The following is a 230,686-nucleotide window of genomic DNA, read 5'->3' on the forward strand; positions in this document are numbered from 1 at the left end:
GGAAAAGCGCATCCGCGATCTGGTCGCGAGCCAGGGCATGGCGAAAAGCCATATCGAGTTTCTCGACGCACTGCTGAAACTTCGCCAGGCCTGTATCGACCCGCGCCTGGTCAAACTGGACAAGGCCGCGAACATCCGGGAAAGCGCCAAGCTGGAATGGCTTGCCGAAACCCTGCCGCAGCTGCTGGAAGAAGGCCGCAGCATCCTGATCTTCTCCCAGTTCACCCAGGTGCTGAAGCTGATCGAGGAGCAGCTCGCGGCGCAGAACATCGACTACACCAAACTCACCGGCCAAACCCGCAAACGGCAGGACGCCATCGACCGCTTCCAGAGTGGCGAGGTGCGTGTGTTCTTGATCAGCCTCAAGGCCGGCGGCGCCGGCCTCAACCTCACCGCCGCCGATGTGGTCATCCACATGGACCCGTGGTGGAACCCCGCGGTGGAGAACCAGGCCACCGACCGCGCCTACCGCATCGGCCAGGACAAACCGGTGTTCGTCTACAAGCTGGTGGCGGAGAACACCGTGGAGGAGCGTATCAATCAGATGCAGCAACAGAAGCAGGCACTGGCAGACTCCCTGTTTGACGCGACCAAATCCAGCAAGCTGCCGGGCAGCAGTGAGGATTTACTGGCGCTGTTGTCGTGACTCCCTACTGTTGAGACCGTGCGCCATCGGCACGGCGGATCGGTGGGGCAGTCCGGGCCTGGCGCATCCACAGCACTAACCCCAGCAATGTGCCGAGCAGTGCCCCGAGCAGATGACTGGAAATCGCGACTTCCGCCTCGATCAATGCGCCGGTCGCCGCGCTCGGACCCACAACCCACTCCCACGCCACCTTGAGTGCGCAGCCCGCCAGCAACAGTGCGCCGGACCAGCGGCGCTGGGACAGATCGCCCACCGCGCCAAGGCAGAACACCCCGTGCAGCGCACCGGAAAGACCGTAGTAGTACTCCACATCGGGAAACCACGACCAGAGCCCGGCACTGATCGCTATCGACAGCAGAGCCACGAGGCCGAGATATTTCCCTACCGCGTAGCGCGCGCCCAATAACACATTGCGGCCGAACACAAACCAGAGTGCAATCACCCCGGCACCGTTCAGCATCAGGTGCGCCGCATTGGTATGGACCAGATGCCCGCTGAGCAGGCGCCACCACTGTCCATGACTGATCGCGCCGCGATCGTAGAGGAACCAGTCCGGGCACATTCCCTGCAGCATCTGCAGCAGGCCACAGATCAGCACCAGCAGCAGCGGGCCGCCAAAGCCACGGCCGGGGAGAAATGGTTTCGGCGGTCTGGTCATTGAGTCAACGTATCGGGCAGTCAGTGTCGATACGCACTATCGGCGAGCGGCGCCGGAATAGCAATTTCCTTCCCACCTCCTCCCCGGGCTCCCGCAGCAATGCATGGTTGTTCAGCGCGCGCAGCAGAAGCCTGGTAACCAGCCCGGTTACGGCTTTTTCAGCACACACACCTGATCACCGTAGTAGTTGTCTGCGTAGTTGCACTCAAGCACCGGCGTTTGCGCGGCTTCTGCGATTCGACTTTTCATCCTGTTTTTCCTATTGGTTGTTGAGGTACGGGGAAAAGGTAATCCGAGGGTAGACATAGTTGAAATCAAATAAATCTCTGGCCCAGATCAACAATAACTATCGAAAACTATCAAAATGACCACCTTGATAGATGTAATCGTTGCGCATTATGAAATCCCGCACCCTCTTCCTCTGGTATTCCCGCCTCAGCTGGGGCAAACTACGCAAAATGAAAACGTTTACATTTCTGGATTGGGAACACCAACCGGAATTGCGCGAGAGATGGGGAAAGCAAATAAATCATGGACAAACTCAGTCAATTGCGGGCAATGACCGCTGTAGTGGCGGACACCGGTGACATCAACGCCATCCGCCAGTTCACCCCGCTGGATGCCACCACCAACCCTTCCCTGCTGCTGAAAGCCGCACAACAGGCGGAATACCAACCGCTGATCGAGCGCGCCATCGCGTTTGCCGCAAAACAGGGCGGCAGCGACAGTGAACAGGTCGGGCTCTGCTGCGATCACCTGGCCGCCAGTATCGGCCGCGAGATTCTGCAGATCGTGCCCGGGCGCATTTCCACCGAGGTGGATGCCCGGCTCTCCTTCGACAGCGCGGCAACGCTGGAACGTGCCCGCCGGCTTATGGACCTGTACGCGCAAATGGGCGTGGCACCGGAGCGGGTGCTGATCAAGATTGCCTCTACCTGGGAGGGTATCAAGGCGGCGGAAATTCTCGAGCGCGAGGGTGTCCACTGCAATCTCACCCTGCTGTTCAGCTTCGCTCAGGCGCGCGCCTGCGCCGATGCCGGCGTTACCCTGATCTCTCCATTTGTGGGACGGATTCTTGACTGGTATCTGCACAACACCGACGCCACCAGCTTCGCGCCGGAGCAGGATCCGGGCGTACAGTCCGTGCGCCGCATTTACCACTTTTACAAAGAGCACGGTTACCGCACCACCGTCATGGGAGCGAGCTTCCGCAACACCGGTCAAATCGAAGCGTTGGCCGGCTGCGACAGCCTCACCATCAGCCCCGATCTGCTGGCACAACTCGCCGAAGACAAGGGACCGTTGCCACGCGCGCTGACGACAAGCGCAGATGCGGGTTGCGCCGCGGCGCCAATCTCAGAGTGCGATTTCCGCTTCGAACACAACGACGATGCCATGGCCCACGAAAAACTCGGTGAAGGCATCCGCAAATTCGTAGCCGACCAGTACGCACTGGAAAGCCAGCTGCAGGCCCGCGCCAAAAATCTGGAGGCGGTGTAAATGCGAGCGCAAGAACAGGTGTTTCTGGGCATAGATGCCGGTACCCAGAGTCTTAAGCTGCTGGCCTACGACGCCGGACTGAAAAAAATCCTGCACGTTTCCGCCGCACCTCTGGAGCTGATCAGCCGCGACGACGGCAGTCGCGAGCAGCTGGCCGAGTGGTGGCTCGCCGCTTTGCGCCAGTGCATGAGCGAGCTGCCGGATGACATCAAACGCCGTGTGCGCGGCATTGGCGTATCCGGACAACAACACGGTTTTGTGCCGCTGAACAAGAACGGAGAAGTGATCGCGCCGGTAAAACTCTGGTGCGACACCAGCACCATCGCCGAGTGTGCGGAAATTACCGAGCGCTTTGGCGGCGTGGAGCGCTGCATCGACGCGGTGGGCAACCCGATACTGCCGGGTTATACGATTTCCAAGATCCTGTGGCTGAAGAAAAATAATCCACAGGCCTATGGGGAGCTCGCGCATATCCTGCTGCCCCACGATTATCTGAATTTCCATCTCACAGGAAAAATCTTCACCGAGTACGGCGACGCCTCCGGCACCGGCTACCTGAATATTCTGCGCCGGGAATACGACCGCGATATGCTGCAGGCACTCGACCCCGAGCGCGATCTACTGCCAATGTTGCCGCCGCTGCTGGAAGCCAATGCCACGGTTCCACTAGGCGAAACCGCGCGCGCCGAATTCGGCCTGCCAACCGGTGTAAAAGTCTCCACCGGCGGTGGCGACAATATGATGGCTGCGTTTGGCACCGGTTCAGTAACCCCCGGCGTGCTGACCCTGAGTCTCGGCACTTCCGGCACCCTCTTCGCCCACAGCGACGCCCCGGCCATCGATCCGGGCAGTGAACTCGCCGCCTTTTGCTCCTCCTCCGGCGGCTGGTTGCCGCTGCTGTGCACCATGAATTGCACCGTGGCCACAGAGCGCACGCGCAAGGCGCTGGGGAAATCCATTGAGGAATGCGAGGCGCTGCTGGCGGCATCCACACCCGGTGCCGGCGGCATACAAAGCCTGCCGTTCTACAACGGCGAGCGCATCCCCAATCTGCCTCACGCCCGCGCCAGCCTGCACGGCCTGAACGACAGCAACATGACGCCGGCCAATCTCTATCGCGCAGCGATGGAGGGCGCGACGTTTACCCTGCGCCGCGGCCTTGATGCCTTCGCCCGTGCAGGGCAGACATTCACTGCCATCCGCCTCACCGGCGGTGGAGCCAAAAGTCCGCATTGGCGGCAGATGATTGCGGATGTGTTCAACCTGCCGGTGGAAGTACCTGCACAGCAGGAAGGTGCCGCCTTTGGCGCCGCCATGCAGGCACTTTGGGCCTGCAGCGAAAACGCGGACCTCGCCGCGCTGACCGAGGAACACCTGGCCGTGGATACGAGTCTTGGCTGCGCCCCGGATGCAGAATCCTCAGCGGCTTACCAAACCCACTACCAATCATTTCTGGAACTGCTCAGCCAGCAGTATCCGAGCGTACAACCAGTCGAATAACTCTGGAGAACATCATGAGCAGAAGCCTTTTCATCGGCGACAAAGAATACTTCCCCGGTATCGGCCAGATTCCTTTTGAAGGCCGCAACTCCGACAACCCGCTGGCGTTCAAATTCTACGACGCCAATAAAGTGATCGGCGGCAAGACCATGGAAGAGCACCTGCGTTTCGCGGTGTGTTACTGGCATACCTTCTGTGGCAAGGGCGCCGATCCGTTTGGCCGCAATACACAGGTATTTGCCTGGGATGACGCTGCCGATGAGCTGACTGCAGCGCGCCAGCGCATGGACGCCATCTTCGAGTTCTCCACCAAGCTGGGTGTACCCTACTACTGCTTCCACGATGTGGACATGTCACCGGAAGGCAACTCCATCAGCGAGTACGAAAGCAACCTCGCGAAAATGGTGGAGCTGGCAGCGGAGCGGCAGAAGGCCTCCGGCATGAAACTGCTGTGGGGTACCGCCAATCTGTTCTCAAACCCGCGCTATATGAACGGCGCCGCCACCAACCCGGACTTCAAAGTTCTGAGTTACGCCGCTTCCCAGGTGAAAGCCGCGCTGGATGCCACCGTGGCACTGGGTGGTGAAAACTACGTGTTCTGGGGCGGCCGCGAAGGCTATATCTGCCTGCAAAACGCCAACACCAAACTCGAACAGGAAAACCTTGCGCGCTTCCTCACCGCAGCGCGGGACTACGGCCGCTCCATCGGCTTCAAAGGCACCTTCCTGATCGAACCGAAGCCCATGGAGCCCACCAAGCACCAGTACGACTTCGATGCCCAAACCGTGATCGGCTTCCTGCGCCACTGGGGTCTGGACAAGGATTTCAAACTCAATATCGAAGCCAACCACGCCACCCTGGCCGGCCACACCTTTGCCCACGAACTGCAGATGTGTGCCGACGCCGATATGCTCGGTTCCATCGATGCCAACCGCGGCGACTACCAGAACGGCTGGGACACCGATCAGTTCCCCACCGATCTGTACGATGCGGTACACGGCATGATGGTGGTGCTGGAAAACGGCGGCTTCAAGTCCGGCGGTCTTAACTTCGACGCCAAAGTGCGCCGCGAATCCGTAGACATGGAAGATATCTTCCTCGGCCATATCGGCGGCATGGACACCTTTGCCCGCGGCCTTGAAGTGGCCCACAGAATTCTCACCGAATCGCCCTACCAGAGCTGGAAGGCCGCGCGCTACGCCAGCTACAGCGAGGGCAACGGCAAGGCGTTTACCGAAGGTAAACTGAGCCTGGCAGACCTGCGCAACCTGGCGGCGGAAAGCGGCGAACCGCAGCCCGCGAGCGGCAAGCAGGAGCTGTACGAGAACCTGATCAATCAGTACCTCTGAGAATCACTATAAATCTACTGCGCGGGCACCTGGTGGCGTCCGGCAGTGCTCAGAATGCTCATGTACTTATGTACACTGCGCTTCCTGCGCGCTGGCGGACACCGCCAGGTACCCGCTCGTTACGATTTCTAGTAATCCCAGATTTGATTGATGTTCAACCTAAACGTCAGATGACTCTGGTTTGGGCCTGCAATTGCAGGCCCTTTTTTATATGTGGATACCATTCGGCCTGCACAGGCGCTACCATCTTGCGCTTCGCCTGCCAGGACACGCTGGTACCATCAGAACGACAAATCAGAGGACTGACCAGTGTCCATAAAAAAAGTCGCCAAGCTCGCCGGTGTCTCCACCGCCACCGTCTCCCGCTACCTCAACAGCCCCGAGCAGGTTAAAGAGAAAACCCGCAACAAGGTGCAGGCGGCCATCGACGAGGTGGGCTATGCCCCCAATGCCCTGGCGCGCAACTTCCGTCGCGGCAAGACCAGCCTGATCGTAGTGGTACTGCCGGCTATCGGCGATCCGTTTCTCGACAAGGTGATGCGCGGCATCTGGAGAGTGGCGGATGAGCAGGGTTACAGCATCCTGATCCGCGATACCCAATCCAACTCCCACGAATTCGACGAATACACCGAAATGGTATTCTCCAAGCAGGCGGACGGTATCCTGCTGCTGGCCAGTATCTCGCCGTTCCACGAGGCAGCCCCTAACCGCGGCGGCGAGCGTGCGCACCCGCCTCTGGTACTGGGGCTGGAAAGTGTAAGTGCGGAGCTCAGCCACTTCCCCAGCGTGCGTGTGGACAATATTACCGCCGCCGCCGACGGCACCGACTACCTGATCCAGCTCGGCCACCAACGCATTGGCTTTATCGCCGGCAAGCGGGATTCCCTGCTCACCAAGGACCGCGAGAAGGGTTACCGCAAGGCCATGCGCAAGGCCAAGTTGGCGATCTCCAGTGACTGGATTGTGGAAGGGGAGCAGACCATCGACGGCGCCCGCCGCGCCACCCGCCGCCTGCTGGAGCTGGACCAACGCCCTACGGCGCTCTTCTGCGCCAACGACGAAATGGCCTTGGGTGCCCTGCACGAAATCAAGAGCGCCGGCCTGAAAATCCCCCGGGATATCTCCGTCATCGGCTTCGACGATATCCGTTACGCGGAGATCGCCGATCCGCCGCTGACCACCATTGCCCAGCCGGCGGAGGAGATCGGCGAGCGCAGCATGCGCCGTCTGTGCCAGGCCATCGACGCTGGCGATGGCGACAGCACACCGGAGATCGTTCCGCACAATCTGATTGTTCGCAAGTCCACCGGCAAGGCCCCCGGCTGACCATCTCACTGCGGGAACTTGCGCGGTGTCTCACGGCGACCGGAATTTGCGCGCAAAGTTCACAAAAGGCGGCGGATTCAGCCGGTTTTACACTACAGTTAAATCAGTAACCGCGCCGAATCCAGCCCGCCTACCGGGCCCACCGCATTACTCTGAGATCAGCAGGGATATAAACAGCAGCGTATACGCAGTCGAGGTCGCCACCATGAATACGCATTTGTCGGTAAAACCCGAGAGTTCTTCCAAACCCGTTTTGCTCACCGCGCAACAGAAATCCGCGCAGGAGCAGCAGAACTCGCAGACCAAGACCGGCAAAAGTGCTGCAAACGCTGGCCTGCGATATCCGAAGGACCTGGAACGCTGTTTTGTGCTGGGGAATAACTGAACAGCGCTTGTCCCGGAGCCCCGAGCGGCTCCGTATCGCTTTACAGTGATTTCGACTCCCATCTGTCCGTTTTAAGCAAAAACTCTCTGCAACGCGGGGAGTTTTTGCCACGTCTGGCCGTCCTAATCTCAGCCGCGCTTTATGGGCGCCTTCAAAATCAAAGGCTTTAAAGCGAGATCCGTCATAAACGATGTGAATAACAAATTTCAATCATCGTTTTAATAACAAATTTCGATAACGAAAAATCCTCACCAACCATGACCGATTCCAATAAAAAACCGTCTGTTCAGTTCCGTAGCGCACGCTGGTTCGACAACCGGGAGCACGCGGATCACACCGCCCTGTACCTGGAGCGCTATTTCAATTTTGGCCTCACCCGGGAGGAGCTGCAGTCCGGCAAGCCGATTATCGGCATCGCCCAGACCGGCAGTGATCTCACCCCCTGCAACCGCCACCACAGGGAGCTGGCGCAGCGGGTGAAAGACGGCATCCGCGATGCCGGCGGCATTCCCATGGAATTCCCGGTGCATCCCATTTTTGAGCAGGGCCGCCGCCCCACCGCAGCGCTCGACCGCAACCTCGCCACCCTGGGGCTGATTGAGACGCTGCACGGTTACCCGATAGACGCGGTTGTGCTCACCACCGGCTGCGACAAGACCACGCCAGCCACGTTAATGGCCGCACTACAGCTCGACATTCCCGCCATCGTTTTTTCCGGTGGCCCCATGCTGAACGGCTGGCGGCCGGTAAGTTGTGAAGGCGGCACAGACAATGACAACAGGGAAGAGCGCGTCGGTTCCGGCACGGCCATCTGGCAGAACCGCGAGCGGCTGGTGAGGGGGGAGCTGGACTATGCGGGGTTTATGGACGCCTCGGCGGAGTCCGTGCCCAGCGTCGGTCACTGCAACACCATGGGCACCGCACTCTCTATGAATGCACTGGCGGAGGTGCTCGGTATGTCCCTGCCGGGCTGCGCCGCTATTCCCGCGCCCTACAAAGAGCGCGCGCAGATGGGTTATCACACCGGCCGACGGATTGTGGAAATGGCGTTTGAAAACCTGAAGCCATCGGACATTCTCACCCGCCAGTCCTTCCTCAATGCGGTGGTAGCCTGCAGTGCTCTGGGTGGCTCCACCAATGCCGTGGTGCATCTGCTGGCACTGGCGCGGGGGCTGAAAGGTGTGGACTTCAGCATGGACGACTGGCAGCGATACGGTGAGGACGTTCCGCTCCTGGTGAACTGTATGCCCGCGGGCAAGTATCTAGGCGAAGAATTCTACCGCGCCGGGGGCGTGCCCGCGCTGTTAAACCAGCTGATCGGCGACGGCCTGATCGACGGCAGCCAGAATACCGTCACCGGCCACTCACTCGCACACAACTGCGAACCTTTCCCTGTGCGCAATCGCGACGTGATCTTCCCGACCGACAAACCACTGATGCAGAAGGCCGGCTTCGCCATCATGCGCGGCAATTTTTTCGACTCGGCACTGATGAAAAAATCCGTTATCAGCCCGGCCTTCCGGGCAAAGTACCTGGTCAACCCCGAACACCCGGAATGCTTTACCGCCCGCGCCATCGTGTTCGAAGGCCCGGAGGACTACCGCGCGCGCATCGACGACCCGGCGCTGGATATCGACGAACACTGCATTTTGATCATCCGCAATGTCGGTCCGGTGGGTTACCCGGGCTCCGCAGAAGTGGTGAACATGCTGCCACCCAGGCGGCTGGTAAAGCAGGGCATCACCTGCCTGCCCACCATGGGCGACGGTCGCCAGAGCGGCACTTCCGGTAGCCCGTCGATCCTGCATATAGCACCGGAAGCGGCCACCGGCGGCGGCATAGCCCTGTTGCAGACCGGCGACAGAATTCGCGTAAATCTCGCTGACCATCGGGTCGATGTACTGTTGACGGAAGAGGAACTGGCCGAGCGCCGCAAACACGTGAAGGCACCCTCGTTGGTCAACCAGACCCCGTGGCAGGAGATCTATCGCCGCACCGTAAGCCAGCTGGACACCGGGGCAGTGCTGGAAACCGACGAGGAATTTGTGCGGATTCTCGATAACCACCCGGTGGGGCGCCACTCCCACTAGAGCCCCTTCTGCAGCCGGCGGTCCGGCGCCAGGCTGCTATCTTTGAGGTTCGTCCACAAAACCACCTCGGGAGCAGCCATGGCATCCACCCCACTCAAGATCCTCGCCATCTCCGGCAGCCTGCGCAAAAGCTCGTTCAATAGCGCCGCGCTGAAAGTGGCGGAAGAACTCGCCGGTGACGGTGCAACCTTCACCTTCGCCGATCTCTCCACTATCCCTCTCTACGACCAGGACTTGCGCGACAAACAGGTACCCGAGGCGGTGCAGACTCTGAACGACCAGATACTGGCCGCCGGCGCCATCCTGTTCTCCACACCGGAATACAATTACTCGGTGTCCGGAGTGCTGAAAAATGCCATCGACTGGCTCTCCCGCCTCGACCCGCAGCCCTTCGCAGACAAACCGGTGGCGGTGATGAGCGCCAGTATGAGCGCGTTCGGCGGCGCGCGGGCTCAGTACGATCTGCGGCGTATCCTGATTTACCTGGACGCGCATTTTGTGAACAAACCAGAAGTGATGATCGCCTTTGCCCACCAAAAATTCGACGGTGATGGTAATCTCGCCGATCAGGATACTCGCGCCTTTATCGGCAAACTCGTCAGCGCGCTCATCGATTGGGCGCGGCGCCTGCAGCGCTGACAAGGCACACCCAAGCTAATACTGACCATCGGAGCAATAATAATGAGCAATCTGGCACAGGACGCGATTCAGGCGTGCGACGTGATCTCCGGTTGCGGAGCCATCGACATCATCATTGAGCCGCGGGAAAAAGACCTGGGCGGCTTCTCTGTGCGCCGCGCGCTGCCCACCCGCGAGCGCAAAATGGTCGGCCCGTGGATCTTCTTCGACCATATGGGCCCCGCGGAATTCGCCGCCGGCAGTGGCATCGACGTGCGCCCGCACCCGCATATCGGCATCGCCACCGTCACCTATCTGTTTGAAGGCGAAATCCTGCACCGCGACTCGCTCGGCAGCCTGCAGGCCATCCGCCCGGGCGATATCAACCTGATGGTCGCGGGGCGCGGTATCGTGCACTCGGAGCGCGAGACCACACAACTGCACAATTCGGACCACCGACTGCACGGCCTGCAATTGTGGCTGGCGCTGCCGGAAGCCGATGAGGAGCTCCCGCCCGCGTTCTACCACTACCCCGCCGCAGAAATCCCCACCACCGACGTGGGCGGCGTGCCAGTGCGAGTCATGATGGGCAGCGCCTACGGCTGTAGCTCACCGGTAAAAACCTTCGCAGAAACCCTGTATGTTGAAGCGCACCTGAAACCGGGCCAGCGTCTGACGCTACCTGATTCTCCCGAGCGCGGCGTGTATGTCGCCAGTGGCGCGCTGCGCGCACGCGATACCGAAATTCCGCAATATGCCATGGCGGTATTCGATCCCGAACCAGGTGTGGAAGTGGAAGCCGTGGAAGAGTGCCGCATTGCCATTATCGGCGGCGAGTCTCTGGGGCAGCGTTTTATCGACTGGAACTTTGTATCCAGCCGCAAAGAGCGCATCGCGGAGGCAATCGAAGACTGGAGGGCCGGACGCTTTGATAAGGTGCCCGGCGATACCGAGGAATTCATTCCCTATCCCGGGGGTTGATACTCAAGGGCCGGACGTGCCGGCCCTCCCTCCCGGTGTAGAGGGCACTCCCATTATTTATTTTTTAATAAAGCTGAACCGATAGGTTTCACCAGCGCTGGTGGAAAACTCAAGCTCTTGAACATCAGGCGGAGCCACCGTCTCCAGAGTGGCTTCCGCAACGATCCTTGGGTCGCGCAGTTCCGGTACCGAAAAGAAGAAATTTGAACTAGCATTTTTCCGATCCACTTCACGCACATCCACTTTTCCCTTTGCGCTCAGTGATGAAGGCAGGCGAAGTCGACAATCGCCACCGAGGCGCGAAGTGATGGCGAGGCTTTCTACGGCTCCCGATTTCCAGGTCATGTCTACAACGAATCCGCCGCGGGTCACTAACCCCTTTACGCTACCTTCTGGCCAGGCGTCCGGTAATGCCGGTAGCAGGTGAATGGCGCCATCGTGGCTCTGCACCAGCATTTCAGCTATCCCAGCGGTAACACCGAAGTTACCGTCGATCTGGAACGGCGGGTGAGCATCAAATAGATTGGCATAGGTGCCCCCCTTCTCGGCTATTTCCTTTCCCTCAGCCTCAACCAGAGTCAATTGATCCTGCAGCAGCTTGTACGCACGGTTGCCATCCAGGAAACGTGCCCAGAGATTTACCTTCCACCCCATGGACCATCCGGTAGAAATATCCCCTCGGTATTCCAATGAGGTTTTCGCGGCAGAAAACAATTCCGGGGTGCGGAAAGGAGAAATCAGGTTACCGGGATAAACTCCATACAGATGAGAAACATGTCGATGACGGTCTTCTGGATCGTCCCAGTCCCACAACCACTCCTGCAATTGACCGAGACGCCCGATCTGTAAGGGCGGCAACTGTTCACGCTTCCGCAAAAGTTCTCCGGCAAACTCTCGATCGACTTCAAGTATGGACGCCGCACTGATCACGGCAGAAAAAAGGTCGTGCACGAGCTGATTGTCCAGACTGGTACCCGCAGAAACCGAAACAGGGATTTCGTGATTCCGGTACGCGTTCTCCGGGGAGTTTGATGGTGCCACCACCAACCACCCCGTCTCAGGCTCTCTCTGCAGGCTGTCGGCAAAATAGAGTGCGGCATCACGTAATACCGGATAGTAGTCGCGTAAAAATTCTCTGTTGCCGGTATACAGGTAGTGCTGCCAGATGTGCTGACTCAGCCACGCACCGCCGCCTTGCCACTGGCCGTAAAAGGCGGGATCCACCTGCCCGGTGATACGCCAGATGTCGGTATTGTGGTGCATCATCCAGCCGCGAGCACCATAAATTTTGCTCGCACTTTCACGCCCGGTTTCGGAAAGTTCCCGCAACATGGAAAACAACGGTTGGTGCAACTCCGACAGATTGGTAACCTCCGCCGGCCAATAATTCATTTCGGTATTGATGTTGACTGTGTACTTACTTTCCCAGGGCGGGTTGACGTGAGGATTCCAAATACCCTGCAGGTTGGCCGGCTGGGTGTTGGGCTGGGAGCTGGAAATTAACAGATAGCGTCCAAACTGAAAGTAGAGCGCTGCCAGTGCCGGGTCATAATCCTGAGAAAATCGTTTTACACGAATATCAGTGGGCAGTGTGCTGTTCGGCGTATTTCCGAGATCCAGTGTAACCCGCTTGAACTGCGCGTGGTAGAAATCGGTGTGGGCGCGCTTTAACTGACCGTAACTTTTTCCTATTGCCGATTCAATCTGAACTTTAGCGCGCTCCAGATCATTGCCGCTGATATCCTGATAGTTATTGAAATTAGTCGCCGTAGCGATAAATAGCGTCAACGCATCTGCGCCGCGAATTCTAAGGGTCTTAGCCGTCGCATCCAGATGCCCCCCCTCCATCTTGGGCCGCACGATAGTACTGAAGCGAATTTTGCCTTCCAGGCCCTCGTGATCGCCGCCACGTCCACGCACCAACAACTGCTTCCGGTCAATTTCGACACCGTGTTGCTGCGGGCTATCAAAGGACAGATCGAGGTCGATTTTCGACGGTTTGTCCGCGGTCAAACGCACCACAATCACCGAGTCGGTCAGAGACGAAAATACCTCGCGTGCATATCGAACATCTCCCACACGGTACGAAACCTTGGCCAGCGCGTTGCCGATATCGAGTTCCCGGTGGTAGTCGAGGTATTTATCGTGACCGGGGAAATTCAGCCGCAGACTGCCGACCGTTTGATAGGGCATGCCGTGATTGGCTTTTGAATGCAGATGTGCATCGGCCAAACGCTGAGCCTCAGTGAATTCGCCCTTGAAAAGCGCCTCGTTCACTTTGCTGATATAAGGGGCGATTTCCGGGTTCACGTTATTATTCGGCGCACCGGCCCAGACAGTATCTTCATTTAACTGCAATTCTTCGCGGGCCACGCCACCATAAATCATTGCTCCCAGGCGGCCATTACCTATCGGCAGGGCCTGATTCCAGTTATCCGCTGGACGGTCGTACCAGAGGGTAAGAGATTTATCAGCCGCCGTTCGGGACTCCGGAATACCGGCAAACGCACCCTGAGACAAAACGGATCCCAAGCTGTAGAGCAATACAACAAACCAGACCGAATGCCTTATGACTTGAACAGTTTTTCTCATAATGCGCTTACCAATCTTAGACCGGAGAATACAAAGCCCAACCACAAACAATCAGCCGGGAAAGGAGGGGAGTGTCTGCAACGATAATCTAGCCACTTACGATTGCCCTGACCAGCGTCAGTCGTAGCTGAAGGTCAAGTGCTTTGGCCTGGGTGCACGAAGTTTCTTAGCCAGGGGGTGCCCCATCTTTTTCATTTCCCGCAGAGCCAACTGAGCAACTTCCCGTGCGCCCAATTGGTTCAGATGCGTGTCATCGCGCACGCCATTGGGGTAATTAGGGTGGGTATCAGGCTTGATATGTAGAAATCGCAGTGCCGAGTTCTCGTCGCCTTGCTGCTGGAAATGCTCCCGCGTGACCAGCTCCATATCAATGAAATCCACTTTCTCTTCTTTTGCCACCTCCCGGCTTAGCGGCGCATAAGGATGCGTATGTTTAACGGTGCCATCCTCATTGAAATAGCGCCGGGTAATAGGGCTCATTAACAGCGGCTGAGCTCCTTTGGCGCGAGACTCGCGAATAAAGCGCGCCAGATTGGCTTTGTACTGCTCCGGTGAGGTGTAGCGGTCTTTTTTGCTTTCCGATTCGTCATTGTGACCAAACTGGATGATAACAAAATCCCCGGGCTGCAGCGCCTCTTCGATACTAGCCCAGCGCCCTTCTTCAATGAACGTGCGTGTGCTTCGACCATTCTTCGCCCGGTTTTCCACTTTTATACTTTCATCAAAGAAACGTGCGAACGGCATACCCCAGCCATTTTCGGGAAAGCTCATCTCTGGTTTTATCGCCATAGTGGAGTCGCCGGCCATATAAACAGTCTGGGCGTTGGCAATAAAAGGAAGTAATGCCGCGACGAAGAAAAATACTTTTCTCATTCTATATACCTCTCTTGTTGGAGCCCTTTAGCCCATTTTCGAGCGTATGGGCTCCAAACCTGAAAACAACTCGCGTTAGTGGTATCCCACGCCATCGGCGTAGCTGATCAACGCGCTTCCATAATTGCCGCCCCACTCGTAGCCGTAGCGGCGCTCCGGCTCGATGTCCATGATGTCGTACTGCTTGCCAGCCCCGCCCTCTTCAACGGAGCGGCCACTGAAGAATCCGACATCTTGGCCCAGGTCGTAGAAACGGTACCACATAGTACTGCCGGCTTTGGCCTGGATGGGATTATACGTGTCGTCGTCGCTGCCACTGGAGCGCTTGATGTAGGCCGTATCCACCTCTTTCACCACTTCACTCCGATACCACGCCAGCGCGGCACGCACTGCGGCCTCCACCTCAGCGGTTTGCGGCTGTGACATCAGGAACGCGGTCACCAGCATGGATTCCTTGCCGCTCTTGGAAGCCAGCTCGTAAGAGCGCGCGGGGCGCGGGGCGTAGGTCACCGGGTCGTGCTGGGCACACCAGACGGTCTTGGCATCTGCCTGCACAATCTGCGCGTTGAGAATAAACTCAACACCCTTGTCGATGGCGGTAGCCACGCGCGCGCGCTGCTGATCGCTGAACAGATCACCGTTCAACGGCGCCTCCTGGCGTTGCACGTAGTCCAGCAGGATCAGCACCCTAGCCATAGCACCGTCGTTGAAGGTGACGTAGTTCGAGTAGGTAGTGCCGGTGCGCGCGGGATAGACCTGCGGCCAGCCGCCCGATTCGTACTGCATTGTCAGCAGGAATTCCAGCGCATTGCGCGCGGCATCGCGGTAGCGGCTGTCATTGCTGCGCTGATAAACATCGGCCAGGAACATCAACTCGGTCACGGTGGCATCGTTGTCGATGGTACCCAGCTCAACACCGTCCGCGCCGGTCCAGTCAGAGCGGGCACTGCTGCCATCCCAGGCCGAGGCGTATTTGGATACACCGTATTTGTAAAAACCCCCATGCGGCATCTGCCAGGTGATCATGTTATCGGCCAGAGTCTGGTCGGCCGCCAAGCTGCTGCCAAGCCATGACTTGTAGTTGTTCAGTTCGCCGTAAATTGGGTTGCCGGCTTGCGACAGTGTCGGTGCTTCACCACCGGACGAGGAAGAACTGGAACTGCCGCCGGAGGAGGACGAGCTGCTAGAAGAACTGGAGCTCGAGCTGCCTCCAGAAGACGAACTGCTGGATGATGAAGAGCTGGAAGACGAGCTAGAACTCGAAGAACTGCTGCCGCCATTTGCAGGCGGAATCGTCTCGTTAGAATTACCACCACCGCAAGCAGCCAGTAGCAGAGAAGTCGTGAGAGCCAGCAGGGCCGCTGAACACTTCATGGGAAAACCCTCAGTAAAACGATTATTTTTTTGGGAAAAAAAGCCCCGCTGAGCGGGGCAAAAATGGCAAAGAGGAAATCAGTGCTTAGAAGTCGATATTCAGGCCGACTTGCACTGCGGGGCCGTACTGCTCGACGTTGAACAACATACGGCCACCGGAATCTTTGTTACCCGCGAAGTAGTACTGATCCACGTTGTCGGTGAGGTTGACCGCGTCGAAGTAGGCACGCACACCATCCATCACGCGATACGTCGCCTTGATGTCGAAGGTGAGCGCCTCATCCTGGTACATATCGCCCCAGGTACGGCAATTGGCCGCATAGCCCTGCGCCGCATCCTTCGCGATGTCGTCGGCAGTACAGCCACCGATGCGCTTCAGAATCTCGCTGGTGTAGTTGGCGATAAAGCGGATGGAGAAGTCGTCATTCTCCCAACCCAGCGTCAGGTTAGCCGCGGTATCGGCAGTTTCCGGCAACTGGATAGAACCCACGCGCACACTGTCGCCCACCTTGCCGTCACTGGTCTGCAGGGTGAGGTTGGACTGGATGAAGATGTTGTCCAGCCAACGACCGACATTGTGGTTTTCCCAGCGGCCTTCGAAGTACTGGCTGTAGCTCAGTTCGAGACCATACACCGATGCACCTTCACCATTGAGGTAGGTATTGACGTTGGTAAAAGTGGTATCCGCCGGAATCTGGAACGCTGTGATCTGATCCGTCGGCAGCACGAACGGTAGATCGCTGTTGATGTTCACGCTCACACCGTTGGCATCGACGATAAAATCAGAGATGTCCTTATAGAACAGCGCAGCTTCCAGAAAAGTATCTTCACCGTAGTAGCTCAGTGACATATCCAGGTTGGTCGAACGCATGGGATCGAGACCGGGATTGCCGATACGGACGGTATTTTCCGGGGAAACGGTGAACCACTGGGCCTGGTAATCCAGCTCGCCGCGCGCGCCACCGATCTGATTGGGATCATCGGAACACTTCACTTCACCGGTATAGGCCGGATCGGTGTTACAGAACTCCACCCGATCGGTCACTTCGAAGAAACCGCGACTCTTGCCGAAATCCGGACGGCTAAAACTGGTCCAGATTGATGCACGACCCAGCAGGTTTTCACTCAGCTCGTGGCGGTAATGCAATGCCGGCAGGAACAGCCCGTAGTCGTTTCCGGTTTCTTCCAGAGGTACGGCAATGTCCAGAGACGCGAGGCCATCAGACTCTTCATTGCGGTCATTGCGCAGAGCCATGTAACCAGTGGAAGCGAACTTGGTGTGCTCATAGCGGGCACCGGCAATCAGCGTGGCCTCCGGCAACACCTGTAGTTCGGCCATCAAGTAGGCCGCCGCGGTGTCTTCGCTGAGCTCATAGTCGAGTTTGGTGGAATCGATTTCCTTTTGGTCGACGTCGTAGTTGTCGCCGATCGCACGGGTGGCTTCGATAAGACGCTCCGCCTCGGCACGGGTAATAAATGCGTGATCGAAACTGGGATTCTCCGTGACAAAGGTCGCGTAATCACCCAAGGTGGATTTGGCGAGATCCAGACACACCGCATCGCCATTACAGCCGGCTTCTTTGCGATCATCGGGAATGATACTCACGCGGTTTTTGTCGTTGCTACGGCTACGCTGGTTGGCCTTGATACCACCCTTCACGTAATTGAGCATGCCGCCATTGTCCCAGTCCTTGCGCAGGTTCAGGGAGAACTGATCCACTTCATCTTCGCGGAGGTTATCCTCCAGGAAGAGGTTGTCGTAGATCATATTGGCCTGGGACACCTCGCCGTACTGGTAACCATTGCGACCTGAAATCGCACCGGAGGAGATGCTGCCGGTCTCCACCAGCTCGGCGAGCTGGGCATCGGAGATGATCTGCCCGTTCAGAGAATCCTCACCAAACTGCGCAATGGCAGCGGGAATATTCTGCAGACGGAACTGTACCCGGCGTCCGTCGGGCTTCTCGTTGGTACTGCGTGAGGAAACCACTTCGTAGTCCACTTCCCAGCCTTCGCCAAAGCGGTTCTCGCCGCCGAGTGCAAAGGTATTGGTCTCTACCTCAGATTCCTGGATAAAGTACTGCTGCTGCAGATCGACATCACCGCCACCGAATACGCGATTGTCTTTATCGATGAATACCAGGTCTTCGTCGCCGTCGGCGTAGTTGAAGCGATAGTACTCGCGCAATGCGATGTCATCATCCGAATAGCTGGTGTGATTTATCTTCAGGTGATAACGGCTGTTGTCATTGGGTTGGTATTCCAAATTCAGCAGACCCGCCACGCGTTCCCGCTCGGCATTTTCCTGGAAGGTGGTGAACTCCCACGGAATAATCATCTGCTCGCCACCCATCGTCACATAACTGGGAAGTGTGTTGCTGTGGTGGCTGGTCTGAAAGCCCTGGGTTTTACGTTTTTCCCAGGAACCGGTGAAGGCGACACCAATGGTTTCGTTCAGGAAAAGGTTGGTGCCCTGCAGAGTCGCCTTGGGAGAATTCTCTGCCACTTGGTCTTGATAGTAGTTCTGCAACGTGAGCTTGTAGCTGTCCCTGCCACGGTCCAGTGCGGAAAGGGTTTTCACATTGATGGAGCCACCAATCGCGTCCAGGTCCATATCCGGCGTCAGGGATTTGTTCACTTCGATGGACTGCAGGACATCAGACGGAAGGCTGTCGAGGGAAAAGGCCCGGTCTTCCAGGGTTTCATTGGTACCACCGCCGGCGTTCGCCATGACGCCACCGTCCATGCGCACACTCACCATACCAGCGCCGAGGCCGCGCAGGTTGACGAACTTGCCCTCACCTTCGCTGCGCTGCAGGGTGATACCCGGCATACGCTGCAGCAGTTCCGCCACGTTCTGGTCGGAGAAGTTACCGGCATCGTCCTGAGTGACGACGGAGCTGAAGTTGTCCTTACTGCGTTCCGCCGCGCGCGCGTTGATATCGGCTGCGCGCACCCCTTCTACCTGGACCTCTTCCATGGCCGCATCGTATTGGGCATTTTCGACTTCTTTGTTTTCTTCCTGGGCGAACGCCGGGGCACCGGCTAACGCGATGGCCAAGGCCAGAATTTTTTTGCTATGCATTTTCATTATTTGTCTCCCATCTTTTTATTGTGTGGCACAGGCCAAATTATTTGGCCTGCGCGCATTCCGTTACTGGCGCTCGATTACCAGGTTGTCGATGGTTATGGGGCCGGCGCCGTTTTCGCAGCGGAACAACAACGATGAGTGATCGGTGCCCACACTACTTTCCACGGTGACGGTGCCGACGGCGATGGAATCCGCTTCAACGCTGTATATACGGGATGCGCTTTCCTGCCAGATTGAGTTGGCCGCACCGGTAGTGTTGTTATCCACTTGGATCTGGCACTTCTTGCTGCCGGTTTCACTCGGAGTACTATTGGCCAGCACATCGAAACGAATACGGTAGGGCTGACTCAGATCCAACACACCATCAAGAGCGGCTTCGGTGTCAGTACTCGCCGTGGGGGTTTCCGGTGACTTGTCACCAATTGTGAAACGCGCATTGGTCAGGCTGAGGGCACCGCTTGCGATGAGCATGTTTGAGCCCCCACCGCTCACTGCGTAGAAAGGCACTTCAGTAGTGCTGTCGACACTGATGCTCTTGTAGGCTGTGGTGAAGAAGTTACTGGACGAGCCATCGCCATCCGTAGCTGCAAAACTTTCACTGAGAATCACATTGGAGCTGCCGTCACCACTGCCCGCATAAGCACCCAGCTCGCCGATTGTGGCTGGTAGCTTGCCTTTAAGTTCTGCAGGGCTCATGGCCGCCACCAGCGGATCGGCGCTCCAGAGCATCCAGTCCACTTCGGCGAAATGACCGGAACTGGAGTCTTCTCCGATGCGAATGCGGTTTGCACCTCCGCCACCGGCGCGGCCGGTACCCTTGATTGCGGCGTCGACGACGCCGTCATCGGAGGGGGTAAACAGGTCGGTAATGTTCTCACCATCGCGGTAGATCACAGCGGTAATGTTGTTCGCGCCGGCTACGGCGGGATCTTCCACCGTGTAGCTCACGTGATAGATGTGGTAGCGCTGCTTTTCACCGTCTGCAAGTGTCATTCTCACATCCGCCTGGGCGGTTTCACCAGTGCTGGAGTCACCGGCCACACCATTCAGGAAGCGCTCCAGTTGAATACGACCTTTACCGCCATCCTTGGGGGTACCGTCATTGGGACGCAGCAGCAGTTTTACGCGGCTGTCACTGGGGCTTGCGAACACGGTTTCCACTTCAATACCGCGGTCAGTGCTTTTGGACACGTCCACACGCGCAATAAGAGTGAAGTGCTGCGGATATTGCTCGGCGAAGATGCCGGTCAGATCGCCCTTACTGCGCGCACCAGCGTCAGCAGTGGTGTTGAGTGTCGATGTACCGTTTTTGTTACTGGCGAACAGCACGTTGCCGTCCGGATAGCTGAGCTGGCCAGCACTGGCAGCATTCAATATCAGGGCACCACTGGTATCCGGAGACACACAACCGTCCCACACACTCCAGGCAACATCCGCACCTATGTCACTGGTGGTGGTGAGTTTGCAGCCCAGGGGCTCAACGGGAGTGGCACTGGCCGAGGTGCTCCAGTCGCTGTCACCAACGTTATTGGTCGCACGCACCCAGACGTAATAGTCCGTGCCATTGGTCAGCCCGGTAAGGGTAGTGCTGGTTTCGGTCAGGCCTTCCACCAGGGTTGCGCCAGTGATGTCGTCGCTGGTGCTGTAGGCGAGATCGTAGGTGGCTGCACCCACGATGCTGCCCCAGCTGACACCGAGCTGCGCATCCCCGGTCAAGACGGTGGGGGCTTCCGGGGCGTCCGGCGCGGTAGCCGGGGTGAACACGTTACAGGCCGGCAGCGCCGCCTGGCCATTCTCGTCCTGATATTCCACCAGCAGGTCATCGATGATCACCGTGTTACCACCCTCGACACGGAACTGCAGGAAAGAGGTGCCCTCGCCAACCAGTTCATCGACCGAAGCCCAGTCACTTATCACTTCGCCGCCCATACGGGGGCTGCCGGGCACGTTGATCTCCACGCGCTTGCCGGCTTCCAATTGGCTGACTGGTGCCTGGAAGATGCGCGAGTTGTTGCCGGTCCACAGGGAGTTACCTGCGTTGGAAGTGTTATTGTCCACGAACACCATCATGTTTCTGCCGCCGGATACGGCCTCCTTCACACAGAAGGAGATGCGATAGGGGCGGCCCAGATCCAGCTCACCCCAGGTGGCCAGGTCGCTACTGCTGGTGGTGTCTTTCTTCGGATCCTTGGCATCCTTTTCCGGCCGCGTCTGGCCGGCGGTGAAACGGCCAGTGTCCAGCAGCAGCGCCGGGTTGCCGTTGTCGCTGACGATCCCCATCTGCGCAAGATTGACCGCGGGGCCGTCCGTCGGCGTGTCGTTCAGGAAGAAACAACAAGTGGGATAGTAAAAGGACGGGAAGGCATCATTGGAATTGCTGGCGCTGAGTGCCTTGTATTCCTGACTGAAGAAAAACTCCGTATCGGCCTCGTCGAAGTTTACAAACAGGCCGTCACCAAAGTTTTCCGAGAGAATCGGGCCGGTGCTGCCACCGCCGGAAGAGCTACTGCTGGATGAGCTGCCACCGGAAGAACTGCTGGATACCGGTGGCGGCGTGGTAACCACATCGCCTTCATTGTTCGCATCGGTGCCACCGCCGCCACAGGCAGTCAGTGTTCCCATAATGCACAACGCAAGTGCAGATTTCGCCCAAGGTAAAGGTTTCATACTTACCCCTTCTCTCTCTTTTTTAAATCGTTATTTTTATGAGCCCGGGTCATACGCCCGGAGAGCTTCCTGATGGCGGCACTGTTTGAATTATTGAGTGCGCGGTTACCACCCAGGCCCAGCCTTGACACTTATTGGTTTGGCAATGAAAACAGATTGGTTAGGCATATTCAACCATTTGTACCAACTAGAAATGAACAGATTGGTAACCGGTCTTACAAGAATCATTTGGCGCCAAATGTGTTCAAAAAACACTCAAACAAGAGGGTTTTTGTAGTTTTCCTACAAGGATTGTGATGCATATCGCAGGGGATTTGCCGCTGCAGCGGCGCGGTAAGTTTCAGAAAGTGGCCAGACCAGATAGCGAAGTCCTGGCCCCACTTGCAGTGAGGCCAGGTTGCGCCCGGTCGTCTAGAACCGCGGCACGAGTATCGGTGGCCGCCATGATCAACAGAAAGGCCAGGCCGATCACCCAACCTTTTCCTTCGGGTATTTTTACTGGAATCACTATCTGCTCCGGAAAGACAGGACCCTGCGCACGCTTGCGCAGGGCCTGTGTGTTTACTGGGTCAGTTGAATATCTTCGAAGGTGAAGGACTGATCGTCGTGATACGGCGCGGCGAACAGGCCAACCTTGATCGTATCTGGCATGTCGGTGAAGGTGTTGCCCCATCCGCTGGAGTAGGTGACACCGCCATCGGTAGAGTAATAGGCCTTGTACTGCTGCCCTACCCGCTGCAGTTTGAAGTAGAGGTTGTCACCGGGGGTTAGTACAGTCCCATCACCGCTTTTGCCCCAACCACCACCATCGGCCAGGACATGACCGTACTGGGTTACCCATTCGGCGCCCGACATGTACATGCCAACATGTGCCAGCGGTGAGTTGCTGCCGCTGCTTACATCGCACTCACACATCATCAGCCCCACCGGGAACTGATTGGCCGCATAAGGTACGCCTGCACTTTTCAACTTCGCAGTAAGGGTGAAGTCGCCGGTTACCTGCTGGGAAACCAGATAGAAAGACATACCACTTTCAAACTTACCGTCGCTCGCTGTAAAGGTAACAGCGGTGTCCGCTTGCTCGGTAATACTGCCGCTCGCCGGAGTAATCGAACCCTGAGTGCCCAGCAGCAGGCCGGCGCCGCTCCAGGACTCTGACGGTAGTTCGGTCACCACGCAGTGATCGTCACCGGTGTCTTCCGGGTACGGATCCCAGCCTTCACCGCTGTTCCAGCTAGCAAAAATCTGCGCGCGGGAACAGAAGCGGCTCAACATCTCCTCTTCAGTCAGTTGATAACAGCTGCCGGAAGTGCCACAGCGGCTGCTCATATCCAGCGGACTGCCGGCGAGATCAGTGCTGCCGTATTCACGCCAACCGGAATCCGCGCTGGCAATTTTGGGATTGGGCGCGGGCTGGCTGTTGATTCCTTCATACGCCCACCCCTCCGCGGACACATGGGTGTCCATGGCGGTATTGATGAACGTGACATTGTCGTAGTAGCTGCTGCTGCCGCCACTGCGTGCCAGGTAGGTGGTGCCGGGCTGGATGGTGACACCTTTCGGGCCCGCCCCCTGGGTCAACTTCGAGTTCAGGAATACGAAGCCGGGCGCGCTCGGGTCTGGCGTGCGTGCCTGCAGCAGGTAACCGCCGCCACTGGTAGCCTCAGTGCTTTTGGAATCACCAACCGAGCGAATTTCCGAATCTTCAAATACGGTGGCGGTGCTGTAGCCCCAGATGAAATCCACATTGCCCACGATCAGCGCATTGTGAAACCAGTTGTAGCCTTTCAGCAGTAGCGTGTCCTGCTCGGAATAAAAGGCCGCATCGCGCACAACCAACCGCCCTTCGCTGTTGAAGTACAGGGTTTCCGCCTGATCATAAGCACCGGTGCGCAGATGCGTATTCTCGATGCTGAGATTCTCCAGGGTGAGCATGTCACCGCCTTTCACCAGGAACAGGGTGCGACCTTCGCTGCCGCCATTCAACCCTTCATAGTTCTCGTAATGAATACGCGTCTGGTCAGCCCCGGCACCCAGAATGGTGAGATTGTTTTTACTGGAGAGATACAGCATTTCACGGTAATCGCCCGCAGCGACCGTGATGCTCGCCGCTTCGTCCGCCGCGATATTCTCCATCACGTGATTGAGAGCACCCTGCACGGTACGAAAATCTGCAGCGCCGTCGTCGTCCACCGTGACATCGGCACCGGTAGGCAGTGCCGCGCGGGTGGTGAAGGTCCAGCCGGTGGCTTTACCTAGTCCGATAAAATCGCTGCCATTCAACTTCGCGCCCTGTACCAGGTCGGAACTGATGGCCACGAAGTATTCCACACCGGGTTCCAACACATCGGTGTGCGGCGCTATGGTGAGCGTATTACCGCTGACGGTGAAGGGTGTAGTGTTCAGTGTGCGGGTTTGGGTCTGCCCTTTGTAACCGAGGGTATCGGTTTCACCACCGGCGCGGATAGCATCCACCTCGGCATTATTGTCTACGCGGAAAATCCGTACGGAACCAACGGCTTCATTCAGGGCCGGCGCATTGTCGAAGGTGATACTGAGGCGGGTATCCTCGTACTCACCGGTAGCGCCGGGTAGCGGTGAAACCCTCGCACTGATATCGCCATATGTCGCAGTGGGCATTTCAAATGCCTTGGCCACTTCTACGCTGATGGTCCGCTGCAAGCTGCCGTCGGAACCGCTACTGAAGGTAATTTCCGCAGAGCCCTGTGACTGCGGCGATAGCTTTACAAGGTTGCCAACGACCTCGACAGAAACCACATTGGTGTCACTGGATACCGCTTCAAAGGTATCCGGAGTGACGCCATCGCTCTGTATCGCGGTGACATTAATTTCCAGGGCCGGATCACCCGCCGTGGCGGTCCAGGTGGACTCGGCATAATCGATGGTGAGCTGCACTGGCTTCACCGCGGGATCTCCCACTTTCACGTAGTCCACTTCGAAGGAGCGGTTGTAAGTGAAGAAGCCAATACGGCCCGCGGTAGTGTATTTGCTGTCGGCATCCGTGTATGTACCAAGCTCCTCGCCGTCTAGATACACGGTTACTTGGTTGCCCACCATATCGTAGCGCACGGTGTACCAGCTGCCGTCAATGGCATCCTGGGTTCCTAGAAGCAGCGGCTTTTTGACCTGCACTTCACGACTGACAGAACCAGTCGCACCGTTGTCGTCGGTGCTGGCGTAACCCGCTTCCACCTGCGTGGATTCGGGGCTGCCCTGCATGTTCAGGCCACCGAAATACCACTGCAGAGGTCCCTGATAGCGGCCAATACCGTATATCTGTTTATTGCCGTTATTGCTATTGGCGCGCGGACGAATACGGTACTCTACAAAGTAATCCGCAGGCACACTGCCAAACGCCCCCTCTTTCACCAAAATCAGTTCGCCCTCCCGCAGGTTTTCTCCGCGGGTCCCGGCAGTGAACATCAAAGACTTGCCTTTGTCGCCCTCGTCAAGAATGTCGAAGACGCCCGGGTCACTGAGACCGTAGCCATCGATCACCGCGTCCCAGGTACTTTCAAATTCACCGTCTTCAAAGTCGTCACAGAAATACAGGCCGGTTTCCGGACAGGTGAATACACTGGACTGAGGCTCTTCCGGATCAACAGGATCTACCGGGTCTGTTGGCTCTTCGGGTTCGGTGGGCTCTTCCGGATCTGTTGGCTCCTCGGGTTCTGTCGGCTCCTCGGGTTCTGTAGGTTCTTCCGGCTCTGGCTCCGGTGTCACGATTGGATTGAGTTCCACCAGTTCTTTTTTGCTGCCGTCGTCGCTACAGCCCGCCAATAGGCTGCTGAGCAGCGCGGCCATCAGTGCGCCATGTACTCTCATCAAATACTCCTGATTTGTTGTTTATTGTTGTTACCCAACGGATTCAAGAACCGCCGGTACATCACTCATTGCCGAACCAATCCCCAATAAGACCTAAGGTAAGACAAATGATCTTTTGCACAATTAAAACCGGGCCGTAGACACACTCATCTACGAGCCCGGATTTTTACCGAACTATTTCCCGACCAGTTTTCGGATTTTCACCGGACACCACGGTACACAGGCGATCCCATACCTCAGTAGCCAACACTCTCAGCATAGGAAATAATTTTTTCGCCGTAGGCACCGCCCCAACTGTATCCTTCACGCCGCTCTTCGGAGATATCCATGAGGTCGTAATAAATTCCGCCATCACGATCGCTGAAAAAACCGGTGTTTGTGTAGAGGTCGTAAAAGCGATACCACATTCTATCGCCAGGGGAATAGACGATTTTCTCCCTGGTAGATTTATCGTAGGTATGGTCTTCCAAAATGGTATTCGGGCTGCGATACCAGGCCAGCGCCGCTTTCACTGCCGATTGGATTTCCGGCGTCTGCGGCTGGGTCATCAGGAAGCCGATGATCTCTGCGGATTCGCTGCCGCTGAGCGACGCCAGTTCGTAGGCGCGCGCGGCCTTGGGTTGATAATCCGTAGCGCCGTGTTGGGCACACCAGGCGGTCAAGACACCATTCTGTTTCCACTGTGCGCGCAGGATGTATTCCACCCCCAGATCGATCGCCGCGCGGAACTGCGCGCGATCACTGCTGCTAAACACGTCAGAGTCAAACGGGGCTGCCCCCTTTTCTGCGTGATAAAGCACAGTCAGTACACGCGACATGGCATCGTCATTGAAGGTGACGTGATTTGCGTAGCCTCCCGTCCGCGGGTAGAACTGAGGCCAGCCACCGGATGGGTACTGCATGTCCAGCAGGTAATCCATCGCTCTTCGAGCGGCATCGCGGTAGGCGGCATTTCCCGTGCGTTTGTACATTTCCGCCATGTACGTCATCTCTGTGGTGGTCGCACCGTTATCGATGGTGGCGGAACCGCTGCCGCCATTGCCCGCACTGTTGTAGGCCTGGTTTTTCGGCCAGCCACCATTGTCGTACTGATGGGAGAGAATGATGTCTGCCTGCGTCGAGCTGAGGCTCCACTCGGTGAGATACTTGTTGAAACGGTTGTGCACCGGATTGCCTTCCTGCGCGAGCAGTGGCGCAACACCGCTGTAGCTTGGCACCCAGGAACCAAACAGATTTTCCACGGTGTAACTTTGCGCTTGCGCGTCGGACAGCTGACTGGACTGGGCAACACGCTGGGCGATATCTGCACCGGGGCCGGTGTTCTGGTATTCGGCAAAACGCGCGGTATCCAGGGTATTGCCGCCCATGGCTCGCCAGCCGGCCGGCAGTATGTGTTCACCGAGGTTGACACCGAGATACGTGGTCGCGCCGTAGGGCCGCCAGTTTCTGCCAAGGGCGACACTGTCTGCGCTGACGGCAGATGACGCAGTTACCTGCCCGCCGAGAAACACGATGCCGTAGGGTTGGGTCTGTTCGGTACTGGGAGCGGTGATCGCGCTGCCGTTTCCTACACTGCGAATTTCACAGTTGTCGAACACGGCGGTGGCACCACCGAAAATGTAATCCACTGTGCCTTCTACATAACAGTCCTTGAAATACTGCGAACCGCTGTGCACATACAAAGTATCCTGGTGACCGAGGAAACGGGTATTGCGAAACTGCACCCGCTCGGCAGCAATGCGCGCCGCTACGGCCTGAATTCCCGGGCCGTGGCTGTTTTCCATGGTGAGGTTTTCCACCGAAATATCATCGGCGGTAATCGAGATACTGGTACTGCCGGAGGTGCCCAGCGTACCGCCACTGCCATTCGATGTATCGGCGGTGTCGTTGTAGGTCAGCACCGTCGCGGCAGCCTGCCCCTTTTCCCCGCACAGTGTGAGTTTAGGTCTATCGATCAGCAGCTTTTCATAATAAACGCCCGGCCGAATACGAATCTGGATCGGCTGGCTGTTGGATGCGGAGACACTGTTGATCGCCGCCTGCACGCTGCTGAATTGCCCACTACCGTCTTTGGCAACGGTGATGACCGGCACACCGGTAATGTCATTGCAGTCGCGAACGGTATCGTCCGTCACCCCGCAGGCGCCGACCACCAGGCGGCTGCCACTTGCGGTCAGCGAATCTATATTGGGCAGGCCTCCGGCGGTTTGTGCCACCAGACGAATCCGGTTGTTGCCCGCCTGCAACGGCACCGCAACGCTCTCATTACTCCAAGTAGTCCAGGCGCCTGTGCCATTGAAATAGGCGTTCGCGACCACTGTACCATTTACCTCAATCGCGGCGGGCCGGCTTGTGGTCGAGGCATAGCGAATATCGACCAGTGCGCTGTGAGCGTAATCGGCATCGATACTGTAGCTGGCTGCGGCGCCCGTCACATTATCGGTATTGATAAATCCGCTGCCGCTATATCCGGCGTGGTTGTTGTCGATAGTTCCATCGACACCACAGAAACCATCACTCTCCTGCAGCACCAGAGTGGTGCTGGTTGATATTACGGCATCATCGGCATTGGAATTGAATACGCTGCCATCGGTGCCGGTTATCTTGATCCAGTAATAGTAGGTACCATCAGCGAGGTCGTTGTCTGTGTATGAGTTGCCCGAAATACTGGCAACGATTCGGGTACGTCCTTGTGGATTTGGGTCTGTGTCGCGATAAATCGATTGGTAGGCAACATCGATGTTGCTTGCATCCCACGCCAGGCTGGCATCATTCCCCGCAACGGTTACCGCCAGGTTGACGTTGCCGGTTACCGGGGTAGAACTGCCCGCGTAGGTTTCAAACTCGGCAACCGCCGGGGTTCCACTGCTGCTCAGGATTTCAAAATTGATCTTGGTGAGGCTGACACTTGCGAAATTTATGATGCCTGCGCCTGTGCCCTGGGCCAGCACATCACCGGTCTGGTGATTGACCAGCTGCCAATCGCCGATGTTACCCTCAAAGCCCGAGGCCTCGCGAATCACAGCGCTGCTGACGGTGGTTGCACTGGACCACTTAACCGAAATGCGGCCGGTGCTGTCCAGTGGTGACCAATAGGTTGCCATATCGCCATCTACAACATTCGCGTAACTGGAACCACTTTGCTTCGAAGACCCATCTGCTCCAGCCGTCAGCGACAGGTTGCTTTGCGTTTGTGCGTTGGCGCAGACAGATCCGAGCAGAGAAAACCCCACTCCGATGCCCAACATGGCATTCTTTCCCAACTTGATCATTCTCTTCTCTCTTTATCGTTATTCATTAATGTCTCGCGCCTGCCTGAAGGAACAATGCCGTTCCGCGGCCGGACAACACAAAATGGAGATCACACCCACACCAAAGTACATGCAAAGCACCCAGCCTCGCGCGGGAGGCTGGGTGCGAACACTAATTGCGTTGCGCTTTCAGAGTGTTAGTTGCCACCCGCCATTTCTCAGCTTCCACTGCAGTTAGCGGCAGCAGATGCCGCGCCGGTAATGGACATGCTGTCGATATTCCCAAGGCCACTACTGCCAGTGGCTTGCAGGCGAATGCTGTTGGTGCCGCCGTTCAGCCATACGGTTACCGCGCTGCTATCGCTGTAACTGCTCCAGGCGCCGGTGCTACCCATACTGAGCAACGCTTGGTTTCCGCCGTTCACCAGCACTGCCGCCGGGCGGTCACTGCCACCGTTGGCGTAGCGCCATTTCAGGCTGTAGTTGCCGGCAGCCGGTACCGTCACGGACCAGTCGACCCCCGCGCCGCTGGCGTTGTCGGTATTGGCATAGCCAGCACCGGTGAAACCGCTGTGTTCGGATTCGACCGCGCCATCCACACCGCAGAAGCCGCTGGCATTTTCCTGCAGGGTGATAGTGGCCGTGGCGGAGCCGATCTGCGCATCGTCGCCATTGGAGTTGTAGGTAGCGAGGTTCTGGTCGGTCACCTTGATCCAGTAGTAGTAGATGCCGTCGGCCAGGCCGCTGTCGGTGTAGCTGTTACCGGTGACACCCGACGCGATGCGCAGGCGCCCCGCGGGATCGGGATCGGTATCGCGATACACCTCCTGGTTGCGCACGTCGATATTGCTCACATTCCAGTTCAGATTCGCATTGCTGCCGGAAACAGACACATTCAGGGTGACGCTGGCACTGCCACCGGAAGACCCGCCGGACGAAGACGAACTGCTGCCAGTCGCGTTGTAGATTTCAAATTCGGCAATCTGCGGTGCGCCGCTGGCGGAGTCGATCATCAGGTTGATCTTGCTCATGCTCACATCGCCGAGATACACCTGCAGTGCGGAGCCGACGGTGGTGCCGGAAGCCAGTTCCGCGCCGGTGTCGTGGTTCACCAGACGCCAGGACTGCACGCGGTTGCCGATTTCTCGGATCACCACGGTATTGAAGGTACCGCTCAGGTTCTTGACGGAGATGCGCTCTCCGCTGCTGGAGGCGGGCTGCCAATAGCTCGATGTGTCGCCGTCAATGGCATTGCCGTAGCTCGAGCCGCTCGCCTTGCTGCTACCGTCCGCGCCGCCGGCGAGCGCCAGGTTCGTGCCGAGATCGCCGCCGCCACCGGAGGAACCACTGCCGGAGCCGCCGGAACTGCTGGAAGAGCTGGAGCTGGAACTGCCGCCGGACGACGAGCCGCCAGAACAGTTGGTCGCGCGCGCCAGCCCCTTGTTGGCGCCAGCGGTAGACGCAACGATCTGCGGCACCAGATTGGCATCACACAGGGAGTAGCTGTAGGGAATACTGATGGACGTGGTAGAAGTGGGGTTCGGGCCGGCGGGGTGATTTTTGTCGCCCTCGGAAGTCCACTGGATATTGGACCAGACATTACCGCTTACCTGCCACGAGCCCATGTCATTGGTGTAGAAGGTACCGAGCGGATCTTTCGAATCCTCGAAGTAGTTGTTTTCCGCGCGTATCTTGCCGCCGATCCGCGGGTTCATCCCTGAGCTGTTGATGCTCACATAATGGTTGTTGTACGCGTGCGCAGTGGCGCCGCGCAGCAGCGGCGTGCGCGAATCAATGTTCTGGTACAGGTTGTTGTGGAAGGTCACCGGGCCATTGTTCAGGTCGCTGTCGCTGGAACCGACGAGGCCACCGCGGCCGGAGTTGCGAAGAATGCTGTACGACAGCGTGACGTACTTGGTGTCAGCTTTCATATCGAACAGTGCGTCGTACCCCTCGCTTTCACCACCGGATGCCTCCAGTGTCAGGTGATCCGCCCACACATTGCTGACATTGCTTTCCATACCAATCGCGTCACCACCGTTGGAGGTTGGCGAACCGGATTTTTTCACGTTCCGCACATGCAGGTTCTGCAAAATGATGTTGGAAGAACTGCGGATGTGGATGCCCAGCTGATCAAACAGCGCGCCGTTGCCGACACCAATCAGGGAAACATTGCTGATCTCCTTGAGTTCAATCACGCCGTCGGCGGTATTGCAACTGCTGCCGGATACCTTACTGGTATTGCCGTGATTAATGGTGCCCTCGACGTGAATGATGATCGGAGTGCTGCTGGAAGCGCGGTTACACAACGCCTGGTGAATCTGGGTTCCGGTGGTGGCATACACCACATTGCCGCCGGCACCGCCGGTGGTGCCGCCGTTCTGGGTGGCAAAGCCCGTGGCCTGCGCTGAGACATCCGCGGCCGCGAAACTGCCCAGCAATGCGGCCAGCACTGCTGTTCTCTTGAGTCTGAATTCCATGTGACCTTCCATATTTATGTTTATTAGAAGATTGAAGTCAGACGACCAGTCACAGGCACAACACCCGCAAACAACGCCCTATTGCTCACCCTTCATTCGGGGCTAACGGGAACAACAAAGGGACTAATCATCATCGCTATTTGCCGCCAAGGGACAGGCGGCTTCGATATTGGTTTGCCATTATTGTTTTGTTCGGCTCAATGAAAGCCATAATTGGCAATACCAATACATCGAAAGAGGTTAGTCACAAAAAGATTTTATGTAAAGCCTGTTGCAGCCCATTGTGGGGCATACGGCGTGATTCCCCACGTAGCATGCACCGATATGCCGCAGAATCGCGCACCGGATTCATCTGCGATTCGGTTTGCTCACGTAAAGCGGATTGCAAAAAGCCCGCGCATCGGCCGATGCGCGGGCTTTTAATTAAGTTAAGTCAGGTTAGTGCAGAACCTTATTGGCAGGCCACTTCGCCCAGTCCAATCACGTAATCCTGGCTGTAACCAAGCGGCGAGCTGAACGGAATCTCACCGTTTTTACCCGCGGTCGCGATGACGTAGTCCGCCAGTGCCTGGCCGGCCGGGCGGCGCTCGGCGGTGATCACATCGCGGGAGTACTGCGAGTAATCCTGCTTCAGATCGGCGACGGAACCGGACGCGTTGGCAATTTCATAAACCAGGGATGGATCGAGGTTGCACGCCGCGTCGGAGAACCACACCTTGCTGCCCTCAGAGCGGAAGTTGCCGTCGTCGACATCGCGCGCCAATTCATCGCCGCGCTCGTTCAGCGCCTGCACCACGTCATCTTTCTCCTGGTGGATGCTGTTCATCAGGAACATGTTGTCTTCCCACAGCACGCTCGCGCCGACACGTACACTCAGGATGTCTTTGCGATAGTTCATGAAGAAGTTGTCGAACATGTGCGTGGTGCCGCGACGGATCAGCGGTATGCGGCGCAGGGTGTTGCCCAGGCTGCTGTAGCTGTCGTCGGTGGTGATGAACGCGTTGTGGTGCATGGTGGTGCGAATCTGCTCGTTGATGGTCCGGCTGTCGCTGGAACCGTGCAGGGCCGCGCGCTTCACATTGATCAGTTTGTTGAAACTGATGGTGATGTCATAGGCACCCACTTTCACATCAAACGCCGCGTCACCAGTGGTGTCGAAGGTGTTCTTGTGAATCCAGATGTCGTGAGACGCACCGGTGTTGCGGATCATGTCCGGATCGAGACCGTGGTCTTCTGTGTGGCCGGCACCGCGAAAATCCAGGTGGGTCAGGATCACATGCTCGCTGGTCATAGTCGGCGTGCCGCTGCTGTCCGCACCGATGGCAAAGCCATTGAAGCGGAAATAGCCGTTGCTCATGCGACCGTCGAGGGTTTTGTGCGAGCCGATCTTGGTGTTGCGGATCGGCAGGTTTTTGTCGTTCAGGCGGTCGTTGAAAAACTCCACCGCACAGTTCGCCGCGGACACACCGTTATCGGCACACCACTGACGGTAGTCGATACACTGGGCTTCGCTGCCACCGATGGCCGCCTGCACAGAGGCGTCGGCACAGTGATTGCGGTGCATGGAGATTTCGGTTTCGGTTGCGAAATCGAACTTGTCGAACACGATCCAGTTCGGTTCATTGCCGGTTACCGCATCCAGGAGCTGCTGTTCAACGGAGCGGCCCTGGCTGTCGTTTTTGGTGATGACGGTCAGCTTGCTGTTGCCGTTCGGGTCGTAACCGCCCATGGCGTTCTCACCGTAGCCCACCGCACGGCCAAGGGTTTTGAACAGACACTCGACAATTTCCTGATCGGTATCCAGCTCGCTGGAGTCGCGCCAGTTTACGTTCGGGTCAGTGGCCAGGGTGTAGCAGGCCGTGCTCACTTCCGGAGACGGGAAGGCGCCACCAGAGGAAGAAGACGTGCCGCCACTGGAAGACGAACTGGAGCTGCTGCCGCCGGAAGAGCTGCTCGAAGAAGAGCTTGTGCCACCGGAAGACGAGCTGCTGCTGGACGAGGAACCGGAAGAAGAACCGCCAGAGCTGGAGGAAGAACTGGAAGACGAAGAGCCCACATCACCGGTGGCGTTGTACACCTCGAATTCCGCGATGTACGGCGCGCTGCTGGCGCTGTCGATTTCCAGGTTGATTTTGGACATGGACACATCGCCCAGATACACCTGCAATGCGCTGCCAATTCCACTACCGGATGCCAGTTCCACGCCGGTGTCGTTGTTCACCAGACGCCAGTTTTGTACCGCGTCGCCATTCTCGCGAATGATCACGGTATTGAAACTGGTGGCGCTGCTCCACTTGATGGAGACGCGCTCGCCACTACTGGAAGACGGCTGCCAGGCACTGCCGAGATCGCCATCGCGCACGTCACCGTAACTGCCGCTGCCCTTGCTGGAACCGTCGGAACCTGCACCGATGGACAGGTTTGCCCCCAGTTCGCCGGGAACGGAACCGCCGGAACTGCCGGTGCCACCAGAGCTGGAAGAACTGGAGGAGCTGGAGCTGGTGCCACCGGAGCTGGAAGAGCTGCTGGAGGAACTGCCGCCGCCGGTCACCTCACAATTGCCGTCATCCACCAGCAGGCCGTTGTTGGCACCGGCGGTCGCGGCCACGATCTGCGGCACACAACCGGCGTCGCTCAGCTGGTAGCTGTAGGGGACGTTCAACGAGGTGGTGGACACCGGGTTGGGACCCGCCGGGTGAGAGTCGGAACCCTCCGGGCTCCAGGTGATGTTCGACCAGACATTGCCGCTTACTTCCCAGTAACCCATATCGTCGGTGTAGAAGGTGCCGAGTGGATCCTTGGAATTTTCGAAGTAATTGTTTTCCGCCTTCATCACACCGCCGATGCGCGGGTTCATGCCGGAGGAAACCAGGCCGGAGTAGTGGTTGTTGAAGGCGTGCGCGGTAGCGTGGCGCAGTAATGGGGTGCGGGAATTGATGTTCTCGTACAGGTTGTGGTGGAAGGTCACCGGGCCGTTGTTGTCGTCGCTGTCGCTGGAGCCGACAAGGCCGCCGCGGCCGGAATTGCGCAGAATGCTGTACGACAGGGTTACGTATTTGGTGGTGGCCTTCATGTCGAACAGCGCATCATAGCCTTCACTCTCACCGCCGGACGCTTCCAGGGTCAGGTGATCGCCCCAGACGTTGTACACGTTCGATTCCATACCGATGGCATCGCCCCCGTTAGAGGTCGGCGAACCGGATTTCTTAACATTCCGCACATGCAGGTTTTGCAGAATGATGTTGGAGGCATTGCGCAGGTGAATACCCAGCTCATCGAACAGCGCGCCGTTACCGACACCGATGAGGGACACGTTGCTCACATCCTTGATTTCAATTACACCGTCGGCGGTATTACAGCTGCTGCCGGAGACCTTGCTGGTATTGCCGTGATTGATGGTGCCTTCCACGTGAATGATGACCGGGGTATCGCTTGAGGGGCGATTGCACAGGGCCGCGTGGATTTCGGTACCGGTGGTGGCATACACCACGCTGCCACCGGCGCCGCCGGTTGTACCTCCGTTGAGGGTAGCGTAGCCAATGGGCTGCGCTGTCGCGCCCGCGGCCATGACGCTGCCCAGCAGCGCGCTGAGCACTGCCGATTTCTTCAGCTCAAATTGCATGTGACCTTCCGTTATTTTGTTATCGAGAAGATTTTTCAGACGACCGGCCACGGCGAACCACTCCGCACTGGAGTCACCGCAGATCTACTGTCCGGAATACAACTTGAGGGATAGCAGGACCAATCATCATCGCTGTGGGTGGCGGATACCGCGATACCATCCCGACTGTCCGGCTTGCCATTATTGTTTTACCTAATGATTAATTGGCAATACCAAAAAGCGATGAGAGGTTAGGCAAAGTTAGAGCTGAAGTAAACGCGACACTTTGGTGCAACATTCTGTTTTGTGACTTTGTGCGAAAAATACCAGCAATTACCCGCACCTTATGGCGCAAAAAGCATTTCCAGATACCACAAAAGGATATTGTGCGCCAAAATTCTGCAAAGCGGATTTACCAATTTCGAGATGAAATCGTCTTGTGGTCATCCGCGCAGCTCGACCAAAATCTTGCATTCCGGATCAGGCCTTGCGCCTACTCACGGTTCACCAACGGTCGTTCCGATCATCCAACCATACGGTGCCAGCTTGGCGCCGGCGTCGTCCCAGCCCTGCGCATACAGAGGTTTGGCCCGCGCTAGCCCGGCGTCGAAAGCCAGGGGCGATGGCGATAAGTTGGCCAGCACAAGGATGCGCTCGCTCTCATCATGACGAATGAAGCCGACGCCACCGGCGGGCAAGCCATCCACAAAGACGGTGCCGCCGGTGCGTAGCGCGGCGTGGCTGCGGCGCAGGCCGATCAGCGTTTGGTAATGTGCGTAGATGTCGCCGTCAAAGGCCTTCCAGTTGAGTTGGTAGGCGTCGAACAGCACGGACCAGTCAGTCCAGGTCGGCTCGTCGAATTCCTGCCCCATCAGGATGTGCGGTACCCCATCCATGGCCAGCAGCACCGCCGCCGCCGGGCGGTGGGCGGATTGCCCCAGGAAGGCAGAGACGCGGCCCTGCTCTTTTTCTTCCAGCCAGCGCATACGCAATGCCCCGCGCGGGAAGCTGTAGGTCGACTCACGCCAGTAGCGGCCGAAGGCCGCGCCATCGGCCTGGCCTTGAGCGCATCGCCGCAGCATCTCGCGCGTGCCGCCCTCGTACGTCAGGTCGCAGGCAGCCAGGTGGTGAAACTCGTCGTAGGCCTGGGAGATGAGCGCGATATCCGGGCGCACCGCTGCCAGCGCGGTCCGGATCTGCTCGAGGAAATCGCACGGCGTGATGTCGGAATCGTCGAAGCGCAGGCCATCGATGTCAAAACGTTCGATCCAGCCGCGCATGCTGCCGATCAGGTAGCGCCGCAGCTCGTGCTCGGCAAAGTCAAAACCGGCGAAATAGTCGCGGTTGGGGACGGCGTAATAGATGCTTCCGTCGGCGCGGCGCGTGTACCAGTGCGGATGTGTGCGCGTGAAGGGGTGGTCCACGGCGCTGCGGTTGAGCGTCCAGTCCAGGATCACCCGCATGCCGCGCGCGTGCGCGGCGTCCACCAGCGCGCGCAGGGAGGCGGCGTCGCCCAGGGCGGGATCGATGGAATCGAAGTCGCGCACCGCGTAAGGATCGCCCAGTGTGCCGCGCCGTCCCTCTATGCCGATGGGATGGACCGGCATGATCCAGAGCACATCGACGCCCAGCTCACTCAGATAAGCGAGTTTGGCGCGCACGCCGTCAAAGTCGCCGCCGAAGGCGGGTACCGACAACTGGTAGATCACACCGTCGCGCAGCCAGTCCGGGCTGGCCAGCGCCGGGCGCGCGTGCAGGGGGCCCGGTGTGGCGGCGCTCAAACCGGGCTGGCGCATCAGCACCTCGCCCGCTTCATCCACCGTCAGACAGGAGTTGTTCTGGCCGTCTTCCGAGATCCAGGGATTGGCGGGGTCGACAATCCAGTCCGAGCCGTCGATGACAAACTTGTAGAGGTGACGTCCGGCCGGCACCGGTAGCGTGGTTTGCCAGCGCGTGGCTGAAATGCGTTCCAGCATACAGGCGTCGCCCACCCAGCTGTTGAACGTGCCCGCCAGCGCGACACTGCGGACGCCGGGTGCGGCATCGTAGATAAAGCGCACGCCGCCGGATACAGCGCGTGGCAGCTGGGATGGGTCAGTGCGGAATTGTAAATCCATGGATGTCTAAATAGACGCCTCCCTTTCAGCGTTACCAGACACGTGATTCGGGCTTTTTCATTACCCGTGCGACTACACCGGATACCGACATAGCCGTGAGGATCACCGAAGGTAACGGATTATGGCGATGCGAGAATTGTGGCAGCAGTGTCGATGGAGGCCCTCCTCCCTCGATGGGGAGGAGAAAGTTTGGCCGGATTCCGTTGTGGCCCAGCCACTACGTCCACCATCGAAAATTCGGAGCTTTCAATTCCTGCCGCATTCCGCTCCTCAGTTGCCCCCACCACCACGCGTACCGTGGCGACAAAAAAAAGCCGGGCAAAAGCCCGGCAATACCATCCTGATGATGATGCGAGGAAATCAATGCAACATGCCGCTGTCACGGGCAGCGGAGAATCGCCGCCCTCGGTGAGCAGCCCGTCAGGGTTACTCGATCAATCCCAGCGCCCGCGGCAGAAACTCGCTGATCGCCGGCACCAGAGTGACCAGCGCCAGTACCACAAACATCATGAGGTACATGGGCATCAGCGGGCGAATCAGCGCCGTGATTGATGTTTTGGAAATACTTGCCCCCACGAACAGCACACTGCCCACGGGCGGTGTGCAAAGGCCGATACACAGGTTCAGGATCATCACGATGCCGAACTGCAGTGGCGACATTCCCAGCTCGGTGACCACCGGCAGGAAGATCGGGGTAAAGATCAGTACCGCCGGGGTCATGTCCATGAACGCCCCCACGGCCAGCAGAATCAGGTTGATGGTGAGCAGGATCAGCAGCGGATTCTCGCTGATAGTGATCAGTGCCTGGCTGATGGTCTGCGGAATATTCTGGTAGGACATGATCCACGACATCGCCGAGGACGCTGCAATCAGGAACATCACAATCGCCGTGGTCTCTACGGACCTGGTCAGCAGCGCCGGCAGCTCACCCCATTTCACTTCCTTGTACACCACGCAGGACAACAACAGCGAGTAGAGCACCGCAACCGCACTGGCCTCGGTGGCGGTGAAGAAACCGCTGATAATGCCGCCGATTACGATAAAGATAAGGAACAGGCTGGGCACCGCATCCAGGGTTTTCTGCAGAGCGAATTTCAGGGTCGGCTTTTCACCTACCGGGTACCCTTTGGCCTTGGCCCAGATCCCGCATACGATCATAAGACCGAGCGCCAGCAGCAGGCCAGGGAGGTAACCGGCGATAAACAGTGCGGCGATGGACACACCGCCGGACGCCAGCGAGAACACGATGAGGATGTTGCTCGGCGGAATCAGCAGGCCGGTGGTGGAAGAAGCCACGGTCACCGCAGTATTGAAATTCTTGTCGTAGCCCTCTTTGGTCATGGACGGAATCATGAAACCGCCGATGGCGGAGGTCGCCGCCACCGCGGAACCGGAAATGGAACCGAACAGGGTGCAGCTGATGATGTTCACAAACGCCAGGCCGCCGGGGAGCATTCCCACCAGTACCCGTGCAAAATCAATGATGCGACGGGCAATACCGCCACTCCCCATCAGCATGCCGGAGAAAATAAAGAACGGAATCGCGAGCAGCGCAAAACTGTCGATGCCGCTGGCCATGCGCTGAGCCATGGTGATCATGGCCGGATCAAAATCGATAGTGCACAGCATGGTGAGCACGGTGGCCGCACCAATACTGATGGAAATGGGTACGTTCAGGGCGAGAAGGATCAGAAAACTGACCAGCAATACGATAACGGCGACTTCCACGGTGGCTCTCCTCGCTTAGGCTTCAACGGCAGCTTCGGGCTGCTTTTGTTTTTCTTTTTGAGCAACGGAAGCTTCGCCATCCGCGCCTTCGGTGTAGGGATGTACACCCGAGTCGAATTCAGCCGGCAATTCCTGCTTCGCTGTTAGCAGCTCCACCAACTGGTCGAGCGAGAAAATACAGATCAGCAGGCCTGAGAGCGGCAACACGCTGTAGACGAAGCCCATGGGAATATTCAGTGCCGCAGAGTACTGTTCCAGCTCAAAGGTGAGGAGCATCAGCTTGGTGCCGCCATAAACCATCGCGGAGGCGGCGAAGGCAAAGCACACCAGCACCACAAAAACCTGTACAGACTTGCGCGCCGCGCCGTGCAGTGCGTTGGTGAGCAGATCAATTCCCAGATGAGATTTTTTGCGGAACGCATAGGCGCCGCCGAGGATACCGATCCACACCAGAAGGTAGCGCGCCAGCTCTTCGGTGTAAGAACTCGGCTGCATCGGCAGGAACCGGGTGAGGATCTGCCAGGTGACGTCCACCACCATCAGTGCCAGCAGGGAGCCGAGCACTAAAGCCAGCGCCTTTTCAATTTTCTGCATCATCTTTGCCTTCCACTGTTATTTTTCTAGTGGGCTCTTATTTCTTGCGGACACGCTGCGCCCAACCTGCAATTTTCTTTCTGTTGGACCCGTCGCCTGTAGGAGCCTGCTTGCAGGCGAACCCTTCGAAGCTCCGGACCGTTCGCCTGCAAGCAGGCTCCTACAGGAGTGCGCGCATACACTCGGATTAATTAATCGCCTTGATCTGCTCCAGCAGATCGCCCACTTCGGTGCCCTTGTAGCTGTCGTGCAGGGGCTTCACCGCGTCGATAAAGGGCTGCTTGTCCGGGTAGATCACTTCCACACCGGCGGCTTTCACCGCGGCCAGGGATTCCTCGGTGGACTCCTGCCACAGCTTGCGCTGGTAGGCCACCGCCTCTTCCACCGCCTGGTTCAGCCACGCCTGCTGTTGCGGTTCGAGCTTGTTCCACACCTCGGTGCTGATCAGCAGCAGGTCGGGCACATAGGTGTGCTCGTCCAGGGTGTAGTATTTGGAAACTTCGTAATGCTTGGAGAGATAGAAGCTCGGCGGGTTGTTCTCGGCACCGTTGACCACGCCCTGCTGCAGCGCGGTGTAGAGTTCGCCCCAGCTCACCGGCGTGGCAGCGCCGCCGAGGGCGTTGACCATCTTGATCGCGGTCTGGCTGTTCTGCACACGGATCTTCTGGCCGTTCAGGTCTGCCGGTGTCTGCACTGCCACATCGTTCATGTAAAAGCTGCGGCTGCCCGCATCGAGGTAGCCGAGGCCGCGCAAACGCGCGCGCTCGCAGGCGAGCAGCAGGTCTTTGCCGATATCGCTTTGCAGCACATTCCAGAAGTGATCGGAATCGCGGAAAACGTACGGCAGGTTGAAAATTTTCATCTCCGGCACGAAGCCCTCCATGGGACTCGCGGAGACCTTGGTCATGGCCAGGCTGCCGATCTGCAGCAGCTCGATGAGCTCGCGCTCGCTGCCCAGCTGGCCGCCGGAATAGATGTCGATACGCATGGTATCGCCGGAGAGTTCGCGCAGGCGCTCGTCCATGAAGACCATGGCCCGGTGCACGGAATGCTGCTGGTCGAGGGTGTGGGCCAATTTCAGGGCCACCTGATCCTCTTTGAAGCCGCAGCTGGCCATCAACACAGTGGCGCCCGCCAGCGCCGCAGCGCCCAGCTGCCGCATGAATTTTCTCATTATCATCATCTTGACCTGCGATCTATTTCTTATCGGGTACAGGTTTGTCGGTATGCCCCCGGGACGCACCCGGGCCAATGGCAGACCAAACTGGTCATACCATGCTAACAACAACCGGTCAGGTGGCGCAATCCGAGATTTCAGTTTGCAACGCGGTGCATGGCATACCGGTATCGCGCATGACTTCGGGTGCACGCCATCAGATGCCCGCGCTGCAGTGAAAAACTCGCCAGACTGGCGCCATTTCTCGCCGAAATTCGCGCGGACTTTGTAGGAGCCTGCTTGCAGGCGAACAGTCCGAAGTCCTGCCCCATTCGCCTGCAAGCAGGCTCCTACAGGGCACAAAGTGAGGCGAACGTTGATATGCTCCACAAAAACAGCGATCAATGCTACGCCAAATTGGCGCTTTTTTAATCATCAATTGCGGACCCGGCCCGACCATCTTTGCCTGACCGGTCCACCCTATGCGCCGTATCAGCAGGCCGCTTCCGCCACCGCGCCGCCGGCCGCATCAGCAAAGTACTCCACACGCGGAATGATCGCGCCGCGGTGGCCGATCACACGGGCGGCACAGCGGTTGCCGGCGGCAATCGACTGCTGTGGACTGGCACCCTGCAGGCGCGCAGCCAGGTAGCCGGCGTTGAAGGAATCCCCGGCACCGGTGGTGTCGACCACGCTGGAGACCGGCGGCACGTCGATGGCGGTCAGAACACCATCGACCTGCAGCAACACCGGCTCGGCACCGCGCTTGATCACCAGTTCCGCCACGCCGAAGTCGCTGTTGCGTTTGAGACAGCTGCCCGGGCGCTCATCGCCCCACAGCGCCTGCTCATCTTCGAAAGTCAGCAGCGCCATGTCCGCCTGCTGCAGGAACTCCGCCACCACAGTGCGCGCGGCCTCGGCGGACGCCCACAGGCGCGGGCGGTAATTGCTGTCGAAGGCCACGCGGCCGCCATTCGCGCGATATTCCTTCAGAAACGCCAACAGTTCGGCGCGGGCTTCCGGATTCATGATGGCGAGGGTGATGCCGGACAGATACAGACAGTCCATCTGATTCAGGTGCGCCTTCAGTGCGTCACGACGAGCGGGATCGGCGAACAGCTCCCGCGCTGGCGCTTCACCACGCCAGTAGGTGAAGTAGCGCTCGCCATCGGCGGTGTTCTGAATCATGTACAGGCCTGGGCAGCGACCCGGCAGGCGCGCAATAGCGCTGGTGTCGATACCCTCGTCGGCAAGACGAGTGAGCACTTCCTCACTGTAGGGGTCTTCCCCCAGCATGGTGACGTAGCTGACCTCGACGCCACCGCGGGCGATGTAGACCGCAGTGTTGTAGGTATCTCCGGCATACGACTGCGCTAGCAGCGCCTTCTGCCCACTCCCCTGGCTCACCGCTTGCGGCGCCAGCTCCACCATGACTTCTCCCAGTGCTGCCAGTTTCACTCGACTCTCCAAAATACAAAAATACTATCTAATAGTCTTTATTACTATTTGGTAGGATACACCCGCCGCAGAATCAATAGATACCTCGATTCTCGCAGCCCAGACGCGTCTTGCGACCGGAGTGAGCTTGTCTGCCACGAAATGCCTTACCAGGATGGTTGACTGGTATAACCAATTTTTGGCAACATGGCAACAACCGGTGCTGATCGACACCTCGCATCAGCATCGCGGTTTTCTCCATCGCCTGGCGCACCGGGCACAGGGGGCTGGTTTGGACCCCCTTGCCTTTGTTTCGCGCATACCGCCCGCTCCCTCTCCGGTATTTACCGGGTGGCGAGCCGGGCTTTTCTTTGTTGGGGCCGAGCTTGGGCTTAGAACACTAAGCTCGCGGCGGAGATGAAACCTTACAACAATAAGCGGGGCCGGCAGCGGTGCAAGTAACCCGATCAGCCGATCCCAAATGGCAAACCCGAAATCTGGAAGCATCCACAATGACACGCCCGCTGATCCTGCATCCCGACCGTCTGTTTCCGGCCGATAAAGCAAGCCGGGACATCGCCCGCAATCTTTACCAGAGCGTGAAAGATCTGCCGATCGTCAGCCCCCACGGTCACACCGACCCATCCTGGTTCGCGGAAAACAAGCCGTTCGGCAACCCCGCCAACCTGCTGATTCGCCCGGATCACTATGTCTTCCGCATGCTCTACTCCCAAGGCATTGCGCTGGAGCGCCTGGGCATCCGTACCCAGGACGGCACCGAGGTCGAACAGGATCCGCGCAAGATCTGGCAACTGCTGGCGGACAACTACCACCTGTTCCGCGGCACCCCGTCGCGCACCTGGCTGGATACCGTGTTCCATGATGTGTTTGGCCTCGACGTGCAGCTGAGCAGCGAGACCGCCGAGCTGTATTACGAGCGTATCGACAGCGAACTGAAAAAGCCGGAGTTCCTGCCGCGCGCGCTGTTCGAGCGTTTCAATATTGAAGTGATCGCTACCACCGAGTCCCCGCTGGACGATCTGCGCCATCACCAGACCATCCTCGACAGCGGCTGGAAAGGCCGTGTGATCACCGCCTTCCGCCCGGACCCGGTGCTGGATCCGGATTTCGAGGGCTTTGTGGATAACCTGGCGCAGCTGGCGGAAATCACCGGCGAAGATACCTCCACCTGGGTGGGCTACCTGGCGGCGCTGCGCAACCGTCGCGAATTCTTCAAGCAGATGGGCGCGACCTCTACCGATCACGGGCACCCCACCGCCACCACCGCGAACCTGTCTGCGGCGGATGCCGAGGCGCTGTTCCTGAAGGTCAGCACGGGCAACGGCAGTGCGGCGGATGCGGAGCTGTTCCGCGGCCAGATGCTGACCGAGATGGCGCGCATGAGCCTCGAGGACGGCCTGGTGATGCAGATCCACCCGGGCTCTTACCGCAACCACAACAAGGTGGTGTTCGAGCGCTTTGGCCGCGACAAGGGCTGCGATATCCCATCGCCGACGGAATACGTGCGTGCGCTGCGTCCGCTGCTGGAGGCGGTGGGCAACGAGCCGGACCTGACCATCATCCTGTTCACCCTGGACGAGACCAGCTACAGCCGCGAGCTGGCGCCGCTGGCGGGGCACTACCCGGCGCTGAAGCTGGGCCCGAGCTGGTGGTTCCACGACAGCCCCGAAGGTATGCGTCGCTTCCGCGAGCAGGTGACGGAGACCGCCGGCTTCTACAATACCGTCGGCTTCAACGACGATACTCGCGCCTTCCTGTCTATTCCCGCCCGTCACGATGTGGCGCGCCGCATGGACTGTGTGTGGCTGGCGCAGTTGGTTTCCGACCACCGCCTGCAGGAAGACGAAGCCTTCGAACTGGCCGCCGACCTCGCCTACAACCTGGCGAAGAAAGCCTACAAACTCTGACAAATGCCACTGCCGGCAAGCTCCTCCTGTAGGAGCCTGCTTGCAGGCGAACCCCACTGAGCTCTGTTTAAGTTCAGTGGCGCCGGAGCACCGGGTATCTGTTTTCAAAACCGCTGTGAACCCCTCCCTGGGCGCTGCGGCGCAAACATCCATGTTTGCGACGCTTCTGAAAACAGATCCCCGGCCCTCCCGCTTAAATTCAGAGCACGTTACTTCGTAAGCGAAAAGATAAGTTCGCTCAACCGAGTAGAAAAACATGAGCCAAGAAAGACTCAACAACAGCATTCTCGAAAACCTCCCCGCAGAGGTGATCAAACCGTCCTACGACCGCAGCGAGGTCACCACCGGCATCGTGCACCTGGGCATTGGCGCCTTCCACCGCGCACACCAGGCGTGGTACACCGAAAACCGCATTGCCGCCGGTGAAACAAGCTGGGGCATTGTGGGCGCGAGCCTGCGTTCCGCGGGTGTGCGCGATCAGCTGGTGCCGCAGAACGGTCTCTATTCCGTGGTGGAAAAATCCAATGCGGGCACCAAAGTACAGATCGTCGGCGCGGTGAGTGATGTGCTGGTGGGGCCTGAGAATCCACAGCAACTGCTGGAACTGCTGGCCCAGGAAAGCGTGCGCATCGTTTCCCTGACCATTACCGAGAAGGGTTACTGCCACGATCCCGCGAGCGGCAACCTGAATCCACAGCACCCGGATGTGGTGCACGATCTGGCGAACCCGCAGGCGCCGAAATCCGCGCTGGGTTATATCGTCGGTGCGCTGGCACTGCGCAAGGAGCGCGGTCTGCCGGGCTTTACCGTGCTGTCCTGCGACAACCTGCCGTCCAACGGCAAGCTGCTGGGCAAGGTGCTGGTGCAGTACGCGGAAAAGGTCAGCGCGGAACTGGCGGCGTGGATTTCCGACAACACCACCACACCAGCCACCATGGTGGACCGCATTGTACCGGCGACCACCGATAACGATCGCGCGGAGCTGGAGGCGATTCTTGGCTGTCGGGATGAGGCGGCGGTGATGGCGGAGCCCTTCGCTCAATGGGTGGTGGAAGATAATTTCCTGCGCGGCCGCCCGGAGTGGGACAAGGCCGGCGCGACGTTTGTCGATGAAGTGGAAGTCTACGAGCTGATCAAGCTGCGCCTGCTGAATGGTTCGCACTCCATGCTGGCCTACAGCGGTTATCTGTCCGGTTTTGAAACCGTGGCGGATGTGATGGCGGAGCCTGCGTTCAACAAGCTGGCGCTGCATTTCATGAAAAGCGAGGCGACCACCTCCATCGACGTGCCGGCGGATTTCGACATCGCGGCCTACCAGGCGCAGCTGATTGAACGCTTTGAAAACCGCGCGCTGCGCCACCGCACCTGGCAGATCGCTATGGACGGTTCACAGAAGATCCCGCAGCGCTGGCTGGGCACCCTGCGCCACCAGCTGGAAAACGAAGGTCCTATTGAGGTGCTTAGTTTCGCACTGGCGAACTGGATTCGCTATGTGTCCGCGGTGGATGAGAAAGGTAATGCCATCGAGGTTTCCGATCCGCTGGCGGCGGACCTGAAGGCACTGTGCGACGAGCACAAGCCTCAGGGTAATGACGCGCTGGCGACGGCTTTCCTGGCGTTCACGCCGGTGTTCGGGGAAGACCTGCGCAACAGTGAGCGCCTGCACAGTGCGGTAAACGACTGGCTGGACAAGCTGGATGCGGAAGGCACCCTGGCATGTGTGCAGAAGCATTTTTCTTCTGTCGGCTGATGGCAGCGGCCTGAATTTTCGTTTTGATTAGCCCCTCGTTTTTTCGGGGCACAGTTTGAATTTGTCAGTTTTTAGTTTGTTTTTCTATTTGTTTTTTTCTCGCTTAGTTTCCAAATCTCGATTTGAGTATTTGCAGGAAACAACCTTTCAATCCCGCGGCCAACACCGCGGGATTTTTTATGCGCGCTCGAAAATTCGGGTTGCTACTGGTTTTTGCGGTTCTTACTTAGTGCCCTCGGTATTCAGCGGATTTTCTTCACCAAAGCGGCTGGCGTCGTCTGCGGGATTGTCCGGGCCCCAGGCGTCTTCGTCTGCCATGTTGGGCAGGTGGTGGGCAATACCGCGGTGGCAGTCGATGCAGGTGGCCTTGCCGGTGGCGAGCTGGGTGGCGTGGAGTTTGCGCGCGCGCTCACTCTGCACACTGAAATCCATGAATTCGAAATCGTGGCAGTTGCGGCATTCCAGCGAGTCGTTGGCTTTCAGCCGCACCCATTCGTGACGGGCCAGTTCCAGGCGTTTATCGAGAAATTTTTCACGGGTGTTGATGGTGCCGAAAATCTTGCCCCACACTTCTTTGGACGCCTGCATTTTGCGTGCGATCTTGTGGGTCCACTCGTGGGGCACATGGCAGTCCGGGCAGGTGGCACGCACACCGGAACGGTTAGTCCAGTGGATGGTGCCCTTCAGTTCTTCATACACGTTGTCGCGCATCTCATGGCAGTTGATGCAGAATTTTTCGGTATTGGTCGCTTCCAGCGCGGTGTTGAATCCGCCCCAGAAAATGATGCCGGCAATAAACCCGCTCAACAACAGGAAGCCGAGGCTGAACGCCGTCGCCGGTCGGCTCAGTGTGTGCCAGTAGCTTTTTATCCACTCCACCATCGCTCGATTCCCGGCTTACATTATTGGGCGGACTGCTGCTTCCGGTTGCGCAGCAGAATATCCACATCCTTGAAGCTATTCCCCACCGGCGGCTCTGCATTGGTCTGGGGCACGTGACACTGCAGGCAGAAATAGCGCCGCGGTGCCACATCTGCCAGCGCCTGAAAATCCCGGTCCATGAAATGCGTAATGCTGATCATAGGCGCACCACTCACGCCGGTCTGGATACGGTTGTGGCACTCAAGGCAGCGATTGACGTTTTTATCGATCTGGTAGTCGCGGATAGTGTGGGGAATAGTGGGTGGCTGCTCGGGATAGGCGCGCACGCGCTTCCCCTGGGCATTGACCGGATCGGCCAGTGGTGGCGCACTCTGCTCTTCAAACAGGGTACCCCCCTTGCGAATACCATCCGGTCCAGGCGTCTCCGGAAACTGCTCCGCGACAGTTGCCAGACCGCACGCCAGCACGATTAGCGCGGCAGCGAGCGAAAAAACCTGCCTTCCCTTCATCGTCGCCTCCCGTCATGCCAGAGAAATCAATTCCAGCTTCACCGCGCATTTCTTGAAATCGGTCTGCCTGGAAATAGGGTCGGTCGCATCCAGGGTGACCTTGTTGATCAGGCGCTGGGCGTCAAAGAACGGCACATAGATAAGCCCCTTCGGCGGCCGCGCGCGCCCTCGCGTTTCCACCCGCCCGATCATGTCGCCGCGCCGGCTGATGACCCTGATTTCGCTGCCGCGGCGAAACCCCTGCGCCTGTGCGTCGTCCGGGTGCATGTACACCAGCGCAAAGGGCACGGCCCTGAACAGTTCGGGTACCCGCTGGGTCATGGAGCCGGTGTGCCAGTGTTCCAGTACGCGCCCGGTGCATAACCAGAAGGGATACTCACTGTCCGGGGATTCCGCCGGCGGCTCGTAGGGCAGCGCGAAAATGCGCGCGCGACCGTCCTCGTTACCGTAGAACTGCACACCGGTGCCTTTTTTAACATAGGGATCGTAACCTTCGCGGAACCGCCAGCGTGTTTCCCTGCCGTTAACGACCGGCCAACGCAACCCCCGCACCTTGTGGTAGAGATCAAACGGTGCGAGGTCGTGACCGTGTCCGCGGCCGAATGCCGCATACTCCTCGAACAATCCTTTCTGCAGATAAAAACCGAACGCATCCGACTCGTCGTTGGCAAAATTCTTGTCGCGCTCGGTATTGGCGAAGCGATTAACCTGGCCGTTCGCAAACAGCACCTCATACAGGGTCTTACCGCGAAAGTCTTTTGCCTGGTTGAGTAGTCTCTCGGGCCAAACCTCATCCGTCTTAAAGCGCTTGGAAAACTCCACCAGCTGCCAGAGATCGGACTTACTTTCTCCCGGCGCCTTGACCAGTTGGCGCCAGAATTGGGTACGCCGCTCGGCGTTGCCATAGGCACCTTCTTTCTCCACCCACATGGCCGACGGCAGGATCAGGTCCGCCGCCTGTACCGAGGTAGTGGGATAGACATCGGAGACGATGATGAAGGTGTCGGGATTGCGCCACCCCGGCAGCAACTCGCCCATCAGGTTGGGGCCGGCCTGCGCGTTATTGGTTGTCTGGGTCCAGTAAACTTTGAGTTTGCCGTCCTTCAACGCCCGGCTCTGTGCCACGGCGTCAAAACCGCGTTTCTCTGGAACGGTGCCGGCGGGCAGTCGCCAGATTTTCTCCGCGGTGGCGCGGTGCTCGGGATTGGCCACCAAAAGATCCGCCGGCAGGCGGTGGGAAAAAGTCCCTACTTCGCGCGCGGTGCCGCAGGCCGAGGGCTGGCCGGTAAGCGAAAAGGGACTGTTGCCAGGGCTGGAGATTTTCCCGGTGAGCAGGTGGATGTTGTAGATCATGTTATTCGCCCACACGCCGCGGGTGTGCTGATTGAAACCCATGGTCCAAAAGGACATGACCCGGGTCTTCGGGTCGGCATACAGCTCTGCCAGTGCGGTCAGGCGTTCCCGGGGAATACCGGTATCTTTCGACACGCGTCGGAGCGAGTAAGGCTTGAGGAATTCGGCGTACTCCTCAAAACTCATATCGCTCCATGTATTTGCCCGGGCGCGCCCACTGGCCTTCTGTTCCAGCGGGTGCTCGTCCCGCAGGCCGTAACCGATATTGGTTTCCCCACGCACAAAACGGGTATGCTTTTTAACAAACCCTGTATTCACCCGGTTGTTCTGGATGATGTAGTTGGCAATGAAGTTCAGGATCAGAAGATCCGACTGTGGAGGGAAAATAATCGGGATATCCGCCAGTTCAAAACTGCGGTGGTCATAGGTGGAAAGCACAGCCACTTTGCAGCCGGGGTGCGACAGGCGCCGGTCGGTCACCCGAGACCACAAAATCGGGTGCATCTCAGCCATATTGGACCCCCACAGCACGAACGCATCGGCGTTTTCAATATCGTCGTAGCAACCCATGGGTTCGTCGATACCGAAGGTGCGCATAAATCCAAAGGCCGCAGACGCCATGCAGTGACGCGCATTGGGATCAAGATTGTTGGTGCGAAAACCGGCTTTCATCAGTTTGCTTGCAGCGTAACCTTCCCACACCGTCCACTGCCCGGATCCGAACATCGCCACAGCATCCGGGCCATGGTTGGCGATCGCCTGCTTGAATTTCTGCTCCATGACATCGAACGCCTGATCCCAGGACACTTCGACAAAATTCCCGTTCTTATCGTATTTGCCATTGGTCATCCGCAGCATTGGCTTGGTAAGGCGATCGCTGCCATACATGATTTTCGACAGGAAATAACCCTTTACGCAGTTGAGCCCGCGGTTCACCTCCGCCTTGATATCGCCGTGGGTCGCCACCACGCGGTTGTCCTTGGTGGCCACCATCACACTGCAGCCGGTGCCACAGAATCGGCAGGGGGCTTTGTTCCACTGGAGCACATTGGCGCCACCCCGGCTCACCAGGTTCTGTGCTGCCGCCGGCGCCGCCAGCCCGGCGGCGGTCGCAGCCGCAACCACCGCACTCGCTGTGGAAAATTCGCGCCGGGTAATGGCCATCTCAGCGGTCTCCCACAATTTTTATCGGCTGCTCAGGACTGCGTGCTTCTGGTATTTCCACCAGCACATCGTCCGCATCGGCAAGCGCCAACTCTTCGTGATAGACCATTACCACATTCAGTACACCGGGCTGATCCTTGATGGTCTCGATAGTTTCATTGACCTGAAAATGATCTCTTGTTTCCAGTACCACCACCAACTTGCTCTCCCCGTTGCCGAGATGGATCTGTAGCTCTGCGCGGTCATCGATCCAGCGGCTGACCACGGCAAGTTTCTGCGGTCTCACATGCACAATCAGACTGACGATATGCAGTGAAGGGGCTGCGGTTGGATTCCGGAAATTCGTGCTCTGCTCCGACATTTTTCATCTACTCCCGAGGTCCGGCCTCCGGCCGGAAGAAAAGACGCTCAGCCTGCGAGTTCACAGACGCGATTTCATCCAGGCGGCCCTGGCGGACCGAAGATCATCTGCAGAATCCACACTGCAAAGCCGTAGCCACCGACAATGGCGATCGCGAGGATGGGAAAAAGGAAAACGAGGATGAACACCACCAGGCGGGTTTCCCGCCTTCGCTGCTCAGATATAACAACGGGCTTCTGCTGCGCCAAACCAGTCTCTCCACTCATAACCAGATGAAATCATTGGCATTACCTATATGACGAGTGCCGGTTGACACGCCAGTTCCCTTACAAATTCATACAGGTATAGCGCAGCGCCGTCGCTGACCGCCTCAATTGAGTTTAGAAAGTGCACTCGATACAACAAGAAATCCGCGGCGCAGCCAGCCAGACCCGTCCCGGAAAAAATAGCTATAAAGCAATTGACGCCGCAGACTGCGAGCAGAGAACGAATCGAGAAAAGAGAAGGGATAGGGGAATATATTTCCCGAAAAAAGCCGGGCCGAAGCCCGGCAAAATATATGCGGAAATGAGAATTACAAACAACAGGAGTCGGTGCCGCCGTATACCGCATAACGGCACCGAAATACCTGTTCCGTCGCCGGAAACCACACCAAATGACGCGTGCGGTGTCCGGCCTGGCAGGCCTCTGGCGGTCGTTTTTTCACAACCACTAGAGTACTACCTTGCTAGCCACTGCGGATCAGAAATTCACCCGCAGGGCAATCAATATTTCGCGGCCAGTTGTGGCGAAAGAGGCGCTGGACTTCACTGGGGTGATGTTAGCCAGTACGCCGAAGTTGCTAGCCCAACCAGGCAGGAAACTCAGCGGCTGCGGATAGGGAAGCTCATAACCATCAACCATAGCTCCCTCACCAAATCACGTGAGAGAAAAGCAACCAGTCATTCAAGAATCCATCGAACCAGACAGACCGACACAGGACGCGCCGGTTTGTCTCGCGGTAACGGCAGTTACCGCGGCCAGCGGAACACTGGGAAAATATGTTTAATTATTTATTCGTTACTGGGCTTGCCAATGGTGGCGAGGATGCCGCCATCCACGTACACCACCTGACCATTGACGAAATCACTCGCTTTACTGGATAGGAATACCGCGGCGCCCTGCAAGTCTTCCGGGTTACCCCAGCGGCCCGCCGGCGTGCGGCCGATAATGAATTCATTGAACGGATGACCATCCACACGGATCGGTGCGGTCTGGCTGGTGGCGAAATAGCCCGGGCCGATGCCGTTCACCTGAATGTTGTGGCGCGCCCACTCGGTGGCCATATTCTGAGTCAGCATTTTCAGGCCACCCTTGGAAGCGGCGTAGGCGGAAACACTGTCGCGTCCCAGCTCGCTCATCATCGAGCAGATGTTGATAATCTTGCCGGCGCCGCGCTCAATCATGCGCTTAACCACCGGGCGGGTCATCACCATCACACCGGTGAGATTGGTCTGCAGCACCAGGTTCCACTCGGCCAGATCCATTTCCAGCAGCGGCACACGGCGAATGATGCCGGCGTTGTTCACCAACACGTTGATCGGGCCCTGCTCCTGTTCGATCACCGGCACCATTTCGTTCACTTCGTCTTCGTTAGTGACGTTGAACAGGTAGCCGTGGGCGTCGTAGCCCTTTTCACGCAGCTGCGCGACGGCGTTGTCGAGTTTTTCCTGGGAAGAGTGGCCGGTGATCACCAGTTTGGCGCCGGCATTACCGAGACCTTCCGCCATGGCCATGCCGAGGCCGTGGGTGGCACCGGTTACCAGGGCGACTTTTCCGCTCAGGTCGAACAGGGAAGTGGACATAACAAACTCCAATCTCTTTCTGTAGGAGCCTGCCTGCAGGCGAACCGGGTTTTCCCCGGTTTTTCTATTCGCCTGCAAGGCAGGCTCCTACAAAGAATTTTTAACTTCGATGGATCAACGCAGCTCGTTCGGCTGCACTTTGTCCATATCGTCGTAATCGTGGTTCTCGCCAGCCATACCCCAGATGAAGGTGTAGTTGCTGGTGCCGACACCTGAGTGCAGCGACCAGGTGGGAGATATCACCGCCTGCTCGTTGGCCATCCAGATGGTGCGGGTTTGCTGGGGCGGTCCCATAAAGTGGCATACGGCCTGACCTTCCGGCACGTTGAAGTACATATAGACTTCCATGCGGCGGCTGTGGGTGTGGCACGGCATGGTATTCCAGCAGCTGCCGGGCGCCAGTTCGGTCATACCCATCTGCAGCTGGCAGGTTTCCAGTACGTCTTTCACCAGCAGCTTGCGCAGGGTGCGCTTGTTGCAGGTTTCCGCCGCACCCAGTTCGATCACCTGGGCATCGCCCTGGCCCACTTTGCGGGTGGGGAATTCGCGGTGCGCCGGGGTCGACAGAATGTAGAACTTCGAAGGCGACGCCTGCGCATTGCTGGTGAACTTCACTTCACGGGAACCGCGGCTTACGTACAGCGCCTCCTTGGTACCGATTTCATACACGGTACCGTCGACGTCCACACAGCCGGGCGCGCCGATATTGATAATGCCGAGCTCGCGGCGCTCCAGAAAGTAGTCCGCTTTCAGGGCGTCGACGGTTTCGAGTTTTACTTCCCCGGCCACCGGCATAACGCCGCCCACAATTACGCGGTCCACATGGGTATAGGTCAGGTTTACGGTATCGGCGGTGAACAGGTTCGGCACCAGATATTCTTTTCTCAGGCGCTCGGTGTCGTAGTTCACGTAGTCCGCCGGATGGCTGGAATAACGCTCGTCAAAAACGGTGTTCATAACTCTTCCCGAAAATCTTTTTAAATCAGCTTACGACTTGGACTTCAGCAGTTTGTACATCTCGACGCCGGAGGTGATGAACGGCGCGGTGCCCTTGGGGTCGTCATCGTAGATCGGTTCGCTCATGTAGTACTTGTAGCTGCCGTCGCGGCCGTAACCGAGGCCGGCCACCTGGCACATATCGGTTACGGTGATGGTGCCGTCGGCATGCACCTGCACAAACTCATCCAGGAGTCCCTGGTAGGCCTTTTTCGCGGTTTCCAGATACTGGTCTTCCGGCAGGTAGCCCTGGTTCAGTGCTTTGGCAAAGAAGTAGGTATACATGGTGCTGGCGGAAGACTCGAGGTAGTTGCCGCGCGCACCGGGCTTGTCCATGATCTGCCACCAGGTGCCGGTTGCCGGGTCCTGGTATTTCTCAATCACAGGAGCGATTTCCGCGATCATGTCCAGAAAGTACTGGCGCTGCTCGGTGTTTTCCTCGGGGATGTAATCCAGCACGTCCACCAGCGCCATCGCCAGCCAGCCCATGCCGCGACCCCAGTGGTAGGCGGAAAGACCGGTTTCCTTGTCCGCCCATACCTGCTCGCGCGCTTCGTCCCAGGCATGGTAGTAGAGGCCAGTGTCCGGATCGCGCAGTTTGTCGCGCACCACTTTGAATTCCGCCAGCACTTCGTCCACGTTGGGCTCTTCGTGCATCATCTGTTCGTACTGGGCGAGGAACGGAATGCCCATGTAGACGCCGTCAAGCCACACCTGGTGCGGGTAGATTTTCTTGTGCCAGAACGCTCCGGCGCTGGTGCGCGGGTGATGCTCCAGTTGCTCAAACAGAGTGTCGACAGCCTTCTTGTAACTCTCGTCCCGGTTGCGCTCGTACATGCGCAGCAACATGGTGCCGGCGCGGATGCTGTCGATGTTGTATTTCGATTGCACATAACCATTGATGCTGCCGTCTTCGTTGACGAAGGATCCCATCACGGTCTGTACCGCGTCCGCATAGCGCGCTTCCGGGGCAACCTGGTTCAGCTCGTCGTAGGCCTGCATCACCATACCGGTGGTGTATTCAAAGTAGGACGGGCGCTTGCGGATGTGGTCGAAACCACCAAAGCGGTAATCCAGGGTTTTGCGCTTAAGCTCGGAATCCGCCAGGCGTTTGCTCCAAGTCAGTGCCGCTTCCGCCGTCAGCGGCTGCTGGGTTTCTGCGAGGCTCGCCGCAGTGGTCAGGCGCTGGCGCAGCGGCATGGTGAGTTTTTCCGCTTCCTGCTTGAGGTAGGTTTCAAACTCGGCCTTGGTGGTGATCGGTCCGTGGCGGCTCTCCACTTCGTTGGCCCAGGCGGCGACGAAGTAATATTGAATTTCCTTGTCCGCAGGCTTCAGGATAGCAACCTGGTTGTGTTCGTCCTTGGTAAATTCGTCAATCGCCTTGCGCTTCGCCAGCACCGCCATGCCAAGATTGGCACCATCGAGACTCTGCGGCCCATAAGTACCGATGTAGGTATAGGCGTGGCCGGTAATGTCCGTGTCACCGACAATCAGCTCGGTACCCGGATGATTGACGATACCGGCAATCATATTGTCCAGCTCACTGCTGGTTTTCGCGTTCACCTCCACCAGGCGGCTGCCCGCGTGCATCGAAAGCTGCGCGGAAAGATCGGTCTGTACACCTTCCACCGGCTTCCAGCCCAGGTAGTCGATCTTGAACGCGGAATAGAGGTCGCCGTTTTCGGTAATTTCGGCGCGCCAGTCCTGCACGTCGCTCACACGGATGACTTTCTCGCCATCCCAAAAGCCGTAGCCGCCAACACCGACGGCACTACCCACCTTGAGGATGTCCATGCCCCAGTCGGCAGGCTCGTGATAGGAATCAAAACCGTCCTGACCTACATTCTGCAACACCGGTTGCTGGGTGGATTTGCCGAAAATATCGAAGCCGTTGCGCCAGTCGAGATACACACGGTAGCCCACCAGATCGGATTCAATACCCGGGCCCTCGTAGCGAATATACCAGGAGTGGTCGGTGTGCTCTTTTGGCACGTCCAACACGCTGACATTCTCGAAGCTGCCGCCGAGATATTCACGCTCTTTCCACTCACCGCCCACCTTGCGGGAAATTTCCGCCTGAGTGCGCTTGGCTGTGTTTTCCGCCGCGGCATCTGCCTCGGCGATACGAAGTTTTACCGTTTCATCAACAGCGACGTCCACGGTAAACAGAATGCCATCCTTCTCACCATCGGCATTTTTGTCGATAGTCTGCACAGGAATCTGCTGTGACTGGTTCCACACCGCAATCGGCGATGCGAACCCGTGTTTCAGGCCGAGTTCGTAGAAGCTCAGGTAAACCGCTTCGTCCAGACGCGGGAAGTCCGAGGGGTTGGAAAGCTCAAGAGTGGCAATGGCACCGGGCTTTTCGGCAACCGCCGCAGGCGCTTTTTCCGCTGCGGATTCAGCGGTTTTTTCACCACAGGCGGTGAGCGTTGCAGCAGTCAACGCAAAAGCGAGGGCACTCAGGCTCGGGGTGCGTTTGGACATATCAGACAGTTTCACAGACGTCTCCACGAATTCGGGTTTTATTCTGTTCAATTGAAAAACGGCCGCGTGCGACTTCGAATCTTCCCTGTTCACAAGATGTGGGGTTTCCTGCACTCGGCCGTTTGGGTACAACTCTATTTTATTCGTCGAAAAGCCCGGCAAATATTTGCCGGGCTTTTCGATTATGCAGTCTGTTCCTTATCAGAACTTGTACTGCGCGCCGATGAAGTACTGAGCACCGGAGAAATGCTCGTCGTACAGACGCTGAACATCTTCATCCAGGTAGCGATATTTGGGCTCATCACCCAGGTTAAGGGCTTCGAAGCTTACTTTCAGGTTGTCGCTGACGTTGTAGCTTGCAGAGAAGTCGATATTGCTGCTCTCCCCAACATACTCTTCGCGGCCGATGTTGGTGAGGTATTCACCGCGGTAGGCGTTGGAGATACGCGCCTGGAAGTCATCGTTCTCCCAGTAAAGCGTGATGTTGTAGGAAGTCTCGGAAACACCGAGCATTTCGCTGCCACTGTCGGTCTCGGCATCAACAAAGGTGTAGTTGGTCTGCACACCAAAGTTCTGCACCCACTCGGGTCCCGGCAGGAAGGTAAGCGGCTGCTGGTATTGGAGTTCCCAGCCTTGAATAGTTGCGCCACCGCCGTTGACCTTGCGCGAGACCTCAAAGATTGCGTCTTTCAGCTGGTCAACCTGGGCACCCAGCATGGAATCCGGCAGACCGGTTTCACTCCAGGCCATATCCACTTTCTCGGAAGTCGGGAAAGATTCAATGTCCTTCTGGAACAACGCCAGGCTCACCAATGCGCTCTCGGCAAAGTACCACTCGGCGGACAGATCGTAGGCCTTGGCACGGAAGGGCTCGATGAACGGGTTTCCGTAGCTGACCTTAGGTTCGCCGAAAATGGATACGGAACCACCGGGGTTGAGGTCGGTCAGGTTCGGACGGCTCATTACCTTGGCGGCGGACGCACGCAGGATCACATCATCGGTAACATTCAGAGCCAGGTTCAGGGACGGCAGGGTATCGTCGTACTCGTGGTTGACGGTTACATCCACTACGTGATCAACGTCATTTTCGTCGGTGTAGGCGGTAACACCGGTAGAAGATAATTCGGTGTTGGCCCTGCGCACACCCAGATTACCGCGCAGACGGTAGCCCGCGATGTCGGTATCCATATCAACCTGCACGTACACGGCGCGGCTGTCTTCATCTACTTTGCGGGTGTCACCGGCATGTACCGCGTAGTCCCAGCACCCGGATTCGAGCAGAGTGTCGCTGACGCCGAAGTTGGCCTGGAAGTAATTCTGGCCCGCAGAGTTAACCGACTTACCGTCGTTTGCGGTCAAGGCCGCGCTCACGCCACAGGCACTGCCGTCAATAGTGCCGTCTTCGGCATCCGCCTTGTCGAACGCCTTGTCAGCGCGCTGGCCAATAATATCGTAGCCGTAGGAGTTGCTGTTGGCACCAGCCTTCAGGGTAAACGATTCGCTCAGATCGAATTCGAAATCGACACTGGCATGTCCGGTTTCAGAGCTTGCGTCATACAGACGGTCGCGATATTCGGACATTTCCCAGTTGGCAGGGTTGGACAGGTCGAAACCGTACGCCAGATCCAAGGAGTCGGAGCCGTTGTAGCTCCAGCTGAACTCGTCGCTGCTGTCCGCATAGTCCACGTAGCGGCGACTGTCGTCTTCACTGAAGTGTTCGAACACCACGGTCACTTCGCGGTTATCCATTACGGATTCCGTGGCGCCGACCAATGCATTCATACGCAGGCGATCGCTGAACTCGTGTTCAAGTGCCAGAGAGTACTGCTTGTATTCGGAGCCCCAGTTTGCGCGGAAGTTTTCGGAACGAACGTCAGACCCGGTCACGGTGGCGTCAGTCATGGTGCCGTTGCCATCGATAATGTAGTCGATGATATCCATTTCGCTGGTACCGGTGCTCGGCTTGGTATCCAGACGTGCAAGGGAGATATTACCGAGATACGGCTCGTTGCGGATAACATCCACATTGGAATACAGGGCGTCAACGGTAATCAGGGTGCTGTCAGCAGGTTGCCACTGGAATGACGAGGTCAGGCCCAAGCGCTCCTGGTCATTGGTTTTGTCGGCATAACGCGGAATACGCGGGTGCCAGGATTGAGCAACGGCCGCGCGCTCCTCTTCAGTGTCACAGGCACTGCAGTTGAATTGTCCGGTGCCCTTGCTACCTTCCCAGGTTTCCCAGCGCACGGTTTCCGCACCTTCGGTGCCATTCTTTTTCTCGGAATAAGCGGCGGAGAGCAGAAAGCCAAGTGTCTTGTCTTCGTTGCTTACACTGAAGAGGCCAGAGGCACGCGGAGCAAACTCACCGGTCTGCTCGTTGTATCCACCCTGGGTGTTCGCTACCAGCGTAAAGGTGTCGTAGTCGAGCGGGCGCGCGGTCTGCAGTGCAACGGTAGCACCGAGAGAACCTTCTTCCAGCTCTGCGGAAGTGGTCTTGTACACGTCCAGACGGTTGAACAGTTCGGAGGCGAACACGTTGAAATCGAAACTGCGGTCGGTACGCACACCGCCAGAGCCAGCAGCCAGTGACTGCGCCTGCATGCCGTTTACCTGCACGCGGGTGTAGGTAGAGCCGAGGCCGCGCACGGTGATGGTACGACCTTCGCCGTCATCACGGTCAATAGCCACACCGGGGATGCGCTGAAGCGATTCCGCCAGGTTCTGGTCGGGGAAGTCGGCAATGTCTTCTGCAAGAATGGAATCCACCATGTTGGTAGAGTCGCGCTTGGTATCCAGCGCCTTGGCCAGACTGCCCGCGTAACTACCAGTTACGGTGATCTCTTCAAGGGTGGCATCGCCAGAGGTGTTAGAGGCTTCTTGTGCAAAGGCCGGTACCGCAATCATGGCCATCGCAAGAGTGAGTGGTTTAAGCTCAAAAGTCTTCATGACTCTCATCTCCGCTTTCGTCGTTATTTTGGTAAAACCTGTTTTGGTAATACCGCTTATTATCAATGCAGGCCGATATTCTCACATGGACTACCAACTGGCAACTTTTGGCAGACCAATCAAGCGTGTGTTTATCGCATTTCTCTCGTCAAAATGAAGATTACCGCGCCATAAGCCCCTGGGCCAGTGCAGCTTATCCCGCACTGGACGTCTTCCGGGCGCTTTTGGAAGGTTTATAGAAAAGGACTGATCAACCGGGCTTAAAGGCCTGACCATTGATGCTGACGTTATCCACGGTCAGGCCGGAAACCGCTTCAATCACACCAACGGAACCGGCCTGGTCAATGCGGCTGTTGAAAATCTGCAGACCACGGATGGGCGCGCGCTCGAAGCCGCGGATATGGAAGGCGCGGTTGGCCTGCTCACACACCAGATTTTCCACCTGGATGTTGTAGACATTGGGGTCAAAGCTGCCCTTGTCCCCCTCTTCGTAAAAGAAGTTGATCACGATGACATCTTTCACCTGCCCTATGGTGAGGTTGCGCACGTAGATATCGTGGATCTCACCGCCGCGCATGGCATTCGTCTTGATACGCAGGCCGCGATCCAGATTGGGGCTGCTCATCACGCAGTCCTCCATGAACACATTGCGCACACCGCCGGAAATTTCACTGCCCAACACCAGCCCGCCGTGACCATCACGCATCTGGCAGTTCCGCACTACCACATTCTCGGTGGGAACATTCACGCGGCGACCATCCGCGTTGCGCCCGGACTTGATGGCAATACAGTCGTCGCCGTTGTCGAACAGACAGCCTTCAATCAGTACATTGCGACAGGATTCCGGGTCGCAACCATCGGAGTTGGGGCCGTGGCTGCGGGTGGTGACATTGCGTACCGTGAGGCTTTCACACAGCACCGGATGGATGACCCAGAACGGAGAATTTTCCAGAGTCACGCCTTCAATGAGCACATTGTTGCACTCGTAGAACTGCACCAGCGGTGGGCGCAAGAAGGAACCATCGGCGTACAGGCGCTCCGCGACGGGAACCCCACTTTCGGCATCATCCATCAGTGCCTTGCGCGCCGGATGCTGGGTATCCCCCTCGTTGGAGCTGTTGGCGCATTTGCCGTTCGCCCCCTTCCACGGCCACCAGGTGTCACAGTCGGCACCTCCGTCAATCAAACCCTTGCCGGTCAACGCCACGTTGTCGGCCTTGTGGGCATAGATCAGAGGGGAGTAACCCATCATTTCCAACCCTTCCCAACGGGTTTTCACCGCCGGTAGGTAGCGTCCGGGATCGGGGACGAAATGGATTTCCGCCCCTTCCTCCAGATGCAGCTCGGTATTGGATACCAGGTGAATTGGTCCGGTGCGGTACCTGCCCGCCGGCACTACGATGCGACCACCGCCGGCCCTGCGACTCGCCTCAACGGCAGCGGCAAAGTACTCACTGGCATCTTCGCCCTCGCCGCGCGCGCCCAGCGCTTTGAGATTGAAATCGCGGGCGGGAATGGACGGGAGCCTGATGGACGACAGAATCTCCGGCACCTTCGCCCAAGGGCCATTGTATTGGGCCCGGGGTGGGCGGCTCATGGCCAGCGCCTGCGCGGGCAGACCGGAGATGACAGGCACTACCGCCGCGGCCATCATGGATTGCAGGAATACTCGCCGGTTGAGTCCAGTCATCATTACCTCCCGGGTTTATTGTTGTACTGGTTTATCTGTCTTGGGTTTTGCCGCACTGGATTCCAGCAGCAATAACGCCTAGTGCACCAGTCTGCCTGGAAATCTGGCAAGACCAGTGTGAAAATTTCGACAATACTGTCATACCAATTTTGGCAGGGCAACAACCAGGCGGGCACGCAGCCATTTGGCACGCGTCAGATATCCGGAAAACAAAAAAGCCGGCACAGTGGCCGGCTTTCGGGGCTCGAGCAATTCGAGCGTGCTGGAAACGATCGTCAGGGCAGGGCAAAACGCTGGCGGGCGGCACTCATTTCGCGGCGCGCCTGCTCCAGCGCTTCCGCTTCGGTGGCATCCAGCAACTGCTGTACCACTCTCTGCAGGTGGTCACGCATGGCATTGCGCGCGCCTTCCGGGTCGCGCTTCTTAATGGCATCGAGAATGCGACGGTGCTCTTCAATCCGGGGTTTGGAGCCCACCTGGCGCACCTTCTCAAGAATACGCGCAGAGACTGAAGAGTTGTTGCGCAGCTTCCACAAATGTTCGCATACAGAAACCACCGCATCGTTGTGGGTGCAGCGGGCAATGTGAATGTGAAACTTCTCATCCGCCACTTCGGCATTGGAGTCGGAGGCGTTCTCCGCCACCATTTCTTCCAGGATCACTTCCAGCTCTTTGATTTCCGCATCGGACATTTCGCGGGCGGCGAGACCGGCGGCCTCTCCCTCGAACATCATTCGGGCCTGAAGGATCTCAAAGGCACCGATATCGCTCTCCCCAGCGGAGAAGGCGCTAGCTTCGGTATCGGTCACATAAACGCCTGAACCGCCTTTCACTTCCACACAGCCGGCCAGCTCGAGGGCAATGATGGCCTCGCGCACCGTGGGGCGGCTGACCTCAAAGCGCTCCGCCAGTTTGCGTTCGGCGGGCAAACGAGTACCCGCCGGGTAGTCACCGGCGGCGATGGCAGCGGCCAACTTTTCGGCCACCTGTTGGTAAAGTCTGGCACCCTGCATCAGACCAATCTCCTGCACTTATGCTGCATCTGTTCTTCTGTTTGTGTATTTCAATGGGTGGACCACCGGTTTCAAGCCAGCGCGCCACCGTCACTTTCATCTTTGGATGGTATCCAACAGGTGTTCGCTACAAAAACCTGCCTGACCCATCCGGATTTCCCGCCTTGCCAACCAAAACACATCGTTCCTGGTGCTTATATATAAGTTGCGGAAAACGCTTCGCCGCAGTTTAGCAGAAGGGGTTTAGCCACCACAACACGGGAATTGGCCCCACAGTCTTACCAAATCGAACTAAACTGCAGATTGCGGCCTTACCAATATAGTGTTAGATTGCGACCAACCATAACGACAACTGACCGCAAGTCCGTTAGCGGAGTCAGGACCAGATGGATCTCATTCATATACATTCAGACGATAATGTCGCCGTTAGCAAAGCCCCCCTGCCCGCCGGAGCGCTGGTTAACTGGGGTGGCAACATGCTGCCACTGCTTTCCGATGTACCCGCGATGCACAAGGTCTGTGTGCGCGCCATCGGCGCCGGTGAAGCGGTAATCAAGTACGGCCAGGTTATTGGCTTTGCGCGGGAGGCCATTGCTCCCGGCACCCATGTACACGAATACAACATGGAAGCCGGCAACCACCAGGTTGCGCACGAGTTCTGCAAGGACTACGTCCCCACAACGCTGGTACCGGAAGCTGAGCGCGCGACATTCAAGGGCTTCCGCCGTGCCAGCGGAAAGGCTGGCACCCGCAATTACCTTGCCGTTGTGTCCACGGTGAACTGTTCCGTTACCGTGTCCCGTGCGATCGCAGCACACTTCCGCGACAGTGGCAAACTGCGCGATTTCCCCAATATTGATGGCATTGTGGCATTGGGCCACGACAGCGGCTGTGGCATGTCCACATCCGGTGAGGGCTACCAGACTTTGCTGCGTACCCTGCATGGCCACATTGTGCACCCGAACTTCGCCGGTGTTCTGTTGATTGGTCTTGGCTGCGAGGCCATGCAGATTTCCAGCCTGATGCGCGAAACCGGCCTGCAGGAAGGCGAGCACTTCCAGGTAATGACCATCCAGGGCATGGGTGGCACCCGCGCGGCCATCGACGCGGGCATTGAGCGCCTGGCAGCCATGCTGCCAGCGGCCAATGCCTGCCAGCGCGAACCGATTCCCGCTTCCGAGCTGACCCTCGCGGTACAGTGCGGCGGCAGCGACGCCTACTCGGGCATTACTGCAAACGCCGGGCTGGGTGCAGCGGCGGATATTCTGGTGCGCCAGGGCGGAACTGTGATCTATTCAGAGACACCGGAAATTTACGGCGCTGAGCATCTGCTGACCCGCCGCGCGGTATCCCCTGAGGTTGCGCAGAAGCTGGTTGATCGTATCAAGTGGTGGGAGCACTACACCGAAATGAACGGTGTGGAGCTGAACAACAACCCATCCCCAGGCAACAAGGCCGGCGGCCTGACGACCATCGCGGAAAAATCCCTGGGCGCGCAGGCGAAGGGCGGCACCACCGCGCTGCAGGACGTATACCTGTATGCGGAACAAGTGCGCAAGAAGGGCCTCGTGTTCATGGACAGCCCGGGCTTTGATCCGGTGTCCGTTACTGGCCAGGTGGCGAGCGGCGCAAATGTGGTGTGTTTCACCACCGGACGCGGTTCGGCATTTGGTGGCAAGCCGGTGCCAAGTATCAAGCTGGCGAGTAACTCCAATCTGTTTGAGCGTATGCGCGAGGATATGGATGTCGACTGCGGTGGCATTCTGGATAAGCGCTACAGTGTTGCCGAGTGCGGTGAGATGATTTTCCAGCACATTCTGGCGATTGCTTCTGGCGAGCAGAGTGCCAGTGAAAAACTCGATTACGGTGACAACGAATTCTTGCCCTGGCATATTGGGGCGGTTGTTTGAGAGAAGCCGGCGATTCTTCGCCGGCTTTTTCTTTTATTCGGTGACCAGTTTTATACCTCTACCAGGCCTTCGGCCAGTGCAGGAATATCCTCTCCGCCCATCAGGCAAATCACGTCAATATCCGCAGCCTGCAACTGTTGATAGGCAGACGATAAATCCTGACACTATGGAGTACTCATCGCACCGTCGTGGAAGGAAAAGCACAGGTAACCGACGCGGTCTTTGATTTCGTGTTTTATATCACGGAGGTAGTCGGGCGTAATTTCCAGCGTGTCGATGGGGTAGTTGAGCAGCGCCGGCAATATTCTTTTTATCAGTCGCCGATTGCACCGAAAGCTCACAGCGCATTTGCGCAAGCGCGCGGTACACTCTCTGACTTAATCCATTGAACTCACTACAAAGCAGTAAAACTCGTATGGATCTTCCCTTTCGCTGTTTCCACCTGCGTCAATCCTTATGCGAATGCTTGCTGAGTAATACAATGATCAGTGTTGCCAGGGGCCCCAAAAGCAGGCTCAACAGCCACCACAGCAGACCACTGCGATTTTTTCCCTGAGCCAAACCGGCATTAATCAGCGAAAGCGTACCCCAGCCTACCAGCCACTCCCGCGACTGAATCATCACCTGATACTCTTCCATCGGTTCATCCTCGCTGCCGAATAATACACATCAGCCTGAATTGAAGGCGGAGTGCCGGTGCTCCGCCGCCAGGGAAACAACTAAGTGGTTACCACGTGACTCAATTATCCAAAAGGAACCGAGCAATGGTACGCACGCCATGCCCCTTGGCCCCCTGTGCCCACTGATCATTCGGCGCTGGCAGATAAGAACCGGATAGATCCATATGCACCCAGCCGCGCCCCTCATCGCGCACGAACTTGGCAAGAAACGCTGCCGCGGTGGAAGCGCCGGGGCTGCCGTCCACGCCCACGTTGGCAATATCCGCGAAACCGGAGGGAATCTGTTCCAGATGGAATTTCTCCAGCGGCAGACGCCAGGCTTTTTCGTTTTCTGATCTGGCCGCAGACAACACCTTCTCGGCCATCTCATCTTCCAGGCTCAGCACTGAATTGTAATCCCGGCCCACCGCCATTTTTGCCGCGCCGGTTAGCGTTGCCGCATCGAGAATATAACGGGGATTCTGCTCACTCGCGGCGATCAGGCCATCGGCAAGAACCAATCGACCTTCCGCGTCGGTATTGAGAATTTCCGCGGTCACCCCGTTCTTGTAGCGGATGATATCGCCGAGCTTGAACGCGTGCCCGGAGATCAGGTTTTCCGCACAGCACAGGTAGAGCTTCACGCGCTTTTTCAGCCCGCGCGCAATGGCGAGCGCGAGGCCGCCGGTGACCATCGCCGCACCGCCCATATCGGATTTCATGTGCGCCATGCCGGCGGAGGGTTTGATACTGTAGCCGCCGGAATCAAAGGTAATACCCTTGCCCACCAGGCAGATGTCCACCGCGGCGGCGTCGTTACCGGCCGGGTTGGAGCCATCAGCGGAAGGGTTGGAGCCATCAGCGAAAGGATTGGAGCCATCAGCGAAAGGATTGGAGCCATCAGCGAAAGGATTATAGTCCAGCTGCAGCATCGCGCCGCCGCGCACGCTGCCGCGGCCGACGCTGTGGATGCCCATAAAGCCCTCTTCCAGCAGTTCATCGCCGGAGACAATGCGATAACTCACCGCATCCGGGGCGAGTTTCTGCAGCATGTCCGCGGCGCTTTCCGCGAGTGCGCGAGGGAAGACGTTTTCCGGGGTACCGTTGGTGATCTCCCGCACCCACAGGCTCGCCGCCTTGCGCGCCTCCAATTCTTTCCGCTCTTCGCCGTCGCCGATGCCCCAATCCAGCGTGCTCTGGCGGTTCGGGTTGTAGTACCCGGCCCAGAAGGCCCAGCGGCTTTCCAGATCCCAGTTGTCACCGGTGAGGGCAACCGCCGTGACTCCCATACCGTCGAGACGGCGGGCACCGCGCTGTACCGCGACCAGGGTGCCGCCTGCAGCCTCGGTGGCGTGAATCCGGGCTTCGCTGTCGTTGAAGCTCAGCAGGGCGTTCTTGCCCCAATGTTCCGCCGCCGCTGTGGTTTCCAGCCTTACCTGCATCGCTGTTGTCATCTGTACACCTTCTTGCATCAGTTTTTGTTTACGCATATCCAACTACGGAACCGCTGGAAAACGTAGCGAGCGGGTGGCTGGTGGTGGCCGCCTGCGCGCAAAAAGCGGAGCGTACTTCAGGTACGTGAGCATTTTGAGCACAGCCGGACGCCGCCAGGCGCACGCGCAGTAGTTTTCCTGGGGTTCCCGCGTCAGCGACACGATATTGGGTCAGTCTAGCAGCCTGCAAGTACCGGTTTGCGCGCAACGCCAGTGTGCCGATAAACTTTGCAGGCTGAAAATAACGACAAGCCAAGCACGGCCAAACACTAAGGAAAGTACTATGGGCAACGCCTGCCACTACCACTCCGGCGCCGATGCCGTATGGCAATGCACCGGCTGCAGTAAGGAATACTGCGGCGACTGCGTACCGGGATCGGTGGATAACTATTACAAGTCCACCCCCAAGTGCGTGCTGTGCAACCAGCGCCTGGACAATGTGGGCGCGAGCAACAAGGCCCGCCCCTTCTGGCAGATGGCCCCGTTCTATTTCCGCTACGCGTTTTCCGCCGGCCCCCTGACCTTCTCCGCCATCTGCGCGGCGGCGGCGATCGCCATGACCGGGCTCGGCTGGCTGTCAATTTTCGTACTGGTGGCGATGCTCGCGGTAGTGATCCGCTACAACCTGCTGGTGATCGAAAAACTCGCCGGCGGCCAGCTGCAGGCCCCCACCTTTGGGGATGCCCAGGACGGCCGCAGTGCCGCCATCTTCGCCAAGGTAATCGGCATGATTCTGGTAGCCGGTGGTGGCGGCATGATGCTGGCGGGGCTGGGAGAAGGTGCGGTGCAGGCGTATTCCATCGCCCTGTCGCTGCTGGCGCCGGCGGCGATGATTGTACTGGCGCTGGAACAGAGCATGCGCGCGGCGGTGAATCCGCTGAAGCTGCTGCAGTTCACCCTGATCATTGGCTGGCCCTACTGGCTGCTGTGGCTCTCCACCACCGCGGTTTCCGCTGCACCGACCTACCTGCTGCCCATCGTCGCCGACAAGCTGCCGCCTTGGATGCTGCTGCCGCTGCTCGCGTTTGTCACCAGCTATTTCTCCATCGTCACCAGCGCCATGATGGGCTACATCTGCCTGACCCGACAGCAGAAGCTGGGGGTTATTTCGCAGCTGGACGACGCGGAGTTTCTGGAAGAGCGCGAATTCGAGCGCCGCAAGGCTCTGGCGGATGCGAGTATCCTGCTGCGCGAGGGGCGCGGTGAGGAAGCGCGTAAAGCGCTGGTCACCGCGCTGCGCCAACAGCCAGACGATATTGCGCTGAACGAGCGTTATTTCCGCCTGCTGCTGGCAATGGACGACAAGAAAGCCCTGCGGGAACTGGGGCCGCATCTGCTGGAGCGGTTTGTGACCCTGAACCAGCCGCACAAGGCGGCTGAGCTGTATCTGGCAACCGCCACAGCCCAGGGCAAGCCACCGGTCATCGACAAATCGCTGCTGCGCCACCAGATCGCCGAAGCGCTCTACCGCCAGCGCCAGTTCAAACCGGCACTGACGCTGATCAACAACCTGCACAAGGAAGACCCCAGCTATACACGGCTGGACAGCGCGATGTTGTTGCTGGCGAAGATTTACATGGACGGTTTCAACCGCACCGACAACAGTCTCAAACTGCTGGCCTATGTGCAGAAAAAATATCCGCAAAGCGGGGTAATTCAGGAAGTGCGACAACTGGTGTCGATTCTGGCCGCGGAGCAGAGTCCGCAGCCAGCGTAACAAACTACACCGCGGCGGGTTGCAGGCTGCGGGCAAACTCCAGCGCGCGGCGCGCGCGCGCTTCGTCTCCGCAGCGGCGGTAGTGATCGACGAGCCCATTGGCAAGGCGCGCCATCAGCGGGTGGCGGTGTTCCTTCTGCTGCAGGCGCAGCAACAATGTTTCCACCAGTTCCCAGCGCTTTTCCGCGGCCGCGCGCTGGGCAATCACCAGGCACACACCCGCATTCAGCGCCCGCGGCACCTTCGCCTTCTGCAGATAATCCTCAACACCCTGCGCTACTGGCGCAAAGTTCTGCCCCGGCTGTTTGGCAAGCGCGAACAGCGCAAGCCAGGCGCGGTGGTGCGCCTCACTCTCCGGTGCCAACACGGTAAGTTCGATGCCCTTGTAGATGAGCGGCAGGGATTCCGGGTGCTGACGCCGGGCAGCTGCGGCCGCCTGGCTCGCCTCGAGCAGCTTGCCGCTGTTCTGCAGTGACTCAATGCGCGCGAGCGCAAGCTGTTCCGGGGTGGGAGGCAGATCCTCTTCCACCTGGATTTCGCGGCTCGGGCGCAGTCGGATGAGCAGCCAGGTGGAGGCAAAACCCGCCACCAACCCGCCAAAGTGCGCCCAGTAGGCAATGTTGTCGCTGCCAAAGAAGTAGCCGAACACTTCCTTGCCCAGCCAAAGGGGCAACACCAGCAGCGCCGGTGCGGTGAATTCTCCAAAGGCAAATCCCAACGTATAGAAGAAACGCAGACGGCGGATACCGTATACCGCCACGAACATGCCCATTACCGCCGACACGGCACCGGAGGCGCCGATCACCGGCATCAGGCTGCCCGCCTCCACCCCCATGTGCAGGGCCGCGGCGGCGAGTCCCCCGAGCAGGTACAGGCCGACAAACCAGGCGGCGCCGAGGGCAAGCTCCACCGACAAGCCGAACAGCATCAGGAAGATCATATTGCCCAGCAGATGGTCCCAGCCGCCATGCAGGAACATATGCCCGAAAAGCCCTTTCAATGTCGGGTTGGCCGGTGTCAGGCCGTAGGCAAAGCTCGAAAGACTATCGCGCCGCTCAGCGAACTGCTGTCGCTGCTGCAGCCACTGGGACTGCCCCTCCTCTTCCAGCTGTACCACCAGCCAGCGGTGGAACTCCCGGCTCCACAGCAGCTGCTCGTAGATGAATTCCTCGCCCGCCCCCTGAGCAAGGGTGCGCCACTCGGGCTGCTCGGCGTCCACATACTCGTAGAAGCGCGCCTCTTCCAGCGCCGGCAGCTCGCTGGCGAAGTAGAACTCCTCAGCCGCCTGCCAGCGGGCTTCGTCGCCGCTCTGGTAGAGCACGAACACCAGCAAATTAATGAGAACCAGGGCAAAACATACCAGTGGCGGCCGGCGCCAGTCGGGTTTGTTCTGAATGGGAATGATAAGCAAGGGCAGACCCGCAGTGTGATTGGCAGTAAAAAGAATCAGGTCGCTCAGAATACAGAGGCTGTGCAATAAGGCCAGCCCCGCGCGCCGCCGCGCAGTCGAAAAACGGGAAAACGGCGCCAGCCGGCGGCCTGCGGCCGGTCAGTGGCTGGCGGGGCCGCCGGAACCCTGTCCACCGTCACTGCCATCGCCGCCATCGCTGTCTCCGTTTTCCCCGGCATCTTGCGGCCAGTCTTCGGCGCCCGCGGAGCCGCGTCGCGGCGCCGGGGGATCCACCGGCGTATCCTTAGCCAGCGCTGGCGAAGGCCCCCAGCTGCGCACATGCAGGTCCCGCTGCGGGAAGGGAATTTCGATGCCGCGCTGGTCAAACTCCCGCAGCAACTCGATGTTATAGAGCGCAGTGAGATCGCCGAGCGAGGACACCGCATTGCTGTTTACCCAGACCACCAGTTTGAATTTCAGCGCGCTGTCGCCGAAATCGGTGAGCCATACCTCAGTCTTGCGCTGCCAGTTGGTGAATGTGACCGGCACCCGCTCCGCTGCGGCCATGGCCGCTTCGCGCACCTCTTCCGGATCGGTACCGTAGGCAACGCCGAATACGACATGAATACGCCGCACCGGGTCGTCCAGGGTGTGGTTGGTAACCCGCCCGGTAACAAACTCGGAATTCGGCACCAGGATGTCTACATTGTCGCGGGTGGTGATGCGGGTAGAGCGCACACTGATATCGCGGATGCGCCCGAATACACCAGACTCCAGTTCCACCAGGTCGCCGACCCTGAGCGGCTGCTCGAACAACAGGATGATGCCGGAGATGAAATTGGAAAATATCGCCTGCATCCCGAACCCGATACCCACCGAAAGGGCGCCGGCAATCAGCGTGAGTTTGGAGGTATCTAGCCCCACCATGGTGAGGATGATGATGAAAGTGATAAGGACGATGCAGTAATTCAGAATCCGCCACAGGGTGTAGGAACTCTGCTCGCTGGTGCGGTTCTTGCGCACCATACGTTTCAGTATCCAGTTCAGCAGTCGCGAACAGCCCCAGGCGGCGAGAATCACCAGGATCATCTGCGCGATGTCTTTCAGGGTAATGGGCTGCTCGCTGATGGCAAACAGCTTGTAGTTGGCGAGATTGCGCCAGCTGGTGCGCAGATCCTCAAACTGGTGCAGGAAGCGTTCGCCTGCGGTTTTCCACCACCCCTGCTGACGCTGGTACACAAACAGCTGGGCGTTTTCGTAGCGCTTCACGTCATCGATCAAGTCGCCGACACGGCCGAGGCCGCTGGCGACCTTCTCAAACTGGCGCCACCATTTGGTCATCGCGTTGGTGTCCTCGCCCACCCAGGCGACGATCTGGCGCTGGCGCACATTGAGCTGGCGCGCAAGGTTGTTGCGGACGGTTTCCGCATTGGCCACCAAGTCATTACTGAGAGACAGCTTCTGCTCTTTACCGTCGCTGGCATCGAGCAGTCTGTTGATGGCGAGCAGCAGTTCCTGCTTGCGCAGTTGCAAGCGGTTTTCCAGCGCCTCGACACTGAAGTTCATCATCCGAATCTGCTGCTCCATGGTGACTGCAGCGTCGGACGTTTCAAAAATCAGATCCCGGGTGTCGCTGCGCTCGCGCGCCAGTTCCTCCAGATTGGACTTTTCCACGGTGCGCGCCGCAGCCAGCTTTTTTGCCGCCTCGGCACTGAACTGCAGCTCTTTGAGCATGCGCTGCAACTCCGCCCGGGCAATGGTCAGCTCCTCCTCCCAGGCGGACAGCTGCTCCTGCAGCATTCGCTGCTCCTCCTGAATCTGCAGGTGGCTGAGCTGGGCAAAAAACACATCCACCGTCGCTTCGATGTATCCGGCATCGGAGCGGTGGGTATCGCGCAGCGCAATAACCTGCTCCCGCAGCCGGCCGAGCGACTGGGCAACGCTCTCATCCATCTGCGAGTTTTCCAACCGCAGGCCGTCAAACCGCTGCTGGCCCCGGGCCACCGCGGCATCGGACTGCGCCCACTGCAGCACGTTTGGCGAGTTCGGGAATTTGACCTCCGGCAAGACCCCAACTTTCTTCAGTTCCTCGCGTTTCTGCCAGGTTTTGCGGATACCGGCAAAGCGCAGATTCACCGCGTCGACCTTTTTCCCGAGATCCGCGTCTTCGGGAATCGCCGCACTCCAATCTTTCCAGGCGGTTTCCACCTCCTGCAGCCACTGAGCGCGCTGCTCCTGGGTGGCGTCTGGCCACTGCGTCCACCAGTCGGCGGACAATGCGTTGAAATCCGGGATTACCGGGGAGAATTCCTTTGGTTTGCCGGAGGGGAGCTGCGCCGCGGCAAGCGCGGGCAGCAGTAGAAATACTGCAGCGAGACACAATAGCCACTGTGGTATCACAGGCAGCCCCGAGTGATGCGAAACTTGGCGGGGTGAAGAAGTGCTATCAGTGGCCATGCCCGGAACTGTCCCTGTGCATCGGTATTCCTGGTCTATCGCGGTGGAAAATGCCGGCATGCCACATCCTGGCCAATGCCCAGTCCCGCAATGGATTCAGTGTAGATGAGGTGGGCCGGCTCTCAGCGGCGGCGGTCATAGCGCTGGATACAGTCGCGGTATGCCCGCTGATAAATCCGCAAACGCTGGTCTTCGAGACTGCTGCCCCGGCGCGCCGCATCGAACGCATCCTGGCGGCAGGCGGATTCCGCCAGCACGCGGTTGTCGTAGCGCTCGCCACTGCTCCAGTCGTAGGGGGGACGCACATTGGCGTAAGGGCGGGCCGTGCCCCGACGCGGATCGCGATACCCTTCCACCTCGTACAGTGGAACGCCGTCGTTATCGTTTGGGTCCGGGTCCAGCGCATCGGGGGGATAGGCACGGGGGATGCCGGAGCGATCCCGCAGGTCATCCAGATCCACATCGGGATAACCGTAAAGCCGCTCCTCGTAGGCGCCGGCGATGTCACCGTTGTAGTAGCGCCGCCATTCATAGGGCGGCGTGGTCACGATGTAACTGCGACGGCGGGGCTCATAGCGGTAAAAGGTACCGGTGCCACTCAGAAAAAAACGCTGGCCATCAATTTCAAAGCCGTTGCTGCCGTAAGGTAGAAAGGACAGCTCCGCGCCCAACGGCGGCTCTACCCGCAGGAAACCGTCGTCTTCACGGCGGTAAAAATACCCGCCCTGATAGTAGTAAATGTTGCCGCTCAGGGTCAGTTGCACCGCGTCCGCCGGCAACTGGCGCTGGCGATCCGGGTCCCGCGCGTAGTCCTCCGCCGCGTCACCGCTGGACTGGTCCGGCGGCGTGTCGCTCAGGCCACGCGACTGGGCATGCGCGCTGGCGGCGACACCACAGGCCAGGCAGGTACCAAGCAACAATGTTGAAAAAAACAATGTTGAAAAAGCAGATGCTGCACCGCGCGGTCTGCCGCGCAAGGCAAAGAGAAATGCTGACGTGCCGGACATAGGGAAACCTCTGCTGCGCGCGCCACCCGGCGCGCCGGCCCCCCAGAATATTCAGGCAATCAGGTCAGTGTTGTTTATGGATGTAAATAAGCCGCGCACGGCCCCGACGCAAACGCGGTCAGCGGCGGAACCGCACGGGCCACGGTAGCCGGAGGCGCCACCCTCCCTTGGCGAGTGGCGAATACAGCACTGCGCCCGGGCCTGCACGGCCCCGCGCAATTCACCGCATCGACCGACCACCCTGTTAAGTTTAGCCTTGCGCAGAGTGACTCCCCATCCAGGCTCATACAACAGACCTGGACTCCACACCCGCTGTCGCGGTCAACTATTCCAGCCCGGAAATCACCCCGCGCAGCTTGTCGACGATATCGTCGATCTCGTGCGCTTCGATGATCAGCGGCGGCGACATGCACAGCGCATCGCCAATGCCCCGCGCCATTACCCCGGCCTGCCACGCCAGCGCCGACGCCTTGGCACCAAACCTGCCCTTTAGGTTGTCCGGCGCGCGCAGTTCGATCGCGCCCACAAGACCGTAATTGCGCACATCAATCACATTGTCCAGGTCCGCCAGACTGTGCAGGGCGCTCTCCCAGTGCTTGCCGATATCTCCGGCGGCGCGGGTCAGCAGTCCCTCGCGCTCGTAAATATCCAGCGTCGCCATCCCCGCCGCACAGGCCACCGGGTGCGCGGAGTAGGTGTAACCGTGATAAAACTCCACCGCGCCTTCCACCGCCGCATCCATCACCGTGTTGTAAATTTTGTCACTCACGAACACCGCACCCAGCGGCACCGTCGCATTGGTAATGCCCTTGGCGGACGTGATCATATCCGGCGTGACGCCGAATTCCTGCGAGGCAAACGGCGAACCGGTACGGCCCCAGCCAGAGATCACCTCGTCGAAAATCAGCAGCAGATCGTGCTTGTCACAGATCTCCCGCAGCCGCTGCAGATAACCTTTCGGCGGAAGCACCACACCGCCGGCACCAGCGAACGGCTCCACAATCACCGCGGCAATCTGATCCGCGCCGTGGAAGGCCACGAGACGCTCCAGATCCTCCGCCAGCTCGATACCGTGCTCCGGCAAACCTTTGGAGAAAGCATTGCGCGCGATATCCAGGGTGTGGCGCATATGGTTGGCTTTTACCGGCTGGCCAAACGTCTGGAAATTCGGCGCGATACCGCCCACAGAAATACCGCCAAAGTTCACCCCGTGGTAACCCTTCTCGCGACCGATAAACATGGTGCGCGTCCCCTTGCCGCGCGCGCGCTGGTACTGCAGCGCAATCTTCAGCGCCGACTCCACCGCCTCGGAACCGGAGTTGCCGAAGAACACCCGGTTCAGGCCATCCGGCGTGTACTGCACCAAGCGCTCCGCGTATTCAAAACTCAGCTCGTGGCCGAAATTGAAAATCGAGCTGTAGTCCAGTTTCAGCGCTTGCTCATGGATCGCCTCGGCAATTTCCCGCCGGCAGTGACCGGCGTTGGAACACCACAGGCCAGCGGTGGCGTCAATGATCTTGCGGCCGGATTTTTCAAACAGGTAAATCCCTTCCGCACGCTCCACAATGCGCGGCGCCGCCTTGTAGGTGCGGTTGGGGGTAAAGGGCATCCAGAATGCGTCGGTGTTCAGTTCGGACATGGTTTTCTCCGAGATTAATTTCTTCAAATGTTTCTAACGTAGTAAATAACTTCGATGCGAAGGCAGAGCCCCGGGGCCGGGTTTTCAGGAGCGTCGCAAACAGGATGTTTGCGCCGCAGCGCCCAGGGATGGGTCTACAGCGGTCCTGAAAACCCGGACCCGGGGATCTGCCGCCACCGCAATCGGTAAAGAATTCCATAATGGCGGGCCCGCTGGCGGAGCTGGGCTCCGAGCTCCCGGGTTCGCCTGCAAGCAGGCTCCTACAAATCAAACTCCGTAGCAGCAGTATTTGGTTTCGTAGAATTCGGCCATGCCTTCAACGCCACCCTCGCGGCCGATGCCGGATTCCTTGATACCGCCGAACGGTGCCACCGTGGTGGAAAACACGCCCGCGTTGCACGCTACCATTCCGTACTCCAGCGCCTCCACCACCCGGTTCGCCCTGCGGATGTTTTCACTCATCACATAGGCCGCCAACCCGAACGGCGTATCATTGGCGCGGCGGATCACATCGCCTTCCTCGCGGAACTTCAGCACCACCGCCAGCGGCCCGAAAATTTCCTCCCGCGCAATGCGCATATCATCGCGCACCTCCGTAAGCAGCGTCGGTGCGTAATAATTTTCGCCGTTCGGCAGAAAATCTCCCCCCAACAACAGACGCGCCCCATTGGCCACCGCCTCCTCCACCACTCCGTGCACCCGATCCACCGCGCGACGGAAAATCAGCGGTCCAAGCGTCGTGCCCTGTTCAAGCCCGTGCCCCGGTTGCAGCGCCTGCATCTGTGCGCGCAGCTTGTCCACAAATTCATCGTGCACCGACTCGTGCACATAAATCCGGTTCGTCGACACACAAGTCTGGCCCGCATTGCGCATCTTGGTCGCCATACAGGCGGTCACCGCCACATCAATATCCGCATCGTCGAATACGATGAACGGCGCATTGCCACCGAGTTCCATGGACATCTTTTTCACCGTGCCCGCGCACTGCGCCATCAGCAGCTTGCCCACCTGCGTGGAGCCGGTGAAGGTGAATTTCGCCACCCGTGCATCCTGAGTCAGCACCCTACCGATGGCAGCGGAATCAGAGCCCGCCACCACATTCAGGGTACCCGCCGGCAGCCCGGCCTCCTCCGCCAGTGCACACAGCGCCAGTGCCGACAGCGGCGTCTCCGCCGCCGGTTTGATCACCACTGTACAGCCCGCCGCCAGCGCCGGCGCCGCCTTGCGGGTGATCATGGCATTGGGGAAGTTCCACGGGGTAATGCAGGTCACCACACCCACCGGCTGGCGGATGGTATGCAGGCGCATGGCCGGGTTGTGAGTGGGAATCGTCTGGCCGTAGGCGCGGCGACACTCTTCGGCATACCACTCGATGTAAGAGGCGCCGTAGTCGATCTCACCCAGCGCCTCCGCCAGCGGCTTGCCCTGCTCCAGGGTCAGCAGCCGCGCCAGATCCTCACGGTTGTCCGCGATCAGCCGGTACCAGCGCTTCAACACCGCCGCTCGCTCGGCCGCAGTCTTGCCGCTCCAGGCCGGGAAAGCGGCATGCGCCGCAGCCACTGCCCGCTCCGCATCCGCAGCACCGCCATCGGCGATCTCCGCCAGCAGTGCGCCGGTGGCCGGGTCGGTGACTGCCAACTTACCGGCACTCTCGCACCACTGCCCATCAATATAGTTCTTGGTCTGGAATAAGCGGTTATTGTTCAGATCCATCGAATACTCCCTGAATGCCGTCATATCTATCTGTCCAGGATTCTGGATCGCCAGTCTGGGCGCGAATAGCAAAACCTTTGCAATGAAAATTCAGATCTATCAAACTTTTCTCGTACACACTCCATTGTCTCCACGATTACCTCCACGTAGAAGCTTGCCTGCAGGCGACCCCAATGCCACAAACCCCGAAACCCAAAACCAGCCACCCCAAACAACCCCTGAGTGGCCGCCTCAGCGATATGGACCTGCGCCTGCTGCGGGTATTCCGCGAGGTGGTGCGCGCCGGTGGGCTGGCAGCGGCGGAGGTGGCATTGAACATCAGCCGCTCTACCGTCAGCGTGCATCTGTCGGACCTGGAAACGCGCCTCGGCATGCAGCTGTGCCTGCGTTCCCGCGGTCGCGCCGACTTCAAACTGACACCGGAAGGGGAAGCGCTGTACCAGGCCATCCTGGAGTTGGACGGCCATCTGGCCAGCTTCAAAAGCCAGGTAAATGCCATCCAGTCTCAACTCACCGGCAGGTTGCGGGTGATCCTGCCAGACGACGCTCTGGCCATTCCCCAGCTGAACCTGCCGGCCACCATTGCCCGCCTGCGCGAGCGCGCACCGCAGCTGCAGCTGGAGATCAAGCTCGCCGCCCCTCACGAACTGGAATTGGAAATCCTCGGCGGACGCGCCGACGTGGGCATCAATCCCCTGCACTCCCGCCGCCCCGGTCTCAGCTACCAGCCGCTGTTCAGCCACCAGTCGCTGCTCTACGGAGCGGGCAACCACCCGTGTGCCACAGACAGGGACGAGGAACTGCTTACCCGCCAGGAACTCGCCGCCCCGGACCATGCGGTGTTATCCGGCGCCGCCCACCTGTATAGGTTGTTCCCGCACAGGAGCATCGCCAACCATATGGCTGCGCGCCTCGCGATGATATTGTCGGGAAAATTCATCGGATTCCTGCCTGAGTATCTGGCAGCGGAGTATGTCGATAGAGGAGAGCTGGTGGCACTCGAACCCGAGCGCTTTTGCTATCAGATACAGAATGCCCTCACGTTTAAAAGCAGTGCGGAAGCTCAGCCAGCCGTGCAGTTGTTTCGGGATATGCTGATAATCAACGGATAGACGCACAAGGCGACAATCACATACGGATGTGTGTCAGAATGGCAACCCCACACCCGTCACACCGGATCAATCGACATCAGCGACCCCATGAAAGACATCGAATTCTCGCAGGAACAAAAAGAGAGAATCATCAGCAAAATAAAAACCTACTTTGCCGATGAGCTGCAGCAGGATATCGGCGGTTTCGAAGCAGAATTCCTTCTCGATTTCTTCGCCAGAGAAATAGGCCCTTACATCTATAACCGGGGCCTGTTCGATGCACAGCAGGTTTTCAACGAAAAAATGGAAGATTTGGGGTATCTGTTTCAGGAACTGGAAAAACCCGAAGTTTAGGCAAACGTCGACATTCAACATGATCGCTAGGTGGTAGCAGTGTACACACCAAAACATTTTGCAATCTCTGATCACGAAGAGCTATTGCGATTCGTCCGTAACAACGCATTCGGACAACTGACATCCAGTTGCAACAACCGCCCTGAAGCGAGTCATTTGCCATTCTTGGTTGCGCAGGGTGGTGAGCGCCTGCTGTGCCATCTTGCCCGGCAAAATCCGCAGCTGAACACTATCGACGGCCAGCAGGTACTGGTTATTTTCAGCGGCCCGCACGCATACATCTCGCCGCGCTGGTACATCTCGCCCGGGGTGCCTACCTGGAATTATCAAACGGTGCATGTCTACGGTATTGCGCGCACATTTACCGATGATGAGCGCCTCATGTCGCTGGTGAACGAACTTTCGGAAAAGTATGAAGCCGGCGCCGATGCGCCCTGGCAGCCGGAGTATTCCCCCAAACTGCTGCGGGCCATCGTCGGGGTGGAAATAGAGATTACCGAGATGCAGGGCACATACAAACTGAGCCAGAATCGCCCGCAGCAGGATCGCCAGCAGGTAGTGGATGCGCTAACGGCCGAGGGGGAAATCGCGATGGCCCAAGCCATGCAGCGGTGGAACAACGCCTGAGCATTGGCACCTGCTATCCGGAAATACCCGGTTCCACCCAGCGGAATACCAAACTCCGCCACTGTGTTTTCAATGATGGAAGCAAAGGAAAAAAATGATCGTTCCGGAATACTGGTCGGAAGCAAAACTCAAGCAGCGCATTGATGGCGCGCAAGTAACCATAAAAAGATTTGGCTGGTCAGATGAGAGCGAGGCCGCCGCGCACGCCCATGCTTCGAAGCGCGCCCATGAAGCCATGACCCGCGCGGTGCGCGGCGAAAAAGTACGCAAGGTAGATCACAAAATTCCCTACAACGGTGCAGAAGGGCTGCCGATTCGGGAAGAGGTTGTCGGCAGGCAAGACGACGTGGTGATTACCCGCAACAGTTATGGTGCGCTCTGCCTCAATACTCCAGATGTATTGTTTGCCGATATCGATTTTGATCAAGCCCCGGTAAAGGGCTTGTCAACTGCTATCTACCTGTTCTTGATACTGATCTCCACCGGAGTCGCCTACGGCTATGAATCCTATGCGGTATTTATCGGACTTGTGGTACTCAGCCTGTTTGCTGCACCCATCCTTGTCCGCCTAGCCAACAAGATGCACACCCGGTTAAACGGTGAACCGGAAGATAAAGCGCTAAAGATTGTCGAGAGCTACGTGGAAATGCATCCGGAAGTTCATTTACGCCTCTATCGAACCCCGATGGGTTTTCGCGTTATGGCGATGCACCAAGCTTATGAACCGGGTAGTGAAGCGACAAACCAGATTCTTCAGGCGTTAAAATCAGATCCAATATACATACGCATGTGCCGCAACCAACACTGCTTTCGTGCACGCGTAAGCCCCAAGCCCTGGCGTATCGGCATTGACCGGATTGTTCCGAGACCGGGCGTGTGGCCCATTCGCAATGAACGCATGCCGGCGCGCATCGACTGGGTAAAAAAATATGATCGCCGTGCTGCGCATTTTGCCGCCTGTCGGTTTGTCAAAGAACTAGGCAGCGGAAAATCTGTAGTAAAAACCCGTCAGCTGCAAGCGCTCCACGACCAAATGTGCCGCGCCGAGTCTGGGCTCGAAATAGCCTGAACAGGAGCTACCACTCTGTATGAATGAAAAAGCCAAAATGCTCGCCGGCGAGCTGTACAATCCGGCAGACTCCGAACTCGCGGAGATGCGCCTGCGTGCACGAATGCTGTTCGAGGAACTGAACAGCGTCAGCCAGCAGGACAAGCTCCGGCGCGACCGCTTAATCAAACAGTTGTTCGGCAGTACCGGCGAGCAGATTCAGATTGAATCGCCATTTCACTGCGACTACGGCGAGAACATCCACGTAGGCGAAAATTTTTTTGCCAACTTTGGCTGCGTGATTCTCGATGTGGCGGAGGTGCGTTTCGGGAACAATTGCATGCTGGCGCCACAGGTGGGCATCTATACCGCAACCCACCCGCTAAATCCGGTGGAGCGTCGCAGCGGACGCGAGTACGCCAAGCCCATCGCCATCGGCAACGACTGCTGGATCGGTGGTATGGCGGTGATCAATCCGGGCGTCTCCCTTGGCAACAATGTGGTGGTCGCCTCCGGCGCGGTGGTGACCAAGAGCTTTGGGGACAACGTGGTGCTGGCGGGCAACCCAGCCAGGGTAATCCGCACGATCAATTCAGAATCCTGACGCAGTTCGATCCTTTGCCACGAGGCAAAGCAACGTAAATTTTTGAATAGTGGAGTCCGACCGTTGAATATCGGTATCTATATTTATGACGACACGGAAGTGCTGGATTTTTCCGGCCCCTTCGAAGTATTTTCCACGGCCAGTCGCCTGAGCGCCCCGCCCGGATATTTCAACGTATTTCTGATCGCGCAGGAACTGCGCCCTGTTTCCGCAAGGGCGGGGTATCTCGTGGTGCCCCACTACAGCATCGAAGACCACCCCGCACTGGATGTGTTGATCGTCGCGGGTGGAGTGCACACCGCGGAGCTGGAAAAGCCTGAGGTTATTGACTGGGTCTCCCGCACAGCAGCGCGCACGGATCTGGTTGCGTCGGTGTGTACCGGGGCGTTCCTTCTGGCACGGGCAGGCGTACTTACAGGTCTCGACGCGACCACCCACTGGGAGGATCAACAGGCTCTGGCCGACAGTTTTCCCGACGTCAATGTGATCGGCAATCAACGCTGGGTTGATCAGGGAAAATACGTAACCTCCGGTGGCATATCGGCGGGGATCGACATGAGTCTGCACCTGGTTTCCCGGCTCACCTCACCCGCGCTCGCCGTGAAAACCGCGCGCCAGATGGAATATGACTGGCACACCAACGCGGCATCTATCAGCGCTCTGAATCAATGACCATTCTGAAGTCGATCCACCACGCGGCGATCATCTGTTCCGATTATCCGCGGTCAAAAACTTTTTATACCGAGGTTCTCGGGCTCGAGATCATTGCAGAAAATTACCGCGCCAACCGCGATTCCTGGAAGCTGGATCTCCAGCTGCCAAACGGCGATCAGCTAGAACTGTTTTCCTTTCCCGGTGCGCCCGCGCGTCCCAGCTACCCCGAGGCGCAGGGCTTGCGCCACCTGGCGTTTGCGGTGGATTGCGTGGAAGAGGTGAAGGCGGTTCTGGAAGCGCAGGGTGTAGAGGTAGAGCCGGTGCGGGTGGACGAATACACCGGCAAGCGGTTCACGTTTTTCAGTGACCCGGACGGGCTGCCGTTGGAATTGTACGAGTCCTGATTCCGACGCGTGCCCGATAACCGTGGCCAATAAAAAAAGGGGAGCAAAGCTCCCCTCAGGTGTTCCGCCAGCTCGATGGAGAAAAACGCAGTCCCTTATGGCGTCGCCTTGGCGGCGTTGCCTCCGATCGCATTCTTGCTGTCTTTCGACTTGTCTTTCACCAGCGCGCGGCTCTGGCTTTTCGCACTTTCGAGAGCCTGGCCGGTCGCCTCAGGCTTCAGTTCCGCGAGCATATTCTTCATCTGGTTGTACTCGACCTCGCTGGTAAGTTCCAGCATCAATGGCTGCGCCACCTGGGCAAAGTAGGCCGCATCTTTGCGGTCATACAGCTCCTTGGCCATCCACTGGGCGATGTGCAGCTCGCGCGGCGCGCGCAGATAGGCCTGCTCGAGCATATCCACGTACTGCTTTTTCGGGTAACCCAGCATTTCCATGGTGATGGCGAGACCATACCAGTTCATCGCCTGGTCGGACTGGTTGTTGACCAGTTGCACGAACTTGTCGCGGGCTTTTTTCAGCGCAGCTTTGTTGCGGTCGCCCCCCAGCGCACCGATTTCGCGGTTGAGCCACAACCAGGCCTGCGCTTTCTGGTACCAGAAGGCGTTGCGGTCCGACGGCGCTACCTGTGCCAGCAGGTGGGCGGCCTGATCGAAGTCACCGCGGCGGGTAGCGGCATCCGCGCGCACGGCGGTCAGTTCCGCTGAGTACATGTTTTCGCTTTCCGCGTATTTCACCAGTTGCTCGAGCCCCTCCGCGTTATAACCGGACTTCACCAGGAAGCGCGCCAGTTCAACCACGGTATCCTGCGGGCTCATAACCTTCAGTTTCGGGCGCACGGACTTGAAGCTCGCCGGCACTTTGCCGCGGGCGAGATCAAAGCGTCCACTCTGGAACTGGCCGTTGTAGGCCTCCTCGATCTGGGCGATGGTCATGCCGAGATTCTTGGTGAGCGCCTTTACCGGGTCGGCGCCGTTGTTGTAATCCTTGACGAACTGCTTGAATTCTTCGGTCTTGCCGCTCTCCATGATGATCCAGTGCGCCAGCATCCAGCCGCTGGCATAGACCCGCCCCTTCTCTTCATCCGGCGTGTTGTACACCGTGGCGCGCAGCAGTTCCTGCAGCGGCATGGGGCTGGTGTACAGCAGGGTCATGGCGCGCTCGCCGGGAATCGCACCGATCTCGTAGGTGCTGCCGGGACCGAAGGTCATGGTGGACATAAACTCGGCGAAACCCTCACTGTACCAGTAGGGATAGTGCGTGGTGGTGCCGTTGTAACTGAGGAAGTGGGTGTATTCGTGGAACAGGAATTCCCGCGCCTCCAGCTGACGCTCGCCGGTGCGGCCATCGAGATTGACCAGCGCATAACTGCCCTCGGCGGTGGTGTCGAACAGGCCGTTGGTGAGTTCCGACAAATCCTCCCCGACCAGACCCGCGTAGCTCTCGCGGTCGGCGGCGGCGTAGATGGTCAGCTTGGCACTGTTATCGCTGGCGCCGAGCAGGCCCAGTGCCACCGCGCGGTAGCGCTCCAGATCTTCCGCCAGGCGGCGCACAGAGCCGGGATCGCCGTTGGTGACGATGTGAAAGTTAGCGCTGTCAATTTCGTACCAGGTGTCTTGCGCCAGACTGTCCGCCATGGCATTACTCGTAAACAGCCATGAACCGGAAAGAACGACTACATATGCGAGCATTCGTGAAAACATATTCTGATCACCCGGATTTTTCGCCAATGGTGCAACTGACTGTTTTATGAGCAGTGTTGCGCGAAAAGCCACAATAACCGTTTTCACTGGTTAAAAAAAGAACAATCTTAAACGAGAACCTGTAATTCATCCTGGGCATAAGCCGGTCACGACCTGGCTGGGCATACTCAGTCACAAGCTGACCGAAAAGTTCTACGTATAGCCACACGCCACTGACCGATAACTGCCTCACAGTCACGAAAAGTCACGGCTTTTCCCTTCGCGCGATCTTCATAGACTCGATGTTACGGCCAGCCCAAAGCCTCGGCCGACGCGATGACGATGTAATAAAAGAAATAAATACAGAGAGAAAACCATGAAGACACTAGCCCTGCCGGCAGTACTGGCCGCAGCCCTGTGCGCCGCATTTACCCCCGCCTCAGAGGCTGCGCCGACGTTTATCGCCGACCTGGATATCACCAGCTTCGACGGCACCGAGATCGACGCCAACCTCTTTATCCCGGATACCCCAGCCCCCGCCGGCGGCTACCCGACGGTACTGTTCACCAACAGCTGGGCGCTGGATAAACACCAGTACCTGTTGCAGGCGAAGGAGCTGGCGCAAAACGGTTACCTGGTAATGAGCTACTCCACCCGAGGTTTCGGCACCTCCGGCGGCACCGTGGATGTCACCGGCCCCGCCACCATCGCCGACGGCAAGACGCTGATCGACTGGCTCGAAGCCAACTATCCTGTGGGCAAGCTCGGCGCCGCCGGCATCTCCTACGGCGCCGGTACCTCCCTGGTCCTCGCCGCCCAGGACCCGCGCATCGACGCCGTCGCCGCGCTCTCCGGCTGGTCTGACATCGTCGAGGGGCTCTACCCCAACGAAACCGTCAACCTGGTGTGGGGCACCCTGCTCACCCTCACCGCCTTCAACCTCGACCCTGCGGTGGACGTGATCTGGAGCAACCTCAGAAACGGCAGCGACATCGACAGCGTGTACACCTTCGCCGGCCCGCGCTCAGCACTCACCTACGTCGACCAGCTGAATGCCAACGGCACCGCGGTGCTCATGTCCAACAACTTCGCCGACTACCTGTTCAAACCCAACAGCATGATCCAGCTCTACAGCCTGCTGGACAGCCCCAAAAAGCTCCTGCTCAACCCCGGCACCCACGCCATCGGCGAAACCCTCGGCGGCAACGACGGCCACATCTGGGCCACCAGCTTCCGCTGGTTCGACCACTACCTCAAAGGCGACGCCAACGGCATCGACACCGAACCCAGAGTCGACATGACCGTGCGCATCCGCAACCAAATAGAACAGTTCGCCGACTTCCCGGTAACCGACAAAACCACCCGCTACCACCTGCACCCCAGGCTCAGCTACTTCAACAACGCCCGCATGAAAACCGCTCCCTACAGCGGCTGGAACTGGAGCAACGACTTCCACGGCGGCGCCGACACCCTGGCCGGCACCGGCATCCCCCTCATCTCCGACGCCCTCGAAGGCTTCGGCATCCCCGTGTACACCGACATGAAAGGCATCAACGGCTACCACGCCATCGAATACAACTCCCCGGTGCACTGGAGCACCTTCAAAATCCGCGGCACCCCACGCCTCGAAATGTGGATAAAACCCAGCAAGCCCGAAGTACAACTGCAGGTCCACCTCTACGACACCGATCCTCTCGGCTGGGGCCGCCTCATCACCCACGCCCCCATCACCCTGCACAACGCCCAGGTTGGCCAGGCCCAGAAAATCTCCCTCGAACTCTTCACCACCTCCTACGACGTACCGCCCGGACATGTGGTGACACTGGCCATCGACACCGAGGGGGCGATTTACCAGAAGCCCGCAGACACACACTATGAAATCGAAGTGCCGTACCGCAGCAACCGACAGTCGGTGCTGACGATTCCGCATTTGTGACCGCTACGAAGTGAATCACTTGATGCGAAGGTGAAGGGCTGGGGGCGAGTTTTCAGGACCGTCGGCAACAGGGATGTTGCCGACGCAGCGTACAGGGATGTATTGAAGGGGGGCGCCTAGCCCGGTCCTGAAAACTCGCCCCCAGCCCTTCGCCGCCACCGGACCATCCAGTGGCACGCAGTTCAACCTACCGCAGTCCAGAGCCCACCCGTCCCGTCGCGCCTCCAGATCAACCCACCCAACCCGCTACAATAGGGAAAATTTCCGACTCCCCAGAAAACCAACCCAAAGAACACACATGCGACACACAACTTTGCCCGGCTTGGCCCTGCCCAGCCTGCTGGCCGGCCTCCTGCTCCTCGGCGGCTGCGACACCGCCAACAAAAACACCCAAGAACAAACCACCGCGGACAAACCCAGCGACAGTGCCCTGCAAGACTCCACCAAAGCCAACCTGGAACCCGCCGCCAAAGGTGAAGAACAGCCCCCCGCCGGCAAACTCCCCGACGGCGTACGGCCCAAAGCCTACCGCCTCGACCTCACCCTCGACCCGCGCCAGGACCGCTTCCACGGCCAAGTGGAAATCGACATAGACATCGACAACCCCACCGACCACATCTGGATGCACGGCAACAACATCGACGTCACCCACATCGAAGCCCTGCTCCCCGGCGATACCGGCAAGCAAAAAGCCGAAGACAAGATCGTCGCTGCCCACTACCGCCAGATGCTCGACAGCGGCGTCGTGCGCGTCGACTTCGCCGGCGGCGTACCCGCAGGCGAACTCACCCTGCGCATCCACTACAACGCACCGTTCGACAAAAACCTCGCCGGCCTGTTCAAGGTGGAAGAACAGGGCGACGCCTACGCACTGGCCAAATCCGAATCCATCCAGGCGCGCCGCTTCCTGCCCGGCTTCGACGAGCCCGGCCTCAAAGCCACCTACGACATCAGCCTCACCATTCCCAAAGGCTATGTGGCCATCGGCAACGCCCCGGAAATTGGCCGCAGCGATGTCGAGGGTGGGCTGGAAAAAGTCACCTTCGCCCAAACCCGCCCCATGTCCACCTACCTGCTCTCGCTCGCGGTAGGCCCGTTCGACGTGGTTGAGCGCCCGGCGATCCCGGCCAACAAATACCGCAAGCAAGCACTGCCGCTGCGCGGTTTCGCGCGCAAGGGTCGCGGCGACGACCTCAAATACATCCTCGACGTCACCCCTCAGATGCTGCGCATTTTCGAAGAGCAGCTGCAGCGCCCGTATCCGTTCAAAAAACTCGACATCGTCGCCGCACCGCAGTGGCCGAGCGGCGCCACTGAACTCTCCGCCGCTATCACCTACCGCGAAGAGCGCATTCTGGTAGAGGGTGACGAACCGGCACCGGGACTGCGCCTCGCGCTGCTCGGCGTGCACGCCCACGAAATCGCCCACATGTGGTTCGGCAACCTGGTCACCCCGCCCTGGTGGGACGACCTGTGGCTGAAGGAAGGCTTCGCCACCTGGGGCACACCGCTGGCACTCACCATCATGGAACCGGACGGCGGTCACGACCTGAACGCCGCGGTGAGCGCCATCCGCGCGATGAAGCTGGATTCCCTCGCCAGCACCCGCGCCATTCGCGAACCGATTACCGACAACAACGATATTCGCAACGCCTACGACGCCATCACCTACTCCAAGAGCCTTGGCGTCATCCACATGGTGGACGAATACTTCGGCGCAGACACCTTCCGCCCGGCCCTCGGCCGCTATATCGAAACCTTTGCCGACGGCGTGGCCGACTCGCCGGACTTCTACAAAGTCATCGGCGAGGAAACCAACAGCCCGCAGCTCACCGATACCTTCCGCACCTTCGTGGAACAGAAAGGCGTACCGCAACTGGACCTGACCTTCGACTGCAGCACCCAGGGCGACGCCAAGATTCGCGTCAAACAGAAACGTTACAAGCCGCTCGGCTCGCCGATCCAGGAAGTCGGTCAGCGGTGGAGCATTCCCTTCTGCATGCGCGCCAGCAACGGCGTCAGCCAGTGCGAGTTCCTCACCGAAAGCGAGCAAACCGTGGACGTCTCTGGCGGCGAGTGCCCGAAATGGGTAATGCCCAATGTGGACGGCAGCGGTTACTACCGCTTTAACCTGAAAGAGAAACACTGGCAGTCACTGCTCGCGCAGTTCGACAATCTCAGCCCCACCGAGCGCTTAAGCCTGATCGACAGCGCCTTCGCCGCGTTTGAAGCGGGCAACCTGAAACCGGCGGTACTGACCGAAGTGATCCGCCTCGCCGCCAGTGCCGACAAGCGCCAGGTGGTGGAGGCTCCACTCAGTAACCTGTCGAAATACACCGCGCACTATGTAGACCCCAAACAGGCGGAATACTGGCGGGCGTTCCTGAGCAAACTCTATAGCGGCAGGCTCGAGGCACTGCAGCAACAGAGCGACGCCGACAGCCAGCTGCTATACAGCCGCCTGATCGGTTTCCTGGCACTGGAGGGCAAGAACCAGGAAGCGCGCAAAACCCTGCGGGATAAGGCCGAGCAGTTCACTGGCTTCCGCCAACCGAGAAATGCCGACGCGCTCGACTCCGACCTGTACGAAGCCGCGCTCACCGTTGCGGTGCAGGATTCCGGCAAGGAATTTCTCAATCACCTGATCAAGGTACGTGGCGAGCTTGATGACCCTCGGTTTGAAAGCGCCAGCGCCAGCGCCATCGGCCGCGTTACCGATCCCGCACAGCTGGATACCATCCACAGCCTGGCGTTGAGCGACAAACTCGGCAGCCGCGAGGCATTCGGTCTGATCCAGAACGCCTTGGCAGAACCGGCGCTGCAGGATCGCAACTGGCAGTGGCTGCAGGACAACTTCAGCCGCGTAGTGAACAAAATCCCCGAGCAGTGGCGCCGCGACACCCCGCGCTTCGCCGCCCACTTCTGCGACCAGAACTCACTGCAGCAGGTGCAAATGCTGTTCACCCAGCAACAGAAACTGGTGCCCGGCTACGAGCGCGCGCTGGCGCAGACGGAGGAAGGCATCAACTTGTGTATGGCACTGAAGGAAAAAGGTCAGGCGCTGGCGGCGGAACTGAAGTAAACACATTTCGTGTTCACAGACAAAAACGGCAGCCAAGTGGCTGCCGTTTTTGTCTACAGATGCGCGTATTTACGTGAGCGAAGCTTTACCCAGTTTACGCAGCCGGAAGGCCAGCCACACCAGTATCAGACCGAAGAGGATGGCGTAACTACCGATCAGCCACAGTAGCGCCAGTGCCCCCGCTCCAGGTTTGAGCAACAGCACCAGACCGAAAATCACCGACAGCAAGCCGGCAAAAATCAGCAACCACTCGTGGTCGATTTCTTTGCGCAGACGGATAGCGCCGATGATTTCGAAAATGCCCCGCACCAGTGCCCAGGCACCGATAAAGATCACCAGCACCAGCGCGGTAACCTGTGGATAAAAGAAGGTCACGATCCCCGCAGCGATGCCGGTGATACCCACAAACAACAGCCACCATAGCGATGAGCGGCTCACCTCGCCGCGGCCTTTAATGGCACCGTAAATGGCAACAATGCCATCCATCAGCGAGTAGACCCCGAACAGGATCACCAGGCTCAACAGAGTGATCCCCGGCCACACAAAGGTGAGCACGCCGAACAGTATGGCAAACAGGCCCCGCAACAGCGCCACCCACCAGTTATCGGTCAGTGCGCGCAGCAGGGGACGTTGTGCAAGCGAAACTGAATTCCCAGTCATGATGACTCCCGATGCATAAAGACCATTACGCCGGAAGTTATAGGGTGATGTTGCGCAAATAGCGAATCAGATGAAATGTTGTACCTTGTTCTTGTAGCTGCGGCTCATTTTCAGCCGCTCGCCATTGTTCAGCACCAGGTGATATTCACCATTGATATGGGCGCAGATTTCCCGCACGCGCTTTAAATTGACGATGGTTGAGCGGTGAATGCGCTGGAACACTTTCGGGTCCAGTTGCTGCTCCAATTCCTTCATGGTGATGCGCATCACGTGGGTCTCGCCATTCGCATGCACACACATATAGTCGCCAGCGGCGTCGATCCAGTCGATGTCGCGCGCCGGTACCAGGGTGATCTTGCCGGAATCCTTGATAGCGATCTTTTCCGGATAACGGCTGCTGCCGAAATCTCCGGCGGCCAGCTTCTGCTCCAGAGCCTCGGGCGTTTCCTGGGTGAGATCCGCCACCGCTTCCAGCAGCTTCTCGCGCTGGGCGGCCAAGTGTTCGCTGCCGAGCTTTTCGCGCACCCGCTGCAGGGCGAGCGCCAAACGCTCTTCCTCGATGGGCTTCAGCACATAGTCCACGGCGTTGACCTCGAAGGCGTCCACTGCGTACTGGTCGTAAGCGGTCACGAACACGATCTGCGGCATATCCTCTTTGGGTAATAGCTGCACCAGCTCAAGGCCGGTCACACCGGGCATCTGGATATCCAGGAAGGCCACATCCGGCCGCAGCGTCTGGATCTGCTCCCGCGCTTCGCGACCGTTGCCGCATTCGCCAACCACTTCCACGCCACCGAGATTCTCCAGCCGCAGGCGCAGGCCGCGGCGGGCCAGCGGCTCGTCGTCGACGATGATGACTTTGAGAACGTCACTACTCACGGGTCCACACTCCACTCAACGGTCACGTCCATACCAATGCAGGACTGAACTTTATTCTTTACTCGCTCTATTCCTGCTCAAAAGGAATACGCAAATGTACCGCCAGACCGCCCTCGGGGCGATTGCAAAAACGGGTTTTCTGCTCCACCCCGTACAGCGCGCGCAAACGCTCGCAGGTATTGCGGATGCCCACGCCACTGCCGGTGCCGAGCCGCGCCAGTTCCGCTCCCGGCACACCGGGGCCATTGTCGCTCACTTCCAGCAGCAGCTCACCGGCGAATACCCGCGCCTTGATGGTGATCTCGCCGCCCCACTCCCGCTGGGAGATGCCGTATTTGATGGCATTTTCCACCAGAGGTTGCAGCAGCAGGCTGGGTACCAGTGCCTTGGACGCTTCGCTATCGAGATCCACATTCACCTGCAGCCGGTCGGCGAAGCGCACTTTTTCGATATCCAGATACAGCATCAGCGCTTCGACTTCTTTCGCCAGCGTTACCCGCTGCATCGGGTCGTTGTCCAGCGAGTGGCGCAGGAACTGCGACAGGCGGGTGACCATGCTGTTGGCGGTGCGGCCGTCCTGATCCAGGATCAGGGTAGAAATGGCGTTCAGGGTGTTGAACAGGAAATGGGGATTCAGCTGGTAACGCAGCATCTTGAGCTGCGACTGGTGCGCAATGGACTCCGCCTTCAGCGCCTTCTCCTGCTGCAACAGCGAGGCCTGGTAGTACTTGATACCGTAGTAGAGTGCGGTCCAGGTCATGTAGATGAGAAACGAATAGGAGAACCAGTAAATGGCCACTACTGCCGGGTGCTCTTCGCTCTCCTTGCCATACAACCACAGGGAACCGCCGAATTTGATCGCGGCCCACAGCAGCGCCGCAAGTACCACCACTCCCAGCGAGCCGATGAGACGGGTAGCCGGCGGTTTGTCCCACAGGCGCTGGAAGCCGCGGCGCATCAGCTCCGTCAGCAGCACGCCTGAGGCGGTGGCAACGGCGATATAGCCAGTGTGCAGCCAGTGGTTCTTCACCCAGAAAAAACTGCCCACAAACGTCAGCAGCGTATAGCCACCCCAGCCAGTACACTGCAGCGCCCAGTACTGATAGCGCGCAGAAGCCAGCTTTGCCGACAGCCAATTGAATACGCTAACACCCATAAACCATGCCCATAAACCTCCAAACAGGCGCAGAGAGTGCGCCAATCTGGGAAAATAGCCTAAATGACCCGGGGCGTGGACGAAATACCACCAAACGCAGCAATCGGACGGACTGCCGCAGAACGCGACCGCAAGCGAGGCACGCACAATGAATTACTGGCTATTCAAATCGGAACCGGACGAGTACAGCCTTTCTGACCTGAAGCGAGAGCCCGGTCAGACCGGGCGCTGGGACGGTATCCGCAACTACCAGGCGCGCAACTTTCTGAGAGACGAGGTGCGCGAGGGTGATGGAGTGCTGTTCTACCACAGCGCCTGTAAGGTGCCCGCGGTGGTGGGCACCGCGCGCATTGCGCGCACTGCCTATCCGGACCCGGCGCAGTTCAACCCCGAGAGCAAATACTTCGACCCCAAGGCGAGCAGCGATAATCCCCGCTGGTTCTGCGTGGATATCCAGTGGCAGAGCGAGTTCCCACAGCCTGTGCCGCTGGCGGAGATTAAGCAGAATCCACAGCTTGCCGAAATGGTGCTGGTGAAACAGGGGCGGCTGTCGATACAGCCGGTGACTGAGAAGGAGTGGAAGCTCTTGTCGAAGCTTGGCGGCGCTGGCTGACCTTTCCTCTTGAACAGCGCGCTATTACGCGCTCAAACCACACCTTTGGTCTGTGCGATCAACAGGCTGAGCAGCGACAGCAGGGTAAGCACACCGACAATGATGACCAGCAGCAGAATGGGGCGGAAGGGTTTGCGCTCCACGTCGTTATAGCCGCTGTGCAGATAGCGGTCGACCCGTGCCTGGTCTTCTGCGGACAATTTTTTCGGCGCGATTTCGGGTTCTTTCTCTGTCATTGCGTCCCCGGAATAGTGTCTGCTGTGATTGCCCGAGTGTAGGGGCGCGCGCCGCGGGAGACCAGTACCTTGCGGTGGGCACCCGCTGGAATCCGTTCAACAGACACCTGTTCAAACAGAAAAGCCCCGTCAGGCGGGGCTTTCTACTTAACAGCGGCAAATCGCGTGGCCGGGAATCAGAACAGCTCGTCTTCGATATCCATCAGGGTGGCGCTGCCGGCCAATACGCTGGCGGCCAGAGCCTGGGTCTGCGGCAGCAAGCGGGCGAAATAGAAACGCGCGGTCTTCACCTGGCCGCGGTAGAAGTCCTCGTCCTTCCCGGCCGCCACACTCGCTACCAGCGCCCACATATAGGCGTAGGCGACGAAACCGAACAGGTGCAGGTATTCCACCGACGCCGCGCCCGGCGCGTTGGGGTCGGTTTTGCTCGCTTCGATCACTGCGGCAGTCACCTCTTTCAGGCGCTGCAGCTCGGCAGCCAGCGGCTGGATGAATTCCGCCAGCGCCTCTTTGTCACTGTTGGCGTCGATGAACGCCTGCACGTCGGCGGCGAACAGGTCGAAGAAAGCGCCGCCGTTGGCGACGGTCTTGCGGCCGATCAGGTCCAAGGCCTGGATGCCGTTGGTGCCCTCGTAGATCTGGGTGATGCGCACATCGCGCACCAGCTGCTCCTGGCCCCACTCGCGGATATAGCCGTGACCGCCGAACACCTGCTGGCCGAGCACGGTGCACTCGAGGCCCTTGTCGGTAAAGAAGGCCTTCGCCACCGGGGTGAGCAGCGCCACCATCGCTTCCGCGTGCTGCTTCTCTTCACCCTCGCCGTACTTGGAAATATCCAGCCACCTGGCCACGTAGGTTGAAAGTGCGCGGCCGCCGCCGATGTAGGCCTTCTGGGTCAGCAGCATGCGGCGCACATCGGGGTGCACGAGGATCGGGTCCGCCGCCTTCTCCGGCTGTTTGGCGCCGGTCGGTGCACGGCTCTGTACACGGTCGCGGGCGTATTCGAGGGCACTTTGATAGGAGCGCTCGGATGCACCGAGACCCTGGATGCCCACACCCAGACGCTCGTAGTTCATCATGGTGAACATGGCGGCGAGTCCCTTGTTCAGCTCGCCCACCAGCCAGCCCTTGGCACCGTCGAAGTTCATTGCGCAGGTGGCGGAGGCCTTGATGCCCATCTTGTGCTCGATGGAGCCGCAGTTGACCGCGTTGCGCTCGCCCAGGCTACCATCTTCGTTCACCAGGATTTTCGGCACCAGGAACAGGGAGATGCCCTTCGGGCCTTTCGGCGCGTCCGGCAGTTTGGCCAGTACCAGGTGGATGATGTTTTCGGACAGGTCGTGGTCACCGCCGGTAATGAAGATCTTGGAACCGGTGATGCTGTAGCTGCCGTCGTCCAAAGGCTCCGCCTTGGTGCGGATGATGCCGAGGTCGGTGCCGGCGTGGGGCTCGGTCAGGTCCATGGCACCGGCCCAGGTGCCGGCGTACATGTTCGGCAGGTATTTCTGCTTCAGCTCCTCGCTGCCGTGGGCGTCGATCGCCAGGCAGGCGCCGTTGGTCAGCACCGGGTAGAGCGCGAAGGAAATATTCGCGGCGCAGATCATCTCTTCCACCTGGGCGCCGAGGGTTTTCGGCATGCCCATGCCACCGAATTCCGGGTTGCCCACCAGCGCGCCCCAGCCGCCCTCGCAGTAGGTGGCGTAGGCTTCCGGGAAGCCCTTGGGTGTGGTTACCACACCGTCGTTCCACTGGCAGCCCTCTTCGTCACCGGAGCGGTTGATGGGGTCCAGGGTGTTGGCGGCCAATTTGGCCATCTCTTCCAGGATCGCATCGGCGGTGTCGCGGTCGGCGGTTTCCGCCAGCGCCGGCAGCCGCGCCCACAGCTTGTCCGCCTCGAATACTTCGTGCAGCAGGAAATTCATCTCGCGCAGTGGTGCCTTGTACTCGGCCATGGTCTCGCCTCTTCGGTTAATTGGGTCTCTGGAACTGGGAGGAGCAGAATGAATCAGTCGTTTGTTTCAAACAATTGTTTGAAATCTAGGCCCAAGCATCCCTCAAGTCAAGCCAAGTCAAACCGGATACGGGTATCCGGCTCAACGATCAGTCACAGAATGGCAATCAGTTGGGAGAAGATAGCAGCGGGGCGAGATCGAGGTGGGCGGCGCCCTGGCGGTAGTCGCCGGATGCATCGTGCGGCAACACGCCGAGGCAGGGGGCGGGCAGCAGCGCTTTCAACGTCATCAGATTGGCATCCGCACGGGGCATGTTCGCTTGCGGCCCGCGCACGAAGTTCGCAATCCAGCCCGCCAGCCGCAGGCCGTCGCGGCGAACGGCCTCCGCGGTGAGCAGCGCGTGGTTGATGCAGCCGAGTTCCATGCCCACCACCAGAATCACCGGCAGCTCCATCTCCCTGGGCAGGTCGGAAAGAAAGGTCCCCGGCGTCAGCGGCACCCGCCAGCCCCCCGCCCCCTCGATCAGCACCAGATCCGGTTTGCCACTGATCACCCCGCGGCAGATGCCCACAAGGCGTGAAGCATCCAGGCGCTTACCCGCCTCCATCGCCGCGATATGCGGTGCAATCGCCGGCTCCAGAGCCACCGGATTGACCTGCTGATACTCGAGATCCTGGGTCATCGCCTCCATCAGGGTCAGCGCATCCCTGTTGCGCAACCCTTCCGGCGTCTGTTCACACCCGGAGGCCACCGGCTTGATCGCCGCCGTAGTGAGTCCTCGCTCCGCCGCTGCCACAAGCAGCGCCGCCGTCGCATAGGTCTTGCCCACCTCGGTATTGGTGCCGGTCACAAAAAAAGTACTGGTCACGGAATCTTCCTCATTCACTTCGGTCTTTCAGATTCTGATCTTTTTGTTTGACGCCCCTTTAAACGTCAACTACTTGCTGATAAATTGACCACTCGGAGCAATATTCATACAACCCACCTCGCCTTAAATCGGTCCGGGTTAGGATAATTGCCTAATAAAACCCCCGGCCCTGGCCTGGGTTGGCAGTCAGGGACAGCGCTGTCAAGACGCTTTTGCGCCACCAAGTCGCACCGCGCAACCACATTGCTTTTCCTCTGGCGAATCAACTCGCCCGGAACTCCCCGCTTAGCCAGGGATGTGGAAGTGCGAGAGCAAGGATGCTGATTTTTACGCCCCGGAATGTAACAACAAATGCCATAACTACCGAAGAGAGCCATGCGATACCTGAAACTTAGCCTGATTGCCCTACTGCTGTTACCGACCCTCGCGTTTGCCAAGTTAAAGCCTGTAGACGAAGTTGTGGTCTACAAATCCAAGCACCTCATGCAACTGAAGCGCAACGGTAAAGTCGTGAAAAGTTACAAAGTGGTGTTTGGCAAAAACCCCATTGGCCACAAACAGTACGAGGGCGACTCGCGCACCCCCGAGGGGCGTTACACCCTCAACTGGAAAAAGAAAAACAGCACCTTCTACCGCGCCATCCAGGTTTCCTACCCGAATGCGGCCGACCGCGCGCGCGCGGCCAAAATGGGCAGAAGCCCCGGCGGCTCCATCATGATTCACGGGCAAAAGCCGACCTGGAAAAATATCGAGAAATACCTCACCAAGATGAACTGGACCGACGGCTGTATTGCCGTAACCAATCCGGAAATGGACGAGATCTGGGCGATGGTGGATACCGGCACGCCGATTGAGATTTTCCCCTGAACTAGCAACTTGGCAGCTTCGACCCCGCTAACGGAGTACTGATTCCAGAATCGAAGGTGAAGCCCCGGGTAGGGGTTTTCAGGATCGTCGGCAACAGGGATGTTGCCGACGAAGCGTACAGGGATGTATTCACAGCGGTCCTGAAAACCCCTACCCGGGGCTTCATCGCCACTTAACTTGAAACAAAGTACTTTACTCGCCCTGATAGTACTCCGGCGCCAAGTCATCAAACCGCGTGTACTTGCCCACGAACGCCGCGCGGCAAGTACCAATCTCACCATTCCGCTGCTTGCCGATAATCAGCTCGGCGATGCCCTTGTCCGGGCTGTCCTCGTTGTAATACTCATCCCGGTAGATAAACAGGATCACATCCGCATCCTGCTCAATCGCCCCCGACTCCCGCAGATCCGAGTTCATCGGCCGCTTATTCGGCCGCTGCTCCACCCCCCGGTTCAACTGCGACAACGCAATCACCGGGCACTCGTACTCCTTCGCCAACCCCTTCAACGAGCGCGAAATCTCCGAAATCTCCTGAGTACGCCCCTCAGTACTGCCCTTCACCTGCATCAACTGCAGGTAATCCACCATGATCATCGCCGGCATCGCCCGGCGCTCCGCATCCTCACGCGGCAGCCGCGGGTCCGCCTGCATCAATTTGTTCGTATGATCGCGCACCGTGCGCTTCACCCGCGCTCGCACCTCACTGGGGGACAGACCCGGCGTGTCATCGATATACAAGCCCTTACCCTTCATCTTCTGCACCGCACTCGACAGCTTCGGCCAGTCCTCCTCCTGCAACTTGCCGTTGCGAATACGGCCCTGGTCGATCTTGCCGATGGACGACAGCATCCGCATCACCAGACTGTCCGACGGCATCTCCATACTGAACACCAGCGTCGGCTTCTCCTGACTCAGCATCGCCGCCTCAACGAAGTTCAGCGCCAATGCGGTCTTGCCCATAGAGGGACGCGCAGCGAGGATGATCAGCTCCCCCGGCTGCCAGCCGGAGGTGCGCTGATCCAGCTCCGTGAGTCCGGTGCTGAGGCCGGTGATATCCCCTTCGGACTTGAACAGCTCGTCGATGCGCTCGACGGTCTTTTTCAGCAGCGCATCGACCCCGACAAAACCGCCCTCTTTGGCGCGGCCCTCCGCGATCTCCGTCACCCGGCGCTCCGCCATCTGCAGCAGATCGATAGAGCTCAGGCCACCGGGATTGAAACTGGTGCGACTGATCTCGCCGGCGGCGGCGATCAGCTGGCGCAGCATCGAGCGCTCGCGCACGATCTTGGCGTAGGCAACGATGTTGGCGGTAGATGGGGTGTTTTCCGCGAGTTCCGCGAGATAGGCGGGGCCGCCCACATTTGCCAGCAGGTCGCGGCTGGCGAGGCCCTCGGCCAAAGTGACGATATCCAGCGGCTGCTCACCGCCGGAGAGTTCCAGCATCACTGTGAATATGGTGCGATGACTGGCGACAAAGAAATCCGATTCGCTGAGCTGTTCTGCCACCGCGTCCAGACGGCTGGCATCCAGCATCAGGCCGCCGAGCACAGACTGCTCCGCCTCCACCGAGTGCGGCAGGGGGGAACTGGCCTGGGAGTCCTGGGTTGCCTCTGCGGGCTGGGCGTATTCGTTCATCTTTTGCGTGGGCAATTTTTATCGGGCACAAAAACAAATCGGGCGCCGCATTCGCCACCACCAGTCAGAACCGGCAGGGGGAATCCAGCGCCCGATTGTAGCGCGGCTCAACCGCAAACGGGCAATTCCGTTTGCGGCAAAGTGCGCGGGATCGCGGCAATCGCTTATTCGGCGACTACAACAACCTTAACGGTGGTGATCACGTCGGAGTGCAGCTGCACGTCCACGTCGAACTCGCCCACTTCGCGCAGCGCACCTTCCGGCAGCTTCACTTCGGCCTTGTTGACTTCAACACCGGCAGCGGTGATCGCTTCAGCGATGTCGCGCGTGCCGATAGAGCCGAACAGTTTGCCTTCGTCGCCAGCGTTGGCGGCGATGGTAACAGTCAGTTCAGCCAGCTTGGCTGCGCGTTCTTCCGCGGAGCCCAGTTTGGCTGCGGCAGCCGCTTCCAGCTCAGCGCGCTTGGCTTCGAACTCAGCGATATTCGCTGCGTTGGCCAATACCGCTTTGCCGGTAGGCAGCAGGTAGTTGCGGCCAAAACCGGCTTTGACTTCAACGCGGTCGCCCACTTTGCCCAGTTTGCCTACTTTGTCGAGCAGAATAACTTCCATCTCGGAACCCTCAGTTTCAGTTCTTGTGCGCCGCTCAGCGGTTGTTGCCAGAGCGTGCGCGAATATCAATCCAGCTATCGATCAGTGCCAGTCCGCACAGGAACCCGGCCAGCGGCAGCGCCGCGATCACCAGGGTGATGTACATGGCAATCAGCGGTCCGCGCCCCCAGCCCTTGCGGGCCACCAGCCAGTGGATCAGGCAGATGCCCGCCACCATCATGGGAAAGGCCGCTACTGCGCCCCAGAACACCAGGTGTTCATTCACGAGACAGTAGATCCACAACAACATGCCGGCGCCAGCGACGGGGATCGGCATGCGCAGTGCATGCAACTCCTCGCGCAACCCGCCGGGGTTGTACAGCGTGGCCTGCCACCAGCGCCCCAGAATCAGCGCCAGCGCGGCGCTGATCACCGATACCCAGCACAGGTATCCGGTGGCCTGGCTCTCGCTGGCGAATGCCTGGCTGAGCTGTTGTGCCTCGGGGCTCTGCGCCCCGCCCGCGGCCTCGGTGATCGCCTGAGACAGGCTCTCCACCACGCCGCCGGCCACCTGGGAGGTCACCAGTATGCCGAGCGCCGAGGCGGCGGTGAGTGCCACCAGCGCCCAGCTCCAGGAGCGGGTGGCGCGCAGTACCAGCGCCCCGGCCAGCACCCCCACAAAGTGGGTGATGGCCATTCCCGCCATCAGCGGTGTCATGTAGCCGGCAGCGGCGGCGGCAACCAGCGGCAGCAGCGCCCAGGCCAGAACAAACAGGCCGTCACCACTGCCTCGGCGCAATCCCACCAGTGCAAGCACCGCGGGACTGATCAGCGGGATTCCCACCATGGTGAGGATCACCGCCCGCACGCGCGATCGCATGGCAAATTCAGCGATGGCGCGCACTAGATAGCTTCTCTGTTAATACAGTGCTTACGAAGCATCTGGAGCCTAGGCTCAGGCTTCGTGGCTGTCCGTGTACGGCAGCAGCGCAATGTAACGCGCGCGCTTGACCGCGGCGGCCAGCTGACGCTGATACTTGGCTTTGGTGCCAGTGATACGGCTCGGTACGATTTTGCCGGTCTCAGAGATGTAGGCTTTCAGGGTATCGAGATCTTTGTAGTCGATACGCTTTACGCCTTCAGCGGTGAAACGGCAGAACTTACGACGACGGAAAAAACGTGCCATCAGATTATCCCCTTACTCTTCGTCTTCGGATTCATCGGAGGACGCATCATCATCAGCGCCGTCGGAGGAATCGTCTTCGTCGCGCTCGGCGCGCTCACGGCGCTCGGAACGCTCGGCACGAGCAGCCTTGCGCTCGCGAGACTCTTTCTCTGCCTTCAGGATCGGGCTTTCTTCGGTGATGGCTTCGTCTTCACGGATCACCAGGTTACGCAGCACCGCATCGTTGTACTTGAAGTTGGTGGTCAGTTCCGCCAGCGCTTCTTCAGTACACTCCACATTCATCAGAATGTAGTGGGCCTTGTGGATTTTGTTGATCGGGTAAGCCAGGCGGCGACGGCCCCAGTCTTCCAGACGGTGAACGCTGCCACCGCTTTCCTTGATGGTAGAGGTGTAACGCTCAACCATACCGGCAACCTGCTCGCTCTGGTCCGGGTGAACCAGGAATACAATTTCGTAATGACGCATTTTTGCTCCTTACGGGTTAAAACAGCCTCCTGGCTTGCCGCGACCTTGTTGTAGCGGCTGCCCGGTGAGGCAAGGAGTACGCAATCGGGCCACAATGGGCCTGTTGCGGGCGGCGTATTCTATGCGCCTCCCCAACTGGTTGCAAGTTGAGCGATCCAGACCGGCAGCCCGCGCTTTGCGGCGCCGGGGGGTCCTGTCGAAACGGCCCGACGCCGGGAGCGATCTGGTCATGGGCTGCTGGGCCTGCGGCGTATAGTCTCTCCACAACTTCTCGCAGATCTATCCGGTAACGCAGTTCATGACCGCAGAGACAAACGGCACCCAGGTGCGCCACTTCCAACTCGGCGAGTTCCGTATACCGCTGACCATGCGGCGTCTGGAAGGCGACCGCCCGCTCGCGCTGGTACTGCCGGCGCTGGGTGTGCCCGCCGTCAAATACGCACGGCTGCTGGACTGCCTGAATGGGCGCGGCTACCACACCGCCATCTGCGAATTGCCCGGCACTGGCGCAAGCCAGCCGCAGCCGAGCCGCAGCGCTGACTACGGCTACAACGATCTGGTGTTCACGTGGATTCCGCAGGCGCTGGCGGCGGTGCGGGAAGAATTCGGACAGGACCCGGAACTGATCCTCGGTCACAGCATCGGCGGCCAGACAGTGACCCTCGCCGCGCGCGCCGGGCTTACCGGCAGCGCCCAGGTGGTCAGCGTGGCCGCCGGGCATCTGGACAGCCGCAGCTGGCGCGGCCTGAAGCGCGTCTCGGTGCTGGGTGCTGCGGTCATCGCTCACGCCAGCACCCGCGTACTCGGCTATTTTCCCGGCAGGCACATGCGGTTTGGCGGGCGCGAGGCATCGACCCTGATGCGCGACTGGGGTAACGGCATCCTTCGCGGTCGCTTCGCACCCGAGGCCCGGCTTCCCGCCCCGGCAACCCTGTGCCGCCGGCCGCTGCATCTTTGCATTGAGCGCGATCCCTTCGCGCCGATGAATGCCACCCAGCGCCTTGCGGGCCTGGTGGGCGGCGCCGTGCGCCAGATTCCCGCAACCCACCCCAGTGGCAACCCGCACCTGAGCTGGATCAGGAACCCGGAGCCGGTATTGGATATAGTGCACTCCTGGATGGACGCCGCTGGAGACTCCTGGTCCCTTTGAGGCACTTTCACGTGAGGCACTGGCACTTGAGGCACTGGCACGCCCATGCGTCTTACCCGATCAGCAGTGAAACGTACTCAGCGACCCTGAGGTAACGGGAGAGAGCCATGGACCCGATGATTGTCCAATTCGACAACGCCGTATCGGCGGATTACTGCGCGCAGATTATCCAGCGCTTCCAGCTGTCCCCGGACAGGGCTGCCGGTCGCACCGGTTCCGGAGTGGATGTCGCCAAGAAAGAGAGCTCCGACCTCTACCTGTCCAACTACGAGACGTGGCGCCAGGTCTGCCACGACGTCAACAGCGTGGTATACGAGGCCCTCACCGGCTACTGCCGCCGCTACCCACACATGCTGACCGGCGCCGTATCACCAAGCATTCGCGACGAATCCGGAAGCGATGTACGCACTCTGACCGCCGTAGATATCGAGGGCCTCGACGAGCCTCTGCTGAAACAGCTGGTGGCGAGTTTCTACCGCTTCGACGGCATCAATATGCAGCACTACCGCAAAAACAGCGGCGGATATCACCACTGGCATTCCGAGCACTTTCCCCATCCGACAGACCCGGAGCAGAAATCGCTGCACAGGGTGTTGTTCTGGCTGCTGTTCCTGAACGATGTCGAGGAGGGAGGAGAAACCGAATTTTTCTACCAGAACGCCAGGATCAAACCCCGCGCCGGAAGGCTGCTGCTGTCGCCCTGCAGTTTTACCCACACCCATCGCGGCAACGTGCCGGTCTCCGAGGACAAATACATTCTCACGTCCTGGGTGATGTACCGCCCGGCCCATCAGCTCTATGGCAAGCCCCCTGGCTGAATGCGCAATACTGGGAGACCGACCTTGAAGAGCGAGTCACCAATTTCTGCAATTTTCCATTGAGGGATTCCCCGCGCCCGGCGTTATACAGAGGTGTCGCGAAAATAACCCAGAAACAATAACAATAAATTGTAGGGACCCAAGAACAACAAACGGGATCTTCTCGGCTGAGGGGCGGCTCCGCCCCCTCCTCTTTTCTTCTTTATATCCGGCCTCAACTTCGCCGCTTGTCAGAACACGTAACTGGCACCAAAGCTCAGCTCCGTCTTGTCGAAGTCGTAGATATCCTGGTTTTCCCGGTTGTCGATGCTCTGCAGCTTGCCATCCAGGCTGAACGACGGGGTCAGCCGGTAGCGGGTGGAAATCCAGGTCCTGAAGCGGTCGGACTCCCGCTGGTACTCAAACCATTCACCACTATCATCGGCAATGCGGTTGTTACCGTCGTACACGCTGCGGCGGTATTCAACCCCGGCGCGCACCTCCCAGCGACTCAGGAAACGCCAGCGGATGTCGGTGCCAAAGGCGTGGCGCAAGGGCGAGTAGCTGTAGTAATCGTCCGCCGCCTGTTGCAGGTCCGCGCGGTCGTTGGTGTCGAACAGATAATAGATGCCCATTTCCGCGCCGCCGAACGCCTGGCGCTCGGCACGCGCGGAGAAGCGCTGCCGCCAGCCGTCCAGATAGCGGTAATTCTCGCCACCGGCGTAATAGGCGGGAACATAGGATAGCTGCACGCCGATACCGCCGAACTCACGCCTGGCGCGCGCGATCAGCTGCAGTTGACGGCTGACCTGCTCCCCGCCCAGCGTGACCAGTTCAGCACCGGCCCCGGTTTCCAGCAGCCAGCCCGCCCATAGGCTGTCCCGCGACAGGTTTGCGCTGAGGCTGCCGAGGTTCAGGCTGTCGAGTTCGCTGTAGCGGCGGGTGAATCCATAACCGTGCACACGCCAGCCATCCGTCTCACTGCCGGCGAGCCGGTACTGCCCCCAGGCGAACAGCTCGAAAAACTGGTCTTCGCCCACCGCATCCTCCGCCAGCAACTCGTTTTTCACCGCGTAGGGATTGTCATCGAAGCCGGCGTTGACGCTCGCCATTGCCAGCCACGGGCGCGGCGCCGCCGATTCGCCGCGCGCCACCAGGCGGCCGAACTGCAGTGCGGCGAGCCGCTGCAGTTTTGGCGACGAAGCGTGTTCACTCACCCGCCGGAAATGCCGGGATGCCAGCGTCTGGTCGCCCTGCCGGCGCGCTACCAGCCCGAGGTTGTATTCCGCCAGATCCCGCCACTGCGGCTCCAGCAGCAGCGGCTGGAAATACCCCGACGCCTCACGGTAACGCCCGAGGCGGAACAGGGTGACGCCGAGATTGAACCTGAGCTTCGCGCTGCGATTGCCAGCGGCCTCTGCCTCGCGGAACAACAGCAGCGCCTGCGGGTAATCCCCCTGGCGAAACGCGGCCACCGCACGGCCGGTGTCCGTGGCGGGCTGCGCCCAGGCGCAGAGTGACGTGGTCGCCAGCGCGGCGGCCACAAACAGAAACCGGATGAACTTGTGCATTCCCTGCCTCGATCAGATCCATGATGAACAACCGCGCCGGAGGTGCACCCGGCACCTCCGGCGATTACCTGCCTGTAGGCTTTCGCTTAGCCGCCAGAGCCCGCGTCCGCACCAGCGGTGCTATCGCCGCGCAGGGATTCGAGCAACCCATTCACATCGTTCATATCGCCCATGTCGCCGCGGGCCTCTTCGGGCAGCGCGCCAAAGATGTCCTGAATCATTTGCTCGATCATGCCCTGCATTTCCGCGCTGGTGAGCCCATTCTTCAGTGCTTCTTCCACCGCTTCGCGCGCCGACTCCACGGCCTGCTGCGCCTGCTCATTGGCGGCCAGCGCAGAGGCCTGCGCCCCCGCCACCAGTTCCGCGCGGCGCTCGGCCATATCCGCCAGCAGCGCCTGATGCTCGGCGGAGTCGCTGCCCGCTTTGCCCGACTGCATTTCGCGCGCGGCTTTGATTGCAGCGAGCGCCGCAGCCAGCCGCTGCTCGGCGATTTCGCGCACCTCTTCGGGCAATTCGATGGTGTTCAGAAAGTCTTCCGCGCTGGCAGCATCGTCGACCACCTGCAGGGTGATATCGAGGTCCGCGCCTGCGTCTATCGTCTCCGCGCCAGCGCCTGTCGCGTCCGGTGCGCTGGCAATGTCCTGCTGAGCGGCAGCGGGTTCCGCGACAAGTAACAGCGATGCCAACAGTGCGCCAATCATCAGTGTGTCGCGTTTGCTCAGTTTGCTTCCGTACATGGTATTTACCTCGGTTGTCGGTTACTCGTGTCAGATCTTGGTGAAGGATTTTTCAGCCGGAGGAATGGCATAGCGCAGAATTTTTTTTGCGCCTTGGTATTCCACCTCCACGATCAGTTCGCTATCGGACAGCGCACCCTCGACCTCCAGCGGCAGAGTGATGCGATTGCCACCGGCGGGGATATCCGCCTGCCATTGCAGGGTCTGGAGATTGCCAAAGCCCTGCAGACGCGTTTGCGCAGGTAATTGCACGCGGATCGTCGCGCCGATCAGTTCGCTCGGGCTATCAAGACGCAGGTGAACCGGCCGCAGCGACGCCTGCGCCGCTGCATAGGTATGTGTACGATTGCCCTCGGGCGACGGCAGCGCCGGCGCCAGCACCATGCCCAGTACCAGACTGGCCGCCATTCCCAGTGTCAGCACCAGCGGTGAACGCGCCCGCGGCCGTTCCGGCGATGCCGCGGTGCGCGGCAGAATTTGCGTGAGCATCCGCGCCTCGAAGTCGTCGCCGGGATTCGGTACCGGCATGGCCGCAAGTGCGCGCAGGAGCTGTTGCTGCTGGATGTGCGCGCGACAGTCGCTGCACCCGGCAATATGTTTCGCGAGCATGCCGTGACGGGTGACGGATTGCAGCGACATGCGATCCGTCCGATCCACCGCATATCGCACCTGTCTGCACAGGGTGTTTTCCTCAGCGCTCATTTCCTCTACCTCCTCAGTCCGCCATCAACTGGCCTGCGCCAGTATTTCCGCCTCTGCACCGAGCAATTGCTGCAATTTTTTTCTCGCCCGGTGCAGGCGCGATTTCACCGTGCCTGTTTCCGTCCCGAGGATGTCAGCCACTTCCGCCACGGTGTAGCCCTCGACATCGTGCAGCAGCACGGTATTGCGCCAGGATTCGGGCAGCGTCAGCAGCGCGCGCTGGAGATCCAGCCGTGCTGTATTCTCGAGATCGGGCATTAGGTCGGCGCCGGCATCGGACAAGTAGGCATCCTGGCCGTCGTCGAGACTAACGGCACTGTCTACCGCGCAGCGCCGCTGTCGTCGGTAACCGTCCACAAACCGGCGATACAGCACCTTGGCCAGCCAAGGCCGCAACCGCGCCACCGCATCCAGCTCCGCTACCTGCGGCAACAGCGCGGCGAGCGTGTCCTGGATCAGGTCTTCCGCTTCATCCGCACTGCCGGTGAGCCGGTAGGCCAGGCGGTATAGCGGGCGCAGATGGGGAAATACCAGCGCGACAAAACGATCTTCCCGCGCACGACGTCGATCAAAACACCAGATCTTCACTCCACACTCCCTTGCCCTGAAGCCCGCCACAACATCCATTGTGCTTCCTAAGTATCAACACGCTGTGGATGCGAAAAGGGTTCCCGAGCGCAAACAAAAATGTTTTAAAAATTTAAGCAGGCAGGAGCAGTGGGGAGAGCAGCAGGATCTGTCCCAGGTCTCAAATTCGCGAGACGGCAGACATTCCAGTGCCAGCAGTTTTTTTGTTGGCGCAAAGAAAAAGGTGGAGAAAGAGGAAAGAGGAAAGAGGAAAGAGAAGAAGCGTGCCGGCATTCACCCTGCTGGGAATGCCGGCAGCTCATGCCGATGGATCAGCCTGTGCGCTGACGCACGGCCTCAAACAGACACACGCCGGTTGCCACCGACACGTTGAGGCTGCTGACCTCACCCGCCATGGGGATCTTGATCAGGTGGTCGCAGTTTTCGCGGGTGAGGCGGCGCATGCCCGGGCCCTCGGCGCCCATGACGATGGCGATAGGGCCGGTGAGTTTGGACTGGTAAACGTCCTGTTCCGCCTCGCCGGCGGTACCGAAAATCCAGATGCCAGCCTGCTGCAGCATTTGCATGGTGCGCGCGAGATTGGTGACGGGGACGAATGGCAGCACTTCCGCCGCGCCGCAGGCGACTTTTCTCGCCACGGGGGTAAGTCCGGCGGCATTGTCTTTGGGGGCGATGACCGCGTGCACGCCAGCGGCTTCCGCCGAGCGCAGGCAGGCGCCGAGGTTGTGCGGGTCGGTGACGCCGTCGAGGATCAACAGGAAAGGGGTTTCGCCCTTGTCTTCCAGCTGTTGCAGCAGCGCTTTCAGATACTGTTCGTCGTAGACCTTGGTTTCGCCGGCGCAGACCGCCACCGCACCCTGGTGGTTGCCGTCGTCGCCGACCTTTTCATCCAGCGCGCGGCGATCCACATAGCGGATGACGATGTCGTTCTGCTCCGCCTGGCGGATGATTTTCTGCAGCTTCTGGTCCTTGCGCCCGCGCAACAGCAGCAGTTCCTGCACCTGCTGGGGCGCACTTTTCAAAAGGGCTTGCACTGCGTGCAAGCCGTAGACTAATTGCTGTGCCACTGATTATTTCTTCTTGCCGGATTTCTTTTTTGCGGATTTTTTCTGCGCAGCTTTTTTTGCCACCGCGGATTTAGCAGCCTTGTGTGCGGCCTTGCGCGCCGCTACCGCGGGGCGCTTGCCGCCCTTGCGGGTCGGGGTTTTGCTCGGGCCGCGTTTTTTTCTCGGCGGCTCGGCAGCGCTTTCGCCACCAGCTGCCGCAGACGCGGCTTCAGACGATGTGCCCCAAACCGATGGTTTCTCAGCAGACTGTTCCTCTGCGGAGGTCTTCCACACAGACTTTTTGGGCGCAGGCTCGATCACTTCCGCTTCGTCGCTGCCCACTTTGCGCTTGCGCGCCGGGCGCGGTGCATCGTCAGCGACGGCAGCGGTTTTCTTTTTCAGGCCAGCGCCCCAGGGGCTGGTCTTGTCGGAGCCGGAACTGAAATCGGACTTGCCCTTGCGCTTGCGTTCCTGTTGGAACTCCACCGCCATTTCCATGGCTCGACCGCTCACGCTAGTGGGCTCGGCGCCAGGTGCCGCGCTGGATTTTCTGGCCTTTGGCGCTCGGCGCGGCGTTTCATTTTCAATGGATGTTGCTGGTACTTCTGCGGACACGTCTGCGCCTTTCTTTGCTGTCTTGGGCTTGCGGTATTTCGGGTTGCGGTACGTCGGGCGCGGATGCAGCTCCACAAAGGTGAAGTCCACCTTGCGCTCCTCCAGATCCACCCGCGCCACCTGCACGGTGACGCCGTCGCCGAGGTGGAAACGCATTCCGCTGCGTTCGCCCACCAGGCGCTGCTGCGCCTGCTCGAACTGGTAGTAGTCCTTGGGCAGTGCAGTGACGTGAATCAGCCCCTCCACATACAGGTCGTCAATCTCCACGAACAGGCCGAAGCCGGTCACCGCGCTGATCACACCGCGAAACACCTCACCCACATGGTCCTGCAGGTATTCGCATTTGAGCCAGCTCACCACGTCGCGGGTGGCGTCGTCGGCGCGGCGCTCGGTCATGGAACAGTGTTCGCCGAGCTCCACCATGGCGGGGGGGGGTATAGGGCAGGATTGCCTCGCGCGTGAGGGCGTGGGCACCGGGTGCCGGGCGGACTTTTTTCGCCACCGCGGCGGGATTGGCGCTGCCGTTGCGGACCAACCAGCGCAGCCCGCGGTGCAACAGCAGATCCGGGTAGCGGCGAATGGGCGAGGTGAAGTGCGCGTAGGCGCGGTAGTCGAGGCCGAAGTGACCGCGGTTTTCCGGCTGGTACACCGCCTGGTTCATTGAACGCAGCAGCATGGTCTGGATGATGTGGAAATCCGGGCGCCCTTCCACTTCCTGCAGCAGCGTTTGATAATCGCTGGGTTGCGGCTCACTACCGCCCTCGAGACGCAGGCCGAGTTCACCGAGATATTCGCGCACATTCTCCAGCCGCTCCTGCTTGGGAATATCGTGTACGCGATACAGCGCCGGCAGTTCCGCCAGCTCCATCAGCTCCGCCGCGCACACGTTGGCGGCGAGCATGCACTCCTCAATCATCTTGTGCGCGTCGTTGCGCACCACCGGTACAATGCGCTCGATCTTGCGCGCGGCATCGAAAATGATCCGCGTCTCGGTGGTTTCAAAGTCGATGGCACCGCGGCGGTCGCGCGCACCGCGCAGCGCCTTGTAAAGGTCGTGCAGGTTGTCGATATGCGGAGTGAGCGCCGCGTATTGCTTGCGCAGACCGCTGTCGCGGTTGCCCCTCTCCTCCACCAGCTGACCCACCTGGGTATAGGTGAAGCGCGCGTGACTGCGCATCACGCCCTCTAAAAACTGGTAATCCAGGATATTACCGACATCATCGATGCGCATTTCGCACACCATGCACAGGCGATCCACCTCCGGATTCAACGAGCACAGGCCGTTGGAGAGTTTCTCCGGCAGCATCGGCACCACGAAATCCGGGAAATACACCGAGTTGCCGCGCTGGTGCGCCTCCACGTCCAGTGGCGTACCAACCGCTACGTAATGGGAGACGTCGGCGATGGCCACCAGCAGTTTCCAGTTGCCGTCCGGCAACACTTCGCAGAACACCGCGTCGTCGAAGTCACGCGCGTCTTCGCCGTCGATGGTCACGAGCGGCAGCTGGCGCAGGTCGATGCGCGCCTTCTTGTCCTCTTCCAGCACCTCGTCGGCAATGCCTTCCACCTGCGCCAGCACCGCGGCGGGCCAGGTGTGGGGGATGCCGTAGTTGCGGATGGCGACGTCTATCTCCATGCCGGGCGCCAGGTGGTCGCCGAGCACTTCGCTCACCTCACCCTGGGGCAGATTGTCGCGGCCGGGTTGCACGGTGATATCCACCACCACGTACTGGCCGCTCTCGGCCTCGCCGCACTTGCCCTCCGCGACCATGATGTCGAGGTTGATGCGCGGGTTGTCCGGGCGCACAAAGCACACACCATCTTCGCGGTACAGGCGCCCGGCAAGCTGGTGAGTGTTGTGTTTGATGACCCGCACCACAGCGCCCTCGCGCTTGCCGCGGAATCCCCCGGGGGTCTCGCGCACCAGCACTTCGTCGCCGTCGAACACCTTGCGCATCTGGCGGTGGGACAGATAGAGGTCGTCGCTGCCGTCGCCGGGAGAGACGAAGCCGAAACCGTCGCGGTGGCCGATGACACGGCCGCGCACCAGACTCATCTTGTCGAGTACACCGAAGTCGCCGGCGCGGTTGCTGGCGATCTGGCCGTCGCGGCTCATGGCGATCAGGCGGCGGCGCACGCCCTCGCGGCGGTCTTCGTCATCGAGGCTCAGCAGGTCTGCCACCGCTTCCCAGGAGACCGGGCCGGGCTGCTGTTCCAGCAGATCTAACAGGAATTCGCGGCTGGGGATGGGTTTGTCGTACTTCTCCGCCTCGCGCTCCGCGTGGGGATCTTCGGTGATAACGGAGGGTTTAGGTTTGTCTTGCTTCAAAACAGCTTCCATTGTTCTGCGATCGAGCGCGCGGTCTGCACGGCCCCGGTAGGCGCCCGGCGCAGTCGTGTGAGTGGGTGCAACGATCCGATCCAGTTGTCAGGATGGGTTCTGGAGTGGCGAATGCCGATAGCGGTCGGGCCACCGCTGGTGTTGCACATTGCGCGAGTATAAGCGATTTAGCGGCCATTTCCCGACCGGTTTTCTCGGGTGAATGGGGACGGCGCCAGCTGTCGGATCAAATGCCACAAAAAGCGTTGACACCCCCAGACCAAATCAATATAGTGCGCGTCCTCAACGGAGCACACCGTTGATTTGCCCAGGTGGCGGAATTGGTAGACGCGCTAGCTTCAGGTGCTAGTGGCCTTACGGTCGTGGAAGTTCAAGTCTTCTCCTGGGCACCATATCCGCAAAAAAGGCCGACTCGAAAGAGTCGGCCTTTTTTATTGCTCGCGTATCGCACTTGGCTGATCCCGTAGCGGCGCTGCTGCCGGAGGGCAGCAGCGCCTTCGCATCTGGGTTCCGAGCGCTTAACCTGTGTTGCGCATCCCCGCCGCAATCCCCGCGATCGTCACCATCAGCGCGCTCTCCAGCACCGGGTCCTCCTCGCGAGTGCGCAGGCGCGCCATTAGCTCCGCCTGCAGCAGATGCAGTGGATCCGTATAGGGATCGCGCACACGGATGGACCAGCGCATCACCGGATTGTTGTCCAGCAGATCCTTGCGCCCGGTGAGCTGGCTCAGGGCGGCAACGGTGCGTGCCAGGCGGCTGCGCAACTCAACACCCAGCCGCTGCAGCTCCGGGTCGTCCGTCAGCCGCTCTTCGTACCAGAGCGCCACGCGGGTGTCGGACTTGGCCAGCACCATCTCCAGCATATCCACCACAGTCTGGAAAAAGGGCCACTGCTCGCTCATGGCGCGCAGGGTATCCGGGGCATTTTCCAGGCCGGTTTCCAGCGCCGCACCGGTGCCGAGCCAGGCTGGCAGCATCAGGCGCATCTGGGTCCAGGCAAACACCCAGGGAATCGCGCGCAGGGTTTCCACCCCCCCGCCGGGTTTGCGCCGCGCCGGGCGACTGCCCAAGGCCAGGCGGCTGAGTTCGGTCTCGGGGGTGACGGTGCGCAGGTAAGACACCAGCGCCGGGTCGTCGCGCACCACCTCGCGGTAGGCGCGCACGGACGCCTGGGTCAGGCGGTCCATTTCCGCGCGCCACTCCGGGCGTGGTTCCGCCGGCGGCAACAAGGTCGCCTCCAGGGTTGCGGCCATGTACTGCTCGAGGTTGTAGGCGGCCACAGACGGGCGGCCGTACTTGAAGCGGATCATCTCGCCCTGCTCGGTTACACGGATACGCCCGGCCACGGAGCCCGGTGGCTGCGACATCAGCGCCATGCGGGTGGGCGAGCCACCGCGGGAGATGGAGCCGCCGCGGCCGTGGAACAGGGTCAGGGGAATGCCGTGCTCGCGGAAAATGCCGGTGAGCGCCTCCTGCGCGCGGAACTGCGCCCAGGCTGCGCCGAGGAAGCCTGCGTCCTTGGCGGAATCCGAGTAGCCGATCATCACCTCCTGGCCGGACTTCACGCGCTCGCGATAGAACGGAATCTCCAGCAGGGCACTCATGGTGCCGAAGGCGTTGTTGAGGTCGTCCAGCGTTTCGAACAACGGCACCACGCGCATGGGCTCGCGCACACCGGCGATCTTCTGCAGCAACATTACCGCCAGCACATCGGAAGACGTTTTCGCCATGGAAATGACGTAGGCCCCAAGCCCCTCCGGCCCCTGCTCGGCGATCACCTTGCAGGTATCGAGCACCTCGCGCACCTCATCGGTACAAAATTCGCTCTGATAGAAAGCGCCGTTGACCAGCGGGCGACGGCTTTCCAGCTCCGCCAGCAGAAACTTCTGCTTTACCTTCTCGCCCCAGCTGGCGTAGCTGCCGAGGTCCAGATAGCGGGTGATGGCGTCGATTACATTGGCGTGGCGGGTGGACTCCTGGCGCACATCCAGCTTCAGCAGGGTGATGCCGAAGCAGTTCAGGCGGCGCAGGGTGTCTTTCAGCTGACCGTCGGCAATGGCGCCGAGACCCACCTCGCGCAGAGAGCGGTCGATCAGGCTCAGCTCGCTGTATAGTTCGCGGCCACTGGCATATATCTCGCCCTCGGGTTCGAGGCCGCCGTTGACCCGCGCCTCCATTAGGGCGCGGGTATTGCGCAGACAGTCGCGCACTTCGCGCAACAGCAGCCGGTAGGGCTCCTGACTGGGGCCGGTGCGGGCCAGCAGTTCTTCGCTGGCGCGATGCATGGACAGGTCAGCCAGCAGGCTTTCCACATCCCGCAGGTAGAGGTCGGCGGCCATCCAGCGCGCCAGGGTCAGCACTTGGCGGGTCACTCTCGCGGTGACATTCGGGTTGCCATCGCGGTCGCCGCCCATCCAGGAGGCGAAGCGCACCGGCACCCAATCCGCGGGCAGCGGATCGAACCCGGCCAGTGCCAACTCGCCCTCGATATCGCGCATGCCCTGCGGCACGGCCTGCCACAGGGACTGTTCAATCGTGGCAAAACCCCACTTGGCCTCATCCACGGGGGTCGGGCGCTCGCGGCGGATTTCATCGGTGCTCCAGGCCGAGAGGATCTGCTCGCGCAACAGGCGGCGCAGGAGTTCCTCCTCTTCCGGCGTGGTGTCAGGGCGGTCCAGTTCGGTCAGCAGGTTGGCGATCTGGTCGTACTTGCGGATCAGGGTGCGGCGGGTAACCTCGGTGGGGTGCGCGGTGAGCACCAGCTCCACCGACAGCTCGGACAGTGTCTTACGGATCTTGTCCTGGCTTACATTGGCGCTCTTCAGTTCCGCCAGTACCTGGCGCAGGCCGCGGTCGGTATCCGGATCGCCGGGGAAGCGCTCGTGGCGGCGACGCAAGCGTTCGCGGTGGCGCTGCTCAGCAATATTCGCGAGGTTCAGGAACTGGCTGAAAGCGCGCGCCACTTCCAGCAGTGTTTCGTCATCCAGCGGATCCAACAGCTCCCGTAGTTTTCCTACAGGCATTTCCCCATGACTGCGGCTCTCGACCGCAACCTGCCGAATGGTCTCCACCGTGTCGTACAGCGCACCGCCGGCCTGGGCTCGCAACACGGCGCCGAGCTCCTCTCCGAGCAGTCGAACATCTTCTCTTAACGGAGCATTTTGGTCTTGATCCACGAAATACCTCCCCTTTACAGAATTTACTTTCGACGCATTTTTACATATTTCACGTCAGAGATTGATGCCCCTGACAATTTTTTGTAAAAAAACTACATAAAAGCACGCATACCCGACCCTTCTCCGGCTCCGTTTTTACGGGATATACCTACCAGTATCCAGAAGGTACAAACAGGTCACAACGGACAATTGACACGCCGCAGAAAACGGCTATAGTGCGCAGCCTCGGCGGAACGCACCGCCGTTTTGCCCAGGTGGCGGAATTGGTAGACGCGCTAGCTTCAGGTGCTAGTGGCCTTACGGTCGTGGAAGTTCAAGTCTTCTCCTGGGCACCATATTCGCAATAAAAAAGGCCAGCTCGAGAGAGCTGGCCTTTTTTATTGTCCACACCATTGTCCGCACCGGTATGTAGTACCGAAACGGATCAGCGCAGGCGGGTCACTGGGTACCCCAGTGACCTCTGCCGATCAGTTGCCGCCAACCGCCATAGGCTGCTTGCGGCGGCGCTCATCCTCACCCTCGTCCATCGGCACCAGCTCACCACCCAGCAGGCGCACTTCCGGCAGGTTCAGTACGTCGATGCCGAGACTGTAGGGCGTTACTTCACTGAAGATACCCGGGTCCAGTTGGGCAATGTCATCCACCGGATTCTGGATAACAGACTTCAATCCCTGCGAAGTCTGGGCACTGGCGATGGAGGCATTCTTGTTGCCCGTTGCCGTGAATTCCGGCTGTTGCCCCAGGAACGCGGGATCAAAGTAATTGAGTGCCACCAGATCCACGGTTCCGGTGGCATCCATCCGCAGCGGCTTGATGACTTCACCGACATTGCCCCACACGTGCGGCTCATATCCCAGCACGATATTGCCGGCGGTAATGTGGGTATCGCGGAAATTCGCCGCCTTCAGCAAACCGAATGAGGAACTGGCGAGTGAAACATTGCCCCGCCCCGCATTGATCTGGCCGATCTCCAGGTCGTCTTTCTCAAGCACAGTCACATTGATATCGCCCGCGCTGGATCTCACGGAGAGCGATTGCAGCTCGGACTCGATATCCAGATCCCCCGCCAACGTGAGGTCCGCAGCGAGAGCCCGCAGCGAACCGCCAATGGTTGCCGCTGAACTGCTCTGCAGGGTCAGATCGCCATCGGCATTGTATTCAAGCGCCATCCCCGCAGCCGCGAAGTTGACCCCCGCGCTGTCTTGCGACGCAGTGAAGTCCAATTGCTGGCTGGTGACCAGATTCAGGCCGCCTGTGGTATCGCGCAGCTGCTCAAACCCGGTAAAAGCGAACTCGCCCACCGTGTTACGCGCGGTGCTACTGCCAGTAATCCGCCACTGCTGGCCGGCCAGCTGCATCACCAGCTGATCACTACCCGCACCGGCGGAGAGTGTTGCCGGCTGGGTGCCGGCGAGGATCTGCACCTGGTCATCCCCATCGCCCAGCAGCAGGGAGTTGAGCAGCGCGCCATTCATGTAGACGATGTCGTTGCCGGCACCGGTGTCCAGCGCGCTCAGTGCACCGCCATTCAGATTGAAGGTGTCGGCGCCCGCGCCGGCAACGATCTGCTCAAAACCGCTAAAGGCCAGTGAAGACTGCCCGTCGCTCAGGGTTCCAGACCTACTGTCCAGGGTCCAGCTCAACTCCGCATCCACGCCGTGGAGTGTGTCGTCACCGCTGCCGGCGGCGATAGATTGGAGCCCGGCGAAATCCACGCCGCCGATATTCAGGCTCGTCGGAGAGGACAGGAAATAATCGGTGGCAAACGCCGGCCCGGCATAGGCGCCAGTGTTCTGGACCTGCTCAATGTTTTCGAACAGTACGGTAATGCTTTCCAGCGTCGCCAACGCGGCTCCATCCACCAGTGCGCCACCCTGGGCAACAGAGGCCCAATTCTGCCCGCTGCCGCTGACCGAATCTCGGCCACCGCCGGCGTCCACGCTGGCGATGCCTTCGAAGCCAATACCCGAAACGGCGATCTCACCGTTCGCATTGAGGGCAAAAGCTTCATCGGCAGAGGAACCGAGGAGCGTGTCGGAGCCCCCGTTGCCCTCCACGGCGCCGATACCACTGAACTGAATACCAGCGGTACTCAGCTCACCATCCACACCGGTCAACGCAAACTTCTCAGCAGCACTGGTTCCGGTAAGTACTGCGTTATCGGCATTTACACGGTCAATCCCATGGAAGGCTACGCCGTTGGCACTCACCTGCCCGCCGCTGGCGAGCTGCCAATTGCCCGCGCTGCTGGTGACCTCATTGCCACCTTCACCACCGGCGTACACTTCCGCAACGCGGTCGAATATGAGTCCGAAGACTGAAATCTCTGCACCGTCAGCACTCAGGAAAAAGCTCTCGGAAATGTCGTTCTGGCTCGCATCCACCAAGGCCGCATCGGTTCCGATCTGCTCAATGGCGCTGAAAGTGATTCCGGATACCGAGGCGCTGCCCGCTGTGGAGCCCAGCTCCCAGCGCTCGCCGCTCTCCGTTTCCACACGATCGGTACCGGCGCCCGCCCTCACCGACTGGATATCCGCAAACGCGATCCCCCCCGCCTGCACGCTTCCGTCGCTTGCAAGCACATACAGGGAATCGCTATCTGCACCCTGAATTACACCACTGCCTCCGGTGACCTGTTCAAGACCAGTGAACGCAATCTCAGCATGGGTCAGTGACCCGGATTCCGGACTGAGCAGCCAGTCGTGGCTGGCATCGCCCGCAACGGTATCCGATCCTGCACCTGCAGCTACCGCAGAAACTCCACTGAAATTCATGCCACTTGTGGACAATGAATTAGTACCGGATACGGTAAATACATCATCGCCACTGGTTCCGGTCAGCGCGCCGGTGTCAGAAACAGAGGTCACGCCGGAAACGAAGATTCCACCACTGGTGGCTTCACCCGCCCCCTCCACAGTGACGCCGTTCCAGGCCTGCAAGTTGGTGCTGCCATCCAGAGTCAGGCTTTTGAGCCCCGTGAAACTGACGGTACCGGAGGTGACACTGCCATTTGCGGTAATTTGCGCATTATCTTGCCCACTTACCGCGAGGCTCGCATTCTGCCCCTGGAACAGCTCGATACCTGCAAAGCGAATACCGTCGTGTTGCACACCGTTGTCGGCATCCAGCTCATAGCCGTGATCAGCACGGGAGAGCACTGTGTCATCTCCGGTACCGGCAGCGACCGACGTCAGACCGCTGAATGCGATTCCATAGGCTCTCAACGCCCCCGCGCCCGATAGGACAAACGTATCGGCGCCACTGGAACCCGCCAGCGCCGCGGCAGTTACACTATCGATTCCGCTAAAGTTGATACCACTGGTATTGATCCCACCGACAGCTGCCGCGAGGGCAACCTCGGCAATGGCACTCACATGGTCGGTGCCGCCTGCGGCGCCAATCGAGTGAATACCATTAAACGTGACATCACCTATCCCAACCTGATTCGTGCCGAGCACCGCGAAATTATGCCCGCTGGCGTGCCCCTGAATGTGCTGACCACTGCCTAAGAAATCCTCAACGCCGAAAATGTCGAGCCCCCCATAGCCTACACTTGCCGCGCCGGATGCCAGCACCCAATCGCGCTGAAGTTCACTTTCGAATCTATCCCTGCCCGCCGCGCCGTCAATCCTCCCAGAAATGCTGAACTTCAGAGAAGTTGCAGAATTTGCAGAAGTTGCAGAATTTGCAGTGACCCAACCATCTTCGCCCTGCTTAAACACATCGTCACCGGAGGTACCTGTCAGACTTGTTGCCGATGCCTGTGCGATATGGGAAATCTTCAGGTCACCTGCGGTGAACACCTCAGGCTTAGCATGCAGAGCAAGGCCACCACTGAATTCCGAAGCCAGCAACTGGTCGGCTCCGCCACCGCCATCCAGCGACTCCATACCACTCACATCTATGGACGCGACCGTGATACTGCCGTCGCTGTTCAGGGTGAACACATCAGCGTTACCGGTACCCACAAGCCCCGCATCAGCAGCTACCTTAAGTATTTCAATTTGCTTGAAAGTAACACCCTTACCTTCCGCACTTTTTTCACCCACGATGGTCCAGTCCATGCCACTCGCACCGATTACGGTATCCTCGCCGCCCTTGGCATCGACCTGGGTAGTCTCACTGATTTCATAGCCGTTAATGGTCACGATGCCATGCTCGTCAATCGACAGCTCGTCTTTCCCTTCAGTGGCCTCAAGCGCATTGGCGGTGATTTTGTCGATATCGTAAAACTGAATCGAGCGGCTCTCGACATAGCCTTCTTCACTTAGCCTGGCGGAAGAGCCCCTGGCAATCAGACTGTTGGTTCCGTCTTTACCCCGCACTTCGCTCAACCCGGAAACCGTCAGCTCCGCAATCGAAACGGTTTTGGCTCCCGTTACCTCGAAGCTGTCATCACCACTGTGCCCATCGAGTCTCGCAACCTCGGCGGAATTCAATTCCCGGAAGAGCAGCCCATCACCCGTCGTCAGTTCACGATCGGTTCCCGTCAGGGCGAGTGCCGTGTTGTAGCCCAAGGCATCGAGATGATCGCCAGTGTCCGAGCCATTCCCTCTGACCGAGGTCAACCCACGGAATACCATATCCTCGACCTGAACCTCGGCATCCGCTGCGGAGTTGCCGGTCAGGGTGAAGGTGTCGTCGCCGGCCGTGCCCACCAGACCCGCATTGTTGGCGACGAGGTTGCGGAAGCCATCGAACCGGATTCCACTGTTGCTCGCACTGTCCGAATCTTGCAACTGCCAGTCGATCGCCGCCAACCCGGTGGCGATATTGCCTGTGCCCCCGGCGGTGATTGTCGTTACACCGGAAAAATCAATGCCCCGCGCCGCAACCTCGCTGTTGGCCTGCACGACGAAATTATCCGCCTGAGTACTGCCCCGCAGACTGTCAGCGATGGCGGTTGAGATACCGGTGAAAGTTGCCCCACCAGCCTCCACTTCACCGTTGTTGCCGGTAAGTGCCAGTCCGGCAGAGAAGTTGCCGGCATTGAGATGATCACCATTGACCGAGCCATTCCCACTGACCGAGGTCAACCCACTGAATACCATATCGTGGACCTGAACCTCGGCATCCGCTGCGGAGTTGCCGGTCAGGGTGAAGGTGTCGTCGTTAGCCGTGCCCACAAGGCCTGCATTGTTGGCGACAAAGTTGCGGAAGCCATCGAACCGGATCCCACTGTTGCTCGCGCTGTCCGGGTCTTCCAGCTGCCAGTCGACCGCCGCCAACCCAGTGGCGATATTGTCTGTGCCGCCGGCGGTGATTGCCGTTACGCCGGTGAACCCGATGCCCCGCGCCGCAACCTCGTTGTTGGCCTGTACGACGAAATTATCCGCTAAGGCACTGCCCCGCAGACTGCCAGAGATGGCGGTTGTGAGACCCGTGAAGGTTATTTCACCAGCATCCACTTCACCGTTGTTGCCGGTAAGCGTAAGTCCGACAAAGAAGTTGCTGGCATCGAGACCATCGCCATTGACCGAGCCATTCCCTCTGACCGAGGTCAACCCACTGAATACCATATCGTGGACCTGAACCTCGGCATCCGCTGCGGAGTTGCCGGTCAGGGTGAAGGTGTCGTCGCCAGCCGTGCCCACCAGACCCGCATTGTTGGCGACGAGGTTGTGGAAGCTATCGAACTGGATTCCACTGTTGCTCGCACTGTCCGAGTCTTCCAGCTGCCAGCCGACCGCCGCCAATCCGGTGGCGATATTGTCTGTGCCGCCGGCGGTGATTGTCGTTACACCGGAAAAATCAATGCCCCGCGCCGCAACCTCGCTGTTGGCCTGCACGACGAAATTATCCGCCTGAGTACTGCCCCGCAGACTGTTAGCGATGGCGGTTGAGATACCGGTGAAAGTCGCTCCACCAGCCTCCACTTCACCGTTGTTGCCGGTAAGTGCCAGTCCGGCAGAGAAGTTGCTGGCATTGAGATGATCACCATTGACCGAGCCATTCCCGCTGACCGAGGTCAACCCACTGAATACCATATCGTGGACCTGAACCTCGGCATCCGCTGCGGAGTTGCCGGTCAGGGTGAAGGTGTCGTCGTTAGCCGTGCCCACAAGGCCTGCATTGTTGGCGACAAAGTTGCGGAAACCATCGAACCGGATCCCACTGTTGCTCGCACTGTCCGAGTCTTCCAACTGCCAGTTGACCGCCACCAATCCGGTGGCGATATTGTCTGTGCCGCCGGCGGTGATCTCCGTTACACCGGTAAAATCAATGCCTCGCGCCGCAACCTCATTGTTGGCCCACATGACGAAATTATCCGCCTGGGTACTGCCCCGCAGACGGCCAGCGATGGCAGCGGAGGTAAAGCCAGAGAAGATAAGGTCATCGGCCTTGAACTGCAGATCGGTACCGGTAAGTGTCAGGCCATTGGTGAACGCGGAGGCATTGAGTTCTCCGTTGCCACCCCGCGCGGTAACCGACGCCATTTGATCGAAACTCATGCCGTGAACACTAACCCGGCCATTGTTGCTCAACTCAAAGGATTCGCCACCGATGTCATCTGCCAGGAAGGCGCCGGCGTAATCGAAGGTTTCGATACCGTAGAAGCTGAGTCCTCGGCTTTGGGCTTCCACCGCGACAATATTGCTGCCTCCTTGGTCCTGCAGCTGTAGCAGGAGCGTATCTGCCGTCACACCGGCTGCCGCAGTCACCGTATCGGTACCGATATCACCGTGGAGTTGCTGCAGGCCGGTGAAGGTCATCTTGTTCCCATCCGGCCCGACTTCTACAGCGGAGCCTGTCAGAGTAAATGCCGTACCGCTCTCTGCTGCCGTCAACCTTGTGGCTTCAGCTGAGCTAAAGCTGGAGAAGGTAAGATTGCCGGCCTGGAACTGACGATCAGTGCCGGTGAGTGTCAGGCCGCTTGCGAACGCGGTGGCATTCAGCGAATTCTCTCCTCCCCGGCCATTGACGGAGAAGAGGTCGGTGAACATCAGACCGTTGATGCCGACATGGCCATCAGCGGTGATCGTAAAGGCATCACCGCCGGTTTCCCGGCCCAGCAATTCGCCACTATTGGTCACAACTTGCCAGTTGCCGGTGAAATCTATGGACTCGTGCGATGCGCCGCCCTCGATAACCTCCCAACTACCGCTACCGCTACCGCTTACCCGGCTGCCGTCAGCCCCCGCCACCAGATCAAGCTGATTTAGAAAAAGAGATGTACCAACTCTCGCTTGGTTACTTCCCAGAATCGTCAGCTCAGCACCACTCACCTGTAGCTCCACGCGCGATGCATCGACACTGCTAAGCCCTGAAAATGTGATACCGTCTTTGCCGGTTTTCACTTCGCCGCCCAAAGAGTTCGTCAATAACAACGCAGTATCGCCCAGCGCCAGAGCATTCAAGTTGGTGCCACCTCTGACCTCTGACAAGTCGCCAAACTTGATGCCATCGACCTGAACCTGCTGTGTACTGCCGTCGGTGAGCAGCTCATAAGTACTACTTTCGATACCGTTGAGAATCGGTGCATCCGCATTCACAAAACCAGTGAAGGTAAGGTCATCGGCCTTGAACTGCAGATTGGTACCGGTAAGTGTCAGGCCATTGTTGAACGCAGAGGCATTGAGCTCTCCGTTGCCACCCAGCGCGGTAACCGAAGCCATTTGATCGAAACTCATGCCGTGAACACTAACCCGGCCATTGTTGCTCAACTCAAAGGTTTCGCCACCGATGTCATCTGCCAGAAAGGCGCCGGCGTAATCGAAGGTTTCGATATCGTAGAAGCTGAGCCCCCGGCTTTGGGCTTCCACCGCGACAATGTTGCTGCCCCCCAGATCCTGCAGCTGTAGCAGGAGCGTATCTGCCGTCACACCGGCTGCCGCAGTCACCGTATCGGTACCGATACCACCGTGGAGTTGCTGCAGGCCGGTGAAGGTCATCTTGTTCCCATCCGGCCCGACTTCTACAGCGGAGCCTGTCAGAGTAAATGCCGTACCGCTCTCTGCTGCCGTCAACCTTGTGGCTTCAGCTGAGCTAAAACCAGAGAAGATAAGGTCATCGGCCTTGAACTGCAGATCGGTACCGGTAAGTGTCAGGCCATTGGTGAACGCGGAGGCATTGAGCTCTCCGTTGCCACCCAGCGCGGTAACCGACGCCATTTGATCGAAACTCATGCCGTGAACACTAACCCGGCCATTGTTGCTCAACTCAAAGGATTCGCCACCGATGTCATCTGCCAGGAAGGCGCCGGCGTAATCGAAGGTTTCGATATCGTAGAAGCTGAGTCCCCGGTTTTGGGCTTCCACCGCGACAATGTTGCTGCCCCCCAGATCCTGCAGCTGTAGCAGGAGCGTATCTGCCGTCACACCGGCTGCCGCAGTCACCGTATCGGTACCGATACCACCGTGGAGTTGCTGCAGGCCGGTGAAGGTCATCTTGTTCCCATCCGGCCCGACTTCTACAGCGGAGCCTGTCAGAGTAAATGCCGTACCGCTCTCTGCTGCCGTCAACCTTGTGGCTTCAGCTGAGCTAAAGCCAGAGAAGATAAGGTCATCGGCCTTGAACTGCAGATCGGTACCGGTAAGTGTCAGGCCATTGGTGAACGCGGAGGCATTGAGCTCTCCGTTGCCACCCAGCGCGGTAACCGACGCCATTTGATCGAAACTCATGCCGTGAACACTAACCCGGCCATTGTTGCTCAACTCAAAGGATTCGCCACCGATGTCATCTGCCAGGAAGGCGCCGGCGTAATCGAAGGTTTCGATACCGTAGAAGCTGAGTCCCCGGTTTTGGGCTTCCACCGCGACAATGTTGCTGCCCCCCAGATCCTGCAGCTGTAGCAGGAGCGTATCTGCCGTCACACCGGCTGCCGCAGTCACCGTATCGGTACCGATACCACCGTGGAGTTGCTGCAGGCCGGTGAAGGCCATCTTGTTTCCATCCGGCCCGACTTCTACAGCGGAGCCTGTCAGAGTAAATGCCGTACCGCTCTCTGCTGCCGTCAACCTTGTGGCTTCAGCTGAGCTAAAGCCAGAGAAGATAAGGTCATCGGCCTTGAACTGCAGATCGGTACCGGTAAGTGTCAGGCCATTGGTGAACGCGGAGGCATTGAGCTCTCCGTTGCCACCCAGCGCGGTAACCGAAGCCATTTGATCGAAACTCATGCCGTGAACACTAACCCGGCCATTGTTGCTCAACTCAAAGGATTCGCCACCGATGTCATCTGCCAGGAAGGCGCCGGCGTAATCGAAGGTTTCGATACCGTAGAAGCTGAGTCCTCGGCTTTGGGCTTCCACCGCGACAATATTGCTGCCTCCTTGGTCCTGCAGCTGTAGCAGGAGCGTATCTGCCGTCACACCGGCTGCCGCAGTCACCGTATCGGTACCGATATCACCGTGGAGTTGCTGCAGGCCGGTGAAGGTCATCTTGTTCCCATCCGGCCCGACTTCTACAGCGGAGCCTGTCAGAGTAAATGCCGTACCGCTCTCTGCTGCCGTCAACCTTGTGGCTTCAGCTGAGCTAAAGCCAGAGAAGATAAGGTCATCGGCCTTGAACTGCAGATCGGTACCGGTAAGTGTCAGGCCATTGGTGAACGCGGAGGCATTGAGCTCTCCGTTGCCACCCAGCGCGGTAACCGACGCCATTTGATCGAAACTCATGCCGTGAACACTAACCCGGCCATTGTTGCTCAACTCAAAGGATTCGCCACCGATGTCATCTGCCAGGAAGGCGCCGGCGTAATCGAAGGTTTCGATATCGTAGAAGCTGAGCCCCCGGCTTTGGGCTTCCACCGCGACAATATTGCTGCCTCCTTGGTCCTGCAGCTGTAGCAGGAGCGTATCTGCCTCGACTCCATCTTCAGCGATCACTAAATCAAAGCCAGCATTACCCTCTATGCTACTGATACCGGAAAATTCAACACCCAGATAACTGAGACCGGAAGCGGTGAGGGTGAATTCGTCTGCATTGGCGGTACCCTCGATACTGGAACCGCTTGCCGCCGTGATCTGGCTGGCACCATGGATCCGGGCGATTTCGCCATCCGTATCCGACACAGACAGCGCACCGTCGACCAGATTTCCAGTGCCCCCGTCGATGACGCCTTTCAGATTCTGGCTTGTAGACAATCCACTAATATCAAACTCCGCTATGCCCCCGACATTGGTGATTTCAATCGTATCGACCGATGTGATGCTGCCAAGCACACTGGAAGAATCCGTTTCATCTGTAGAATCTCCAACAGTAAGGCTAAAAGCACCGGCCTGTACTTCGCCAGAGTTCCTCATTCCTCTCGCCGCGGAAACCTCAACAAGCCCTCCTGAGAGCCTATCCCCCCTGATGGCATGGATTGATCCCTCATTTACCACTTCGCCAGTGGCAATCAGCTCAATCTTTCCTGCCCCACCTTCCGGACTAGGCGCCGACTCAGCAATCAGCTCACTACTTCCAGTTAGGTTTACCGCCGCAACCGATTCACCATCGTAAGATGAGGCGGACAGGCGGATTACACCGCCGGATTCAGTTATACCTCTCGCGGTAATGACACCGCTATTATTGATCGCGGCCTCGGCAAATCCATCGGCTACTCTGGCCTCCATGACCACATTTGCCGCATTGATGCTTCCAGTATTCTGAATTGCGTATTCCGCGATATCACTTTGGAACTCTTCAACAAATTCATCCCTGTTAATTTCAACCCCAATGAGCCCATTTGCATCCAGGGAAAGTACTGCCTTGTCGGCAGAATAAAAATTCACATTACCGGCGATCAGGTCACCCGCAACGCCCTGATTTATATCCGCGAAATTCTTAACACTCTTGCCGATAAGGGTCACGCCGTTGGGCGCTATAATTTGTCCGTCCGTGTTGACGATACCTACATCGCCCTCAACATTTTCTAGAATTTCAAATGTAAAGTTTTCGCCGACGCCTGATATATTGCCATCGAGCGCCGAAAGAGTAAGCGCCTGAACGTTTACCGTGGCATTTTCACCAAAAAGAATTCCTCTTGGGTTGACCAATACTACATGACCATTGGAAATAACATTTCCACTGATATCTGTCGTGCCCGTGAGAACCTTATTAACAATAATAGAGGATGCCTGGGCATCGTTGAGATTCCCTCCAAAGCGAAAGGTAACGCTGTCGCCCTCAAGAACATCGAAAGAATCCCAGTCAATCTTTCCAAATTTTCCGTCAATCTGATAAATAGCATCGCTGCCCGATTCAATCTCACTTACGTTACCAGTCGCAGAATTTATCGTTCCAGGCGCAGCCACGACCGAGTTGGTTGTAATCAAACCAAGGCATGTCAACTTCGCCACTTCTACTGCGATCGCGAGAGAACTTTTCTTCATGTTCATGATATTTTGCCGATTATCTGCGAGGTAGTGTCACTTGCACCACCGGATTCGTTTGACAAGAAGTGTGTTACTGCAGGAAATAGGAGAAGTCCGCATAAACCGTCGGATCGTCCGCATTATCTCCAGCGCCATCGATGGACGACTTGGACATGGTTGGCCAGGCCACAGAAAGCTGGCTTGCCCAGTTTTCGCTCCAGCTGAACTTGAACAGGAACCCCGCTCCGGAAAATGCGGCCCAGTCGTTGGCGAGCTCGGCCTCGAAATTATTGACCACGCCGTAACCTGCATCGGCGATTAGCGCAACCTGCAACATATCATTCAGACGATTGCCGAAAATTCTCGGGTTGATTGCATCGGGGAAGGCCGGGTACCACTCCGCGGAAACCAATCCCGCCTGGTCGGCAGAAAAATCGCGTACATCAAATGCGCGTACACCGTTGGCACCGCCGAGGGAGAATTGTTCAAATGCGGGCAGGCCATCCTCGCTGTACTGCCAGCGGCTCTTTACAATCAGCCTCGCCTTGGAATCTGCAAAGGGCATAGGTAGAAACAGCAGGGAGCTTGTTTCTGCGGCGAATTTTTCGAAGTCGGAAGCTGTTTCCAGTTGCGTCAGGCCGGAGTAACTGTCCAGCTCTCCATACTGCACCTTGGCATTGACCACATTCAGCATCGGGACCACACCACCTGACAGGTGGTCGAGGTACACACCTACCTCTCCGCCTACCGCGTGATCCCACTGATCCAGAATCGGCGTTATTGATGTGAGTTCGGATTTTTTATCCGTCAGGCTGAAAAATCCGGAAATATTAAAGTCACGGGAGCGCTTGAATTTATGCTCCACACTCAGGGCGTAGCTTTCGTTAACACCTTCGAGCTGCAGCAGGTTGATGAAATTCCCCTTATCTTCAACATCCTGGATTTTGAACTGGTTATAGTCCGCAGAAACCTGTACTCGGGTCCTGGGACTGAATACCGGAAGGCTGTATTTGAATTGCCCCAGGTTCGAACCAAAGCCAGAATCAAAGCTGTCGATACCCGCCGATTTCAGATAACCCACCGTCAGTTCATCGCCGATGCCCAGAGGGTTGAACCAATCCACCGACGTGAAAATCCGGTTGTCACCGGTAAAGACAGACCCGTGGTTGTCCATACGGGTGACAAGGCGCCAGGAATTTTCGTCCCGCACTTTCAAGTTGAGGCGGGTCTCACCCGGATTGTCACCGGGGCTGAAGTAGCCGGTCACATTCAGGGCCGGCAGGTCATTCAGGAGGTAAAGTGACTCCTCGATATCCTTGTGATTGACCAGTTTTCCCTGCTGACCTGCAAAGGCAGAGGCCAGTTGCCTTTCCTTGTACTCCTTATTGTCATGCACGGATATCTGACCAAGGATGCCCTCCTGCACTGAAAACGTCACAATACCGTCCTTGACTTCCTGTGCCGGAATCTGGACCTGAGCGAGGAAGAGCCCCTGCTGCCGGTAGAACCGTGTCAGCTCCGCGGCGATATCTTCCAGATCGACATAACTCAATCCGCGCTGCGCATTCTGACGCTCAAGTACATTGACCAGTTTGCGCAACTCCCTGGGTCCGAGGCTGTCGGGCGCGTAGCGCGCGCCCATACCATCCAGCAACAGGGCGATTTCTTTCAGGTTGTCGACGGTGTATCCCGCGGCGACAATCTTGTCTTCCTGCATGTACTTCACACGCAGCTCTTCAGCCTTTTCTTCGATTATTTTCCGCTCGATCCCAAACTCCGGATATTCCACGAGTCGGTGAAAGCGGAATTCGCGCACGGAAATACGCGGGCCAATTTCCCGTCCAGACACCTCCGGGATATCGGTATCAAGGTTAGGGTCACGGGCCTCCTTTGCTCGCCGTTCAAATTCCTCCGCAACGTCGGCATCATCAACGTGGGGGATGTCCTGCTCAAACGCCTGTTTGACACGGCTTCTGAAGCCACTGTCGCCATCATCGGCAACGACCACCGAGGATGAGAACAAGAGCCCCCACACTGAGCCCCACAACAGTCCTTTGTTCTTCAACGCCACATTCCCCCCTTGGAACATTCAATACTCGATTGCGAGGCGCCAGTGCAAATCTCCGGACGGCGCACTCGCTTCAGAACCTGATCGGAAGTCTTACCCGGCAATCAACGCACCAGGTCTCTTACTACCCGGAATCCGGTAAATTCGTCCGGTGTGCCGCTGTGTAGCGTTTTTGACGTAACCAGGCAACGACTCATCGCATCCTGCCGGCTTCCGCCCGCGGCAATCAGCTGTTGATCTACCCCCAGCACCCACTCCTGTACATTGCCGACAGCATTGACAATGCCAAAGGGATTTGCGGTTCCTGTATTCGCGGCAACAAGCTCTCGACCTTTTTCGATACCGCCATAACGCAGATAGCAATTGCGATCGGATACTTCCGCTTCGCCGTTGGCACTGGCGGCCGCGAACCACTCGGACTCGGACGGCAGCCGATAATTGCGACGGGTCTCGCTGCTCAACCACTGAATAAATTGTTCCGCCTGATCACGGCTGATGCGGTTCACCGGCAGTACTTCCGAGTCAAGATCGAGATCACCGCACTCCCCCAGGACCCCACAGAAGCGCGCAAATTCCGCGTTGGATACCTCGTACTTTCCTACGGCCAGAGGGCGACCGCCGGCGCCATTGACGACAACCAGCTCCGGCCCATGCCCACCAGAGCGCATCGGGTCCGCACAACTGTAGCGATCGCCGCGCGCACCGCTGCCGGGGCGAAGATGTGCACAGTAATCAATATCAAGCTGTGCCAGCTGCGGCTGCGCCGGCAACAATGCCTGCGCTTGTTTAAGAAGTGCTTCCGTGTGCTCTGGACTCTTTAGAGCAAGCCCCGAAAAACAGGTGCTCAGCTCATCGGCTACCACAGGCCTCAACACCTGTGCCTTTGCCCGATCAATACTGGCAAGGCGGTTCAACCCTTCCCCAACCGCAGCAACCTGCATACCAAAATCACATCGCAGCGCGCTCTCCATATCATCCAGCACAAGATTGATCTGGCGTTGTTTTTCCTGAGCAGCAATGCGCTGCTGAGCCCTGAGCTCCTCCTGACGCAGACGCTCCGCTTCGCGCTCTGCGGCGAGACGCTCTGCCTCCAGACGCTGGCGCAGCTCCTCGCGCTCCTGCGCAAGTTGCGCACGGATTTCATCAGCCCCCTCCACCTGTTCGTTCCAGCTGGCTGCTCGCCCGAGCATTTCCTCTGCCGGTTCAAGATTTCCCAGTGTCAACTGCCCGGTAGATGCCGCAATAAACAAGTCCGAAACCTGGCGGTGCACGGAGTCAGGAAACTGGCTGTCTTGCGGGTTCAGCTCGATATATTCCTGCAACTCCACACGCAGATCGCGCTCCCATGACGGCGTCAGGACACTCAGCCCCAGTAATCGGTTGATCGCCTCACGCTTGTCGGAAATACGGCGTTCCAGCAGCTCCTGCTGTAGTTTTTTCTCAAGCTCGATCTTGACCCGCTGCTGCTCCGCCGTATTTTCCTGCTCGAGGTGGGTATACCCGATTCCACCCGCGACCAGCGTCGCCACAAACAAACTGCCAAATGCCCATTTCCAGCCTCTTTTGCCGAAGAACTGCTGAACAAATCGTTCTACGGTCGCAGTCCGCTGTTGTCTCTGGAACGCGAGTGCCGATTCAATAGCCCGCCACTGGCGACGGCTCAGAGAACGGATGCGCTTTGGCTTGAGCTTTTGCTCAAATGCTTTATCGGCGGGAACTTTGCCAAAAGGGTGGCGGCCGCTGAATAATTCGTAAGCGACACAACCCAGTGCATACACATCATCACAGGGCTGGGGTTCGCTGCCATTCAGCATTTCGAGGCTGGCATACGCGGGAGTCAATGCCCCCAGAGTACCGGCATCGAATATAGTCTTCTCTCCAGCTTTGCTGGCGATCCCGCCTTCCGAGACCGCGCGAGCAATACCGAAATCAATGACTTTCGCCCCCTTCTTGCGGGTGACGAAAATATTTCCCGGCTTGAAATCCGAGTGCACAATTCTGTGGGAGTGGGCGTAAATCAGTGCCTGAGAGACATCTCGCAGCACGGACGCTGCACGCTCTTTTTCAAGACCAACGTCTGCATGCTCCCGCAGTAGCTTGTCGAGCGGCGCCCCCTCGAGAAACTCCATAGTCATGAATACCCGATCGCCTTCGCGGTCGAAGTCGAACACGGTCACGATGTTGGGATGTGCCAGCGTCTGGGATTTTCGCGCTTCGCGCTGCAGGGAGATAAACGCGTCGGGGTGCTTCTGGAAATCTTCATTCAGAAGTTTGATGGCCACGTAGGGATCGCTGTCACTGGCCTCCAGCTTGCGGCGATCCAACGCTTTGTACACAGCCCCCATCCCACCGACACCGAGAAGCTTGTCGAGTTCGAAGCGCCCCTTGATCACCGTTTTTGTAACGGCGCCCTCACGGGAAGTGGACGGCTCGAAATGAACGGCTTCGCGGGGCCTGGGCAGCTGGCCCGCGGGGCTCACAGAGTCGACAATGACGGTTGCGTCAGCTGCCGTCTCGGAAGCTGCACCCGGGCCCGTTGGAATCAATCCCGGATTTACACCGACAGGAGGGTGATCATTGGCACCGGTTCGCTCATGACCGACAAAAACCGTTACATCGGAATCGTCACATGCCGACAACGCCTCTCCGGCCTTTTTGACTATGCGGGTTTTGTCATTCACAACCATCTCCCTGGTGCAGATATGCAGTGCTTCCCGTCACTGCCAGGATTAAGACATCTTTACGACAACGCGACACAACATCATCGCGAGGTTATCGCGCCACCACACATCTGCAGCCGTCAAAACATGACAGGCGTCACAGATGTCTGTGTTTGCAGTGCAGACAGCCAGATTGCTTAAAGCGGCAAATTATAACCAACGCACATTGGCACAACAATTGAAGTCCTCACTGAAACGCAATTAAATCCATTACACGCGCTTACAGAACGGTCCGACACACCCCAAACATCGTACACGCGTACCAAGTACGCGCCACCTATATAGACACCGACATGACGGTACCGGCTGCGAAGCATTCAAAAAAACGTGCCAGAGTCAAACATGACACCGCCGTGTAGTGATAAAAATAATATTTCGAAAAATGGTGCCGGAGTCGAATACCGGAACTTGCGTGACTGCAACGGCAGGCGGCTTTCGGCGTATTAAATTGGTGCCAGAGTCGATTAAATAATTGAAATTACCGGTTTTTTTTTCAATCTTCGTCTGCTTAAATTCGTTTCGCTTGCCAGATCGGCATCACCTGAGCTACTGCATTCGCGGTGGTAAAGGATTCACCACCAAAAAGTCCATACCATATTGAGGGATTAAAAATGGCTATTTACATGAACTTTAATAACAAGGCGCCTGCCGGCAACGTAACCGCAAAGGGTTATGAAGACTGGATCGAAGTTGACAGCTTCAACTTCGGTGTTGGCCGCGGCGTTTCCATGGAAGCCGGTGCCGTTGCCAACCGTGAAGCCACTCGCCCCAGCATCAGCGAAGTGACTGTGACCAAGCGTATCGACGCTGCATCCGGCGGTTTGTTCAAGGCTTCTGTAACCGGCGACGAAGGCGTTAAAGTTGAAATCCACGTGGTTCAAACCGGCGCCAAATCTGTTGAAAAATACGCCGTTTACAAACTGGAAGACGTGCTGGTGTCCTCATACAGCATGACTGCCTCAGCCGGCGGTGCCCCCTCCGAGTCGCTCTCCCTGAGCTTTGCGAAGATCGAAGCCGAGCTGAATCACGCCGACAAAACCAACAAGAATCCGAAAAACATGCGTGTTGGGTACGATCTCACCACTGCAACTCCGCTCTAATCGGAAATTTGTTGTACCGGGCCGGGCGCGCAGTAGTCCACTGCGCCTCCGGCCTTTGCCGTTGAACACCGTTGAACTTGCAGTCGAATGCGTGCCTCCAAAGTGCGCCTTCAGGAAGCCGGCACCTATAGGGAATTGGGCCTGATATGTCTTCTATTAATCAAGAAAAACGCATGATCCGGACGAAATGTCCGCTGGGCAAAGATATCTTTATAGCCACCGCGTTAACTGGCGAAGAACATATATCCAAACCATACCGGTATCAGATTTCTCTACTGTCAGACAACCACGATATCGCGCAATCCGATATCGTCGGCAAGCCCTTCACCGCGAGTATTCACTACAGCGAAACCGAGCGTCACATTGACGGCTTTATTACGCATTTTTCCATGCACGATGTGAACCCGGAAGGAATGCGCCAGTATATTGCCGTGATCCAACCTGGTCTCTGGTTTACCAATCTGGCAGGCGAAAACCGGATCTTCGAGAAGAAGTCCGCAAAAGACATTATTAAGGAAGTACTCTCCAAGTATGGCAAGGAGATCAAGTTCAGCGAGAAGCTAACCGCAGAGTATATCGCCCGGGAGTACTGCGTACAGTTCAATGAAACCGATTTTCAGTTTATAACCCGCCTGATGGCTCAGGAGGGTATTTCCTACTACTTCAAACAGGCCGACGGCAGTCACGAGCTGATCCTCTGTGATGAGCACAAAGATTTCTATGACTGTGCGTCAGAAAAAATCGAGTACGACGGCGGCGGAAGTCATCCACGCAAGAATTCGGTTAGCAGCTGGCATCGGGACTTTCACTATCATGGTGGCGGTTTTGAGTTTCGGGACTATAACGAGTTTACCGTCGACAAAGACAACCTTAAGAGCGTAAAAACGGCCAGCAAGCTCAATGGGGTCGACAGCTATATCCAGAGTCTTTACGGCCTGAACCACTTTGAGGTGGATCGCGAACACCAACACAAATTCAGCGATAGTTATCATGGCGCCCTAGCCAAACGGGCGATAGAAGCACAGGAAAGTCGCTTTGACGTAGGCCACGGCAGTAGTGACTGCCCGCCATTGGCGGCAGGGGGGTGCTTCCAACTAGAGCACACTATCAAATCAGAAAAGGGAAAATATCTGCTGACCTCGGTGCGAATCAACGCTACGGATGGCAACAGCGAAGAATCGTATTTCCGCAATACGTTCACTTGTATTCCTGAAAAGATCACACCGCGACCAGATCCTTTTGTCGGCAGCAACAAGATACTCTACCCGCAGGTCGCTGAAGTAGTCAGTGTAAAAGCGAGCGAATCATCCGGATCAAAGGACCCGTTTACTCAGGTCAAGGTGAAGTTTCCCTGGAATTCGTCCCAGAACAGCTGCTGGGTTCGGGTAATGCAGTCCTTTTCAGGGAAAAGCTGGGGTGCCAACTTTGTCCCGCGCGTTGGCCAAGAGGTTGTTATCAGCTACATCAATGGCGATCCGGAAAGACCGGTGGTCACCGGTGCCGTGTACAACGGAGACAACAACGGGCCCAATTACACCGCCACTCAAAGCGGCTGGAAAACCCAGTACGAAAGTAGCAAGTTCAATGAATTCCGCTTTGACGACAAAGGGGGAGAAGAAGAAATCTATATGGAGGCAGGAAAGGACCACAACTTCCTAATCCATCATGACCAGTCGGGAAAAATTGATAACAACCAGACGCTGGAGATCAAGAAAAACCGCACCTTGACCATTACCGAGGGTAATGAGTCTGTAACGCTCAACAAAGGCAATCAGACAATCAAGCTCGATAGCGGTAATCAGAAACTGGATATTGGTGGTAGCCAGACAATCAGCGTCACTAATGCTATCAAGATCAGTTCCAACGCTTCCATTGAACTCAAAGTTGCGGGCAACAGCATCAAAATATCGCCATCGGGTATCACCATCAAGGGCACTACGCTTTCATGTAAGGGAGACGCTACGGCGGAGGTCGCTGCCAGTGGCATTCTCACGCTGAAAGGCGGACTTACCAAAATCAATTGATGAGGTTGTGCAATGACGGATCTGATAAAAATTCAGGCGACGACAGCCGCAGAATTACTCCAGTACGTGGATATCAGCGAGGAAGCCAGCGGCTATGTGATACCTGATACCGCACCGGAAATCAGTATCAATCAGCTAATGGAAGCGGGGTTTTTCGCCGATGCCGTTAAGCTTCTGGCGCTTGGCTTACCCAAGCGAGAATCTGTCTGGTGGGCCTGCCTCTGCGCCAGAGATATTCACGGCCCCCAAACGGATGAAGACAATACCGGCGCTCTCGTGGCGGCGGAGAGCTGGGTGAAGAGCCCCACCGAAGAGCGCCGCCTGAATTGCAAAGGGTACGCGGAAAAAACCCGCTACAAGACACCGGCCAGCTGGGCCGCAACGGCTGCAGCCTGGAGCCATGGCAGCCTGTCTGACCCGGGGGAACCCGCTATCGAACCGCCCGCCCATCTCTACGCCCATGCCGTGGCTGGCAGCGTCACCCTGGCGGCGGTACTTTCCAACCCAGTAAATGCGGAGAAATCCTTTCAGCGCTTTTTGCAGCAAGGACTGGATCTGGCACGGGGCGGTAACGGAAAGACAGCAGCGCGTGCCACTGAAAATCAATTGGTGGAGAGCTGAATATGGGCAAGCCTGCATCGCGCATCACGGATTTGCATGTCTGCCCCATGGTGACAGGTACGGTACCCCACGTTGGCGGGCCTATTTTGAGCCCCGGCGGTCCCACTGTGATTATCGGCGGCATGCCGTCGGCGACCGTCGGCAGCACCTGTACCTGCGTAGGGCCACCCGATTCCATTGTGATGGGAAGTACCACGGTGCTCATCTGTAATAAACCTGCGGCACGCATGGGGGATTCTACGGCACACGGTGGAAAAATCGTCGTAGGATATCCGACGGTATTGATCGGCGGATAAAGAGAAGCCCTGCAGTGCAGGGCTTTATCGTTTTTCCAGTATATTATTAGCCATTCACGCGATAGCTGAAATCCCCCTCCTCCGACGCACCGATATGCACACTGGAAATTTCCTCACCTTTCGCCATCTTGTCCAGACATTCACTGGCAAGTGACGGCAGCAATGTCCGGTTCAGGATGACCTCAATATTACGCGCGCCGGTATCCGCTTCCTGGCAGCGAGCCACAATATTGATCAGCACATCCTCGTCGTAGCTGAAGGCTGCACCATAGTGCTCTTTGACACGCTTTTCTATACGTCGCATATTGATTCGGCAAATTTCAACCAGGTTTTCATCGTCCAGCGGGTAGTATGCAATTACATTGGCACGCCCAAGGAAAGCCGGTTTGAACTTCTGCAGCAGATGCGGGCGAATGTTGTCGAGCAGCACTTCCGGTTCTGGTTTTTCTTCCACCTGATTGAAGATTGCTCGGATTGCGTCTTCACCCGCGTTAGACGTCATAATGATCACGGTATTTTTAAAGTCGATATCCCGACCTTCGCCGTCCTTGATGGTGCCCTTATCGAACAGGTTGTAGAAAATATCCTGTACACCAGGGTGCGCCTTTTCCATTTCGTCCAGCAGGATTACCGAATAAGGTTTCCGGCGAGCCGCCTCGGTCAACACGCCACCCTCGCCGTAGCCCACATACCCGGGAGGGGAGCCCAGTAGCATGGATACCTTGTGCTCCTCCTTGAACTCCGACATGTTGATCGTGGTGATACTCTGCTCGCCGCCGAACAATTCATCCGCAAGCGCCAGCGCAGTTTCGGTTTTACCGACACCACTCGTGCCACAGAACAGGAATACACCCACCGGCTTGCGGGGATCAGTCAGGCCCGCGCGCGATGTGCGGATCGCCTGTGCTACGGCCTCTAGCGCATGTGGCTGGCCGATCACCCGTTTGTTCAGACGGTCGGCAAGACTCTGTACGGCGGCGATTTCGTCGCTGACCATTTTCCCGACGGGAATGCCAGTCCAGTTGGCTATCACTTCGGCGATGGATTGCTCATCCACCGCGGGTTGCATCAGCGGTGTGTCGCTCTGAACTTCACGCAATTCGCTGCTGAGGTTTTGCAACTGTTGTTTCAGATCCCCCAACAGCGACGGATCTACGGATCCATCATCCTGTAGCCGGGCAAATTCCTCATCGATTTGGTCACGCAGTGCTTGAATCTGCGCGATGAGCTCCAGTTCCTGGCGCTGCTGATTCTGCAGTTTCTCAAGTTGTTGCTGCGCTTCCAGCTTTTGTGCCTGAAGCTCCTGCAGGTACTCCTCGTGTACACCGCTCGCGGCATTTTCCCGCTGCAGTTTCTCTATGGTTCTGCTCGCGCTGGCAATAATGCGTTGCACATCTTCGATGGCGCCGGGGGTGGCCGACTGGCTCAAAGCCACCCGCGCACAAGCGGTGTCCAGCAGACTTACAGACTTGTCCGGCAATTGGCGGCCGGGAATGTAGCGGTGGGAGAGTTTAACCGACGCCACTACCGCTTCATCCAGAATGCGGACCTTATGGTGACTCTCGAGGGTGCCGGCAATGCCGCGCATCATATCAATTGCTTTGTTTTCATCGGGCTCCTCCACTTTTACCACCTGAAAGCGGCGGGTCAGCGCAGGATCGCGTTCAAAGTACTTCTTGTATTCCGCCCAGGTGGTGGCCGCAATGGTTCGGAGCTCGCCGCGCGCCAGCGCAGGCTTCAGCAGGTTGGCGGCGTCACCCTGCCCCTCCTTGCCTCCCGCGCCGATCATTGTATGCGCCTCGTCAATAAACAGGATGATGGGCTTGGCCGATGCGCGCACCTCTTCAATCACGGATTTCAGGCGGTTTTCAAACTCCCCTTTTACGCTCGCGCCGGCCTGTAGCAGGCCGAGATCCAGAGTTCTTACGCTGACATCCCGCAGAGGTTCCGGCACATCACCGCTGACGATTCGCAGGGCAAACCCCTCCACCACCGCGGTTTTTCCGACCCCGGCTTCACCGGTCAGAATCGGATTGTTCTGTCGGCGGCGGGTGAGGATATCAATGCACTGACGAATTTCCTCATCGCGTCCCAGTACCGGGTCAATCTCTCCTTTAGCGGCCCTGTCGGTAAGGTTGACGGTGTACTTGTCGAGCGCCGGGGCCTTGCTCGCGACTGCAGCCACCGCCGCACCGTCGCCACTGTCAACCGCGCCACTGAGTGCTGAGGACTCACCGCTGCGACCGAACATCGCACGGGCGGTTTCGCGAATGGATTCCGGGGCAACGGCCTTTAACTCCGGGCAGGACTCCAGCAGCTGGCGCCGGGAGGATTCATCCAACAACAGTGCTGCAAGCAGATGCCCGGAGCTCACCGCACGGTGGCCATAATCGATAGACGCGAGCATCCAGCTGTTTTTGGCCGCTTCGACAATCGTAGGCGACAGTGCCGCAGGGCGGCTGCTGCCGGATTTGAAGCGTGCTATCGCGGTTGCCAACTGCCGGGCAACATTCGATGGGTTTACGTCGTGCTTTTCCAGCAGATGGTAGAAATCCGTATCCGACTGATCCAGCAGTTTCAGCAGCCAGTGTTCCAACTCAACATTGTACTGGCTCTGGGCCAGGCACAATCCTGCCGCGCCTTCGAGAGAGTCGCGCATGAATGGCGTCATGGTGTCCACGAGCCGTTTGAGATCTATATTGATCATGGCATGTATTCCCTTATTGGAATCCTTGTTGTTATCAATGAACTACGAACTGATTGTCATGCCGCCGGAAGTACTTCATCCGGCGACACATGATCCGCGCTCAGATTGATTTCCACCCGCTCGTCATACTGGTGATCGCTGGACATATGGGTGTTCCACCCGAGCAAAGGCTGATTGTCATTATCGGTGGCCAGCTGCACCGGTGCGACCTGCCCGGTATAAAGGGAAACCGAAATCTCGAAATCCATTTCGATTCCCGCCGATAGCTGCACAAAAGATTTCAGCGCTTCCAACTTTTCGCTGCCAGGGGCTATGGCCATATGCTCTTCATAGGCCATAGGCTCAATCACTACACGGAACTTGTTCTGCGCCTGAAAGCAGTGCGTACCAAGAATGGTATCGGTACCCAGACGATTGTTTACACCGAGCGGTGCCTCAGGCCCAGGCAGACGGGTCAGAACATCTTCCGGCAATGCATCCCAGCGCCCCTGAAACTGCTCGATGGAGACCTGCAAACCGAAGTACTGCCGGATCATGCTGGCGAGTGCCGCGGCAGAACACTGCTGACGGCCGAGGTGTCCCGCCATGCCATAGAGCGCCTCGTCCGGCATTGGCAGGCGATAGCGCATTTCACTGGTGCCAAGCCCCGCAACGGATGCCAGCGCCTGGCTGAATGCGTCTAGATCTCGCGTGTTGCGCAGACGCGCACTCTCGTAGTTGACCGGCAGCTGATACTTATGCCATGCGCGATAAAACAGAGATATATTTCTGTGGTGAAAAATATCAAGAAAATCTTTCAGCGCCGCATTCTTTTCTTTCAGTTCGCGCTGAACCACCTCTGTCATGTAGTAGGGCATCACACCCTGACTCCCGATCAGCCCTCCAAAGCCGACCTCCATGCACCACTGTTTTTGTAGCTCTTGCTCGCGACGGTGTGCGGCCGGTTGCTCCAATACGTCCGGCGCCATTCCCGCAGATTTGTCCTGCTGATCGTTACTTTCGCTGTTGAGTTCCCGTGAACTCAGCTTGAGCACATCGGCCGCAATAAATGACAGTGATGACTGGGCGTAGAACCGCAATAGCTCGCGTCCGGGCGGTGCACCGCTCGCCAGTTGCTCGGTGGCGAATGCCACCTTTGCTTGCGCACCCGCATTGTCATGTCCGATCAACAACACCGAGCGCTCAAGCGTGCGCACCGCCTGGAAAAATTCGAAGCGGTAAGGAGCCTCTTGCAGCTGCTGGATTACACTAAGGCTTTGTCGCCGGCGCGAGGCGGCCATCGCTTCAATTCTCCATCGCGACCGCTCAAACGAGCAATCAGCCGGGTAAAGGAATTTATCGAACAGTAGAGTCCGAGAAAGCGCTCAATCACACTGGCATACAGCAGTGGACTGGTTCCCGCGAGCATCATTGTATCCAATTCTATAGTGACTTCGGTGCCACGGCAGAGTACAACGCTAGTGTTCACCTGAATTGGTGCGGTGATCGGTCGTGCGTCGAGTTTCAGCAGAGATTCGATCAGGTTTCTGGTGCTGCCGGAATTTCGGAAGTCGTACAGCCGGAAAATCTCCTTCAGCACATCGCAACCCCCGTTTCCGCTCACCGACAGATGATTGAGGTTCAGGTGGGAAATCAGCCGCCAATAGCCCCGATCACGTCGCGGTGGGCGAAGTGTTGCGGTGGGTGGTACTACACAGCTGATCCGTTTGGCCGGTGCATCGCCGTCGACGATGGACAAATACGGCTGCGCGTTCCCCGTAGGTAGCTTCTTCGGCAGATTACGGTTGGTGCAGGTGAGCCTGATATCGAGAGTCTGGTCGCTCACCTGATGAGGGTTGAATTCCAGGTCCACCAGGCTGATATCCACTTCCGACGCCGGTTCATTGCGGTGCTCCCCCTCTACGACATCGCGACGGCGCACAAACCAGAACGCATTTTTTTTAAGGTTGTGCTGGCTGTGCTGAATGCCATAGAACGGTCTGTAGCGGGTTGTTTCGCCACTGGCGGCAGTGGCATTAACGTCGTCGACGGAATATACCTCAAGGCCATCGGCACGCCTTACATCCGGTACCACATGGTAAGAGTACTGGGTATGGGTGAGCGGAATAGGATCGGCGCTCTGGGAAAACAAATTCACGACGGGTGTACAGCCGAGCGCGAACATACTGGGAGCCAATTGCTTTTCCAGCTCGTCGTGAGATTCGGACAAATAGAAATACAGATTCAGAGTATCCGCGTAATGCTCATCAATGGCGTCGTTCAGCGCGGTGATGTCAATAAAGTGGAATTTCTCCGGAAAGGCAAAATATTCCGTGAGTAAACGGTAGCCGATAAATGCCGTATCCGGGTATGGAAGCAGCCCCTCATCCTGCTCAAGGCCGACCTGGCGAAGGATTTCCGGTTCCAGCTTTACCGGGTGCGGATCACCCTCGCCATTAGCGACCACGACTTTGACGCAGCGGGTCAGCAACAGATCGTAAAGGTCATAGATATGGTTCGGCTGACCGCGCAGAAAAAAGCGCAGCTTTTCGGGCTTCAATTCGGAAAAACGCATATCACTACTGAATGTTTTCAGTGACAGCTTGAGGACCGCGTTCGCGCCGTGGATCTCGTTGCACCCCGGTGCAATAAATGGCCGAGGCATCAGGGTTGCTGACTCTACCCGGAACGGACAGATATCTACTGGGTAGCGACTGGTGAACCGGCAGGTCTGTCCCTGAAAACTTTCACTTTCAAGTAATGTGTCCGCGCCGATGTGAACGATACCATCGAGATCCGACTCCGGCTCGAACTGTACGATTGCGCAGGATGGAATTGGCCGCAGGTAATGCGGGTACAGGGTTTCCAGCATCGCATCGGTCAGTTCCGGGAAGTCATCATTCAACTTCTGCTGTACGCGTGCGTTCATGTAGGCAAACCCGGATAGCAGGCGACCTACCAGAGGATCATCTACGGTATCCGTATCCAGCTGCAGGCGCGAAGCAGCGGCGGGATGCATACGCGCGAACTCAGCGGCGGTCTGCTGCACAAATGCCAGCTCCCGCTCATACAGGTCGAGCAGTTTCTCACTCATTATCTGACCTCCGATACATCAACCAGCTGGGTAACCGGATTGAGTGCCGAGTCGAATACAATGACCTCCGCCGCGGGATTGACGTGCAGCACCGCCTCGACTCTGAACCGGATACTGGGATCTTCCACATCCACGTTTTGTTGCGTCGTCACCTTTACCGAGCGGATGCGCGGCTCAAAATTCATGATGGTCCGCTCGATTTCACGGCAAAACTTCCGACGATTTTCGCCGGATGTAAGGTTTATCGTCGACAAATCCGGTAAACCGAAGTTGACATTGGAATTCTCAAGGTGGCTATGACTTTCTGGTGCCGACATGCAGCGGTAACGGGTATTGAACAGATACTCAAGATCTCGCCGCACCCCCTCTCGCAACTGGCGCAGAACCTGGTGCGGGCGATACAGATCCATGTCCGCAGACGACGCCAATAACCGATCCAGCAGTGGCGCCAGCAGTCGTTTTTCCTTACTGACCATCAACTGACCGTCCCTACGCCGATTTGCGACAGCGCCGTTGTTAGTTTCAATTCAGATACCAGGTGATCCACCGTGTAATGGGTTTTAAGGTGTATGACACTCTGATAGCTGCCGGGTTTTCCAGGTTCATCCATCACCCGGACGCGCGCTTCGCGCAGTGGATAACGCGCGAGCATTTCCCAAGGCAAATCCTCGCGGCCGGTAGTGTAAGCATCCATCCAATGTTGCAGCTGCCGCTCGCAGTCCGCCGCATTCATGTAAGCGCCAACCTTGTCGCGAATCATGACCTTGATATAGTGCGCAAAACGCGAAGCACAGAGTATCTGCTGCAGCATACTGCTGATACGGGCATTGGCTGTTGCCGACTTGGACTGGTAGACCTTCGGTCGCTGCAGGGATGGCGCGCTGTTGAATGCACTGTACGGCGTATCGTAGCAGTGACACAAACACGTAAATCCGAGTTCGCTCAGTTCGCGCTCGGCAAAGTCTGTGACCAGAATGGAGGTGGTCATTTTTACCATTTCTGGATCGCTATCAACGCCGTAGCCCACTGTGGGTAACTGGGTTACCAGACCGCCGCCGAGATGATCCCTGGCGACCCCGCGGATATGCGAAAACCAGCCCACCTCATCAAATTCGCGGATCAGTACGCTACCCATGGCAAATCCGGCATTGCCCCACAGATAATTCCGACTGTGCGTCGCACTGACATCCTCGCGAAATCGCAAGCCGCGATAGGCGGAAAATCCCGTTACATAGGGCTCGCGCATCAATGCCTGAGGCAGGGTGATCGCCAGAAAGCGACTGTCTTCGAGGTCGCGCAGACTGTTCCAGCGGATGTACTGTTTCTGCCGGAACACTTCGGCAAAATCAATGGGCTTGGCGAGGTCATCAAAACTATCCACACCGAACAGCTGTGGTGTGGCAGCACAGATAAAAGGCGCAAACGCCGCGGCTGCTGTATGTGCTATCCCCTGCAGAGTGAACACGTCGTCGTAGGGATGACCTTCAAATGGTTGGTGTGCGATATAGTAGTCACCGATCAGCAGACCAAATGGTTCACCGCCCGGGGTACCGAACTCTTCGTTGTAAATCAGGTGGAAAAAGCCCGACTGGTCAAAATCCGGTGCCCGTTCGATATCCCGCGAGAGGTCTTTCCAGCTGGCATCCAGTAGCTTGATCTTTATGTTGTCGGCACTTGGTGTTTGATGCACCAGCATGAAAAGACCGCGCCAGCTCGCTTCCAGTGTCTGGAAGCGGTGGTGATGCAGAATGCTATTCAGCTGCTCGGAAATAAGCTCGTCCAGCTCCGCAATGATCCGGTTTAGCCACTGCCTCACGCTGAACTGTGTCGCGTGAGTGCAGACACACAACTCGCGTAACCAGTATTCAAAAGCGAACAGTTCATCCGGCTCGTCGAGAAACCTTCGCAATGGATCGCGATCGCCATGTAGCAACGCCGCGCCCAGCAGCGTCTCTGCTTCGCCGGAAATATTGGCGTGTGTGGAAGGCAAGACGGGCACTCCCCGGTGCGGTAGAAGAAATGACAGGCAGGCATAGAGGCCGCCACCTAGGGCGGCGGCCTCCCGTGCATCATCCCGCGGTCGGGATATTGGCCACCATACGCATGGAGGTCGTCAGCTCCTCCATTTGCAGCCATGGCTTCAGGTATGCCACCGCGCTGTAGCAGCCGGGCTGTCCCGGAATTTCCTTCACTTCCACCTTCGCTTCAGCCAGCGGGTATTTGGCCTTCATCTCCGGGCTGGCATCGGGATTGGAGTTGGTGTACTGGGAAATCCAGCTGTTTAACCAGCGCTCACAGTCCCCTGCCTCCATAAAGGAGCCCACTTTGTCGCGCGCCATTACCTTCAGGTAGTGAGCAATGCGCGAGGTGGCCATCAGGTAGGGAAGACGCGCAGAAATCGCCGCGTTTGCTGTGGCATCCGGGTTGTCGAACACCTTCGGCTTTTGAGCGCTCTGGGAACCGAAGAATACGGAGTAATCGGTATTCTTGTAGTGACAAAGCGGCAGGAAGCCCTGGGCGCTGAGCTCCGCTTCGCGCCGGTCGGTAATGCCGATTTCTGTCGGGCATTTCTGATCCAGATCGCCATCGTCACTCTTGAACAGGTGCGTAGGCAGGCCTTCCACCTTGCCGCCGCCCTCAGCACCGCGAATGGCTGTACACCAGGAGTTTTCCGCAAAGGCACGGGTCATGGTTGTGCCCATGACATAAGCGGCATTCATCCAGCAGTACTGGTTGTGCTCGGCGGGTTTCGACATGCCGGACTCATCCACTTCAAACTCTTCGTAGTTGAATGACTCCACTGGCTTGGTATTTGCGCCGTAGGGCGTACGTGCCAGCGTACGCGGCATGACCAGGGTAACGAAGCGGGAGTCTTCGCTGTCGCGGAAACTGCGCCACTTGATGTACTCACCCGATTCGAAAATCCCGCCGAGATCCCGCGGCTTGGACAGCTCGGTAAAGTCGCTGAAACCGAACATACCAGCACCAGCGGCAGATACGAATGGACAGAAGCCGGCGGCGGCGACGTTGGACATTTTGCTCAACAGCTCGATGTCTTCAGGGTGGCTGGTGAATTCGAAATCACCAATCATGCAGCCGAAGGGTTCTCCGCCGGCGCTGCCGAACTCTTCTTCATAAATTTTCTTGAAGGTCTGGCTCTGGTCGAATTCCACAGCCTTGTCCAGATCCCGGAACAACTCCCGCTTGGTGATGTTCATCATGCGGATTTTCAGGGTGGAGCTGGTTTCACTGTTCATCACCAGGTGGTTGAGACCACGCCAGGAGCCTTCCAGCTTCTGGAACTTTTCATCGTGCATAATCGCAGCGAGCTGCCTGGACATGGCTTGATCTATGGCTTTGACCGCTTTGCTGATGGTCTGGGTCAGATTGCGATCCCAGGTTACCGTACCTTTCAACACCTGTTGGGTCAGGTTGGCAATCAGGTCCTGCGCTTCTTCGCGCTGGGTCTGCTTGGTGGCGGAAATAGCCTGTTCCAGCAGACTGACGGACTGCTCTTCCGCGGCCTGTTCGGCAACATTTTCAACTTCGGTGCTCATTACGCATCATCTCCCTTGTCTTCACCAAGACCCAGCTGTTCTGATATGGCGCTGACGTTTTCAGTGCTCTTCAGGATGTCTTCCAGTACTTTTTCCAGCTCTTCGGAGCGGTCTGCCTTGCTCAAAAGATCACGCAGTTTGCTGCGCGCTTCCAGCAACTGCTTGAGCGGTTCCACCTGCTCGACAATTTGTTCCGGGGAGAAGTCGTCCATGTGGTTAAAATCGAGATTAACCGCCATCTTGCTGCCGTCACCGGTCAGCGTATTTTCCACCTGCAGGCCCAGTTTCGGATTGACCTTGGCCATCACATCGTTGAAGTTATCGCGATCAATCTGTACGAACTTACGCTCCTTCAGCGCCTTGCGATTTTCCGTGTTGTCACCGGAATAATCCCCCATGACACCGGTAACAAACGGCAGCTCTTTCTTGACCTCCGCGCCGTTGGTTTCAACATCATAGGTAATATGTACGCGAGGTTTACGTACACGCTTGAGTTTGTTGTGAATACTCTCGGACATCAGGGTCTCCTTTCCTCAATTCAGGAATCGTGTTGATTGCTCTGGCTTCACCAGCCGGCTTCTGTAGTGGTCGATTCTGGCTGCGCGCCCCAGCCGCCATCGCTCCCGGGCTCTTCACCTGTGCTCGTTGCTTCAGAATTACCGGTTGGCTCAGCACTGCTCTGCGTAACCGGAGGCGCGACATACCGTTGACTGTCCGAGCCGTCGAGGCGCACACCGGTCAACTGTGAATAAATCGCCCGCGAAGTATCGTCGGGCAGCAGTTCCGTCATCAATTCCGCGACGGTCATACGTCCCCAGCCGATAAGACGTTCAAGTCCGGGCGCAAGGGGGGTATGCGGCTCATAGGTACGAAAATACTTTGCCGCCTTTTCGAGCAGCATCAGGGCATCTTCGCGGCTGTTGATGACTCCAGAGGGCGCGCCGACTGGCAGCGCAACCGCGCTGTCTGCAACGGCGGTGACCGGAGCGGAGTCGTCAGCAGCACCACTCTGCGCCGCTGCGGCCGCGATGGCGTTGAGGGTTTCAAGATGGGACTTGTAGATAAAACGCGTGGTGCGCAACACTTCATCCAGCAGGCTGGTAATACTGGAATATGGCGGTGCATCCTGTCCGCAACTGGTGCGCAGGGCATCGTTGATGGATTTGTAACTGGTGAGCGCTTCCTCGATGGTATCAACCAGGCCCTGCGCCCACTCCGCGCTGGCAGATTGCACACATTGTTCAATATCGGCCAGGCTGTAACCGAGGGTTTCAACCCGTGCAGCTTTTGCATCGGGATCCACGATCTTATCGGCGTCCCGGGCCTGCTGGTAATGCACAAAAGCAAAGCCGCCAAAATCCCCTTCCGGAGTAATATCCGCATTGCGGATCGGCATCAGCAGGGTGCCATCCGCGCCATCGCCGTTGAGGCCCGTGAGCGGCGCCACTTTGGTTTCAATACCATCCTCATCAGGCTCCGGATAGAGGTTATCCCAATAGCCGCCGATCATGCGTTCGATCAGTTGGAAGCCGTCGCGCAGCCCTGCAAACCCATGCAGGCGAATCAGGGCTTCGGTATACCAGCTGGCAACTTCAAGGTCCTTGCTTTTCTCCTTGAGAATCTTTTCCGCAGTTTTTGCCACCTCGCGCCAGGGTGCCAGCAAGTCAACGTCACTGTCGTCGAACATTGCGGATCGCTCTGCTGCGCGGGCACTGTTGCGGGCATCTTTAATCGTGTAGTAGTCAGACGTGGGGGAGCGATCGGCACGGATATCCTCTCCCTGCGGAAGGTCACCGGCTATATCCTGCAGAAGTGTATCGAGATCGATCACATTGGCCTGTGCCATGAAAATTCCTTTTCTGAGTTTGGCAGCGGCGAACTGCCCTTGTTTGTTGACATCGCGGGTCAGGCAATGGACAGCATCCCCTGCCGCGCGGCGCAGTCCCGATCCACCCCAGTTGGCACCGGTACCGCCTCTGCGCGAAAGCTAAAAGCAATGCGCTCAAAATTCTGCTTACGACACCGGTAGTCCTGCTCCTCACACCAAAGAAACAGGGTGTAGATTTGCGTCCCACATTCAAAACAGACAACCAGATACTGCACCGGCACTGCATCAATTTTCGCAGTAATTTCGCCGAAATAACCGCAAAAAATACCCTCTTCAAGCGGCGTTGCCGGTATAAGGATAGAGCTGTCAGAGAGTCTGTCCGCACACTGTTTCAGCTGCGCGCCACAGTAGGCACCTATCGTCGATGCAGCCGGCAGATCCTCCCGTTGCTGTGAGAGCACTACCAGAAACTGGTTTTCCTCCAGGCTGCCAGACTGGATTACCGCACTTCGATTCAGATCCTTGAATGACTGCCAACTCTCCGGAACCTGTACTGAGCAGCCCCGATCTTCCGAAAAAAGTGCCTTGGTTTTAACCTCAGCAACGCCCGCTTCAGCAGAAGGGGAATAACGGCTGTCGCCATCAAACAGCAGCTGGCCATTGCACATCAACTCCGTTTGCCATCCCGCCTGCCAGAACGCATGTACCAGACGCTCGCCCTCAGACTGTTCAGAACAACGCTTTACAACCGGGCGCGCAGCGGCCAGCAGTCGTTTGATCTGATCAAAATCCAGACCCAATCGCTGTGCCAGCTGGCTAATGCCTTCGCGGCGACTGACCCCGCGACGAAGCACACCGGTAAAAATCACCTGATAAGAACTGGTGGACATTTCCATTCCCTGAATATCCCACCGCGCATCTGCACTGTGAGTTTCTCTCCCTGTATTCACCATGCAAACTTCGCATACTCAAACAGAGCAGCGAAGTTGTGCAGTCGTATTACCGCTGCAATCCTCTCCGACCATTTCCAGCATCCAATGGCATGGATCAGAGAATAGCGATGCCCTTCAAAACTCCATTAACAGGTACGATCGTACCGATTGCAGTTAAATCATTTCGTTATTCTAACGAAAACTATTTGCCGTTGAACACCGAATTGATTTTCTCACGGCGGAAAACTCCGCTTTTTATTGGTACGGATATACCAATTTAAGAGTTTTGATAATCAAACCTTCATCACCAGTGGAACTTGGGTGCGCCCAGCATACTCACATATTCCGACGGGTCGGGCAGACCCGGGCTCAACATGGTAATCGGCGCCAGAAATTGTGAACCGGCACACCACCACACACTGAAACTTGCATGCTGCATCTTGCACAGGCGTTCCAGCATCGCCGGATAGCTATCGGCAATGACAGATTCGCCACTGGCCTTCAATAGCTGCTCGTCCACTTCCATTTTTATGTCTTTAGACGCCCGCTCGGAAAACGCTGGGAAACGCTCCAGCAGCTGATCTGCCAATAGTGCATTCTGCAACGCACTCACCGCGAGCTCGGAAAGCTCGCTATACCAGCTCTCGGCACTTACCTGGATATCAAACGGATTGCTGGCAGCGGGCAGCGACACCGCCATCGTGACCGGGAAGTAACGCCCGACACTGTCGACGCTCGGTACCAATACACCCGCCCAGGCGCTCTGACTGACAACGCCGGCGGAGAGAGCAAACCGCCAGATGGGACTGGTCAGGTAATACTCCAGCCAGCGTTCGCCCACCAGTTCCTGCGAACCGTGGACCGCGCGCTGCAACCATTCGTCCCATGGAGTGACGAAACTTGCGGGAAGATCGCGCTGTACGAAGTCGCCGTGCGCAGGCAGCTTCCCGAATAGTCCTTTATTTGCCATAACCACCTCAAAGCACCTGCGGACAGCGGTAGCCGGCCAAGAGGGCCTGATCGAAGGGGTTGTTGGCACCGCTTGACGAGAGCCGGAACTGTGCCGTGCGCCCGGACTCGCGGAAGGTCACCAGGTATTCATTGCTGCTGCGGCCACGCTCCAATTCCGAGTTGAGCAACAGGCGATACCAGGCCCAGTCTCCCTCAAAATGCTGGCGGTGTATGGTTTCGTTCAGATCCTCAAAAATGATGCGCACGCGATTGGACTCGCCCCCCTTCCAGTCCAGCTTGCTACTGGTGCGCGGGCCGTGCGAGTAAGGGACACGCTGCCCACCCAGCTCCAGAGCAAACAGGCGCACACCGGAGTCGAGCTTTGTCGGTTCGATACGGAATTCATAACCGGCCTGCTCCCCCGCACTGAACAGTGTCTTGCGAATACGTTCCGCACGCTGCATCTGTGCAATGGCGCCAGCGGAAATTCCGAGACTTCGGCCCTCAAGAGATTTCACCTTCCAGCTGCGCGTATCCACAAAGGGCTTCAGGTATTGCTGGACGAATTGCTGCTCCACGCCACCGGGCTTGAAAAAGTTGTTGAATTCCAGCACCGGTGCGTCGAGTTCGACGTTTGTACGCAGCGGAAAGCGATCGGCGAGACTGCGACTATATGCACCGTACACCTGTTCCCGCCATACTTTGTCGACATGTTGTTTGGCCTTTGCCATCACCAGAGACCAGCTGCCATCGGCAACTTCTTCAAGCCATCTGTCGACAGGCGCCGGCGCATTAGCCGCCTTGATACGCAGCTGCTTGATCGCATCACTGGCGCCGCTGAAACGCGCCTTGGCTTTGCCGAAAGCCACCTCATTCGGATCGACGCCGCTGTCGATCTCCGCCAGATATTCCTGCACTTGATTGACAGCGGTCAGGTATTCCTGAATGCGCGCCGGGCGGCCCTTTTCACTGCGGGTCAGGCGCTGCAATTCTTCGAAACGGAGATCCACGATCGTAGGCTGAAATTGTTCCGCCAGTGCCCCGGCCGCGCCGCTGACCGCGGCGGCGCCCAGCCGACGTGTATTGCTCGACACCGGCAGTGCGACACCGGAAGCATCCGCCGGCAGTTGCGGCCTCGCGGTAAGGCTGGTGTTGTCGGCGGTAATCTCCGCTATCGCCAGCAAGGGGGAATACACCGGGTCTGAGAGCTTGGATAGTACGTCCAGGGCCTGTGCGGTGGATTGGAAGCCGCGGATGGAGAATCCCCCGAGGAACTGCTGCCAGCGCTGCTGGTACTCGCTGAGATAAATACGTTTGACTTCCTCCCCAAGCTTTTCCCGGTCTTCATCGCTGAAGTCCTCACCACTCAGATCGCCACCGTAAATCCAGCGCTCTTCCGCCAGCTGGTCCAGCAACGGAGAATCCGCACCAAACTCCAGTTCCTTGTAGCCAGCCTTGGTGTACAGGTAGGGAATCCGGAAACGGCGGTCTGAGGGATCGATACCAAACAATTGCGCGGTATCGCCTCCCACTTCGCCATAGAGATCGATCTCAGTCGTACCGAAATCACTGCGCTGCATCTGTGCGTACAATCGCTGCGGCACTGGTATGCGACGCAATTGTTGTCGCGCACTCGCCACGACGCGCTCATTGGGTTGCAGGTTCTCCGGCAGCGGTGTTTCAAACAGGCGCTGCACATGCGCCAGCAATTGTTCCTGCTTAGCGGCCTCCCCAGGCAGCTGACGCGCCCAGCCAGCGCTGAAATATTCAGTCAGAACCGTAAGATCGCGCTTGTCAGGCGTGAAGAACATCAGATAAGTCTTGAGTGTATGGGGTAGCGCGGGGTCGCTGCTGTCGAGCCGCGACAGATCGCTCTCCACCATGCGCAGCAGTGCCGGCAGGAAAGTTTGCTTCAGTTGCTGCTGATAGAGCGCGTCCGCGGCCGCATCCACGCGATCGTCGTAGAGCCCCAGATTGTTGAGCCACGGGTGCTCCTCTTTCTGGTAAACACGAGACGCGGTGTAAAGCGGCTCAAGCATGCGCAGGCTGTCCTGCGGTGCCACCCGGCGCGCACCGAGTTCAGTGCGCACCCGCTCGAATTCAGCCACCTTGTCGCGCACCTCTCCCATATACAGACGGTTCTGCGCGAGGCTGCCGGTCCACAGGAACAGGGCGCCGACAAATACTGCCGCGGAGGTGGCATACACCGCACCACGCAACCAACGCGTGGCGCTCTCCAGCTTGCGATTGACACCCACCAGATCTGCCTCGGGAAAAATCACGTCTTTCAGCAAGCGGTGCAGAAAGTAACTCTTCCCGACTCCCTGGAATTTCTGCGCGGCATCCCGCTCAAGCCCAAAGTCAGCACTCACCGTAGCCATCATGCGGTCGATGGGGCTGCCCTCCTGGGTACCGCTGGTGAAATACACTCCGCGCACCATCGGTACAGTGTCGTAGCGGTTGGGGCTGAAGGTCTGTTTGACAAAGTCACACAGTACCGTCTGCAATCCCTCCATACGTGCGGGGAAGCCCTGCAGCAGGGCACGCCTCTCCACATTGCGCTCCTGATGCACACGCCACAGTACGCGCTGGTTAAGCCGCTCAATCAGCGCGCGAAACTCCCGTGCAAAATCCTCAATCGGCGCACCGGCGGCAGCACTGGTTTCCTCAGGAAAACTTACGCCCCAGACCTGCTCGCGCTCTGCCTGTGAAAGGTTGTCGAAGAATTCGCTAAAGCCCGCTACCAGATCACACTTGGTGAACGTGAGGTAAATGGGGAAGCGAATACCCAGCTGCTGTTGCAGCTCGTTGATGCGCGAACGAATAGTCTTGGCTTGGTGTATGCGCTGCTCGGTGGTCTGCACCATCAGGTCTTGCAGGCTGATGGCCACTAACACACCATTGATCGGGCGACGGCGGCGATAGCGCTGCAACAGATCAAGAAAGGCCTTCCAGGCGCTGTTATCGTATACGCGGTGGCTGTCTTGGGTCGTATAGCGCCCAGCGGTATCAATCAGCACCGCGTCGTTGGTAAACCACCAATCGCAGTTGCGTGTGCCTCCGACGCCACCCAGTGCTTCCTTGCCATGACTACGGGCGAGCGGAAACTCCAGGCCGGAGTTAACCAGTGCCGTAGTTTTTCCCGAACCGGGAGGACCGATGATGATGTACCAGGGCAGCTGGTACAGCGAAACCTTGCCGCGGTGAGACTTGAAACGCGCTTTGCGCAACACCTGCATGGCTTCGCGAAAGCGCTCGGACAACGCTGCCAGCTCTTCCTGGCTGCGCTCCTGGTCGGGGTCCTGCTCCTCCTCCTTTGAAGATTCAATACTCTCGATCAGCGCCTGGTTCTGGCGCCGCTCCACCAGCCACTGGCTCAGGTTCCACACCAGCCAGATCGCAAACAGAAAAACGATGATGGTGATACGCACACCGCTGGACAGCGTGGCGTTGTCACTGCCGAATTTTATGTAGTCGGCACCGAACCAGATCAGCAGCGACAGGGCGGAAAGCCCGATCAGCCCGAGTACCCATTTATTGGCAAAAAAATTGGCCAAGCGTTTCATGCAATGCTCCAGATCCCGACGCATTTACCACCGGGACAATCAATTCCCGCGTTCAGCGCGGCTCGGCAAAGTTTTCCGGGTCTTTATCCGCCAGCATGCGGATTTCTGTCGCCACCGGTGTCGCGCTGTGATACAGCCACCAGCGGTAACCGCTGAAGGTGACAGTCAGTACACCTAACACCACGCTGGCAATTACCCACAATGGAATGTACTGAATCAGGCGTGTTTTGCGCTCCACACAACCCTTCCAGCGCGGGGAGAGGTCACGCTCCATCTCCGGGCGATGGCTTTCAATAGTGCGGTAGAGGTTCTCGCGAATCTGCTCCAACTGTTCGTAGCCCCGCTGTACCAGCCGGTACTTGCCCTGGAAACCAAGGCTCAGACACAGATAGAAAAGCTCAAGCAACTGCAAGTGAGAACCAGGTGTTTCCAGAGTGCGCTGCAGGATCAGGAAACATTTTTCTCCGCCGAACGTTTCCTTGTGGAACAGGCTCAATAGCGAATGCTGGCTCCAGCCGCTGGCGGCGCCCCAGGGGGTGGACAGTACGATTTCATCCACCACGCTGCACAACAGATAGCGCGCGGTCAGTACTGTCTCCGGCGTCAGTGACAACTGTTTGGCCTCACGTTCGAAGTTCTGAATCTCGCGTGTAAGGCGCTTGTGCAGATCCGGTACATTGTTGTGGTTCATGGTGCTGCGCAGTTTGACAATCGCCCCCAGCAGCTTGGACGCAGCAGAGATCAGCGGATTCAGGCTGTTGCGGATTCGCAGTTCCGCGGCGCCATCACCCACAGGCATTCCCTGCGGCGGCACCGGTTGTTGGCCGCGTCCGCCTGCGGCCCCGGGTGTCGGGATCATTATGGTGCGATCGCCCGCACTCAGCGGCGTATAGGCATCATTGCTCATGTTCAGTTATTCCTGATTGCCCACAATTCCATATTCAACCCGGGAAACTCCGCACCGAGATGAACCGCGAAACCACCGGAGCGTTGCATCGCCTGCCACAGTTCGCCGGTACGCTCGATCTCGAAGTAGGTAAAACCCGCGTGATAGGGAATCTGACGCGGTGCCACCGGCAGCGCGCGAATCGAAAGTCCTGGCAGCTGTGCCGAGATCAGTTCGCGAATAGCCTCCACCGGCGCCACCTTGGCCTGCCCGGGGAAACGGCTGCGGAGCAGGTCGCCGGGCATGTCCGCCTTTGCGGCCATGACGAAGCTGGCGCTCTTCACCAGCGATGGATCGGTAATCGGGGCGACGTATATGCCAAATTTGCGCTGCACCAGCTCCATCGGGATCGCGGTCTGCTCCAGCACCGTGGAGAGCGATTGACGCAGCGCGGAAAACAGCCCCGCGTAGCTCTGCTGCAGATTGTCGTGCGCGTAGCGTGGAATTTCCGGTGGGCGCTTGCTGGCGGAGGTGAAGGTGGACAGTTCGCCGGCCAGCTGCAGCAGCTCCAGGTACAGGCTGTGGGGATGCAGACGGGGCTGTGCGGTAATCTGCTTCAGCAGCGGTTCGAAGCGGTTGATCACCTGCAGTAACAAGTAGTCGGCAATTTCCGCGGAACCGCTGCGACCGCTGTCGCTGAGGCGATGTCCAAGCGCACTGCCGCGATGATCCAGCAGCCCTTTCACTTCCTCGATATAGGCCTTGATCACCGCCGAGGCATCGGTATTCAGTAGCGGTGGGATAAACTCCGCATCCAGTTCCGCCGGTTTTTCCGGCTGGCGCTCGCGAATACGTGCAATGCCGATGGCCGCATAACCACTCAGGTCGTCACTGCCGAGCTTGAGACAGGTGCGCAATTTCCCCACCTGGATTCTCGCCGCCTCTCCGGAAATGGACGCGCTGTTGCGGGCATCAAAGTTACTGGCCTGATAGCGCGCCTGCGGGAAGTCCTCCTGGTCGCGCACCGACTCCTGGCTGCCCGGGCGTTTCATCGGAATACAGAGATACACCACCTCGTCGCGAGTGTTGACCGGTACGTCCAGTACATTGGGCAATTGTTCGTGTTCCGGTGCCAGCACCGGCGTTCCGTCCGGAAAAATGCCACTCACTCGCGACACGGAAACTTTACCCATGGCCAGCGGTTCGCTGTCAATCGCCAGTTCCAGCAGCCCCCAGGTGTAGGGCCCAAGGGCGCCCACTCTGGCTTCCACCAGTTGCTCCAGATACCGGTCCTGCTGCTGGAAATGCTGGGGCCGCAGGAACATGCCCTCGCTCCAGATAACCTTGTTGTTCGCCGACATACGCTGTCCTTGTTGCGGCGCCAGGCAATTGCCTTGCGGATTTATTGTCTGTGGGGATGAAATCTGGCCGGAGCCGTCTCCGCTACTGCGCCTTGCGCAGGCGTTCGTATTCGGCGCTGGAGATTGTTACGGTATCTTCTTTTTTCTTCTTGGTGTTTGCCGCCGTCGACCGGCGACGCATATCCAGTGCTTCGGTAGAAGCCATGCGCGTACCCGCGAGAGAAATCGCATAGGTATTTTTCTTGTGATCGGTGATCGGCAGCAACATCAGCGCATCCGCCTGCTGATACTGGACGAATTCCGCCAGCAGACCGATATATTTCACTTCCGGGGTCAGCGCCAACTGTTCGATACGCTGCTCACCGGGGGCAAACTCTTTCAGTATGACGGTGTCGATCAGATCCTTGCCAAGCCGCGACTGAGCGTTTTCATATAGATTGAGAAATTCCTCGCGAGAAAACTGCCGGTCATCTGCGAGCATAAACACTCTCAAAACTACCGGTGAAGCACGACCGTCGCTATCCGGGTTCACATCGCTTGCGATGTTGACATCCAGCGCCAGGCTCGTGTCCAGATTCAGGGTGCGGCGGGTTGTCTGACAGGCGCTGAGCGCAATGGCAAGTAGCGACACCAGCAATAATTGCAACAGTTTTTGTATATTCACATTGGCCTCCGGTTTCGGTTGGTTGCCGCGGCCACCGCCGGCGACATTTCGGTCTTCAATTCTTTACTACAGGTTCCCCGCGCCATTTGTTCGGCTGCGCTATGTCCGTGTGCACCGCAGTCAGGTTTTGCTGAAACTGCGCGCGTTCTTCAGTTCTGAAAGCTGACTTTCATAAGTAGATGCAAATTCATCGCCGAACAGTTTGCGGTAGCAGGCGTCGGGATCGCTCACTATGTCTTTGTACATTTCTACGAAGTATTCCCAGTTGCGCGCGCTTTTGCTGGCGAATACACCTCCCTGACTACCGCTGCGTCGCACCATTTGTTCCGGGTTGAAAAATCGCAACATGGCCTCGTAACCGGCACGCATCCCCGCAAGTACTGCCACCTGGTGATCGGACAGATCGTCGAAACTGTCGCGCACGGCTTCGACCGGCGCCATGAATGCACCATTGCCGGAAAACATGACACCCAGAGCATCGCGCGCGGTGGCGCTGAATTTCAGCGGGTTGTTGGCTTCGGTTTGGATCATGGTGCGCTGTACACGCAACTCATTTTTTATGCTGGTACGCGCGCGCAGCAGATCAATCAGCCTGGATACCGCCTCCTCCACGATTTCCGCACTCTGCTGATCCAGTTGCCGGCTCTGCTCTGTGGTCAGTGTCAGTCCCAGTTTCTCCGCCAGTGCCGCGCTCGCGGCAGACTGGGTCAGACCGGTAACCTGCGGTTGCGGTTGCGGTTGCGGTTGCGGTTGCGGTTGCGGTTGCGGAGCCTGCAAGGTACCGGGCAGCGGGGCAAACTGCTGCGAGGCCCCTGCAAAACCCGCGGGCGGGGGCACCGCATTGGGCGCAGACACTGCTGGCGTCTCTGGCGCGATGACCGGCGCCGGCGCTGCGGGCATATCAAATCCCGGCGCGCCCTGGACCTGTTCACCGGCCAGGGCGGAAAAAGATTCCGCAAAGGGGTTGTGCGGAGCCGGCGCCGGGGCTGCCGCCGGTGCCGGGGCGGGCGCCGCGGGAGGCTCAGCCTGCATATCGGCGAAGGGATTGACCTCGGGCGCTGGCGTCACGGGTGGCTGCGCAGGCGCCGGGGCCTTCGCACTGAACTGCATGGCGTGGCTGTGTGCGGGCGCGTGATCCTCCTCGCTCCCGTCCTTCCACCAGGCGTCATCATCGCTCCATGTATTCATTGGTGCGGGTCTGTGGCCACCGTCGAAACCACCCAGTGGATCGAAGCTACTACCGGCACCACTCGACGGCGTGTTCAGCGCCTGCAGCGGATCGGTTGGCGATTCCTGCCCGAGAAAATTGTCAAATGAGTCCGCAGACTGGCCGGATACCAGGTACCCCCATTCGCCGGTCGGACTCTTGTCGGCATTACCCGAAGGTTCGAGCCAACTGTCCAGCTGCTGCGCCTCCTGGGCACTCTGCATCTTTGCCGCGGCCGCGGAGCTGAAGGTGGTGCGATCGGCACTATCGAGGAAGTCCGCACTGCCAAGCCCTACCTGCAGGCCGCTATTCTGCTGTGGCTGACGGATGCTCACCTTTAGCTGGTAGTCGCCTACGGAGATGACGTCACCATCATTAAGTGGCGCGCGATTTCCCTTACCCAGCGGTTCGCCAGACTGATTCAGATAAGTGCCATTGGTACTCTGGTCCACCAGGAAGTACTGATTGCCGGAGAAGGCTATTTCCCCATGGCGCGACGACACTACTCTCTGCGGATCGGGCAATACCCAGTCGTTGTTGTCGGCGCGACCAAAACTCCCGCCGTCCGCTTTGAACAGTTTGGTGTGTTTGAGCATGTTGGCGCCATCGGGGTCGGCAACCACGGAGAGCAGCAGGTCCATATCACTCAGCTCCAGGGCCCTTTGAGCGGCGTTCCGCACAGGGATTGCAATTTCGGCAGCAGAATTTCATCGCGCCCCTGCACCGAGCGCAGGGTGCAAAGCCCCGCGGCCTGGAAGCGCGCGGCGCCGCGGTCGGTCATCAGAGCTTCGGCACAGGGGGTCATCCACTTGCCCTGAGGCAGATTGCGCAGATGCAGTGGCAAGTCGCCATAGTGGGCGGCGCCCACACCGCTGGGCCGGCCCGCGGTCACATACTCCCGGCACAAAGAAAGCGCCAGCAGATAGGCGCCATTGCCCCACAGGTAGTACTGGTGGCCGAGCTCGGGGGTAAGTTCTTCGAAGGCGAAGGCTTCGGTGCTTGAGGTATCTGCGCCGTAGGGAAGGCGCAGCATAAAACGGGGCGCAGCCAGGGCAATGTGCTCACAGGATTGGTATTCCCGCAGCGCCTGCCAGCTTTCTGCAAAGTCTGCGGCAAAGGGATAGTGCCAGTCGTCCGGGTCCATGGAGCCGGCCAGGCTCGCGCAACCCGCCAGCCGGCTGTCGCCACCCAGAACAACAGCACTGCCGGCGGCCTCGGCCATGGTGGCGAGGTCGATCAGCATATGCAGATCACGCTCCTCGTCGGTCACATAAAAGTCACCGAGAATCAGATTGTAGGGGCCACCGCCCGCGACCGCCTCCCGCGACACCAGGCACTGGAACAGCTGCGACTGCTCAAGGTCGCTCTCCGCCTGCGCCAGATCGGCAAGGATTTCTTCCTTGCTGATATCAATGACGTGCAACTCCAGCCCCGGGTGATCCTCCAGCCGGCGCAACAGCAGGTGCAGGCTCCGCCAGCTGGCCTCGGTCTGACGGAAATCGCTGTGGTGCATGATCTTGCGCATGGCTTCCGACGCGGCCTGGGCGACCGCGTTCAAGTACGCCCCTTGATTGGCATCCGGTCTCGCCTGCACATAGGGCGCGACAATATCCTTGATGAGCTGATCTATCTGCCCCTCAGCACTCTGCCGGTACTGATGGCGGTAGGTTTCGCCGGAGAGGATGGCATCCAGCATGGAGCGCGCAGGGTCGCTACCGGCCGACGTCTCGCAGGATTGATCCAGTGCGCGAAGCTCAGGGCTCCACTGGCGGATTTCCTCCGCGGCGCGCGCGAATTCCGCAGGAGACAGCAACTGCTTTTCCAGCTCGATAAATTGGCGAAACAACGGGACCCGCTGATAGAGATAATCCGGATGCAGGTCATCGAATTCCAGCAGCCACAAGGGTTCATCCATCAGTGGTAACTGCACGCCCACCCGCAGGCGTTCGAACAGCGCGTCAAAATTGTCTTTGCGCAGACGATACGCTGGTCTCCGGGCGATGGTTTGCGGTTCGAACTGCTGGCGGCTGGCGCGGCCGCTGAAATCCCCAAGGATGGCAACCTTCAGGCGATTGCCATCCAACCTGACACCATCACGTGCGTCATTTCCCTGTGGTATTGCGGAGGGTTCGCCAAAAATGGCACTCCCGGTGCTTGTTGTTGCCCGGTTCATATTCCTGGTTCCATCTCAATGGCGGCCGCTTTTTTATCATTGCGATCAGCGCCAGACTCCCTGTTTTCCGACAGGCGGGCTGTCGGCTTTGCCGATGTCTTTTTCACATTTTTTTTCGGCCGTCCGCGCTTCAGCGGGCGCACCCGCTGATTGGCGATCTGCTCGATCTTGTCTTTGAACACATCGCCGCCCAGCACCTGCCCAAGCTTGATGGTTTCGGCGATGTATTCGAGCAACCTGCGGTCAAAGCGGTAACGGAAGAGCTTGCGGTAGGCCTCGGCGCGCGCGCGCGGTGTCTCGCCAAGCTCGAGATACAAGCGGTGATCCGTTATCACATCACTGGCTTCACTGCTGGCGTGGTGATTGAAACTGGACCAGGTATAAGCACCGAGGGAATCCGCAAGCCCGAGATACAGCGGGCGCAGCTCAACATAACGGTAACAAGTCAGCAGGTAAGCATCGGAGTCAATCAGGCTCGACTTGTAACGCCCCGCCCACAAGGTGCCGGAGCGCCGGTAACGATGGTTTACAAACTGCACGTAGCGCCGCCCGAGTGACTGCATCATCGATGGGATGCCCTCCGGCACCCGCGGTGTGGCGATGATCTGAATCATGTTCGGCAGCAGCACATAGGCGTGAACTTCAACCCGATACTGGTCCGCCGCGCTGCGCAGGCTGGCCAGGTAAAACAGATAATCCTCATCGTCAAAAAAGCACGGCAGGTTATTGTGACCCACTTGCACTATATGCTGAGGAATATCAATCAGATTGAGTCTCGGAAGGCGAGGCATCGTGCCAAAAATCCCTTTTTGATTTGTACGTTCGTACCAATTGAAAATCCATCACCGGAAGGGATTGGCATTATTGCAAATGAATCAAAAAAAATTCAAACCTTCCGCGCTAGCAAGTTAACATTGCCATACCCTATCACCGGAATTTCGATCGCGAGCGGAACGGAATCTCGTTTTTCAGTACATGGCATGGAGCAGCGACAGATATGGAGCCCATTAGGCTGGCTGTCAACGGGCGTACGGATATCGGTCAGGTACGCGAGGAAAATGAAGACAGCATTCGCTGCCACAGCGACCCGAACCACCCCTTTGCCTATGTCGTCGTCGCCGACGGCATGGGCGGTTACAGCGGTGGCGCCATCGCCAGTGCCATTGCCGCAGACACCCTGCAAAGCCAGCTGAACGGCCTGCTTAATGCCACCTTTCTCGCCTGTTCGCCGCAACAACAGCAACTGATGCTGCGCGCGGCGCTGGTCGAAGCCATCGGAATGGCCAACCGAAAAATACTGGATACCAAGCAAACACGTCCGCATTTTTCGCAGATGGGAACGACATTGGTCGCCGCTGTCATCTGGCAGGACTTTCTGATTGTCGCGCATATCGGTGATTCTCGCGCATACCTGTGGAACAACTACGGGCTGCAGCGGCTCACCCGCGATCACAGCGTGGTGCAGGAGATGATCGATTCCGGCCAGCTGACTCCCGAACAGGCACAATCGTCCCAAGTAAGAAATCACATTACCCGCGCTCTGGGCGTCGCCGAGCGCGTGGAAGCCACCGTCAACAGCTGGACCCTGACCGAGAGCGCACTGCTGCTGCTGTGCAGCGATGGCCTCACCGAATACCTGAACGACCACACCATAGAACGAGTACTCGCCACCTATCGTCCCGCACTTGAGTGTGTGTACCACTTTATTGAAGATGCCAATCAGTGTGGGGGGCGCGATAACATCAGCGCCGGCATCATCGAATACTGCAGCCGCAGCGACGCTGTGGCGGAGTTTTCCGGAGATCCGATCACCTTGAAACCAAAAATCAAGGAAGATATCACTGTGCGTAAAATGCAACGTTGATTCACAACGTCGGATTTCGCAATCACTTTACATTGGCCGCTGCGCCCGCAGTGGATGATAAGCGGCATTAATGAACGTAATGAGTAAACGGCATGACACCGGATCGTCTGGTCGATTTTATTCCATCGGTTCTCGCGGAACTTTTGCCCCCCACACTACCGGAAAATCCCGGCAATGCCGCGGCGCTCTGTCGCTGGCTCGAAGCGATCCAGCATCAAAACGAAACGCCTGTACCAACTGGCATTCGGAATCCGCTGTGGCCTCTGCCACCGAGTGTTGCGGCAACCCGGTACACGCTCGTGCAGACGCCTCAGGTACCGCAGCTGCACCTACCCGCCGGCATCCCCCTGAAATTCTGCAATTATCCCGGGCAGAATTTCCGCGGCGAGTTACTTCCGCCACTGGTGCAGTGCTGTCGGGTTGCCGAGCATGTCATCGCCGCCAACGGCGAATTGGCGTTTGTGCGCACCGATTTTGAACTGCCCGGCCCATTTCCTTTTCGCTGGCAGCGTTTTTATCGCCAGAGCGCAGACGCTGCGCAGGGACTCGGCTGCGGTTGGCGGCACACCCTGAGCGAATCCCTGCAACTGCCAGAAGCGGCTGCTGAACCCGAGCGCAAGGTGATATTGCACACCGCGGATGGGCGCAGCATTGCATTTGATCTGCCGGCTATCGGCCAAGCCAGCTTCAATCGCTGCGAGCGCCTGTATTTGCTGCGCCAGAGTCTGCACAGTTTTCGCCTTGGCGGATTTGCTATGGCGGACAAAATTTTTCGCGCGGACGGCACCGGCCACAGTGCCCCACTGAGTGAAATTCGCGACGCCTGTGGCAACACGCTCAGCGTGGATTACCGCAATGGCCAGCCGCACAGAATCATCACATCCTGGGGACGCACGCTGGAGTTCGTTTACGACGGTGGGCAGTTGACCAGGATCGTCAACACGCATGCGGTCGGAGATGCGCCGCTATGCAACTATCACTTTGATGAAGACCGGCAACTACTTCGCGCGGAGGCCGGTGACTCCAGCGAACGCTATGCGTACGAGAACGGACAACTTCGCCTACTCACTTCGCCCACTGGCACTATGCACTTCGCCTTCGACCGAATTGGCCGGTGCCACCGGTTGCAGCACAATGCTCTCGAACTCGAACTTCACTGGCAGCCATCGCGCCGGCTGTGCACCCTGAGCAGCGGCGACCAACACGACATTCACTGGCAGTTCGATGAGCGCGGCGACCTGATACGGGAGCAACAGGAACAGCGGGAAACCCGCTTCCTCTACGATCACTACCGCAATCTCTGTCTGCGCCAGGACGCCGATGGCCGACGCACCCTGTTCCGCCACGATGAATTCGGTCGACTGTTGCGGCGCACAAGCGACGGCCGCCACCAGCGTTTTGCCTACGACCCGCAGGGGCGCTTACTGGTCGCTACCACCTCTGCACCACAGACAGAAATTACGCGCTGGATATTCCGCTACGGCGAACAACCGCACCCCTCCCAAGTTACCGATCCAGCCGGCCAACAGTGGCGATGTGAATACGACGAGCGCGGACAGTTGCGCCAACTCACCGACCCTGAGTCGGGGCGCACCATTCTGCACTGGGACGGACAGTCCCAGCTGACAACACTGCAGCGCGGCGATAGTCACTATCAGTTCGATTACGACCCCATGGGCAGACTAAACCATTGCAGCGGCCATCGCCTGCCAGCGCGCCACTGGCGATATGACACAAACGGAGCACTGCTGCGGGTGGATATGGCCGGAAGTACCTACACCATCGCCAGAGATGAGCAACACCGCCCCTGCGCCATCGACGCAAGTACAGTAACCGGCACCCTGCGCTTGCTGCAGTGGCAGTGCGATGAACGCAATCTGATTCGTCATGTGCGTTTCGCCAACGGCAGTCCGTGGAATCTCGACTACAACCGTCGCGGGCAGCTGTCCGCACTGACAGTGGATGGCAGCGAGGCTCACTGGCAATACGATCGCTTCGGGCGGCTGCAGGAATTTACCGACAGCACGGGCAGGCGTCGGGAGTGGCTGTACGGTTCGAACGGCCGCGTGCGCGAGTACCGCGACAGCGACAACCACTGGTACCTTGAGTACCGCGCAGACGGCGCCCTGGAAAAGATCCGCAACAATAGCGGCCAACACTGCCATTTTCATTTCGATGACCGCGGACGCCTGCTGCAGGCCTCCAACAATGACTGCGACCTGCGCTTCCGCTACGACAGCGGCAACCGACTGATCGCCGAGCACCACGACATTAATCTCGACAGCCGCCGTGAAAGTCTCAGCATCAATTACGATTACGACGCCCGCGGCTGGCTCAGGACGTCCGCCTCCGACAGTATCAATACAACCTATATTTTTGCCGCCAGCGGTGCGCTTTACGGAATGGATACCAATGGCGAAATGCTGCTGCGCAGCGAACTGGGTATTGCAACTGGCGAAGAAAATGACGAGGGAAACGACGACACACAAGTCGAACACTGGACGCTCGGCAAGCATAAAGTTACGCGGCATTTCACGCACGGCCTGCTCCAGCAGATCGCACTTGGAGACCGCTTTCAGTGGCACACGGCCACCGCGGGCGTTCAATTGCGACCCGACTTTATCGTCGCGCGCGCCGAAGCCGCTTCGGAAATAGCAGCCGCTGACTGCGACCGGTACGGCAATATTGTCAGCGAAGTGCGCACAAACACCGGTGAGCGGCTGCGTTACCACTACCAGTTCAACGGCTGGGGGCTGATGCACAGTGCGGAGTGCGGCGACTTCAGTACTTTTTTCCGCTACGACCCGTTTGGGCGCCGGCTCGCGAAAACCGGCTGCCACAGCCGCTCCCGCCGGCAGCGGCGGGTTTCCAGCTATTGGACAGGCATCGGCCTCTGGCAGGAAACTTCCCGCCTCGGCGACAACAGGACAACTATCCACTACCTGCACCACCCGCTGGAAAACACGCCTCTGGCGCGTCTGATACACACCGATGAGCACGGGCGGGGCGAAGGCAAAACAAGCAGCGACGAGCGGCACTTCTATCTCGCCAGCAGCGGCGGCCAGCTGTTGGCCGTACTGAACACGCCGGACGAAGCGCCTCTCTGGCACCGGCAGCAGGAACCCTCCGCGAACAATCGCGGCCCTGGCACCTTCCGCGGCAGCGACGGCATCCTCGATAGTGAAACGCAGTTGTACTATCGGGATTTCAGCTACTGGCACACCGCAGACGGCCGCGTCGCAGCAACGCCACTGGATGCCGGCCAGTGTCGCCTGCTGGTGCGCTGCCGCCAGCGGGCCGCCACCATGACCAGCGGTTCCCACGGAATCTCAGCGGCGGCGACAGCAGACGACGAAAGCGTCACAAATCCGCCATACCCCCCATCGAAATAGCACCATCGTACTTCTTTTTGGCGCCCGCTCCCCTTGGTCGGGGAGCGGCTTGGATTAGCATGGCGTACGCAAGACAGCGTTGTCATTGTGTACTCGTGCCCCGCTGTGCGAGCGCAAACCCGACAAGATCAACAACAATAAACAGGAAATCATCATGAAATCCGCCATCCACCAACTGGGCTGCAGTGCTCTAACGCCCGTGTTCTCCGCCCTCGGAACCGCCGTCTCACTATTACTGTTCGGTGCCATCAGCCAGACCGCCCAGGCACACGGCACCATGGAAGTCCCCGAGAGCCGGATCTACAACTGCTTCCTGAACAACCCGGAAAACCCCTCCGACCCAGCCTGCGCCGCCGCCAAGGCTGTCGGCGGCACGCAGCCCTTCTACGACTGGAACGAGATAAACCAGGCCAACGCCGACGGCAATCACCAGGCACTGGTGCCGGACGGCCAGCTGTGCGCCGGCGGCCGCAGCAAATACGCCGGTATGAACCTGGCCCGCAGTGATTGGCAGGCCACCCCCATCACCCCCAAAGCGGACGGCACCTTCGATTTTCGTTTCTATGCCACGGCCCCGCACAGCACCCGCGACTGGGTTTTCTATATCACCCGCCAGGGCTACACACCGGCAGCGCACCGCTGAAATGGAGTGACCTGTTTGAATTCTGCCGCCTCGGGAATGTGCCGGTAGGTGCGGACAAGCGCTACACCCTAACCTGCCCGCTGCCGCAACTCACCGGTAAGCACGTGATCTACACCACCTGGCAGCGCAACGACAGCACCGAGGCTTTTTACACCTGTACCGATGTGGTGCTCGGTGGCGGCAGCACCAGCGCCTGGGTTGACGCAGGTGCCCTGCAGGCGCAGTCGGACCTGCCCGCCGGCAGCCAAGTGACCCTGCGCCTGTTCAATAGCAGCGGCAACGACCTGGAAAGCATTGTGTACAACGTCAGCCAGGACGCTTCCGCCGCGGACTGGGCCTTCGGGTTTGCCACCGCCGTCAACGCCCAGTCCCAGTATGCCCGCATCGGCGTGCTCGACCCGGCCAGCGACAGCATCACCCCGGCACGCAGTGCCTCGGGGAACCGTGTCTACACCGAGGCGGGACTGGACGTGAGCCATGAGGTGGACATCCAGCCTGGCAACGACAATGAGCCCCCCACTGGAAATGAGGATTACGACTATGTGTACCCGGCGGGAATCGGCAGCTATGTGCCGGGAGAAACCGTGGTGCTCGGCAGTGACGGCAACCGCTACCAGTGCCGCCCCTTCCCGGAGGGACAGTGGTGCAACATCAACAGCGCCTATCACTACGCGCCCGGCACCGGCACCAACTGGACGGATGCGTGGCTCAAGCTCTGACCCGGTGAAGTGAAATAGCGGCAAGCAGATACGAAAAAGCCCGGCACTGATCGCAGTGCCGGGCTTTTTGTATCTCGGAGTTCGGACGCCGTCAGGTTGGTACCGGTTCTGCCGGCCGGCGCAAGGTCAGCATAAACAGCACTGCCGCCAGCGCACCACAGATGGCGATGGCCGCCACCAGCGTCAGCGGAGTGCCGTCGAATACCGCACTGACAATGCCGATGGCCGCAGCACCCAGCATCATCTGCAAGGTGCCGCCCAGAGATGCCGCGGTACCGGCGATGGGACCGTGTTCGTCCAGCGACAGCACCATGGTCGTGGGAAGCACAAGGCCCAGAAAGGCATTGCCCAGTAACAACAGTCCCACCAGAATCGCAAAATCGTCCATCCCCAGCAGATTCAGCAGCAGATTCACCGCCGCACTGAGCGCAAACCCCACCACGGCCCACTTGACGACGGCCACCCCGCCGAAGCGCTCACACAGATTGGCGGCAAACTGGCTGGCGGTGAAAAAACCCAGTGCGTTCAGCGCAAATGCCAGGCTGAACTGAGTGGAGGTCAGTCCGTAATAATCCGTGTAGAGGAAACTGGAAACAGACAGAAACGCAAAGAAACTGGCCATTCCCACGCCACCGATCAACGTCATTCCCATGAAGTATGCATCGCGCAACAACACCCGGAAAGCATCAAACATGGCGCTCAGTTCCAACGGCGTACGCGCGGAAACCGACAGTGTTTCCGGCAGCGCAAAGCGAATCAAAAACAGGCTCGCAACGGTCGCCAAGGCCACGCCGTAGAACACCGCAGGCCAGCCGAACGGCGCCATCAGCAGACTGCCCACCAGAGGTGCCAACATCGGGGAAATGGAAATTACCAGCATAACCGTGGTCATCAGGCGCGTGGCCTCGGTACCGGTGTAGCGGTCGCGGATGATTGCACGCGGAATCGACATCACCGACGCCGCGCCGATCCCCTGCACAAAGCGCAGCGCGATCAACCACTCGATGGTCGGCGCGAGCGCGCAGCCCACAGAGGCAATCAGAAATAGCACCAGCCCGAAATACAATGGCGGCTTGCGTCCGAACATATCCGCGGCCGGGCCATAGAACAGCTGGCATATCCCAAACGCAATAAAGAACGACACCAGAGTGTACTGGGACATAGCCGTCGGCACGCCGTACTCCTCTGCCATAACCGGCATCGCCGGCAAGTACATATCGATGGCAAAGGGGCCAACACAGCTCAACAGCCCCAGAATCAGGGCCATCCTCATTAATTCAGGTTTCATTGCCATCCGTACATCCAGTTTCCAAAATCCCGAACGCGCAGGGTCCGGACCACGCCCGATTCTAACAGCAGCCGATGACAGTTCCGAAACCCCAACCGCCATAAACTACAGATATCCATCATCGCGACTTCCATCAAGCGGAAAGTCACTTCTACAATTACCCGTCAGACACACGCGGAAACAACCAAAACCCATGGACGATGTCATCACCATCGCCGGCATTCCCGTCGCCCGCGGTGAAACCCGCAAAATCGAACTGCCCATCGTGCGCCTGTACACCGACACGGAAATGGCCATTCCCGTATACGTGCAACGCGGCAAAAAATCCGGCCCCACCATCTTCGTGTGCGCCGCACTGCACGGCGACGAACTGAACGGAGTGGAAATCATCAGCCGCCTGATCAACAGCAAGGCACTCAAATCCCTGCGCGGCACCCTCATCGCCGTACCGGTGGTCAACGTCTACGGCGTACTGCAGCAGTCCCGCTACCTCCCCGACCGCCGCGACCTCAACCGCTCCTTCCCCGGCTCCGCACGCGGCTCCCTCGCCGCGCGCATGGCCCACGTCTTCCTCGACCAAATCGTTTCCAAATGCGACTACGGCATCGACCTGCACACCGGCGCCGTACATCGCAGCAACCTCCCGCAGATCCGCGCCAACCTCGACGACCAGCAAACCCGCGCCATGGCCGCCGCCTTCGGCGTCCCTGTCCTCCTCAACGCCACCCTGCGCGACGGCTCCCTGCGCCAGGCCGCCGCCGACCTCGGCGTGCGCATCCTGCTGTACGAAGCCGGCGAAGCCCTGCGCTTCGACGAACTCTGCATCCGCGCCGGTCTCAAAGGCGTCCTCAACGTTCTGCGCCACCTGGACATGCTCCCCCCGAGAAAAGCCCCCCACGGCATCGAACCCTTCGTCGCCCGCCGCAGCGGCTGGCTGCGCGCCGGCGACAGCGGCATCGTCAACCACAAACGCCAGCTCGGCGATCACGTGCGCAAAGGCGAAACCCTCGCCACCATCGCCGATCTCTACGGCAACGAACTCGACAAGGTAGTGGCAGACGCCGACGGCATCATCATCGGCAAACAGAACATCCCGCTGGTGCAGGAAGGCGAGGCGATGTACCACGTGGCGTATTTCCATGAGCCGAACGAGGTATTGGAAAATCTGGAATTGCTGCAGGATACGTTGTTACCGGAAGAGAACTACTAACTCCCAGCAACCTCGCTTACGAAGTGATTAAACCTGAGGTGAAGGACAGGTAGCGGGGGAAGCATTTCGAAAGCGTCGGCAACAGGGATGTTGCCGACGCAGCGTACATGGATGTATTCACAGCGGTTTCGAAATGCTTCACCCGCTGCCTGGCCGCCAGCGGGCCAGAAAAAAGCTCTTCGTTATTTCTTGCGCAGAAGCTCCAGAACTTCCTTGCTGGGGAAACCCTGAAGCTCAACCCCGGCGCTCTCCTCAAACTTGAGAATCGCCTTGCGGGTCTCGCCCCCGGCCTTGCCATCGACCTCACCGTCGTAGAAACCCTTCTCCTTCAGCTTGGTCTGCAGCTCCACCACCTCATCGTGATCCAGCTTGGTAAACGGACGCTTCCAATCCCTCGTCAGCGGCTCCGCCCCACCAATCTGATCCGCCAGAATCCCCACCGCCAACGCATAGCGGTCAGAATTGTTGTAACGCTTAATCACAAAGAAATTCTTCAGCACCAGAAACGCCGGACCACCGCGCCCCGCCGGCACCTTCAACTCCGCCACATCATCCGGACGCGGAAACGCCTGCCCGCGCACCCGCTTCACCCCGAGCTTCTCCCACTCCGCAATCGTCAACTTACCCGCCGGCAACTTGCGCTCCGGAATCGTCACCTCATAACCCCAGGTCTCCCCGCTGCGCCAGCCATTCTTGCTCAGCAGACTCGCCGCCGTCGCCAGCGCATCCGGCACAGAGTTCCAGATATCGCGCTTGCCATCGCCATCCATATCCACCGCGTACGCCTGGTAACTGGTGGGAATAAACTGCGTATGGCCCATGGCGCCGGCCCAGGAACCGGTAAGATGACTCTCGTCGATATCACCGCTCTGCAGAATTTTCAGCGCCGCCAGCAGCTGATTGGTGCCGAACTTTTTGCGCTTGGGATCGGCATACGCCAGAGTCGCCAGCGAACGCACCACACTGCGCATTACATTCTGGTTATCCAGGATCGCACCGAAGCTCGACTCCATCGACCAGATCGCCAACAGGATATTCGGGTTCACACCGAACTTTTTCTCGATCTTTTCCAGCCAGGGCTGCAGCTCCTGCTTCTTCTCGCGCCCGCGTTTCACCGCAAACTTGGTGATGCGGTTGTCGAAGTACTGCCACGCCGGCGCCTTAAACTCCGGCTGGAAGCTCGCCTTGTCCAGCACCCACTGATCCGGGGAGTCGATACCCTTGAAGGCGCGGTCGAACGTCTCCGCAGTAATCCCCTCGGCCAGCGCCTGTTTGCGGAACTCCTGTTTCCACTTTTCAAACCCGGGATCTGCCGCCGCATGGGCGAACAGCGGCAACACCAACAGCGCGGAAATCAGAAAGGAAATAAAACCGAAGCGGCGCAGTGGCGCCGTGGGGGACTGAAGCATGACAACTCCTTGGCAGTAACAGCTCGCACAAGGGTAGAACGGAAGCCCGTCAACGGAAAGGGAGGAAAAGCGTCAGCCACTCAGGCTGTGACCAGGCCGACACTCTTTTCAACGGAAAATTTCTGCCAACCAATCACGCCGCCGGCGGGATCACATAAAACAGCACCGCAAAGAAATGCAGCGCGCCGCCCGCCAGCACGAACAGGTGCCAGATCGCGTGATGAAAGCGCAAGCCGCGCCACAGGTAAAAGCCGATGCCGCCGGTGTAACAGAGCCCACCGAGCACCAGCAACCACAGGCCGCCGGGCGCGAGGTTGTCCATCAGCGGTTTGATCGCCGCAATCACCACCCAGCCCATCAAGGCACTGAGCGTTATCGACAGCGCGCGGATTTTTTTCAGCGGCGTGAGCTGGATGATCAACCCCAGCAGCGCCAGCCCCCAGATCACCCCGAACAGCCACCATCCCCATGGCCCGCGCAGGGTTACCAGGGTAAACGGCGTATAGGTGCCAGCGATCAGCAGGAAAATGGCGGAGTGGTCCAAGGTGCGCAGTACCTGCTTGGCGCTTTTATGGGTGATGCTGTGATACAGGGTCGAAGCGGAAAAACACAGAATCAGTGTGGCCGCGTAGATGCTGCTGCTGACGATATGCCAGGCATCGCCGCGCAGCGCCGCAAAACCACACAGAACGCCCAGCCCGGCGATGGCCAATAGGGCACCAATACCATGGGTGATACTGTTGGCGATCTCTTCCGCAAGGCTGTAACGGCTGTTCGCCGCGGTAGACAGGCTGCTGGACATGATGAATTCCCAATCTGGAGTCGCTGCCAGTATGGCAAATTTTTGTGACCGCAATTTTAAACGCGGTCTAATAATGAAAATTTTACCGCCTTCACGCAAGCGATGATCGAGACCGCACGGTACCAGGATATGTGCCAAGGCGTCGCCTCGTCATTCTGACTAACCAGCCGCCACCGCATTGCCAAGGCGCAACTTTCAGTGACCGGCACCTTCGGCAATAATGGGATCACAATTTTTTTCCAACGTACTCTGTTGCAATGCCTGTCTCCATGATCCATCCAACCCGCTACCGCGGCAATCGGCGGGGCAAGACACCTTGAGCTTTACCGAACACCAGGCCCGCTTCCGCCGCCTCTACCGCGAGCACGCCGCGTGGCAGCTGCTGCGAGCGGACAACGCGCCACATATCCTGGCCTTCGTTTCGGATCTGTTCCGCGAGGCCAGCGAAGTGCCCTTCGGCCAGGCCAGGGCGGCGCTGGCCGCGGAACTGGCGCGCTCGCGGGAGGCGAATACCTGGGAAACGGATACCCCCGCCGGCACCTATCTGCGCCAGTGGATCCAGGCGGGCTGGCTGCGCGAGCTGGACGATCAGCTCACCAGAACCGATGCCTGCGAAGTGGCGCTGCGCTTCTGCCGCGGCCTCGACCAGCGGGAGACCCACGCCACCGCCTCGCACCTGCGCATCGTTCAGGATGCGGTGCGCGATCTGGCGGTGGCGCTCAGCCCCAATGCCGATGAGCGCATCGCCATTCTCGAGGCGCGCAGGCTGCAACTGGAACTGGAGATCGACGAGTTGCGCGCGGGGATCGTACGCCAGCTGCCGGAGCAGGAGCAGAGTGAGCGGATCCGCGAGGTGTACCAGCTGGCCTCGGTGCTCACCAGTGACTTCCGCCGGGTGGAGGACGAAATCCGCCAGCTGGATCAGGCCCTGCGGGTGGACATGATCGAATCCGGTGGCGGTCGCGGCGCGGTGCTGTCTGGCCTGCTGGAAAAGGAACAGCTGTTGCTGTCGTCCGAAGCCGGCCGCGCCTTCGAGGGCTTCTTTGAGCTGCTCATGGACCAGAATCGCGGTACCGAATTGCGCGAGCAACTCAACTCCATCCTCGCCCGGCCCGCCGCCGGGCATCTGCCTCCGGGCCAGCGGCGCTTTCTCGAGCGCCTGATGCGCGAGCTGGGCCGCGAGAGCGAGCGGGTGCTCAACGTGCGCCGCCGCACTGAAGAAAGCCTGCGCGCCTTTGTGGAGAGCGGCGCCCATCTGGAAAACCGTGCGGTGGACCGGCTGCTGCGGGAGCTGGAACAGCTGGCGGTGAACTTCCCGCACAGTGAGATCAGCCTGCGCGCCGAGACTGCGCTGACCCTTGACAGTGGCAGCGCCTCGATACGCACTCTGGACAGCATGCAACTGCGCACCCCGGATCAGCAGCTGGACACCAGCGCGGTGGAGACCCACACAAACCGGCGCGAACCCAACGCCGCCATGTTGCAACACCTGGAAGCGGTGAAAGTGATGGAAGTCGCCATCGAACTGCGCGACCTGCTGCGCGCAACAGGCCCCCAGACCATTGCCGGGCTGACGGCCGCGCGACCGATCAACGCGGGGCTGGAAGAGCTGGTCGCCTGCCTGCGGGTCGCCCGCGCGATCGACGCGCCGCGCCTGCCGGAGCAGGAATCCATCACCGTCAACGATCGCCGGCGTGGCGCCATCACGGCCACCATTCCCCGCTATATGCTGCACGCGGATCTGTTTTCGCAAAAACTCGAGGATCTGTCCCTATGAGCGCGGACACCCCCATTTCAGCCCCGGATCTGTTCGACCAGTGGCGCGAAGCCAGCAGCGGACAATCTTCCGACCGGCATGCCGAGACTTCACCAACAGCGGAAATGGCCGAGGCGGCGACCGCGCAGGCATCCGATGCCGAATCAGCGGATTCCGCATCACCGGACACTTCATCATTGGATACGGGCTCTTCCTCCGCCCTGCCCCACGAAGCCCGCCGCGCCCTGGTCTATCTGCTGAAAAAAGGCGTGATCCTGTTTGCGGAAAAGCGCCTGCTGTTTGAAGCGCTGTGTCGGTACCGCGCCGGTATCGAGCAGCAGCTGGACAATATGTACCTGCGCCTGTTGCTGGACGACAAAGCGGGCATCGCCTTACTGCGGCAGCGGGAGGACACCGATGACGACGAAGACGGGGAAGTGGTCACCCTGATCACGCCCCGCACCCTCACGCTGTACGACACTCTGTTGTTGCTGGTGTTGCGCAAGCATTTCCAAGAGCGCGAGACCAGCGGCGAGCGCCAGATCATCATCGATCTGGAGCAGATCGAGGCCCGCCTTACGCCGTTCCTGCCGCTCACCAACAACAGCCGCCTGGAGCGCCGCACCCTCACCGGCGCCCTCGCCAAACTGAAAGAGCGCAAAATTCTCGCCAGTGTACGCGGTGAAGATGAGCGTTTCGAAATCACCCCGGCCATCCGCTATCTGGTGAGCGCCGATTTCCTTCAGCAACTGCTGGGCGAATACCGCAAACTGGCAGGGGCCGACGGCAACGGAGGTGACCAGCATGAGTAACGGCTTCTTCCCTCAGGGGCAGATACGCCTGGCGGAACTTTCGGTGTACAACTGGGGCTCCTTCCACGGTCTGCACACCGCCAGTATCGATGCCCACGGCACGCTGATCACCGGCGACAACGGCGCCGGCAAGTCCACGCTGATCGACGGCCTGATGGCCCTGCTGCTGCCCGCCGGCAAAAGCCACTTCAACGTCGCCGCCGCCCAGGGCGATCGCAGCGACCGCTCGCTGTTTTCCTACATGCGCGGCAGCTTCGGATCGGAGCACGACGGCGCCGAGACCCGCACCCGTAACAAGCGCGAAGGGGCCACTGCCACTGCCCTGCGCGCTCTGTACCGCGCCGACGACGGTTCCGAGATCACCCTCGCCGCGCTGTTCTGGACCACCAAACCCGGCAATTCGCTGAGCGATCTCTCCCGCCTGTATCTCGTCGCCAAACGCAATTACACCCTGGAGGAAATGCTGCGCAGCTTTGGCGAGGGCGACGCCCGCGCACTGAAGCAGACCCTGAAACAGGACCCCACGCTGATTCCCTGCGACGACCACTTCGGCGAGTACCGGGAGAACTACCGCCGCCTGTTGCACATGGAAAATGGCAACGCGCCGGCACTGCTGTCCCGCGCCCTGGGCCTGAAAAAAATTGACGACCTGACCCAGCTGATCCGCGATCTGGTACTGGAGCCCAGCGGTGTGCGCGACGATGCGCGCAAGGCGGTGGCGGAGTTCGACGATCTCAACAGCGTGCACGAACAGCTGTGCGACGTGCGCGCCCAGTGCCAGGCGCTGGCCTCACTGCCGCAGACCTGGGAATCCTACCTACAGGCAACCTCCGCGTTGGACGCGCGCAGCGCAGACCTCGCGGCCCTGCCGGTGTGGTTCGGCGAGCAGTGCGCGGCCCTGTGGCAACAGCGCATCGAATCCCTGCTGAAACAGCTGGATGCCCTGCATCAACAGCGGCTGGTGTTGGAGCAGCGGGAACAACAGGCGCAACAGGATGTGGAGAGCCGCCACGCCGACTACCTGCAGGCCGGCGGCGAGCGCATCGAATTGCTCAAAAAGGATCTGGAGCAGGCCCGCAGCCAACTGCAGCAGGTCACCAGCGCCGCCGGTGATTATCAGAAGCTGGCTCGGGCACTGCAGCTGCCGGATACACTGGACGCGGTCGAGTTTCACAGCAACCAGCAGCGCGCGCAGGCCGCGCTGGAAAATGCCGCCGGCGAGCGGCAACAGGCCCAGGATGCTTTTGCCGAGGCCAGCGCCAGGCTCGGCAATCTGCAGAGCGAACGCAACGAACTCCAGGAGCAGATCCGGGAAATCGAGGCCAGGCCGGACTCCAACATAGACCCGGCCTACCAGAAACTGCGCGACCAGATGAGCGAGGAACTGGCAATCCCCGCCGGCGAACTGATGTTTATCGGCGAACTGATCGATGTGCAGGAGGAGCACCGCGGCTGGCAGGGCGCCATCGAGCGCGCCCTCGGCGGCCTGCGCACCACGCTGGCAGTGCCCCGGGAGCGCTTCTCGATGGTCACCCGCTGGCTGAACGCCCGCCACACCGGACTGCATGTGCGCGCGCAGGTGGTCTCAAGCGATCACGGTGGACCCGCCGACTTCAAAGCCGATGGCTACCTGCGCAAACTTGTCTGGCGCGAGCACCGCTACCGCGACTGGCTGAAGCGCCACCTGGCCCGCTTCGACCTGCAGTGCGTGGCGAACACCGCCGCACTGGACGCCACACCGTTTTCCATCACCCAGCAGGGGCTGATCCACCTGGAGCGGGGGCGCTTCGAGAAAAAGGATCAGCACCGTATCGACAACCGCCGCACCTGGGCGCTGGGTTTTTCCAACAAATCCCGTCTGGCACTGATCCAGCGAGACCTGCAGGAACTGGAAAGCACCCTCGCGCAACAGGTGCCCGCCGTCGCCGCCGCGCGCGCGGCCATGGACGCGATCGAACAGCGCAACCGGCAGTGGGAAAAACTCGCCGATTTCCGCTGGCTGCAGATCGATGTGCCCGAGTGGCAGCAGCGGGTAGAGAAATTACAGTCGCTGTTGCTGGAACTGGAAAACGACCGCGGCGATCTGGCGCGGGCGAAACAGCGCTGGGACCAGGCCAAGGCATTGCATCAAGAGATCGGCGAGCAGCTCGCGCAACACAACAAACGTATCTGGGAAACCGACAAGAGCCGGCAGGAAGCGGAGAGCCGGCTGGATAGCGCCCGCCAGGAAGCGGCCATCGGAATGGACGACGCGCTGCGCGAACGATTGGACAGACGCATTGGTGCCCTTTCCGCCGACGATCTGGAAACTGCCGCGGCGCTGGAACAGCGCCACCGCGGCGAGCTGGAACAGGAGCGCAACCGCGCTGCCGCCAGCAAAACCAGCAGTAGCAACGGCGCTATCAGTATCGTTTCCACCTTTTATTCCAAGTGGGAAACGGTCGCCAGCGACTGGGGCCGGAATCTGGACGCGGTGCCGGAATACCTCACGCATCTGGCCTCACTGGAAGACGAGGGGCTGCCGGCGCTGGTGGAGCAGTTCCGCGAGCGCCTCAACCGCCACACTACCCAATCCCTCGCGGGCATCCGCTCCAAGATCGAATCCGAGCGCGAAGATATCCGCGAGCGCATCGAGGTGATCAACCGGGTGCTGGCGCGCACCGAATTCAAGGCCGGCAGCTATCTGCGCCTGTGCGCGCGCACCGACCAGTATCCCCATGTGCGCGATTTCAACCAGCAACTCACGCGCCTGTTCAGCCTGAGCGCCAGCGACGATCACGAGAGCCGTTTCGCACTGCTGAAACAGGTGATCCAGATTCTCGACAAGGCCAGTAACCCGGTCAGCGCGGGAACCCTGGAAAGCCTGCGGCTGCTGGATCCGCGCCATCAGATGTCGTTCTATGCCGAGGAAGTCGGGCGCGCGGACCAGATCATCCGCGACGTGCTGGACTCTTCCAGCGGCAAGTCCGGCGGTGAGAAAGAGGCATTTGCCGGTGTCATCGTCGCCGCCAGCCTCGCGTATGTCCTCACGCCGGATGGCAGCGATAAGCCCATCTACAGCACCGTATTTCTCGACGAGGCCTTCTCCAATACCGCCGAGGCCGTCAGCCGCCGCGTGCTGCGGGTATTCCGCGAGCTACACATCCACGTCAACCTGATCACGCCCTACAAAAACCTCAATCTGGCAAGGGAATCGGCACGCGCTCTGCTGATCGCGGAGCGCAATGCAGACACCCACGAGAGCCAGTTGTGCGAAGTGACCTGGGAGGAGATTGACCAGCGCATGCAGACGGCGGCACAGCGATCACTGGCAGCGGAGGCAGAGGTCCAGGTGGAGCCGGCGTGAGCGAGGCAAACCCCGAAAATACCTGGGGCCTGCTGCCGCATCAGGTGCGGGAGCGGCTGTTGCAGCGGGAGTGGCGCAACCGTCGCAATTTTCGCCAGCGCCTCATCGGCGAACGCCCCTTTCCCATCCAGATTTCGCTGAAGCCTCCCGGCGGTGCCGAGGCACTGGCGGAGCTCGCCCGCCTGCAGACTCTGCAGGAACAGTGGCGCACATGGCCCAGACCTGAAGAAGTACGGTGGGAAAGCCGCCAGTTCCGCCAGCTCGGCCACTGGCAACTGCCGGTGGCACTGCGGATCGACTCGATGCAGTCACTGCTGGACTGTCTCGGCGGCGAAGCTCTGGCGCTCGCTCTCCATTGGCAGAAGGTAATGGCGCCGCTATTGGCGCTCGATCACTCACTGTTCCCCACCCTCACCCGGCATCTGGAGACGCTGGAGCAGATGCGGGAACAGGACGCGCAACTGCTGGCCCGGCTATTGCCGCAACTGCGCGAAGGCCTCGGTGGCGGGCAGTATCTGCGCGCGCTGCCGCTCACCGGCGTCGACACCAAGTTTGTGGAAAGCTGGCAGCCGCTGATCAGCTCTCTTCTGGATGAACTGCACCAGGGCGCCGTCGGCGCCGCCGGTGGCCTGGTGCCCTGGCTCGACTGCCGGGAAAACCCAAAGGGCTGGTTGCTGGTGCGCCCACTCTGCCCACAGGTGCGCGCCCGGCTCGGCGGATTGCCCCTATTGCAACTCGATGCGACAACGCTGGAACAGTTTCCACTGCCCGCCGGCAACATTCTGCTGGTGGAAAACCGCCAGTCCTCTCCCGGCACCGGCCTGGGACTGCCGCTACTTGCGGACACCATCGCCATCTCTGGCAGCGGACGGAACCTGGCGTGGATGCGCGCCCCGTGGTTGGCGCAGAAACGGATCGGCTACTGGGGCGATCTGGACAGTTGGGGACTGACCCTACTGGCAGACGCGCGACGGCATCAACCGCATGTGGAATCGCTGATGATGGATATGGACACCCTGGAGCGGTTCCGGGAATTCGGGGTGGAAGAGTCAACGCCACAAACTACCTTCCCGCCGGCACTGACGGAGGAAGAACGCGGGGTATGGAAACTGCTACAGAGCGGGGGAAAAAGCATCAGACTGGAGCAGGAACGCCTGCCCCAGGACTTCGTGCACAGGCGCCTGCAGACCTGGTGCCCGATGAATGCGGCAGCCGAGGATGCAGCGGCAATCACAAGTTGATGCAGATTGCCGCCGCCCCCGATTCAGCTCCGTTTCCGGACAGGAAAGGAATTACACGCTGGGGCTGTGAATACCCATTTCACACAGGGCAGAAGTCTCGCGCACGATGGTCTGCACACGATCAGGACCGGTGGAAATGATGTCGATGGGCGCGCCTACCAGCTCTTCGATGCGGGCGATGTAGTCGCGCGCGGTCTGCGGCAGGTCTGCTTCGCGGCGGATACCGTAAGTGGTCTCATCCCAGCCCGGCATGGATTCGTACACCGGCTCCACACCTTCCCAGCCAGCGGCGTCGAACGGTACCGGAACTTCCTCGCCGGCGGCGTTGCGGTAGCCCACACAGATTTTTACTTCTTTCAGGCCATCCAGTACGTCCAGCTTGGTCAGGCACAGGCCGGAGATGCTGTTGATGCGGATGGCGTGGCGTACGGCGACGGCGTCGAACCAGCCGGTGCGGCGGCGGCGGCCAGTGGTGGCGCCGAACTCGTGACCTTTTTCGCCCAGGTGCTTGCCGACTTCACAATCCAGCTCGGTGGGGAAAGGACCGCCGCCCACGCGGGTGGTGTAGGCCTTGGTGATGCCCAGCACATAGTCCAGGTACAGCGGGCCGAAACCGGAACCGGTGGCGGTGCCACCGGCGGTCGTGTTGGAAGAGGTCACATAGGGGTAGGTGCCATGGTCGATATCCAACAGCGAGCCCTGAGCACCTTCGAACAGGATGTGCTCACCGTTTTCGCGGGCCTTGTGCAGGGTATCCGCCACGTCGATGATCATCGGCACCAGCTCGTCGCGCCAGGTCTCGGCAACCTTGAGGGTATCCTCGTAGCTCACCGGTTCGACCTTGTAGTACTGGGTCAGGGCGAAGTTGTGGTACTCCAGCAGCTCTTTCAGCTGCGCGCAGAAGTTGTCCCAGTTGCACAGGTCGCCGAGACGCAGGCCGCGGCGCGCCACCTTGTCTTCGTAGGCCGGGCCGATGCCGCGCCCGGTGGTGCCGATGGCCTTGTCGCCGCGGGCTTTTTCGCGCGCCTGGTCCAGGGCCACGTGCACCGGCAGGATCAGCGGGCAGGCCGGAGACAGGCGCAGACGCTTGCGCACCGGTACACCGGCAGCTTCCAGCTCGCCCATCTCTTTCAGCAGGGCTTCCGGGGACAGCACCACGCCGTTGCCGATCAGACAGACCACGCCCGGGCGCAGTACGCCGGAGGGGATCAGGTGCAAGACGGTTTTCTCACCGTTGATTACCAGGGTGTGGCCGGCATTGTGACCGCCCTGAAAGCGGACTACCAGCGCGACTTTCTCGGTGAGCAGATCGACAATCTTGCCCTTGCCTTCGTCGCCCCACTGGGTGCCCAGCACCACTACATTCTTGCCCATGTGCGTAAATCTCGTGTCGTCAGTTCAACGTTGGACGGGCGGATGAAAAGAGCGGCCGCGCCCGTCGTGCGGCCTGGAATTCTTGAATCAACTGGATAGTCTAGGGTTCAGGCGCGCGGCACCACCACCCAGGTGTCACCTTGCCGCACCAGCTCGCGATCACAGCGGGCCAGGGTCTCGGTGTCGTCGCTGCCCTCCCCGGGCATCGCGCTGATCACCACTTCACCGCTGGCGCGCAGCGCGCCTACGATCTGCCACAGCTCGGCGCAATCGCTCGCGGGCGCGAGAATCGCTCCCGCTTCAGGGGCGCCATTCTGCCCCAGAGCGTTGATGGCGACCAAGTCAGTACTGAAACCGGTGGCCGCGCGATCGCGTCCGAACACGGCGCCGATGCCATTGTAGCGACCGCCGTTGGCCAGGGCCTGGCCGTGACCCGGGGAATAGGCGGCAAACACCAACCCGGTCTCGTAGTCGTAACCGCGCATCTCTCCGAGATCAAAAAACAGGGTCACCTGCGGATAGCGGAGCGCCACGGCATCGGCCACCTGCTGCAATTCTTCCAGCGCGCTCACCAGAGCCCGCGGCGCGCCGCTGAACAGCTCGCGGGCGCGCGCCAGGCATTCGCAGCCGCCGGCGAGACGCGGCAGGGCGCGCAGCCAGCTGGCCGCCTGCGTGTCGGCCACATTCTCTTCCACCCAGCGCTCGATATCCGCCACCGCTTTGCTCTGCAGCAGCGCGATAAGCGCGGCCTGCTGCTCGCTGTCGAGCGCCGCAGCTTCCGCGAGGCTGCGGAAGATCGCCACGTGCCCCAGGTCCAGATGGATCTCGCGGATACCGGCGGTGCCCAGGGTTTCGAGCATCAGGCTGATGACTTCGATGTCGCCCTGCAGGCTCTCCACACCGTAGAGCTCGGCGCCGATCTGAATCGGTGCGCGCGGCCCCATCGGCGAGCGCGGACGTGTATAGAGTACCTGCCCCGCGTAGCAGAGGCGGTTGGCGCCGCTGCGGGGAAAGCTGTGGGAGTCGATGCGCGCCGCCTGCGGTGTGATGTCCGCGCGAATACCCAGACTGCGCCCGGAAAGCTGATCGGTCACGCGGAAGGTCCTGAGATCGACATCGCGCCCCATGCCAATCAGCAGGGAGTCGGCGAATTCCACCATCGGTGGAATGATCATTTCATAGCCCCAGCGATGGTAGAGATCCAGCAGGTTTCTGCGCAGGGTTTCCACCCGCTTGGCGTCCGCGGGCAAAATCTCGGCGATGCCATCCGGTAGCATCCAGCGTTCAGCTTGGGTCATGATGTGGGCATTCGACAGTATTTGATAAATAACAGCACGGTCTCGGCGACCGCGGGAACCTCAATTCCGGCGAACGGCATAATGGCCGGGCAGTCAGCAAACTGGCGTCCGCCGCACCGACACAAAAAAACCGGGCGCCGGCCCGGTTTGAGGGATTTTACCACTATTTGCCGGGACTGTGGCCAGTCCCGGCTGGATTGGTATGCGGCTTATTTTCCCGCGGGGTCTTTCAGGTAGCGGAAGAATTCGCTGTCCGGCGCCATCAGCAGCATATCGCTCTTGTCCTTGAAGGACTCCCGGTAAGCGGTGAGGCTGCGGGAGAAGCGGTAGAACTCGGGGTTCTTGCTGTAGGCCTCGGCGTAGATCCGCGCCGCCTCGGCATCGCCGGCACCGCGCAGCTCTTCCGCCTTGCGGTAGGCTTCCGCCTCAATCACCACCTTCTGGCGATCGGCGTTGGCGCGGATGCGCTCGCTGGCTTCCTGACCCTTGGCGCGGTGGTCGCGGGCCTCCAGTTCGCGACCGGTGCGCATCCGCTGGAACACGGATTCGGAGACTTCCGGCGGCAGGTCAATGCGCTTCACGCGCACATCGATGATTTCCACCCCCAGATCCTTCTGCGCGGTCTCGTTCAGATTCTTGGTGATGTCGGCCATCAGCTGGTCGCGCTGGCCGCTCACCACCTCGTGCAGATCGCGCACACCGAACTGGTTGCGCAGGCGGTTGTTGATCTGTTCTGCCAGCAGGCGCACCGCGTTGCGCTCGTCACCGCGGGTGGCCTTGTAGAAACGGCCCACGTCGACGATGCGGAACTTGGCGTAGGAGTCCACCATCATGAACTTGTTTTCGCTGTTCAGCATCCGCACCGGCTGGGAGTCAACAGTCTGGATACGGGCGTCGAACTTGCGCAGCTCATGCACCAGGGGGATTTTGAAGTACAGGCCCGGGGTGTAGTCGGTGCGCACCAGTTCACCGAAGCGCAGCAGCACGGCTTTCTCGGTCTCCTTGACCACGAAGGCGCTGCTGGAGAGTACCAGCAGGCCGACCAGCACCAGCGCGATGACAAAAAGCGACTTGTTGTTGTTCATGGCTCGTCTCCCTTAGCGTACTTCGCGGGCGCGGCGAGTGTTGTTCACTTCCGTGCGCAGCTGGTTAATGACCCTTTGGGAAATCTCGTCGATCACCTGGGGAGAAACCTGGGTGCGCTGGCTGGCGGTACTGGCACTGCCCTCGGCCAGTTTGTCCAGCGGTAGATACATCATGTTGTTGCCGCCCTCGACATCCACCATCACCTTGGAGGTATTGCTCATCACATCCTGCACCGTGTCCAGGTACATGCGCTCGCGGGTGACATCCGGTGCCTGCTGGTACTCCGTCAGGAGCTGCTCGAAACGCGAAGCTTCACCGCGGGCACTCTCGACAACGCGGGATTTGTAGGCTTCCGCCTCCTCGATCATGCGCTGGGCCTGACCGCGGGCTACCGGGATTACCTGGTTGGCATATGCCTGAGCCTCGTTCTGCAGGCGCACCTCATCCTCGCGCGCGCGCACCACGTCATCGAACGCGTCCTGCACTTCCCGCGGCGCCTTGGCGTCGGTGAGGTTCACGACATCGACGCGGATACCGGTCTGGTACAGATCCAGGTAGTCCTGCAGACGCTGCTGGGTATCTGCAGCAACCTGGCTGCGGTTCTGGGAAATAACACCGTTCAGGGTCTGGGAGCCCACCACGTGGCGCAGAGCACTGTCAGTGGCTTCCTGCAGACTTTTCAGCGGATCGGCCACGCGCAGCACAAAGGACTCCGCGTCGTCGATGTGCCACTGCACCTGCAGCACCACATCCACGATGCTGGCGTCTTCGGTGAGCATCTGGCCGGTGGTGCGTTCGGTGCGCACCTCAGTCATGTTCACCTTGGTCACATTGTCGATCAGCGGCGGGTTCCAGTGCAGACCGGAGCCAACGGTCTCGTGATATTTACCGAGGCGCAGTACCACTGCGGACTGGCTGGCATCCACCTGATAGAAGCCCCACAGGCCATAGACCACCGCGAGCACGATAAGCACCAGCGACCAGGGGAAGCTGCCGCCGCCGGGGCGACCGTCGTCCGCGCTGGCGGGCTTGCCACCGAACAGGCCATTCAACTTCTGCTGCATCTTGCGCAGCAGTTCGTCCAGATCGGGTGGGCCGTCGTTATTGCGATTGCCGCCACCCCAGGGGTCCTTGTTATTACCACCCGGTTCATTCCAGGCCATCGGTCACTCCAATTCTGTCAATTTATCAATCGTTAGCTGTCGCGAAATTCTAGCATTTTCCCCCGCGACGCAGTGTCTCTACGCGACGTCCGTTCTCAGCCGGTTTCCCAGTCTTCCGGTTTGGGCTCCTGCTCCGGTTTCTCCGGCAGCCACTGAGGCGGACTGGCGGCGTCGCGAAAGGGTGCCATCAATCGCTGTAGCTCAGAGCGCGGCAACATCACGTGCAGTTCAATGTCGCCGTTGTCGCGATAATCCTCGCGCTGCACTGCATTACTCGAAAACAGCTGCGCGCGCAGACGTGCGTGTTGCGGTGGAATCACCACTGCTCCGCTTACCATCTGGTTGCCGAGGCGCTCGGCAATTGCCTCCACCAGCAGGTCACAACCGGCACCGGTGGCCGCCGACAGCCATACCGCGCGCGGCACGCCCTGGTCGTCGCGGTCGATGCGCGGCGCCATGTCCGCCAGCAGATCAATTTTGTTGTACACCATCAGGTGCGGCAGTTCCGCCGCGCCGATTTCCTCAAGCACCAGCTGCACCTCTTCAATCAGGTGCAGGCGGTTCTCCGCCGCGGCATCTACCACGTGCAGGAGCAGCGAGGAGCTTGCCGCCTCTTCCAGCGTGGCGCGAAAGGCCTCTACCAGCCGGTGCGGCAGATGGGAGACGAAACCCACGGTATCGGCGAGGATCATCGCCCCCACGTTGGGCAGGTCAACCCGGCGCATGGTCGGGTCCAGGGTTGCAAACAGCTGGTCGCGGACATAGACATCCGCATCGCTGACGCGGTTGAACAGGGTGGATTTTCCCGCGTTGGTGTAACCCACCAGGGAGACGGTGGCGACATCCGCGCGGGAGCGCGCGCGGCGCCCCTGCTCGCGCTGACGACGCACCTTGTCCAGGCGTTTTTCGATAGCATCAATGCGCGCGCGCAGCAGGCGGCGGTCGGTTTCCAGCTGGGTTTCACCGGGGCCGCGCAGACCAATCCCCCCTTTCTGGCGCTCCAGGTGGGTCCAGCCCCGTACCAAGCGGGTGGACATGTGCCGCAACTGCGCCAGCTCCACCTGCAGCTTGCCCTCATGGGTGCGGGCGCGCTGGGCGAAAATATCGAGAATCAATCCGGTGCGGTCGAGCACCCGACACTTCAGCTCGCGCTCGATGTTGCGCTCCTGGCTCGGCGACAGGGTGTGATCGAACAGCACCAACTCGGCACCGTGCTTTTTCACGACCTCGTTGATTTCCTCCAGCTTGCCTTTGCCGACAAAGGTTTTGGGATCTGGCGTGGCGCGGGTACCGAAGATAAAGGCCACCGGATCGGCACCGGCAGACAGTGCCAATTCTTCAAATTCACGGGGGTCGTCGGGGCTGTCGATAGCGGATAGCTCCAGGTGGACCAGCACCGCAAGTTCACCGGATTCCGGGCGATCAAAAAACAAGGATTATTCTCTTGGGTTCAAAAAAGCACCAGGTCACTGGCACCGAACAACAGACGCCCCGGGCAAGCCGGGGCGCTGTCTGTATTTGCACTGCTCAGGTCAATACCGCACTGCTCGGATACCTTGGCGCCTCTTGCTTCCCGACAAGAGCACCGGCGGCCGATACACCGCGGCATTCAATCTCAGCCGAAGGTGTCGCTGCCGGCCTCAGGACCTGCGCCTTCACCTGGACCCGCCGGGTTCATCAGCGGTACGCGCACGGCGCGGGAGGGTACTACGGTGGAAATCGCGTGCTTGTAGACCATCTGGCTCACAGTGTTTTTCAGCAGCACCACGAACTGGTCGAAAGATTCGATCTGGCCTTGCAGCTTGATGCCGTTGACCAGATAGATGGAAACCGGGATACGCTCTTTACGCAAAACATTAAGGTAAGGGTCTTGTAAGCTGTGCCCTTTTGACATCGTTTTTCTCCTTGCCAAAAGATAAACCGCCAGATGACGCACGATCGCGCCCGCGAATCCCGCGGACTAAGGACGGCCATGGTAATGAGGCGTATAAAAAAGAGCCAAAAATAAACAAGGCTCTGTGAATAACTGACTGAGTTGGGCCGGCTTCACCGGCTCCCTCACGTTATGGCTGCTCAACCGAGAAATTTCAAGGCCTCTGTCAACATTTCATCGAATTTGCGTATTTTACCGTCAGGGTCCTGCGCAAAGATAGGATGCAGCTCCGGCCAGCCCCGCAGCCATGTGAGCTGACGCTTGGCCAGTTGGCGGGTGGCGGCGATGCCGGCCTCCCGCATCTGTGCAAAATCGGTCTCGCCGTCCAGATATTCCCACACCTGGCGGTAACCCACCGCGCGGATTGCCGGCAGATCCTTGTGCAAGTCGCCGCGCGCGCGCAGCGCTTTTACTTCGTCGATAAAACCGCTCTCCAGCATACGCTCAAAACGCAGGGCGATACGCTGGTGCAACAGTGCGCGATCCCGCGGCAGTATCGCCAGCTGCTGCACCCGGTAGTGCGCAAGTGGTGAAGTGCGTTCCTGCTCCGCGCGCAATTGCGTCATGGTCTTGCCAGTGAGGTGGTAGACCTCCAGCGCGCGCTCGATGCGCACCGAGTGATTCGGGTGCAGCTCGGCGGCAAGTTCCGGGTCGATTTTTTCCAGCTCCCGGTGCAGCGCCGGCCAGCCCTCTTTCTCCGCACGCGCTTCGATCAGCGCGCGAAACGCCGGATCGGCCTGTGGTAATTCCGCCATGCCCTGTAATAGAGCCTTGAAATACAGCATGGTTCCGCCCACCAGCAGCGGAATATTTCCCGCCGCGGTGATTTCCTCCATCGCCGCCAGCGCATCCTCGCGGAAGCGCCCGGCGGAATAGCTCTCAGCGGGATCGCAGATATCGATCAAGCGATGGGGGTAGCGGGCCAATTCCTCCGGGGAGGGTTTGGCGGAGCCGATATCCAGCCCGCGGTACACCAGCGCGGAATCCACACTGATCAGCTCCACCGGCAGGCGCTCGCTGATGGCCATGGCCAGATCGGTTTTACCTGACGCAGTGGGGCCCATCAGGAATATTGCACGGGGAAGAACCTCACCCAAACTCATCCTGACATCTCCAAACCGTAGCGAATGGGCGCCGCCATGTGCCCGCGCAGTAGATTTTTACTGTCCACGCATAAACCATTTGTCCATATCGGACAGCTTGACCTGCGTCCATGTAGGGCGGCCGTGGTTACACTGGCCGCTGCGCTCCGTGCGTTCCATATCCCGCAGCAGCGCATTCATTTCCGGAATGCTCAGCTTGCGGTTGGCGCGCACCGAACCGTGGCAAGCCATGGTAGAGAGAACCTCATTGATCCGATTGCCGATGCGGTCGCTGCTGCCTTCCGCCAGCAGGTCGGCGAGTACATCCCGCACCAGCTGCTCCACCGGTGCGCCGTGCAACATAATAGGTACCTGTCGCACCATGAGTGTTTCAGGGCCGGCGCGTTGCAGCACAAAGCCGAGCGCGGTGAACACTTCCTCGCGCTCTTCAAAGCAGTCCGCTTCGCGCTCGCTCACCGCGAGGCTTACCGGCACCAGCAGCGGTTGCGCCTGAATGCCACCGGCGGCATGGGCGGCCTTCATCTTTTCATACACGATGCGCTCGTGGGCCGCGTGCATGTCCACTACCACCATGCCGTGTTCGTTCTGGGACAGGATATAGATACCGTGCAGCTGCGCTACCGCGAACCCCAGGGGCGGCGTCTCGCTCGCGGACTCGGCGGGCATGGACTGCGACCACGACGCAGCAGACGGTACCGGCGCCTCGCGCACGCCGCCATCGTAGGGCCTGTGCAACTCGCCGTACCCCTGCATCTGCTGCTGGATGCGCTCCGGTGAACGGCGCTCGCCGAAACCGCCCTGTGGATAACCTGCAAAGCCGGTTTCCGATGGAGTGCCGGATGCCGGCGCGAGCGCCATGCGCTCCTGCCCGGCAAACTCGCCGGCGGCAATGCCAGAGGTCTGCGGCACGAGATCCTCGCCCTGCTCCTCACGCTGGGTTTCTCTATCGCCCGGGCGTACATCCGCCAGCGCCCGGTGCAGGGAGCCGAACAGGAAGTCGTGCACCAGGCGGCTGTCGCGGAAGCGCACTTCGTGCTTGGTGGGGTGCACGTTCACGTCCACCGCCGCCGGGTCCAGTTCCAGGTACAGCACAAACGCGGGATGGCGGCCGTGGTACAACACGTCGGCAAAGGCACGGCGCACGGCGTGGCTCACCACGCGGTCGCGGATGGCACGACCGTTGACGTAGAAAAACTGCAGGTCGGCCTGAGAGCGGGAAAACGCCGGTTCCGCGACCCAGCCCCACAGGCGCAACCCACTGCGCTCCATGTCGATATGCAGGGCATTCTGCATAAACGCGGGGCCGCACAGCTGCGCCACCCGCCGCTCCATTTCCGCCCTGGTGGTACCACCGCGCAGGTTGTGCACACCCTTGCCGTTATGCCGCAGGCTGATGGAGACATCGAAACGGGAGAGCGCGAGGCGCTTGATGGTTTCGTCGACGCGGCTGAATTCGGTTTTTTCGGTGCGCAGGAATTTTCGGCGCGCGGGGGTATTGAAGAACAGGTCCCGCACTTCGACCGTGGTGCCGCGAGGGTGTGCCGCCGGCGCCAGCTGGGTTTCCATTTCGCGCCCTTCGGCGGTCACTACCCAGCCTTTGCCGGTTTCGTCGCGGCTGCTGGTGAGGGAGAGCCGGGCGACTGATGAGATACTGGCGAGGGCTTCGCCACGAAAGCCGAGGGTGGCGACAGCTTCGAGGTCTTCGAGGGCGTGAATTTTGGAGGTGGCATGACGGGCGAGCGCGAGGTGCAGGTCGCCTTTCTCGATCCCCTTGCCGTTGTCGCGCACCATGATGCGCTTAACCCCGCCCCCGTCGAGATCCACTTCCAGCCTGGAGGCGCCGGCATCGAGGCTGTTTTCCAGCAGTTCTTTGATTACGGACGCGGGGCGCTCGACCACTTCACCGGCGGCGATCTGGTTGGCGAGTCTAGGGGATAGTAGCTGGATATTGTCGGGCATTGGGATCTTGGTATTTTGGCAGTCTGTGCCAGGTTCTTTTGGAAGTTCTAAGTTCTATGGTGGCGCTGGAGCACCGGGGGGTTGTTTTTGGAACCGCTGTGAACCCATCCCTGGGCGCTGCGGCGCAAACATCCTGTTTGCGACGCTTCCAAAAACAACCCCCCGGCACTCCAGCTTAAATTCAGGCGGCAGTACTCCGTCAGCGATATGCAAACCTGTGGGCTACACATTCATGATGCGAAGACAGGCTACTGGGGATGGGTTTTCAAAAGCGTCGGCGACAGGGACGTCGCCGACGCAGCGTACAGGGATGTATTCACAGCGGTTTTGAAAACCCATCCCCAGTAGCCTGGCGCCACTCACTTAGCGCGTACCCCATAGCCCCAGCGCGGAGCCACAAAACTCAGCCCGAAGGAATCGTCAACGTCTGCCCCACACGAATCATGGATGTCTCCATGCCATTGGCCTTCTTCAGATCCCCTACCGAAATGTTGTAGCGGGCCGCGATGCCGGACAGGGTATCACCTCGGGCAATCGTGTGCTTGCGGTCGGTGCGACTGCCATTGGACGCGAGCCAGCTTCCCGCCGGCGGGCGCGACCTGAAATGGGCCACGATGCCCTCGCCGAGCTTTTCCGCCATGCGCTTCTGGAACGACGGATCGCGCAGACGCCGCGCCTCGTCCGGGTTGGTGATAAAGCCGGTTTCCACCAGAATCGACGGCACATCCGGGTTGCGCAGTACCGAGAAGTTCGCCTGCTCCACCTTCTTCTTGTGCAGATGGGTAAAACTGCCAATGGAGCTCAACACGCTGCTGCCAATATCCAGGCTCGAGTTCATCGTCGCAGTCATCGCCAGGTCCAGCAGCACACCGGCCAAAGTATCGTCCTTGTCGCTGAGACTCAGGCTGCCGGCACCGCCAATCAGATCTGACTCGTTTTCCCGCTGCGCCAGAAAGCGCGCAGTCTCACTGGTGGCGCCGCGGGAGGAAACCACATACACCCCGGCGCCGCGGGCTTCCTTGCGGGTAAAAGCATCGGCGTGAATGGACACAAACAGGTCCGCCTTCAGCTGACGCCCCTTTTTCACCCGGTCGCGCAGGGGAATGTAGTAGTCGCCGGTGCGCACCAGCTTTGCGGTGAAACCCGGTTCGCGCTCAATGACCCTGTGCAGTTCGCGGGAAATCGCCAGCACCACGTCTTTTTCCCGCACCCCGCCGGGGCCGAGCGCGCCCGGGTCCTCGCCACCGTGGCCGGCGTCGATGGCGATCAGGATTTTCCGTTCGTCAGTCACCTGTTCGATGGTCTTTTCTTCCACCTTGTCGCGGTCGTGCAGGTCGATCACCAGGCGATCGGGCAGAGACTCGTGGCGGCGCAGGGCGAAGCTGCGGGGATTGACCGGCTGCTTGAGATCCAGCACCACGCGCAGATCGCGCTTGTCTTTGGTGGCGTAGCGCACGCCGGAGATGGGGGTTTCCGCGAGGGGCAAATCGTCCATCGACGCTCCGAGGGTTGCGCCACTCACGTCGATCACCACCCGATCGGGGTTCTGCAGGGTAAACAGCTTGTGCTCCGCGGGGCCGTCCAGATCGAATACCAGACGGGTGTGGTCCGGGGCGCGCCACAGGCGCACGCCCTCCACTTCCGCGGCAAACGACGGCAGCGCTATGAAGAGCGCCCACGCGAACAAAATGGTTGAAAGTCGCACCGGCAACCCTGCTCCGATCATTATTATTGCCCTGTCGATTCGTTGGCCGGCCTCAATCCGTGAAGCGCGGTTCAGATTTTCGCGAAGTGTGCGCCGGCCAGAACCGCAGCCCCCGCGTCACTTCCCGCCATCAATTTTAGTTCGCGCCCCTCGCCCTGCAATTGCAACTCAAGCCGCAGGTCTGGCACCGGCAACACGCCAATGCCGCGCTCGGACCACTCCACCAGGCTCAGGCTGCCGGGGCCAAAGTAATCCCGCACCCCCATGTACTCCAACTCCTCCGCGTCACCCAGACGATAGAGGTCGAAGTGATACACGCGGAAGTCAGCAAACTCGTAGGGTTCCACCAGAGTGTAGGTGGGGCTCTTTACCGCACCGCGGTGGCCGAACGCCCGCAACACACCGCGGCTGAAGGTGGTTTTGCCCGCGCCCAGCTGGCCGCCGAGAAAAATCACCAGCCCCGCCGCCATACCGGTGTCGATACATGCCTGGCCCAGCGCCTCGCCGGCGGCAACGGTGGCCACTTCGTCGGCCAGGTACAACGCTTTTTCCACGGGTTTCCAGCTCATGACATCAGTCCACCAGCTCGCGGACGTGCGGCAGCAGATCCGTGGCGAGCAACCCGCGCTGGCCATCCGCCGCGGCGCGGTTGCCCGCCTCACCGTGCAGCCACACCCCGAGGCGCGCCGCCGCCGGCAGCGCCAGACCCTGACCGATCAACGAAGCAATAATACCGGTGAGCAGGTCGCCCATGCCGCCGGACGCCATGCCCGGATTGCCGGTATTGATCACGTCCACACCGTCTGCATGGGCGATCAGGGTACCTGCGCCCTTTAATACCACCACGCCACTGAATTTTTCCTGAATCGCGCGCGCGGCGGCCACCGGATCGGCACTCACCTCCGCGGTCGGAATTCCCAACAGTCGCGCCGCCTCGCCAATGTGCGGGGTCAACACCCAATCGTCTCGCGTGATGCCGGCGAGCACGCGGCCGCCGGCGAGAATATTCAGTGCATCCGCGTCCAGCACCAGTTTTGCTGGCGCCCGCCCGGCGCGCGCCAGCAGCTGCTCGCTCCAGGGGGAGTGGCCGAGACCGGGACCGACGGCGATCACATCCGGCGATTCCAGCAAGGGCTCCAGCTCCTGCCCGGATACCACCGGATGCGCCATTACCTCGGGGCGGCGGCTGAGCGACGCCACTACATGCTCCGGGCGGGTGGCGAGCGAAATGAGGCCGCTGCCGGTGCGCGCCGCCGCCTCCGATGCCATCAGCGCGGCACCGCCGAAGCCGTGGTCACCGCCGACGATCAGCACATGGCCAAACTGGTTCTTGTAGCTGTCCGCGGCGCGCGCGGGCAGCCGCTCCAGACTGCCGCCGCTATAGCGGGTGAGCTGCGCCGGCACCTGCGCGTAGACCGCCGGCGCAGCACCCAGATCCTCGAAAATTACATCGCCCGCGAGCGCTGGCCCGCGCCCCAGAAACAGACCCGCCTTGCGGCCGATAAAGGTGACTGTGGCATTCGCACTCACCGCCTCAGCGGCAAAACCGCTGTCCGCGTTCAGGCCCGAGGGCAGGTCCACTGCCAACACCGACGCAGGGGAGCGGTTGATATGTTCAATGGCGGCATCCATCGGCGCGCGCAGCTCGCCACTGAATCCGGTGCCCAGCAGCGCATCCACCAGTACGGTGTTTTTCTCCACCGCCGGCAGCTCGGCGAGACTGGTTACCAGGGTTGCGCCCTCGCGCTCGGCAAAACCGTGGGCTTCCAGTGCTTCGCCTTTCAGTTTGTCGGCGGGCACCCCCACATACACGGTCACCGGAATCTGGCGCTGGGCGGCAAGCCCGGCAATGACATAGCCATCGCCACCGTTGTTGCCACCGCCGCAGAACACCTGGATCGAACTCACCTCAGGCCAGCGGTTGCGCAGCGCATCAAACGCCGCGCGACCGGCGCGCTTCATCAGCGCGATAGCGGGAATCTGCTGCTGGCTGATCACCAGTCCGTCCAACTGGCGCACGGCCTCGGCGCGGTAGAGTTTTTGCGGTTCTGTTGGGGAGGGATTCTGACTGTCCATAGTGTCCGACATAAGTGGCTACTGCATTCCAGCTTTGGGGCACCTCTAAAAATCTGCTGCGCATGCACCTGACGGCATCTGTTCGCACAATTTCCAAAGGCGGCCTGTGGTCAATTTTTAAACTGTGGCAAAATACCGGCGATTATACCGTCTCCACCCCCAAACCGCCGCACACCGCCACCGCCAATTTTGTGACCACGCCTCCATGAGCAACTCCCCAGATCCACAGACCATGGCCGACCTCGCCGCACAGATCCGCGTGTGGGGGCGCGAGCTGGGTTTTCAGCAGGTGGGGATTACCGACTGCCAGCTCGAGCAACACGGCGAGCGGCTGCAAGCGTGGCTGGACGCGGGCTACAACGCCGATATGGAGTGGATGGGCGCACACGGTGCCAAGCGCTGGCGACCGGAGTTGCTGGAAGAAGGCACACTGCGGGTGATCAGTGTGCGCCTGGACTACCTGCCCCCGGACACCCAGCCGGTGCAGGTACTGAAAGACCCGGGCAAGGCCTACGTATCCCGCTACGCCAACGGCCGCGACTACCACAAGCTGATCCGCAAACGCCTGGCGCAACTGGCGCAGCAGATCGACCGCTACTGTGACGAGCGCGGCATCGCGGCGAGCGGACGCGCGTTTACCGACAGTGCACCGGTAATGGAGCGGGCGCTGGCGGAGAAAGCCGGGCTCGGCTGGATCGGCAAGAACTGTATGGTGATCAATAGCAGTGCCGGCAGCTGGTTTTTTCTCGGCGAGATCTACACCAACCTGCCGCTGCCGCTGGATGTGAGCGAGCAGCCGAACCAATGCGGCGAGTGCACCGCATGCCTGAAGGTGTGCCCAACCGATGCCTTCGTGGACGCGTATACACTCGACGCGCGCCGCTGCATTTCCTACCTGACCATCGAGAACAAGGGCCCGATCCCGGAGGAATTCCGCGAGCCCATGGGCAACCGGGTATTCGGCTGCGACGACTGCCAGATCATCTGCCCGTGGAACAAATTCGCCAAATCCACCGGCGAGTCCGATTTCCACCCGCGGCATGGGCTGGATAGTGGTGCGCTGGTGGATCTGTTCAAGTGGACCGAGGAGGAATTTCTGCGGAAAACCGAGGGGTCGGCGATTCGGCGGATTGGGTTTGAGCGGTGGCAGCGGAATCTGGCGGTAGCTTTGGGGAATGCTGATTTTTCCCAGGAAATTGTTGCGGTTTTGGAAGAGTCTCTTGGTACCACTACGCCAATGGTGGCAGAACATATTGAGTGGGCCTTGGAGCGATTGCGTAGTGGGCGGCGTAGAAAACGGAAAATCAAACGGGCTGCATCTTGAGTTTTTGGCCCGAAGCATTGGGAGCTTTGATTTAGGTTTGGTGGCGGCGAAGCGCCGGGTATCTGTTTCCAAAACCGCTGTGAATACATCCCTGTACGCTGCGTCGGCGACGTCCCTGTCGCCGACGCTTTTGGAAACAGATCCCCGTCACTCCACCTTCGATTCAAGTTTTTGCACTCCGTAAGCATCTGCCGCTAGCAAGCAATTCGACTTTTGTATTTTGCTTACGAAGTGCCGCGCTCAGATGCGAAGGCCTGGTACCGGGGGCGGGTTTTCGGGAGCGTCGCAAACAGGATGTTTGCGCCGCAGCGCCCAGGGATGGGTTCACAGCGGTCCCGAAAACCCGCCCCCGGTACCCGGCCGCCGCCCCACCAGCTTCCAAGCCACCCAAAAACCACCGAAGCCAAAAACCTCAGCTCATGCGAAAAAAGTGCTCGCGATAATGCTTCAGCTCATTGATCGAATCGTGAATATCATCCAGCGCCAGGTGTGAAGAAGTTTTCTTAACGCCTTCCAGCACGTCGGGCCGCCAGCGCCGGGCCAGCTCCTTCACCGAACTCACATCCAGATTCCGGTAGTGGAAGTACCGCTCCAGTAACGGCATGTACTTCACCAGAAAGCGGCGATCCTGGCCAATGGAATTGCCGCACATGGGCGAGGCGCCCTCCGGCACCCAGTGGCTCAGGAACTCGATGGTCTCCCGCTCCGCCTCCCGCTCGCTGAACGGCGACTCCTTCACCCGCGCCACCAGCCCCGATCCCCCGTGCTGCTCCGTATTCCAGTCATCCATCGCCGCCAGCAGCGCATCGCTCTGGTGGATCGCCATCACCGGCCCCTCCGCCAGCACATTCAGGCGCGAATCCGTCACCACCGTGGCAATCTCGATGATGCGCTCTCTCTCGGGATCGAGACCGGTCATTTCCAGATCGATCCAGATCAGATTATTCTGATCCACAATAGTCTCCTGTCTGGCCGCCAGACCCGACGGCAAATGAATATGGCATGGACGAATGGGCTGGAATCTACAAGATTGGCAAGGTACCGCAATCCTACAGTGATGCAAGTTATAATCTGCCGCCCCCCACAAACCGAGCGCCACCCCGGCCCCTGAACCAGGATCTATGAGCAAACGCAAACTCAACCGCCGCCAGCAGTGGCGCATCGCCAAGATTCAGGAAGAACGGGAAGCCCGCGCGCGCAAACGCGACGCGAGCTTCGAGCACGCGGAAGAAGAGGGTGACCTGGGGCCGGAACAGACCGGTCTCATCATCGCCAACTACGGCAGCCAGGTGCTGGTGGAAGGTGAAGCCGGCAGCACACTGCGACAGCGCTGCCATGTGCGCGCAAATATCGACACGTTGGTAACCGGTGACCAGGTTGCCTGGCGCCCGGCCACCGGCGAATCCACCGGCGGCCTCGGTGTCGTCGGCGCGCGCCTGCCGCGCCATTCCGAGTTGCAACGCCCGGACCGCTACGGCGACATGAAAACCGTTGCCGCCAACATCGACCGCATTCTCATTGTCATCGCGCCCTACCCCGAGCCCTTCGCCAACGCCATCGACCGCTATCTGGTGGCCGCGGAGACCACCGGCATACAGCCGCTGCTGCTGCTGAACAAGATAGACCTGATCGACGACAGCAACCGCGACAGCCTGGAACAACTGCTGGCCCCCTATCCCGGTCTCGGCTACGAGGTACTCAAGCTTTCCACCAAAACCGGCGAAGGTCTCGACGGCCTGCTCGCCACCCTCGCCCAAGGCACCAGTGTGTTCGTCGGCCAGTCGGGCGTGGGCAAATCGTCGCTGATCAACGGCCTGCTGCCCGGTACCGACGCGCGCACCAGCGCGCTGTCGGAAGCCACCGGCAAAGGGACCCACACCACCACCGCCGCGGAACTGTTTCACCTGCCCAGTGGCGGCGATCTGATAGACTCCCCCGGCATCCGCGAATTCGGTATCTGGCACATGAGCGAACAGGAACTGCTGGAAGGCTTCGTGGAATTCCGCCCGTTTATCGGCCACTGCCGCTTCCGCGACTGTAACCACCAGGGCGAACCCGGCTGTGCCATCAAAAACGCCCTCAAGCGCGGCGACATCAGCCAGCGGCGCATGGACAGCTACCAGCATCTGCGCAACAGCCTGGAAAATGAATAGCAGGCCCACACAGATTAGGAAACGTCAGTGAGTCAAATCCCCCTGATCCTCGAACCGGAGCAACTCGCCCCACTGCTGGAACACGAAGAAATCCGCGTGGTCGACCTCAGCTCCCCGGCCAACTATTTCGCCGGCCACATCCCCGGCGCCATCGGCCTGCCCTTCCAGGCGCTGCTCGCCGGCACCCCACCGGCACCCGGAAAACTGCCTTCAATTGAGCGCCTCACCGAAGTCATGCAGGCCATCGGCCTCACCCCCGACACCCACATCGTCGCCTGCGACGATGAAGGCGGCGGCTGGGCCGGACGCCTGCTGTGGACCCTCGACGTCATCGGCCACAAGAAATACAGCTACTTGAATGGCGGCATGATCGCGTGGAAAAACGCCGGCATGCCGCTCACCAGCGAAGACACCGTCGTTGCCCCCAGCGATATCCACATCCAGATCGCCGACGACGCACCGATGATCGACGCGGAACAAATCCAGCAGCGCCTGGGTCAAAACGACCTGCAGATCTGGGACGCCCGCTCACCCGCGGAATACACCGGCGCACGTCTCGTCGCCATGCGCGGCGGCCACATCCCCGGCGCCATCAACTGCGAGTGGACCCAGCTTATGGATCCGCAGCGCGACCTGCGTATTCGTACTGACGCCAGAGAATTCCTCGCCGCGCTCGGCATCGACGGCGAAACCGAAATCGCCACCCACTGCCAGAGCCACCACCGCTCGGCGTTTACCTGGCTGGTGGGGAAATCTCTGGGATTTCCCATCAAAGCCTATCCGGGATCGTGGAGTGAATGGGGCAACCTGCCGGATACGCCGATCGAAAACTAGACTCAGTGCTGTCGACTTCTGGATTCCCGCCTGCGCGGGAATGACGGTAAATTGGTATTGCGCATTTGCTAACGAAGCAGAGAAATTCAAAGCAAAGGGCAGGCACACGAACATAAACAGAGCACCCAAAAACTCTGCCACCGCACCCACTTCAACGGGACCACAAAACTACATGAACCCGAAACTGTTTATTTTCCTGCAATACATCACCCCCCAACACCTGCTCTCCAGAGCCGCGGGGTGGCTCGCCGAAACCCGCATCGGCGGCATCAAAAACCCGTTCACCAAATGGTTCGTGGAAAAATACCAAGTCGACATGAGCGAGGCACAGGAAGAGGACTACACCGCCTACACCTGCTTCAACGACTTCTTCACCCGCGCCCTCAAACAAGGCGCCCGTCCCATCGTCGAAGGTGAAAACACCATCGCCGGCTGCGCCGACGGCGCCATCAGCCAGCTGGGCGACATCCACAACGGTAGAATTTTCCAGGCCAAAGGTCAGGACTACAGCCTGCTCGAACTCGTCGGCGGCGACCCCGAAGTGGCCGCACAGTTTACCGGCGGCAAATTCGCCACCATCTACCTGTCACCCAAAGACTACCACCGCGTGCACATGCCGCTCGACGGCGTGCTGCAGCGCATGATCTACGTCCCCGGCGAACTCTTCTCGGTGAACACCACCACCGCCGCCAACGTCCCGCGCCTGTTCTCCCGCAACGAACGCCTCGTGTGCATTTTTGACACCGCCGCCGGTCCCATGGCCATGGTCCTCGTCGGCGCCATGATCGTCGCCGCCATCGAAACCGTCTGGGCCGGTCAGGTCGCCCCGCTCAAGCGCCAGATCCGCACCACCCGCTACGACGAGCAGAAACCCATCGCGCTAAAAAAAGGCGAGGAAATGGGACGTTTCAAACTCGGCTCCACCGTCGTACTGCTGTTCGGCGCCGACAAGGTGAACTGGCTGGAAGAGCTCACCGCCGAAACCCCAGTGAAAATGGGTGAACATTTCGGCGACCTGATCTGAATACGCCCGGCCCCCGCATACCTCGCGGGGGTGCGCACTTCACGCAAAAGCGCAGAAGATCATTGAAGTTTGAGAGTGGATCGGCGTTAGCGGCCAGGCAGGAAGCGTGTGATAAATGCTGGCAGGCGCTGCTCGTAGAGGTACTGGTCGCGCACCTTGGCCACGTCGATATGCGGATACTGACTGGGGTCGAGATCCTGCGTGATAGTGATCAGCCCCACTTCCGCCAGGGATTTCTTGCCCTTGTTCACCAGCGCCTGTTTGCGATCGTCGTCCGCGGCCATGTCAAACAGACGCGGTTTATCCAGCAGTTTTTTGCTGCGGTCCGTCACCAGCATCACCTTGGGTTTCAGGCGGCGCTCGTGGCTCTGCTCAACCACCACCGCCAGCTCGCCAGTGGAGAGTTCCACCTGAGTACCGGTGGGATAGAGGCCGATGGACTGGATAAACTCCAGCACCAGCTGCTCCTGAAACGCGCAATTGCGCAACTCGTACAACTGCGCCACCGCCTTTGACGGCGGCAGCGGAAACTCCGCTCCGCGGGGATTGGTGGCTTCATCGTAGAACGTGACGATGCCGCACATGCGCGCCAATATCGGGATCTGCCCGCCGCGCAAGCCGCGAGGGTAGCCGCTGCCATCGTACTGCTCTTTATGGGCCTGCACGATGTTGAGAATCTGGTGGTCGATATTTGGATCGCTGGACAGCAGCTTCACGCTGTAATCCACGAATTTGCGGTATTCGAGTTCCGCGCGGGGATGGCGCTTGTCGGCCTTCAGCACGTCGTCCGGCAGGTATAGCTTGCCCACGTCCTTCAGCAGGGTCGCCACGCCCAGCTGCACCAGCTCCTGGCGCCGCAAACCGATGTGGCGGCCAAACACCACCGCCCATACGCAGGCGCGCACCGAGTGGCTATAGGTGTGCTCGTCCTTCTCGCGCACCCGCGCCAACCAGGAGAACGCATCCGGACTGCGCAGCACACTGTCGACCATGAGGCCCACGGTCTGGTTCACCTGGGCGGTGGGCAGTGGGCGGTCGGTTTTCAGCTGCACCATGACTTCGTGCATACCGCGGATGATGCGCTCGTGCAGCTGCCTGGCCCTGGGGGCCTCGCGGCGCGCCGGTTCAGGCACTGCGTAAGTGTTGTGGCGTATCTGCACCGGTTTGCAATTGATGGCAACGGGAATACGCCGGTGACCGCCTTTCGCTGCGGGTGTCTGCGACCCGGCGTTCTGCTCACCGGCGGCGCGGGTGATCTTGCGCAGTTTGACACCCACGTCGCCCACGCTCTTGACCACATCCACATACACATAGCGACAGTACTTCTGCAGCTGGCGGATTTCCTCCAGATCGCGGATATAGAAGCCCTGCAAAGCGAAGGGAGTGCGCGTCCACGGGCGATCCAGACGGGACACAAACATGCCCCGCTGCAGGTCTTCCACGAATACCTTCGCCTGTTGGATTGCCACTGATTTGCTGCCGCGCGTTTTTGTTCTGAGTATTCTTCTCGACGGTCTCGGGCAACCGCCGGATATCGGCGCACCCGCACACAAAGACCCCGCACCGGTCAAACCGGTGCGGGGCGGAATTGTCACACAAGTCTACTCGCTGGTTGACAATTGATTTGTGACAACAATCACGGAAAATCCGTCAGCGAGTACTAACAAACCCGTTTCCTTTCCCGTTACCGGTGATATTGTGGCGAGAGTTCTGCCACCGCCTCAAACATGGCGCCGGCATGGGCGGGATCTACCTGCGGCGTGACGCCGTGTCCGAGATTGAAAATATGCCCACTGCCGCGGCCAAAATCTTCCAGCAACCGCGCCACTTCCTCGCGAATGCGCGCGGGGTTCGCGAGCAGGATCGCCGGGTCCAGATTGCCCTGCAGGGCCACGCGGTCGCCGACGCGGGCGCGGGCGCGGGCGATATCCGTCGTCCAGTCGAGGCCCAGGGCGTCGGCACCGGCGTCGGCCATCAATTCCAGCCACTGGCCACCACCCTTGGTGAATAGAATCGCCGGCACCCGGCGCCCGTCGTGTTCCCTGATCAAGCCCTGCAGAATGCGGGCCATATATTGCAGGGAGAATTCCTGGTAGGCCCGATGGCTGAGGGCGCCTCCCCAGGTGTCGAAAATCTGCACCGCCTGGGCACCGGCGCGAATCTGGGCATTGAGGTAGTCGATCACCGAGTCCGCCAGCACCGTGAGCAGCTGATGCAGATCTTCAGGACGGTTGTAGAGCATCTCCTTGATACGCGCGAAATCCCGGCTGGAACCACCCTCCACCATATAGGTGGCGAGTGTCCACGGGCTGCCGGAGAAACCAATCAGCGGCACCCGGCCATTCAGCTCGCGGCGAATGGTGGTGACCGCGTTGGTAACGTAGTCCAGATCCCGAGCGGTGTTGACCACTTCCAGCGCGGCAATATCCGCACTGGTGCGTACAGGCTTGCGGAATTTCGGGCCCTCGCCTTCCTCAAAATAAAGGCCGAGCCCCATGGCGTCAGGGATGGTGAGGATGTCGGAAAACAGGATCGCCGCATCCAGTGGATAGCGCTCCAGTGGCTGCAGGGTCACCTCGCAGGCCAGTTCGGTGTTGCGGCACAGATCCATAAAGGTGCCTGCCTTGGCGCGGGTCGCGCGGTACTCTGGCAGGTAGCGTCCGGCCTGGCGCATCATCCACATCGGTGTGCGGTCAACAGGCTGGCGCAGCAGAGCGCGCAGGAAACGATCGTTCTGGAGCGGAGCAAACTGGTTCTCGGGCATGGGTATCTCGCTGGACGGCTCGGTGCACATCAGGATAGACCCCGGCATGTGCAACAGGCATAAAGAGCCACTGGCTAAAAGGCGGCCATTGTAGCCGGGAGCGGAGCGGGAAAACAAAACTCTTGCGGATACAGATTTCCCAAACGTCACGTACAATAACGCGCCCCAAGGCTCCCACCCTGGCGCAACTCGCGTTACCCGAACACCGTTCGCCCGCCCGCTGCTCTGACAGCAAGACGCCCCACGTTCAGTGGCTGGCGCCGGTCGCGGCTGCCGGATTCTTTTTCTTATTTGAACAATGAGCGATTGAATGGAAACTTATGGCGCACTCAGCCTGATTCCCACCGTAGCCGTGGTTGCCACTGCGGTGATCACCAAGCGCCCGGTGGCGGCCCTGATTACCGGTGTTATCCTCGCACTGATAATGCTCGACCCGAGCGACATCATGACCCCGCTCACCGAAACCGCCCTGGCGGTGATGGCCGATGAGACCATTGGCTGGGTCATTCTTGTATGTGGCCTGTTCGGCTGCCTGATCGCACTGCTGATCCGCTCGGGTGCAGCCAATGCCTTCGCCGAGGTGCTGGCGAAACGGGCCAACACCCGCAACCGCGCACTGCTCAGCACCTGGTTCCTGGGCCTGGTGATCTTTATCGACGATTACCTGAATGCACTGGCGGTTGGCGCGTCGATGAAGAAAGTCACCGACAAGTTCAAGGTTTCCCGGCAGATGCTGGCCTATGTCGCCGACTCCACCGCCGCGCCGGTGTGTTTCCTCATCCCGATTTCCACCTGGGCCGTATTCTTCTCCGGCATCCTGGAATCCGCCGACATCGCCGGACAGGGTGAGGGCCTCAGCATGTACATCAGCGCCATCCCGTTCATGCTCTACTCGTGGCTGGCGCTGATACTGGTACCGTTGGTGGCCACCGGCCGCATTCCGCTGATCGGCCCGATGAAGCGCGCCGAGGCGCGCACCGCCGCGGGCGATCCGGATATTTCCGCCGACGAGCTGCCGGCACACGCGGCCGGCCCGGCACCGGTGGGGCCGCGACACCACGCCTGGAATTTCATCATTCCGATTGTGAGCCTGCTGTTTTTCAGCTGGTATTACGACATCGACGTGCTGAAGGGTGTGATCATCGCGCTCGCCATCACCATTCCGCTGTTCGGACTGCAGAAAGTGATCGGTTGGAACGAGATGCTTGATACGATGATGGACGGCTTCAAGCTGATGATTCCGGCGCTCTCCATCATTGTTACTGCCTTCATGTTCAAGTCGGTGAACGACAGCCTGGGCATGCCACAGTATGTGATCGAATCCCTGAAACCGCTGATGACCGCGCAGTGGTTGCCGCTGGTGGCGTTCCTGTCGATGTCGCTGATTTCCTTTGCGACCGGCTCCTCCTGGGGCATTTTCACCATCACCATCCCCATCATCATTCCGCTCGCCCAGGCCGTGGGTTGCCCGCTGCCGCTGGCGCTCGGCGCACTGCTCTCCGCCAGCGCCTTCGGCAGCCACGCCTGCTTCTACGGCGACGCCACGGTGCTGGCGGCCCAGGGCAGCGGCTGTACCGTGATGAGCCACGCACTAACCCAGCTGCCCTACGCCATCATGGCGGCGCTGATTGCCAGTGTGGGCTTTGTGGTGCTGGGTTACACGGTGGTGTGATCCGTTCACTTGCCGCACAAATGAAAAGGGGCGCTTGCGCGCCCCTTTTCATTTTAGTTGCCGGCCAAATTCCAGCGATCAGATTTTCAGGTAATCAAGGATACCTTCAGCCGCCTGGCGGCCTTCCCAGATCGCGGTAACCACCAGATCGGAGCCGCGCACCATGTCGCCGCCGGCAAAGACTTTCTCGTTGCTGGTCTGGAACTTGAACTGCTGCTGCTCCGGTGCCACTACGCCGCCCCACTCGGCCACTTCGATATTGTGGTCGCCGAACCAGTCCGCCGGGCTCGGGCGGAAGCCGAAGGCCACCAGCACCACTTCCGCGGGGATGATTTCTTCGGAACCTGGCACCACTTCCGGGCGACGGCGGCCTTTCTCGTCCGGCTCGCCCAACTGGGTGGTGACCACTTTCACGCCTTCCACCTTGCCGTTGCCGACAATCTCCACTGGCTGACGGTTGAACAGGAAGCGCACGCCCTCTTCCTTGGCGTTCGCTACCTCGCGGCGGGAGCCGGGCATATTCTCCTCGTCGCGACGGTAGGCGCAGGTCACGCGCTTGGCGCCCTGGCGGATGGAGGTACGGTTGCAGTCCATGGCGGTGTCACCGCCGCCCAACACCACCACACGCTTGCCTTCCACCGAGATGAAGTCTTCGGGGCTCTTCTCGAAACCGAGATTGCGATTCACGTTCGCCACCAGGAACGGCAGCGCGTCGTATACACCGGGCAGGTCCTCACCGGGGAAACCACCCTTCATGTAGTTGTAGGTACCCATGGCCAGGAACACCGCATCGTAGTCTGCGAGCAACTGGTCAAACGTGATGTCCTTGCCGATTTCGGTTTCCAGGCAGAACTCGACGCCCATATCGGTAAAGATGGCGCGGCGCTGCTGCATCACGGATTTTTCGAGCTTGAACTCGGGGATACCGAACGTCAGCAGGCCCCCGATTTCAGGGTATTTGTCGAACACGACCGGCTGCACACCGTTGCGCACCAATACATCCGCACAGGCGAGGCCCGCGGGGCCGGCACCAACCACAGCAACGCGTTTGTCGGTCTTGGTGACCGCGCTCAGATCCGGGCGCCAGCCCAAGGCAAACGCGGTGTCGGTGATGTATTTTTCGGCGTTGCCGATGGTCACCGCACCGAAACCGTCGTTCAGGGTACAGGCGCCTTCACACAGGCGGTCCTGCGGGCATACGCGGCCGCATACCTCCGGCAGGGAGTTGGTCTGGTGACACAGCTCCGCCGCTTCCATGATGTTGCCTTCACTGATCAGGCGCAGCCAGTTCGGGATGTAGTTGTGCACCGGGCACTTCCACTCGCAGTAGGGGTTGCCGCAGTCCAGGCAGCGGTGCGCCTGGCTGGCTACCTGCCGCTCGGTGAACGGCTGGTAGATCTCCACGAACTGGTTAGTACGCGTGATGATGTCTTTCTTGGCGGGGTCGACCCGGCCAACGTCGATAAACTGGAAATCGTTGTTCAGACGCTGTGACATAGGTAAATCTCCCCCTTATTCGCCGCGCTTGCGTACATCGGACAGCAGTCCGGCGAGGCTGGCCGCCTTCGGCTTCACCAGCCAGAACTTGTTGAGGTAGTCGTCGAGGTTATCCAGCAGTTCCTGGCCCCAGGCGCTGCCGGTCTCGGCGACAAACTCTTCGATCACTTCGCGCAGATGGCTCTGGTACTCCTCCAGTGCCTCGCTGCTGATGCGCCTGAGCTCAATCAGCTCGTGGTTGCACTTGTCGAAGAAGTCGCGATCCATATCCAGCACGTAAGCGAAGCCACCGGTCATACCGGCGCCGAAGTTGACGCCGGTTTTGCCCAACACGGCAATCATGCCGCCGGTCATGTATTCGCAGCAGTGATCGCCCGCACCTTCCACCACCGCAAAGGCGCCGGAGTTCCGCACCCCAAAGCGCTCGCCGGCACAGCCGGAGGCGAACAGTTTGCCGCCGGTGGCGCCGTACAGACAGGTGTTGCCGATAATGCTGGTTTCCTGCGAGGCAAAGCTGCTGTTCCGCGGCGGACGGATTACCAGCTTGCCGCCGGCCATACCTTTGCCCACGTAGTCGTTGGCGTCGCCTTCCAGGTACATCTCCAGGCCGCCGGCGTTCCACACACCGAAGGACTGGCCGGCAACGCCGGTCAGGTTCAGTTTGATCGGCGCGTCCACCATGCCCTGGTTGCCGTGGCGCTTGGCGATCTCACCGGACAGACGTGCACCGATGGAGCGGTCGCAGTTGGTCAGTTTGAAGCTGAACTCGCCACCACTCAGGGCTTCGATTGCCGGCAGGGTTTCCTGCACCATGCGCTCGGCGAGCAGGCCCTTGTCCCAGGGCTCGTTCTTCGGTTGCTGACAGGTCTGCGGCTTGCTGTCGAGCAGTGCATCGGTGTGCAGCAGCGGCGACAGGTCGAGGGTTTTCTGTTTGGCGGTCTGGCCCTCAAGGGTTTCCAGCAGGTCCACACGGCCCACCAGTTCCTCGATGGAGCGCACGCCGAGGCTCGCCATCCACTCGCGGGTCTCCTCGGCCACGAACTTGAAGAAGTTCATCGCCATTTCCACGGTGCCGATGTAGTGCTCGTCGCGCAGGTCCTTGTTCTGGGTGGCCACGCCGGTGGCGCAGTTGTTCAGGTGGCAGATGCGCAGGTATTTACACCCCAGCGCCACCATCGGCGCGGTGCCGAAGCCGAAGCTCTCGGCGCCGAGGATCGCCGCTTTGACCACGTCGAGGCCGCTCTTCAGGCCGCCGTCGGTCTGCACCCGCACCTTGCCGCGCAGGTCGTTGGCGCGCAGGGTCTGGTGGGTTTCCGCCAGCCCCAGCTCCCACGGCGAACCGGCGTAGCGGATCGAAGTGATCGGGCTCGCGGCGGTGCCGCCGTCGTAACCGGAGATGGTGATCAGGTCCGCGTAGGCCTTGGCCACGCCGGCGGCGATGGTGCCGACGCCGGGGCGCGAAACCAGCTTCACCGATACCAGCGCGTCCGGGTTGACCTGCTTCAGGTCGTAGATCAGCTGCGCCAGATCCTCGATCGAATAGATATCGTGGTGCGGTGGCGGCGAAATCAGGGTCACGCCGGGCACCGAGTAGCGCAGGCGCGCGATCAGTTCGTTGACCTTGCCGCCGGGCAGCTGGCCGCCCTCGCCGGGCTTGGCGCCCTGGGCCACCTTGATCTGCAGCACTTCCGCGTTCACCAGATAGTGCGGGGTGACGCCGAAGCGGCCGGAGGCGATCTGCTTGATCTTCGACACCTTATCGGTGCCGAAGCGCGCCGGATCCTCACCGCCCTCACCGCTGTTGGAGCGGCCGCCGAGGCGGTTCATGGCCTGAGCCAGGGACTCGTGAGCTTCCGGCGACAGCGCACCGAGGGACATGGCGGCGCTGTCAAAACGGCGCAGGATGCTTTCCGCCGGTTCCACTTCACTCAGCGGAATCGGCTGCACGTCTTTTTTCAGCCCCAGCAGATCGCGCAAGGTGGCGACAGGGCGCTGGTTTACCAGCGCCGCGTAGTCGCGCCAGGTGCTGTAGTCGCCGGAGCGCACCGCTTCCTGCAGGGTTTTGACCACGTCCGGGTTGAACGCGTGGTATTCCTCGCCGTAGACAAACTTGTGCAGACCGCCGGCGGATACCTTCTTGCGCGGCCTCCACGCCAGCTCGGCGCGCGCGCGCATGTCGTCTTCCAACTCCGCGAAACCAGCGCCCAGCACACGCGCCGGTGCTTCCGGGAAGCACAGATCGATAACGTCCTGGGACAGCCCCACCAGCTCGAACAGCAGCGCGCCGCGGTAAGAGGCTACGGCCGAAATACCCATCTTCGACAGGATTTTCAGCAGACCCTTGATGATACCGTTGCGGTAGTTCTTCTGCGCGGTGGCAGCGTCCAGCAACAGTTCACCGGTTTCAATCAGGTGGTTGATGATGCTGTAGGAGAAGTACGGGTGCACCGCAGTGGCGCCAACGCCGATCAGGCACGCCAGTTGATGCGAGTCGCGCGCGGTGGCCGTGTCCACCACCACGTTGGAGTCGCAGCGCAGGCCGTTGTGCACCAGGTGGTGGTGTACCGCACCGGTGGCAAGCAGCGCATCGATGGGCAGTTTGCCCTCTTCGATATTGCGATCAGACAGCACCACGATCACGGTGCCCTCGTTGCGCACCGAGTCGGCGGCGTCCTGGCACAGTTTCTCGATGGCGCCCTTCAGGTCCAACTGTGCGGGATCGTAGTTCAGGTCGAATACCTTCGCCTTGAACTCCTCGCGGCCGAGGTCCAGTAGCGCGGTGTACTTCATGTGCGACAGTACCGGCGACGACAGGATCACGCGGTCGGCGTGCTCAGGGGTTTCCTCAAACACGGATTTCTCACGGCCCAGGCAGGTTTCCAGGGACATGACGATGGTTTCCCGCAGCGGGTCGATGGGCGGGTTGGTGACCTGCGCGAACTGCTGGCGGAAGAAGTCGTACAGACAGCGGTTGCCCTGCGACAGCACCGCCATCGGGGTGTCGTCGCCCATGGAGCCCACGGCTTCCTGACCGGATTCCGCGAGCGGGCGGATCACCTGGTCGCGCTCCTCAAGAGAGGAGCTGAACAGCTTCTGGTAGACCTTGAACTGCTCGAACGAGAAATTGTTGTCCACCGGCGCGGTGACCAGAGTGGAGCGGATACGACGCGCTTTGGCCTTCAGCCACTGCTTGTAGGGATGCGCTTTTTTCAGCTCGCCATCCACTTCGGCGGTGTGGCGCAGTTTGCCTTCGAGCGTATCCACCGACAGGATCTGACCCGGGCCGAGACGGCCCTTGGCCACCACGTCGGCGGGGTCGTATTGATAGGTACCCACCTCGGACGCAACAGTGATGAAGTCGTCCTTGGTGATCACCCAGCGGGACGGGCGCAGGCCGTTGCGGTCCAGGGTGCATACGGCGTAGCGACCGTCGGTCAGTACCAGGCCGGCGGGACCGTCCCAGGGTTCCATGTGCATGGAGTTGTATTCGTAGAAGGCGCGCAGCTCGGAATCCATGGTGTCCACGTTCTGCCACGCCGGCGGGACCAGCATGCGGATGGCGCGATGCATGTCGATGCCGCCCGCCATCAACAGCTCGAGCATGTTGTCGAGACTGGAGGAGTCGGAGCCTGTGCGGTTGACCAGCGGCGCCAGCTCGTTCAGCTCCGGCAGCAACTCGGTATTGAACTTGGGCGTGCGCGCCACGGACCAGTTGCGGTTGCCGGTAACGGTGTTGATCTCGCCGTTGTGCGCGAGCATGCGGAACGGCTGCGCCAGCGGCCAGCGCGGCATGGTATTAGTGGAGAAGCGCTGGTGGAACACACAGATGGCGGTCTCAAGGCGCGGGTCTGCCAGATCCGGGAAGAACGCCGGCAGATCCGCCGGCATCATCAGGCCCTTGTAGGAAACCACCCCGGTGGAGAGGCTGGCGATGTAGGTATCGTCCCCCAGTTGCTGTTCCGCCTTGCGCCGGATCACGAACAGGCGCGCGGCAAACTTCTGGTCTCCCAGCGGCTGTTCGGCGTCGTTGATCAGCAGATGCTCGAAGCGCGGCAGCGACTCGCGCGCAATCGGGCCGAGGCAGTCGGCATTGGTGGGCACCGGACGCCAGCCAGCCACGTTCAGGCCCTGCGCTTCCACTTCGCGCTCGAGAATAGCGCGCGCGGCAGCCGCTTTGGCATCGTCCAGCGGCAGCATGATGGCGCCGACGGCATAATTTTCACTCAGCTCGCCACCAAACGCCTCTTTGGCCACGGCGCGCAGGAATGCGTCCGGCTTCTGCAGCAGTAGGCCACAGCCATCCCCGGTTTTGCCATCGGCGGCAATACCGCCGCGGTGAGTCATGCAGGTCAGCGATTCAATCGCTGTCTGCAACAACTTGTGGCTGGTTTCGCCCTTCAGGTGGGCAATCAGTCCAAAGCCACAGTTATCTTTGAACTCATCCAATCGATACAGACCGCTACCCATAGAATTCCTCAAAGTGTTATCGCTACCCGTTACGCCCTGACGGGACGCCAATTCAGGCCATCCATCAGATCGCAGCACTCTCGCCAGGCTCAAGGGCTGCCTCGGGGGTATATTTATCTACTTTCGAGCCGAAGGTGCCGCAGATTCCACTGAGTTTTCGGACCCCCAGTGACAAAAAAAGCCCGCGTGAGGGGCTTGGGTGTTACTCGCTGACAGCGAGCCTCGGCTTGTTGTTATCGGCTCATTTCCCCGGCTTTTACCGAGGGGGCGCGCAATATTACAAGCGCCCCCCTGCAATTGCAAGATTCGCCAGTTTTTTTCGCTGTTGTCGCGCCTTTTAACCGATTTATCTTCTTTGAAACATCTTTACCGTCAAAGAATCCTCAGTCTACTAAAAAAACTACCGATTCATCATCGCGCACCGCAGGCGCGCAAAGCCTCAATCAGCTGCTCCTTGGGCGTATCGGCAACAATCTGTGCATCGCCGATGGCATGCAGCAGTACCAGTCGCAATTTGCCATCCTGCACCTTTTTATCCACCGACATCGCCTGCAGATAATCGTTTACCACCATATCTTCGGGAGACTGTTGCGGCAAATTGGCTTTGGTTAGCAGCGCGCGCAAACGCTCCGTCTCGGTTGCAGAGATCCAGCCGCGCAGTCGCGACAACTCCGCGGCCATTACCATTCCCGCCGCGACTGCCTCCCCGTGCAACCACTTGCCGTAGCCCTGCACCGCCTCAATGGCGTGGCCGAAGGTGTGGCCGAAGTTGAGAATAGCGCGACGCCCGGACTCGCGTTCGTCTTCTGCGACGACAGCGGCTTTGTCCGCACAGCTGCGCTCCACCGCGTAAGTCAGGGCTGCGGGATCGCGCGCCAACAGCGCGCCCATGTTGGCTTCCAGCCATTCGAAAAAGGGCGCGTCGCAGATCATGCCGTACTTGATCACCTCCGCGAGACCGGCGGACAATTCGCGGTCCGGCAGGGTGGTGAGGGTGTCGATATCGATGAGTACCAGCTGCGGCTGATAGAAGGCTCCGATCATATTCTTGCCGAGCGGGTGGTTGACCCCGGTCTTGCCTCCCACCGAAGAATCCACCTGCGACAACAGTGTGGTGGGCACCTGCACGAAGTCCACCCCGCGCTGGTAACAGGCGGCGGCAAAGCCACTCATGTCCCCGACCACACCGCCGCCCAGCGCGATTATGGTTGTGCTGCGGTCGTGGCGCCTCTCCAGCAAGGTATCGAAAATCCGGTTGAGGGTATCCAGGGTCTTGAACGCCTCGCCGTCGGGGAGCTGTACACTGTCCACCTTATCGAAACCCTGCAGAGCCGCGAGCACCTTCTCAAGATACAGCGGCGCAATGGTTTCGTTGGTGACCACCAGCACCTGGCGACCGCGGATGGCATTGGCAAAGTGCGCGGACTCCCCCAGCAGACCGGGACCGATCAGAATGGGATAACTGCGATCACCCAGATCGACGTGGAGACTGTGCATAGCGATTCCCTCAGGTGCACAAACGGATTTAGACGGTAGATTCATTCTTGCGGGGACGCACTCTAACACCCAGGGGGAGCGATGTTGAGCTGCGAGACGGAAAACTCAGCCGGAGGATATGGCCGCCAGGCGATCAACCACCATCTGCGCCGCCTGCTTCGGCGTGCAATCGTCAGTATCGCACACCAGATCCGCCACCTCGTCGTAGAACGGCTCTCGCTGAAGCAGAATTTCCTGCAGCTTTGCCCGCGGATCGGCGACCTGCAATAGTGGGCGATTGCTGTTTTTTGAGGTGCGCTCCACCAGCTGATCCAGGCTTGCGCGCAGGTAGACTACGAATCCGTGGTTTTTGAGCAGCGCGCGGTTTTCCGGCATCAGCACAATGCCTCCCCCGGTGGCGACCACCTGAGACTCACCGCTACAAAGATCATGCAGAACCGCACTCTCGCGACGGCGAAAACCAGCCTCGCCTTCCACGTCAAAAATCCACGGGATATCGGCGCCGCTGCGGTCTTCGATGACTTTGTCAGAATCAGCAAAAGGCAGCCCAAGCTGGGCTGCCAGTAATTTGCCGATGGTGGATTTGCCGGCCCCCATGGGGCCGACGAGAAAGATGGGCTGGCTGATCACTTGCTGAAAGACATGAACTCGTCTTGCATGATGCGCGGGGTGATAAAGATCAGCAGTTCGCGCTTGTCTTCCTGCTTGGTGGTCTGTTTGAACAGGCGGCCGAGGAAGGGGATGTCGCCGAGGAACGGCACTTTCACTTCACCCTCAATGGACTGCGCCTCAAAGATGCCGCCGAGCACGATGGTTTCACCGTTGCGCACCAGCACCTTGGTCTGCAGCGAGTTCACATTGATCGCCGGAATCTGCGCACCGGTAATCACGTTTGTAAACAGCTCACCGACACTGTTCTGGTCGATATTCAGGTTCATGATGATGTTGTCGTCCGGGGTGATCTGCGGGGTCACGTTCAGCAACAGCACCGCCTCTTTGAAGGTCACAGACGCCGCACCCGAGGAAGTAGCCTCCAGGTAGGGAATTTCCACACCGGAGCGAATGGTCGCCTCCTGTTTGTCGCCGGTCACCACCTTGGGCTGGGATACGATTTCCGCCTTGCCCACATCCTCCAGCGCCGACAGCTCAAGGCCCAGCAGAAAATCTTCCTTCAGGATGGCGTAGGCAATGCTGCCAGCCGGGTTGCCAACACCCAGGTCCACCAACATCGGGTCGTGCAGGGTTTCTGGTGCGGAAAGATCAGGACCACTGCCATCACCATCGGAAACCAATCCGATTTGGCTGCCGCCACCAATACCAATGGCGTCGTCGCCGATGTTGTGATCTTCCAGATAACTCCAGCGCACCCCGAGGCTCTTCTCGAAATCGGTGTTCGCGGTCACCAGACGCGCCTCGATCATCACCTGGCGGATGGGAATGTCGATGGCGTTGATCAGATCGCGGAACTGGGCAATCTTGTCTTCGGTATCGGTAAGGATGATGGTGTTGGTGCGCTCATCCACGATGGCGCTGCCGCGGGACGACAGAATACTGCGGCCTTCCTGGTCTTCGCGGCCGCCGGCGAAGCTGCCTTGGCCAAAGCCACCGCCCTGGCCACCGCCCTGGTTGCCAGCGAACAGGGTGAACAGCTCACGGGCATCCGCGTAGCGGATCTGGATGTACTCGGTGCGCAGGGGCGCCAGCTCTTCCAGTTGCTTGCGGGTTTCCAGCTCGCGGCGTTCGCGCTCGGCGATTTCCGCCGCCGGCGCCACCATCACCACGTTGCCCTCCTGGCGCTTGTCCAGACCCTTGGCCTTCAGGATCAGCTCCAGCGCCTGATCCCAGGGCACACCGTCGAGGCGCAGGGTGATACGGCCCTGTACGGTATCGCTGGCCACCAGGTTGAGATCGGTGAAGTCCGCAATCAGCTGCAACACCGAGCGCACTTCGATGTCCTGGAAGTTCAGCGACAGTTTTTCGCCACTGAACTGGAATTCCTTCTGCTTCTCACGCACTTGTGCCACGGTCAGCGGCTTGACGCTCAGTACGTACTCGGTGTCTGCCTGGTAGGCGAGATAGTCGTAGTCGCCGTCGTGCGGATCAACTGTGATGACGGTGTTGCGGCCGTCGTAGTCCACACTGATGGCATTAACCGGTGTGGCGAAATCGGTCACATCCAGACGCTGGCGCAGCGCCGGCGGCAGCTCGGCGCCGAGGAACGTCAGCACGATCTTGCCCTTGGTGCGCTCCACGTCGATATTTACCGCTGGGTCGGTCAGGCTGACAATGACTTTGCCCTCACCACCCTGGCCGCGCCGGAAGTCCACGTTGTTGATACTTACACCACTCGCCGCCTTGAACTGGGTGCTGCCGCCGATATTGGTGCTGCTGTGCACCGGCGCGGCCGCCGCGCTGGCGGTAGCCGCACTGTCAGCGCCTACTTCCAGTACCACCTGATTGCCGATGCGCTCACTGGTGTATACCGGCAGTTCATCCAGGTTCAGGATCAGGCGGGTGCGATCTTCACCGGAGACGATCACCGCACTGCGCGCGGCGCCGATATCCAGGCTGTATTTTTTCTCCGGCAGCACGCTCTCCACACCGGCAAAGTCCATGACGATGCGCGCGGGCTGCTCGATGGTGTAGCCGGTGGGTTCCGGAGGTACATCGCTGAAGGTCAGGCGCAGCTGCAGGCGGCTGCCCGGCAGCTCGGAGAACTGGATATCGTTCAGCTGACTGGCCAGAGACGGCGCTGCCAGCGGAAGAATCAGCAGGCCCAGCAGCAGCGCTGTGGCGCGCGGCAGTGCCTTGGCGACCGGCGCCAATACGCTGGTGAGTTGCTTGGTGATCATTTTTAGTTGTCCTTCTCTTCCAAAGTCAGAGCCCGCGGCCGCTCAATCCAGCCACCGGTGCCATCCGGCACAATTTCCAGTACATCGATCTGTGACGATGAGGCGTTGACCACACGCCCATGATTTTTGCCCATGTAGTTGCCGATGGTGATGCGGTGAATACCGCCTTCACTATCGTTGATCAGTGCCCACAGCTGGCCGCCGCGGGACAGGGTGCCCACCATGGAGAGAGCGTCAAAGGGATAGCGTTCGAGCAATTCTTTCTGCCGGTTCAGGTCCGGCGCCACGTCGAGCTTGCGACCGACAAGACGCTGGTCCGCCTCCAGCACCGGGCGCAGGAACGGGCTGCGCAGGGCGGCCGCACTGTATACGTAAGGGCTGTAGGGGGTAAAGGTCGGAATCGGTTCAATCTGCCCCTTGGGCTTGTGTTTGACCGCTGCCATCTTGTCGCGCAGGTCACCGTGAGTGCCGTCCAGGCTGCAGCCGGCAAGTGCCAGCAGCGCCGCGGTCAGAGCGAAGTATTTTTTCATCCTTCTTCTCCCTGATCCTTGTAGCGATAGGTTTTTGCGTTAATCACCATGTTCAACAGTGCCGCCCCATCCTTGCCGGTCTGGATGTCAAAGTCGTGCAGGGTGACGATACGGGGCATACCGGCGATGCCGCTGATGAAGGCACCGAATTCGTGATATCCACCCTGCACCTCGATGCGGATGGGAAGCTCCACGTAGAACTCACCCACCTGTTCACCTTCAAGGGCCACTTTTTGGATGGTCAGGCCGCTGCCGCGACCGAACTCGTCGATATCTTCCAAGAGACCGGGCACTTCGGTGTCTTTCGGCAACTGTTTCAACAGTGCACCGAAGGTCTCTTCCATTTCCGCCAGCTGTTCGCGATAGGCATCCAGGTTGGCCGCTTCAAAGGATTTGCGCTCAAACTGGGTAAACAGCTCACGCTCCTTGTTGGCGGCGAACTCCAGCTCGCTGTAGCGGTCTTTGATCATAAAGAAGTAGCCACCACCCACCAGCACGGCGGCGATCACGATCAACAGTGCCACACGCCCGGCCAGCGGCCAGACACCGACACGGGAAAAGTCGATATCGTTAATATCCAGCTGATTCAGCTGTTTGAGAGTATCTTCAAGCGCCACGGTTACGCTCCATTGTTGGCGGAGTCGCCATCTTCTTTTTTGCGGCTGCTGACGCTGACCGTCATTTCAAATGCGCTCGCCTGCTCACCAAACTCCGGCTTGGCGGTTACCCCGGTCAGATTGGGCGACTCAAACCACTCGGACTGGTCGAGGCTGCGCATAAAGGAGGAAACCCGGTTGTTGGATTCCGCCACACCGGAGATTTTCAGGGTTTTGCCGGTGCGCTTCAGGTTGGTGAGCCACAACCCCTCCGGCGCTGCGCGCACCATCTCGTCGAAGTAGCGCACCGACAGCGGGCGGTTGCCCTGCAGCTCCTGGATCACCCGCATGCGGTCGATCAGCTCCTGGCGTCGCTTCTTGAGGTCTTTGATCTCGCGCACTTGCTTGTCGAGAGCGGCGATTTCCGTGGTCAGCAGCTGGTTGCGCTCATTCTGATTGGCGATCTGCGCGTCCACGGTTTTCATCCACATGAACACGGAAAAACCGGCGGCAATAACCACCAGCGCCGCAACCTGCTGGAATTCTTTCTGTTTCTGCGCCCGGTATTCCTGGCGCCAGGGGAGTAGGTTGATCTTTGCCATGTTTTAGAATTCCCTCTCGCGCATCGCGAGCCCGGCGGCGATCATCAGCGACGGCGCCTCGCCGGCCAGCGACTGGCGATTGACCCGGGACGCGACACTCATATCCCGGAAGGGATTGGCCACCAGAGTGGGTTTGTTCAGTTTCTGCCCCACCAGTTCGGCGAGACCCTCCATCGCGGCAACACCGCCACCGAGGAGGATGTAATCCACATCGCTGTAGGAGGTGGAGGAATAGAAAAACTGCAGGGAGCGGGTGACCTGCTGCACCACCGCGTCGCGGAACGGCTCCAGAACTTCGGGATAGTAATCATCCGGCAGGCCGCTACCGCCCTGGCGCTTGGCCAATGCAGCCTCTTCCGACGACAGACCGTAGCGCCGCTGGATCTCGTCGGTGAGCTGGCGCCCGCCGAACAACTGCTCGCGGGTGTAGACGATACGGCCATCGACCATCACCGACAGCGCACTCATGGTGGCGCCGATATCTACAACCGCCACCACCAGCTGTTCCTGCGCCGGGAACTGGTTTTCCATCAGGGTGTAGGCGCGCTCGATGGCGTAGGCCTCCACATCCACCACGCCCGGCTGCAGCTCCGCCTGGGTCAGCGCGGAAACACGCTGCTCAACGTTTTCACTGCGGCATGCCGCCAGCAATACCTCGACCTGGCCTTCGCCTCTTTCGGAAGGACCCTGTACTTCGAAATCGAGATTCACTTCATCCAGCGGGTAGGGAATGTACTGGTCGGCTTCCAGCGCAATCTGCGCTTCCAGCGCGTCGTCGGAGAGGTCCGCCGGCATTTCCAGGGTCTTGGTAATGACCGCGGAGCCCGATACCGCCACTGCAGCCTGGCGCAGGCGGGTCTTGGAGCGGCGCACCACCTTGCGAATGGCCTCGGCGATTGCACCCACGTCATTGATATTCTTATCCACTACCGCATTCGGAGGCAGAGGCTCGGTTGCATAGCTTTCCACGCGGTATTTGTCGCCGCTGCGACTCAGTTCAAGCAACTTTACCGAGGTGGAGCTAATATCGAGCCCAAGCATGGCTTTCGGGCCCTTGTTGAGAAAAGGGAGCATCCCCATTTTTCTTATCTTTTCCGTGGGTTATGGAGGTTTGATGGTATAGCACTTTAAATTACCGTCGCAACCGCCTTTTGCATAGGTAACAGCGCACATTCTTCGTATAATTGTCGAACAGTGCCGACAATTTTGACCAAGACGTAAACAGAAGCATTTCCATGACCGAAAAAGCCCGCAACCGCCTGCTGTCCCTGTTGTGGCTGGCTCTGGCCGGTGCCGCCGCTGGCGCCATGGCACTCTCCAGCATCTATATGTACCTCAAGCCGGGCCTGCCTTCGGTGGAAAGTCTGCGCGATATCCGCCTGCAAACGCCGCTGCGCATCTATTCGCGGGACATGAAACTGATCGGCGAATTCGGTGAGAAGCGCCGCAGCCCGGTCACCATCGAACAGACGCCGGAGATGTTCATCAAGGCGATCCTGGCGGCGGAAGACGACAGTTTCTATACCCACAGCGGTGTATCCATCAAGGGCCTGATGCGCGCCTTCCGGCAACTGGTGGCGAGCGGTTCCATTCAGTCGGGCGGCAGTACCCTTACCATGCAGGTGGCGCGCAACTTCTTTCTGACCCGGGAACAGCGCTTTATCCGTAAGTTCAACGAGATCCTGCTGTCGCTGCAAATCGAACAGGAACTCAGCAAAGACGAAATCCTCGCGCTGTATATCAACAAGATCTTTCTCGGCAACCGCGCCTACGGCTTTCAGGCCGCCGCCCACGTGTATTACGGCAAAGACATTAACGAACTGAATCTCGCCCAGTGGGCCATGATGGCCGGCCTGCCCAAGGCACCGTCCACCTACAATCCACTGGCAAACCCCTCGCGCGCACTGGTGCGGCGCAACTGGATTCTGAAGCGCATGCTGGACCTGGGCTATATCGGCCAGGACGAGTACAAAAATTCCATTACCGCGCCGGTCACCGCCCGCTACCACGGCCGCGATCTGGATATGAGTGCACCCTACGTGGCGGAAATGGCGCGCAAGGAAGCCGTGGAGCTTTTCGGGGATGCAGCCTACACCGACGGCTATCAGGTAATCACCACAGTCGACAGCAAGCTGCAGGATGCCGCGCGCAAGGCCCTGCAGAAAGGACTGGAGACCTACGATGGCCGCCACGGCTACCGCGGTCCTGAACAGCGCCTGGCCCCCGAACTGCTGGCCGACAACGACCAGCTGGTGGACCTGCTGCAGGAAATCCCGGTGCTTGGCGGCCTGCAGCCGGCCGTCGTCACCGCGGTCGCCGCCCGCAGCATCAGTGTGCAGCTGCGCGACCGCCGCGTGATCGAGATCCCGTGGGATCACGGCCTCAGCAGCATCCGCCCCTACATATCCGAAAACGCCCGCGGCGCCAGCATTAAGTCCGCCGACGAGATGTTCGCCCCCGGCGACGTAGTGCGGTTGCGCCGCGTGGTAATCTCCGCCGAGCAGGTAGCTGAGGAACGGGAAAAGGCCCGTGCCGCAGCGATAGAAAATGCCGCCGAGAGTCTTGCCGGCACCGAAATCACCGACGACCCCTTTTCCACACCGGAAGGGCTGACGGAAGAGGAGGCGCTTGAGGCGCCCCAGGCCCGCGAGGAGTGGCACCTGACCCAGGTGCCTACCGCACAGGGCGCGCTGGTGTCACTGCAACCGGAAGACGGCGCGATCCGCGCGCTCGTTGGCGGCTACGACTTCCGCCAGAGCCACTTCAACCGCGTCACCCAGGCCGCGCGCCAGCCCGGCTCCAGCTTCAAACCCTTTATCTACTCGGCCGCCATCGAACGCGGCTATACCGCCGCCAGCATTATCAACGACGCCCCCATCATCTTTGAGCAAACCAATCTGCAGGATGTGTGGCGCCCGGAGAACGACGGCGGTGACTTCCTCGGCCCAACCCGCCTGCGCAAGGCGCTGTATATGTCGCGCAACATGGTCTCCATCCGCCTGCTGCAGTCGCTGGGCCTGGACCGCGCGCTCACCTTTGTCGAGGGCTTCGGCTTTGAGCGCGACAAACTGGCGCGCAACCTGTCCATCGCCCTCGGCAGCTCCGCGCTCACTCCGCTGGAAATGGTGCGCGGCTACGCCGCCTTTGCCAACGGCGGTTTCCGCGTAGAACCCTATCTGGTGGACCAGGTGCTGGATGTGCACGGCGATACCGTGTACCAGGCCCTGCCGCTGACCGTTTGCCAAGAGTGCCCGGAAATCGGCAAAGCGAGCGAGGAGTATGGCCCGGAGCCCGAACCCATCGACCTGCAGGCGCTGCAGCAGGACGCCTCTATATCGGAAGAGCGCGAACCCATCGAGCTGCGCACCCTGCCAGTGGCACCGCTGCAGGCCGATGAACAGGCTCGGCCACGGGCGCCCCGCGCCATGTCCGCAGAAACCGCGTATATCATGGACTCCATGCTGAAAGACGTCATCAAGCGCGGCACCGGGCGCAAGGCGCTGGTAATGAAGCGCGGCGATATCGCCGGCAAGACCGGTACCACCAACGGTCCGCGCGACGCCTGGTTCTCCGGCTACAGCCCCCACCTGGCCACCAGTGCCTGGGTCGGGTTTGACGATAACTCCACCATCGGCCGCAACGAGTATGGCGGCTCTGCAGCGCTGCCAATCTGGATTGACTTCATGAGCACCGCGCTCGAAGGCCAGCCGGAGCGGCACCTGGCGCAGCCGGACACCATCGTCACCATGCGCATCAACCCGCGCACTGGGCTGCGCACCTCTAGCGGCGGTATTTTCGAGATTTTCCGTGCCGACAAGGTGCCGGGACGCGAGACCTACAGTAATTACCCATCCATATACTCCAATGGGGCTGAGGCGCCCGCAGCCGGTGAACAGCAGGCCCAGGAAGGGTTGCCAGAGGAAATCTTCTGAGGCGAATGTGCCCCGCCAACTCCGGCCAATGGAATACCAGCCACAAAAAAACCGCCCTTCCGGCGGTTTTTTTGTGGCTGGTATTCAGTGGATACAATCAGCGGCGGTTCCGGTACTCGAGACAGGCCTCTTCGATCGCCAGCAGATCCGGAATCACCGCCACCTCACCAGACAGCGCCACATGCATCAATTCACCCATGGCGCATTCGCCCTCACGGGCTGCAAGCTCTTCCGGAGTGACCCGCACCAGACGGGGTGTTCCCTGCAGCACTACGGCAAAAAACGGCAGGTCGCCCTCACCGTTACCGCTGCTCAGCACTGCGATACGGCAGTTACTGCGCAGCACCGGCATGGGATTGCCACGCATCACCTCGAACGATACCAACGGCAGGCGCAGCTCCCGCCAGTGCAGCTCCCCCATATACCAGTCCGGCGCGTCGAAGGCAGATACCGGGCTCTGCAGGGCGATGATTTCAGACAGGGTATCCACCGGCACCAACAGGTGGCCGTCCGCCAGAGGCAACAACAGGCTGCTGACTTCCTGCGGCAGTTCAGTGGTTGGCAGGGCGTCTGGTCCGCTCATGCTGTGTACTCTCCGCCACGCACTCGGGCTTCAACAGATTCGTAAATGACAGGCACCGGCATCAGGCGCTCACCCCCGCTTCGGTGTAGTCGCGGATTGCGCCCAGCAGAATTTCTTCCTGGTAGGGTTTACCCAGATAGTGGTTCACCCCCAGTGACAGCGCATGGTCGCGGTGCTTCTTGCCGGTACGCGAGGTGATCATGATGATCGGAATCTCCCGCAGGCGATGACTGCCGCGGATGTTGCGCGCCACCTCGAAGCCATCCATACGTGGCATCTCGATATCCAACAACATCACATCCGGAATCACGTCCTGCAGCTGAATAATGGCATCCTGGCCGTCTTTGGCGGTGATCACCCGGTAGCCCTCCCGCTCGAGGAAGCGGGTGGTCACCTTGCGCACGGTTACCGAGTCGTCCACCACCATCACCAGCTTCTGCGCCTGCGGTTCTTCGCGGCCACCGGTGGCGGCTATTTCCTGCAGCAGCGGTGTCTCCGGGCGCGCCAGCAGCGCGGCGTGCTTACGCAACAACGCATGAGCGTCGAGAATGACCACCACAGTACCGTCACCGGTCACGGTGGCACCGGATACCCCCTGCACCGTCGCAAACTGCGGTCCGAGACTTTTTACCACAATCTCGCGACTGCCCATGATCGCGTCTACCTGCAGTGCCATCGCGGTGTTTTCTGAGCGCACCAGCAGTACCGGCATCTGCATGTCTTCCACCGCCAGTCGCGGCTGCGCACTGGACTGTAAAAGACTACCGAAATAGTTCACCTGGTAGGGTTCACCGGCGTACTCGAAGCGCGCCTCCGGGGTGCGATAGTAGTGCTCCAGCTCAAACGGGCTGAGCCGCACGATACCCTCAATGGTGTTCAACGGTAGGGCGAACAGGTCGTCCCCCACTTTTACCATCAGCGCGCGATTGACCGACACGGTGAACGGCAGGCGCACCACAAATTCCGTGCCCTTGCCGGCCTGGGAGCCAATGGTAACGCTGCCGCCAATTTGTTTGATCTCTGCAGACACCACGTCCATGCCCACACCGCGGCCGGAAATCTGTGTCACTTTTTCCGCAGTACTAAATCCCGCCTGCAGGATGAATTGCATGATCTCATTGTTGGACAGCTCGGCGTCCGCGCGCATCAGACCGCTCTCAATGGCCTTTTCACGCACCCGCATCAGATTAATGCCGGCGCCGTCGTCGCTGATGGTGATGACCACCTCACTGCCTTCCCGCGCCAGCGCCACGGCAATGCGACCGCGCTCCGGTTTGCCGGCGTCGCGACGTTGCCGCGGCGGCTCAATACCGTGGTCAACGGCGTTGCGCAGCATATGTTCAAGCGGCGCCACCATGCGCTCCAGCATCGAGCGGTCCAGTTCGCCCTCCACATTGGAGAACACCAGATCCACTTGTTTGCCGAGTTCGGCGCTTACCTGACGCACGATACGGCGCAGCCGCGGCACCAGGCGCGAGAAAGGCACCATGCGGCTGCGCATCAGACCTTCCTGCAATTCCGTGTTTACACGCGACTGCTGCAGCAACAGCGTTTCCGTATCCCGCGCCTTGTTGCCCAGGGTCTGGCGCAATTCCAGTAAATCCGAGGTCGATTCCAGCAGCGAGCGCGACAATTGCTGAATAGACGAGTAGCGGTCCATTTCCAGCGGGTCGAAGTCCACGTCCTGTTCCGCCAACTGCTCCTGGCGGAAATGGATCTGAGCTTCGGTTTCCTTGTCGAGGCGACGCAACTGCTCGTTTAGACGGCTCAGAGTCGAGTCCATCTCATCGAGGGCAAGACCGAACTCCGACACCTGCTCTTCCAGGCGCCCGCGGGAAATCGACGTTTCCCCGGCGAGGTTGACCAGCTCTTCCAGTAATTCGGACGCGACCCGCACCATTTCCTGGGGTTGGTTGCGGGGCTGCCCACCGCCGTGTTCACCGACATTTTTCGACTTGCGTACAAACGGCAGCACATTGCTGGCGGGAGCCTCGACAGGTACCGGTACAGAGGCTTTTTCGATCACTTCCACCGGCGGTGCATAACTGTCGTCGGCGGAGGCCTCTGGTGCGTCTTCTATCTCGATCGGTGTGCTCTCTTCGGCGACCGGTAGCATCGGGAGCGGCTCTTCCGCCGGGGCCGCGTCCTCCGCAATCTGCCCGTCCGCCCAGCGGGTTTCCAGCAGTGCACAGAAAGGCTCGAGCGCCTCACCGCCCATCCAGCCGCGCACGGTGTCCACACCGGCTGCCAAGCGGTCGTAAATGCGATGAGCATCGACGAAAAAGGCCGTAGACGGCGAGCTGCCGCTCGGAAGATTTTCGATCACGGTTTCAAAGCGGTGCGCCACTTCGCCGAGTCCCATCAGCGCCGCCATACGCGCGCCGCCCTTGAACGTGTGCAGCACCCGCTTGAGCGCCTCCGGCGCCGTTTGGTCTTCTGGCGACTGCTCCCAGTTCTGGATCAGCTCCTCCAGTTCGTCCATCAGATCGCCGGCCTCCTCAAGGAAGACTTCCACCACGTCCGGATCGACATCGGCGAGCATGGCCGCACTGACGTCGTTACCCGCCTCCAGCACAACGGTTTCCGGAGCGCGCGGAGTCGGCGCAGTTTCTGCCACAGGCGCGGATTCAGACTCCGCGGCTTCGCTGCCGACGCCAGCCTCTGCGCCAGCGAATTCGATACCGCCCGCAGCGGCGGACACACTGTCGTCAAACTCGCCCTCGCTGTCGGCGGGCAGCGCAAGGGCAATCTCTTCAGCTGCCAGCGGAGCCGCAATACCCGTTTCCTCTGCCAGCAGATCGTCAAAGTTCAGATCCGCGAGCAGTAGCTCGTCATCTTCACCGGCGGCAGTCACTGCCGCCACATCAATTTCGGCCTGGGTTTCAACCTCGGTTTCGACTTCGGTCTCAACGTTAGCTTCGGTGGCAATAGCGGCGTCCGCGACGACAATATCCTCGTCGCCGAAGCTGAACTCGCTGCTGTCGATGCCGTATTCCGCGAGGTCAATATCCTCGTCACTGACACCGTCGTCGCCCTGCGCGAGATAGCGCAGCGCTTCACCCACCACCTCGCTCACTGGCGGCAGATCCGTAGACGCGGCTACCGCATCCACCAGATCCAGCAATTCATTGTGCCCCTGCTCCAGTGCCGCCCACAGCGCGGGCTCCTCCTCCAGGTGGCCTTCAATCACCTGGCGGTATACCGCCAGCAATAACTGCGACAGTTCCTGCAATGCGGGCAGCTGCGCCTGACCGGCAGCCTGCTGCAGCACATCCAGCTCCTCTGCCACCGGCAGCAGAATGGATTTGTCACCTGGATGCTGGCGCCATTGATTCAGCATCTGGTCCGCATCCAGCAGCACCTTCATACCGTCGGCCATGATGACCGCCAGCAACTGCGGATCGACCGCTTTCGGCTCGTTGGCTTCGCGCTCGCGGATCAGGTGCCCCACCGCGCGCTCCTGCAGCTCGGCGACCCGCGCGAGGTACTGCTCGCTGCGCTCCACAAACAGCGGTTCGCCACCGTAGATCTGGTTGAGCACGCTTTTTACATAGCTGGCGGCGTCGCTGATCAGCTCAAAGATGTCGCTGTCGATCGCCACCTGATAGGTACGCAACTCCTTCACGAAGCGCTCAAGCGGTGCCATCAACTCTGCCACCGGGGTGACTTCCGCCATGTGTGCGGAGCCTTTCAGAGTGTGCAGTGCGCGGTGCAGCGGATCAGAGGGAATACCGTAGACCGGCGCGGCAAGCTCCATTTCACTCAGGAATTCAGCCACGGTGGACAGATGGGTCTCCGCCTCCTGGGCGAAGATTTCCCACAGTTGGGCGTTGTCGTCGATATTGTCGTCGGCATCGTCAATGGATTCGGCGATTTCGGGCACCGCGATGCCCGGTTCCGCCAGCAGCGCCTCGGGCACCTCTCCCTGAGACAACTGCGCGGCCCAACCTTCGAGTTCGGCGGTGCGCGCCGGCTCGGGATCCCCACTCTGGGTGCGGAAGCCCTCCACCATGGATGGCAGCTTGGCTATGACCTGTTGAATCAGCAGTACGTGCGCCCGCCCGGGGGAAACGGTTTCGTCGAGCACCCGGTTCAGCATGTTCTCCACCGCCCACGCCAGCTCGCCGATCTCCAGCGCCTCCACCATACGACCCGAGCCCTTCAGGGTATGGAAGCCGCGGCGGAATTCCACCAGCGCGTCGCGATTGTCAAAGTTCGCCGCCCACAGCGGGAAGTAGTGATCGATGGTTTCGAGCACCTCACCGGCTTCTTCGAGGAAGATCTCAAGAATTTCCTCGTCGATAATGCTGGTGTCATCGTCGTCTTCCAGCACCGCGGAGGCGGCCGCAGGAATTTCGGGCGCGGCTGCTACTGCGGCGGTTTCCTCAGTGGCGTGCTCAGAAACGTCAGAAACGTCGGCGGATTCGCCGGTCGCAAACCAGCTCTCTTCCAGCAGCAGCGAAGAATCCTCGCCGGGCGCGATGGCGGGCTCTGCGCCGGTCTCTGCGAGCAGCGACGCGGAGAGCCCCACAAGGGGATCTTCGGCGGTGTCCACAGAGGCAGGTTCGGCTGCGGGAATGTCGTCTTTTACGGATTCGACATCGTCGAGATCGAGACTGAATTCAATATGATCGGGCGCGGCCGGTTCTTCATTATCTGCCGGCAGATCCAGCTGCACATTGGCCGCAGCGTCGTCAACCGAATGCTCATCGAACGCAGAGGCACCGAAACCGTACACCGCGGTACCGGCGTCTTCGAATACCAGCTCTGCAGCGCCTTCAGCGGTACCGTCTTGTACAACCGCGTCTTGCGACTCAATCGCGCCCTCGCCGTTGGCGACCGCGTAGCCAAGTGTCGCTACACTGTCTTCCGCCAGCGCCAGCAACATGTCCGCGTCCTCTATGCCATCGGCGCGGCGCTCAAGGTAGTACTCAACGCTGGTCACCGCGTCGGCGAGAGTGTCCAGCAGCTTCCAATCGGGTTGGTCACCGGCGCCTATCAAGCGCTCGTCGATATAGTTTTTGCACGCCCCGACAATTTCCGCCGCACGCTGGTAGCCCACCATATCCAGGCCACCACAAACCTCCTGCAGACGCTTTGGCACCAGCGACAGATGCCCGGCATCCCAGTGGCTGGCGATGTACTCGACCACGGCTTCCTTCACGGTTTCGAGACCGATACGAGCCTCGCGCAGCACACGGGCAGTGGCCTCCCCCATCAGCGGCGATTCACTGTCGTTGCGTCGATCGCGCTCCACCACGGCGGCGAGACCGGAATCCAGCTGCACCAGCTCCGCGGCGGCCTGCATCAGCAGTTCGTCGGGGTCAGCACTGCGCGAGGCGTCGCGCAGATGTTCGTAGATGGCACGGGCGCGGGTGCGCTGGTTTTCCAGACCCAGCACGCCCAACGTGTCCGCGATGCGCTTGGCAACGATGGCGGTATCCGACAGCGACGCACGCTCACCATTGGCAATGCTCGGGTCTAGTGCTTCGCGTACATTGGCGAGCTCTTCGCGCAGGGCTGCCACGGCAGTGCCCATGGCTTCAGGGCCCATGGCCAGCGCGTCCTCGGTATCCGGGCGCGGGGTGCCCGGCACCGCGCGGTCGAGCGCAAATTTCCGATACAGCGCGGTGGCGCGCGGGCCATTGGGGCCGGAGAGATAGACGTAGAACAGCAGGTTGCGAATCAGATCCTGATCCGGACGGGCATCCAGCACCCGTGCGCCCTGACCGCTGAGCAATCGGAACTCCACGTCGATGCGGCGCAGCAGCTGGCGCAGCGCCGGCAATACGGTGAGTCGGTGGTCGGCAATGCCTTCGAGCAGGCCGCGCAGGATTTCCCACAGGTGCTGGCGCTGGCTGCCGCTGTAGAGCAGCGCCATCTTTTCGCACACTTTATTGAGATAGGCGATGCTCTCGCCGCTGTTGACGTCGCGAATCAGGGATGCGGCGGCCACGTGGTACATCTTGCGCAGCTTGGCCACCAGCTCCTGCAATTTGGCGTTATTGCCAAGCAGCGGCTGCCGCGCACCCTCGGCAATGGCCAGTGCGGACAGATCCGGTGCGAACAGCGCACCTTCGGTGATCAGGCGCTCGCGGCGTACCGCACGCAGGTCGTTCAGCAGGGGCAATAACAGCACCGCGTTGTCCCGGCGCTGGAAGGCGATTTTTTCCAGATAGAGCGGCAGTTCCAACAGCGCGCGCATGAGGAACTCGCGGGTTTCATCGCTGTTTTCCACGTCGCCACTGGCGAGGGCGTGTACCAGCTGCTCCATTTCTTCGGCAAGCATGGCAGCGCCGGAGAGCTCCGCCATGTGCAGGCTGCCGTGAACCTGGTGGATAAGGCCCAGGCAATTTTTCAGCAGCGCTGAACCGTCGGCAGAGGCATCAGTTGCAGAGGAATCCGAGGCAAAGGTTTCCAGTTGCTGGCGCGCGAGGGCCAGCGTCTCGTTGATTTCGCCTATCAGCCAATCCAGGGCCACAAAATTGGGATTGTCGCGACTCACGCCAGGTCCTCGGTAATTCAGTTTGCTCGCTGGCAGGGGCTAGAAATTGCTTACTCTGCGCGCCTGCTGCTCTGCACCTCCCCCGCACCTGCGGGCCGCGGGGAGGTCCGCTTTTCGTTATCAGTATCTGCGGTCGCTCAGGCCATCGCCCGGTCGCTGCGCTCTTCCGCGGTGAGCATATCGAGCTCGTCATCTGCGGCCTCGTCGTCCAGCATCGGGAACTCCTCCGAGAGCTGGGCCAGGTCGCCATCGTACAGCTCACCATCAGCCTCCACTTCGTCACTGCTCGGCAGTTTGAAGCCGGCAACGGAGTCGCGCAGAGCGGAAGCGGTCTGGGCCAGATTACCAATGGACTGGGCGGTGGCCTGGGTACCGGCGGAGGTTTGCGAGGTAATCTCCTGAATCACGTTCATCGTGTTGGAGATGTGACCTGCGGAAGAGGCCTGCTGGCGTGCCGCGTTGGAAATGTTCTGAATCAACGACGCGAGGTTGGTGGATACCGTTTCGATCTCTTCCAGGGCAACACCCGCGTCCTGCGCCAGACGGGCACCGCGCACCACCTCGGTGGTGGTGGATTCCATCGACACAACCGCTTCGTTGGTATCAGACTGAATCGCTTTTACCAGGCCTTCAATCTGCTTGGTAGCCGCTGCGGAGCGTTCCGCGAGGCGCTGAACCTCGTCCGCAACCACCGCGAAACCGCGGCCCGCGTCGCCCGCCATAGAGGCCTGGATCGCCGCGTTAAGAGCCAGAATGTTGGTCTGGTCGGCAATGTCGTTAATCAGGCTTACGATGTCACCGATCTCCTGGGAAGATTCACCCAGTCGCTTGATCCGCTTGGACGTGTCCTGAATCTGCTCGCGAATGGTATCCATGCCCTTGATGGTGTTCTGTACCACCTTGGCGCCGTTGCTCGCGATCTGTACCGAGCGCTCCGCTACCTGGGCAGATTCGGCGGCGTTGGCAGATACCTGGTCAATGGTCACGGCCATTTCGTTCACCGCCGCGGAAGCGCCGGCAATTTCCTGGGCCTGGTGTTCGGATGCCTCGGCCAGATGCAGGGCGGTCTGCTGGGTTTCCTGGGACAGGGACGACACTTCCTGCGCCGCGCCGTTGATTCGGCTTACCAGTACGCGCAGCTGGTCGATGGTGTAGTTGATGGAGTCCGCAATCGCACCGGTGAAGGCCTCGGTTACGGTGGCGGACGTGGTCAGGTCACCGTCCGCCAGGTCCGCCAGTTCGTCCAGCAGCTGCATAATCGCCTGCTGGTTGCGCTCGTTGGTCTCGGATTCTGCGCGCAGGCTGCGGCGGGTGCCGGAGAACGCCTGGATCATCATCACGAAGATCAACAGTACGAAGACGGCGGCAACGATAAAGATGGTCTGGTTGTTGGGCTGGCGCTCGCCGGACAGGCCGCCGATACGGTCGTTCAGTACAGACAGGGCTTCCAGCAATTGCGGCGAGGAGGCCGCAATACCATCCGCCGCCTGGCGGGTGGCGAACAGTGCCGGAGTGGCTTCGAAGATTTCGCGCACGGAGGAGCTTACGAACTCAAACAGCTCGGTAATTTCATCCAGCGACTCGCGCGCCTCAGTGTCGGTTACGCGGGAAATACCCATCACCACGTCACCGCCCTTCATGCCTTCAACCACTTTACCGAACAGACTGGCATCGGTGTTGAACTGGTCCGCGGCAGATTCCGCGTCGTCACCACCGCGCAGCATCTTGTCGATGTTCCGGCCGATACGCTCGGCACGCCATACCTGCAGCTGGGCCTGCTCCACCTGGTTGGCCGGGGCATTGTTGGCCAGCAGGATTTCCACGATATTGTTGTGCTCCGCCTGCAGCTCCGGCAGCGAGTCGTTCAGGGTGCTCGCCACATCGTTCAGGAAGATGATCGAATCCTTGTTGCCGATAATGGTGTCGGCCTGCTCGCGCATCTGCCGCCACACCTGGCCGTAGACCGCCAGCTCCTGCTCCAGGGCGCGCTTACTGCCCTGATCCATACCCTGCAGCTCGTTCCATGTCGCGGCCATCTGGTTGACCACTTTTTCCAGGTCGGCGAAGGCCTGCTCATCACCGGCAGTAGCGGCCGGTGCGTAGGACACCATCTGGTAGGATAGAGCGCGCAGTTCCGCGACATCTTCCTGGTAACTCTGGTCCCGGTCGCCGTAGCTCTGCACCAAGTAGATGCTGACGATCAGTCCCGCCAGTGTGGCGAGTACCAGCAAACCCATAAACAGCGCGGCAGGGTTACTGCGCAGCGCGGAAAATGAACTCTGGGAGCCTGTTTTCATAATTTACTCCTGGCGGACCTGTGCCCAAGGCCAAATTCTTGTTATTACCACTTTCGAGACCTCGCGGCCTCACATCCCCTTTCACCCAACGTTGTGGGTACCCCAAAACGGCGCTTGCCGACGACGGGTTTTGTGCGGTTGAGTAGCCTGAGCCACCCACTGCAACCGGTTTGGCGCACACATTGCGCCCCACCTCAGTGGCACCCGGATCCAGAGCGGTCTGAAACAGGAGTGCCCGAAAACAGAAAACCGCCGCTCAGTGAGCCGCGGCATCCGCAAATTGAAAATCGTTGACCAGGGCCTGCAGGTCAAATACCAGCCAGCGCCCCTGCTGCAATTCAAACTGGCCGCTGATCATGGGCGCAAAGGAGTCGGTGAGATCTGCCGGGGGCAGTTTGCCGAATTCCAACGCGAGGTGTTGCATACCGTGAAGCTCGTCGACAATCAGGCCGACATAGAGTTTTTCCTGCTCCAGCACCAGCACCCGGCGGCGCTGACGCGGACTGGTCAGGTGTCCGCCGAAGAATGCCGCCAGATCGATCAGCGGAAGCAGGCGCCCGCGCACGTTGGCGACCCCGCGTACCCAGGGCTGAACTCCGGGAATAAAGGTGTACTGAGGTACTTCCAGCAGTTCCACCACGTCTTCCATGGAGGCAACGAAGCGCTGCCCCAGGATCGAAAATCCGATGCCCGTCCAGTAGGGCTTGACCTCCTGGCGGGCGGGCAGCCCCTTTGACTGTGCTTTTGCACGGTTGGCAATATCAACCAGCGCAAGATAGGGGGTAAGTGTTGGTTGCACGGGCACTCAACGTCGGCCTCAGGCCAACACCTCCTCAATAGTGCCGAGCAGTTTGCTCTCGTCCACAGGCTTGGTCAGATACGCACGCGCGCCCTGGCGCATGCCCCACACACGGTCGGTATCCTGATCCTTGGTGGTCACAATAACGATGGGAATACCACTGGTTTCCCCGTGCTTACTCAGCTGGCGGGTGGCCTGGAACCCATTCAGCCCCGGCATGACGATATCCATCAGGATTACGTCGGGACGCTGTTCGCGGGCAACGCCAACACCGGCTTCGCCGTTGGTGGCGGTCAGTACGGAGTGGCCATTCTTCTCAAGAATTGTGGTCAGCTTGTGAGTTTCAGTTGGCGAATCATCGACGATAAGCACAGTGGCCATCATTTCCCCCGAGATGGTGTTTCCGCCTGCGGCATCGCTCTTTTGCCCGGCGGTTGTTGTTGGTACCGATCGCGCTCAAAACTATCGGGCGCGACCACACACTTTGTTATTTGGTGCTAACTTTCTTAACTTTCCTGCCCTTCTATGAGTGCGCAGCACATCGAGAAGGGCAGACGCGATAGTCTACGCCATTTTCGCGGAAAGTATCACACTCGCGGAGAGATCCATCTCTCAGGCAGCGTGGTGCGGTTTGGCGTGTGCAGAAATCGCGCCCAGCAGCTCACTCTTGCTGAACGGCTTGGTGAGGTACTGATCACAGCCCACCACGCGTCCCTTGGCTTTGTCGAAAAGGCCATCCTTGCTCGACAGCATAATGACAGGCGTGCTGCGGAATTCGCTGTTGTTCTTGATCAGCGCACAGGTCTGATAGCCGTCGAGTCGCGGCATCATGATATCTACAAAAATGATGTCCGGACGCGAATCCGCGATCTTTGCCAGGGCGTCGAAGCCGTCAGTGGCGGTAACCACCGTACAGCCCGCTTTCTGCAGCAGCGTCTCCGCGGTGCGACGAATGGTTTTACTGTCGTCGATCACCATCACGGTGAGACTTTCCCAGTTGAGCTCCATAGTGTGTTCCCAAGTCCCCTTTACTTATTTTTAAGACACGCTGCTGATGCATTCATGCCTTTATGTGCAACCTCTTGACGGGGTCTGATCGTCGCTGCGTATGGCCGCGGCCGGCGGGCGCAGATCAGGGGGAAACTTTTATCACAGATACCACAGTGAATCTAGCGACGGCCGGGGTGTACGGCAGGCAATGATTAATTTGTGAGCAAGACCGCAGTTCCACCCGATGACATTGCCACACACGAGCTTGCAGACCTCGCCCGCTGCTCTTACCTTTGCCACCAGACACATTCAGAGGCAGACTCTGAATTCTCCCCCGCGACCGCCGGCATTTTCTCCAGGCTTGGCAATCCGGTCGCTTCGGATTCATCACAGCAGATTCAGCATACGGAAACCGGTATGAGCCAGACTCTCGGCGTGGTCATGGACCCCATCGCCAACATCACCTACAAAAAAGACACCACCCTCGCCCTGCTGCTGGCAGCCCAGCGCGCAGGCTTTGAATTGCAGTATTTTTTGCAGTCCGACCTGTATCTCGACGGCGGCAAGCCCATGGGTAACGGTTCGCCACTACAAGTGTTCGAAGACCCGCAAAACTGGTTCACACTCGGTGAGCGCCGGCCGGTGGAACTGGGCGAACTTGATGTAATTCTGATGCGGGTCGATCCACCCTTCGACAATGAGTACATCTATTCCACGTATATTCTCGAAGCCGCCGAGCGCGCCGGCGCCCTGGTGGCCAACAAGCCCCAGTCGCTGCGCGACTGCAACGAGAAAATCTTCGCCACCCACTTCGCGGACTGCATTCCGCCGCTGATCGTCAGCCGCGACATGCAACAACTGCGCGCCTTCCACACCGAGCACAAGGACGCCATTTTCAAACCCCTCGACGGCATGGGCGGCACCGGCATTTTTCATGTCAAACCAGAAGGCGGCAATTTAGGGGCGATCCTGGAAACCCTCACCGACAACGGCAAGCGCCAGATCATGGGCCAGCGGTATATTCCCGAAATCAAGGACGGCGACAAGCGCATCCTGATGGTGGATGGAGAGCCGGTACCTTACTGTCTGGCGCGCATCCCCCAAGCGGGGGAGACCCGCGGCAACCTGGCCGCCGGCGGCCGCGGCGAGGCGCGCCCACTGACCGCGCGCGATCTTGAAATCGCCCGCAAAGTCGGCCCCACGCTAAAGGAAAAAGGTCTGTTGTTTGTGGGCCTGGATGTGATCGGCGACTACCTCACCGAAGTCAATGTCACCAGCCCAACCTGTGTGCGCGAAATCGACACCGCCTACGGCACCGACATCGGCGGACTGTTGATGCGCGCCATCACAGACCGGCTGGCCAAAAAGGGATAAACTGGCGCCTGTCGTCACGCACGGTAGCAACGACCGCAGCCTCCGATAACAAAGCAGCAGTATAGCAATAACCACAATGACCGCAGCCGCCAGCCAACTCCATACCAATCCGGGCGTCAGCACGACGCCCCCCAGCCAGGGCGACCGCTTTACCTTTGCCCTGTTTCTGGCCTGCGCGCTGCACGCACTGGTGATCTTTGGCGTGGCCTTTAGCGCACCCGAAGCGAAAGAGGCCCCGCCTACCCTTGAGGTCACTCTCGCCCAGCATCGCTCCCTGGATGCCCCAGAAGACGCCGACTATCTGGCCCAGCACAATCAGCAGGCGAGCGGCACCGCCGAAGCCCCTAAAGAACTTTCCACCGACCGCCAGGCGGAAATGGCCGACACCAGCATCCGCCAGGTCAATCCGCTGCCCCAACAGCAAGCCGCGCGCCCTGCGGACCAACTGCGCCAGCTGATCACCACTGTCGGCGACAGCCCCGAGCAGGCGCCGGAACTGCCGGCGGAAGACAAGCGCTCGGAAGAAAAGCGCGGCGACGCCCCCAGCGACCTGCCACCCACCAACCCCGAAATCGCCAGCCTGCAGGCGCGCCTCGATAAAATTCGCCAGACCATCGCCCAGCGCCCGCGGGTGCGCAGACTCACTTCGGTCGCCACCAAGGCCGCGGCAGACGCAGCGTATCTGCACGACTGGCGCCAGAAAGTGGAGGCCATAGGCAACGACAACTTTCCCGAAGAAGCGCTGGCGCGCCAGATCACCGGAGACCTGCGCATGATGGTGCGACTACTGCCTTCCGGCGCGGTGGAGGAAGTGGTAATCCTTGAATCCTCCGGCGAGCGCATCCTCGACGACGCCGCCCAACAAATCGTGCGTCTCGCCGCGCCCTTCGCGCCCTTCCCACCGGAAATCCGCAAACAGGCCGACCGTCTTGAGATCATCCGCACCTGGCGCTTTGAAATGACTGGATTTTCCACCGCCGCCGAGGACACCCCCGGCCGCGGCTGATCCGCGACCTTCACGCATATTCACCGCACCCGCGGCAGCGAAACAGCTAAACTAAGCCCCATGCATTTTAAACATCCGCAGAACCTCGACAGCGACCTCACCCACAACAGCCTGCGCGGCCAGTTCCTCATCGCCATGCCCGGCATGCAGGACCCGCGATTCAAGCAGGCGGTGACGTTCATCTGTGAGCACAGCAGCGAAGGCACCATGGGCATCGTCGTCAACGCGCCGAGCCGCATTACCTGGCGCGAGGTGTTCAGCCAGCTGGAGCTGGAAGACGCCAGCCTGCGCGGTCAGGAACCGGTACTGGTGGGCGGCCCCGTGGCACAGGAACAAGGATTTGTACTGCATGGGCGCGGTATGCAATTCGCCTCCACCGCCGAGGTTTCCGACGACATCAGCCTCACCGCGTCAAAAGACATCATCGAATCCCTCGCCGCCGGCCGCGGCCCGGACGATGTGCTGTTGGCACTGGGCTACGCCGGCTGGGGCCCCGGGCAACTGGAGCAGGAAATCGCCGAGAACGCCTGGCTGACGCTGCCGGCGGAACCGGAAATTCTGTTCGCCACGCCCATGGAAAAGCGCTGGCACACCGCCGCCGCACGCCATGGAATCGATCTGTCTGGAATAAGCTCCCAGTCTGGTCACGCCTGAACACCGACATCACCTGAACACCGACAACAAACGCACCCGACAAACCTCTTTCCCATGAGCAAACCCTTCACCGTCCTCGCCTTCGATTTCGGCACTAGCTCCATTGGCGTCGCCTACGGCCAGAGCCTCACCGGCAGCGCCCGCGAGCTGGATCCGCTGCGCGCCAAGGACGGCCAACCAGACTGGAACAAGGTGCAACGCCTGGTGGACGAATGGCAGCCGCGACTACTGCTGGTGGGTCTGCCGCTCAACATGGACGGCAGCGAGAGCGAAATCGGCGCGCGCGCGCGCAAGTTCGGCCAGCGCCTGCACGGCCGCCTCGGGCTGCCGGTCGAGTACGCCGACGAGCGCCTCAGCACCCACGCCGCCAAGGAGGAGGCCCGCGGGCGCGGCCACCGCGGCCATTACGCCAGCGACCCGGTGGACTCCATCGCCGCGCGCATCTTCCTCGAGGACTGGCTGCGCCAGTACAGCGGTCAGTAATCCCGCGCGCAAACTGGTAAACTTGCGCGCGAATTCCCAACCACGACAGTCCCGCGCATGTCCGATTCCCCCGCAAACCACACCATCCGCAAGATCCGCATCGCCACCCGCGAGAGCGCCCTCGCCCTGTGGCAGGCCAACTACGTCAAACAACAGCTGGAGCTGCACCACCCCGAGCTCAGCGTGGAACTGCTGCCATTGACCAGCCGCGGCGACCAGCTGCTGGATATTCCCCTCAACAAGGTGGGTGGCAAGGGCCTGTTTGTAAAAGAACTTGAGAAAGCCATGCTCGACGGCCAGGCCGACATCGCCGTGCACTCAATGAAGGATGTGCCGATGGAGTTCCCCGCAGGCCTGCACCTGCCGGTCATCTGTGAACGGGAAGATCCCCGCGATGCCTTTGTGAGCAATCACTTCGGCTCTATCGAAGCGCTGCCGCAGGGTGCGGTGGTGGGCACCTCCAGCCTGCGTCGCCAGTGCCAGCTGCTGGCGGTGCGCCCGGACCTGCACGTGAAGTTCCTGCGCGGCAACGTCAACACCCGTCTGGCCAAACTGGATGCCGGCGATTACGACGCCATCATCCTCGCAGCTGCCGGCCTGCTGCGCCTGGAAATGCGCGCGCGGATCGCCGCCTATATCGAACCGGAAGTGCTGCTGCCCGCCGGCGGCCAAGGCGCCGTGGGCATCGAATCCCGCCGCGACCCGGCGCTGGAAGCGCTGCTCGCCCCCCTGCACTGCGCCGATACCAGCATCCGCCTCACCGCCGAGCGCGCCGTAGTGCGCCGCCTGAACGGTGGCTGCCAGGTGCCCATCGGCAGTTACGCGCTGCTCGACGGCAACGGCGGCCTCCACCTGCGCGGCCTGGTGGGCAGCCCCGATGGCGCCACCATGCTGCATGCGGAAGTGCACGGCGATGCGACAGAGGCCGAAGCCCTCGGCATCCGCCTCGCCGAGCAACTGCTGCAGGCCGGCGCCGACGAAATTCTCGCCGCGATCTGATTGCGCCCCCATGACCAGCCCACTCGCCGACCGGCGCATCCTGATCACCCGCCCCGCCCACCAGAGCGATGGCTTTCGCGATCTGCTGCGGGCGCGCGGCGCCCGGGTAGATGCCATCCCGCTGCTGGAAATTGCACCGATTACCGGCGGCGACGAGGCCCAGGCGATCCGCAATCTGGTGATGGATTTCGACCAGTTCGAACACGCGATCTTCGTATCCCAGAACGCGGTGCAGTACGCCTTCGACTGGCTGGATGACTTCTGGCCGCAGCTGCCCCAGGGACCGCGCTACTACGCCATCGGCGCCGCCACCGCCCGCGCCATCCGCGCGCGCGGCGCCGAGCCGGAGAGCGACCCGCTCGAAGCGGACGCAAGCCCGATGGATTCGGAAGCGCTGCTGGATCTGCCCGCGCTGCGGAATCCGCAGGGCCAGCGTGTCGTGATTTTCCGCGGCCAGGGCGGGCGCACCCTGATGGGCGATACCCTGAAGGCCCGCGGCGCGCGCCTCGAATACTGCGAGCTGTACCAGCGCCTGCTCCCCGCCGACGCCACAGAACAACTGCGCGCCTATGCGCATCTGCCCGACGCCATCGCCGTACACAGTGGCGAAACCCTCGACAACTTCGCCGCCGCCCTCAGTGCCAGCGGCCGTCAGGCATTGCTGCAGTGCCCGCTAATTTGCCCCAGTCAGCGTGTCGCCACATGCGCCCGCGAACTGGGCTTCGCCAGCGCCCACGCGGCCACCAATGCCGGCGACAACGCCATGCTGGCAGCGCTGGAATCGGTGCTCGCCGCTGGGCACCCCGTCTAACAGCCCGCCCGCGATTCCCGGTTTCGCGCCATCCTCGGTAAAAAATTTCATTTCCGCGCCAGACTTCGTATAAAGACTGGCTTCAGTCGCTATAATTTGGCGACAAAATTTCTTCGGCATCCGCGCCGCCTGTGACACATCCGGCATAAGTTCGCGCCTTCCGGCGCCCACCCTGAGCAGACAAGTCTTTGAGCGATAGACATGAGCGATAAAAAAGTCCCGCCCTCCTCCCGTACGGACACCGACGCAAGCAGCGGCACCCCGGATGCCAGGCAAGAGATTCCGCTGGTCACCCGCAAGGCCGAGACCAAAAGCAATTTCGCCAAAGCCGACACAGGGAAAACGGCGGGGACGCCTCCGAAGCCGCGCACAACCAAAAAACGCAGCAGCTGGCTCTGGCTGTGGTTGCTGCTGCTCACCCTGATCGCCGCAGCTGTCGTCGCCTGGTACGTGCTGCCCGGCGTGCGCCAGCACGTCAGTCAGCAACTGCAATCCGTGCCCGTGATCGGCCAGTACTTAACAACAAATGAACGCATCGCGAGCGCCAGCGACGCGCGCAGCGTATCGGGCACCAACCCATCGGCGCAGGCCGAAAGCGCGCCGGTGACACCATCCACCACCGACCAGCCCAACGCCGAGGTACCTGCCACAGCACAACCGGCACCCGAGCAACCGATACCGCAGCCAGACACCCCCCGCCCCACACCCCCTACGGCAACGGCACCGGTTCCTCCCCAGGACCACAGCGCACAGCTAATCGGTGAATTACGCCAGCAGCTCGCGCAGCAAGCTCAGACCATTCAACAACTGCAGCAGCAGCTCGCGGGACTACAGCGCAACGTCACCGCCCAGGGCAACCGCCTCAGCCAACTGGGCAATGCCAGCCGCGAGGACTGGCAGCTGGCGGAGGCCGATTACCTGCTGCGGCTCGCCAACCAGCGCCTGATGCTGGAACAAGACAGTCGCGCCGCCCTCGGCCTGCTGCAGGAAGTGGATACCATCGTGCGGAATGTGGACCTTCCGGATCTGTACGGCGTGCGCCAGCAGCTCGCTCGCGACATCACCGCGCTCAAGCTCGCGGAAAATGTCGACCGCGAAGGCATCTATCTGCGCCTGCGCGCGCTGGAAGAGCAGATGACCAAACTGAATATCCAGCCCCAGTTCGATCTCGCCCAACACGACGCCGCCGCCGCGCAATATCAGGCGGAAAACAAGGATGTGGGCGAAAATCACTTCCGCTCCAGCTGGAGCAACTTCGTCGATTTTCTCAAGGGCTCCGTGCGCATTCGCGATGGCGAGGTGGACCCGGTGTTGCTGTCGCCCCAAAGCGAAACCCGCTTCCGCCAGAGCCTGCGCCTGAACATGGAACAAGCGGAACTCGCGGTGCTGCGCGCCGACGAAGCCGTGTACAAGGACTCTCTCAACCACGCCCGCCAGTTACTGCTCGACTACGGTGTCGACAACCCTCAGCGCCAGGTGATTCTGGGCGAACTGGAGTCACTGGCCCAGGAAAAGATCACAACCGACCTGCCAAATCTCAGTGCCTCACAGAGCGCTCTGCGCAATTACATCGACAGAATGCACAAGGTCTCCTCCGGGCAATTACCGGACAGCAGTAACGGAGGCATTCAACCGTGAAACGCTTTTTATTTTTCACCCTGGTTCTGTTGCTGGGTGGCGCGCTGCTGGCAGAAGCCATGCGCTCCTACCCTGGCTATCTGCTATTGATGGTGGGCGGTGAAAGCGGAAAACGCATTGAAATGAACCTTTGGGTTGCCGTGGGCGGACTTGCGCTGGCAATCCTCGCACTGTTCCTGTTCATCTGGCTGTTGCGCAGCATTGCGCGCGTCATTGAGGGCAGCGTCAGTCGGATCCGCTTTGGCCGCAGTCGCACCGCGCGACGCCGCCTCACCAACGGCCTCGTCGAATACATGGAAGGCAACTGGGCGCGCGCGCGCCGCTTGCTGCTGAAAAGCGCCGCTCGCTCCGATGCGCCAATCATCAATTACCTCGCCGCCGCGCGCAGCGCCTTCGAGCTGGGTTACCGCGACGAAGCCAACGAACTGCTTGCGAAAGCAGAGGCCACCGGCGACGACACCCAGCTCGCCGTTGCCATCAGCCAGGCGCGTATGCAACTGCTCGACAAGCACTACGAGCAATGCATCGCCAGCCTACAGCGCGCCATGCAGCAGGAACCCAATCACCCCGCACTGTTGCAACTGCTGCGCCAGGCCTACTACCACATCGGCGAATGGAACGGCCTGCGCGAACTGCTGCCACGGTTGGAAAAATACGGCACCATGCCGGAATCTCAGCTGCAACAGCTCGAGCTCGAGGTGTACCAAAACCTACTGCGGGATGCGGCGAATCGGAAGGATACGGAAAAATTGCGGGAAATCTGGCAGAGCCTCAATGGCCGCTGGCAGCGCAATATCGAGCTGCGCAATCTCTACGGCGAAATGCTGCACAAAGTCGGCGACGACATGGAAGCGGAAAAACACCTGCGCTGGATTCTCAATCGTGAATGGCGCGGCGATACAGTGCGCCTGTACGGCAATCTCACCGGTGCCGATGCCAGCCAGCAACTGGGCGTCGCCGACGGCTGGCAGAAAGAATACGGTGAAAATGCCGACCTCCTCACCTGTCTTGGCCGCCTGTGTCTGCGCAACGAAATCTGGGGCAAGGCCCGGCAGTATTTTGAAAAGAGCCTGCTGCTGCGCTCCGACCCCGCCACTTCCGCGGAACTCGCGCGGTTGCTGTATGCCCTCGGCGAAAAAGACCAGGCCGCACGGCTCTATGAGCAGGGATTGATGCAAGCGGTATCCGACCTACCCCAATTGCCACTGCCAGATCAGAGTGCAGGCATGTTGAGCGCCGGCACCCATTGATTCCGTCCCGAGTCGTCGCGAACGAAATAGTGAAAAAGATGAAAGGCCGAAAGTTTCTATTCGGAATCTGCAGCGCATTGTGTGCCATTCTCAGTTTCCAGGCACCGTTTTGCCTGGCGAGCGAAACACAGGATTATCAGGTACAACCTCGCGATGCCCTGCTCAGCAACTATCCCTATCCTTACCCGGTGAATTTCTTCACACTGCCAGCGCAGCAACCGACCAACAACGCCCAAGATAAGCTGCGCATGGCGTATATGGACATAACACCA

General features: G+C 59.5%; 162 protein-coding genes, 2 tRNA genes and 2 pseudogenes (2 of these 166 running past the window's edge). 59 read left to right on the forward strand and 107 right to left on the reverse strand.

Features of this window, described 5'->3' with window-relative positions:
* Positions 1-646, forward strand: the final stretch of a protein-coding gene (locus GNX18_RS11780; protein ID WP_166218317.1) for a DEAD/DEAH box helicase. 2,588 nt of this gene lie to the left of the window's left edge; the window shows 646 of its 3,234 coding nt (coding positions 2,589-3,234); the start codon falls outside the window, past its left edge; the stop codon is at positions 644-646.
* Positions 647-650: 4 nt separating this feature from the next.
* Here GNX18_RS11780 and rrtA read toward each other — a convergent pair whose 3' ends face one another.
* On the reverse strand, positions 651-1,304 hold the full coding sequence (gene rrtA / locus GNX18_RS11785) for a rhombosortase (protein WP_166218320.1): 654 nt from the start codon (positions 1,302-1,304) through the stop codon (positions 651-653).
* Between the two features lie 528 nt (positions 1,305-1,832).
* Here rrtA and tal point away from each other — a divergent pair.
* From tal to GNX18_RS11825, 8 genes are all read left to right on the forward strand, one after another.
* A complete protein-coding gene (tal, locus tag GNX18_RS11790; RefSeq protein ID WP_138235067.1) occupies positions 1,833-2,804 on the forward strand; it encodes a transaldolase in 972 nt (323 codons plus the stop codon).
* Positions 2,805-4,304, forward strand: a complete 1,500-nt coding sequence (gene xylB, locus GNX18_RS11795; RefSeq protein WP_166218323.1) for a xylulokinase — start codon at positions 2,805-2,807, stop codon at positions 4,302-4,304.
* 14 nt (positions 4,305-4,318) lie between these two features.
* Complete coding sequence (gene xylA / locus GNX18_RS11800; protein ID WP_138235069.1) at positions 4,319-5,653, forward strand: xylose isomerase; 1,335 nt, start codon at positions 4,319-4,321, stop codon at positions 5,651-5,653.
* Between the two features lie 309 nt (positions 5,654-5,962).
* Positions 5,963-6,979 carry a LacI family DNA-binding transcriptional regulator gene (locus GNX18_RS11805; RefSeq protein ID WP_138235070.1) on the forward strand — a complete coding sequence of 339 codons (1,017 nt, stop codon included), beginning with the start codon at positions 5,963-5,965 and terminating at the stop codon, positions 6,977-6,979.
* A gap of 205 nt (positions 6,980-7,184) precedes the next feature.
* Positions 7,185-7,364, forward strand: coding sequence for a hypothetical protein (locus GNX18_RS11810; RefSeq protein WP_138235071.1), 180 nt, complete (start codon positions 7,185-7,187; stop codon positions 7,362-7,364).
* A 257-nt stretch (positions 7,365-7,621) separates the two neighbouring features.
* Positions 7,622-9,454, forward strand: coding sequence for an IlvD/Edd family dehydratase (locus GNX18_RS11815; protein WP_138235072.1), 1,833 nt, complete (start codon positions 7,622-7,624; stop codon positions 9,452-9,454).
* A 78-nt stretch (positions 9,455-9,532) separates the two neighbouring features.
* Complete coding sequence (locus GNX18_RS11820; RefSeq protein ID WP_138235073.1) at positions 9,533-10,093, forward strand: NADPH-dependent FMN reductase; 561 nt, start codon at positions 9,533-9,535, stop codon at positions 10,091-10,093.
* 42 nt (positions 10,094-10,135) lie between these two features.
* Entirely contained in the window at positions 10,136-11,053 is a 918-nt protein-coding gene (locus GNX18_RS11825) for a pirin family protein (protein ID WP_138235074.1), read from the forward strand.
* Positions 11,054-11,110: 57 nt separating this feature from the next.
* Here GNX18_RS11825 and GNX18_RS11830 read toward each other — a convergent pair whose 3' ends face one another.
* The 3 genes from GNX18_RS11830 to pelA (GNX18_RS11840) form a co-directional block, all read right to left on the reverse strand.
* Positions 11,111-13,645 carry a glycoside hydrolase N-terminal domain-containing protein gene (locus tag GNX18_RS11830; protein WP_138235075.1) on the reverse strand — a complete coding sequence of 845 codons (2,535 nt, stop codon included), beginning with the start codon at positions 13,643-13,645 and terminating at the stop codon, positions 11,111-11,113.
* A 117-nt stretch (positions 13,646-13,762) separates the two neighbouring features.
* Positions 13,763-14,518: a rhamnogalacturonan acetylesterase gene (locus GNX18_RS11835; RefSeq protein WP_138235076.1), complete on the reverse strand. Its 756-nt coding sequence runs from the start codon at positions 14,516-14,518 to the stop codon at positions 13,763-13,765.
* A 75-nt stretch (positions 14,519-14,593) separates the two neighbouring features.
* Positions 14,594-15,574 carry a pectate lyase gene (gene pelA, locus GNX18_RS11840; protein WP_240913989.1) on the reverse strand — a complete coding sequence of 327 codons (981 nt, stop codon included), beginning with the start codon at positions 15,572-15,574 and terminating at the stop codon, positions 14,594-14,596.
* Between the two features lie 49 nt (positions 15,575-15,623).
* Between pelA (GNX18_RS11840) and GNX18_RS19670 the strand changes: the two genes are divergently transcribed.
* Positions 15,624-15,944 (forward strand): hypothetical protein, encoded by a 321-nt coding sequence (locus GNX18_RS19670; RefSeq protein ID WP_240913990.1) that lies wholly within the window; start codon positions 15,624-15,626, stop codon positions 15,942-15,944.
* A gap of 33 nt (positions 15,945-15,977) precedes the next feature.
* On the opposite strand, the gene GNX18_RS11845 is transcribed toward GNX18_RS19670, so the two are convergent.
* The 11 genes from GNX18_RS11845 to GNX18_RS11895 form a co-directional block, all read right to left on the reverse strand.
* Entirely contained in the window at positions 15,978-18,983 is a 3,006-nt protein-coding gene (locus tag GNX18_RS11845; protein WP_166218326.1) for a TonB-dependent receptor, read from the reverse strand.
* Positions 18,984-19,046: 63 nt separating this feature from the next.
* Positions 19,047-21,650, reverse strand: coding sequence for a fibronectin type III domain-containing protein (locus tag GNX18_RS11850; protein WP_138235079.1), 2,604 nt, complete (start codon positions 21,648-21,650; stop codon positions 19,047-19,049).
* A 561-nt stretch (positions 21,651-22,211) separates the two neighbouring features.
* Positions 22,212-25,496 (reverse strand): pectinesterase family protein, encoded by a 3,285-nt coding sequence (locus GNX18_RS11855; protein WP_166218329.1) that lies wholly within the window; start codon positions 25,494-25,496, stop codon positions 22,212-22,214.
* Positions 25,497-25,732: 236 nt separating this feature from the next.
* Positions 25,733-28,768 (reverse strand): pectate lyase, encoded by a 3,036-nt coding sequence (pelA, locus tag GNX18_RS11860; RefSeq protein WP_166218332.1) that lies wholly within the window; start codon positions 28,766-28,768, stop codon positions 25,733-25,735.
* Between the two features lie 197 nt (positions 28,769-28,965).
* Positions 28,966-31,227: a CBM35 domain-containing protein gene (locus tag GNX18_RS11865; protein ID WP_166218335.1), complete on the reverse strand. Its 2,262-nt coding sequence runs from the start codon at positions 31,225-31,227 to the stop codon at positions 28,966-28,968.
* 451 nt (positions 31,228-31,678) lie between these two features.
* The gene (locus GNX18_RS11870) at positions 31,679-34,849 is read right to left on the reverse strand and encodes a hypothetical protein (protein ID WP_166218338.1); all 3,171 of its coding nucleotides are present in this window, start codon (positions 34,847-34,849) and stop codon (positions 31,679-31,681) included.
* A gap of 476 nt (positions 34,850-35,325) precedes the next feature.
* The gene (locus GNX18_RS11875) at positions 35,326-36,945 is read right to left on the reverse strand and encodes an alpha-amylase family glycosyl hydrolase (RefSeq protein ID WP_138235083.1); all 1,620 of its coding nucleotides are present in this window, start codon (positions 36,943-36,945) and stop codon (positions 35,326-35,328) included.
* Positions 36,946-37,371: 426 nt separating this feature from the next.
* Positions 37,372-38,673: a TRAP transporter large permease gene (locus tag GNX18_RS11880; RefSeq protein WP_166218341.1), complete on the reverse strand. Its 1,302-nt coding sequence runs from the start codon at positions 38,671-38,673 to the stop codon at positions 37,372-37,374.
* Positions 38,674-38,688: 15 nt separating this feature from the next.
* Entirely contained in the window at positions 38,689-39,267 is a 579-nt protein-coding gene (locus GNX18_RS11885; RefSeq protein ID WP_371808105.1) for a TRAP transporter small permease, read from the reverse strand.
* 187 nt (positions 39,268-39,454) lie between these two features.
* Positions 39,455-40,447 (reverse strand): TRAP transporter substrate-binding protein, encoded by a 993-nt coding sequence (locus GNX18_RS11890; protein ID WP_371808106.1) that lies wholly within the window; start codon positions 40,445-40,447, stop codon positions 39,455-39,457.
* 468 nt (positions 40,448-40,915) lie between these two features.
* Complete coding sequence (locus GNX18_RS11895; RefSeq protein ID WP_166218350.1) at positions 40,916-41,881, reverse strand: sugar kinase; 966 nt, start codon at positions 41,879-41,881, stop codon at positions 40,916-40,918.
* A 491-nt stretch (positions 41,882-42,372) separates the two neighbouring features.
* On the opposite strand from GNX18_RS11895, the gene uxaC reads away from it, so the two are divergent.
* Both uxaC and GNX18_RS11905 read left to right on the forward strand, forming a co-directional pair.
* The gene (gene uxaC / locus GNX18_RS11900; protein ID WP_166218353.1) at positions 42,373-43,788 is read left to right on the forward strand and encodes a glucuronate isomerase; all 1,416 of its coding nucleotides are present in this window, start codon (positions 42,373-42,375) and stop codon (positions 43,786-43,788) included.
* 256 nt (positions 43,789-44,044) lie between these two features.
* Positions 44,045-45,538 carry a mannitol dehydrogenase family protein gene (locus GNX18_RS11905; RefSeq protein WP_166218356.1) on the forward strand — a complete coding sequence of 498 codons (1,494 nt, stop codon included), beginning with the start codon at positions 44,045-44,047 and terminating at the stop codon, positions 45,536-45,538.
* 222 nt (positions 45,539-45,760) lie between these two features.
* Here GNX18_RS11905 and GNX18_RS11910 read toward each other — a convergent pair whose 3' ends face one another.
* From GNX18_RS11910 to GNX18_RS11965, 12 genes are all read right to left on the reverse strand, one after another.
* Complete coding sequence (locus tag GNX18_RS11910) at positions 45,761-46,420, reverse strand: cytochrome c3 family protein (protein ID WP_166218359.1); 660 nt, start codon at positions 46,418-46,420, stop codon at positions 45,761-45,763.
* 20 nt (positions 46,421-46,440) lie between these two features.
* Positions 46,441-46,929, reverse strand: coding sequence for a nitrate reductase cytochrome c-type subunit (locus tag GNX18_RS11915; RefSeq protein ID WP_166218362.1), 489 nt, complete (start codon positions 46,927-46,929; stop codon positions 46,441-46,443).
* Between the two features lie 12 nt (positions 46,930-46,941).
* Positions 46,942-49,446, reverse strand: coding sequence for a nitrate reductase catalytic subunit NapA (gene napA / locus GNX18_RS11920; RefSeq protein WP_166218365.1), 2,505 nt, complete (start codon positions 49,444-49,446; stop codon positions 46,942-46,944).
* 1 nt (position 49,447) lies between these two features.
* Positions 49,448-49,807 carry a chaperone NapD gene (locus tag GNX18_RS11925; RefSeq protein ID WP_138235093.1) on the reverse strand — a complete coding sequence of 120 codons (360 nt, stop codon included), beginning with the start codon at positions 49,805-49,807 and terminating at the stop codon, positions 49,448-49,450.
* A 74-nt stretch (positions 49,808-49,881) separates the two neighbouring features.
* On the reverse strand, positions 49,882-50,055 hold the full coding sequence (locus GNX18_RS11930; RefSeq protein ID WP_342776605.1) for a periplasmic nitrate reductase, NapE protein: 174 nt from the start codon (positions 50,053-50,055) through the stop codon (positions 49,882-49,884).
* 493 nt (positions 50,056-50,548) lie between these two features.
* Positions 50,549-50,710, reverse strand: coding sequence for a hypothetical protein (locus tag GNX18_RS11935; RefSeq protein WP_166218370.1), 162 nt, complete (start codon positions 50,708-50,710; stop codon positions 50,549-50,551).
* Between the two features lie 149 nt (positions 50,711-50,859).
* Positions 50,860-51,651: a gluconate 5-dehydrogenase gene (locus tag GNX18_RS11940; protein WP_166218373.1), complete on the reverse strand. Its 792-nt coding sequence runs from the start codon at positions 51,649-51,651 to the stop codon at positions 50,860-50,862.
* Positions 51,652-51,765: 114 nt separating this feature from the next.
* Complete coding sequence (gene kduI / locus GNX18_RS11945; RefSeq protein ID WP_138235098.1) at positions 51,766-52,608, reverse strand: 5-dehydro-4-deoxy-D-glucuronate isomerase; 843 nt, start codon at positions 52,606-52,608, stop codon at positions 51,766-51,768.
* A 30-nt stretch (positions 52,609-52,638) separates the two neighbouring features.
* Complete coding sequence (locus tag GNX18_RS11950; RefSeq protein WP_240913991.1) at positions 52,639-55,149, reverse strand: glycoside hydrolase family 88 protein; 2,511 nt, start codon at positions 55,147-55,149, stop codon at positions 52,639-52,641.
* A gap of 186 nt (positions 55,150-55,335) precedes the next feature.
* Complete coding sequence (locus tag GNX18_RS11955) at positions 55,336-58,080, reverse strand: TonB-dependent receptor (protein WP_166218376.1); 2,745 nt, start codon at positions 58,078-58,080, stop codon at positions 55,336-55,338.
* A 250-nt stretch (positions 58,081-58,330) separates the two neighbouring features.
* Positions 58,331-59,770, reverse strand: coding sequence for a glycoside hydrolase family 28 protein (locus GNX18_RS11960; protein ID WP_138235100.1), 1,440 nt, complete (start codon positions 59,768-59,770; stop codon positions 58,331-58,333).
* 275 nt (positions 59,771-60,045) lie between these two features.
* The gene (locus tag GNX18_RS11965) at positions 60,046-60,783 is read right to left on the reverse strand and encodes a FadR/GntR family transcriptional regulator (protein ID WP_138235101.1); all 738 of its coding nucleotides are present in this window, start codon (positions 60,781-60,783) and stop codon (positions 60,046-60,048) included.
* A 386-nt stretch (positions 60,784-61,169) separates the two neighbouring features.
* Here GNX18_RS11965 and GNX18_RS11970 point away from each other — a divergent pair, with 386 nt between their 5' ends.
* Entirely contained in the window at positions 61,170-62,693 is a 1,524-nt protein-coding gene (locus GNX18_RS11970) for a UxaA family hydrolase (protein ID WP_166218379.1), read from the forward strand.
* Positions 62,694-63,140: 447 nt separating this feature from the next.
* On the opposite strand, the gene GNX18_RS11975 is transcribed toward GNX18_RS11970, so the two are convergent.
* Together GNX18_RS11975 and GNX18_RS11980 are read right to left on the reverse strand one after the other, a co-directional pair.
* Positions 63,141-63,332, reverse strand: coding sequence for an antitermination protein NusB (locus GNX18_RS11975; protein ID WP_166218382.1), 192 nt, complete (start codon positions 63,330-63,332; stop codon positions 63,141-63,143).
* Positions 63,333-63,432: 100 nt separating this feature from the next.
* Positions 63,433-64,842: an aminopeptidase PepB gene (locus GNX18_RS11980; RefSeq protein ID WP_240913992.1), complete on the reverse strand. Its 1,410-nt coding sequence runs from the start codon at positions 64,840-64,842 to the stop codon at positions 63,433-63,435.
* 286 nt (positions 64,843-65,128) lie between these two features.
* Between GNX18_RS11980 and GNX18_RS11985 the strand changes: the two genes are divergently transcribed.
* Positions 65,129-66,562 carry a tol-pal system YbgF family protein gene (locus tag GNX18_RS11985; RefSeq protein ID WP_166218385.1) on the forward strand — a complete coding sequence of 478 codons (1,434 nt, stop codon included), beginning with the start codon at positions 65,129-65,131 and terminating at the stop codon, positions 66,560-66,562.
* A gap of 4 nt (positions 66,563-66,566) precedes the next feature.
* Here the strand turns inward: GNX18_RS11985 and GNX18_RS11990 are convergent, their stop codons facing one another.
* The 5 genes from GNX18_RS11990 to GNX18_RS12010 form a co-directional block, all read right to left on the reverse strand.
* Complete coding sequence (locus tag GNX18_RS11990; RefSeq protein ID WP_166218388.1) at positions 66,567-67,973, reverse strand: rhomboid family intramembrane serine protease; 1,407 nt, start codon at positions 67,971-67,973, stop codon at positions 66,567-66,569.
* A gap of 138 nt (positions 67,974-68,111) precedes the next feature.
* Positions 68,112-70,352 (reverse strand): mechanosensitive ion channel domain-containing protein, encoded by a 2,241-nt coding sequence (locus tag GNX18_RS11995; RefSeq protein ID WP_240913993.1) that lies wholly within the window; start codon positions 70,350-70,352, stop codon positions 68,112-68,114.
* Positions 70,353-70,531: 179 nt separating this feature from the next.
* On the reverse strand, positions 70,532-71,344 hold the full coding sequence (locus GNX18_RS12000) for a DUF6515 family protein (protein ID WP_166218394.1): 813 nt from the start codon (positions 71,342-71,344) through the stop codon (positions 70,532-70,534).
* A gap of 397 nt (positions 71,345-71,741) precedes the next feature.
* Positions 71,742-73,055, reverse strand: coding sequence for an aspartate aminotransferase family protein (locus tag GNX18_RS12005; protein ID WP_166218396.1), 1,314 nt, complete (start codon positions 73,053-73,055; stop codon positions 71,742-71,744).
* Between the two features lie 267 nt (positions 73,056-73,322).
* Positions 73,323-74,768, reverse strand: a complete 1,446-nt coding sequence (locus tag GNX18_RS12010; protein ID WP_166218398.1) for an NAD-dependent succinate-semialdehyde dehydrogenase — start codon at positions 74,766-74,768, stop codon at positions 73,323-73,325.
* 173 nt (positions 74,769-74,941) lie between these two features.
* Between GNX18_RS12010 and GNX18_RS12015 the strand changes: the two genes are divergently transcribed.
* From GNX18_RS12015 to GNX18_RS12045, 7 genes are all read left to right on the forward strand, one after another.
* On the forward strand, positions 74,942-75,880 hold the full coding sequence (locus GNX18_RS12015) for a LysR family transcriptional regulator (protein WP_166218400.1): 939 nt from the start codon (positions 74,942-74,944) through the stop codon (positions 75,878-75,880).
* Between the two features lie 30 nt (positions 75,881-75,910).
* Positions 75,911-76,213 (forward strand): DUF2164 domain-containing protein, encoded by a 303-nt coding sequence (locus tag GNX18_RS12020; RefSeq protein WP_240913994.1) that lies wholly within the window; start codon positions 75,911-75,913, stop codon positions 76,211-76,213.
* A 39-nt stretch (positions 76,214-76,252) separates the two neighbouring features.
* Positions 76,253-76,840, forward strand: a complete 588-nt coding sequence (locus GNX18_RS12025; RefSeq protein WP_166218402.1) for an FMN-binding negative transcriptional regulator — start codon at positions 76,253-76,255, stop codon at positions 76,838-76,840.
* Positions 76,841-76,934: 94 nt separating this feature from the next.
* Positions 76,935-77,909 carry a hypothetical protein gene (locus GNX18_RS12030; RefSeq protein ID WP_166218404.1) on the forward strand — a complete coding sequence of 325 codons (975 nt, stop codon included), beginning with the start codon at positions 76,935-76,937 and terminating at the stop codon, positions 77,907-77,909.
* 19 nt (positions 77,910-77,928) lie between these two features.
* Positions 77,929-78,492 carry a sugar O-acetyltransferase gene (locus GNX18_RS12035; protein WP_138235114.1) on the forward strand — a complete coding sequence of 188 codons (564 nt, stop codon included), beginning with the start codon at positions 77,929-77,931 and terminating at the stop codon, positions 78,490-78,492.
* 63 nt (positions 78,493-78,555) lie between these two features.
* Complete coding sequence (locus GNX18_RS12040; protein ID WP_166218406.1) at positions 78,556-79,164, forward strand: DJ-1/PfpI family protein; 609 nt, start codon at positions 78,556-78,558, stop codon at positions 79,162-79,164.
* Positions 79,161-79,550, forward strand: coding sequence for a VOC family protein (locus GNX18_RS12045; protein WP_240913995.1), 390 nt, complete (start codon positions 79,161-79,163; stop codon positions 79,548-79,550). Before GNX18_RS12040 ends, GNX18_RS12045 begins: the two co-directional genes overlap by 4 nt.
* A 95-nt stretch (positions 79,551-79,645) precedes the next feature.
* On the opposite strand, the gene GNX18_RS12050 is transcribed toward GNX18_RS12045, so the two are convergent.
* Positions 79,646-81,184 carry a hypothetical protein gene (locus tag GNX18_RS12050; protein WP_240913996.1) on the reverse strand — a complete coding sequence of 513 codons (1,539 nt, stop codon included), beginning with the start codon at positions 81,182-81,184 and terminating at the stop codon, positions 79,646-79,648.
* Between the two features lie 421 nt (positions 81,185-81,605).
* Here GNX18_RS12050 and GNX18_RS12055 point away from each other — a divergent pair, with 421 nt between their 5' ends.
* Positions 81,606-83,165 carry an alpha/beta fold hydrolase gene (locus GNX18_RS12055; protein WP_166218408.1) on the forward strand — a complete coding sequence of 520 codons (1,560 nt, stop codon included), beginning with the start codon at positions 81,606-81,608 and terminating at the stop codon, positions 83,163-83,165.
* A gap of 298 nt (positions 83,166-83,463) precedes the next feature.
* Positions 83,464-86,247: a M1 family metallopeptidase gene (locus GNX18_RS12060; protein ID WP_240913997.1), complete on the forward strand. Its 2,784-nt coding sequence runs from the start codon at positions 83,464-83,466 to the stop codon at positions 86,245-86,247.
* A 69-nt stretch (positions 86,248-86,316) separates the two neighbouring features.
* Here GNX18_RS12060 and GNX18_RS12065 read toward each other — a convergent pair whose 3' ends face one another.
* The 3 genes from GNX18_RS12065 to GNX18_RS12075 all read right to left on the reverse strand — a co-directional run bounded on the left by GNX18_RS12065 (position 86,317) and on the right by GNX18_RS12075 (position 88,942).
* On the reverse strand, positions 86,317-86,907 hold the full coding sequence (locus tag GNX18_RS12065) for an HdeD family acid-resistance protein (RefSeq protein ID WP_138235117.1): 591 nt from the start codon (positions 86,905-86,907) through the stop codon (positions 86,317-86,319).
* A 66-nt stretch (positions 86,908-86,973) separates the two neighbouring features.
* The gene (locus GNX18_RS12070) at positions 86,974-87,786 is read right to left on the reverse strand and encodes a LytTR family DNA-binding domain-containing protein (protein WP_166218410.1); all 813 of its coding nucleotides are present in this window, start codon (positions 87,784-87,786) and stop codon (positions 86,974-86,976) included.
* Positions 87,787-87,853: 67 nt separating this feature from the next.
* On the reverse strand, positions 87,854-88,942 hold the full coding sequence (locus tag GNX18_RS12075; RefSeq protein ID WP_166218412.1) for a sensor histidine kinase: 1,089 nt from the start codon (positions 88,940-88,942) through the stop codon (positions 87,854-87,856).
* Positions 88,943-89,090: 148 nt separating this feature from the next.
* Between GNX18_RS12075 and GNX18_RS12080 the strand changes: the two genes are divergently transcribed.
* Positions 89,091-89,555 carry an EVE domain-containing protein gene (locus GNX18_RS12080; RefSeq protein WP_166218414.1) on the forward strand — a complete coding sequence of 155 codons (465 nt, stop codon included), beginning with the start codon at positions 89,091-89,093 and terminating at the stop codon, positions 89,553-89,555.
* 32 nt (positions 89,556-89,587) lie between these two features.
* Here the strand turns inward: GNX18_RS12080 and GNX18_RS12085 are convergent, their stop codons facing one another.
* From GNX18_RS12085 to bioD, 3 genes are all read right to left on the reverse strand, one after another.
* Entirely contained in the window at positions 89,588-89,791 is a 204-nt protein-coding gene (locus GNX18_RS12085) for a DUF3094 family protein (protein ID WP_138235121.1), read from the reverse strand.
* A 176-nt stretch (positions 89,792-89,967) separates the two neighbouring features.
* Complete coding sequence (locus GNX18_RS12090; protein ID WP_166218416.1) at positions 89,968-91,743, reverse strand: acyl-CoA dehydrogenase C-terminal domain-containing protein; 1,776 nt, start codon at positions 91,741-91,743, stop codon at positions 89,968-89,970.
* 166 nt (positions 91,744-91,909) lie between these two features.
* A complete protein-coding gene (bioD, locus tag GNX18_RS12095) occupies positions 91,910-92,611 on the reverse strand; it encodes a dethiobiotin synthase (RefSeq protein WP_138235123.1) in 702 nt (233 codons plus the stop codon).
* 375 nt (positions 92,612-92,986) lie between these two features.
* Here bioD and GNX18_RS12100 point away from each other — a divergent pair, with 375 nt between their 5' ends.
* On the forward strand, positions 92,987-93,478 hold the full coding sequence (locus GNX18_RS12100; RefSeq protein ID WP_138235124.1) for a murein L,D-transpeptidase family protein: 492 nt from the start codon (positions 92,987-92,989) through the stop codon (positions 93,476-93,478).
* 192 nt (positions 93,479-93,670) lie between these two features.
* Here the strand turns inward: GNX18_RS12100 and dnaB are convergent, their stop codons facing one another.
* The 5 genes from dnaB to rpsF all read right to left on the reverse strand — a co-directional run bounded on the left by dnaB (position 93,671) and on the right by rpsF (position 97,354).
* Positions 93,671-95,113, reverse strand: a complete 1,443-nt coding sequence (gene dnaB, locus GNX18_RS12105; protein WP_138235125.1) for a replicative DNA helicase — start codon at positions 95,111-95,113, stop codon at positions 93,671-93,673.
* A gap of 164 nt (positions 95,114-95,277) precedes the next feature.
* Complete coding sequence (gene rplI, locus GNX18_RS12110; RefSeq protein WP_138235126.1) at positions 95,278-95,724, reverse strand: 50S ribosomal protein L9; 447 nt, start codon at positions 95,722-95,724, stop codon at positions 95,278-95,280.
* A 34-nt stretch (positions 95,725-95,758) separates the two neighbouring features.
* Positions 95,759-96,583, reverse strand: a complete 825-nt coding sequence (locus GNX18_RS12115; RefSeq protein ID WP_240913998.1) for a hypothetical protein — start codon at positions 96,581-96,583, stop codon at positions 95,759-95,761.
* A 75-nt stretch (positions 96,584-96,658) separates the two neighbouring features.
* Positions 96,659-96,889, reverse strand: a complete 231-nt coding sequence (gene rpsR, locus GNX18_RS12120) for a 30S ribosomal protein S18 (protein ID WP_138235128.1) — start codon at positions 96,887-96,889, stop codon at positions 96,659-96,661.
* Positions 96,890-96,901: 12 nt separating this feature from the next.
* Positions 96,902-97,354: a 30S ribosomal protein S6 gene (gene rpsF, locus GNX18_RS12125; RefSeq protein WP_166218420.1), complete on the reverse strand. Its 453-nt coding sequence runs from the start codon at positions 97,352-97,354 to the stop codon at positions 96,902-96,904.
* Positions 97,355-97,652: 298 nt separating this feature from the next.
* On the opposite strand from rpsF, the gene GNX18_RS12130 reads away from it, so the two are divergent.
* Together GNX18_RS12130 and GNX18_RS12135 are read left to right on the forward strand one after the other, a co-directional pair.
* Positions 97,653-98,504, forward strand: a complete 852-nt coding sequence (locus tag GNX18_RS12130) for an alpha/beta fold hydrolase (protein WP_166218422.1) — start codon at positions 97,653-97,655, stop codon at positions 98,502-98,504.
* Between the two features lie 107 nt (positions 98,505-98,611).
* Positions 98,612-99,322 carry a 2OG-Fe(II) oxygenase gene (locus tag GNX18_RS12135; RefSeq protein ID WP_166218424.1) on the forward strand — a complete coding sequence of 237 codons (711 nt, stop codon included), beginning with the start codon at positions 98,612-98,614 and terminating at the stop codon, positions 99,320-99,322.
* A 230-nt stretch (positions 99,323-99,552) separates the two neighbouring features.
* Here GNX18_RS12135 and GNX18_RS12140 read toward each other — a convergent pair whose 3' ends face one another.
* From GNX18_RS12140 to rnr, 7 genes are all read right to left on the reverse strand, one after another.
* Positions 99,553-100,872, reverse strand: a complete 1,320-nt coding sequence (locus GNX18_RS12140) for a tetratricopeptide repeat protein (RefSeq protein WP_166218426.1) — start codon at positions 100,870-100,872, stop codon at positions 99,553-99,555.
* Between the two features lie 86 nt (positions 100,873-100,958).
* Positions 100,959-101,609 (reverse strand): hypothetical protein, encoded by a 651-nt coding sequence (locus GNX18_RS12145; protein ID WP_166218428.1) that lies wholly within the window; start codon positions 101,607-101,609, stop codon positions 100,959-100,961.
* Between the two features lie 30 nt (positions 101,610-101,639).
* Positions 101,640-102,311, reverse strand: coding sequence for a hypothetical protein (locus GNX18_RS12150; RefSeq protein ID WP_166218430.1), 672 nt, complete (start codon positions 102,309-102,311; stop codon positions 101,640-101,642).
* 24 nt (positions 102,312-102,335) lie between these two features.
* Entirely contained in the window at positions 102,336-102,899 is a 564-nt protein-coding gene (locus GNX18_RS12155; RefSeq protein WP_166218432.1) for an RNA polymerase sigma factor, read from the reverse strand.
* Between the two features lie 311 nt (positions 102,900-103,210).
* A complete protein-coding gene (gene rlmB / locus GNX18_RS12160) occupies positions 103,211-103,966 on the reverse strand; it encodes a 23S rRNA (guanosine(2251)-2'-O)-methyltransferase RlmB (protein ID WP_166218434.1) in 756 nt (251 codons plus the stop codon).
* Between the two features lie 3 nt (positions 103,967-103,969).
* Positions 103,970-104,956, reverse strand: coding sequence for a S1 RNA-binding domain-containing protein (locus tag GNX18_RS19865; RefSeq protein WP_371808071.1), 987 nt, complete (start codon positions 104,954-104,956; stop codon positions 103,970-103,972).
* Positions 104,874-106,889 (reverse strand): ribonuclease R, encoded by a 2,016-nt coding sequence (gene rnr / locus GNX18_RS12165; RefSeq protein ID WP_371808072.1) that lies wholly within the window; start codon positions 106,887-106,889, stop codon positions 104,874-104,876. Before rnr ends, GNX18_RS19865 begins: the two co-directional genes overlap by 83 nt.
* A gap of 317 nt (positions 106,890-107,206) precedes the next feature.
* Here rnr and GNX18_RS12170 point away from each other — a divergent pair.
* Positions 107,207-107,293: transfer RNA gene (locus GNX18_RS12170), tRNA-Leu, on the forward strand.
* A 126-nt stretch (positions 107,294-107,419) separates the two neighbouring features.
* On the opposite strand, the gene ppc is transcribed toward GNX18_RS12170, so the two are convergent.
* On the reverse strand, positions 107,420-110,077 hold the full coding sequence (gene ppc, locus GNX18_RS12175) for a phosphoenolpyruvate carboxylase (RefSeq protein WP_138235138.1): 2,658 nt from the start codon (positions 110,075-110,077) through the stop codon (positions 107,420-107,422).
* A gap of 248 nt (positions 110,078-110,325) precedes the next feature.
* On the opposite strand from ppc, the gene GNX18_RS12180 reads away from it, so the two are divergent.
* Positions 110,326-110,412, forward strand: a tRNA-Leu gene (locus GNX18_RS12180).
* Positions 110,413-110,544: 132 nt separating this feature from the next.
* Here the strand turns inward: GNX18_RS12180 and GNX18_RS12185 are convergent.
* On the reverse strand, positions 110,545-120,234 hold the full coding sequence (locus GNX18_RS12185; protein ID WP_240913999.1) for a hypothetical protein: 9,690 nt from the start codon (positions 120,232-120,234) through the stop codon (positions 110,545-110,547).
* A 453-nt stretch (positions 120,235-120,687) separates the two neighbouring features.
* On the opposite strand from GNX18_RS12185, the gene GNX18_RS19675 reads away from it, so the two are divergent.
* Positions 120,688-120,930: a hypothetical protein gene (locus tag GNX18_RS19675; protein WP_240914000.1), complete on the forward strand. Its 243-nt coding sequence runs from the start codon at positions 120,688-120,690 to the stop codon at positions 120,928-120,930.
* A gap of 54 nt (positions 120,931-120,984) precedes the next feature.
* On the opposite strand, the pseudogene GNX18_RS19870 reads toward GNX18_RS19675, so the two are convergent.
* From GNX18_RS19870 to GNX18_RS12195, 3 genes and pseudogenes are all read right to left on the reverse strand, one after another.
* Positions 120,985-121,392: pseudogene (locus GNX18_RS19870) on the reverse strand (filamentous hemagglutinin N-terminal domain-containing protein); the annotation flags it as partial.
* Between the two features lie 67 nt (positions 121,393-121,459).
* Positions 121,460-123,433, reverse strand: a complete 1,974-nt coding sequence (locus GNX18_RS12190; RefSeq protein WP_240914001.1) for a ShlB/FhaC/HecB family hemolysin secretion/activation protein — start codon at positions 123,431-123,433, stop codon at positions 121,460-121,462.
* 107 nt (positions 123,434-123,540) lie between these two features.
* Positions 123,541-126,117: a protein kinase gene (locus GNX18_RS12195; RefSeq protein WP_166218440.1), complete on the reverse strand. Its 2,577-nt coding sequence runs from the start codon at positions 126,115-126,117 to the stop codon at positions 123,541-123,543.
* Positions 126,118-126,767: 650 nt separating this feature from the next.
* On the opposite strand from GNX18_RS12195, the gene GNX18_RS12200 reads away from it, so the two are divergent.
* The 4 genes from GNX18_RS12200 to GNX18_RS12215 all read left to right on the forward strand — a co-directional run bounded on the left by GNX18_RS12200 (position 126,768) and on the right by GNX18_RS12215 (position 130,197).
* The gene (locus GNX18_RS12200) at positions 126,768-127,256 is read left to right on the forward strand and encodes a type VI secretion system tube protein Hcp (protein ID WP_105102826.1); all 489 of its coding nucleotides are present in this window, start codon (positions 126,768-126,770) and stop codon (positions 127,254-127,256) included.
* 146 nt (positions 127,257-127,402) lie between these two features.
* The gene (locus GNX18_RS12205) at positions 127,403-129,280 is read left to right on the forward strand and encodes a type VI secretion system Vgr family protein (RefSeq protein WP_166218442.1); all 1,878 of its coding nucleotides are present in this window, start codon (positions 127,403-127,405) and stop codon (positions 129,278-129,280) included.
* Positions 129,281-129,292: 12 nt separating this feature from the next.
* Positions 129,293-129,901, forward strand: coding sequence for a hypothetical protein (locus GNX18_RS12210; protein WP_166218444.1), 609 nt, complete (start codon positions 129,293-129,295; stop codon positions 129,899-129,901).
* 47 nt (positions 129,902-129,948) lie between these two features.
* Positions 129,949-130,197, forward strand: coding sequence for a PAAR domain-containing protein (locus GNX18_RS12215; protein WP_240914372.1), 249 nt, complete (start codon positions 129,949-129,951; stop codon positions 130,195-130,197).
* A 46-nt stretch (positions 130,198-130,243) separates the two neighbouring features.
* On the opposite strand, the gene tssH is transcribed toward GNX18_RS12215, so the two are convergent.
* The 17 genes from tssH to GNX18_RS12300 form a co-directional block, all read right to left on the reverse strand.
* On the reverse strand, positions 130,244-132,904 hold the full coding sequence (gene tssH / locus GNX18_RS12220; RefSeq protein ID WP_166218446.1) for a type VI secretion system ATPase TssH: 2,661 nt from the start codon (positions 132,902-132,904) through the stop codon (positions 130,244-130,246).
* Between the two features lie 56 nt (positions 132,905-132,960).
* Positions 132,961-134,184, reverse strand: coding sequence for a type VI secretion system baseplate subunit TssG (gene tssG / locus GNX18_RS12225; RefSeq protein WP_166218448.1), 1,224 nt, complete (start codon positions 134,182-134,184; stop codon positions 132,961-132,963).
* Entirely contained in the window at positions 134,148-135,977 is a 1,830-nt protein-coding gene (gene tssF, locus GNX18_RS12230; protein ID WP_166218450.1) for a type VI secretion system baseplate subunit TssF, read from the reverse strand. Before tssF ends, tssG begins: the two co-directional genes overlap by 37 nt.
* Entirely contained in the window at positions 135,977-136,453 is a 477-nt protein-coding gene (gene tssE, locus GNX18_RS12235; protein ID WP_138235160.1) for a type VI secretion system baseplate subunit TssE, read from the reverse strand. Before tssE ends, tssF begins: the two co-directional genes overlap by 1 nt.
* Positions 136,453-137,976 (reverse strand): type VI secretion system contractile sheath large subunit, encoded by a 1,524-nt coding sequence (gene tssC, locus GNX18_RS12240; protein WP_371808073.1) that lies wholly within the window; start codon positions 137,974-137,976, stop codon positions 136,453-136,455. Before tssC (GNX18_RS12240) ends, tssE begins: the two co-directional genes overlap by 1 nt.
* Before the next feature lie 70 nt (positions 137,977-138,046).
* On the reverse strand, positions 138,047-139,534 hold the full coding sequence (gene tssC / locus GNX18_RS12245; protein WP_138235161.1) for a type VI secretion system contractile sheath large subunit: 1,488 nt from the start codon (positions 139,532-139,534) through the stop codon (positions 138,047-138,049).
* Positions 139,534-140,052 carry a type VI secretion system contractile sheath small subunit gene (tssB, locus tag GNX18_RS12250; RefSeq protein ID WP_166218452.1) on the reverse strand — a complete coding sequence of 173 codons (519 nt, stop codon included), beginning with the start codon at positions 140,050-140,052 and terminating at the stop codon, positions 139,534-139,536. Before tssB ends, tssC (GNX18_RS12245) begins: the two co-directional genes overlap by 1 nt.
* 47 nt (positions 140,053-140,099) lie before the next feature.
* Positions 140,100-141,380, reverse strand: a complete 1,281-nt coding sequence (gene tssA, locus GNX18_RS12255; RefSeq protein ID WP_166218454.1) for a type VI secretion system protein TssA — start codon at positions 141,378-141,380, stop codon at positions 140,100-140,102.
* Positions 141,381-141,439: 59 nt separating this feature from the next.
* Positions 141,440-142,252 (reverse strand): hypothetical protein, encoded by an 813-nt coding sequence (locus GNX18_RS12260; RefSeq protein ID WP_166218456.1) that lies wholly within the window; start codon positions 142,250-142,252, stop codon positions 141,440-141,442.
* Between the two features lie 346 nt (positions 142,253-142,598).
* Complete coding sequence (gene tagF / locus GNX18_RS12265) at positions 142,599-143,264, reverse strand: type VI secretion system-associated protein TagF (RefSeq protein WP_138235165.1); 666 nt, start codon at positions 143,262-143,264, stop codon at positions 142,599-142,601.
* A 7-nt stretch (positions 143,265-143,271) separates the two neighbouring features.
* Complete coding sequence (gene tssM / locus GNX18_RS12270; RefSeq protein WP_166218458.1) at positions 143,272-146,811, reverse strand: type VI secretion system membrane subunit TssM; 3,540 nt, start codon at positions 146,809-146,811, stop codon at positions 143,272-143,274.
* A 52-nt stretch (positions 146,812-146,863) separates the two neighbouring features.
* Positions 146,864-147,718, reverse strand: a complete 855-nt coding sequence (gene icmH, locus GNX18_RS12275) for a type IVB secretion system protein IcmH/DotU (RefSeq protein WP_166218460.1) — start codon at positions 147,716-147,718, stop codon at positions 146,864-146,866.
* Positions 147,719-147,720: 2 nt separating this feature from the next.
* Positions 147,721-149,058 carry a type VI secretion system baseplate subunit TssK gene (gene tssK / locus GNX18_RS12280; RefSeq protein WP_138235168.1) on the reverse strand — a complete coding sequence of 446 codons (1,338 nt, stop codon included), beginning with the start codon at positions 149,056-149,058 and terminating at the stop codon, positions 147,721-147,723.
* 82 nt (positions 149,059-149,140) lie between these two features.
* On the reverse strand, positions 149,141-149,722 hold the full coding sequence (tssJ, locus tag GNX18_RS12285) for a type VI secretion system lipoprotein TssJ (protein ID WP_138235169.1): 582 nt from the start codon (positions 149,720-149,722) through the stop codon (positions 149,141-149,143).
* A 120-nt stretch (positions 149,723-149,842) separates the two neighbouring features.
* Positions 149,843-151,570 (reverse strand): type VI secretion system-associated FHA domain protein TagH, encoded by a 1,728-nt coding sequence (gene tagH, locus GNX18_RS12290; protein WP_166218462.1) that lies wholly within the window; start codon positions 151,568-151,570, stop codon positions 149,843-149,845.
* A 5-nt stretch (positions 151,571-151,575) separates the two neighbouring features.
* Complete coding sequence (locus GNX18_RS12295) at positions 151,576-153,102, reverse strand: type VI secretion system contractile sheath domain-containing protein (RefSeq protein ID WP_138235171.1); 1,527 nt, start codon at positions 153,100-153,102, stop codon at positions 151,576-151,578.
* Positions 153,099-153,839: a transposase gene (locus GNX18_RS12300; protein ID WP_240914003.1), complete on the reverse strand. Its 741-nt coding sequence runs from the start codon at positions 153,837-153,839 to the stop codon at positions 153,099-153,101. Before GNX18_RS12300 ends, GNX18_RS12295 begins: the two co-directional genes overlap by 4 nt.
* A gap of 260 nt (positions 153,840-154,099) precedes the next feature.
* Between GNX18_RS12300 and GNX18_RS12305 the strand changes: the two genes are divergently transcribed.
* The 4 genes and pseudogenes from GNX18_RS12305 to GNX18_RS19685 all read left to right on the forward strand — a co-directional run bounded on the left by GNX18_RS12305 (position 154,100) and on the right by GNX18_RS19685 (position 159,720).
* On the forward strand, positions 154,100-154,966 hold the full coding sequence (locus GNX18_RS12305; protein WP_138235173.1) for a Stp1/IreP family PP2C-type Ser/Thr phosphatase: 867 nt from the start codon (positions 154,100-154,102) through the stop codon (positions 154,964-154,966).
* A gap of 299 nt (positions 154,967-155,265) precedes the next feature.
* Positions 155,266-158,358, forward strand: a complete 3,093-nt coding sequence (locus GNX18_RS12310; protein WP_166218466.1) for a DUF6531 domain-containing protein — start codon at positions 155,266-155,268, stop codon at positions 158,356-158,358.
* Positions 158,359-158,635: 277 nt separating this feature from the next.
* Positions 158,636-159,108 (forward strand): annotated as a pseudogene (locus tag GNX18_RS19680) (lytic polysaccharide monooxygenase); the annotation flags it as partial.
* A gap of 60 nt (positions 159,109-159,168) precedes the next feature.
* Positions 159,169-159,720: a hypothetical protein gene (locus tag GNX18_RS19685; protein ID WP_371808107.1), complete on the forward strand. Its 552-nt coding sequence runs from the start codon at positions 159,169-159,171 to the stop codon at positions 159,718-159,720.
* 91 nt (positions 159,721-159,811) lie between these two features.
* On the opposite strand, the gene GNX18_RS12320 is transcribed toward GNX18_RS19685, so the two are convergent.
* Entirely contained in the window at positions 159,812-161,008 is a 1,197-nt protein-coding gene (locus GNX18_RS12320; protein ID WP_166218468.1) for a multidrug effflux MFS transporter, read from the reverse strand.
* A gap of 193 nt (positions 161,009-161,201) precedes the next feature.
* On the opposite strand from GNX18_RS12320, the gene GNX18_RS12325 reads away from it, so the two are divergent.
* Positions 161,202-162,218 carry a succinylglutamate desuccinylase/aspartoacylase family protein gene (locus GNX18_RS12325; protein WP_138235176.1) on the forward strand — a complete coding sequence of 339 codons (1,017 nt, stop codon included), beginning with the start codon at positions 161,202-161,204 and terminating at the stop codon, positions 162,216-162,218.
* 182 nt (positions 162,219-162,400) lie between these two features.
* On the opposite strand, the gene GNX18_RS12330 is transcribed toward GNX18_RS12325, so the two are convergent.
* Together GNX18_RS12330 and GNX18_RS12335 are read right to left on the reverse strand one after the other, a co-directional pair.
* Positions 162,401-163,627 carry a lytic murein transglycosylase gene (locus tag GNX18_RS12330; protein WP_166218470.1) on the reverse strand — a complete coding sequence of 409 codons (1,227 nt, stop codon included), beginning with the start codon at positions 163,625-163,627 and terminating at the stop codon, positions 162,401-162,403.
* 133 nt (positions 163,628-163,760) lie between these two features.
* Positions 163,761-164,429: a hemolysin III family protein gene (locus GNX18_RS12335; protein ID WP_166218472.1), complete on the reverse strand. Its 669-nt coding sequence runs from the start codon at positions 164,427-164,429 to the stop codon at positions 163,761-163,763.
* 316 nt (positions 164,430-164,745) lie between these two features.
* Here GNX18_RS12335 and GNX18_RS12340 point away from each other — a divergent pair, with 316 nt between their 5' ends.
* Genes GNX18_RS12340 through GNX18_RS12355 form a run of 4 tightly spaced genes read left to right on the forward strand, consistent with a single transcriptional unit; the run spans position 164,746 to position 171,584 of the window.
* Entirely contained in the window at positions 164,746-166,206 is a 1,461-nt protein-coding gene (locus GNX18_RS12340; RefSeq protein WP_205827899.1) for a DUF3375 domain-containing protein, read from the forward strand.
* Positions 166,203-166,997 carry a DUF4194 domain-containing protein gene (locus GNX18_RS12345; RefSeq protein ID WP_205827900.1) on the forward strand — a complete coding sequence of 265 codons (795 nt, stop codon included), beginning with the start codon at positions 166,203-166,205 and terminating at the stop codon, positions 166,995-166,997. Before GNX18_RS12340 ends, GNX18_RS12345 begins: the two co-directional genes overlap by 4 nt.
* On the forward strand, positions 166,990-170,343 hold the full coding sequence (locus GNX18_RS12350) for an ATP-binding protein (protein WP_166218476.1): 3,354 nt from the start codon (positions 166,990-166,992) through the stop codon (positions 170,341-170,343). Before GNX18_RS12345 ends, GNX18_RS12350 begins: the two co-directional genes overlap by 8 nt.
* A complete protein-coding gene (locus GNX18_RS12355) occupies positions 170,340-171,584 on the forward strand; it encodes a DUF3322 domain-containing protein (protein WP_166218478.1) in 1,245 nt (414 codons plus the stop codon). Before GNX18_RS12350 ends, GNX18_RS12355 begins: the two co-directional genes overlap by 4 nt.
* A 51-nt stretch (positions 171,585-171,635) precedes the next feature.
* Here the strand turns inward: GNX18_RS12355 and GNX18_RS12360 are convergent, their stop codons facing one another.
* From GNX18_RS12360 to GNX18_RS12410, 11 genes are all read right to left on the reverse strand, one after another.
* Positions 171,636-172,958, reverse strand: coding sequence for an adenylosuccinate synthase (locus GNX18_RS12360; RefSeq protein WP_166218480.1), 1,323 nt, complete (start codon positions 172,956-172,958; stop codon positions 171,636-171,638).
* 107 nt (positions 172,959-173,065) lie between these two features.
* A complete protein-coding gene (locus tag GNX18_RS12365; protein WP_138235180.1) occupies positions 173,066-174,256 on the reverse strand; it encodes an ATP phosphoribosyltransferase regulatory subunit in 1,191 nt (396 codons plus the stop codon).
* 209 nt (positions 174,257-174,465) lie between these two features.
* Entirely contained in the window at positions 174,466-175,341 is an 876-nt protein-coding gene (gene hflC / locus GNX18_RS12370; RefSeq protein WP_166218482.1) for a protease modulator HflC, read from the reverse strand.
* 12 nt (positions 175,342-175,353) lie between these two features.
* Positions 175,354-176,505 (reverse strand): FtsH protease activity modulator HflK, encoded by a 1,152-nt coding sequence (hflK, locus tag GNX18_RS12375; protein WP_138235182.1) that lies wholly within the window; start codon positions 176,503-176,505, stop codon positions 175,354-175,356.
* Positions 176,506-176,600: 95 nt separating this feature from the next.
* Positions 176,601-177,938 carry a ribosome rescue GTPase HflX gene (gene hflX / locus GNX18_RS12380; protein WP_138235183.1) on the reverse strand — a complete coding sequence of 446 codons (1,338 nt, stop codon included), beginning with the start codon at positions 177,936-177,938 and terminating at the stop codon, positions 176,601-176,603.
* Between the two features lie 182 nt (positions 177,939-178,120).
* Positions 178,121-178,399 carry an RNA chaperone Hfq gene (hfq, locus tag GNX18_RS12385; RefSeq protein ID WP_138235184.1) on the reverse strand — a complete coding sequence of 93 codons (279 nt, stop codon included), beginning with the start codon at positions 178,397-178,399 and terminating at the stop codon, positions 178,121-178,123.
* A gap of 179 nt (positions 178,400-178,578) precedes the next feature.
* Entirely contained in the window at positions 178,579-179,541 is a 963-nt protein-coding gene (miaA, locus tag GNX18_RS12390) for a tRNA (adenosine(37)-N6)-dimethylallyltransferase MiaA (protein ID WP_166218484.1), read from the reverse strand.
* 57 nt (positions 179,542-179,598) lie between these two features.
* Complete coding sequence (gene mutL, locus GNX18_RS12395) at positions 179,599-181,500, reverse strand: DNA mismatch repair endonuclease MutL (RefSeq protein WP_166218486.1); 1,902 nt, start codon at positions 181,498-181,500, stop codon at positions 179,599-179,601.
* 403 nt (positions 181,501-181,903) lie between these two features.
* Positions 181,904-183,226 carry an N-acetylmuramoyl-L-alanine amidase gene (locus tag GNX18_RS12400; protein WP_166218488.1) on the reverse strand — a complete coding sequence of 441 codons (1,323 nt, stop codon included), beginning with the start codon at positions 183,224-183,226 and terminating at the stop codon, positions 181,904-181,906.
* Between the two features lie 50 nt (positions 183,227-183,276).
* Positions 183,277-183,774: a tRNA (adenosine(37)-N6)-threonylcarbamoyltransferase complex ATPase subunit type 1 TsaE gene (gene tsaE / locus GNX18_RS12405; protein WP_166218490.1), complete on the reverse strand. Its 498-nt coding sequence runs from the start codon at positions 183,772-183,774 to the stop codon at positions 183,277-183,279.
* A gap of 4 nt (positions 183,775-183,778) precedes the next feature.
* Complete coding sequence (locus tag GNX18_RS12410) at positions 183,779-185,293, reverse strand: NAD(P)H-hydrate dehydratase (RefSeq protein ID WP_166218492.1); 1,515 nt, start codon at positions 185,291-185,293, stop codon at positions 183,779-183,781.
* Positions 185,294-185,295: 2 nt separating this feature from the next.
* On the opposite strand from GNX18_RS12410, the gene GNX18_RS12415 reads away from it, so the two are divergent.
* Together GNX18_RS12415 and queG are read left to right on the forward strand one after the other, a co-directional pair.
* A complete protein-coding gene (locus GNX18_RS12415) occupies positions 185,296-185,490 on the forward strand; it encodes a hypothetical protein (protein ID WP_166218494.1) in 195 nt (64 codons plus the stop codon).
* Complete coding sequence (gene queG, locus GNX18_RS12420) at positions 185,487-186,605, forward strand: tRNA epoxyqueuosine(34) reductase QueG (RefSeq protein ID WP_166218496.1); 1,119 nt, start codon at positions 185,487-185,489, stop codon at positions 186,603-186,605. Before GNX18_RS12415 ends, queG begins: the two co-directional genes overlap by 4 nt.
* Positions 186,606-187,017: 412 nt before the next feature.
* On the opposite strand, the gene orn is transcribed toward queG, so the two are convergent.
* On the reverse strand, positions 187,018-187,560 hold the full coding sequence (gene orn, locus GNX18_RS12425) for an oligoribonuclease (RefSeq protein ID WP_205827901.1): 543 nt from the start codon (positions 187,558-187,560) through the stop codon (positions 187,018-187,020).
* Positions 187,561-187,726: 166 nt separating this feature from the next.
* Here orn and rsgA point away from each other — a divergent pair, with 166 nt between their 5' ends.
* The 3 genes from rsgA to asd all read left to right on the forward strand — a co-directional run bounded on the left by rsgA (position 187,727) and on the right by asd (position 190,616).
* Positions 187,727-188,758 (forward strand): small ribosomal subunit biogenesis GTPase RsgA, encoded by a 1,032-nt coding sequence (gene rsgA, locus GNX18_RS12430; protein WP_166218498.1) that lies wholly within the window; start codon positions 187,727-187,729, stop codon positions 188,756-188,758.
* Positions 188,759-188,785: 27 nt separating this feature from the next.
* Positions 188,786-189,592: a sulfurtransferase gene (locus GNX18_RS12435; protein ID WP_166218500.1), complete on the forward strand. Its 807-nt coding sequence runs from the start codon at positions 188,786-188,788 to the stop codon at positions 189,590-189,592.
* 172 nt (positions 189,593-189,764) lie between these two features.
* Positions 189,765-190,616 carry an archaetidylserine decarboxylase gene (asd, locus tag GNX18_RS12440; protein ID WP_138235194.1) on the forward strand — a complete coding sequence of 284 codons (852 nt, stop codon included), beginning with the start codon at positions 189,765-189,767 and terminating at the stop codon, positions 190,614-190,616.
* 86 nt (positions 190,617-190,702) lie between these two features.
* Here asd and GNX18_RS12445 read toward each other — a convergent pair whose 3' ends face one another.
* On the reverse strand, positions 190,703-192,085 hold the full coding sequence (locus tag GNX18_RS12445; RefSeq protein WP_166218502.1) for an HD-GYP domain-containing protein: 1,383 nt from the start codon (positions 192,083-192,085) through the stop codon (positions 190,703-190,705).
* Between the two features lie 215 nt (positions 192,086-192,300).
* Positions 192,301-193,380 carry a uroporphyrinogen decarboxylase gene (gene hemE / locus GNX18_RS12450; protein ID WP_138235196.1) on the reverse strand — a complete coding sequence of 360 codons (1,080 nt, stop codon included), beginning with the start codon at positions 193,378-193,380 and terminating at the stop codon, positions 192,301-192,303.
* Positions 193,381-193,690: 310 nt separating this feature from the next.
* Here hemE and GNX18_RS12455 point away from each other — a divergent pair, with 310 nt between their 5' ends.
* A complete protein-coding gene (locus GNX18_RS12455) occupies positions 193,691-195,052 on the forward strand; it encodes a Na+/H+ antiporter NhaC family protein (RefSeq protein ID WP_166218504.1) in 1,362 nt (453 codons plus the stop codon).
* A gap of 78 nt (positions 195,053-195,130) precedes the next feature.
* Here GNX18_RS12455 and GNX18_RS12460 read toward each other — a convergent pair whose 3' ends face one another.
* The 9 genes from GNX18_RS12460 to GNX18_RS12500 all read right to left on the reverse strand — a co-directional run bounded on the left by GNX18_RS12460 (position 195,131) and on the right by GNX18_RS12500 (position 208,173).
* A complete protein-coding gene (locus GNX18_RS12460) occupies positions 195,131-196,549 on the reverse strand; it encodes an FAD-dependent oxidoreductase (protein WP_138235198.1) in 1,419 nt (472 codons plus the stop codon).
* A gap of 15 nt (positions 196,550-196,564) precedes the next feature.
* Positions 196,565-201,016 (reverse strand): glutamate synthase large subunit, encoded by a 4,452-nt coding sequence (gltB, locus tag GNX18_RS12465; protein ID WP_166218506.1) that lies wholly within the window; start codon positions 201,014-201,016, stop codon positions 196,565-196,567.
* A gap of 411 nt (positions 201,017-201,427) precedes the next feature.
* Positions 201,428-202,513 (reverse strand): 3-dehydroquinate synthase, encoded by a 1,086-nt coding sequence (gene aroB / locus GNX18_RS12470; protein WP_166218508.1) that lies wholly within the window; start codon positions 202,511-202,513, stop codon positions 201,428-201,430.
* Between the two features lie 105 nt (positions 202,514-202,618).
* Positions 202,619-203,143, reverse strand: a complete 525-nt coding sequence (gene aroK / locus GNX18_RS12475) for a shikimate kinase AroK (protein WP_166218510.1) — start codon at positions 203,141-203,143, stop codon at positions 202,619-202,621.
* Entirely contained in the window at positions 203,140-205,365 is a 2,226-nt protein-coding gene (pilQ, locus tag GNX18_RS12480; RefSeq protein ID WP_166218512.1) for a type IV pilus secretin PilQ, read from the reverse strand. The genes aroK and pilQ overlap by 4 nt, the downstream gene beginning before the upstream one ends.
* Positions 205,366-205,367: 2 nt before the next feature.
* Positions 205,368-205,895, reverse strand: coding sequence for a pilus assembly protein PilP (locus GNX18_RS12485; RefSeq protein WP_138235203.1), 528 nt, complete (start codon positions 205,893-205,895; stop codon positions 205,368-205,370).
* On the reverse strand, positions 205,892-206,512 hold the full coding sequence (locus tag GNX18_RS12490) for a type 4a pilus biogenesis protein PilO (RefSeq protein ID WP_138235204.1): 621 nt from the start codon (positions 206,510-206,512) through the stop codon (positions 205,892-205,894). The genes GNX18_RS12485 and GNX18_RS12490 overlap by 4 nt, the downstream gene beginning before the upstream one ends.
* Before the next feature lie 2 nt (positions 206,513-206,514).
* On the reverse strand, positions 206,515-207,093 hold the full coding sequence (locus tag GNX18_RS12495) for a PilN domain-containing protein (protein WP_138235205.1): 579 nt from the start codon (positions 207,091-207,093) through the stop codon (positions 206,515-206,517).
* 3 nt (positions 207,094-207,096) lie between these two features.
* Positions 207,097-208,173 carry a pilus assembly protein PilM gene (locus GNX18_RS12500; RefSeq protein ID WP_166218514.1) on the reverse strand — a complete coding sequence of 359 codons (1,077 nt, stop codon included), beginning with the start codon at positions 208,171-208,173 and terminating at the stop codon, positions 207,097-207,099.
* 155 nt (positions 208,174-208,328) lie between these two features.
* On the opposite strand from GNX18_RS12500, the gene GNX18_RS12505 reads away from it, so the two are divergent.
* Positions 208,329-211,025, forward strand: a complete 2,697-nt coding sequence (locus GNX18_RS12505; RefSeq protein WP_166218516.1) for a penicillin-binding protein 1A — start codon at positions 208,329-208,331, stop codon at positions 211,023-211,025.
* Between the two features lie 97 nt (positions 211,026-211,122).
* Here the strand turns inward: GNX18_RS12505 and GNX18_RS12510 are convergent, their stop codons facing one another.
* The 6 genes from GNX18_RS12510 to pilG all read right to left on the reverse strand — a co-directional run bounded on the left by GNX18_RS12510 (position 211,123) and on the right by pilG (position 222,217).
* Complete coding sequence (locus GNX18_RS12510; protein WP_138235208.1) at positions 211,123-211,608, reverse strand: chemotaxis protein CheW; 486 nt, start codon at positions 211,606-211,608, stop codon at positions 211,123-211,125.
* Between the two features lie 61 nt (positions 211,609-211,669).
* Positions 211,670-218,113, reverse strand: a complete 6,444-nt coding sequence (locus GNX18_RS12515; RefSeq protein WP_166218518.1) for an Hpt domain-containing protein — start codon at positions 218,111-218,113, stop codon at positions 211,670-211,672.
* Positions 218,114-218,250: 137 nt separating this feature from the next.
* Positions 218,251-220,410, reverse strand: a complete 2,160-nt coding sequence (locus GNX18_RS12520; RefSeq protein WP_138235210.1) for a methyl-accepting chemotaxis protein — start codon at positions 220,408-220,410, stop codon at positions 218,251-218,253.
* Between the two features lie 256 nt (positions 220,411-220,666).
* Complete coding sequence (locus GNX18_RS12525) at positions 220,667-221,209, reverse strand: chemotaxis protein CheW (RefSeq protein ID WP_138235211.1); 543 nt, start codon at positions 221,207-221,209, stop codon at positions 220,667-220,669.
* A gap of 18 nt (positions 221,210-221,227) precedes the next feature.
* Positions 221,228-221,590, reverse strand: a complete 363-nt coding sequence (gene pilH, locus GNX18_RS12530; RefSeq protein ID WP_138235212.1) for a twitching motility response regulator PilH — start codon at positions 221,588-221,590, stop codon at positions 221,228-221,230.
* A 231-nt stretch (positions 221,591-221,821) separates the two neighbouring features.
* Positions 221,822-222,217 (reverse strand): twitching motility response regulator PilG, encoded by a 396-nt coding sequence (gene pilG, locus GNX18_RS12535; RefSeq protein ID WP_105102769.1) that lies wholly within the window; start codon positions 222,215-222,217, stop codon positions 221,822-221,824.
* A gap of 399 nt (positions 222,218-222,616) precedes the next feature.
* On the opposite strand from pilG, the gene gshB reads away from it, so the two are divergent.
* The 9 genes from gshB to GNX18_RS12580 form a co-directional block, all read left to right on the forward strand.
* Positions 222,617-223,573: a glutathione synthase gene (gene gshB, locus GNX18_RS12540; protein WP_138235213.1), complete on the forward strand. Its 957-nt coding sequence runs from the start codon at positions 222,617-222,619 to the stop codon at positions 223,571-223,573.
* A 76-nt stretch (positions 223,574-223,649) separates the two neighbouring features.
* A complete protein-coding gene (locus tag GNX18_RS12545) occupies positions 223,650-224,579 on the forward strand; it encodes an energy transducer TonB (RefSeq protein WP_166218520.1) in 930 nt (309 codons plus the stop codon).
* 60 nt (positions 224,580-224,639) lie between these two features.
* Positions 224,640-225,233: a YqgE/AlgH family protein gene (locus GNX18_RS12550; protein ID WP_138235215.1), complete on the forward strand. Its 594-nt coding sequence runs from the start codon at positions 224,640-224,642 to the stop codon at positions 225,231-225,233.
* Between the two features lie 54 nt (positions 225,234-225,287).
* A complete protein-coding gene (gene ruvX, locus GNX18_RS12555; protein WP_138235216.1) occupies positions 225,288-225,716 on the forward strand; it encodes a Holliday junction resolvase RuvX in 429 nt (142 codons plus the stop codon).
* A gap of 57 nt (positions 225,717-225,773) precedes the next feature.
* Positions 225,774-226,715, forward strand: a complete 942-nt coding sequence (hemC, locus tag GNX18_RS12560) for a hydroxymethylbilane synthase (RefSeq protein ID WP_166218522.1) — start codon at positions 225,774-225,776, stop codon at positions 226,713-226,715.
* A gap of 10 nt (positions 226,716-226,725) precedes the next feature.
* Positions 226,726-227,526 carry a uroporphyrinogen-III synthase gene (locus tag GNX18_RS12565; protein ID WP_166218524.1) on the forward strand — a complete coding sequence of 267 codons (801 nt, stop codon included), beginning with the start codon at positions 226,726-226,728 and terminating at the stop codon, positions 227,524-227,526.
* A 201-nt stretch (positions 227,527-227,727) separates the two neighbouring features.
* On the forward strand, positions 227,728-229,164 hold the full coding sequence (locus GNX18_RS12570; RefSeq protein WP_166218526.1) for a uroporphyrinogen-III C-methyltransferase: 1,437 nt from the start codon (positions 227,728-227,730) through the stop codon (positions 229,162-229,164).
* Positions 229,161-230,414 (forward strand): heme biosynthesis HemY N-terminal domain-containing protein, encoded by a 1,254-nt coding sequence (locus tag GNX18_RS12575; protein ID WP_166218528.1) that lies wholly within the window; start codon positions 229,161-229,163, stop codon positions 230,412-230,414. The genes GNX18_RS12570 and GNX18_RS12575 overlap by 4 nt, the downstream gene beginning before the upstream one ends.
* Before the next feature lie 38 nt (positions 230,415-230,452).
* Positions 230,453-230,686, forward strand: partial view of an alpha/beta fold hydrolase gene (locus GNX18_RS12580; RefSeq protein WP_166220612.1) — the 5' end (the start) only. 819 nt of this gene lie beyond the right edge of the window; only the first 234 of its 1,053 coding nucleotides appear in the window; the start codon lies at positions 230,453-230,455; its stop codon lies beyond the right edge, outside the window.

Origin of the sequence: Microbulbifer sp. SH-1, assembly GCF_011326135.1 — a bacterium.
GTDB classification, from domain to species: Bacteria; Pseudomonadota; Gammaproteobacteria; order Pseudomonadales; family Cellvibrionaceae; genus Microbulbifer; species Microbulbifer harenosus.

Coding starts and splice junctions, on each gene's coding strand:
- rrtA (WP_166218320.1), bottom strand. CDS start 1,304: ATGACCAGACCGCCGAAACCATTTCTCCCCGGCCGTGGCTTTGGCGGC.
- xylB (WP_166218323.1), top strand. CDS start 2,805: ATGCGAGCGCAAGAACAGGTGTTTCTGGGCATAGATGCCGGTACCCAG.
- xylA (WP_138235069.1), top strand. CDS start 4,319: ATGAGCAGAAGCCTTTTCATCGGCGACAAAGAATACTTCCCCGGTATC.
- GNX18_RS11810 (WP_138235071.1), top strand. CDS start 7,185: ATGAATACGCATTTGTCGGTAAAACCCGAGAGTTCTTCCAAACCCGTT.
- GNX18_RS11815 (WP_138235072.1), top strand. CDS start 7,622: ATGACCGATTCCAATAAAAAACCGTCTGTTCAGTTCCGTAGCGCACGC.
- GNX18_RS11820 (WP_138235073.1), top strand. CDS start 9,533: ATGGCATCCACCCCACTCAAGATCCTCGCCATCTCCGGCAGCCTGCGC.
- GNX18_RS11825 (WP_138235074.1), top strand. CDS start 10,136: ATGAGCAATCTGGCACAGGACGCGATTCAGGCGTGCGACGTGATCTCC.
- GNX18_RS11830 (WP_138235075.1), bottom strand. CDS start 13,645: ATGAGAAAAACTGTTCAAGTCATAAGGCATTCGGTCTGGTTTGTTGTA.
- GNX18_RS11835 (WP_138235076.1), bottom strand. CDS start 14,518: ATGAGAAAAGTATTTTTCTTCGTCGCGGCATTACTTCCTTTTATTGCC.
- GNX18_RS11845 (WP_166218326.1), bottom strand. CDS start 18,983: ATGAAAATGCATAGCAAAAAAATTCTGGCCTTGGCCATCGCGTTAGCC.
- GNX18_RS11850 (WP_138235079.1), bottom strand. CDS start 21,650: ATGAAACCTTTACCTTGGGCGAAATCTGCACTTGCGTTGTGCATTATG.
- GNX18_RS11855 (WP_166218329.1), bottom strand. CDS start 25,496: ATGAGAGTACATGGCGCACTGATGGCCGCGCTGCTCAGCAGCCTATTG.
- pelA (WP_166218332.1), bottom strand. CDS start 28,768: ATGATCAAGTTGGGAAAGAATGCCATGTTGGGCATCGGAGTGGGGTTT.
- GNX18_RS11865 (WP_166218335.1), bottom strand. CDS start 31,227: ATGGAATTCAGACTCAAGAGAACAGCAGTGCTGGCCGCATTGCTGGGC.
- GNX18_RS11870 (WP_166218338.1), bottom strand. CDS start 34,849: ATGCAATTTGAGCTGAAGAAATCGGCAGTGCTCAGCGCGCTGCTGGGC.
- GNX18_RS11875 (WP_138235083.1), bottom strand. CDS start 36,945: ATGGATTTACAATTCCGCACTGACCCATCCCAGCTGCCACGCGCTGTA.
- GNX18_RS11885 (WP_371808105.1), bottom strand. CDS start 39,267: ATGCAGAAAATTGAAAAGGCGCTGGCTTTAGTGCTCGGCTCCCTGCTG.
- GNX18_RS11890 (WP_371808106.1), bottom strand. CDS start 40,447: ATGATAATGAGAAAATTCATGCGGCAGCTGGGCGCTGCGGCGCTGGCG.
- uxaC (WP_166218353.1), top strand. CDS start 42,373: ATGACACGCCCGCTGATCCTGCATCCCGACCGTCTGTTTCCGGCCGAT.
- GNX18_RS11905 (WP_166218356.1), top strand. CDS start 44,045: ATGAGCCAAGAAAGACTCAACAACAGCATTCTCGAAAACCTCCCCGCA.
- GNX18_RS11910 (WP_166218359.1), bottom strand. CDS start 46,420: ATGGTGGAGTGGATAAAAAGCTACTGGCACACACTGAGCCGACCGGCG.
- GNX18_RS11915 (WP_166218362.1), bottom strand. CDS start 46,929: ATGAAGGGAAGGCAGGTTTTTTCGCTCGCTGCCGCGCTAATCGTGCTG.
- napA (WP_166218365.1), bottom strand. CDS start 49,446: ATGGCCATTACCCGGCGCGAATTTTCCACAGCGAGTGCGGTGGTTGCG.
- GNX18_RS11925 (WP_138235093.1), bottom strand. CDS start 49,807: ATGTCGGAGCAGAGCACGAATTTCCGGAATCCAACCGCAGCCCCTTCA.
- GNX18_RS11935 (WP_166218370.1), bottom strand. CDS start 50,710: ATGGTTGATGGTTATGAGCTTCCCTATCCGCAGCCGCTGAGTTTCCTG.
- GNX18_RS11940 (WP_166218373.1), bottom strand. CDS start 51,651: ATGTCCACTTCCCTGTTCGACCTGAGCGGAAAAGTCGCCCTGGTAACC.
- kduI (WP_138235098.1), bottom strand. CDS start 52,608: ATGAACACCGTTTTTGACGAGCGTTATTCCAGCCATCCGGCGGACTAC.
- GNX18_RS11955 (WP_166218376.1), bottom strand. CDS start 58,080: ATGAAGACTTTTGAGCTTAAACCACTCACTCTTGCGATGGCCATGATT.
- GNX18_RS11960 (WP_138235100.1), bottom strand. CDS start 59,770: ATGACTGGACTCAACCGGCGAGTATTCCTGCAATCCATGATGGCCGCG.
- GNX18_RS11965 (WP_138235101.1), bottom strand. CDS start 60,783: ATGCAGGGTGCCAGACTTTACCAACAGGTGGCCGAAAAGTTGGCCGCT.
- GNX18_RS11970 (WP_166218379.1), top strand. CDS start 61,170: ATGGATCTCATTCATATACATTCAGACGATAATGTCGCCGTTAGCAAA.
- GNX18_RS11975 (WP_166218382.1), bottom strand. CDS start 63,332: ATGGAAGAGTATCAGGTGATGATTCAGTCGCGGGAGTGGCTGGTAGGC.
- GNX18_RS11980 (WP_240913992.1), bottom strand. CDS start 64,842: ATGCGTAAACAAAAACTGATGCAAGAAGGTGTACAGATGACAACAGCG.
- GNX18_RS11985 (WP_166218385.1), top strand. CDS start 65,129: ATGGGCAACGCCTGCCACTACCACTCCGGCGCCGATGCCGTATGGCAA.
- GNX18_RS12005 (WP_166218396.1), bottom strand. CDS start 73,055: ATGTCCGAACTGAACACCGACGCATTCTGGATGCCCTTTACCCCCAAC.
- GNX18_RS12010 (WP_166218398.1), bottom strand. CDS start 74,768: ATGGATCTGAACAATAACCGCTTATTCCAGACCAAGAACTATATTGAT.
- GNX18_RS12015 (WP_166218400.1), top strand. CDS start 74,942: ATGCCACAAACCCCGAAACCCAAAACCAGCCACCCCAAACAACCCCTG.
- GNX18_RS12030 (WP_166218404.1), top strand. CDS start 76,935: ATGATCGTTCCGGAATACTGGTCGGAAGCAAAACTCAAGCAGCGCATT.
- GNX18_RS12035 (WP_138235114.1), top strand. CDS start 77,929: ATGAATGAAAAAGCCAAAATGCTCGCCGGCGAGCTGTACAATCCGGCA.
- GNX18_RS12045 (WP_240913995.1), top strand. CDS start 79,161: ATGACCATTCTGAAGTCGATCCACCACGCGGCGATCATCTGTTCCGAT.
- GNX18_RS12050 (WP_240913996.1), bottom strand. CDS start 81,184: ATGGCGGACAGTCTGGCGCAAGACACCTGGTACGAAATTGACAGCGCT.
- GNX18_RS12055 (WP_166218408.1), top strand. CDS start 81,606: ATGAAGACACTAGCCCTGCCGGCAGTACTGGCCGCAGCCCTGTGCGCC.
- GNX18_RS12060 (WP_240913997.1), top strand. CDS start 83,464: ATGCGACACACAACTTTGCCCGGCTTGGCCCTGCCCAGCCTGCTGGCC.
- GNX18_RS12065 (WP_138235117.1), bottom strand. CDS start 86,907: ATGACTGGGAATTCAGTTTCGCTTGCACAACGTCCCCTGCTGCGCGCA.
- GNX18_RS12075 (WP_166218412.1), bottom strand. CDS start 88,942: ATGGGTGTTAGCGTATTCAATTGGCTGTCGGCAAAGCTGGCTTCTGCG.
- GNX18_RS12080 (WP_166218414.1), top strand. CDS start 89,091: ATGAATTACTGGCTATTCAAATCGGAACCGGACGAGTACAGCCTTTCT.
- GNX18_RS12085 (WP_138235121.1), bottom strand. CDS start 89,791: ATGACAGAGAAAGAACCCGAAATCGCGCCGAAAAAATTGTCCGCAGAA.
- GNX18_RS12090 (WP_166218416.1), bottom strand. CDS start 91,743: ATGGCCGAGTACAAGGCACCACTGCGCGAGATGAATTTCCTGCTGCAC.
- GNX18_RS12100 (WP_138235124.1), top strand. CDS start 92,987: ATGCGATACCTGAAACTTAGCCTGATTGCCCTACTGCTGTTACCGACC.
- dnaB (WP_138235125.1), bottom strand. CDS start 95,113: ATGAACGAATACGCCCAGCCCGCAGAGGCAACCCAGGACTCCCAGGCC.
- rplI (WP_138235126.1), bottom strand. CDS start 95,724: ATGGAAGTTATTCTGCTCGACAAAGTAGGCAAACTGGGCAAAGTGGGC.
- GNX18_RS12115 (WP_240913998.1), bottom strand. CDS start 96,583: ATGCGATCGCGCGTGCGGGCGGTGATCCTCACCATGGTGGGAATCCCG.
- rpsR (WP_138235128.1), bottom strand. CDS start 96,889: ATGGCACGTTTTTTCCGTCGTCGTAAGTTCTGCCGTTTCACCGCTGAA.
- rpsF (WP_166218420.1), bottom strand. CDS start 97,354: ATGCGTCATTACGAAATTGTATTCCTGGTTCACCCGGACCAGAGCGAG.
- GNX18_RS12130 (WP_166218422.1), top strand. CDS start 97,653: ATGACCGCAGAGACAAACGGCACCCAGGTGCGCCACTTCCAACTCGGC.
- GNX18_RS12135 (WP_166218424.1), top strand. CDS start 98,612: ATGGACCCGATGATTGTCCAATTCGACAACGCCGTATCGGCGGATTAC.
- GNX18_RS12140 (WP_166218426.1), bottom strand. CDS start 100,872: ATGCACAAGTTCATCCGGTTTCTGTTTGTGGCCGCCGCGCTGGCGACC.
- GNX18_RS12145 (WP_166218428.1), bottom strand. CDS start 101,609: ATGTACGGAAGCAAACTGAGCAAACGCGACACACTGATGATTGGCGCA.
- GNX18_RS12150 (WP_166218430.1), bottom strand. CDS start 102,311: ATGAGCGCTGAGGAAAACACCCTGTGCAGACAGGTGCGATATGCGGTG.
- GNX18_RS19865 (WP_371808071.1), bottom strand. CDS start 104,956: ATGACCGAGCGCCGCGCCGACGACGCCACCCGCGACGTGGTGAGCTGG.
- GNX18_RS12200 (WP_105102826.1), top strand. CDS start 126,768: ATGGCTATTTACATGAACTTTAATAACAAGGCGCCTGCCGGCAACGTA.
- GNX18_RS12205 (WP_166218442.1), top strand. CDS start 127,403: ATGTCTTCTATTAATCAAGAAAAACGCATGATCCGGACGAAATGTCCG.
- GNX18_RS12210 (WP_166218444.1), top strand. CDS start 129,293: ATGACGGATCTGATAAAAATTCAGGCGACGACAGCCGCAGAATTACTC.
- GNX18_RS12215 (WP_240914372.1), top strand. CDS start 129,949: ATGGTGACAGGTACGGTACCCCACGTTGGCGGGCCTATTTTGAGCCCC.
- tssH (WP_166218446.1), bottom strand. CDS start 132,904: ATGATCAATATAGATCTCAAACGGCTCGTGGACACCATGACGCCATTC.
- tssG (WP_166218448.1), bottom strand. CDS start 134,184: ATGGCCGCCTCGCGCCGGCGACAAAGCCTTAGTGTAATCCAGCAGCTG.
- tssF (WP_166218450.1), bottom strand. CDS start 135,977: ATGAGTGAGAAACTGCTCGACCTGTATGAGCGGGAGCTGGCATTTGTG.
- tssE (WP_138235160.1), bottom strand. CDS start 136,453: ATGGTCAGTAAGGAAAAACGACTGCTGGCGCCACTGCTGGATCGGTTA.
- tssC (WP_138235161.1), bottom strand. CDS start 139,534: ATGAGCACCGAAGTTGAAAATGTTGCCGAACAGGCCGCGGAAGAGCAG.
- tssB (WP_166218452.1), bottom strand. CDS start 140,052: ATGTCCGAGAGTATTCACAACAAACTCAAGCGTGTACGTAAACCTCGC.
- tssA (WP_166218454.1), bottom strand. CDS start 141,380: ATGGCACAGGCCAATGTGATCGATCTCGATACACTTCTGCAGGATATA.
- GNX18_RS12260 (WP_166218456.1), bottom strand. CDS start 142,252: ATGTCCACCAGTTCTTATCAGGTGATTTTTACCGGTGTGCTTCGTCGC.
- tagF (WP_138235165.1), bottom strand. CDS start 143,264: ATGGCAAATAAAGGACTATTCGGGAAGCTGCCTGCGCACGGCGACTTC.
- tssM (WP_166218458.1), bottom strand. CDS start 146,811: ATGAAACGCTTGGCCAATTTTTTTGCCAATAAATGGGTACTCGGGCTG.
- icmH (WP_166218460.1), bottom strand. CDS start 147,718: ATGAGCAATGATGCCTATACGCCGCTGAGTGCGGGCGATCGCACCATA.
- tssK (WP_138235168.1), bottom strand. CDS start 149,058: ATGTCGGCGAACAACAAGGTTATCTGGAGCGAGGGCATGTTCCTGCGG.
- tagH (WP_166218462.1), bottom strand. CDS start 151,570: ATGGACCTGCTGCTCTCCGTGGTTGCCGACCCCGATGGCGCCAACATG.
- GNX18_RS12295 (WP_138235171.1), bottom strand. CDS start 153,102: ATGAACCGGGCAACAACAAGCACCGGGAGTGCCATTTTTGGCGAACCC.
- GNX18_RS12305 (WP_138235173.1), top strand. CDS start 154,100: ATGGAGCCCATTAGGCTGGCTGTCAACGGGCGTACGGATATCGGTCAG.
- GNX18_RS12320 (WP_166218468.1), bottom strand. CDS start 161,008: ATGAAACCTGAATTAATGAGGATGGCCCTGATTCTGGGGCTGTTGAGC.
- GNX18_RS12325 (WP_138235176.1), top strand. CDS start 161,202: ATGGACGATGTCATCACCATCGCCGGCATTCCCGTCGCCCGCGGTGAA.
- GNX18_RS12330 (WP_166218470.1), bottom strand. CDS start 163,627: ATGCTTCAGTCCCCCACGGCGCCACTGCGCCGCTTCGGTTTTATTTCC.
- GNX18_RS12335 (WP_166218472.1), bottom strand. CDS start 164,429: ATGTCCAGCAGCCTGTCTACCGCGGCGAACAGCCGTTACAGCCTTGCG.
- GNX18_RS12345 (WP_205827900.1), top strand. CDS start 166,203: ATGAGCGCGGACACCCCCATTTCAGCCCCGGATCTGTTCGACCAGTGG.
- GNX18_RS12350 (WP_166218476.1), top strand. CDS start 166,990: ATGAGTAACGGCTTCTTCCCTCAGGGGCAGATACGCCTGGCGGAACTT.
- GNX18_RS12360 (WP_166218480.1), bottom strand. CDS start 172,958: ATGGGCAAGAATGTAGTGGTGCTGGGCACCCAGTGGGGCGACGAAGGC.
- GNX18_RS12365 (WP_138235180.1), bottom strand. CDS start 174,256: ATGACCCAAGCTGAACGCTGGATGCTACCGGATGGCATCGCCGAGATT.
- hflC (WP_166218482.1), bottom strand. CDS start 175,341: ATGAACAACAACAAGTCGCTTTTTGTCATCGCGCTGGTGCTGGTCGGC.
- hflK (WP_138235182.1), bottom strand. CDS start 176,505: ATGGCCTGGAATGAACCGGGTGGTAATAACAAGGACCCCTGGGGTGGC.
- hfq (WP_138235184.1), bottom strand. CDS start 178,399: ATGTCAAAAGGGCACAGCTTACAAGACCCTTACCTTAATGTTTTGCGT.
- miaA (WP_166218484.1), bottom strand. CDS start 179,541: ATGAGTTTGGGTGAGGTTCTTCCCCGTGCAATATTCCTGATGGGCCCC.
- mutL (WP_166218486.1), bottom strand. CDS start 181,500: ATGCCCGACAATATCCAGCTACTATCCCCTAGACTCGCCAACCAGATC.
- GNX18_RS12400 (WP_166218488.1), bottom strand. CDS start 183,226: ATGATCGGAGCAGGGTTGCCGGTGCGACTTTCAACCATTTTGTTCGCG.
- tsaE (WP_166218490.1), bottom strand. CDS start 183,774: ATGAGCTGGAAACCCGTGGAAAAAGCGTTGTACCTGGCCGACGAAGTG.
- GNX18_RS12410 (WP_166218492.1), bottom strand. CDS start 185,293: ATGTCGGACACTATGGACAGTCAGAATCCCTCCCCAACAGAACCGCAA.
- queG (WP_166218496.1), top strand. CDS start 185,487: ATGAGCAACTCCCCAGATCCACAGACCATGGCCGACCTCGCCGCACAG.
- rsgA (WP_166218498.1), top strand. CDS start 187,727: ATGAGCAAACGCAAACTCAACCGCCGCCAGCAGTGGCGCATCGCCAAG.
- asd (WP_138235194.1), top strand. CDS start 189,765: ATGAACCCGAAACTGTTTATTTTCCTGCAATACATCACCCCCCAACAC.
- hemE (WP_138235196.1), bottom strand. CDS start 193,380: ATGCCCGAGAACCAGTTTGCTCCGCTCCAGAACGATCGTTTCCTGCGC.
- GNX18_RS12455 (WP_166218504.1), top strand. CDS start 193,691: ATGGAAACTTATGGCGCACTCAGCCTGATTCCCACCGTAGCCGTGGTT.
- GNX18_RS12460 (WP_138235198.1), bottom strand. CDS start 196,549: ATGTCACAGCGTCTGAACAACGATTTCCAGTTTATCGACGTTGGCCGG.
- gltB (WP_166218506.1), bottom strand. CDS start 201,016: ATGGGTAGCGGTCTGTATCGATTGGATGAGTTCAAAGATAACTGTGGC.
- aroB (WP_166218508.1), bottom strand. CDS start 202,513: ATGCACAGTCTCCACGTCGATCTGGGTGATCGCAGTTATCCCATTCTG.
- pilQ (WP_166218512.1), bottom strand. CDS start 205,365: ATGATCACCAAGCAACTCACCAGCGTATTGGCGCCGGTCGCCAAGGCA.
- GNX18_RS12485 (WP_138235203.1), bottom strand. CDS start 205,895: ATGAAAAAATACTTCGCTCTGACCGCGGCGCTGCTGGCACTTGCCGGC.
- GNX18_RS12495 (WP_138235205.1), bottom strand. CDS start 207,093: ATGGCAAAGATCAACCTACTCCCCTGGCGCCAGGAATACCGGGCGCAG.
- GNX18_RS12500 (WP_166218514.1), bottom strand. CDS start 208,173: ATGGGGATGCTCCCTTTTCTCAACAAGGGCCCGAAAGCCATGCTTGGG.
- GNX18_RS12505 (WP_166218516.1), top strand. CDS start 208,329: ATGACCGAAAAAGCCCGCAACCGCCTGCTGTCCCTGTTGTGGCTGGCT.
- GNX18_RS12510 (WP_138235208.1), bottom strand. CDS start 211,608: ATGAGCGGACCAGACGCCCTGCCAACCACTGAACTGCCGCAGGAAGTC.
- GNX18_RS12520 (WP_138235210.1), bottom strand. CDS start 220,410: ATGAAAACAGGCTCCCAGAGTTCATTTTCCGCGCTGCGCAGTAACCCT.
- pilH (WP_138235212.1), bottom strand. CDS start 221,590: ATGGCCACTGTGCTTATCGTCGATGATTCGCCAACTGAAACTCACAAG.
- pilG (WP_105102769.1), bottom strand. CDS start 222,217: ATGGAGCTCAACTGGGAAAGTCTCACCGTGATGGTGATCGACGACAGT.
- gshB (WP_138235213.1), top strand. CDS start 222,617: ATGAGCCAGACTCTCGGCGTGGTCATGGACCCCATCGCCAACATCACC.
- GNX18_RS12545 (WP_166218520.1), top strand. CDS start 223,650: ATGACCGCAGCCGCCAGCCAACTCCATACCAATCCGGGCGTCAGCACG.
- GNX18_RS12550 (WP_138235215.1), top strand. CDS start 224,640: ATGCATTTTAAACATCCGCAGAACCTCGACAGCGACCTCACCCACAAC.
- ruvX (WP_138235216.1), top strand. CDS start 225,288: ATGAGCAAACCCTTCACCGTCCTCGCCTTCGATTTCGGCACTAGCTCC.
- hemC (WP_166218522.1), top strand. CDS start 225,774: ATGTCCGATTCCCCCGCAAACCACACCATCCGCAAGATCCGCATCGCC.
- GNX18_RS12565 (WP_166218524.1), top strand. CDS start 226,726: ATGACCAGCCCACTCGCCGACCGGCGCATCCTGATCACCCGCCCCGCC.
- GNX18_RS12570 (WP_166218526.1), top strand. CDS start 227,728: ATGAGCGATAAAAAAGTCCCGCCCTCCTCCCGTACGGACACCGACGCA.